General features: G+C 58.2%; 208 protein-coding genes, 2 tRNA genes and 3 pseudogenes (1 of these 213 running past the window's edge). 107 read left to right on the top strand and 106 right to left on the bottom strand.

What is annotated here, in order from left to right; genetic code table 11:
- From NHU87_RS02310 to NHU87_RS02320, 3 genes are all read right to left on the bottom strand, one after another.
- On the bottom strand, nt 1-862 hold the 5' portion of the coding sequence (locus NHU87_RS02310; protein ID WP_253545217.1) for a cytochrome c biogenesis protein DipZ. The gene continues 350 nt to the left of window position 1, outside the view; 862 of the gene's 1,212 nt are visible here — the first part of the coding sequence; its start codon is at nt 860-862; the stop codon falls past the left edge of the window.
- A 153-nt stretch (nt 863-1,015) separates the two neighbouring features.
- A complete protein-coding gene (locus NHU87_RS02315; RefSeq protein ID WP_253545219.1) occupies nt 1,016-1,237 on the bottom strand; it encodes a hypothetical protein in 222 nt (73 codons plus the stop codon).
- 48 nt (nt 1,238-1,285) lie between these two features.
- Nucleotides 1,286-1,549 (bottom strand): DUF2790 domain-containing protein, encoded by a 264-nt coding sequence (locus NHU87_RS02320; RefSeq protein WP_253545221.1) that lies wholly within the window; start codon nt 1,547-1,549, stop codon nt 1,286-1,288.
- Nucleotides 1,550-1,841: 292 nt separating this feature from the next.
- On the opposite strand from NHU87_RS02320, the gene NHU87_RS02325 reads away from it, so the two are divergent.
- A complete protein-coding gene (locus tag NHU87_RS02325) occupies nt 1,842-2,582 on the top strand; it encodes a response regulator (RefSeq protein WP_007896007.1) in 741 nt (246 codons plus the stop codon).
- Nucleotides 2,579-3,889, top strand: coding sequence for an ATP-binding protein (locus NHU87_RS02330; RefSeq protein ID WP_253545223.1), 1,311 nt, complete (start codon nt 2,579-2,581; stop codon nt 3,887-3,889). Before NHU87_RS02325 ends, NHU87_RS02330 begins: the two co-directional genes overlap by 4 nt.
- A gap of 352 nt (nt 3,890-4,241) precedes the next feature.
- Here the strand turns inward: NHU87_RS02330 and NHU87_RS02335 are convergent, their stop codons facing one another.
- Together NHU87_RS02335 and NHU87_RS02340 are read right to left on the bottom strand one after the other, a co-directional pair.
- Complete coding sequence (locus NHU87_RS02335) at nt 4,242-5,000, bottom strand: HvfC family RiPP maturation protein (protein ID WP_253545225.1); 759 nt, start codon at nt 4,998-5,000, stop codon at nt 4,242-4,244.
- Nucleotides 4,993-5,826, bottom strand: coding sequence for an HvfB family MNIO-type RiPP peptide maturase (locus NHU87_RS02340; protein WP_253545227.1), 834 nt, complete (start codon nt 5,824-5,826; stop codon nt 4,993-4,995). The genes NHU87_RS02335 and NHU87_RS02340 overlap by 8 nt, the downstream gene beginning before the upstream one ends.
- A 297-nt stretch (nt 5,827-6,123) precedes the next feature.
- On the opposite strand from NHU87_RS02340, the gene NHU87_RS02345 reads away from it, so the two are divergent.
- Nucleotides 6,124-7,170, top strand: a complete 1,047-nt coding sequence (locus NHU87_RS02345) for a class I SAM-dependent methyltransferase (protein ID WP_253545229.1) — start codon at nt 6,124-6,126, stop codon at nt 7,168-7,170.
- 180 nt (nt 7,171-7,350) lie between these two features.
- On the opposite strand, the gene NHU87_RS02350 is transcribed toward NHU87_RS02345, so the two are convergent.
- Nucleotides 7,351-8,250 (bottom strand): LysR family transcriptional regulator, encoded by a 900-nt coding sequence (locus NHU87_RS02350; protein WP_253545231.1) that lies wholly within the window; start codon nt 8,248-8,250, stop codon nt 7,351-7,353.
- Nucleotides 8,251-8,392: 142 nt separating this feature from the next.
- Between NHU87_RS02350 and NHU87_RS02355 the strand changes: the two genes are divergently transcribed.
- From NHU87_RS02355 to NHU87_RS02375, 5 genes are all read left to right on the top strand, one after another.
- Nucleotides 8,393-9,091 carry a CoA transferase subunit A gene (locus NHU87_RS02355; protein ID WP_253545233.1) on the top strand — a complete coding sequence of 233 codons (699 nt, stop codon included), beginning with the start codon at nt 8,393-8,395 and terminating at the stop codon, nt 9,089-9,091.
- Between the two features lie 36 nt (nt 9,092-9,127).
- On the top strand, nt 9,128-9,793 hold the full coding sequence (locus tag NHU87_RS02360; RefSeq protein ID WP_253545236.1) for a CoA transferase subunit B: 666 nt from the start codon (nt 9,128-9,130) through the stop codon (nt 9,791-9,793).
- Nucleotides 9,794-9,804: 11 nt separating this feature from the next.
- On the top strand, nt 9,805-10,983 hold the full coding sequence (locus tag NHU87_RS02365) for an acetyl-CoA C-acetyltransferase (RefSeq protein ID WP_253545238.1): 1,179 nt from the start codon (nt 9,805-9,807) through the stop codon (nt 10,981-10,983).
- A gap of 210 nt (nt 10,984-11,193) precedes the next feature.
- Nucleotides 11,194-11,952 (top strand): hypothetical protein, encoded by a 759-nt coding sequence (locus NHU87_RS02370; RefSeq protein WP_253545240.1) that lies wholly within the window; start codon nt 11,194-11,196, stop codon nt 11,950-11,952.
- Nucleotides 11,953-12,240: 288 nt separating this feature from the next.
- Complete coding sequence (locus tag NHU87_RS02375; RefSeq protein WP_253545242.1) at nt 12,241-12,828, top strand: hypothetical protein; 588 nt, start codon at nt 12,241-12,243, stop codon at nt 12,826-12,828.
- 11 nt (nt 12,829-12,839) lie between these two features.
- Here NHU87_RS02375 and NHU87_RS02380 read toward each other — a convergent pair whose 3' ends face one another.
- On the bottom strand, nt 12,840-13,556 hold the full coding sequence (locus tag NHU87_RS02380; protein ID WP_253545244.1) for an alpha/beta hydrolase: 717 nt from the start codon (nt 13,554-13,556) through the stop codon (nt 12,840-12,842).
- A 239-nt stretch (nt 13,557-13,795) separates the two neighbouring features.
- Nucleotides 13,796-14,575 (bottom strand): ABC transporter substrate-binding protein, encoded by a 780-nt coding sequence (locus tag NHU87_RS02385; protein WP_253545246.1) that lies wholly within the window; start codon nt 14,573-14,575, stop codon nt 13,796-13,798.
- Nucleotides 14,576-14,897: 322 nt separating this feature from the next.
- Here NHU87_RS02385 and NHU87_RS02390 point away from each other — a divergent pair, with 322 nt between their 5' ends.
- Nucleotides 14,898-15,539: a type 1 glutamine amidotransferase gene (locus tag NHU87_RS02390; RefSeq protein WP_253545248.1), complete on the top strand. Its 642-nt coding sequence runs from the start codon at nt 14,898-14,900 to the stop codon at nt 15,537-15,539.
- 117 nt (nt 15,540-15,656) lie between these two features.
- Here NHU87_RS02390 and NHU87_RS02395 read toward each other — a convergent pair whose 3' ends face one another.
- Nucleotides 15,657-16,091 carry a rhodanese-like domain-containing protein gene (locus NHU87_RS02395; protein ID WP_253545250.1) on the bottom strand — a complete coding sequence of 145 codons (435 nt, stop codon included), beginning with the start codon at nt 16,089-16,091 and terminating at the stop codon, nt 15,657-15,659.
- 101 nt (nt 16,092-16,192) lie between these two features.
- Here NHU87_RS02395 and ftrA point away from each other — a divergent pair, with 101 nt between their 5' ends.
- Nucleotides 16,193-17,167 (top strand): transcriptional regulator FtrA, encoded by a 975-nt coding sequence (gene ftrA, locus NHU87_RS02400; RefSeq protein WP_253545252.1) that lies wholly within the window; start codon nt 16,193-16,195, stop codon nt 17,165-17,167.
- Nucleotides 17,168-17,278: 111 nt separating this feature from the next.
- Here the strand turns inward: ftrA and cobF are convergent, their stop codons facing one another.
- Nucleotides 17,279-18,034 carry a precorrin-6A synthase (deacetylating) gene (gene cobF, locus NHU87_RS02405; protein WP_253545254.1) on the bottom strand — a complete coding sequence of 252 codons (756 nt, stop codon included), beginning with the start codon at nt 18,032-18,034 and terminating at the stop codon, nt 17,279-17,281.
- Nucleotides 18,034-18,606, bottom strand: a complete 573-nt coding sequence (locus NHU87_RS02410) for a histidine phosphatase family protein (protein WP_253545256.1) — start codon at nt 18,604-18,606, stop codon at nt 18,034-18,036. The genes cobF and NHU87_RS02410 overlap by 1 nt, the downstream gene beginning before the upstream one ends.
- Nucleotides 18,607-19,177: 571 nt before the next feature.
- Here NHU87_RS02410 and NHU87_RS02415 point away from each other — a divergent pair.
- From NHU87_RS02415 to NHU87_RS02450, 8 genes are all read left to right on the top strand, one after another.
- Nucleotides 19,178-20,032 carry a MurR/RpiR family transcriptional regulator gene (locus NHU87_RS02415; protein WP_253545258.1) on the top strand — a complete coding sequence of 285 codons (855 nt, stop codon included), beginning with the start codon at nt 19,178-19,180 and terminating at the stop codon, nt 20,030-20,032.
- A gap of 2 nt (nt 20,033-20,034) precedes the next feature.
- A complete protein-coding gene (locus tag NHU87_RS02420; RefSeq protein ID WP_253545260.1) occupies nt 20,035-20,679 on the top strand; it encodes an isochorismatase family cysteine hydrolase in 645 nt (214 codons plus the stop codon).
- Nucleotides 20,676-22,007: a glutamine synthetase family protein gene (locus NHU87_RS02425; protein WP_253545262.1), complete on the top strand. Its 1,332-nt coding sequence runs from the start codon at nt 20,676-20,678 to the stop codon at nt 22,005-22,007. Before NHU87_RS02420 ends, NHU87_RS02425 begins: the two co-directional genes overlap by 4 nt.
- A complete protein-coding gene (locus NHU87_RS02430) occupies nt 21,991-22,743 on the top strand; it encodes an N-formylglutamate amidohydrolase (RefSeq protein WP_253545264.1) in 753 nt (250 codons plus the stop codon). The genes NHU87_RS02425 and NHU87_RS02430 overlap by 17 nt, the downstream gene beginning before the upstream one ends.
- A gap of 57 nt (nt 22,744-22,800) precedes the next feature.
- Entirely contained in the window at nt 22,801-24,150 is a 1,350-nt protein-coding gene (locus NHU87_RS02435) for an APC family permease (RefSeq protein ID WP_253545266.1), read from the top strand.
- Nucleotides 24,151-24,269: 119 nt separating this feature from the next.
- Entirely contained in the window at nt 24,270-25,286 is a 1,017-nt protein-coding gene (locus NHU87_RS02440) for an arginine N-succinyltransferase (RefSeq protein ID WP_253545268.1), read from the top strand.
- Nucleotides 25,287-25,347: 61 nt separating this feature from the next.
- The gene (gene astA, locus NHU87_RS02445; RefSeq protein WP_253545270.1) at nt 25,348-26,382 is read left to right on the top strand and encodes an arginine N-succinyltransferase; all 1,035 of its coding nucleotides are present in this window, start codon (nt 25,348-25,350) and stop codon (nt 26,380-26,382) included.
- Nucleotides 26,383-26,656: 274 nt separating this feature from the next.
- Nucleotides 26,657-27,526, top strand: a complete 870-nt coding sequence (locus NHU87_RS02450) for an isocitrate lyase/PEP mutase family protein (protein WP_253545292.1) — start codon at nt 26,657-26,659, stop codon at nt 27,524-27,526.
- Nucleotides 27,527-27,741: 215 nt separating this feature from the next.
- On the opposite strand, the gene NHU87_RS02455 is transcribed toward NHU87_RS02450, so the two are convergent.
- Both NHU87_RS02455 and NHU87_RS02460 read right to left on the bottom strand, forming a co-directional pair.
- Nucleotides 27,742-28,983, bottom strand: coding sequence for a M20/M25/M40 family metallo-hydrolase (locus NHU87_RS02455; RefSeq protein ID WP_253545293.1), 1,242 nt, complete (start codon nt 28,981-28,983; stop codon nt 27,742-27,744).
- Nucleotides 28,984-29,199: 216 nt separating this feature from the next.
- On the bottom strand, nt 29,200-30,273 hold the full coding sequence (locus tag NHU87_RS02460; RefSeq protein WP_253545294.1) for a diguanylate cyclase: 1,074 nt from the start codon (nt 30,271-30,273) through the stop codon (nt 29,200-29,202).
- Nucleotides 30,274-30,747: 474 nt separating this feature from the next.
- Between NHU87_RS02460 and NHU87_RS02465 the strand changes: the two genes are divergently transcribed.
- From NHU87_RS02465 to hglS, 5 genes are all read left to right on the top strand, one after another.
- Nucleotides 30,748-31,677 carry an alpha/beta fold hydrolase gene (locus NHU87_RS02465; protein WP_253545295.1) on the top strand — a complete coding sequence of 310 codons (930 nt, stop codon included), beginning with the start codon at nt 30,748-30,750 and terminating at the stop codon, nt 31,675-31,677.
- Between the two features lie 245 nt (nt 31,678-31,922).
- A complete protein-coding gene (glcD, locus tag NHU87_RS02470; RefSeq protein ID WP_253545296.1) occupies nt 31,923-33,422 on the top strand; it encodes a glycolate oxidase subunit GlcD in 1,500 nt (499 codons plus the stop codon).
- Nucleotides 33,422-34,471, top strand: a complete 1,050-nt coding sequence (gene glcE, locus NHU87_RS02475; protein ID WP_253545297.1) for a glycolate oxidase subunit GlcE — start codon at nt 33,422-33,424, stop codon at nt 34,469-34,471. The genes glcD and glcE overlap by 1 nt, the downstream gene beginning before the upstream one ends.
- Nucleotide 34,472: 1 nt before the next feature.
- A complete protein-coding gene (glcF, locus tag NHU87_RS02480) occupies nt 34,473-35,690 on the top strand; it encodes a glycolate oxidase subunit GlcF (protein WP_253545298.1) in 1,218 nt (405 codons plus the stop codon).
- Between the two features lie 129 nt (nt 35,691-35,819).
- Nucleotides 35,820-37,211, top strand: a complete 1,392-nt coding sequence (gene hglS / locus NHU87_RS02485) for a 2-oxoadipate dioxygenase/decarboxylase HglS (protein WP_253545299.1) — start codon at nt 35,820-35,822, stop codon at nt 37,209-37,211.
- 157 nt (nt 37,212-37,368) lie between these two features.
- Here hglS and NHU87_RS02490 read toward each other — a convergent pair whose 3' ends face one another.
- A complete protein-coding gene (locus NHU87_RS02490; protein WP_253545300.1) occupies nt 37,369-38,046 on the bottom strand; it encodes a type 1 glutamine amidotransferase domain-containing protein in 678 nt (225 codons plus the stop codon).
- A 387-nt stretch (nt 38,047-38,433) separates the two neighbouring features.
- Between NHU87_RS02490 and NHU87_RS02495 the strand changes: the two genes are divergently transcribed.
- The 12 genes from NHU87_RS02495 (at nt 38,434) to NHU87_RS02555 (ending at nt 52,496) form a co-directional block, all read left to right on the top strand.
- On the top strand, nt 38,434-38,949 hold the full coding sequence (locus NHU87_RS02495; RefSeq protein ID WP_007900657.1) for an Hcp family type VI secretion system effector: 516 nt from the start codon (nt 38,434-38,436) through the stop codon (nt 38,947-38,949).
- 131 nt (nt 38,950-39,080) lie between these two features.
- Nucleotides 39,081-41,129 carry a type VI secretion system Vgr family protein gene (gene tssI / locus NHU87_RS02500; protein ID WP_253545301.1) on the top strand — a complete coding sequence of 683 codons (2,049 nt, stop codon included), beginning with the start codon at nt 39,081-39,083 and terminating at the stop codon, nt 41,127-41,129.
- Nucleotides 41,116-42,015 (top strand): DUF4123 domain-containing protein, encoded by a 900-nt coding sequence (locus NHU87_RS02505; RefSeq protein WP_253545303.1) that lies wholly within the window; start codon nt 41,116-41,118, stop codon nt 42,013-42,015. The genes tssI and NHU87_RS02505 overlap by 14 nt, the downstream gene beginning before the upstream one ends.
- Nucleotides 42,012-45,332, top strand: a complete 3,321-nt coding sequence (locus NHU87_RS02510) for a toxin VasX (protein ID WP_253545305.1) — start codon at nt 42,012-42,014, stop codon at nt 45,330-45,332. The genes NHU87_RS02505 and NHU87_RS02510 overlap by 4 nt, the downstream gene beginning before the upstream one ends.
- Nucleotides 45,302-46,459 (top strand): DUF6708 domain-containing protein, encoded by a 1,158-nt coding sequence (locus tag NHU87_RS02515; RefSeq protein ID WP_367399003.1) that lies wholly within the window; start codon nt 45,302-45,304, stop codon nt 46,457-46,459. The genes NHU87_RS02510 and NHU87_RS02515 overlap by 31 nt, the downstream gene beginning before the upstream one ends.
- 132 nt (nt 46,460-46,591) lie before the next feature.
- Nucleotides 46,592-46,822: a hypothetical protein gene (locus NHU87_RS02520; RefSeq protein WP_253545307.1), complete on the top strand. Its 231-nt coding sequence runs from the start codon at nt 46,592-46,594 to the stop codon at nt 46,820-46,822.
- Nucleotides 46,819-47,283, top strand: a complete 465-nt coding sequence (locus NHU87_RS02525) for a hypothetical protein (RefSeq protein WP_253545309.1) — start codon at nt 46,819-46,821, stop codon at nt 47,281-47,283. The genes NHU87_RS02520 and NHU87_RS02525 overlap by 4 nt, the downstream gene beginning before the upstream one ends.
- Nucleotides 47,284-47,447: 164 nt before the next feature.
- A complete protein-coding gene (locus NHU87_RS02530; protein WP_253545311.1) occupies nt 47,448-48,053 on the top strand; it encodes a hypothetical protein in 606 nt (201 codons plus the stop codon).
- Nucleotides 48,054-48,172: 119 nt separating this feature from the next.
- Nucleotides 48,173-49,171, top strand: coding sequence for a hypothetical protein (locus NHU87_RS02535; protein WP_437180815.1), 999 nt, complete (start codon nt 48,173-48,175; stop codon nt 49,169-49,171).
- A gap of 535 nt (nt 49,172-49,706) precedes the next feature.
- Nucleotides 49,707-50,072, top strand: coding sequence for a DUF6124 family protein (locus NHU87_RS02545; protein WP_437180811.1), 366 nt, complete (start codon nt 49,707-49,709; stop codon nt 50,070-50,072).
- Nucleotides 50,069-50,335, top strand: a complete 267-nt coding sequence (locus NHU87_RS02550) for a hypothetical protein (protein WP_253545315.1) — start codon at nt 50,069-50,071, stop codon at nt 50,333-50,335. Before NHU87_RS02545 ends, NHU87_RS02550 begins: the two co-directional genes overlap by 4 nt.
- A 298-nt stretch (nt 50,336-50,633) precedes the next feature.
- Nucleotides 50,634-52,496: an ATP-binding protein gene (locus tag NHU87_RS02555; RefSeq protein WP_253545317.1), complete on the top strand. Its 1,863-nt coding sequence runs from the start codon at nt 50,634-50,636 to the stop codon at nt 52,494-52,496.
- A 391-nt stretch (nt 52,497-52,887) separates the two neighbouring features.
- On the opposite strand, the gene NHU87_RS02560 is transcribed toward NHU87_RS02555, so the two are convergent.
- The 7 genes from NHU87_RS02560 to NHU87_RS02590 all read right to left on the bottom strand — a co-directional run bounded on the left by NHU87_RS02560 (nt 52,888) and on the right by NHU87_RS02590 (nt 60,149).
- Nucleotides 52,888-53,472, bottom strand: coding sequence for a hypothetical protein (locus NHU87_RS02560; RefSeq protein ID WP_253545319.1), 585 nt, complete (start codon nt 53,470-53,472; stop codon nt 52,888-52,890).
- 87 nt (nt 53,473-53,559) lie between these two features.
- The gene (locus tag NHU87_RS02565) at nt 53,560-53,733 is read right to left on the bottom strand and encodes a hypothetical protein (RefSeq protein WP_176466896.1); all 174 of its coding nucleotides are present in this window, start codon (nt 53,731-53,733) and stop codon (nt 53,560-53,562) included.
- A 10-nt stretch (nt 53,734-53,743) separates the two neighbouring features.
- Complete coding sequence (locus NHU87_RS02570; RefSeq protein ID WP_038984012.1) at nt 53,744-53,986, bottom strand: hypothetical protein; 243 nt, start codon at nt 53,984-53,986, stop codon at nt 53,744-53,746.
- 62 nt (nt 53,987-54,048) lie between these two features.
- Nucleotides 54,049-55,122, bottom strand: a complete 1,074-nt coding sequence (locus NHU87_RS02575; protein ID WP_253545320.1) for a lipocalin-like domain-containing protein — start codon at nt 55,120-55,122, stop codon at nt 54,049-54,051.
- Entirely contained in the window at nt 55,112-57,583 is a 2,472-nt protein-coding gene (locus NHU87_RS02580) for an ABC transporter permease (protein ID WP_253545322.1), read from the bottom strand. The genes NHU87_RS02575 and NHU87_RS02580 overlap by 11 nt, the downstream gene beginning before the upstream one ends.
- 1 nt (nt 57,584) lies before the next feature.
- A complete protein-coding gene (locus NHU87_RS02585) occupies nt 57,585-58,253 on the bottom strand; it encodes an ABC transporter ATP-binding protein (RefSeq protein WP_048394989.1) in 669 nt (222 codons plus the stop codon).
- Nucleotides 58,254-58,451: 198 nt separating this feature from the next.
- Nucleotides 58,452-60,149: a sulfatase-like hydrolase/transferase gene (locus NHU87_RS02590; RefSeq protein WP_253545324.1), complete on the bottom strand. Its 1,698-nt coding sequence runs from the start codon at nt 60,147-60,149 to the stop codon at nt 58,452-58,454.
- A 378-nt stretch (nt 60,150-60,527) separates the two neighbouring features.
- Here NHU87_RS02590 and NHU87_RS02595 point away from each other — a divergent pair, with 378 nt between their 5' ends.
- The 17 genes from NHU87_RS02595 to NHU87_RS02675 all read left to right on the top strand — a co-directional run bounded on the left by NHU87_RS02595 (nt 60,528) and on the right by NHU87_RS02675 (nt 79,294).
- Nucleotides 60,528-61,880, top strand: a complete 1,353-nt coding sequence (locus NHU87_RS02595) for a UDP-glucose dehydrogenase family protein (protein WP_253545326.1) — start codon at nt 60,528-60,530, stop codon at nt 61,878-61,880.
- Complete coding sequence (locus NHU87_RS02600; protein ID WP_253545328.1) at nt 61,877-62,935, top strand: NAD-dependent epimerase; 1,059 nt, start codon at nt 61,877-61,879, stop codon at nt 62,933-62,935. Before NHU87_RS02595 ends, NHU87_RS02600 begins: the two co-directional genes overlap by 4 nt.
- Nucleotides 62,932-63,678, top strand: a complete 747-nt coding sequence (locus tag NHU87_RS02605; protein ID WP_253545330.1) for a sugar transferase — start codon at nt 62,932-62,934, stop codon at nt 63,676-63,678. Before NHU87_RS02600 ends, NHU87_RS02605 begins: the two co-directional genes overlap by 4 nt.
- Nucleotides 63,679-64,323 carry a CpsD/CapB family tyrosine-protein kinase gene (locus tag NHU87_RS02610; RefSeq protein ID WP_253545332.1) on the top strand — a complete coding sequence of 215 codons (645 nt, stop codon included), beginning with the start codon at nt 63,679-63,681 and terminating at the stop codon, nt 64,321-64,323.
- A 24-nt stretch (nt 64,324-64,347) separates the two neighbouring features.
- Nucleotides 64,348-65,370: a polysaccharide biosynthesis/export family protein gene (locus tag NHU87_RS02615; protein ID WP_253545334.1), complete on the top strand. Its 1,023-nt coding sequence runs from the start codon at nt 64,348-64,350 to the stop codon at nt 65,368-65,370.
- Nucleotides 65,371-65,387: 17 nt separating this feature from the next.
- The gene (locus tag NHU87_RS02620; protein ID WP_253545336.1) at nt 65,388-66,983 is read left to right on the top strand and encodes a GumC family protein; all 1,596 of its coding nucleotides are present in this window, start codon (nt 65,388-65,390) and stop codon (nt 66,981-66,983) included.
- Between the two features lie 32 nt (nt 66,984-67,015).
- Nucleotides 67,016-68,071 carry a glycosyltransferase family 4 protein gene (locus NHU87_RS02625; RefSeq protein ID WP_437180816.1) on the top strand — a complete coding sequence of 352 codons (1,056 nt, stop codon included), beginning with the start codon at nt 67,016-67,018 and terminating at the stop codon, nt 68,069-68,071.
- On the top strand, nt 68,068-69,435 hold the full coding sequence (locus tag NHU87_RS02630; RefSeq protein ID WP_253545339.1) for an O-antigen ligase family protein: 1,368 nt from the start codon (nt 68,068-68,070) through the stop codon (nt 69,433-69,435). The genes NHU87_RS02625 and NHU87_RS02630 overlap by 4 nt, the downstream gene beginning before the upstream one ends.
- On the top strand, nt 69,432-70,400 hold the full coding sequence (locus tag NHU87_RS02635) for a glycosyltransferase (RefSeq protein WP_253545341.1): 969 nt from the start codon (nt 69,432-69,434) through the stop codon (nt 70,398-70,400). The genes NHU87_RS02630 and NHU87_RS02635 overlap by 4 nt, the downstream gene beginning before the upstream one ends.
- A complete protein-coding gene (locus NHU87_RS02640) occupies nt 70,393-71,529 on the top strand; it encodes a glycosyltransferase (RefSeq protein WP_253545343.1) in 1,137 nt (378 codons plus the stop codon). Before NHU87_RS02635 ends, NHU87_RS02640 begins: the two co-directional genes overlap by 8 nt.
- Before the next feature lie 12 nt (nt 71,530-71,541).
- A complete protein-coding gene (locus tag NHU87_RS02645; protein WP_253545345.1) occupies nt 71,542-72,543 on the top strand; it encodes a polysaccharide deacetylase family protein in 1,002 nt (333 codons plus the stop codon).
- Nucleotides 72,540-73,844, top strand: coding sequence for a lipopolysaccharide biosynthesis protein (locus NHU87_RS02650; protein WP_253545347.1), 1,305 nt, complete (start codon nt 72,540-72,542; stop codon nt 73,842-73,844). The genes NHU87_RS02645 and NHU87_RS02650 overlap by 4 nt, the downstream gene beginning before the upstream one ends.
- Nucleotides 73,841-75,760 (top strand): hypothetical protein, encoded by a 1,920-nt coding sequence (locus NHU87_RS02655; RefSeq protein ID WP_253545349.1) that lies wholly within the window; start codon nt 73,841-73,843, stop codon nt 75,758-75,760. Before NHU87_RS02650 ends, NHU87_RS02655 begins: the two co-directional genes overlap by 4 nt.
- A gap of 92 nt (nt 75,761-75,852) precedes the next feature.
- Nucleotides 75,853-76,542, top strand: coding sequence for a GNAT family N-acetyltransferase (locus NHU87_RS02660; protein WP_253545623.1), 690 nt, complete (start codon nt 75,853-75,855; stop codon nt 76,540-76,542).
- Nucleotides 76,543-76,546: 4 nt separating this feature from the next.
- On the top strand, nt 76,547-77,761 hold the full coding sequence (locus NHU87_RS02665; protein WP_253545351.1) for a GNAT family N-acetyltransferase: 1,215 nt from the start codon (nt 76,547-76,549) through the stop codon (nt 77,759-77,761).
- Nucleotides 77,733-78,545 carry a ChbG/HpnK family deacetylase gene (locus NHU87_RS02670; protein WP_253545353.1) on the top strand — a complete coding sequence of 271 codons (813 nt, stop codon included), beginning with the start codon at nt 77,733-77,735 and terminating at the stop codon, nt 78,543-78,545. Before NHU87_RS02665 ends, NHU87_RS02670 begins: the two co-directional genes overlap by 29 nt.
- A gap of 59 nt (nt 78,546-78,604) precedes the next feature.
- Complete coding sequence (locus tag NHU87_RS02675) at nt 78,605-79,294, top strand: N-acetyltransferase (protein WP_253545355.1); 690 nt, start codon at nt 78,605-78,607, stop codon at nt 79,292-79,294.
- Between the two features lie 182 nt (nt 79,295-79,476).
- On the opposite strand, the gene NHU87_RS02680 is transcribed toward NHU87_RS02675, so the two are convergent.
- From NHU87_RS02680 to NHU87_RS02720, 8 genes are all read right to left on the bottom strand, one after another.
- Nucleotides 79,477-80,283, bottom strand: coding sequence for a class I SAM-dependent methyltransferase (locus NHU87_RS02680; protein WP_253545357.1), 807 nt, complete (start codon nt 80,281-80,283; stop codon nt 79,477-79,479).
- A 93-nt stretch (nt 80,284-80,376) separates the two neighbouring features.
- A complete protein-coding gene (locus tag NHU87_RS02685) occupies nt 80,377-81,282 on the bottom strand; it encodes a LysR family transcriptional regulator (RefSeq protein WP_253545359.1) in 906 nt (301 codons plus the stop codon).
- A 211-nt stretch (nt 81,283-81,493) separates the two neighbouring features.
- A complete protein-coding gene (ycaC, locus tag NHU87_RS02690; RefSeq protein ID WP_253545361.1) occupies nt 81,494-82,120 on the bottom strand; it encodes an isochorismate family cysteine hydrolase YcaC in 627 nt (208 codons plus the stop codon).
- A 69-nt stretch (nt 82,121-82,189) separates the two neighbouring features.
- Complete coding sequence (locus NHU87_RS02695; protein WP_253545363.1) at nt 82,190-84,028, bottom strand: amidohydrolase; 1,839 nt, start codon at nt 84,026-84,028, stop codon at nt 82,190-82,192.
- Nucleotides 84,029-84,037: 9 nt separating this feature from the next.
- Nucleotides 84,038-84,628, bottom strand: a complete 591-nt coding sequence (locus NHU87_RS02700) for an antibiotic biosynthesis monooxygenase (protein ID WP_253545365.1) — start codon at nt 84,626-84,628, stop codon at nt 84,038-84,040.
- On the bottom strand, nt 84,621-85,037 hold the full coding sequence (locus tag NHU87_RS02705) for a DoxX family protein (RefSeq protein ID WP_253545367.1): 417 nt from the start codon (nt 85,035-85,037) through the stop codon (nt 84,621-84,623). The genes NHU87_RS02700 and NHU87_RS02705 overlap by 8 nt, the downstream gene beginning before the upstream one ends.
- A 271-nt stretch (nt 85,038-85,308) precedes the next feature.
- Nucleotides 85,309-85,689, bottom strand: a complete 381-nt coding sequence (locus tag NHU87_RS02710; protein ID WP_253545369.1) for a DUF6124 family protein — start codon at nt 85,687-85,689, stop codon at nt 85,309-85,311.
- 501 nt (nt 85,690-86,190) lie between these two features.
- The gene (locus NHU87_RS02720) at nt 86,191-87,114 is read right to left on the bottom strand and encodes a LysR family transcriptional regulator (RefSeq protein ID WP_253545371.1); all 924 of its coding nucleotides are present in this window, start codon (nt 87,112-87,114) and stop codon (nt 86,191-86,193) included.
- Nucleotides 87,115-87,337: 223 nt separating this feature from the next.
- Here NHU87_RS02720 and NHU87_RS02725 point away from each other — a divergent pair, with 223 nt between their 5' ends.
- Nucleotides 87,338-87,802 (top strand): helix-turn-helix domain-containing protein, encoded by a 465-nt coding sequence (locus NHU87_RS02725; protein ID WP_253545373.1) that lies wholly within the window; start codon nt 87,338-87,340, stop codon nt 87,800-87,802.
- Between the two features lie 116 nt (nt 87,803-87,918).
- Here NHU87_RS02725 and NHU87_RS02730 read toward each other — a convergent pair whose 3' ends face one another.
- Both NHU87_RS02730 and NHU87_RS02735 read right to left on the bottom strand, forming a co-directional pair.
- A complete protein-coding gene (locus tag NHU87_RS02730; protein ID WP_253545375.1) occupies nt 87,919-88,743 on the bottom strand; it encodes an alpha/beta fold hydrolase in 825 nt (274 codons plus the stop codon).
- Nucleotides 88,744-88,777: 34 nt separating this feature from the next.
- Entirely contained in the window at nt 88,778-89,353 is a 576-nt protein-coding gene (locus NHU87_RS02735) for a flavodoxin family protein (RefSeq protein ID WP_253545377.1), read from the bottom strand.
- 335 nt (nt 89,354-89,688) lie between these two features.
- On the opposite strand from NHU87_RS02735, the gene NHU87_RS02740 reads away from it, so the two are divergent.
- The gene (locus tag NHU87_RS02740) at nt 89,689-92,493 is read left to right on the top strand and encodes an ATP-binding protein (protein WP_253545379.1); all 2,805 of its coding nucleotides are present in this window, start codon (nt 89,689-89,691) and stop codon (nt 92,491-92,493) included.
- Here the strand turns inward: NHU87_RS02740 and NHU87_RS02745 are convergent.
- On the bottom strand, nt 92,458-93,936 hold the full coding sequence (locus NHU87_RS02745) for an ATP-binding protein (protein ID WP_253545381.1): 1,479 nt from the start codon (nt 93,934-93,936) through the stop codon (nt 92,458-92,460). The genes NHU87_RS02740 and NHU87_RS02745 overlap by 36 nt on opposite strands.
- Before the next feature lie 185 nt (nt 93,937-94,121).
- Nucleotides 94,122-95,072, bottom strand: a complete 951-nt coding sequence (locus NHU87_RS02750; protein WP_253545383.1) for a GlxA family transcriptional regulator — start codon at nt 95,070-95,072, stop codon at nt 94,122-94,124.
- A gap of 217 nt (nt 95,073-95,289) precedes the next feature.
- Here NHU87_RS02750 and NHU87_RS02755 point away from each other — a divergent pair, with 217 nt between their 5' ends.
- On the top strand, nt 95,290-96,012 hold the full coding sequence (locus tag NHU87_RS02755; RefSeq protein WP_253545385.1) for a pirin family protein: 723 nt from the start codon (nt 95,290-95,292) through the stop codon (nt 96,010-96,012).
- Nucleotides 96,013-96,201: 189 nt separating this feature from the next.
- Here the strand turns inward: NHU87_RS02755 and NHU87_RS02760 are convergent, their stop codons facing one another.
- Complete coding sequence (locus tag NHU87_RS02760; RefSeq protein WP_253545387.1) at nt 96,202-98,013, bottom strand: ABC transporter ATP-binding protein; 1,812 nt, start codon at nt 98,011-98,013, stop codon at nt 96,202-96,204.
- Nucleotides 98,014-98,203: 190 nt separating this feature from the next.
- Here NHU87_RS02760 and NHU87_RS02765 point away from each other — a divergent pair, with 190 nt between their 5' ends.
- From NHU87_RS02765 to NHU87_RS02790, 6 genes are all read left to right on the top strand, one after another.
- Nucleotides 98,204-98,617 carry a VOC family protein gene (locus NHU87_RS02765; RefSeq protein WP_253545389.1) on the top strand — a complete coding sequence of 138 codons (414 nt, stop codon included), beginning with the start codon at nt 98,204-98,206 and terminating at the stop codon, nt 98,615-98,617.
- Between the two features lie 591 nt (nt 98,618-99,208).
- A complete protein-coding gene (locus NHU87_RS02770) occupies nt 99,209-99,940 on the top strand; it encodes a winged helix-turn-helix domain-containing protein (protein ID WP_253545391.1) in 732 nt (243 codons plus the stop codon).
- Nucleotides 99,941-99,952: 12 nt separating this feature from the next.
- Nucleotides 99,953-100,708: an EAL domain-containing protein gene (locus NHU87_RS02775; RefSeq protein ID WP_367399006.1), complete on the top strand. Its 756-nt coding sequence runs from the start codon at nt 99,953-99,955 to the stop codon at nt 100,706-100,708.
- 38 nt (nt 100,709-100,746) lie between these two features.
- Nucleotides 100,747-101,415 carry a winged helix-turn-helix domain-containing protein gene (locus tag NHU87_RS28460; RefSeq protein ID WP_253545395.1) on the top strand — a complete coding sequence of 223 codons (669 nt, stop codon included), beginning with the start codon at nt 100,747-100,749 and terminating at the stop codon, nt 101,413-101,415.
- A gap of 490 nt (nt 101,416-101,905) precedes the next feature.
- On the top strand, nt 101,906-103,300 hold the full coding sequence (locus NHU87_RS02785) for an undecaprenyl-phosphate glucose phosphotransferase (protein WP_253545396.1): 1,395 nt from the start codon (nt 101,906-101,908) through the stop codon (nt 103,298-103,300).
- A 139-nt stretch (nt 103,301-103,439) separates the two neighbouring features.
- A complete protein-coding gene (locus NHU87_RS02790) occupies nt 103,440-104,891 on the top strand; it encodes a hypothetical protein (protein ID WP_253545398.1) in 1,452 nt (483 codons plus the stop codon).
- A 26-nt stretch (nt 104,892-104,917) separates the two neighbouring features.
- Here NHU87_RS02790 and NHU87_RS02795 read toward each other — a convergent pair whose 3' ends face one another.
- The 17 genes from NHU87_RS02795 to NHU87_RS02875 form a co-directional block, all read right to left on the bottom strand.
- The gene (locus tag NHU87_RS02795) at nt 104,918-105,277 is read right to left on the bottom strand and encodes a VanZ family protein (protein WP_253545400.1); all 360 of its coding nucleotides are present in this window, start codon (nt 105,275-105,277) and stop codon (nt 104,918-104,920) included.
- A complete protein-coding gene (locus tag NHU87_RS02800; RefSeq protein ID WP_253545402.1) occupies nt 105,274-107,364 on the bottom strand; it encodes a YjbH domain-containing protein in 2,091 nt (696 codons plus the stop codon). Before NHU87_RS02800 ends, NHU87_RS02795 begins: the two co-directional genes overlap by 4 nt.
- Nucleotides 107,361-108,128 (bottom strand): capsule biosynthesis GfcC family protein, encoded by a 768-nt coding sequence (locus NHU87_RS02805; RefSeq protein WP_253545404.1) that lies wholly within the window; start codon nt 108,126-108,128, stop codon nt 107,361-107,363. The genes NHU87_RS02800 and NHU87_RS02805 overlap by 4 nt, the downstream gene beginning before the upstream one ends.
- Complete coding sequence (locus NHU87_RS02810) at nt 108,125-108,784, bottom strand: YjbF family lipoprotein (protein WP_367399004.1); 660 nt, start codon at nt 108,782-108,784, stop codon at nt 108,125-108,127. Before NHU87_RS02810 ends, NHU87_RS02805 begins: the two co-directional genes overlap by 4 nt.
- Nucleotides 108,785-108,798: 14 nt before the next feature.
- Entirely contained in the window at nt 108,799-109,911 is a 1,113-nt protein-coding gene (locus tag NHU87_RS02815) for a polysaccharide export protein (protein ID WP_253545408.1), read from the bottom strand.
- A gap of 89 nt (nt 109,912-110,000) precedes the next feature.
- Complete coding sequence (locus NHU87_RS02820; RefSeq protein WP_253545410.1) at nt 110,001-110,255, bottom strand: hypothetical protein; 255 nt, start codon at nt 110,253-110,255, stop codon at nt 110,001-110,003.
- A gap of 423 nt (nt 110,256-110,678) precedes the next feature.
- On the bottom strand, nt 110,679-111,218 hold the full coding sequence (rfbC, locus tag NHU87_RS02825) for a dTDP-4-dehydrorhamnose 3,5-epimerase (protein WP_253545412.1): 540 nt from the start codon (nt 111,216-111,218) through the stop codon (nt 110,679-110,681).
- Entirely contained in the window at nt 111,215-112,093 is an 879-nt protein-coding gene (gene rfbA / locus NHU87_RS02830; RefSeq protein ID WP_253545414.1) for a glucose-1-phosphate thymidylyltransferase RfbA, read from the bottom strand. The genes rfbC and rfbA overlap by 4 nt, the downstream gene beginning before the upstream one ends.
- Before the next feature lie 43 nt (nt 112,094-112,136).
- Nucleotides 112,137-113,207 (bottom strand): dTDP-glucose 4,6-dehydratase, encoded by a 1,071-nt coding sequence (gene rfbB / locus NHU87_RS02835; protein WP_253545416.1) that lies wholly within the window; start codon nt 113,205-113,207, stop codon nt 112,137-112,139.
- A 2-nt stretch (nt 113,208-113,209) separates the two neighbouring features.
- Entirely contained in the window at nt 113,210-114,334 is a 1,125-nt protein-coding gene (locus tag NHU87_RS02840) for a DUF1972 domain-containing protein (RefSeq protein WP_253545418.1), read from the bottom strand.
- A complete protein-coding gene (locus NHU87_RS02845) occupies nt 114,324-115,418 on the bottom strand; it encodes a glycosyltransferase family 4 protein (RefSeq protein WP_253545420.1) in 1,095 nt (364 codons plus the stop codon). Before NHU87_RS02845 ends, NHU87_RS02840 begins: the two co-directional genes overlap by 11 nt.
- Nucleotides 115,419-115,420: 2 nt before the next feature.
- Nucleotides 115,421-116,707, bottom strand: a complete 1,287-nt coding sequence (locus tag NHU87_RS02850) for an O-antigen ligase family protein (RefSeq protein WP_253545422.1) — start codon at nt 116,705-116,707, stop codon at nt 115,421-115,423.
- Nucleotides 116,704-117,837 (bottom strand): polysaccharide pyruvyl transferase family protein, encoded by a 1,134-nt coding sequence (locus NHU87_RS02855; RefSeq protein WP_253545424.1) that lies wholly within the window; start codon nt 117,835-117,837, stop codon nt 116,704-116,706. The genes NHU87_RS02850 and NHU87_RS02855 overlap by 4 nt, the downstream gene beginning before the upstream one ends.
- A gap of 32 nt (nt 117,838-117,869) precedes the next feature.
- Nucleotides 117,870-118,853 carry a nitroreductase family protein gene (locus tag NHU87_RS02860; protein ID WP_253545426.1) on the bottom strand — a complete coding sequence of 328 codons (984 nt, stop codon included), beginning with the start codon at nt 118,851-118,853 and terminating at the stop codon, nt 117,870-117,872.
- 38 nt (nt 118,854-118,891) lie between these two features.
- The gene (locus NHU87_RS02865) at nt 118,892-120,205 is read right to left on the bottom strand and encodes a flippase (protein WP_253545428.1); all 1,314 of its coding nucleotides are present in this window, start codon (nt 120,203-120,205) and stop codon (nt 118,892-118,894) included.
- A gap of 196 nt (nt 120,206-120,401) precedes the next feature.
- Complete coding sequence (locus NHU87_RS02870; protein WP_253545431.1) at nt 120,402-122,630, bottom strand: polysaccharide biosynthesis tyrosine autokinase; 2,229 nt, start codon at nt 122,628-122,630, stop codon at nt 120,402-120,404.
- Between the two features lie 45 nt (nt 122,631-122,675).
- On the bottom strand, nt 122,676-123,101 hold the full coding sequence (locus NHU87_RS02875; protein ID WP_437180817.1) for a low molecular weight protein-tyrosine-phosphatase: 426 nt from the start codon (nt 123,099-123,101) through the stop codon (nt 122,676-122,678).
- Nucleotides 123,102-123,747: 646 nt separating this feature from the next.
- Between NHU87_RS02875 and galU the strand changes: the two genes are divergently transcribed.
- The 3 genes from galU (at nt 123,748) to rfaH (ending at nt 125,592) form a co-directional block, all read left to right on the top strand.
- Complete coding sequence (gene galU, locus NHU87_RS02880) at nt 123,748-124,581, top strand: UTP--glucose-1-phosphate uridylyltransferase GalU (protein ID WP_253545435.1); 834 nt, start codon at nt 123,748-123,750, stop codon at nt 124,579-124,581.
- Between the two features lie 76 nt (nt 124,582-124,657).
- Nucleotides 124,658-125,089, top strand: a complete 432-nt coding sequence (locus NHU87_RS02885; protein WP_253545437.1) for a phosphomannomutase — start codon at nt 124,658-124,660, stop codon at nt 125,087-125,089.
- A complete protein-coding gene (gene rfaH, locus NHU87_RS02890) occupies nt 125,086-125,592 on the top strand; it encodes a transcription/translation regulatory transformer protein RfaH (protein WP_253545439.1) in 507 nt (168 codons plus the stop codon). The genes NHU87_RS02885 and rfaH overlap by 4 nt, the downstream gene beginning before the upstream one ends.
- Before the next feature lie 127 nt (nt 125,593-125,719).
- Here the strand turns inward: rfaH and NHU87_RS02895 are convergent, their stop codons facing one another.
- Nucleotides 125,720-126,556: an undecaprenyl-diphosphate phosphatase gene (locus tag NHU87_RS02895; RefSeq protein WP_253545441.1), complete on the bottom strand. Its 837-nt coding sequence runs from the start codon at nt 126,554-126,556 to the stop codon at nt 125,720-125,722.
- Nucleotides 126,557-126,892: 336 nt separating this feature from the next.
- Here NHU87_RS02895 and NHU87_RS02900 point away from each other — a divergent pair, with 336 nt between their 5' ends.
- Nucleotides 126,893-127,309 carry a hypothetical protein gene (locus tag NHU87_RS02900; protein ID WP_253545443.1) on the top strand — a complete coding sequence of 139 codons (417 nt, stop codon included), beginning with the start codon at nt 126,893-126,895 and terminating at the stop codon, nt 127,307-127,309.
- On the opposite strand, the gene NHU87_RS02905 is transcribed toward NHU87_RS02900, so the two are convergent.
- The 6 genes from NHU87_RS02905 to NHU87_RS02930 all read right to left on the bottom strand — a co-directional run bounded on the left by NHU87_RS02905 (nt 127,303) and on the right by NHU87_RS02930 (nt 132,710).
- Nucleotides 127,303-128,205: a universal stress protein gene (locus tag NHU87_RS02905; protein WP_253545445.1), complete on the bottom strand. Its 903-nt coding sequence runs from the start codon at nt 128,203-128,205 to the stop codon at nt 127,303-127,305. The two genes, NHU87_RS02900 and NHU87_RS02905, sit on opposite strands and share 7 nt — an antisense overlap.
- Before the next feature lie 202 nt (nt 128,206-128,407).
- Nucleotides 128,408-129,007, bottom strand: coding sequence for a serine protease (locus NHU87_RS02910; RefSeq protein ID WP_253545625.1), 600 nt, complete (start codon nt 129,005-129,007; stop codon nt 128,408-128,410).
- Between the two features lie 342 nt (nt 129,008-129,349).
- Complete coding sequence (arsJ, locus tag NHU87_RS02915) at nt 129,350-130,570, bottom strand: organoarsenical effux MFS transporter ArsJ (protein WP_253545447.1); 1,221 nt, start codon at nt 130,568-130,570, stop codon at nt 129,350-129,352.
- A 9-nt stretch (nt 130,571-130,579) separates the two neighbouring features.
- On the bottom strand, nt 130,580-131,584 hold the full coding sequence (locus NHU87_RS02920; protein ID WP_253545449.1) for an ArsJ-associated glyceraldehyde-3-phosphate dehydrogenase: 1,005 nt from the start codon (nt 131,582-131,584) through the stop codon (nt 130,580-130,582).
- An 11-nt stretch (nt 131,585-131,595) separates the two neighbouring features.
- Nucleotides 131,596-132,312 (bottom strand): arsenical resistance protein ArsH, encoded by a 717-nt coding sequence (arsH, locus tag NHU87_RS02925; RefSeq protein ID WP_253545451.1) that lies wholly within the window; start codon nt 132,310-132,312, stop codon nt 131,596-131,598.
- A gap of 32 nt (nt 132,313-132,344) precedes the next feature.
- Nucleotides 132,345-132,710 (bottom strand): metalloregulator ArsR/SmtB family transcription factor, encoded by a 366-nt coding sequence (locus NHU87_RS02930; protein ID WP_253545453.1) that lies wholly within the window; start codon nt 132,708-132,710, stop codon nt 132,345-132,347.
- 185 nt (nt 132,711-132,895) lie between these two features.
- Between NHU87_RS02930 and NHU87_RS02935 the strand changes: the two genes are divergently transcribed.
- The 3 genes from NHU87_RS02935 to NHU87_RS02945 all read left to right on the top strand — a co-directional run bounded on the left by NHU87_RS02935 (nt 132,896) and on the right by NHU87_RS02945 (nt 136,125).
- Nucleotides 132,896-135,019 carry a TonB-dependent receptor gene (locus NHU87_RS02935; protein WP_253545455.1) on the top strand — a complete coding sequence of 708 codons (2,124 nt, stop codon included), beginning with the start codon at nt 132,896-132,898 and terminating at the stop codon, nt 135,017-135,019.
- 307 nt (nt 135,020-135,326) lie between these two features.
- Nucleotides 135,327-135,590 carry a PepSY domain-containing protein gene (locus tag NHU87_RS02940; RefSeq protein ID WP_253545457.1) on the top strand — a complete coding sequence of 88 codons (264 nt, stop codon included), beginning with the start codon at nt 135,327-135,329 and terminating at the stop codon, nt 135,588-135,590.
- A 7-nt stretch (nt 135,591-135,597) separates the two neighbouring features.
- Nucleotides 135,598-136,125 (top strand): cytochrome b/b6 domain-containing protein, encoded by a 528-nt coding sequence (locus NHU87_RS02945; RefSeq protein WP_253545459.1) that lies wholly within the window; start codon nt 135,598-135,600, stop codon nt 136,123-136,125.
- Between the two features lie 84 nt (nt 136,126-136,209).
- Here the strand turns inward: NHU87_RS02945 and NHU87_RS02950 are convergent, their stop codons facing one another.
- Nucleotides 136,210-137,886, bottom strand: coding sequence for an MFS transporter (locus NHU87_RS02950; RefSeq protein WP_253545461.1), 1,677 nt, complete (start codon nt 137,884-137,886; stop codon nt 136,210-136,212).
- Nucleotides 137,887-138,250: 364 nt separating this feature from the next.
- Here NHU87_RS02950 and NHU87_RS02955 point away from each other — a divergent pair, with 364 nt between their 5' ends.
- The 16 genes and pseudogenes from NHU87_RS02955 to NHU87_RS03030 all read left to right on the top strand — a co-directional run bounded on the left by NHU87_RS02955 (nt 138,251) and on the right by NHU87_RS03030 (nt 154,288).
- Nucleotides 138,251-138,922, top strand: coding sequence for a GntR family transcriptional regulator (locus tag NHU87_RS02955; protein ID WP_253545463.1), 672 nt, complete (start codon nt 138,251-138,253; stop codon nt 138,920-138,922).
- 106 nt (nt 138,923-139,028) lie between these two features.
- The gene (locus tag NHU87_RS02960; RefSeq protein ID WP_253545465.1) at nt 139,029-139,961 is read left to right on the top strand and encodes a 4-hydroxyproline epimerase; all 933 of its coding nucleotides are present in this window, start codon (nt 139,029-139,031) and stop codon (nt 139,959-139,961) included.
- Entirely contained in the window at nt 139,958-141,073 is a 1,116-nt protein-coding gene (locus NHU87_RS02965) for an NAD(P)/FAD-dependent oxidoreductase (protein ID WP_253545468.1), read from the top strand. The genes NHU87_RS02960 and NHU87_RS02965 overlap by 4 nt, the downstream gene beginning before the upstream one ends.
- Nucleotides 141,066-141,302 (top strand): (2Fe-2S)-binding protein, encoded by a 237-nt coding sequence (locus tag NHU87_RS02970; protein ID WP_253545470.1) that lies wholly within the window; start codon nt 141,066-141,068, stop codon nt 141,300-141,302. Before NHU87_RS02965 ends, NHU87_RS02970 begins: the two co-directional genes overlap by 8 nt.
- The gene (locus NHU87_RS02975; protein WP_253545472.1) at nt 141,299-142,555 is read left to right on the top strand and encodes an NAD(P)/FAD-dependent oxidoreductase; all 1,257 of its coding nucleotides are present in this window, start codon (nt 141,299-141,301) and stop codon (nt 142,553-142,555) included. The genes NHU87_RS02970 and NHU87_RS02975 overlap by 4 nt, the downstream gene beginning before the upstream one ends.
- Nucleotides 142,556-142,626: 71 nt before the next feature.
- Nucleotides 142,627-143,376, top strand: a complete 750-nt coding sequence (locus NHU87_RS02980; RefSeq protein ID WP_253545474.1) for an AraC family transcriptional regulator — start codon at nt 142,627-142,629, stop codon at nt 143,374-143,376.
- Between the two features lie 418 nt (nt 143,377-143,794).
- A pseudogene (locus NHU87_RS02985) lies at nt 143,795-143,902 on the top strand (DUF6124 family protein); the annotation flags it as partial.
- Between the two features lie 369 nt (nt 143,903-144,271).
- Nucleotides 144,272-145,090, top strand: a complete 819-nt coding sequence (locus NHU87_RS02990) for an ABC transporter substrate-binding protein (protein ID WP_253545476.1) — start codon at nt 144,272-144,274, stop codon at nt 145,088-145,090.
- 10 nt (nt 145,091-145,100) lie between these two features.
- On the top strand, nt 145,101-146,879 hold the full coding sequence (gene lhpI / locus NHU87_RS02995; protein WP_253545478.1) for a cis-3-hydroxy-L-proline dehydratase: 1,779 nt from the start codon (nt 145,101-145,103) through the stop codon (nt 146,877-146,879).
- Nucleotides 146,872-147,537, top strand: a complete 666-nt coding sequence (locus NHU87_RS03000; RefSeq protein ID WP_253545480.1) for an amino acid ABC transporter permease — start codon at nt 146,872-146,874, stop codon at nt 147,535-147,537. Before lhpI ends, NHU87_RS03000 begins: the two co-directional genes overlap by 8 nt.
- A 10-nt stretch (nt 147,538-147,547) precedes the next feature.
- Complete coding sequence (locus NHU87_RS03005) at nt 147,548-148,198, top strand: amino acid ABC transporter permease (RefSeq protein WP_253545482.1); 651 nt, start codon at nt 147,548-147,550, stop codon at nt 148,196-148,198.
- Nucleotides 148,191-148,913: an amino acid ABC transporter ATP-binding protein gene (locus tag NHU87_RS03010; protein WP_253545484.1), complete on the top strand. Its 723-nt coding sequence runs from the start codon at nt 148,191-148,193 to the stop codon at nt 148,911-148,913. The genes NHU87_RS03005 and NHU87_RS03010 overlap by 8 nt, the downstream gene beginning before the upstream one ends.
- Nucleotides 148,914-149,049: 136 nt before the next feature.
- Nucleotides 149,050-150,078, top strand: a complete 1,029-nt coding sequence (locus tag NHU87_RS03015; protein WP_253545486.1) for a trans-3-hydroxy-L-proline dehydratase — start codon at nt 149,050-149,052, stop codon at nt 150,076-150,078.
- A gap of 115 nt (nt 150,079-150,193) precedes the next feature.
- Nucleotides 150,194-151,111 carry a dihydrodipicolinate synthase family protein gene (locus tag NHU87_RS03020; RefSeq protein WP_253545488.1) on the top strand — a complete coding sequence of 306 codons (918 nt, stop codon included), beginning with the start codon at nt 150,194-150,196 and terminating at the stop codon, nt 151,109-151,111.
- A gap of 71 nt (nt 151,112-151,182) precedes the next feature.
- Nucleotides 151,183-152,577: a fosfomycin efflux MFS transporter AbaF gene (abaF, locus tag NHU87_RS03025; RefSeq protein ID WP_253545490.1), complete on the top strand. Its 1,395-nt coding sequence runs from the start codon at nt 151,183-151,185 to the stop codon at nt 152,575-152,577.
- Nucleotides 152,578-152,707: 130 nt separating this feature from the next.
- On the top strand, nt 152,708-154,288 hold the full coding sequence (locus tag NHU87_RS03030; protein ID WP_253545492.1) for an aldehyde dehydrogenase (NADP(+)): 1,581 nt from the start codon (nt 152,708-152,710) through the stop codon (nt 154,286-154,288).
- A 120-nt stretch (nt 154,289-154,408) separates the two neighbouring features.
- Here NHU87_RS03030 and NHU87_RS03035 read toward each other — a convergent pair whose 3' ends face one another.
- Nucleotides 154,409-155,416, bottom strand: coding sequence for an Ldh family oxidoreductase (locus tag NHU87_RS03035; protein WP_253545494.1), 1,008 nt, complete (start codon nt 155,414-155,416; stop codon nt 154,409-154,411).
- 253 nt (nt 155,417-155,669) lie between these two features.
- Between NHU87_RS03035 and NHU87_RS03040 the strand changes: the two genes are divergently transcribed.
- Both NHU87_RS03040 and NHU87_RS03045 read left to right on the top strand, forming a co-directional pair.
- Nucleotides 155,670-156,122 carry an Ohr family peroxiredoxin gene (locus tag NHU87_RS03040; RefSeq protein ID WP_253545496.1) on the top strand — a complete coding sequence of 151 codons (453 nt, stop codon included), beginning with the start codon at nt 155,670-155,672 and terminating at the stop codon, nt 156,120-156,122.
- 192 nt (nt 156,123-156,314) lie between these two features.
- Nucleotides 156,315-156,770 carry a MarR family winged helix-turn-helix transcriptional regulator gene (locus NHU87_RS03045; protein WP_253545497.1) on the top strand — a complete coding sequence of 152 codons (456 nt, stop codon included), beginning with the start codon at nt 156,315-156,317 and terminating at the stop codon, nt 156,768-156,770.
- A gap of 398 nt (nt 156,771-157,168) precedes the next feature.
- Here the strand turns inward: NHU87_RS03045 and NHU87_RS03050 are convergent, their stop codons facing one another.
- The 7 genes from NHU87_RS03050 to NHU87_RS03080 all read right to left on the bottom strand — a co-directional run bounded on the left by NHU87_RS03050 (nt 157,169) and on the right by NHU87_RS03080 (nt 168,481).
- Nucleotides 157,169-158,812: a fatty acid--CoA ligase gene (locus NHU87_RS03050; RefSeq protein WP_253545499.1), complete on the bottom strand. Its 1,644-nt coding sequence runs from the start codon at nt 158,810-158,812 to the stop codon at nt 157,169-157,171.
- 24 nt (nt 158,813-158,836) lie between these two features.
- A complete protein-coding gene (locus NHU87_RS03055) occupies nt 158,837-160,615 on the bottom strand; it encodes an acyl-CoA dehydrogenase C-terminal domain-containing protein (RefSeq protein WP_253545501.1) in 1,779 nt (592 codons plus the stop codon).
- A gap of 7 nt (nt 160,616-160,622) precedes the next feature.
- A complete protein-coding gene (locus NHU87_RS03060; protein ID WP_253545503.1) occupies nt 160,623-163,142 on the bottom strand; it encodes an efflux RND transporter permease subunit in 2,520 nt (839 codons plus the stop codon).
- Nucleotides 163,143-163,173: 31 nt separating this feature from the next.
- Nucleotides 163,174-164,250, bottom strand: coding sequence for a WD40/YVTN/BNR-like repeat-containing protein (locus tag NHU87_RS03065; RefSeq protein ID WP_253545505.1), 1,077 nt, complete (start codon nt 164,248-164,250; stop codon nt 163,174-163,176).
- 124 nt (nt 164,251-164,374) lie between these two features.
- On the bottom strand, nt 164,375-165,733 hold the full coding sequence (locus NHU87_RS03070; RefSeq protein WP_253545507.1) for a DUF1329 domain-containing protein: 1,359 nt from the start codon (nt 165,731-165,733) through the stop codon (nt 164,375-164,377).
- A gap of 41 nt (nt 165,734-165,774) precedes the next feature.
- Nucleotides 165,775-167,787: a DUF1302 domain-containing protein gene (locus NHU87_RS03075; protein ID WP_253545509.1), complete on the bottom strand. Its 2,013-nt coding sequence runs from the start codon at nt 167,785-167,787 to the stop codon at nt 165,775-165,777.
- Nucleotides 167,788-167,914: 127 nt separating this feature from the next.
- Nucleotides 167,915-168,481: an RBBP9/YdeN family alpha/beta hydrolase gene (locus tag NHU87_RS03080; RefSeq protein ID WP_253545511.1), complete on the bottom strand. Its 567-nt coding sequence runs from the start codon at nt 168,479-168,481 to the stop codon at nt 167,915-167,917.
- 356 nt (nt 168,482-168,837) lie between these two features.
- Here NHU87_RS03080 and NHU87_RS03085 point away from each other — a divergent pair, with 356 nt between their 5' ends.
- Complete coding sequence (locus tag NHU87_RS03085) at nt 168,838-169,890, top strand: AraC family transcriptional regulator (RefSeq protein WP_253545513.1); 1,053 nt, start codon at nt 168,838-168,840, stop codon at nt 169,888-169,890.
- A 287-nt stretch (nt 169,891-170,177) separates the two neighbouring features.
- On the opposite strand, the gene NHU87_RS03090 is transcribed toward NHU87_RS03085, so the two are convergent.
- The 7 genes from NHU87_RS03090 to NHU87_RS03120 all read right to left on the bottom strand — a co-directional run bounded on the left by NHU87_RS03090 (nt 170,178) and on the right by NHU87_RS03120 (nt 176,574).
- Nucleotides 170,178-171,188, bottom strand: coding sequence for a YeiH family protein (locus NHU87_RS03090; protein ID WP_253545515.1), 1,011 nt, complete (start codon nt 171,186-171,188; stop codon nt 170,178-170,180).
- Nucleotides 171,185-171,511, bottom strand: a complete 327-nt coding sequence (locus NHU87_RS03095) for a Rieske (2Fe-2S) protein (RefSeq protein ID WP_253545517.1) — start codon at nt 171,509-171,511, stop codon at nt 171,185-171,187. The genes NHU87_RS03090 and NHU87_RS03095 overlap by 4 nt, the downstream gene beginning before the upstream one ends.
- Nucleotides 171,508-172,170 (bottom strand): DsbA family oxidoreductase, encoded by a 663-nt coding sequence (locus NHU87_RS03100; protein WP_253545519.1) that lies wholly within the window; start codon nt 172,168-172,170, stop codon nt 171,508-171,510. Before NHU87_RS03100 ends, NHU87_RS03095 begins: the two co-directional genes overlap by 4 nt.
- Nucleotides 172,167-173,498: an MFS transporter gene (locus tag NHU87_RS03105; RefSeq protein ID WP_253545521.1), complete on the bottom strand. Its 1,332-nt coding sequence runs from the start codon at nt 173,496-173,498 to the stop codon at nt 172,167-172,169. Before NHU87_RS03105 ends, NHU87_RS03100 begins: the two co-directional genes overlap by 4 nt.
- Before the next feature lie 92 nt (nt 173,499-173,590).
- Nucleotides 173,591-174,643: a 3-keto-5-aminohexanoate cleavage protein gene (locus NHU87_RS03110; RefSeq protein WP_253545523.1), complete on the bottom strand. Its 1,053-nt coding sequence runs from the start codon at nt 174,641-174,643 to the stop codon at nt 173,591-173,593.
- Between the two features lie 87 nt (nt 174,644-174,730).
- Complete coding sequence (locus NHU87_RS03115; RefSeq protein ID WP_253545525.1) at nt 174,731-175,579, bottom strand: TauD/TfdA dioxygenase family protein; 849 nt, start codon at nt 175,577-175,579, stop codon at nt 174,731-174,733.
- A gap of 14 nt (nt 175,580-175,593) precedes the next feature.
- A complete protein-coding gene (locus tag NHU87_RS03120) occupies nt 175,594-176,574 on the bottom strand; it encodes a quinone oxidoreductase family protein (RefSeq protein ID WP_253545527.1) in 981 nt (326 codons plus the stop codon).
- Nucleotides 176,575-176,811: 237 nt separating this feature from the next.
- On the opposite strand from NHU87_RS03120, the gene NHU87_RS03125 reads away from it, so the two are divergent.
- The 4 genes from NHU87_RS03125 (at nt 176,812) to NHU87_RS03140 (ending at nt 181,093) form a co-directional block, all read left to right on the top strand.
- Nucleotides 176,812-178,314, top strand: a complete 1,503-nt coding sequence (locus tag NHU87_RS03125; protein ID WP_253545529.1) for a PLP-dependent aminotransferase family protein — start codon at nt 176,812-176,814, stop codon at nt 178,312-178,314.
- Between the two features lie 111 nt (nt 178,315-178,425).
- Nucleotides 178,426-179,484, top strand: coding sequence for a sugar phosphate isomerase/epimerase family protein (locus NHU87_RS03130; protein ID WP_253545531.1), 1,059 nt, complete (start codon nt 178,426-178,428; stop codon nt 179,482-179,484).
- A 47-nt stretch (nt 179,485-179,531) separates the two neighbouring features.
- On the top strand, nt 179,532-180,797 hold the full coding sequence (locus tag NHU87_RS03135; protein ID WP_253545533.1) for an MFS transporter: 1,266 nt from the start codon (nt 179,532-179,534) through the stop codon (nt 180,795-180,797).
- 113 nt (nt 180,798-180,910) lie between these two features.
- Complete coding sequence (locus NHU87_RS03140) at nt 180,911-181,093, top strand: hypothetical protein (protein ID WP_253545535.1); 183 nt, start codon at nt 180,911-180,913, stop codon at nt 181,091-181,093.
- A gap of 351 nt (nt 181,094-181,444) precedes the next feature.
- Here the strand turns inward: NHU87_RS03140 and NHU87_RS03145 are convergent, their stop codons facing one another.
- Both NHU87_RS03145 and NHU87_RS28465 read right to left on the bottom strand, forming a co-directional pair.
- Complete coding sequence (locus NHU87_RS03145) at nt 181,445-182,275, bottom strand: hypothetical protein (protein WP_253545537.1); 831 nt, start codon at nt 182,273-182,275, stop codon at nt 181,445-181,447.
- Between the two features lie 390 nt (nt 182,276-182,665).
- Complete coding sequence (locus NHU87_RS28465; RefSeq protein ID WP_367399005.1) at nt 182,666-182,791, bottom strand: DnaT-like ssDNA-binding protein; 126 nt, start codon at nt 182,789-182,791, stop codon at nt 182,666-182,668.
- Nucleotides 182,792-183,260: 469 nt separating this feature from the next.
- Here NHU87_RS28465 and NHU87_RS03150 point away from each other — a divergent pair, with 469 nt between their 5' ends.
- Both NHU87_RS03150 and NHU87_RS03155 read left to right on the top strand, forming a co-directional pair.
- Nucleotides 183,261-183,620 (top strand): hypothetical protein, encoded by a 360-nt coding sequence (locus NHU87_RS03150; protein ID WP_253545539.1) that lies wholly within the window; start codon nt 183,261-183,263, stop codon nt 183,618-183,620.
- Nucleotides 183,621-183,738: 118 nt separating this feature from the next.
- Complete coding sequence (locus NHU87_RS03155; protein ID WP_253545541.1) at nt 183,739-184,065, top strand: hypothetical protein; 327 nt, start codon at nt 183,739-183,741, stop codon at nt 184,063-184,065.
- Nucleotides 184,066-184,904: 839 nt separating this feature from the next.
- Here NHU87_RS03155 and NHU87_RS03160 read toward each other — a convergent pair.
- Together NHU87_RS03160 and NHU87_RS03165 are read right to left on the bottom strand one after the other, a co-directional pair.
- Nucleotides 184,905-185,126: a hypothetical protein gene (locus NHU87_RS03160; protein ID WP_253545543.1), complete on the bottom strand. Its 222-nt coding sequence runs from the start codon at nt 185,124-185,126 to the stop codon at nt 184,905-184,907.
- 51 nt (nt 185,127-185,177) lie between these two features.
- Nucleotides 185,178-185,465, bottom strand: coding sequence for a hypothetical protein (locus NHU87_RS03165; RefSeq protein WP_253545545.1), 288 nt, complete (start codon nt 185,463-185,465; stop codon nt 185,178-185,180).
- 122 nt (nt 185,466-185,587) lie between these two features.
- Between NHU87_RS03165 and NHU87_RS03170 the strand changes: the two genes are divergently transcribed.
- Entirely contained in the window at nt 185,588-186,034 is a 447-nt protein-coding gene (locus NHU87_RS03170; protein ID WP_253545546.1) for a hypothetical protein, read from the top strand.
- A 294-nt stretch (nt 186,035-186,328) separates the two neighbouring features.
- Here the strand turns inward: NHU87_RS03170 and NHU87_RS03175 are convergent, their stop codons facing one another.
- The gene (locus NHU87_RS03175; RefSeq protein WP_253545548.1) at nt 186,329-187,411 is read right to left on the bottom strand and encodes a PIN domain-containing protein; all 1,083 of its coding nucleotides are present in this window, start codon (nt 187,409-187,411) and stop codon (nt 186,329-186,331) included.
- A gap of 44 nt (nt 187,412-187,455) precedes the next feature.
- Here NHU87_RS03175 and NHU87_RS03180 point away from each other — a divergent pair, with 44 nt between their 5' ends.
- The 4 genes from NHU87_RS03180 (at nt 187,456) to NHU87_RS03195 (ending at nt 188,954) form a co-directional block, all read left to right on the top strand.
- Nucleotides 187,456-187,629: a hypothetical protein gene (locus NHU87_RS03180; protein ID WP_253545550.1), complete on the top strand. Its 174-nt coding sequence runs from the start codon at nt 187,456-187,458 to the stop codon at nt 187,627-187,629.
- Nucleotides 187,630-187,677: 48 nt separating this feature from the next.
- Entirely contained in the window at nt 187,678-187,947 is a 270-nt protein-coding gene (locus tag NHU87_RS03185; protein ID WP_253545552.1) for a hypothetical protein, read from the top strand.
- A 400-nt stretch (nt 187,948-188,347) separates the two neighbouring features.
- Entirely contained in the window at nt 188,348-188,548 is a 201-nt protein-coding gene (locus tag NHU87_RS03190; protein WP_253545554.1) for a hypothetical protein, read from the top strand.
- Nucleotides 188,549-188,639: 91 nt separating this feature from the next.
- Nucleotides 188,640-188,954 carry a hypothetical protein gene (locus tag NHU87_RS03195; protein ID WP_253545556.1) on the top strand — a complete coding sequence of 105 codons (315 nt, stop codon included), beginning with the start codon at nt 188,640-188,642 and terminating at the stop codon, nt 188,952-188,954.
- 436 nt (nt 188,955-189,390) lie between these two features.
- Here the strand turns inward: NHU87_RS03195 and NHU87_RS03200 are convergent, their stop codons facing one another.
- Both NHU87_RS03200 and NHU87_RS28545 read right to left on the bottom strand, forming a co-directional pair.
- Nucleotides 189,391-190,005, bottom strand: coding sequence for an HNH endonuclease (locus NHU87_RS03200; RefSeq protein WP_253545558.1), 615 nt, complete (start codon nt 190,003-190,005; stop codon nt 189,391-189,393).
- A gap of 75 nt (nt 190,006-190,080) precedes the next feature.
- Nucleotides 190,081-190,272, bottom strand: a pseudogene (locus NHU87_RS28545) (DUF7662 domain-containing protein); the annotation flags it as partial.
- 300 nt (nt 190,273-190,572) lie between these two features.
- Here NHU87_RS28545 and NHU87_RS03205 point away from each other — a divergent pair.
- A pseudogene (locus tag NHU87_RS03205) lies at nt 190,573-191,352 on the top strand (tyrosine-type recombinase/integrase); the annotation flags it as partial.
- An 89-nt stretch (nt 191,353-191,441) separates the two neighbouring features.
- On the opposite strand, the gene NHU87_RS03210 reads toward NHU87_RS03205, so the two are convergent.
- The 9 genes from NHU87_RS03210 to thrS all read right to left on the bottom strand — a co-directional run bounded on the left by NHU87_RS03210 (nt 191,442) and on the right by thrS (nt 198,894).
- Nucleotides 191,442-191,518 (bottom strand) — tRNA-Pro (locus NHU87_RS03210).
- Between the two features lie 89 nt (nt 191,519-191,607).
- Nucleotides 191,608-191,964, bottom strand: a complete 357-nt coding sequence (locus NHU87_RS03215; protein WP_003179985.1) for a MerR family transcriptional regulator — start codon at nt 191,962-191,964, stop codon at nt 191,608-191,610.
- The gene (gene ihfA / locus NHU87_RS03220; RefSeq protein WP_002553164.1) at nt 191,945-192,247 is read right to left on the bottom strand and encodes an integration host factor subunit alpha; all 303 of its coding nucleotides are present in this window, start codon (nt 192,245-192,247) and stop codon (nt 191,945-191,947) included. The genes NHU87_RS03215 and ihfA overlap by 20 nt, the downstream gene beginning before the upstream one ends.
- A 3-nt stretch (nt 192,248-192,250) precedes the next feature.
- Entirely contained in the window at nt 192,251-194,629 is a 2,379-nt protein-coding gene (gene pheT, locus NHU87_RS03225) for a phenylalanine--tRNA ligase subunit beta (RefSeq protein ID WP_253545560.1), read from the bottom strand.
- Nucleotides 194,630-194,655: 26 nt separating this feature from the next.
- Nucleotides 194,656-195,672, bottom strand: coding sequence for a phenylalanine--tRNA ligase subunit alpha (gene pheS, locus NHU87_RS03230; RefSeq protein ID WP_007905876.1), 1,017 nt, complete (start codon nt 195,670-195,672; stop codon nt 194,656-194,658).
- 109 nt (nt 195,673-195,781) lie between these two features.
- The gene (gene rplT / locus NHU87_RS03235) at nt 195,782-196,138 is read right to left on the bottom strand and encodes a 50S ribosomal protein L20 (RefSeq protein ID WP_007905879.1); all 357 of its coding nucleotides are present in this window, start codon (nt 196,136-196,138) and stop codon (nt 195,782-195,784) included.
- 27 nt (nt 196,139-196,165) lie between these two features.
- Nucleotides 196,166-196,360 (bottom strand): 50S ribosomal protein L35, encoded by a 195-nt coding sequence (gene rpmI / locus NHU87_RS03240; RefSeq protein WP_008145659.1) that lies wholly within the window; start codon nt 196,358-196,360, stop codon nt 196,166-196,168.
- Between the two features lie 60 nt (nt 196,361-196,420).
- On the bottom strand, nt 196,421-196,972 hold the full coding sequence (gene infC / locus NHU87_RS03245) for a translation initiation factor IF-3 (protein ID WP_172435341.1): 552 nt from the start codon (nt 196,970-196,972) through the stop codon (nt 196,421-196,423).
- A complete protein-coding gene (gene thrS, locus NHU87_RS03250; RefSeq protein WP_123498780.1) occupies nt 196,972-198,894 on the bottom strand; it encodes a threonine--tRNA ligase in 1,923 nt (640 codons plus the stop codon). The genes infC and thrS overlap by 1 nt, the downstream gene beginning before the upstream one ends.
- A gap of 374 nt (nt 198,895-199,268) precedes the next feature.
- Here thrS and NHU87_RS03255 point away from each other — a divergent pair, with 374 nt between their 5' ends.
- Together NHU87_RS03255 and NHU87_RS03260 are read left to right on the top strand one after the other, a co-directional pair.
- Nucleotides 199,269-199,571, top strand: coding sequence for a hypothetical protein (locus NHU87_RS03255; RefSeq protein WP_253545562.1), 303 nt, complete (start codon nt 199,269-199,271; stop codon nt 199,569-199,571).
- Nucleotides 199,572-199,860: 289 nt separating this feature from the next.
- A complete protein-coding gene (locus NHU87_RS03260; RefSeq protein WP_003179963.1) occupies nt 199,861-200,073 on the top strand; it encodes a cold-shock protein in 213 nt (70 codons plus the stop codon).
- Between the two features lie 71 nt (nt 200,074-200,144).
- On the opposite strand, the gene NHU87_RS03265 is transcribed toward NHU87_RS03260, so the two are convergent.
- On the bottom strand, nt 200,145-200,462 hold the full coding sequence (locus NHU87_RS03265) for an I78 family peptidase inhibitor (RefSeq protein ID WP_253545564.1): 318 nt from the start codon (nt 200,460-200,462) through the stop codon (nt 200,145-200,147).
- Between the two features lie 164 nt (nt 200,463-200,626).
- The gene (locus NHU87_RS03270) at nt 200,627-200,932 is read right to left on the bottom strand and encodes a hypothetical protein (RefSeq protein WP_253545566.1); all 306 of its coding nucleotides are present in this window, start codon (nt 200,930-200,932) and stop codon (nt 200,627-200,629) included.
- 131 nt (nt 200,933-201,063) lie between these two features.
- On the opposite strand from NHU87_RS03270, the gene NHU87_RS03275 reads away from it, so the two are divergent.
- On the top strand, nt 201,064-201,270 hold the full coding sequence (locus NHU87_RS03275; protein WP_237881951.1) for a hypothetical protein: 207 nt from the start codon (nt 201,064-201,066) through the stop codon (nt 201,268-201,270).
- 38 nt (nt 201,271-201,308) lie between these two features.
- Here NHU87_RS03275 and NHU87_RS03280 read toward each other — a convergent pair whose 3' ends face one another.
- The 8 genes from NHU87_RS03280 to NHU87_RS03315 all read right to left on the bottom strand — a co-directional run bounded on the left by NHU87_RS03280 (nt 201,309) and on the right by NHU87_RS03315 (nt 208,940).
- Nucleotides 201,309-202,337 (bottom strand): nucleoside hydrolase, encoded by a 1,029-nt coding sequence (locus NHU87_RS03280; RefSeq protein WP_253545568.1) that lies wholly within the window; start codon nt 202,335-202,337, stop codon nt 201,309-201,311.
- 32 nt (nt 202,338-202,369) lie between these two features.
- Complete coding sequence (gene rbsD / locus NHU87_RS03285; RefSeq protein WP_253545570.1) at nt 202,370-202,774, bottom strand: D-ribose pyranase; 405 nt, start codon at nt 202,772-202,774, stop codon at nt 202,370-202,372.
- Entirely contained in the window at nt 202,771-203,688 is a 918-nt protein-coding gene (gene rbsK, locus NHU87_RS03290) for a ribokinase (RefSeq protein ID WP_253545572.1), read from the bottom strand. Before rbsK ends, rbsD begins: the two co-directional genes overlap by 4 nt.
- 56 nt (nt 203,689-203,744) lie before the next feature.
- Entirely contained in the window at nt 203,745-204,764 is a 1,020-nt protein-coding gene (locus NHU87_RS03295) for a LacI family DNA-binding transcriptional regulator (RefSeq protein WP_253545574.1), read from the bottom strand.
- 3 nt (nt 204,765-204,767) lie between these two features.
- The gene (locus tag NHU87_RS03300) at nt 204,768-205,745 is read right to left on the bottom strand and encodes an ABC transporter permease (RefSeq protein ID WP_253545576.1); all 978 of its coding nucleotides are present in this window, start codon (nt 205,743-205,745) and stop codon (nt 204,768-204,770) included.
- Nucleotides 205,742-207,295 carry a sugar ABC transporter ATP-binding protein gene (locus NHU87_RS03305; protein WP_253545578.1) on the bottom strand — a complete coding sequence of 518 codons (1,554 nt, stop codon included), beginning with the start codon at nt 207,293-207,295 and terminating at the stop codon, nt 205,742-205,744. The genes NHU87_RS03300 and NHU87_RS03305 overlap by 4 nt, the downstream gene beginning before the upstream one ends.
- Before the next feature lie 56 nt (nt 207,296-207,351).
- Nucleotides 207,352-208,308 (bottom strand): sugar ABC transporter substrate-binding protein, encoded by a 957-nt coding sequence (locus NHU87_RS03310; protein WP_253545580.1) that lies wholly within the window; start codon nt 208,306-208,308, stop codon nt 207,352-207,354.
- A 179-nt stretch (nt 208,309-208,487) separates the two neighbouring features.
- On the bottom strand, nt 208,488-208,940 hold the full coding sequence (locus tag NHU87_RS03315) for a hypothetical protein (protein WP_253545582.1): 453 nt from the start codon (nt 208,938-208,940) through the stop codon (nt 208,488-208,490).
- A 336-nt stretch (nt 208,941-209,276) separates the two neighbouring features.
- Here NHU87_RS03315 and NHU87_RS03320 point away from each other — a divergent pair, with 336 nt between their 5' ends.
- From NHU87_RS03320 to NHU87_RS03330, 3 genes are all read left to right on the top strand, one after another.
- Nucleotides 209,277-210,365 carry an asparaginase gene (locus tag NHU87_RS03320; protein WP_253545585.1) on the top strand — a complete coding sequence of 363 codons (1,089 nt, stop codon included), beginning with the start codon at nt 209,277-209,279 and terminating at the stop codon, nt 210,363-210,365.
- A 162-nt stretch (nt 210,366-210,527) separates the two neighbouring features.
- Nucleotides 210,528-210,818, top strand: a complete 291-nt coding sequence (locus NHU87_RS03325) for a DUF1654 domain-containing protein (RefSeq protein ID WP_192343335.1) — start codon at nt 210,528-210,530, stop codon at nt 210,816-210,818.
- 4 nt (nt 210,819-210,822) lie between these two features.
- Nucleotides 210,823-211,512: an endonuclease gene (locus tag NHU87_RS03330; RefSeq protein WP_253545587.1), complete on the top strand. Its 690-nt coding sequence runs from the start codon at nt 210,823-210,825 to the stop codon at nt 211,510-211,512.
- 72 nt (nt 211,513-211,584) lie between these two features.
- Here the strand turns inward: NHU87_RS03330 and NHU87_RS03335 are convergent, their stop codons facing one another.
- Nucleotides 211,585-211,950, bottom strand: a complete 366-nt coding sequence (locus tag NHU87_RS03335) for an SPOR domain-containing protein (RefSeq protein WP_253545589.1) — start codon at nt 211,948-211,950, stop codon at nt 211,585-211,587.
- Between the two features lie 247 nt (nt 211,951-212,197).
- On the opposite strand from NHU87_RS03335, the gene csrA reads away from it, so the two are divergent.
- Nucleotides 212,198-212,392 carry a carbon storage regulator CsrA gene (gene csrA, locus NHU87_RS03340; protein WP_007905913.1) on the top strand — a complete coding sequence of 65 codons (195 nt, stop codon included), beginning with the start codon at nt 212,198-212,200 and terminating at the stop codon, nt 212,390-212,392.
- A 194-nt stretch (nt 212,393-212,586) separates the two neighbouring features.
- Here the strand turns inward: csrA and NHU87_RS03345 are convergent, their stop codons facing one another.
- The 5 genes from NHU87_RS03345 to NHU87_RS03365 all read right to left on the bottom strand — a co-directional run bounded on the left by NHU87_RS03345 (nt 212,587) and on the right by NHU87_RS03365 (nt 215,472).
- Nucleotides 212,587-213,042, bottom strand: coding sequence for a DUF2214 family protein (locus NHU87_RS03345; protein WP_253545591.1), 456 nt, complete (start codon nt 213,040-213,042; stop codon nt 212,587-212,589).
- 204 nt (nt 213,043-213,246) lie between these two features.
- On the bottom strand, nt 213,247-213,738 hold the full coding sequence (locus NHU87_RS03350) for a hypothetical protein (protein WP_253545593.1): 492 nt from the start codon (nt 213,736-213,738) through the stop codon (nt 213,247-213,249).
- Nucleotides 213,739-213,915: 177 nt separating this feature from the next.
- Nucleotides 213,916-214,383: an anti-virulence regulator CigR family protein gene (locus NHU87_RS03355; RefSeq protein WP_253545594.1), complete on the bottom strand. Its 468-nt coding sequence runs from the start codon at nt 214,381-214,383 to the stop codon at nt 213,916-213,918.
- Between the two features lie 155 nt (nt 214,384-214,538).
- Nucleotides 214,539-214,895, bottom strand: a complete 357-nt coding sequence (locus NHU87_RS03360; protein WP_253545596.1) for a hypothetical protein — start codon at nt 214,893-214,895, stop codon at nt 214,539-214,541.
- A gap of 500 nt (nt 214,896-215,395) precedes the next feature.
- Nucleotides 215,396-215,472, bottom strand: a tRNA-Val gene (locus NHU87_RS03365).
- A 183-nt stretch (nt 215,473-215,655) separates the two neighbouring features.
- Between NHU87_RS03365 and NHU87_RS03370 the strand changes: the two genes are divergently transcribed.
- A complete protein-coding gene (locus NHU87_RS03370) occupies nt 215,656-216,939 on the top strand; it encodes an NAD(P)/FAD-dependent oxidoreductase (RefSeq protein ID WP_253545598.1) in 1,284 nt (427 codons plus the stop codon).
- Nucleotides 216,940-217,199: the final 260 nt, after the last annotated feature.

Consider the following 217,199-nt stretch of genomic DNA (forward strand, 5'->3'; position numbering starts at 1 on the left):
TCCAGAAGTCCACCAGCACCACTTTGCCGCGCAGGGCATCGTTGCTCAGCGCTGGCGAGTTGAGCCATTGGACCGCGCCGGAGATTGACGGCATCGCGCCTTTGGCTGAATCCATGGTCGAGTCGGCCTTGACCTTGCTCACGAAGTAATCGACCACTTTCGGTACGGTTTCCAGCACCCGCTGTTCAACCGTAGTGATGCCTTCGGATGAGGTGCTGGCGAGTAACTTGTTATCGACGCCGGTGGAGATGACCGCGGCAGCGACCAACACCGCAGCTCCCGTGCCGCGACGCAGCCAACCAGTCAGCGGAATCGACGGTTTCAAGCGATTGACCAGGCCGCGACCGGCGAAGATCAAAGTGCCCAGGGACAACGCGCTGCCCAGGCCGTACGCCACCAGCAGCAGACTGGTTTGAGCGTTGGCGCCTTGCAACATGGCGCCGGTGAGGATCACCCCGAGAATCGGCCCGGCACACGGCGCCCAGAGCAGACCGGTGGCGACGCCGATCATTACCGAGCCTAACGGGCCAGACATTTTGCGAGTGTCGGGATCGAGGCGATTGCCCAGCAGCACGAACGGACGCGCCAGCCAGCCGCCGATGCGGGCGGAGATCAGCGACAGGGCGAACAGCACCATCACGATCAACGCCACATGGCGGCCGGTGTTGCTGGCTTGCACCACCCAATCGCTGCTGACAACGGCCAGGCTGGAGATCAGGGCGAAGGTCAGGGCCATGCCGCCGAGGGTGAGCAGGATCGAAGAACGCGTGCGTTTAGCCCCGGCAAACAGAAACGGCACGACCGGGAGGATGCAAGGGCTGAGGACGGTCAAAATGCCGCCGAGGAAAGCGATGAGGAACATGGGGATCACCTTGAAAATACACGGCCTATGTGGGAGCGAGCTTGCTCGCGATAGCGGTCTGGCAGTCACATAGATGTTGAATGTGCTGCCGTCATCGCGAGCAGGCTCGCTCCCACATTGGGTCTGCGGGAATTGACAGAACTGTGCCTGGCTTCAGGACTCCAGCTGCTGCCCCTGTGGAGTCCGGCTGTAGCCATTCTCTGCGAACAACTGCCCTTGCGGCGTGCGGCTCGAACCATCCTCAGTCAGCAACGGAGTCAGTTGGAAGCAGGTACTGCTGCCACCGGTATTTTGTTCAACCGCAGCGTTGGCATGGGCGGCGGCGCCCGCTACGGAGAAAACGATGGCGGTCAAAAAGCGGGTGATGTTGTTCATGATGTTTTTCCTGTTTCAAAGGGGATGGGCATTGGGGAGTCGAAGGACTCAGTTGTTTTCATTGCAGCCGTCAGCGAATTTGCTGTAATCCAGCACCTGGGTTTTGCCTTGGGAATCCAGGTAGGTCATCCGGGCATTCACAATCCCGCAGGCAGGGGTCGCGTCCTGTTTCATCGACAGCACTTTCTGGATATCCAGGTGCGTGCCGTAGGTGTAGGTTTGAGGGGTTACATCGGCTTCGGCCCGGGCCGAAAAGGTGCAGATGTTCAGGGCGGCGAACAGGCAGGCGGCGTAGACGGCTTTGGTGTTCATGGGGGATCCTCTGGGCTTCAATAGGTCAATCGTTGATTGAGCCGAGGCGATTGGGTTTGCCTCGATGGAACCTATTTGAAACCCGTGAGGTATCCCGTCTGTGTCCAGAACAGCGGCGGGTAAATCGCTGTGTATCAGCGCAGGCTTGCGATACACAGCGATACAAACCCTGTTTTTTTGCGTCCCCGTGTATCCGCCGACACGCCAGATACACTGCAATACAAAGGACGGCGGGCGAGCGGGCCAAGGCTCGATAGACTGCGTGCAACTTCCACTCAAGAGGCTTGGCCCCATGGAACACGTCGATCACATTCTCATCGTGGACGATGACCGCGAGATCCGGGAACTGGTAGGCAACTACCTGAAGAAGAACGGCCTGCGCACCACCGTGGTGGCGGATGGACGGCAGATGCGCTCGTTTCTGGAGTCCACGCCGGTGGACTTGATCGTGCTCGACATCATGATGCCGGGGGACGATGGCCTGGTGCTCTGCCGCGAACTTCGCGCTGGCAAACATAAGGCCACACCGGTGCTGATGCTCACCGCTCGCAACGATGAAACCGACCGCATCATCGGCCTGGAAATGGGCGCCGACGATTACCTGGTCAAACCGTTCGCCGCCCGTGAGTTGCTCGCGCGCATCAACGCCGTGCTGCGGCGCACGCGGATGCTGCCGCCAAACCTGGTGATCACCGAAAGCGGTCGCCTGCTGGCATTCGGTCGCTGGCGTCTGGACACCTCGGCCCGGCATCTGCTGGATGAGGACGGCACCATGGTCGCCCTCAGCGGGGCGGAATATCGCCTGCTGCGGGTGTTCCTCGATCATCCTCAGCGGGTGCTCAATCGCGACCAATTGCTCAACCTGACTCAAGGCCGCGATGCCGATCTGTTCGACCGTTCCATCGATTTGCTGGTGAGCCGCTTGCGTCAGCGTCTGCTCGACGATGCCCGGGAACCGGCCTACATCAAGACCGTGCGCAGTGAAGGCTATGTGTTTTCCCTGCCGGTGGAAGTGCTCGGTGCGCCGTCATGAGTCTTGCGCTGCACTGGCCTCGCACACTGGCCTCGCGGCTGTCGCTGATTTTCCTGGTCGGGCTGATCCTCGCCCAGGCGCTGTCCTTTGGCGCTCAGTACTACGAGCGTTACGAAAGTGCGAAAAACACCATGCTGGGCAATCTGGAAACCGATGTCTCGACTTCTCTCGCCATCCTCGACCGCTTGCCCGCCGACGAACGCCCGAACTGGCTGCAGCGCCTGGAACGCGCCAACTATGGCTATTTGCTGAATGAAGGCTCCCCGGGCACGCCGATGGCCGCCCGCGATGTGCCGATTGCAGTGACCTCGATTCAGGACGCCATCGGCCATGATTACCCGCTGACCTTTACCGACATCCCCGGCCCGAAGAAGCACTTCCAGGCCCACCTGAAATTGAAGGACGGCAGCCCTGTCACTATCGACGTGCGACCTTCGATGGTGCCGTTGTCGCCGTGGTTGCCGGCGGTATTGCTGGGGCAACTGGCGCTGATGATTGCCTGCACCTGGCTGGCCGTGAGAATCGCCATCCGCCCACTCACCCGCCTCGCCCAAGCGGTGGAAACCCTCGACCCCAACACCCACGCCATACACCTGGATGAAAAAGGCCCGACCGAAGTCGCCTATGCCGCCCGTGCCTTCAATGCGATGCAGGCACGCATTGCGGCTTATCTCAAGGAGCGCATGCAACTGTTGGCGGCGATTTCCCACGACCTGCAAACCCCGATCACCCGCATGAAGCTGCGTGCCGAATTCATGGATGACTCCAGCGAAAAAGACAAACTGTGGAATGACCTCGGCGAGATGGAACACCTGGTGCGCGAAGGCGTGGCCTATGCCCGCAGCATCCATGGTGCCACCGAGGAGAGTCGCCGCACCGATCTGGATTCATTCCTCGACAGTTTGGTGTTCGACTATCAGGACATGGGCAAAGACGTGCAGCTCGACGGTAAAAGCGCAGCCGTGATCAACACCCGGCCGCATGCCTTGCGACGGGTGCTGGTGAACCTGATAGACAACGCGCTGAAGTTCGCCGGCGCGGCAGAGCTGTGGGTGGAAACGAAGGCTGATGGCAGCTTGTCGGTGAAAGTGATGGACCGTGGGCCGGGGATTGCCGAAGAGGAATTGGCGCAGGTAATGGAACCGTTCTACCGCGTGGAGAATTCGCGTAATCGCAGCACGGGGGGGACTGGGTTGGGATTGGCGATTGCCCAGCAATTGGCGCTGGCGATTGGCGGGTCGCTGACCTTGAGCAATCGCGAGGGCGGTGGGTTGTGTGCGGAGCTCAGGTTGCCGATAACCCAATAAACACCACTAATTCCTGTGGGAGCGGGCTTGCTCGCGACGAGGCCAGCACCTCCAACATTGATGTTGACTGACACTCCGCCATCGCGAGCAGGCCCTACTGCCAGTCAGTTAAGCCGTAATGCGATCTGTAGCAGCTGGCGAAGCCTGCGTTCGGCTGCATAGCAGTCGTGAATCCGGCTGATGCGGTCTGCCTGACATACCAGGATCTCTGATTTTACGACTGCTTCGCAGCCGAACGCAGGCTTCGCCAGCTGCTACAAAGAGTGCGTCGCGGCTGAAATTGCTTAACTGACTGGCATTAGGGCATGCCCGCTCCCACAGGGGAAGTGGGTGTTTGGGGGATTGCGCGTGGTCAGGCAGCCATGCCAACTACCCCTTCCCCATGCATCTGCCGCAATAATGCCAATCCGCTGTCGATAAATTCCAGCGACCCCACCATCCCCGCCTCTATTGCCAACCCTTCCAGCTGCGCTCGGCCATTGAGCAGAGGAAACTCCCCGATCCGCTGCAACAACCGCCACGCCAACGGGCTCAGTTCGGAAAACCGCACACTCCAGTCTTCGGACCGATGAACCAACAGCAACGTCGGCTCAGCCGGCGGCGAGTCAGGCCGGTAATTCGGCCCCACCAACTGCACCGGCCAGCCATACGCCAATGACCAAGCCAGCGGTGAAACCTGCAACGGTCGATCCAGCAGCAACCCGGCATCGCTGGCCGGCAATGGCTCGGCGTCGGATTGTTGCAGTGCCATTTCGACCCACTCGTAATGCGCCAGCTCAACCATGAACGGCGGCCACGCTCCGTCGTTCAACGCCTGTGGCGCAGAGGCGAGAAACTCGACAAATTCCTGGGCAATCTCGCCGAATTTTGGCGTGCGCGCGCGGTAGTCCCGCAGGAAGATCCGCACCAGAGAACGCCACTCACCGTCACCCAATATCTTCACCAACACCGGAAAAGTCCCGCTGAGTAACGACGACAGGTTCGAGAACACCAGGTCTCGATAAACCTGCGCCCGTGCCACGTCCATCCCGGCAGGTGGCGCACAGTGGTCGGGATCGCGCAGGTAGCGCGTCAATGTGTCTTGCTGCTGATACAAGCTGGGCTTATCCACGGTTCTCACCTTGCAGGTGGCGAATGATCTGCAATTCACTCACCAATTCGGAAAAGTCGGGAAAGTTGAAATCCCGCTCCAGCAGCGTCGGTTGCACACCAAACCGCGCATACGCCTCGGCCAACAACGACCAGACCACCGGTTTGACCGAGGCGCCATGGGTGTCGATCTTCAGCGTGTCGGATTCATCGAAATGCCCGGCCACATGCATGGCAACCACCCTTTCGGCATCAATGCCGGCCAAAAAAGAGTGCGGATCGAAACCGTGATTAATCGAGTTGACGTAGACATTGTTGACGTCCAGCAACAGGTCGCAATCGGCTTCACGCAACACTGCGTTGGTGAAGGTCAGTTCATCCATATCCTGCTGTGGTGCGGCGTAGTAGGAGACATTTTCCACTGCCAGGCGCCGACCGAGAATGTCTTGTGCCTGGCGAATCCGCGCGGCAACGTGGTGCACCGCTTCTTCGGTAAACGGCAACGGCAGCAAATCGTAAAGATGCCCGTCATCGCTGCAGTAGCTCAGGTGTTCGCTGTACAGCGGCACCTTGTGGTGATCGAGGAAAACCCGCACTTCCTGCAGGAACCCGACGTCCAGCGGCGCCGGCCCGCCCAATGACAAGGACAAGCCGTGACAGGACAACGGATAACGCTCGGCCAAGGCGCGAAACGCCGCGCCGTGAGCGCCGCCGATGCCGATCCAGTTTTCCGGCGCGACTTCCAGGAAGTCGAAAGCGCCCACCGGGGCCGCTTGAAGGTCCTTCATTAAACCGCGCCGCAAGCCTAGCCCGACGGTCGCCTTCGATGATGTGATGGGAGTGTGCATGGTGTCGATCTCATTCCGGGATCCGGTCTCCAGCGTCTGAAAACTCAGTGCTGGCCGGCAGGCCCAGTCAAGCGCCGTGGTGTGTCGGGACTGTGTCACAAACGCCGCTCTTCTCAGGCCACTGTATCGGACAGGCAGTCAGATACAGTGGGATACACGAACTAGACTTATTGATTACCCCCGTAAGGGAGCCAGGACGCGGTTATCGTCCTGTTCATTCCCACGATCACCGCCCAAAGGAGCATGCCTCGACAAACAATGCCTCTGGACCGTGATCCTGCTGAAGGAGCACACATGATGGACGAGGCCAGACTCAATGATTTCATGGGCAAACTGGTAAACGACATGGGCGGCGCGGCGATGCTCGCCAACGTCATCCTGGGCGAAGAGCTCGGCCTGTATCGGGCGATGGCCGACAGTCAGCCAGTCACCCCCGAAGCACTCGCCGAAAAGACCGGCTGCAATACCCGCCTGCTGCGCGAATGGCTCAGCGCCCACGCCGCCTCCGGTTACATGGAACACCGTGACGGCCAGTTCCGCCTCCCCGAAGAGCAAGCTCTGGCGCTGGCGATCGAAGATTCACCGGTCTATGTGGCCGGCGGTATCGGCGTGGTCGCGTCGTTTTTCCATGACAAGGACAAACTGGTCAATGCCATGCGCGGCAACGGCGCCCTGGCCTGGGGCGATCACCATCCGTGCATGTTCAGCGGTACCGAACGGTTTTTCCGCCCAGGGTACAAGGCGCACTTGGTCAACGAATGGCTGCCGGCCCTCGACGGGGTGGTCGCCAAACTGGAGACCGGCGCCAAGGTAGCGGACATCGGCTGCGGCCACGGCGCCTCGACCGTGATCATGGCCCAGGCGTTTCCGAACTCACGGTTCGTCGGTTTCGATTACCACGCGCCTTCGGTCACCGTCGCCACCCAGCGCGCCGAAGAAGGTGGTGTGTCCGGCCGGGCGCGGTTCTTCCAGGGCACCGCCAAGAGCTATCCGGGCGACGACTATGACTTGGTTTGCTACTTCGACTGCCTGCACGATATGGGTGACCCGGTCGGCGCCGCAAAGCATGCCTATGAATCGCTCAAACCCGACGGCTCGGTGCTGCTGGTAGAGCCCTTCGCCAACGACACGCTCGACGCCAACACCACTCCGGTGGGACGACTGTTCTACGCCGCCTCGACCTTCATCTGCACGCCCAACTCACTGTCCCAGGAGGTCGGCCTCGGGCTCGGCGCCCAGGCGGGTGAGGCACGGCTGCGCAAGGTCTTCACCGAGGCGGGGTTCACGCAGTTCCGGCGGGCCACGGAAACGCCGTTCAACCTGATACTGGAGGCGCGGAAATAAGAGTGATCCCGCCAGCAACTGGCGAAACCCATTCCTGTGGGAGCGGGCTTGCCCGCGAAGGGGCCGGTACAGTCAACATGGATGTCGCCTGACACACCGCCATCGCGGGCAAGCCCGCTCCCACAGGATGATCTGCACCCCAAAAATCAGACACCAATCCTAATTTTGGGTGCAGATCACTTATTGCGCGGACAGGCGCTCGCCGAGGTTCTCAGCCTTGAGAATATCGAACAACGCCTGCGCCGCCGCCGACAGTTCATGCCCCGTCGTCAGCACCCCGATCGCCCGCTCCACCACCGGATCTCGCAGGGTAATGCAACGCGCGCCCAGCTCGCGCATCTGCCCGGCGCACAAGGCCGGCACCGCACTGACGCCCAATCCGCTGGCCACCATCCGACCGACCGTCGCCAATTGATGGCTTTCAAATTCCACCGGCAATTTCATGCCGCGCGTCTGTAAATGTTCTTCGAGCATCACCCGCACCGTCGAGGGTCGCTGCAAGGTAATGAACGGTTCCTTGAGCAAGGTCTGCCAATCAATGTCGTCCAACTCCGCCAGCGGTGAATCGAGCGGCACCACCGCCACAAACCGGTCGATATACAACGGGGTGAAGTCCAGCGACGAACTCTGGATCGGTTCGAACGCCACGCCCAATTCCACTTGACGGTCGCGAACCATTTCCAGCACCTGTTCGTTGATCACGTCGTTCACTGTGACGTTGACCTTGGGGTAACGCGCGCGAAAGGTCTTGAGGATCGGCGGCAGCAGGTTGCCGGCAAACGACGGCATCGCCGCCAAGGTCACGCGGCCGCGCTGGAGGGTAAAACGTTGGCGCAATTCATCCTCGGCATTGTCCCAGTCCGCGATCAACCGACGAGCCAGTGGCAGCAGCGATTCGCCTTCGGCGGTCAGTGCGACGTTGCGGGTATTGCGCGTGAACAGGCGCCCACCCAACCCCTCCTCCAGCGCCTTGATGGTCAGGCTCAACGCCGACTGGGACAGGTGCAGCCGCTCGCACGCCACGGCAAAACTCAAACTCTGGGCCACGGCCAGGAATGCACGGATCTGTTTGACGGTCATGGCCGATGTCTCCAACGTAATACATTGGTGAGTTTTATCTATCAATCAACCTTAAAAATCAACTTAACAAATAAATCCTCCGGCGAGACACTCCCTCCCCATCCGGCTAGCCAGCCGCCCATAAAGAATAAAAGAGGTGCATATGGCAGGGTTCGACAAGCGCGTGTATTCCTACGAGGAAGCGATGGCAGGTCTTGAAGACGGCATGACCGTGATCTCCGGCGGCTTCGGCCTGTGCGGGATTCCGGAAAACCTCATCGCCGAGATCCAGCACCGCGGTACGCGTGATCTCACCGTGGTCTCCAACAACTGCGGCGTCGACGGTTTCGGCCTCGGCGTGCTACTGGTAGACCGGCAGATCCGCAAGGTGGTGGCCTCCTACGTCGGCGAAAACGCGCTGTTCGAGAAGCAACTGCTGAGCGGCGAAATCGAAGTCGTTCTGACCCCTCAAGGCACCCTCGCCGAAAAAATGCGTGCAGGCGGTGCCGGCATCCCGGCGTTCTTCACCGCCACTGGCGTCGGCACTCCGGTGGCCGACGGCAAGGAAGTCCGCGAATTCAAGGGCCGACAGTACCTGATGGAAGAATCCATCACCGGTGACTTCGCCATCGTCAAAGGCTGGAAAGCCGACCATTTCGGTAACGTGGTTTATCGCCACACCGCCCAGAACTTCAACCCGTTGGCCGCCACCGCCGGCAAGATCACCGTGGTCGAAGTCGAAGAAATCGTCGAACCCGGCGAGCTGGACCCGTCGCAGATCCACACCCCTGGCATCTACGTCGACCGGGTCATTTGCGGCACGTTCCAGAAGCGCATCGAACAGCGCACCGTGCGTAAGTGATCCCCTGCCCCCGGACCGAATGAAGGAATAACAACAATGGCACTTTCCCGCGAACAAATGGCTCAGCGCGTCGCCCGCGAAATGCAGGACGGCTACTACGTGAACCTCGGCATCGGCATCCCGACCCTGGTCGCCAACTACATCCCTGAAGGCATGGAAGTCATGCTGCAATCGGAAAACGGCCTGCTCGGCATGGGCGCCTTTCCGACCGACGACGAAGTCGACGCCGACATGATCAACGCCGGCAAGCAAACCGTGACTGCACGAATCGGTGCGTCGATCTTCTCGTCCGCCGAATCGTTCGCGATGATTCGCGGCGGTCACATCGACCTGACCGTGCTCGGCGCATTCGAAGTCGACGTCGAAGGCAACATCGCCTCCTGGATGATCCCCGGCAAACTGGTCAAGGGCATGGGCGGCGCGATGGACCTGGTGGCCGGTGCGGACAACATCATCGTCACCATGACCCACGCCTCCAAGGACGGCGAGTCGAAACTGCTGTCCCGTTGCAGCCTGCCGCTGACCGGCGCCGGTTGCATCAAGCGCGTGCTGACCGACCTGGCCTACCTGGAAATCCATAACGGCGCGTTCATTCTCAAGGAGCGCGCGCCGGGCGTCAGCGTCGAGGAAATCGTCGCCAAGACCGCTGGTAAACTGATCGTGCCTGACCACGTCCCGGAAATGCAGTTCGCTGCCCAGTGAGGAATTTTTCCATGCAAGAAGTCGTGATTGTTGCCGCCACTCGTACTGCCATCGGCAGTTTCCAGGGGGCGCTGGCCACTGTGTCCGCGGTTGACCTCGGTGCTGCGGTAATCCGCCAGTTGTTGGCGCAAACCGGGCTGGATCCGGCGCAGGTCGATGAAGTCATCATGGGCCAGGTTTTGACCGCCGGCGCCGGGCAAAACCCCGCGCGTCAGGCCGCGATCAAGGCCGGCCTGCCCTTCACCGTGCCGGCCATGACCCTGAACAAGGTTTGCGGCTCCGGCCTGAAAGCGCTGCATCTGGCGGCGCAGGCGATTCGCTGCGGCGATGCCGAAGTGATCATCGCTGGCGGCCAGGAAAACATGAGCCTGGCCAATTACGTCATGCCCGGTGCCCGCACGGGGTTGCGCATGGGTCACGCACAGATCGTCGACACGATGATCAGCGATGGCTTGTGGGATGCGTTCAACGATTACCACATGGGCATCACCGCTGAGAATCTGGCCGAGAAATACAGCCTGACCCGTGAGCAACAGGACGCCTTCGCTGCCGCCTCGCAGCAGAAAGCCGTGGCCGCCATCGAAGCCGGGCGGTTTGCCGACGAGATCACGCCGATCCTGATCCCGCAGCGCAAGGGCGATCCGCTGTCTTTCGCCACCGATGAACAGCCTCGCGCCGGCACCACCGCCGACTCTTTGGGCAAATTGAAAGCGGCTTTCAAGAAAGACGGTTCGGTGACCGCCGGCAACGCTTCTTCGCTGAACGACGGCGCCGCTGCGGTGATTCTGATGAGCGCCGAAAAAGCCAAGGCCCTTGGCCTGCCAGTGCTGGCGAAAATCGCCGCTTATGCTAACGCGGGCGTCGACCCGGCGATCATGGGCATCGGCCCGGTATCGGCTACTCGCCGCTGCCTGGACAAGGCCGGTTGGTCCATCGATCAACTGGACCTGATCGAAGCCAACGAAGCCTTCGCCGCGCAATCTCTGGCCGTGGCCAAGGATCTTCAATGGGACCTGAGCAAGGTCAATGTCAACGGCGGCGCCATTGCATTGGGCCACCCGATTGGCGCGTCGGGTTGCCGAGTGTTGGTAACGTTGCTGCATGAAATGATCAAGCGTGACGCCAAAAAAGGTTTGGCTACGTTATGCATCGGCGGAGGCCAAGGCGTGGCATTGGCCATCGAGCGCTAATCACATCCTTGTAGGAGCGAGGCTTGCCCGCGAAGAACGATAACTCGGTGTAACAGATAAACCGCGTCATCGTTCTTCGCGGGCAAGTCGGATCGCCGCCCGCTCGCTCCTACAGGATTCGCGCATAACCTGCTCGCGATCTTTTGATTTTGAACAATCCATCGCCCGCAATGCTAACGTGGCCGGCTCACACCGAATGGAGACGCGTGCGTGCTGATGCTCAAACTGATGGTGATTCCGGGATTTCTGTTGCTGATTTCCCTGGCCGGAAAACGCTGGGGCCCAAGCGTGGCCGGTTGGCTGTCGGGGTTGCCGGTGGTGGTCGGGCCGATTCTGTTTTTTCTCGCCATCGAACAGGGGCCGTTGTTTGCCGCACAGTCAGCGGTCGCGGCACTGTCAGCGATGTTCGCAATGATTGCCTTCTGCGTGACCTACGCCCAGGTTGCACAACGCTCGAACTGGCCGTGGGCGCTATCGATTTCGCTGCTGGTCTGGGCCTTGGCGGCTGTTGTGCTGTCGCTGATCCCGCCGTCGCTGGTGTTCTCAACGATTGCCGCCGCCACCGCGTTGCTGGCCGCGCCGTACTTGTTTCCCTCGGTGCAGCCCATCGTTTCAGGCCCGGCGCCGAAGTCCGACAAACTGCTGCTGCGCATGATGGCCGGCGCCCTGCTCACCTTGGCTGTGACATTGCTGGCCAGCACCGTCGGCGAACGCTGGAGCGGCCTGCTCGCGGTATTCCCGGTACTGGGCAGTGTGATGGCGGTGTTTTCCCAGCAGACTCGCGGGCCGGCGTTTACCGCGGCGTTGCTGAGGGCGACGGCAACCGGGATGTATTCGTTTGCGGCGTTTTGTCTGGTGCTGGCGCTGGCGTTGCCTGGATTGGGATGGCTGGGGTTTGTCTTGGGCATAGGCGTGTCGTTGGGGATGCTAGTGATCACTAAACGGCTGGCATTGCGTTCGAGAACTTAGCGTTTCGACAAACGGCGACGATGATCACCGCTTCACGCCACGAACACACCCTGTGTAGCAGCTGCCGAGCCTGCGAGGCTGCGTTCGGCTGCGGAGCAGACGCAAAACCGGTGCGCGCGATATGCCTGAAAGACCGCAATGCCCGATTTCACGACTGCCTCGCAGCCGAACGCAGCCTCGCGAGCTCGACAGCTGCTACTACAAACGCAGGCTGCGGCAGCTGCTACAGATCGCGATCCGTGGGATGATCGCCGTGTCAAAGCGCGGATCATCCCCTGGAGAGTTTGAATGTCATTGTTGAGTAAAAAAGCCGTTGTTCTGCTGCTGATGGCGGCCACCAGCCTGGGTGCCTTGAATGCGCAGGCGGCCAAGGCCACTGCCAGTGATAAGGCGCCGGCGCAGAAGGTCTCGATGCTCGGCGGCAAGTTCACCTTCACCCTGCCCAAGGGTTTCATCGCCAACCCGCTGCCGGCCGGCGACGCGGCCACCGGCACCGCCGGGGCGACGGGTACGATGTACACCAACCAGACCACCAAAACGGTGGTGATTGCGGCCGAAAACACCCTCCCTGGCGGCGCCAACGTCAAGGACAACGACGGTGAATTCCTCGACGCCACCGTGTCCGCGTTCGCCACCGAGCAACGCAACGCCTTGCCGGACTTCAACAAAACCAGCGAAAAAAGCCTGACCCAGAAAGGCACGGGCCTGGGCCTTCGGCAGATCGACAGCACCGCCACCCAGGGCGGTGGCATGACCCTCGATAGCACGTTGATGGCCGCTTCCGGCACACGTATGGCCATCGTTCAGATCATTTCCCGCCCCAACGACAAAACCGGCCACGAAACACTGGTCAAACAAATCGTCAGCGGCAAATAAGCCCGACCGCCTCAGGGATTGAGGCGCTGCAACCAGGCGCTCAAATCCTGCATTTCGGTAGCGCTGATGCTGTGACCGACACCCGGATAGGCATGAAACTCGGGCTTGAGTGACAGGCGCTGCAACAGGCTGTCGGCTTCAGTACCGTCGTTGTAGGGCAGAAGTGTGTCGGCGGTGCCATGACCGATGAAAATCGCTAGCTGCTGGCGTTTTTCATCCGGTTTGAGCTCGGACCTGAGCACCGGAAGGATGCGCCCGCTCAACGCCGCAATTCCGCCCACCGCCTCGGTATGACGCAACGCGACCTCGTAGGACATCATCGCGCCCTGGCTGAAACCCACCAGGAATACCTTATTCGCTTCGGTGTGATATTTCTTCGCCGCTTGTGCGACAAAATCCCTCAGCACCTGGCCGCTGGCCTTCAGGTCGTCCGTCTCACCGTCATAGGCGCCCTCGCCCTTCTGGCGAAACCACTGGTAACTGCCCTCCTCCATCGTCATCGGCGCCCGCACCGACAGGTAGTTGTACTGCGGCGGCAATTCATCCTTGATGTCGAACAGGTCCTGCTCATTACTGCCGTAACCGTGCAGGAAAATCACCAAGGGTTGGTTGCGGGATTCAGCGTGGGCCTGCTCCAGATACTTGAGCGGCAGATCGGTGTGCAGCGGGGTTTGAGCGTGGACGGCGGAGGACGCCAGGAGCGTGAGCAGAGCGAGTAACTTCAACATAAACCTTCCTTCACAGAGCGCAGGATTCGGGGCAAAGCCTAACATCTCTTCCCGGATACGCCGCCCTAACGATCGTTCCCACGCTCTGCGTGGGAATGCAGCCCGGGACGCTCCGCGTCCCAGAAGCCGAACGCGGAGCGTCCGTTGAGGCATTCCCACGCAGAGCGTGGGAACGATCGGTGAGAGAGCATAAAAAAGTGGCCACCGCGTCAACGGAGGCCACTTTTTTCTACGGCGTATTAATGGCCGTACACGTCAAAGTTGAAGTACTTGTCCTGCACTTGCTTGTACTTGCCGTTGGCGCGGATTTCGGTGATGGCGGTGTTGAATTTGTCCGCCAGTTCTTTATCACCCTTGCGCACAGCGATGCCGGCACCGCCGCCGAAGTACTTGGCGTCTTCATAGGTCGGGCCGACAAACGCGAAGCCTTTACCGGCGTCGGTTTTCAGGAAACCGTCGTCCAGGTTGACCGAGTCGGCCAGCATCGCGTCGAGACGACCGGCGACCATGTCCAGGTTGGCTTCCTGCTGGGAGCCGTAACGCACTAGGTCGATGCCGGCCGGCACCAGCACTTCAGTGGCGAAGCGGTCGTGGGTGCTGGCGCGCAGCACACCGACTTTCTTGCCTTTGAGCTCGGTCAGCGGATCCTTGACGGCGGTGCCTTCCTTCATCACGAAGCGCGCCGGGGTGTGATAGTACTTGATGGTGAAATCGACGTTCTTCTTGCGGTCGTCAGTGATGGTCATGGACGACAGGATCGCGTCGATTTTCTTGACCTTCAGGGCCGGGATCAGGCCGTCGAACTCTTGCTCGACCCAGGTGCACTTCACCTTCATCTGCTCACACAACGCATCGCCGATGTCCACGTCGAAACCGGTGAGTTTGCCGTCCGGGGTTTTCATCGAAAATGGCGGATAACCGGCTTCGATACCGAGGCGAATCGGCTTGGCGTCTTCAGCCACAGCGGTCAGGGACAACATCGACAGTGCCAGGGCACCGAACATCACTCGCTTCTTCATTTATAACTCCTGTGTGCGGAGGCTTTTATTGGCAGCTTTCGATTGGCAACTTTCGGTTAGTGAAGACCGAAGTGGCCGGCAGTCTAGAGCGGCTGCAGACGGGCAAATTGCGTTTAAGCGACAAATACTTACAGAAAATCAGCGGAGGGATTCAAGGCACTTGAAGCGTGCGCCACGGAGGTGCAAGGGCTGTAGGACAATCCTGGGCTTCAGACCAAACCTATAAAATTTCGGGCGTGATCCGACCGAACAATCGCACTGGCGATGAAGCTTTTTTTGCGGCACATTGACCCCGCCAACCCATCCCCCAAAGAGAAGCGTGATGCCCACGTTGAACCTGATCCAGCACCATCCAGCCGAAGGTCCTGGCGCCATTGCCGAATGGGCCCGGTCCCGTGGCATTACGCTGAACGTGTTTCGCGCCGACCTCGGCCAGTTGCCGCCGGTGAGCGCGACACCTGCGATCCTGTTGGGCGGGCCTTATGAGTCCAACGCTGGGCCGATGTGGTTGGAAGCGGAGCGTCAGTGGCTGGTGGGCAGTCTGGATCAGGGCGCGGCGGTGTTTGCGATTTGTCTGGGCGCGCAACTGCTGGCGCTGAGCCTGGGTGGGAATGTGCGGCGCATGGCTCGTCCCGAAACGGGCTGGACGACTGTGACCTTTGCGGATGGCCAGAGGCTGCAGGTGCTGGAATGGCACGAAGATGCGATCGATCTACCGGCGGATGCGCAGTTGCTGGCCAGCAGTGACGTGTGTGAGCAGCAGATGTATCGGGTCGGGGCGACGCGGGTGGGGTTGCAGTTCCACCCGGAGTGGAATGCCGAATCGGTGGCGATGCTCAATGAGCACTTTGCCGAGGAATCGCCGTTGCCACGGGGGCCACAGGACAGTTCGGCCTATGCAGCCGTGTTTGGCTGGTTGCAGGTGACGCTTGACCAGTGGTGGGCGGCGCGGACAGCGGTTTGAATCAAGATCAAAAGATCGCAGGCTTCGCCAGCTCCTACATTGACCGAGTACACCGGTGAAATTACGGCTGTACGCCCCCTGTAGGAGCTGGCGAAGCCTGCGATCTTTTCGGCTACATCAACATTCGCAGCCGATCACGGTACTGACCGGCCGTTGCACCGCAACGCTCAACGCAAAACCCTCATCCAGCCACCCCGTCACCCCGCCGATCATTTCCTTGACCGGGTAACCCAACGCCGCCAGCTTCACCGCGGCCTTGTTGGCGCCGTTGCAGTGGGGCCCTGCGCAATAGACCACAAACAGCGTGACCTTCGAATAACTCGCCAGGCCGTCAGCCGTGATCAGTCGCCCCGGAATGTTGATCGCGCCCGGCACATGTCCGCGTTCGAACGCCGACGGTCCGCGCACGTCCACCAAGACAAAATCCACCTCGCCAGCCTGTTGGCTGCCATAGACGTCGGAACAATCGGTCTCGAAGGTCAGACGGTTGCTGAAATGCATCAGGGCGATGGCAGATGGGGCGGCGGGAATTTCGCGAACCAGGCTGGGCATGGGCTGTACTCCAAAGTCTCGGTGGGTGTGGGAAGACTTTATCTGCCCCGCGCTCGCCGCTACAGTGGCGCACAAGACACTCATCGGGAATTTTCCGCCAAATGCAGCCCACCCCTGGATTGGTCGCGATTCTGGCCTACGACGGCCTCTGCACTTTCGAATTCGGCATCGCCGTGGAGATCTTCAGCCTGGCGCGGCCGGAGTTCGATTTCCCTTGGTATGAGCACCGCATCGTCGCTGTCGACCAAGGGCCGATGCGTGCCATGGGCGGCATTCAGGTGCTGGCCGACGGCGGGATGGAACTGCTTGAAGAGGCCCGGACCATCATCATCCCCGGCTGGCGCGACCGCAGCGCGGCAGTGCCTGAACCGTTGCTCGCAGCCCTGCGCCAGGCCCATGCCCGGGGCGCGCGATTGCTGTCGATCTGCTCCGGGGTATTTGTACTGGCGGCCACCGGTTTGCTCGACGGTCACGGCGCCACGACGCATTGGCGCTACACCGCTGAACTGGCCGAACGTTTTCCGAACATTCAGGTGGACCCGGACGTGCTCTATGTTGATTCCGGCCAATTGATCACCTCGGCCGGCAGCGCCGCGGGCATCGATGCCTGCCTGCACTTGGTCGCACGGGATTTCGGCACTCAGGTGGCCAACTCGGTGGCGCGGCGGTTGGTGATGTCGCCGCAACGCACCGGCGGTCAGGCGCAGTTCATTCCGTCACCGGTCAGCCCGACGCCGCGCAGCGATCTGTCGCGGGTCATGCAATGGGCACGGGAACGTCTGCACGAACCGCTGGAGGTTCGCGACCTTGCCAGCGAAGCGGCCATGAGTGAGCGCACGTTCCTGCGGCGGTTCACCGAAGCCAGCGGCCTGCCGCCCAAGGCGTGGTTGCAACATGAACGCCTGGCCCGCGCGCGTGAATTGTTGGAGAGCACTCGCCAGAACACTGAGCAGATTGCCCAGCATTGTGGTTATCGTTCGGTGGAGAGTTTCCGGGTGGCGTTTCGCAGTGTGGTCGGTGTGCCGCCGTCGGTTTATCGGGAGCGGTTTGGGCGTGAGGTAAAGGCGATTTTTTGAGGTGTGCTTGAGGGCCTCTTCGCGGGCAAGCCTCGCTCCTACATTGGACCACGGTGCGCCCCTGTAGGAGCGAGGCTTGCCCGCGAAGAGGCCCCCCAGCCACCCATTATCTCAAGGTTTGCGCAACAGATAGGTATCCATGATCCACCCATGCGCCAGCCGCGCCGCCTTGCGCACCCGTTCAATCTCATCCGCGACATCCTTGAGCTTGCCACTGATCAGGATTTCATCCGGCGTCCCCAAATAAGCCCCCCAGTAAATCTCCGTCTCCTGATCGGCCACGTGATGGTAAGCATCTTGCGCATCCAGCATCACCACCAGGCTATCGGCATCACTCACCTGCCCCGCCGCCAACCGCCGGCCGGTGGTGATTTCAATCGAGCGACCGATGCGATTCAGCGGCACCTTATGTTGCGCTGCCAACGCCTGCACGCTGGTGATCCCAGGGATCACTTCGAACTCGAACACACACCGGCCTGACGCCAGAATCGCCTGCAGAATCCGAATGGTGCTGTCGTACAACGCAGGATCGCCCCACACCAGAAAACCGCCGCACTGGTCGTCGGTCATTTCCTCGTTGATCAATCGTTCGAAGGTCTGTTGTTTAGCGCGGTTCAGGTCTTCGACGCTGGCCTTGTAGTCCACATCCCCGCGTTCCCGCTCCGGGCTGTGGGCTTCAACGAAGCGGTAGTCATGATCGGTGATGTAGCGCTCACAGATCTCGCGGCGCAGGTCGATCAGTTTGTCTTTGCTCTGGCCCTTGTCCATGAGGAAAAACACATCGACGCGGTTCAGCGCCTTCACTGCCTGCATGGTGATGTAGTCGGGGTTGCCGGCGCCGACACCGATGACCAGAAGTTTTTTCATCAGCATGTTCCCTCAGGGTCCGTGCCCATCAAACGTAACCGCCAGCGACCGTTGAACCGCAACTCGATGGCCGACAACGGTTCGACGTCGATCTGATTGAATGCCGCGCCCTGCAGCACCTGCATCAATGCGGCGCGGATGACAAACGGATGGGTGATGGCAACGATATGCCCCGGCATCGCCTCAAGACTACTCAACCATGCAGCCACCCGCTCACCGAGTTGTGCCACCGATTCTCCACCGTGGGGCGCCGACGTAGGCTCATTGAGCCAGGCCTGGAGCGTCTCCGGTTCGGCTTTTTGCAGATCGTCGATCGACATGCCTTTCCAGCGGCCGAAATCGCAATCCCCCAACGCCGCGACAATCTCCACGTCGTCGCCAAACAGTTCAGCGGTTTGGCGGGTCCGCAGTTCCGGTCCACAGAGCAAACGGGGCGTTCCCTTGAACTGGCGGCAGCGCGAACCCTTCGCCGAATGCCAATCCATTTCCAACGGCTCGTTCGTAGGAAAACACGCCAATTTCTGTGCGACGGTTCGAGCGTGGCACATCAGGGTCAAGCGGGTCGCCTGCACGGAAGATCACTCTGTCGATAGGATGGAAAATGGCACGATGCCGCAAACTTGCGGCTCATTGTGCCGCAAGAAGCGCGCACCCTGAACGCATTCCTCGTAGCAGCTGTCGAGCCTGCGAGGCTACGTCGGTTAGTAGCAGCTGCCGAGCCTGCGAGGCTGCGTTCGGCTGCGAAGCAGTCGTCAAACCAGAACTTGCGGTGCATCAGGTGAACTGCGTCAGCCCGATTCACGACTGCTACGCAGCCGAACGCAGCCTCGCAAGCTCGACAGCTGCTACAGCTGCTACAGCTGCTACAGCCGAACGCAGCCTCGCAGGCTCGACAGCTGCTACGGCACTGGACTCACAGACCCATTTTATCCCCCGGGAAGTAGCGATCTCTGACACCGCTATGGGCGATGTCCTACAAAGGGAGTCGACATCCGCGTAGCCCACGGCGTATGGGGTTTGCGCTCCATTTTTGGACTTTTAAAATCCTCGAAAAAATTCGCTAGACATGTAGCACACGTTACATAAATACTAATTTAGCAATTTGTGAAATAAAACCGACATATCCATCCAGCAGGAGCCCGGATGTCCTCTCTCAGAGACCTGATCACCGATCCCGCCCTGGACTTCACTCCGTCGGAACGCAAAGTCATACGTGCCTTGCTGGATCAGTATCCGCGTAACGGACTGGGCCCGATGTCACGTCTGGCCGAACATGCCGGTGTCAGCGATCCGACCATTGTGCGGCTGGTAAAGAAGCTTGGTTTCAACGGCTATGCCGACTTTCAGGAAGCCTTGCTCAGCGACATGGATGACCGCCTGCGCTCTCCCAGTACTCTGTTGCAACCCCGCGCCCATCTCAAGAAAGATGATCCCTGGGGCCATTATCTGGCGAACAGCCATCGGGCATTGATCGACACCCAGGCGCTGACCCAACCCGAAGATGTACGAATTCTGATCGAATGGTTGCTCGACACTCGCCATCAGATCCATTGCTTCGGCGGCCGCTTCAGCAGTTTCCTCGCCAACTATTTGCTCAACCATTTGCGCCTGTTGCGGCCCGGCTGTTTTGCCCTGGAAGACAACGCGCAATTGCCGGACCGGCTGTTCGACGTGCAGCGTCAGGATGTGGTGCTGGTGTTCGACTATCGCCGCTATCAGTCCCAGGCCCTGCGTGTCGCTAATGCCGCGAAGAGCCGGCATGCGCGGGTCGTGCTGTTCACCGATATCTACGCGTCACCGCTGCGAGAAATGGCCGACCTGATCATCAGTGCACCAGTGGAATCGGCGTCGGCCTTCGACTCGATGGTTCCGGCGCTGGCCCAGGTTGAAGCACTGGTTGCCTGCCTGTCCCTGCGCAGCCCCGATCTGGCCGATCGCCTGGAAGGCATCGATGCCCTGCGGACCGATTTCGACACCCACCTGCTGGAGGATAAATAAGGATGTTCACGCTCCCCCACCACTCGCCCCGGGACTTACCGTTCACCACCGACCACACCGCGTTGTTGCTGGTGGACATGCAGCGTGCCTGGCTTGAGCCGCAGTTCGACCCGCACCTCAACGGACCGGATGCCGAATACTTTCTGACCCGCGCCCACACGCAGGTGGTGCCCAATCAGCGCCGGTTGCTCAGTGCCTTTCGCGGCGCACGGCAAAACGTGCTGCACACGCTCATCGAAAGCCTCACCGCCGATGGTCGCGATCGTTCGCTGGACCACAAACTCTCGGACATGCACCTGCCCAAGGGCAGCCCGCAAGCGCGAATCATCGATGACCTGACGCCGATCGAAAACGAAATGGTGTTGCCCAAGACTTCTTCCGGGGTCTTCAACTCCACCAACATCGACTACGTGCTGCGCAACCTTGAAACCCGCCACCTGATCATCGCCGGCATCGTCACCGACCAGTGCGTCGACATGGCCGTGCGCGACGCCGCTGATCGCGGTTACCGGGTGACGCTGGTCGAAGATGCCTGCGCCACCTACACCGAACAACGGCATCACGCCTGCCTGAACGCCATCAAGGGCTACTGCTGGATCACCGACACCCAGACCGTGCTCGGCCGATTGCAGGAGATGCAGCCATGAGCGCTCGCCTGTCGCCACTGCCGATGACCACGATCGTCACCACCGACCTGATCGGCGTGACGCGCGGCCGTTCCTTTCCCACCGACGAACTCGATGCCTATCAAGTGGCCGGCTGCGGCTGGGTGCCGGCCAACAGCGCCCTGACCCCGCAAGACATCATCGCCTCCAGCAATCCATGGGGCGCTTATGGAGACTTGCGGCTGATTCCCGACTTGAGCAGCCGTGTGACCGTCAACAACGGCCCGGACGCCAATGCCCCGGCGCTGGACTTCATTCACGGTGACATTCGCGAAACCGATGGCCGTCCTTGGGGCGCCTGTCCGCGCACGCTGTTGCGCAACGAGGTGGAGCGTTATCGCAGCGAATTGGGACTGCAGATCAACGCCGCGTTCGAACATGAATTCAACCTCGGCAGCGGCGCGGCTGAGCATCTGGCGTTCTCTCTTGAGGCGCAGCGCCAGGGCGCCGAGTTCGGCGGCTGGTTGCTCAGCGCATTGCGTGCCGGCGGTGTGGAGCCGGAGATGTTCCTGCCGGAATACGGCAAGCATCAATACGAAATCACCTGCCGCCCAACCCTCGGCGTCGCCGCCGCTGACCGCGCGGTGAACGTGCGCGAGATCACCCGTGAGATCGCCCGGCAAATGGGTCTGGACCTGAGTTTCGCGCCCAAGACCTCCGAGCAGGCGGTGTGCAATGGCGTACATTTACACGTGAGCCTGCAGGATCTGGCCGGCCACCCGGTGATGTACGACGCCGGCACCACCAATGGCCTATCGACGCTCGGCCAGCATTGGGCCGCCGGCGTTCTGCACTATTTGCCGGCGCTCTGCGCCTTTACCGCGCCGACACCGGTTTCCTACGAGCGCTTGCAGCCCCATCACTGGAGCGCTTCCTACGCCTGCCTCGGCCAACGCAACCGCGAAGCGGCGCTGCGGATTTGCCCGACCGTGAGCCTGGGCGGCAAAGCCGTGGCGGCACAGTACAACCTGGAATTTCGCGCCATGGACGCCACCGCCTCGCCGCATCTGGCCATGGCCGCGTTATTGATCGCCGGACGCCTGGGCATCGAGCAGCGCCTGGCCCTGAACGCGATCACCGATGAAGTCCCCGATTCCCTGAACGAAGAGCAACGCCAGGCCCGCGGCATCGTCGCCCTGCCCGCGTCTCTGTCCCAGGCCCTGGAATGCCTGCGCAACAGCGAGGCGCTGATCGAAGCCCTGCCGAGCGCCTTGCTGGACACCTGGTTCGCCCTTAAAACCGAGGAACTGAGGCTGACGGAACAGCTCTCGCCCGCCGATCTTTGTGAGCACTATGCGCGCCTGTACTGAGTCCGCCGAACTGGGGATCTACACCCAACCTGCGTACACCCTGAGCCGGGAAGCCTCCGAGCACCCGCTGATTCTGGTGTGTGAACACGCCAGTCGTTTTATCCCGGCCGGGCTGAATGACCTGGGCTTGAGCCATGAAGCCGCCCGCGAACACATCGCCTGGGACATCGGCGCCCTGGCGCTGGCCGAGGGTGTGTCCGAAGCATTGGGCACCACCCTGCTGGCGGCCAACTATTCACGGCTGTTGATCGACCTCAACCGCCCGCGCCATGCGCCGGACAGCATTGCATTGCAGAGCGAGATTTATCAGGTGCCGGGCAATCGGGACCTGGACGAGGCCACCCGCGAGTATCGCCGGCACTGCCTGTTCAAGCCGTTTCATGCACGCCTGCAAACCTTGATCGACGCCCGTGTGGCTAAAGGTCGACCGGTTCGCGTGGTGGGGATTCACAGTTTCACGCCGATATATTACGGCCAGCCACGAGTGCTGGAGGCCGGCGTGTTGTTCGGCCAGGCCAGGGAGTACGCACAGCGAGTGATCGACGGGTTGAGTCGGCACTCCTTGAAAGTCGCGGGTAATCAGCCATACAGAATCGATCCGCTGGGTGACATGACCGTGCCAGTTCACGGTGATGCACGCGGGCTTGAGTCGGTGTTGATCGAGGTGCGCAACGATCTGTTGCGTACGCCCGAGGATATCGGTCGCTGGACCGACTATCTGGCGCCGCTGCTGTAGAGCAATAGCTTCAATCTCGCAGCGTGCAGCTGCTTTCATATCAAGGAGAAGGGCTTCATGGAAATAGAAGAATTCGGCTACAAGCAAGAGTTGAAACGTAGCCTGTCGCTGACGGATCTGGTGGTGTACGGGATGATCTTCATGATCCCCATCGCCCCGTTCGGCGTTTATGGTTACGTCAACGCCGAAGCGCCGGGGATGGTGCCGCTGGCCTACATCATCGGCATGGTGGCGATGCTGTTCACCGCCCTCAGTTACGGCAGCATGGCCCGGGCCTTTCCGATTGCGGGCTCCGTGTATTCCTACGCACAACGCGGCCTCAACCCGCATGTCGGGTTTATCGCCGGTTGGCTGATGCTGCTCGATTATTTGCTGATTCCGCCGCTGCTCTACGTCTACGCGGCGATGGCGCTGAATCATTTGTACCCGGACATCCCGAAAGTCGGCTTCATCCTGGCCTTTCTGGTCAGCGCTACCTTCGTCAACTTGCGAGGCATTACTTTCACCGCGCGGATGAACATCGTCTTTCTACTGGCGCAACTGGTGGTGCTGGGGATCTTCCTGTTCTATGCCTGGACTGCCCTGCACAACGGCGGCGGTAACGGCCAACTGACCCTGGCGCCGCTGTATAACCCCGAGACATTCAACTTCGCCCTGCTGATGCAAGCAGTGTCGATTGCGGTGCTGTCCTTCCTCGGTTTCGATGCGATTTCCACCCTCGCCGAAGAGATCAAGGGCGACCCGGGCCGCAGCGTCGGCAAGGCTGCGCTGATCACATTGCTGGTGATGGGCGTGATCTTTGTCGTGCAGACCTGGATTGCCACCGATCTGGCCGCCGGCTTGGGCTTCAAGTCTGCCGACACTGCGTTCTATGAAATCGCCGAAATCGCCGCCGGCAGTTGGCTGGCAACCCTGACTGCTGTGGCCACCGCCCTGGCCTGGGGCGTCGCGGTCGCAATCACCTCGCAAGCGGCGGTTTCGCGCCTGCTGTTCGGCATGGCGCGGGACGGCAAACTGCCGAAAGTGCTGGCCAAGGTGCATCCGAAACACAACACGCCGTACATGAGCATCTATCTGGTGGCGGTGCTGTCGCTGGTGATCTGCTACCTGTTCATCAACTCGGTGGACACCCTCACCTCTCTGGTGAACTTCGGCGCCCTGAGCGGCTTCATGTTGCTGCACCTGACCGTAATCAACTATTACTGGCGTCGGCAGAAGTCCGGCCAGGTGATCCGTCACCTGCTCTGCCCGGTGATCGGCTTCATAATCGTCGCGGCCATCATGTACAACATGGGCGTCGATGCACAGAAACTCGGCCTGATCTGGATTGCCCTGGGGCTGGTCTATCTATTCTTCCTCAACAAACTGGGTGCCAGCACGGTCCTACCCGACCCGAGCAATGGCTGACAAGAAAAAGAGCAGCGTCTGACATGAATTCAGGCGACTGCCGCTTTAACGCGTGGAAACCGACAGTGATAGTCAGGTTCGGTGCAAATCGCCGAACCCTTTGATACAGGAGTACATCCATGCTGGTCTTACGCCCAGTGGAGTTAACCGACCTGCCCCAATTGCAGCAATTGGCGCGCGACAGTCTGGTGGGGGTCACGTCCTTGCCGGATGACACCGAACGCCTGCGCGAGAAGATCCTCGACTCCTGCGCTTCGTTCGAGAAAGACGTCCAGGGGCCTGGCCCGGAGAACTATTTCTTCGTGCTGGAAAATCTCACGACTCGCTGTCTGGTCGGCTGCTCGGAAATCCTCGCCACCGCGGGGTTCAGCGAACCGTTCTACAGTTTGCGCAACCGCCATTTTACCAGTGCCTCACGGGAGCTGAACATCGAGCACGGAGTGCCGGCGTTGTCGTTGTGCCACGACCTCAGCGGTCATTCTTTGCTGCGCGGTTTCCATATCGACACAGCGCTGGAACGCACGCGGTTTTCCGAGTTGCTGTCCCGGGCGCGGCTGTTGTTCATCGCCGCCCACGAGGCGCGCTTTGCCGAAGCGGTGATCACCGAGATCGTCGGTTACAGCGACGAACAGGGCCAGTCACCGTTCTGGGACGCGCTGGGCAAGCATTTCTTCGACCTGCCCTATGTCGAAGCCGAGCGGCTCTGTGGTTTGCAGAGCCGGACGTTTCTCGCCGAACTGATGCCGCAATACCCGATCTACGTACCGATGCTGCCCCCAGCGGCACAAGCATGTATCGGCCGGATTCATCCCGACGGTCAGGAGGCCTTCGACATTCTTGAGCGCGAAGGCTTCGAGACCAACAGCTACATCGACCTGTTCGACGGTGGCCCGACGTTGTACGCACGCACCTCGAACATTCGCTCCATCGCCCAGAGCCAGATTGGCACGGTGCACCCTGGCTCGGCCATCGATGCGCGCGGCAGCTACTTGGTGAGCAACGATTCGTTGAAAGGTTATCGCGCCATCGTCGCCGAACTGGACTATCGCGCCGGGCAACCCGTGGCCTTGAGCGCCGAGATGTGCGCGGCCCTGAATGTGACCGACGCCAGCGCGATCCGGTTGATCGCCCTGTGAGCCACCACCGGCCCCATGCCCAACGACAGCGCCCGAACATGCGTGAAGAAGGAGCTGCATCATGATTGTCCGCCCGGTTCAAGTCACCGACCTGCCCGCCTTGCTGGATCTGGTGCAACGGGCCGGCCCCGGGTTCACCACCCTGCCGGCCAATGAGGAACGCCTGACCCACCGAGTGCGCTGGGCCCAGCGCACCTTTGCCGAACAGGTCGAGCGCGCGGACGCCGATTACCTGTTCGTGCTTGAAGACGACGATCAACAAGTGGTCGGCGTCAGTGCCCTGGCGGGAGCCGTCGGCCTGCGGGAGCCCTGGTACAACTACCGGGTCGGGCTTACCGTCAGCTCGTCGCCGGACCTGGGTATTCAGCGCCAGATCCCCACGTTGTTCCTCAACAACGAAATGACCGGCCAATCGGAAATCTGTTCGCTGTTTCTGCGACACGATCAACGTCATGGCAGTAATGGTCGATTGCTGTCGCTAGGGCGCCTGCTGTTCGTTGCCGAGTTCCCCCACCTGTTCGGCGACAAGCTCATTGCCGAACTGCGCGGCAGTGCCGACGAACAAGGCTGCTCGCCGTTTTGGGACAGCCTGGGCCGGCACTTTTTCAAGATGGATTTCAGCCATGCCGATCATTTGTCGGGGCTGGGCAGCAAAGCATTCATCGCTGAACTGATGCCACGCCAGCCGCTCTACACCTGCCTGCTCACCGAACAGGCCCAGGCGGTGATTGGCAAGCCGCACCCGAACACTGAACCTGCATTGAAGATCCTCACGGCCGAGGGGTTTGCTCATAAGGGTTACATCGACATCTTCGACGCCGGCCCGGTGATCGAAGCCCCGGTGTCGAGAATCCGCACGGTGCGAGACAGCCAACGCCTGGAACTGGCTATCGGCACGCCCGACGATCAGGCGCCGGTGTGGCTGATCCACAACCGCCGCCTGGAAAACTGCCGCATCACCACCGCCCAGGCGCGGCTGATCGGCAATAGCCTGATCGTCGACCGGCTCACCGCCAAGCGCCTGCAACTGCAACCCGGCAACTCGGTCCGCGCCGTGCCGCTGCGCAACCGACAGCAGCAGGCGGTGGCGGCGTGATCATGTAGCACTTGCATGGCATCCGATCCGTGATGGCGAGTGCTACGCACTCGAACGCAGCCTTCGGCAGCTGCTACAAGGGATCGTGTCGAAGTCAGGAATCGTGTCAATCCGGCTTAAAAGGCATCACCCACCAACACCCTGTATGCCGATCACTGCATACCCCATGCAAATTCGTCATCATTGTTCACCCGCCCGCGTGATAGCCTTTTGTCCCTTCGGCGTTGACACTTTTGCTCAAGCCCTTCCATTCCCTTGTGTTGGTGGAACTCATATGTCCAGGCTGTCTCATCAAGATTTACGCCGTAATTTCCGCCAACTGTTCGCTTCCAACACCTGCTATCACACCGCGTCGGTCTTCGACCCCATGTCGGCACGCATTGCCGCTGATCTGGGTTTTGAAGTAGGAATCCTCGGTGGTTCGGTCGCATCGTTGCAGGTGCTGGGCGCCCCCGATTTTGCGTTGATCACCCTGAGCGAGTTCGCCGAGCAGGCTACCCGCATCGGCCGCGTGGCCCAATTGCCGGTGATCGCCGACGCCGACCACGGCTATGGCAACGCACTTAATGTCATGCGCACCATCGTCGAGCTCGAACGCGCCGGCATCGCCGCACTGACCATTGAAGACACCTTGCTGCCCGCGCAATTCGGCCGCAAATCCACTGACCTGATCGGAGTTGCGGAAGGCGTCGGCAAGATTCGCGCAGCTCTGGAAGCACGGGTCGACTCGGAAATGGCGATCATTGCGCGTACCAATGCCGGGATCCTGCCGGTTCAGGAAATCATCAGCCGCACCCAGCAATACCAACAGGCCGGGGCAGACGGAATTTGCATGGTGGGCGTGCGGGACTTCGACCACCTCGAACAAATCGCCGAGCACCTGAGCGTGCCGCTGATGCTGGTCACCTACGGCAACCCGCTGCTGCGCGACGACAATCGCCTGGCCGAACTGGGCGTGCGCGTCACCATCGACGGCCATGGCGCCTACTTCGCGGCGATCAAGGCCACATATGACAGTCTGCGCGAGCAACGCCAGATCTTTACTCAGGCGTCGGACCTGAACGCCACGGAACTGACTCACACCTATACGCAGCCTGAGGATTACATTCTTTGGGCGAAGGAATACATGAGCGTCAAGGAGTGAGGGTTGAGCTGAAATGATGGTGTGACGTCTTTCCATGATGCCGGTAAGTTAAGGCGCAGAACCTGTGGGAGCGTGGCTTGCCCGCGAAGAACGATGACGCGTAATACCTGAAAAACCGCTGCGCATTCTTCGCGGGCAAGCCACGCTCCCACAGGATTTTCGTCGCTCAAACTTCTTAGCTTACCTGCACCTGCATGGGAAGGTGATCCAGCCGATTACTTCTTGGTCAATTCCATAATCATCCGCGACAACAGATAAATCCTCGGCGCCACGCTCTCGACTTCGGCGTACTCCTCGGGTGTATGGATATTCCCGCCGACAATCCCGAACCCGTCCAGCGTCGGTGTACCCACTCCGGCCGAGAGGCTGGCATCCGCCGCCCCGCCGCTGCCTTCTTCGGTCAACTTGCGGCCGATTTCGCCGTAAATCCCTTGGGCCATGGCCATCAAGCGATCCGACTCCGCCGTTTGCGGCATCGGCGGCAAGCCGCGTTTCAGGGTGGTGGTGACTTCAGTTTCGGGAATCAGCTTGTCCTTGGAAACCCGCGCCAGGTCCTTCTCGATCCGGTCGAACTCTTCTGGCACCGCTGCCCGTACGTCAGCCTTGGCGGTGGCCTGATCCGGAATCACGTTGGTGCGATCCCCGGCATCGAGCACGGTGAAGTTGATGGTGGTTTTCTTCTGCGCATCGCCCAGTTTGCCGAGTTGCAGAATCTGGTGCGCGGCTTCCATCGCCGCATTGCGCCCCTGTTCCGGTGCGACGCCAGCGTGAGATGCCTTGCCTTTGACCTCGACCATGGCGGTGGCGCTGCCTTTGCGCCACACCACCAAACCATCGGCCGGGCGGCCCGGTTCGAGGTTGAGGGTCACGTCGTGGGCCTTGGCGGTTTTCTTGATCAGGTCGGTGGCGACGTCCGAGCCGGTTTCTTCGCTGGCGTCGAGCAGAAAGGTGATCTGCGCGTAGTCCTTGAAATCGAGGTTTTTTAGAACTTTCAGCGCATAGATCCCGGCGACGATGCCGCCCTTGTCGTCCATCACGCCCGGCCCGTAAGCGCGGCCGTCCTTGATCTGGAACGGGCGCGCGGCGGCGGAGCCTTCCTTGAACACGGTGTCCATGTGCGCCATCAGCAGGATTTTCGCCGTGCCGGTGCCTTTGAGCGTAGCCAGCACATGGTTGCTCTTGTCCGGGGTGTTGGGCACGAGTTCGATGGTGGCGCCGAGTTTCTTCAACTCTTCGATAGCGATGTCACTCACCTGGGTCAGGCCCGGTTCATAGCCGGAGCCGGAGTCGATGTTCACCAAGCGTTCCAGCAATTTAAGGGCTTCACCTTTGTACTGTTCGGCATCGGCGAGGACTTGTTTATGGGGTTCGGCGAAGGCTGCGGGGGTGAAGGCGCCGAGGGCGAGAGTCAGGCCGAGGCTGGTGGCCAGGAGGGAGCGAGAGAGATTGAACGTCATGAATCGATCCTTGTTTCGTGTCGGGGGTCAAAAATACCCTACCTGACTACGACGCAAGGCTCTACACCGGATGCGACCTGCACGAACCTCAATGACCACACATCTCCTGTGGGAGCGGGCTTGCCCGCGATAGCGGTCTGACAATCACAGCGATGTTGAATGTGCCGCCGTCATCGCGAGCAAGCCCGCCCCCACAGGGGATTTGTGGTGATTGGGTTACACCGAATCGAGCAACGCCTTATGCGGTTTACCGTCGCCGTGGCAGATGACGCGGTTGCGACCGGTGGTCTTGGCTTCGTAGAGCGCCTGGTCGGCGTCGTTGAGCCATAGGGTCGCGTCGTCGTGGGCCGGATTGAAGGCTGCCAGGCCGATGCTCAAACTGACTTTCAACGCCGGGTTCTGCTCGTAACCCAACGTGGCGAAACGATCCCGCAGCGCATCCATCGCCACAGCGGCGCGGTCCAGCGGCAGGTCCGGCAGCAGCACGCAGAATTCATCGCCGCCATAACGTCCAGCGACATCCGCTGCCCGCAGGTTCTGCTTGAGCATTTTGCTCAGTTGACGCAGGACGATGTCCCCGGCGACATGGCCGTAGGTGTCGTTGATGGTTTTGAAATGGTCGATGTCGATCAGCGCAATCGCCCCGCCCTGCTGCTGACGCTGGCATCGCTGGAATTCGACTTCCAGCTGATCTTTCCAGGCACCGTGATTCAGCAAGCCCGTCAGGCTGTCGGTGCGGCTCAGGGCCAATAGCTCGCGCTTGTGTCGGCCAAGGGTATGGGCCTGACGAAAGCAGATCCAGCCCAGCGCCATCGGATAAATCGACAGTAAAGGCAAACAGGCGTACAGCTGCATCGGACTGGTATGCGGGACAAAAGCCGGCATGAACACCAGTAACCCGAGGGCAATCCCAAGCAGTTGCGCGACGGCGCCCATCAACAGAAAACGCAAACCGCCGATGGCTACATTGTTCATCGCCATCATCGAAAGGGTCGCGGCGGTGGGCAGCGGGTTGAATTGCATGGCGGCCACCCAGAAACCGCCGAGAAACGCGTCCACCAGGATGTTGCGGTGTTCGGCACGAAAAGGAATTTCCGCCCGGCGCGCCCATTGCCAGGCCACATGCGGCCAGAGCAGCCCGTTGAGCAGCATCACTACCCAGACCCAAGGCGCCGGGTTGAGTGGATACATCCCTGCGCCGACACACAACAACCCAAGGGCCAAACCCAGGGTTCGCGACGCATACAGCCTCCTGGCCAGTGAAAGTCCTTTTCCTCCCTTTTTTTCCATAGAGGCCTCTGTACCACTGAACGGAGCCTGACAACGCACGGGTTGAAAGTGTGTTTGAAGTCTATCAGGGCAGCGGCAAATAGCCATCACCGGTTGGCGGTCTGAATCGCGTGGCATTGCCGTGAGCTGAATGCCCACTGTTTGGTCTATACATGAAGGGAGGGATCGATAAACAACGATAAAGAGGAGGCCTTTGTAGCAGCTGTCGAGCTTGCGAGGCTGCGTTCGGCGGTAGCAGCTGTCGAGCTTGCGAGGCTGCGTTCGGCTGCGCAGCAGTCGTAAATCCGGCTGACGCAGTTTCCCTGTTGCACCGCGAGCTCTGGTTTGACGACTGCTTCGCAGCCGAACGCAGGCTTCGCCAGCTGCTACAAAGAGTGTGTCGCGGTGGAATTGGATTTCAGTTATCACTCATTGACCCCGGCGCTCAAACCCGCCGACCACACTCTGTCCTGATCACTGCAAAGGAATAGCCTGATGCTTTTGCTGGTTGTCACTATCGCCGTCTTCGTGGCCTGGAGCTGGTTGAGCTACCCGGCCATCGGTTACTGGCTCTATGACTTGAACATGGCGCTGGAGGCCCGGCTGTACCGGTTGCACAAGATCATTGTGCCAATCCCCGAAATGACCGTTTCGACCTGGCAAGGCGGGCCTTACGAAGCCTCCAGCAGCGTGCTGATGCTGCACGGCTATAGCGCCGACAAGAACATCTGGCTGCGCTTCGCCCGGCATTTTGTCGATGATTACCGGGTGATCATCCCCGACCTCGCCGGCCATGGCGAAACCGGCTTCAAGGCCGGCGGTGGCTATGACATTCCGGTTCAGGCCAAACGGTTGATCCAGTTGCTCGATATCTGTGGGGTCGAAAAGGTGCACGTGATCGGCAACTCCATGGGCGGTTATATCGCGGCATGGCTGGCGGCCACTTACCCGGAGCGCATTGTTTCGCTGGCGTTGATCGATCCGGCAGGCGTCACCGCCCCGGAGCCCAGCGACATGGAGCGACACCTGGCTCGCGGGCATAACCCGTTTCTGATTCATTCCCGTGAAGAGTTCCAGCATTTTTATGCCATGACCATGGTCTCACCGCCATGGGTACCGGGGATCGTGCTGGACGCCGTCGCTCAACGCTATGAGCAGCAGCGCGACGAGCTGGAAGAAATCTTCAGGGACTTTCACGCTAGTCCGCCGATGGAGCCGAAATTGCCCGACATCAAATGCCCGGCACTGCTCCTGTGGGGGCGCAAGGACCGCTTGATCGACGTCAGCAGCGTACCGGTCTGGAGCAAGGGCATCGCCGATCTGCAGGTGGAAATCTGGGACGGTGTCGGCCATATGCCGATGGTTGAGCAACCGGCCAATACAGCGCGGTTGTATCGGGAGTTTCTGGAGACACATCGCTCATGAGCTCCCTGTAGCAGCTGTCGAGCTTGCGAGGCTGCGTTCGGCAGTAGCAGCTGTCGAGCTTGCGAGGCTGCGTTCGGCTGCGAAGCAGTCGTGAATCCGGCGAACGCAATTTGCCTGCTGCACCGCAGGTTCTGGTTTGACGACTGCTTCGCAGCCGAACGCAGCCTCGCAGGCTCGACAGCTGCTACGGGGATGTTCGGCAGATAATTCGGGGTGATGTTCCGCGATTCATATGAGGCGCGATCATGAACATTCTTTACGACGAACGCATCGACGGTGTTCTGCCGAACGTAGACAAAGCAGCGCTGCTCAAGGCCTTGCAGCAGGAGGTGCCGGACCTGGACATTCTCTGGCGCGAAGAAGAACTCAAACCCTACGAATGCGACGGCCTCTCGGCCTATCGCACCACGCCGATGCTGGTCGCCCTGCCCCGGCAGCTGGAGCAAGTGCAGGCGCTGCTCAGGCTTTGTCACGCCCGCAACGTGCCGGTGGTGGCGCGCGGGGCCGGCACCGGGTTGTCCGGCGGTGCACTGCCGTTGGACAAAGGCGTACTGCTGGTGATGGTGCGGTTCAACAACATCCTGAACATTGACCCCGCCGCCCGCACCGCACGGGTCCAGCCGGGGGTGCGCAACCTGGCGATATCCCAGGCGGCGGCACCGTTCGGTTTGTATTACGCGCCAGATCCGTCTTCGCAAATCGCCTGCTCCATCGGCGGCAACGTCGCGGAAAATGCCGGTGGCGTGCATTGCCTCAAATATGGCCTGACCGTGCACAACCTGCTGAAACTTGAAGTGCTCACCCTTGAAGGCGAACACCTGACCCTCGGCGCCGATTCACTGGACGCGCCAGGCTTCGACCTGCTGGCCCTGTTCACCGGCTCCGAAGGCTTGCTGGGGATCATCACCGAAGTCACCGTCAAACTGCTGCCCAAACCCCAGGTCCCCAAAGTCCTGCTGGCCAGTTTCGATTCCGTGGAAAAGGCCGGCCGCGCGGTGGCCGAGATCATCGCCGCAGGGATCATCCCGGGAGGCCTTGAGATGATGGACAACCTGGCGATCCGCGCTGCCGAAGACTTCATCCACGCCGGTTACCCAGTGGACGCCGAGGCAATCCTGCTGTGCGAACTGGACGGTGTCGAAGCCGATGTCCACGACGACTGCGAGCGGGTCCGCGAGGTGCTGCAACAGGCCGGCGCCAGTGAGGTACGCCAAGCCCGGGACGAAGCCGAGCGCGTGCGGTTCTGGGCCGGGCGCAAAAACGCCTTCCCGGCGATCGGCCGCCTCTCGCCGGATTATTACTGCATGGACGGCACCATCCCCCGCCGCGAACTGCCCGGTGTGCTCAAGGGCATCGCCAGCCTGGCGCAAGAATATGGCTTGCGCGTGGCCAACGTTTTCCATGCCGGTGACGGCAACATGCACCCGCTGATCCTGTTCGACGCCAATCAGCCCGGCGAACTGGAACGGGCCGAGGACCTTGGCGGCAAGATCCTCGAACTGTGCGTGAAAGTCGGCGGCAGCATCACCGGCGAGCATGGCGTCGGCCGCGAGAAAATCAATCAGATGTGCGCGCAGTTCAACAGTGACGAATTGACCCTGTTTCACGCCGTGAAAGCCGCGTTCGACCCCAAGGGCCTGCTCAACCCCGGCAAGAACATCCCGACCCTGCACCGCTGCGCGGAATTCGGCGCGATGCACATCCACGCCGGGCAGCTGCCGTTCCCTGAGCTGGAGCGTTTCTGATGCCGGACTTCGATGCCAGTGAAGCCCTGCTGGAGCAAGTCAAACAGACGCGGGAAAACGCCACGCCGTTGCGCATTCAGGGCGGTAACACCAAGGCGTTTCTGGGCCGTGAAGTGGCCGGAGAAATACTCGACACCCGCGCCCATCGCGGCATCGTCAGCTACGACCCGACGGAGCTGGTGATCAGCGTTCGCGCCGGCACGCCGCTGAGCGAACTGTTTGCCGCACTGGATGCAAAAGGACAAATGCTGCCCTGCGAGCCGCCGTCGTTCGGCGAAGGCGCCACTGTTGGCGGGATGATCGCCGCGGGTCTGTCCGGGCCGCGGCGCCCGTGGTCCGGTTCGGTGCGCGATTTTGTCCTCGGTACGCGGGTGATCAGCGGCCTCGGCACTCACCTGCGCTTCGGCGGCGAAGTGATGAAAAACGTCGCCGGCTACGACCTCTCGCGCCTGATGGTGGGCAGTTATGGCTGCCTCGGCGTGCTGACCGAAGTTTCGCTCAAAGTGCTGCCCAAACCCCGACAATGCTTGAGCATCAGCCTGGACATCGACTGCGCCCGCGCCTTGGACAATCTGGCGCAATGGGGCCAGCAACCACTGCCCATCAGCGCCGCCTGCCACGACGGTCAGCGTTTGTATCTGCGGCTGGAAGGCGGCGAAGGTTCGGTCGCAGCTGCTCATCAACGGCTCGGCGGCGAACCGATGGACTCCGCTTATTGGTCCGACCTGAACGAACAACGACTAGACTTTTTCAATGAGGGCCTGCCGCTGTGGCGCTTGTCATTACCCAACAACCTCGGGCCTCTGGACTTGCCCGGTGAGCAACTGATCGACTGGGGCGGCGCGCAACGCTGGTTGAAATCCGCGGCCGACAACATTCAGTCGCGAGCCCTTGAACTAGGCGGCCACGCCAGCTGTTTCAGCCATGGCGTCAGCGACACGCCCTTCCAGCCGCTGGCCCCGGCACTGCTGCGCTATCACCGGCAACTCAAGGCGCAACTGGACCCGCTAGGGCTGTTAAACCCCGGGCGGATGTACGCGGAGCTTTAGCATGCAAACCAATCTCAGCGAACAGTCCAAACGACTGCCCCGCGCCGAAGAAGCGGACAAGATTCTGCGCACCTGCGTGCATTGCGGGTTCTGCAACGCCACCTGCCCGACCTATCAATTGCTGGGCGACGAACTGGATGGGCCGCGCGGGCGTATCTACCTGATCAAGCAAGTGCTCGAAGGCGCTCCCGCCACGGCCAAAGCCCAGTTGCACCTGGATCGCTGCCTGACGTGCCGCAACTGCGAAACCACCTGTCCGTCCGGGGTGGATTATCACAACCTGCTGGACATTGGCCGTGCCGTGATCGATCAAGCGGTGCCGCGCCCGGCCAGTCAGCGACTGTTGCGCCAAGGGTTGCGGGCATTGGCGCCGAACCCGAACCTGTTCAAGACCTTGCTGCAGATCGGCGCCACATTCCGGCCGTTGCTGCCACGGGGCGTTGAGGCAAAATTGCCCCACAACGTCCCCGCCTCAGGCGAGCGCCCTGCCCCTCGGCATGCTCGCCGGGTGCTGATGCTCGAAGGCTGCGTGCAGCCCGGTCTGTCGCCGAACACCAATGCCGCGACGGCGCGGGTGCTGGATCGGCTGGGGATCAGCGTGATCCCCGCACCGGAAGCCGGCTGCTGTGGCGCGCTGGACTATCACCTCGACGCCCAAGCCATGGGCCTGGACCGCGCCCGACGCAACATCGACGCCTGGTGGCCGCACCTGGAAAACGGCGCCGAAGCCATCGTGCAAACCGCCAGCGGCTGCGGCGCGTTCATCAAGGATTACGGGCATCTGCTGGAGCGCGATCCGGTTTACGCGGACAAGGCCCGGCGGGTCAGCGAACTGGCGCTGGACCTGGTGCAAGTACTGGCCGATGAACCTTTGGAAAGGGTTTGCGCAGCCACCGACCGACGAATCGCCTTCCATTGCCCCTGCACCTTGCAGCACGCGCAGAAACTCGGCGGCGCGGTAGAGGCCGTGCTGACCCGATTGGGCTTCAATCTCACGGCAGTGCCCGACAGCCACCTGTGTTGTGGCTCGGCGGGCACCTACTCGATCACCCAACCGGAACTGGCCCGGCAACTGCGCGACAACAAACTCAACGCCCTGGAAACCGGCCACCCCGAGGTCATCGCCACCGCCAACATCGGTTGTCAGAGCCACCTCAACAGCGCCGGACGAACGCCGGTCAGGCACTGGATCGAACTGGTGGACCAAGTGCTGCGATAAACAAACACTCCTGCGTTGCAAGAACAGTCCTTTGCAGAATGAAGTTCGTCAGAAACTTCGTTTGTCGGCGCCGCCGAAGGCTGCGATCTTTTCCGGCATCCGTTACGTCACTGCGCCAGGAAACTTTTCATGAGCCATCCGAACTTCGTCAGCCCTGACCTGATCCGCCAACGCTTCTCCAAAGCGATGTCCGACATGTACCGCGAAGAAGTGCCACTGTACGGCGCGCTGATGGAACTGGTGGAACAGACCAATCGCCACGTGCTGGACAGCGACCCGCAGATCGCCCGACAGCTGCACAGCACCGGCGAAATCCAGCGCCTGGACCTGGAGCGCCACGGTGCGATCCGCGTCGGCACCGCCGCTGAACTGGCGACCCTCGCCCGCCTGTTTGCGGTGATGGGCATGCAGCCGGTGGGCTATTACGACCTGACCCCGGCCGGCGTGCCGGTGCATTCCACCGCATTCCGTGCCGTGCATGAAGCCGCGTTGCAAGTCAGCCCATTCCGGGTATTCACCTCGCTGCTGCGCCTGGAACTGATCGAAGACGCCGAACTGCGGGCCTTTGCCCAGTCGGTGCTGGACCAGCGTTCGATCTTCACCCCGGCGGCACTGACCCTCATCGAACGCGCCGAAACCCAAGGCGGCCTGACTGAATACGAGGCGCAGGATTTCGTCGCACAAGCCTTGGAAACCTTCCGCTGGCACCACAGCGCCACCGTCACCGCCGAGCAATACCGGCAACTCAGCGCCCAGCATCGACTGATCGCCGACGTGGTAGCGTTCAAAGGCCCGCACATCAATCACCTGACGCCACGCACTCTGGACATCGACATCGTCCAGGCGCAGATGCCCGCCCATGGCATCACCCCCAAAGCGGTGATCGAAGGCCCGCCCCGCCGCCAATGCCCGATCCTGCTGCGTCAAACCAGCTTCAAGGCGCTGGACGAGCCGATTGCTTTTACCGATCAAGCCGAAACCCGTGGCAGCCACAGCGCCCGCTTCGGTGAAATCGAGCAACGCGGCGCGGCGCTCACCCCCAAAGGCCGGGCGCTTTACGACCGTTTGCTCAACGCTGCCCGGGATGAACTCAAGGACTTCCCCAACGAAGCCAATGCCGCACGCTACAACGCGCTAATGGCACAGCACTTCGGCGAATTCCCTGACACCGTCGAGGACATGCGCCAACAGGAACTGGCGTACTTTCGCTACTTCGTGACGGAAAAAGGCCTGGCGGCGGATGGGCTGAAAGGCACGTCGCTGGAGGATTTGCTCCAAGGCGGCTATGTGCGGGTTGAACCGCTGGTGTACGAAGATTTTCTGCCGGTCAGTGCGGCGGGGATTTTTCAGTCGAACCTAGGGGATGCGGCGCAAACCCACTATGGCGTGCCTTCAAACCAGCAAGCGTTCGAAAAGGCCTTGGGAAGGTCGACGATTGATGAGTTGGGGCTGTATGCCGAGACGCAGCGGCGGTCGATCGAGGAGTGTTTTGCGGCACTGGGTTTGAACGTTTCCGAATAAGCGTGATGACCGCAAAAAAGATCGCAGGCTTCGCCAGCTCCTACAGGGGCGGGTACATCCGTTATATCGCGGTTGTACACAGAGATTGTGGGCACCCGTTGTATGACGGTTGTACACGGTCGATGTAGGAGCTGCCGAAGGCAGCGATCTTTTGATTTTATTTCAGCTTTGCCAACAACGCCTTGGCGACCGCTTCCGACGACGCAGGATTCTGACCGGTCAGCAACAGGCCATCCTCGACCGCATAACTCGCCCAGTCATCGGCCTTGGAGTAAATACCACCGTTGGCCTTGAGCATGTCCTCCACCAAAAACGGCACAACATCCGTCAACTGCACCACGGCTTCTTCGGAATTGGTGAAGCCCGTCACGCGCTTGCCTTTGACCAATGGCTGGCCGTCCGCATCCTTGACGTGACGCAACACCCCCGGCGCATGACAAACTGCCGCAACCGGTTTGCCCGCCGTGTAAAACGCCTCGATCAGCGCAATTGAAAAAGTGTCTTCAGCCAGATCCCACAACGGGCCATGCCCGCCGGGATAGAAAACAGCGTCATAGTCTTCGGCCCTCACGGTATTCAGCACCCCAGTAGACGCCAATGCGGACTGGGCGGCGGAATCCTTGCGAAAGCGGTTGGTGGCAGCAGTCTGCGCGTCTGGCTCATCGCTCTTGGGGTCCAGCGGTGGCTGGCCGCCCTTGGGTGAGACCAGGGTCAGCTGAGCGCCAGCGTCCTTGAAGGTGTAATACGGGGCGGCGAATTCTTCAAGCCAGAAGCCGGTTTTCTTGCCGGTGTTACCCAATTGATCGTGGGACGTTAAAACCATCAGGATTTTCATGTCGTTCTCCAGTCGATGTCCGGGTTGTTCAGTGATCTGACCATCGGGCAGCGCTGTTCGTTGCGATAATTGTCGGAGTGATGGCTCATAGCCTTGGTGCGCAAGAAGTTGCGCACCTGTATCGGTGAAAAGGCCCCAAAAGACGCTGGACGCCAGGTTTAACAAGCCCTCCAGCCGAGTGCGCAAGAAGTTGCGCACCACTGCGCAACTTCTTGCGCACTTTTTCAGCTGATCCTTGCCGAAAACCCTTTCGGCGCTGATTAAATCTCCTCAATCACCTGATTTATATAGCCTTAAGCAGTTCTGGCACGGTCCTTGATAACAGTCAGGCACCCACCGGGCGATACCGCCTCCCGGGCACCCTAACTTTTAGCAAGGAGCACATCCATGGCTACACCAGCGTACATGTCCGTTACTGGCGAGAAACAAGGTCTGATCACTGCCGGCGCATTCACCGCCGACTCGGTTGGCAACACCTACCAGGAAGGTCATGAAGACCAGGTCATGGTTCAGGCTTTCAGCCACGACGTGATCATCCCGCGTGATCCACAGTCCGGCCAACCGACCGGTCAGCGCGTCCACAAGCCAGTCGTAATCACCAAGGTCTACGACAAGTCCTCGCCACTGCTGCAAGCGGCGCTGACTTCCGGCGAGCGCATGAGCGAAATCGTTATCCAGTGGTACCGCACCTCGGCTCAAGGCACCCAAGAGCACTACTACACCACCAAACTGGAAGACGCGATCATCGTCGCCATCAACAACAAAATGCACAACTGCCAGGATCCATCGAACTCGCACTTCACGCACCTGGAAGAAGTGCAATTCACCTACCGCAAAATCACCTGGACCCACGAAGTATCCGGTACTTCGGGTTCCGATGACTGGCGTGTTCCAGTCGCTTAATCGCGGCTGACGGTTCCAAACATCGGCCAGCTCTGCTGGTCGATGTCATTTGCGCCTTCCAGGAATTTTCGCGTCCGCAAGTGCCCGTTTGGGTTCAGGCGTGCGCCGCAGCACTGCACGAGGAACAAGGGATGTTCGCGCCGGCCAATCAGACTCACTTTGCCCTGACTATCGAAGGTCTGGAAAACGATCTCCAGGTCCTTGCCCTGCAAGGTCGGGAAGCCATCAGCCAGCCTTTTGTGTTTGAGGTGGAGCTGGTCAGTGAACAGCCGTCCCTGGACCTCGAAACGCTATTGCACAAACCGGCCTTTTTGCAGCTCTCGCCGGATGGCAGCGGCATCCATGGCCAGATCTACCGCGCCGCCCAAGGCGATTCGGGCAAACGCCTGACGCGCTACGCCGTGACCCTGCGCCCGCAGCTGTCCTACCTGGCGCACCGCATCAACCAACGCATCTTCCAGAACCTCAGCGTGCCGAAAATCGTTGGCATGGTCCTCGAAGAGCACGGCATCCAGAGCAATGCCTACGAGTTCAAAGTCGGGGCGATTTATCCCGAGCGCATTTACTGCGTGCAGTACGATGAATCGGACCTGCAGTTCATCCAGCGCCTGTGCGAGGAAGAAGGTATCCATTACCACTTCCAGCACAGCGCCACGGCCCACAAGCTGGTGTTCGGCGATGACCAAACGGTGTTCCCGAAACTCGCGCCCGTGGCCTACCAGCAAGACTCCGGCATGGTCGCCAACGACCCGGTGATCAAGCGCTTCGACCTGCGCCTGGAAACCCGCACCAGCCGCACCACCCGCCGCGACTACGACTTCGAAAAACCGCGCCTGACCCTGGAAAGCGAACACCGTGGCGACGCCCTGCCCGACCTCGAAGACTACGACTACCCCGGCCGCTTCATCGACCGCGAACGCGGCAAGCACCTGGCCAAACGCGCCCTCGAACGTCACCGCAGCGACTTCCAGTTGGCCGAAGGCAAAAGCGATCAGCCGTTGCTGGTCAGCGGCCACTTCCTGGCCCTGACCGAGCACCCGAAGGCCAAGTGGAACGACCTGTGGCTGCTGACCGAAATCCTCCACGAAGGCAAACAGCCGCAAGTGCTGGAAGAGTCGGTCACCAGCAACACGACCCAGCTCAAGGACGATTTCCATCAGGGCTACCGCAACCGTTTCCAGGCCACCCCCTGGGACGTGCCCAACCGTCCGCCGCTGAACCACCCCAAACCGCGGATCCTCGGCAGCCAGAGCGCCGTGGTCACCGGCCCCAAGGGTGAAGAAATCCACTGCGACCAATACGGCCGCGTCAAAGTGCAATTCCATTGGGACCGCGAAGGCCAGGCCGACGACAAGACCAGCTGCTGGTTGCGCGTCTCCTCCGCCTGGGCCGGCGCCCATTACGGCGGCATTGCCATCCCGCGCATCGGCATGGAAGTGCTGGTCAGTTTCCTGGAAGGCGATCCCGACCAACCGCTGATCAGTGGCTGCCTGTACCACAAGGAAAACGTCGTCCCGTACGCCCTGCCGGCGAACAAGACCCGCAGCACCTTCAAAACCCTGAGCTCCCCGGGCGGCGGCGGTTACAACGAACTGCGCATCGAAGACAAAAAGGGTCAGGAACAGATCTTCCTGCACGCCCAGCGCGACTGGGACGAGAACGTCGAACACGACCAGAAAATCCGCGTCGGCAACGAACGCCACGACACCGTCGAACAAAACAGCTACAGCGAATTCAAGGCCGAAGAACACCACACCGTCTACGCCGACCGCAAAGTCGAAACCCGCGCCAACGACCACCTGACCGTGGGCGTCAACCAGCACATCAAAGTCGGCACCGGCCAGTTCATCGAAGCCGGCCAGGAAATCCACCTGAGCAGCGGCATGAAAGTCGTGCTCGAAGCCGGCAGCGAACTCACCCTCAAAGGCGGCGGCAGCTTTATCAAGATCGACGCCAGTGGCGTGACGCTGAGCGGGCCGGTGATCAACATGAACTCCGGTGGGAGTCCGGGTAGTGGGACGGGGGCGGCGCCGTTGATGCCCGGGGCGTTGAAACAGGCTGATGCGGATAAGGCCGGGCAATTGTTGGTGCCCGCACAGCGGCAAGCGTTGATGCAGAAGAAGCCAATCTGCGCGATCTGCGAGAAGGCCAAGCTGGAGGCGCAAAATGCTGAAGTCTGAGTGGCCGCTGGAAAATGGGTTGCCTCAAGGCCTGCCGTGGAATGGCACCGTCGGTTTGCTGCTGGATGGCGTCAGCGTCGAAAAACTGCCGCAGCTCCTTTATCAATGGTCGGATAATCCGGTTTTCGAGCCACTCTACCTCGGTACCCCGTGGGTTGAATTGGGCGATGTTTCGCCGTGTCTGGTTCAGATAAAAGCACAGAACAATGCCATCCTGGCAAAGTTTCTGGCTGAGCCTCGCCAAGAATGGGGCTACCTCGTGTTCAGCGATCAACCCTGGGAGCACATGGTCGAGCACTTCCGCTGGCTGACCAGTGTCATGCACCCTCAGGGTGAAGAAGTCCTGTTGCGCGTCGCCGACCCCGCCGTGGCCCACGCGCTGCTCAGCCACGGCGAGAGCATCAAGGACCCGACCCTGTTCGGTCCTTGCTCGCAGATCGTCGGCGCCGACGGGGCACTGGGCTGCTGGCACATCAACCAGCGCCCCGGCAAAGCCCTCGAGCCGATCCACAGCAAACGCTACCGCTTGAGCGACGAGCAACTCAGCCAACTGGATGAAGTGAATTTCCGCAGCATCGTCCTGCGCCTCGACGAACACATGCACGAATACTTTCCGTCCTATCAGGCGCAAGCGACACCTCTGCAGCGCTGGGAACACCTGCATGCATTGGCTTCGAGTTCGTATGATCGAGGCTTCAACACCGAACTCGACATCACCCTCTACGCCAACATTCACGGGTTCCTCGGTGAAAGAGCGCTGGAAGAACATCCAGACCTGGATGCGATACTTAAAACGCCATCGGAACAAACGCCCGCTCAGCGACTCGAACGGGTCGCTGATATTGCCCAGGAACGGTCTGAAACCCTGCCAAGGAGCCAAGGATGACAACGCCCACATCGACCGGCAAAAGCCCGAACAACGTTGCAAAAAGCCGGGACGACGGTAAGTGCGCCATGGGCGGTTGCTCCCTGATGAAGGCCAAGATTCAGCTCATCCCTTTACGCTATGGTCTGGTCGAACGACTCGACCCATCCAGCGCACTAGCGATGCCTTACAAAACAACTTCACGGCCACTGGGCATTCGCTTGATCCGCGACGGCTGGCTCTACGTCATCATCGACAAGAAACCTCAAGCCGTCATGCACGAATACCGAATCCAGAACGGCATCGTGACCCAACTGCTGTGGGAAAAAGGCGAAATAACCGCCAACAAACGCGAAAGCAACGTGGGCGAGGCCGTGCTTGTCTTCCCGCGGTTGAGCAAGCTCTACGTCAACTACTCAGAAGTGCAATGGACCGCCGCCAAATGCGCGCAGGTCCTCAAGCACAAATCCGAGCGTGAGTACTTCATGCAGGCAGTAGACCTGACCAAGGCTGATCCGGAGAAAGGCGCGGCTAATCTGTTGACGCCAAGTCAGGCGGAAAAATGGATAGCGGAAGTTGCGGAGCAGCCGAGTAAGGAACCGGCGGTTACGAGTGCCAAGCCTGAGGAAAGCAAAGACTATCTCTGGGAGCAAACACCTAACTTCAAAAAAACTCAGTTGGGCGCGCTCAAAAAGCAAGTCAAGGCAGAAAACGAGCGTGACCATCTGTACTTGGTCATACAGGATGACCTGGGCGTGTTACGCGATCTCGCTGAGCATCAGGATTTGGTCACTGGCTGGATCAGCGACTGGAGCGACGCTGAAGCCAATCAAAAGAAGTATGTGTTTGGTTGCTACATCGAATCGTTGTACACCGTAACCGGCGAAACCATTCTGAATGCCGCCCAAGGCGACCCTCGTTTTGCCAAACTCAAGGACGAAACAAGCGAGGACCAGCGGCAATCGATCGTCGATTACGTCAACGTTAAAAATCAAACCCAATATTCCGGTGCAGGTACGCATCGTGGGGCTATTGCAGCTTCAAAGTCGCGGATGCGTACGAGTCTTGGACCTTTGCATTCCAAGTACGAAGACCTGATCGAGACCATCGAAGACAACGCGGAAGACGCGCTCGACGGCGCGAAAATGGGACAACAGGGCATCAACGATCTGATCGATCGGCCCGCGATGGAAGCCTTTCTGAAACAGCAACGCGCCCAACTCAGTCGTTGGAACAAACGTCTAGATCTGATCAGTGACGATCGCGCGAATCTGATCAGTGAAGAACGCTTCCAACGCTCAGCCTGGTATTTCGACCCCAAATTTGGCGATCAACTCGACACAACTCTCGCTACTGAATATGCCTGTATGAGAGACATTTGCCGGACAGATAAAGCGACTGAAAAGCTTGCCGATCTAATCGAGAAACAGCCGGGTTTTACCGTACCAACCTTCTTCACATTGAGCTTGACTGATCAGAAGGACATGCACGCCAAGGTCACATCTTTCATCAAGTCCCTGCGCGATACCTATATGGTCAAGGACGACTATCAGGGGGCCCAGGCACTCAGCGGAAAGTTTGGCAATTTGCTCACTCAGAATCTCGCAGCAGCAATGCAATTGAGTGAAAACGGCATTGTGCTCGGTCAGTTGCGCAACACGGCGTATGAGCCTGCAAAGCAATTGCGCCTGGCAGGAGCGCTGGATGAGGCCATGCAAGCGCTACGCAGTGGCCAGTCGCTAGATCCAGCAAAAGTATTGCGCCGAATTCCTGGCTCGGCCTGGATAGACGTTCTGCGTGCCTTTGGTAAGGGGGGTATTACGTTGGAGTTTGCCTCTGCGAATCAAATTGCCGCGTTCAAAGCTGATATGGCCAAACTGACAGATCTGCGCCAGCAAATGACTTCGCTGAAAAAACAGATTCGGCAAACCCTGGCTGATGAACGTAAAGGCCGGTTACCAAAAGGCGGTTACAAAACCTTGGTATCTCGCCGCAAAGCTATTCAACAAACTGTCGCTCCACTTGAAGGGCGGGTAGCTCAGGCCATGAGTCCTGTTGGTGACGGGCCGGGTAAGGCTGCCTTCAAGATCAAAGGGCTTAACAATGCTCAGGTGCTTGAGTTTGAGCGGATGGCCGATGACTATCGGCTCAAGCGACCGTATAAAGGTTTGACTGGAGAAGTTTTCAAATCAGTGGGTGGCGATGTGTTTGCTTCAGCCGCATTTGTCATGCAAACGATAAATTTCTACCAGGTATTTATCGAAGTACGTTCTAAAGTAGTGTGGGAAAGCGCTGATACCCTATCTTTCTTTAACGCCCTCTTTTCTACGGTTGGAGGCGGTTTGGCTGCTGCACAGGGTATTGCCATAACAAGTCTTTCAGTAGCTATCAAAAATTACACAAGCGCCGCCGGCAAAATTAAGTTGGCCGCTAAGCTAGGAAAAATCACCGGGGCATTGAGCCCATTTGCCTACATATTCAGTGCAGTTGCCGCAGGAACAGGTATGTATGGTGAAAAAGGATCGGCTGCCAAATGGACAGAGGCGTTACGTTCAGGGAATGGTGCCAAGTTGACAGGCGCCAGCATGACATTAGCAGGAGACTCTGGACAACTTGCGCTCAATGGATGGGCCTTCGCCAGGAGTGGCCAATCCATTTATGAGGCGTTTACCACCGTAAATCAGGCACGTGCGCTGGTTTGGGTCAAAGCGGGTGGCCAACTGTTGAGCATTGCTGCCAGAGCAAATTTGATTGGCCTGGTGCTTACCGGTCTGCAATTGGGCGGAGAATGGCTGTACAACCGAAACAACAAAACAGATTTGGATACTTGGTTGCAAAAAGGGCCTTGGGGTAAGCAGAGCGCCAACCGCAGTCTGACTGAGGAGCGCCTGCTGCTTGCCGACATAACGGCATCACCGCAGGTGGCATTGCAGACGATAAACAACAAGGCTATGGCGGTACTGCGCATACCAGGAATCACTGCTCGTGAACTAAATGATGTAGAGTTTGGCGTGAGCGCTTACTGGCTGACAAACCACCAACGAAATGACTGGGAGGCATGGAGCGAGCCGCTGCTTTATCAATTCAACTTGCTCAGTGCTCCGGATGAACCGCTTAAATTAGGCATGGACATTTTCCAACACGAAGCCAACGCCCAACATGGTTTGGCTATTGTCCTACGCTATCACCCCGTTGCTGGCGATAAATCCTTCCGAGAGAAACGCTTCGAAACTACGACGTTGAACGCGCAAAATGGCAAGCTATTTTCGGCTGTCTCTGTTTTAAAGTCGCGCAAAACCGATGCCCCATGGCTATTGGTCAACAGCGACTTCCTGTAGGTGCCCGACTCACAACTTTTCGGTTGAATTACATGTCATCCAAATCAACAAATAACGACGAACTTCATCTCAAGCATCAGCGCCCCGTCGCTGGTGAATCTCGACGTTTTACTACTGGCGAAGCAGTGTTTTTTTCGCCACTACCCGTCCCTACCGGCCAGATCCCAATGGATTTGGGGGGAAGCTTTCTTGATATCAACGACACTTACCTAGACGTAGGTAGCAGTAACGTCAATAAGGCATTCCAAACCAGGGTTATGATCGCAAGCAGCATGCTCATACTGATTGTGAGTTTAATAATCGGCCCCTTCATCGCCGGGCTAATGAGTTTTGGTGATCCCTATGGCAGAACATTTACACATATTTTCATAGAGTTTTTCCCCACCGGCGCTGCAATCGGAGCTTGGGGAGCAGCAGGAGCCACAGTTCTGGGACTCTACGTTGTCATCAGCACTACTCTAGCCAAAGTCCGTACCCGCCCGATACGCTTCAATAGGCAACGTCGCGAAGTCTGTTTTTTTGCTAATGGGTCTGACGAGCCGGTCATCCAACCTTGGGAAGAAATGGTGTCCTGGATTTCTGTCAGTACTGGTGTAACTGGGGTCGGCGTCATGAGTACTTATACCTTTGGCATGGCATTTGACGACCCTAAAACTGATACCGTTCATTTTGTGAACCAGGGAGTAATGACTCCAGTTCATGGTTTGGGTAAATGGGAGGCGATACGTGTTTACATGGAAAGAGGGCCACAACACTGCCCCGGTAAAGCACCGTACGAAGGCCGCCATACATTTGATAAAGAGCACGGAGATATGCTTGAGGAGTACCAACACAACGAGCGCTCCGCGTTAGGTGTTGGCTGGTGGTATTTCACTCATGTAATCACTTTATGGCGCTTTCCGTACTGGGTAGCGGAATGGGACCATCGTTTCAGCATGAAATCTCTACCTGATTCCATTTCTGAGTGGTCCAAACCGTTACCCTCTGAACAATGGGCCAAACCAAGCGCCGCTCTGAAAGAGCAAAGCATGAAGATCGAAAAAGCCTTTACTCAAGGACAGGATTTCATGACGTACTTTAAGGCCAACCTAAACGAAACCAGGGCAGAAGAATCAACAAATAGCTGAATACTGTGAAGCCCAAGAATCAGATGGGGCGCCGCCAACCGCCTCGCACAAATTACCCTGTCTGATCCAGCAGGAAACCTACAAGAAAAGGGGACTACAAGAAAAGGGGACAGATTTATTTTCTAAGCGTTCATGAAAATAAATCTGTCCCCTTTTGCTCGTATAAAACCCGGAGACGCCCGATTCAAATACGAAATGCCGAACGGGAAAGAAAATGGTGCCTATCCAAAAGAGTGGATTCCCAGCGGAGCAACGAAAAGCGGCACCAAAGAGGCTGCCCTAATAGGCTCTGAGGAAACACAACATAATAAAAGTATCGATGAATTATTAAGCCAATTTGAGGCCTGGGAAAAACTTCAATGAAATTTCAGATCGCACTAGAAAACAATGAGCCCTCGGAGTTTTTTAAAGGTCAAGGACAATATTTTTCCCGAGACCCTGATTGGGGAGATCACCTCTATATCAACAACTGGCAAGGTCTCTGCGGATACCTAAAATCTAAAGAAAGCCCAAATAAAATACTACTTGATATATTCAGCAAATATTTAACATCACTGCAGCACTGCTACCAAGATGCGGATTCCTTGCTATTAAATATAAGCTGTTACTATTCAATACGAAATGATACATCGCTCATGTCCGAAGACAGCTTTGACTTAATAGCGAACCTTAGCGAAGGAAACAAAAAAACAATCGGCGAACTATTTAAACTTCTACGCAGAGAGTACGCCAACCAAAATACTGGCAAGCCTGTGATTAGTCTTGACCAATTTCTGTTTAAAATAAAGACAAATGGTTGCAATTTTGATCTAGAAAAACTGTAGCTGACATCAAGGAAAAAAGTCGAAGAAAAACTACAAAAAAGGGGGCAAATTATTTTCTAAGCGCTCATAAAAATAAATCTGAGAATTATCTGGCCGGCCTCCCCACCTCACGGAGGTGGCGGAAAATTCAAGGTGTGAAGTTAGTTTTGCTAGGAATATGCCAATTGCCTTATCCCGATCTGCAAAATGCTGTTCAACGTACCGGGTTCACCGTCACCCAGTTCTCGGCCCAGCGCGTATATTTCGGCTGTTGGTCGATGACCGTTGAAGGCCACGGATGCACCTACCTAGTAGTCAACGAAGGACGAGACGGTTGGTTAATGTTTTATCGCGTGGGGGCCGCAGGGACATTTACTGAGCTGGACAAGAAAGTATCGACTTGGATGGACGACGCCGATAAAGCAACTCAATGCCTGATCTGGCTTTCTGGCTGCCGTCCTCCTCTACAGCCCCACAAAGTCCGAAGTTATTATGTGATTGCCGAAAAGGATCTTGTACCGGAGCAACCCCACAGCTCTGACTGGCCAAAATTAATCGGCTACTGCTACGACGATGACTACTTTTTGTTTTTTGAGGGCAAGGGTCATGGGCTGGGTGGGACCGCAGTACCCGCTTGCGAAGGCAAAAAAGCTGAGTGGCTAACGATATTCAGGGCACTGGACGTCGAGTGGTTTATAAGCTTGCTGGAAACGCTTAAGTTCACGTCGGAGGAAGCATTTACCTTAGCGTTGATCGAGAAGGTAGGCTCGCTCAGAGTTTGTCGATATTAAAAACTAATGTGTGTCCTCTTTTGCTTCTGATGCATTGCCATCAACAAGTCGCCCCTAAGAACTGGATCATCACTCAACAAAGGAATGAACCCTTGTTCACCATCGCACGACCATTCGCCATGCTTTTGGCATTGACCCTTTCTCTTGACGCTGCCGCGCTGTCACTTCGATCAGAAAAACGCGCAGACGGTACAACCGTGTTGCAGCTCACCAATGACCCGGCCCCTGCACGACCGCCACAGCTCAACGAAGATCCGGCGATACGCGCCGCCTTGATTGACTTCATCGGTTATGCGACAGGCAGCTACACCAACGATGACTCGTTGATCGTGACGCAAGTGCTGGATGCCCTTGATTCAGAGTTCTCGACGTTTGAGGAAGGTGTACCTGCCGGACGCAAAATGCTGACGGCCATGGATGATGGTAACCACGGCGACGAGCGCGCCGCACTGTTGTTGGACGACAAGGGGCAGTTGATCGCCGTTGGGCTGGTCAATGGGCACTGTACCGTCAAATCACGCACTGAGTCGTTGTCCTGCAACCCCGGCCCCGAAACCGTGCTGACTATATTCCAGGCGAAAGGCGCCAAGAAGAGCGATGCTGACCCAATCATTGTCTGGAGCAAACAGTTGCCACCATTGATTGCGTATTGGGCCGAAAGTGAAGATCCCGAAACACGTGCTCAAGCGCAAAAAATTGCCACGGTCGAATACATCACCACTGACCCGAAAAAAGACTCCTGGAACGCCTCGCAATTACCTTCCGACTTCCCGAAGGCGATGCTCCCTTTGATTCCGAAAAATGCCCATCTGGCGGGCGCTGGCGTCGATGGCGTTTACACCACACCCGGCATGAAAGGCGCGCCGATTTACGGTGACTTCGACGAATTGGCAGGCCGGCCACGACATGATTTCGAGATCATGTTGAAAACCTATACAGCGTTCTCCGACGTCGTCGAGTTTTACAAACAGAAAGCTAAAGGTGCCGAGTTAAGTGCCAACGATGAAAAGGCACTGATTGAGGGTGTTGCAGGTGGCGCCACCTACAAAATCGAGATAAAGGATAATGAGGAAGAAGGAACGGCCATCACTTTTTCCGCGTGGAGAAAAGAGGTCTGAATTCCTTTAACTAGATGATCGGACGCAATGCGGCAGATTCATTCAAGTCTTCGTGATTGGTAATCTGCCCTTTGCTCCTGAAACAGGGTTTGGTATCCAGATGAAACTAAAAGATATTTTCACAAGTAAAATGGAATATTTCAGCATCGGACACGAAGAAACGTCGGGAAAGTTCTACCGATCCCGGTCAGCAATCGCCTCATCGACTACGAGGAGTACTACGAAATCCCAAAAGCGTGCTTCGACCGATATCTGGAAAAACCAGATAGCGCACTGGAGTTCGTCGAGCAATGTCGAAATCAACAAATGGACCACTTGCTCATGATCAAGCCCGGTAGCGACCGTGGAACCGCCTGTTGAGTTGAAGTTCGTCGCCTGACAAAAGCATCGGACATTTCCCACAACCCCCATCGCCACCCATGAACTTGTACACCCTCTCCTCCCCAGATAACCTCCCCCAGCCGCTGCAACCTCAGCGACCGGTTTTGACAGACCGAACACGATCAAGGCATGTAAATGCCGCTTTGCGGCTCCATTGTTTCAGGAGCTTCACGATGAAAAAGTTTCCACCCGATTCCCTCGACCCCCTCCAACTCAACCAAGCAACCCAACGCACCATCAGCGCCCGCCTCCGCAACCCAAAAAATCCCGACCCATCAGCCACGTTTTCACCCTCCTCCCCAACATTGACACCGAAACCCTGCTAAGCCACGCCTGCGAAACCCTCGCCTCACTCAACGTGCTCACTACCGACTTTGCTTGTGAACTCGAAGGCTCGCACCGCAGCCTGGCGCTATCGATTCAGCAATTGGCCGTGCTGGGTGAATTGTTGGTAAACCGGGCGCTGGATAACCTCGATCCACCCGGTGGGGCGCCCGATGCTCAGGAGGTGCAGCCATGACTCGATACATGCCGATTACCGGCATCGACTGCACGATCCCTTCCCTGCTGATCGACACTGAAGCGCCTATTGATGTGTTGCATGACACGGCGGCGTATCGCATTCGCAGCGTCACTCAACTGTTGGAAACGCTTTCCCTGGGCGAAGCGCTTGGTGGTGATGCTGCGCTGTTGCAAGAGTTTGCGCGGGTGTTGGCCATCCCGTTGCGCGATGGCTGCGATTTGCTGGATGTGGTCGGACGGCGGTTGCGAGCGCGACTTTAAATCATCAATAAGAATGGGCGACCCAAGGTAGGGTCGCTCATTTTTATATCCGCAACTTTTAAACACCACCTCTCAGACTTATGCACGCAGCACTTCGCAAGAGTTTGTTAAAAACTGTCTTTAAACTTCTGATCATTCAGAAAAATCGACTCAACATCGTGAGCACAAAAAACAAAAAAACTGGCTCTTTGGTCAACTAACATCTCATCGCCTCACCTGAAAACAGCAAAAAACAAAACAATGGTTTTCAACCAACCTTCAAACTATACTTCCGCGCGCAGTATGGAGGCTGTGATTTATGTTCAAATTCAGACGAAAAACATGGGCTTTACTCTTGGTCTACATCGTGGGTGTCAGTGGCTATATCTACTACCTCTACGTCGAGACTCAAGGAAATCTCACTGAAAACATTAATAACAAGCTGCTGCATGCAGCGCTGGGTACTTCGGCCATCCTCGGCGATCGTTACCATGACAATCTGACCGACAAACAGTCCAAATCGCACGCGCAAGACTTGGATGCCATTCAGCGGCTCTCCCGGTTCAACGAGTCCATGGGAACCGCCTTTGTCTACAGCGTGGTCAAACGCTCGGGCGAGGCTTATCTGGTCAGCTCCAGCGCATCGAAAAAAGAAATTCAAGAGAACAATTTCGTACGCTTCTTCGATCCCTATCCGGATGCCAGTCAGGCTCTGCTCGACAGTTTTGAACGTACAGAACCCACCTGGATCGACTACTCGGATCATTGGGGAGACTTTCGCGCCGTCTTTGTCCCAATGAAATCGCAGGACGGTACGATTTATGTCGTCGGCGCGGAGATGACGTTGGCGGACTACCACCACCAACTTAATCAGGACTCCCTGAACCATATCATCTTGGCCATTCTGGTATTTCTCGCCTTCATTCTTTTACGCATGCGTGCTCATCTTCAGCAACTGCAAATAAACGAACAGGTATTGAATCAGGCAAAAAATGCCGCCGAGGATGCTGATCGCTCGAAGACCCTATTTTTGGCCACCATGAGTCATGAAATTCGCACGCCCATGTACGGTGTCATCGGCGCGACCGAGTTGCTGGCTCGGTCCGCCCTGAATCCCGAGCAAAGAAGCTTGCTAACAACGATTCATACGAGCGGGCGAACCCTGTTGTCGCTTATCGACAACATTCTCGACCTTGCAAAAATCGAAGCGGGCAAACTTGAGTTGAAACCTCGCGTATTCGACGTGAGAGCACTGGTTTCAGCCAGTATTGAACTGATCCGGCAAAACATTCAGGACAAGCCAATAGTACTTGAGGTCCAGGTTTCACCGGACGTACCTGCCTTGGTCAAAACCGATACCGATTGCCTTCGCCAGATACTGATCAACTTACTGGGCAATGCGGTCAAATTCACCGAAACCGGAAAAATATCGGTCGTGGTTACGACCAGCGGATATGGCCCCCGAGCCCGACTCAACTTCTCCATACGTGATACCGGCATAGGTATTCCCACGGAACGCCAAGACAGTCTGTTCAAACCCTTTACTCAGTTTAAAGGGCCAGCCAGTCGACGCTTTACCGGAAGTGGGCTCGGTCTTTCAATCTGCAAAAACCTGGTGGAGGCGCAGCAGGGGACTTTATCCTTTACCAGTCAGCCTGGCGTTGGATCGACGTTCTCCTTCTCACTTCCCATGGGGCTTTTTTCAGTCTCGGAAGTACCCTTCGAGGACGATCATGCAGCGGTTGGTTTCGACTCGTTTTTTGCCGAGGATTACCCGCTCGATATCCTGCTGGTGGAAAACCATCCGGTGAGTCAGAAAGTGGCCATGGCGATGTTACAAGAGTTGGGTTATACACCCGACCTTGCGTCAGATGGCCTGGAGGCGGTCAATTCGTGTATGACTTCAACGCCAGATATCATTTTCATGGATATCAACATGCCTGTTATGGATGGGCTAGAAGCCATCCGTAAAATTCGCAAACTGCCAGTGGGCGATACGTGCTACATCGTTGCTTTCACCGCGAGCGCTTTTTCGAGCGAGATCGAACGTTTCAGGGCCGTAGGTGCCAATGACATTCTGACCAAACCGGCAAATTTTCAGGCGTTGACCCGAGTGCTTCAGCGTGCAGCCAACCACCGGCAGCAGCTTCAGGCCTGTACACCGGTAGTTGATACAAATTGAGTAACTCCGTGAAATGTGACGCTGGATGGTCGGGGGCGATTACGGGCGCAGCTGAAACCCACCCAATAAAAATGGGCGACCCCAAGGTCGCCCATTTTTATATCCGAAACTTTTAAACGCCACCTCCCACAGAAGGTGTTCGCCCAGTGTAATGGCCTGGCAATCCATGCACCGGTAAAGAGCCCTGACACCGGGCGAACGGGAAGGATTTTAATAGAATTTGGCAGATATGTCCTCGTGTATAAACATGAAATTTTATACACGTAGCACTTTGTAAGGCGTTGCAAACACAACGTCTACAAACCGCTTAAAACTCACCAGTTCGACCATTAAAATTGATTGCTCTTATACAACTATCTGTACAAGAACAATCAATCCGTACAAGTAATGATCAGCTTGGGTGCTGAGTGGTCACTTTCAATACGTCGGTATAGGTCACCACGACGCTCTGCCCTACTTTCAGATCTTTCAATTTCGCTTGGACTTCAGGCTTTTCGACGTTAACGGTTTTGGATTGGCCGGCCGGGTTCTGGAAGATCAGCTGGTTTTTCTTCAGGTCGATGTGGGTGATTTTCAGTTGGACCTGTACCTGACGGTAGGCTTCGCCGCCGGGGTTGGGGTTGTCTTTGGTGGCGCGGATTTCGCCGGTGCGCTCGATGGAGCCTGGCAGGCCTTTGTCGACGTCGGTGTCGAGGTGGGCCGCGACCGAGCGGACGACTTCGACGTTGACCTGATCGCCGACTTTCAGTTTGCCGAGGTTTTTGGCTTTGTCGCTGAGTTGTATATGGACCTGACGACCTTCGGCGCCTTCGAGAACGACCTGGTGTTTGGCGGCGTCGACCGCCAGGACTTTGGTGACGACCTGATCGGCTTCCACGGCGGCGGCCAGCGGGATCTCCGCGGCAATGGCGCTGAGGCTGGCGGTGGACAGGAGGGTGGCGAGGGTGATGGCTTTGGTCAGTGCGTTGAGCTTCATAAGCGGTACGTTCCCTGTGATTGGATGGCAGCAGACGGCTCTCAATCCAGGTTCGGCGCCGTCTGTGCCGATGAGCATAGACGCTGATCAGGGAGTGTTCGCAGTTTCTTGTGCGGTGGACTCTCCGCTGTCGGTGCCTTTGCCGCTTTCCTTGCGCCGGGTCGGGTCGGTGGGGCGCAGGGCATCGTTGTCGCGCTCGACTTCGCCTGGTGGCCGGGGTTCGTCGGGGTTTTCCGAGGGGGTGGTCGGTTTGGGATTCATGGGGTTTTCCTCAGGCTTCGGGATCGTCGACTTCGTGGGCGACGTTCACGGCGGGTGAGTCTTTGTGGGATTGATCGGCCTTGGTTTTGAGGATCTGCCATTGATCGAGGTCGATGGCGCCCTGCCCCAGCAGATCGTCGGCGATGCGCAGCAATTCGCTGTAATGCACGTCGGGAGATTGCTGCCAATAGGCCTTGTCGTCGAACAGCCGCTGCCAGGTGGCAAGGGTGGGCGGTTTGAGATCGTCGCTCATGGCGGGCTCCCGTGAATGGGCTTCATTACGTAGGAAAACGACGTGACGCCGAGAGTTCCGGGTCAATACCCGGTCATCTCCAGATACCCCTGCCCGCCATGACTGCCGCTGAGCCGCACCGGTCCTTCCCAATAGGGAATGCGCAAGTCCATCCAGGCCTTGGGGTTGAGGGCGCTGATGGTGATATCGAGGTGTTTGGTGGGGATTTTGATTGACCAGCTCACGGGCATTGAACGCCCGGCCACGTTGGCGGTGTCTTGGGGGGTGAGGCTGATGTCGTCGGCATGCAGTAACTGCGTCTGCCCTTGGGCATTGATCCAGGTGCCGGTGAGGTATGGCGCGCCGTCCTTTTGCCTCATGCGGTAGAGCATGACCTGTTCGCCGCTGTTCAGGTGCAAGGAGAACCAGTCCCAACCGGTCTGGTTGGCGGTCAGGGGTTGGCTGCTCCACTCGCGATCGAGCCAGGCCGGGCCGCTGACCCTGTAGGTTTTACCGTCGATTTCCAGCGTGCCCTTGGCCTGGAAAAACGGCTGACTGTAGTAATACGACGCCTGGCCTTGTTCGGATTTCTGGCTGAAGCCCTTGTCTCCCTGAAGTACCAGCGGCCGATTTGAAGTCAGTCGAAGCTGGTAGTTGAAGGCCTTGTCGCGAGCGCTGAGTTGCAGGTCCGCCAGAGGGTCTTCATGGGTGGCCTGACTGCTGAAATGCCAATCATCGATCCATGCGTTGAACGGCGCCAGGCTCACGCCGGCCTGGCCGACGCCGCCTCGGGCGTAGCGTTCGGCGGCATGATGCGCCATGGCGGAAGTCACGGCCGCGTGGCCCAGCCAGATGGTCTGATTGCCCCAGCCAGATTGTTCGGGCGTCGCTTTCAAGGCGCTGCGAAACAGCGTCCATTGCGCGCCGAATTCCTGACCTTGATCGTCCTTGAGGTTGGCGGTGACGTACCACCATTCAATGCGAAAGCCATCGTGCGGGCCGTGGTCTGCCGGAAAACTGAAAACTCGTCCGGGCACCACCGGGGTAAATGCCTCGGCTTGATGGCCGAGGCCGGCGAAGCCTTTTTCCGGCGCAGGCGTGTTGTCGCATCCGTTCAGCAGCGCGGCCAGTAACAACACGCCGAGCTTAATCTTCATGAGCAAAGGTCCTCAGCAGATCCGCCGGTTGCGTGCGATACAGCGAGTACAACGGCCACGCTGAAGCGAGCAATGTTGCGAGCAACGCCAGGCCCATCAACTGCAACAGTTGCAGCGGAAAGACCCGTAGCGGCAAGCGCCAGCCGAAGGCCTGAACGTTGATTACCGTGTCCAGGCACCACGCCAATGCGATGCCCAAGGGCAATGCCAGCATCAATGTCAGCACTGCCAGCAACCAGGTTTGCCCCAGGTTCAGCAGCATCAACTGGCGCCGCGTCACACCCAGCGCCCACAGCGGCGCAAGTTGCCCGAGGCGGCTCTGGCTTTGGGTCAGCAGGCTGATGAACAGTGCCACGCCCGCGACGCAAAGCGTCAGGCTGTTAAGCGCCGCGGTGGCGGCGAAGGTGCGTTCGAATACTTGCGTGGACCAGCCCTTGAGCCGGGCCTGATCGACGATGCGGCTGTCGTCCAGGGTGAAGCGGGTTTGCAACGCAGTCAGGAATTCGGGGATGGACGCCGGGTCGATGCGCAGGTTGAAACGGTTGGGCGTCAATTGCGGCCAGCCGCGCAGCAGGTGATTGATGTTGACCAGCAGGTGGCCCTTGGGATTGCCATAGTCGGCGTAGATCCCGACGATCCGTGGCGACCATGGGCCATTTGGCGTGGGGATCGTCAGGTGATCACCAAGGCGTACCTTCAACCGTCGGGCCAGTTGTTCGCTGAGCATTAGCGCGTCGTCCTTGGCCAGTCGCTCCCAAGGGTTGTCGCCCAAGGCTTCCAGCAGCGGCCAATGCTGACGATACGTCGGGTGATCGATCACGCCAAAGACGTCCGCCGGCCAGCCCTGCAACTGGATCGACACCTGCCAGTTCGGGAGCACCGCGGTGACTTGCGGTTGTTGTTGGAGCCAGGTGTGCAGTTCTCGAGCCTGGGCGGGACTTTGCGGATTGAGGTACAGCTCGGCGGTCAGGCGTTGTTCGAGCCAGTTGCTGAAGGTCTGGCGGAAACCGGCGGTCATGCTGCCGGCGCCGATGTTTGCCGCCAGCGCCAACAACAGCGCCATCAAGGCCAGGCTCAGGGCCGGCAACTGTTGGCGACAGTCAGCGAGAAACCATTGCCCGAGCACCGAACGACTGCGCCCAAGCACCCAGTCGAGCACGCTGTTCAACACCACCGGCAAGGCCAGTGCGGCGCCGATCAACAACGCGGCCATCAGCACGAAACCGCTGCTCAGGCTATCGCCGAAGATCAACGCCAGTAACGCGATCACCGCAGCCATCGCCGCGACCCACCCCTGGCGCCGCAACCAGCGTGCGTGCGCCTGATGCCAGGCTTGCGGATTGGCCAGTGCCAGCAACGGCAAACGCGCCGCCCGCAGCAAACTGTTGGCACCGGCCAGCAAGGCGCCAAACAGGCTCAGGCCGATACCGCTGAACCACCACAGCAGACTTAGATTCAACTGCCCCGGCACTTCGGCGCCGTACAAGCCGCGCAGGCTGGCGGCGACGTCCGGTAACAGCACGCCGGCCAGCAGGTAGCCGCTGACGACGCCGGCAATTCCACCGATCAGCGCCAGAGCACCCAGTTCGACGGCAAGGCAGGTAATCAACATGCGGGCGCTGACTCCACAGGCGCGCAGGGTTCTGAGCAAGCTTCGGCGTTGCTCCAGCGCCAGGCCGATCGCCGCGTGGACGATGAACAGACCGACCACGAACGACAGAAAGCCCAAGGCATCGAGGTTCAGGTGGAAGCTCTCGGTCAGACGCGCGAGATTGTTTTCTTCGCCGCTGCTTTTGAATTGAAATTGGCCCTTGAACTCATCCGGCAGGGTCGCGGTGAAATCCTTGGGCAGCAGCAAGCGCGACAACTGATCGGGCAATTGCAGAATCTGTTGGGCGAAGCCGATGTCCACCAGCAACACGCCGGGGGCCATGTCGGTCTGGGCACGCAGCGGCGGCAAGGTGACTCCGCTCTGGGCCACCGGGGTTTGACCTTCGTGCAAGCCCAACGCCTGCAACGTCTGCGGTGAAATCCAGGTGCTGCCCGGCGGGGTAAAAAACTCGACAACCTGCTCGATCGGCAACGACCGCCCGGCCACTGCGGAACCGGCCGGCAACGACACCGGCTCAATGCCCATCAACTGCAAGCGCTGGTCTTCATGGCCCTTGAGCGTCACCCGGCCTTGCAACACGGGCGATACCGGCCAACCCGCACGACGCAGATCGACAAATACTTGCTGGGAAAACACCCCACCGCCGGTTGCACTGAGGCTGGCTTGCGGTTCGCCGCCGATCAGCTGACTGGCCCGAGCGTAGCTTTCTCGCGCCTGGCTGTTCAGCGCTTGCACGCCGGTCAGCAGGCTGGTGGCGAGCCAGAGCCCGGTCAGCACACTGAAAAATTGCACCGGGTGTTGTCGCCAATGGCTGAGCAGCGCCCGCAACGTCTCGCGAAAAACCCACACCTCAGCGCTCGTCCGCGCCAGCCAGACGGCCACCGTGCAGCACCACTTTGTCTGCCAACCGCGCGGCGACCCGTGGGCTGTGAGTGACCATCAACAAAGTCGTCGGACTGTCGTCGAGCAGTTCCAGCAACAACTTCAACACCTCATCGCTGGTTGCTTCATCGAGGCTGCCGGTGGGCTCGTCGGCCAACAGCAATTTCGGTTGAGACGCCAGAGCACGACCTAATGCGACCCGTTGCTGTTGCCCACCAGACAGTTGCTCCGGATAGCGCCGCAGCAAATCGCCCAACCCAAGACGCTGCACCAGATGCGCCTGCCAACGCGGATCATGGCGCCCGGCCAAACGGGCCTGAAACGCCAGATTGTCTTCGACGCGCAAACTGCCGATCAGGTTGAACTGCTGGAACACTAGGCCGATTTCGGTCCGCCGCCAGTTCGCCAATTGGCTTTCGTTCATCTGCTCCAGCCGATGCTCGCCGCTGCGGATGCTGCCGCGATCGACCTTGTCCAACCCGGCGATCAGGTGCAGCAAGGTGCTCTTGCCACTGCCCGACTCACCCATCAGCGCCAGACTGCTGCCGGGCTTTAACGTGAGGTCGACGCCTTGCAGCACAGGCAACGGGCCTTGAGGGGTGGCGTAGCTTTTGAAGACGCCCTGGACGTGAAGCATGAAGGGGAAACTCTTTTGATGAGTGGGGCCAAGGGTAGAGAGTACACCCGATAATCCTGGGTTGAACGGTCTGCCGCCTTCGCGGGCAAGCCTCGCTCCTACGGATCGCAATATCCTGCACCGACGCGTACCTGTAGGAGCGAGCGATGCGGCGATCCGACTTGCCCGCGAAGAGGCCGGCTCAGCCAACAAACAACCTCACTGCCCCACCGCCACACTCGGCACCACCTGCCCCGGCGTCACAATGCGGTTCAGATCAATATGCTTCCACTCAGGCTTGGCCCCCAACCGCGCATTGAAACGATAGTTAAACGTGAAGTCGTCCACCGTCGGCACACTCAAGGGTTTGCCATACACCGCCTCGATCCCCGCTAGGTCATAACCCATCAACTGCAGCAACGTCGGGAAGATGTTGTAGTGACTGGAGCGATCCTTGTTGGCCGGCAGCTGCGCCGGCCAGTCCAGGGTCTTCAAACCGCTGCCCGAAATCACCACCAACGGCACCAATCCCTCCTCCTCCACCGGATCACCGCCGCAGTGCGTATTGAGCCCCGGGTTACCTCGCTCATGCAGATCCTGCCCGTGGTCCGAGGTGTAGATCAGCAGTGCATGACTCAAATCCGCCTGAGCGAAAACCCGTGCGAAAAACTCGCCGACATTCCACAACACGGTATTTTTGTAGGCATTGCGGTACAGCAACCAATCATCTGGCTGACCGTCGAAACCATCGCGTTTGCCCGTGTCCGCCACTTCGACGAACTGCCCACGGGCCAATGTCGGGCGGTAAGCCATGAACGCGTCCGGGTATTTGTCGTGTACCGGAAAATGCGCGCCGACCTTGTTGATTACCACCAGCTGCTGCTTATCATCGTTGAGCAGTTCGATCAGCTTGGCCGCCGCCGCCATGTCGCGGTCGCGTACGCTGGTCCGGTCGAATTGCACGAACTCGTCGATGTCCTTTTTCTCGGCAGCGTTCATCAGGTTCTGCAAGTTGCCAGCGGTGCGCTGGGAATCGATGTAAACGGTGCGCAGCCCGGCCTTTTTGGCGTACTGCCAGATCGACGGCTGCGTGCTGTTGATCCGCATGTAATCGCCACGGGTACCACCGTAGCGCAGGGTGACATTGGTGTCGGCGCTGCAATTGGCGATGGACGCCGCGTAGCCGTAATTGAAAATGTCCACCCCGGGGCGTGGTTCCTTGAGGTTGCTGTGCACACCGAACGGCGTGTTGATGTCCAGGTAATTGCCGGAAATGCTCTCATCGATGATCAGCACGATGTCGTGCCCCACTGGCTGATCGATGCGCGTCAGGTTCACCGGTTCACGCGGGCCGACGGTGTTGTGCAGCGCTTCATAGGTGAACAGATTCAAATAGGCCAACGGTGTGTACATGATCGGCAAGCCACGGGCGCCTTCGCCGGCCCGCACGAATAGCACTACGCTGAGCAGTAGCACCCCGAGCACCGGTGCCGCCAGCAACAGCGCCCCCGGCAATGGCGCCCGTCGACGCGGCTTGAGTCCGATGCCGAACAGCAGCAACAAACCACTGACCATCCCGCTGATGATTGCATCGCGGTACTGGAACGCCGCCTCTTGAATGAACCCACCGGAATACACCAGCGACACAAAACTGCTGTAGGTCATGTAACCGGCAGTCACGTGCGTATAGACGTCGAAGAACACCGCCGAGCCAAACATCACCAACGCGAACAGGTGACGGATCAGCGTCTGACGGATGTACGCGGTCATGAACAATGCCACTGTCAGCACGACGAACATTGCGCCATACAGCACCATCGGGAAACCGATGCCCAGCGCGTCAAGACGATCGAGGTAGTCGTCGTAATTCTTGAGCAGATACAGAACCAGCAGCAGTTCTTTGAGGTAACGGATCATGGTGTTTGCAGCGCCTCCATGACCAATAGATTGTGGCCACTTTCTGACACTAGCACCGAGCCCTCGAAGCGCAAGAAATGCCGGTTTTTTGCCAAAAGCGTCAAAAATATGTTGCCTCAAATCTGACACACTCAAGTGCCTGTAACCCTTGTATTACAGGGCTTACGACCGTTTATCGCATTCTTCAAATCGCCCGCAACCCCTCAAAACCGCGGCAAATCCAGCAGCGGCAAGCACTTGATGGCAAATAGCCCGTGAAATCGGGGTTTCCTGCCCCGGTAACCCGTCATTTTGCTGACACGCTTTCCCACGGCTGGGCTATACCCCTTTTGACAGTCTCATTTCAGTTACATCCACCGTTTTACGAGGCACGCCAATATGGACGTGAGCGTATTTGGTACGGGTTACGTCGGTCTGATACAAGCCGCGGCATTGGCCGATGTCGGACATCGCGTCCTGTGCGTCGATATTGATCCCAACAAGATCAGGCAGCTGCAACAAGCCGTGCCCCCGATCAGCGAACCGGGACTGTCCAGCACCCTGGAAGACAACATCAAGACCGGTCGCCTGCTCTTCTCCACTCAGGCCAGTGACGCGGTCGAACATGCCGAGCTGATTTTCATCGCGGTGGGTACTCCCGCCGATGAAGACGGTTCCGCCGACCTCAGCCATGTGCTGAGTGTCGCTCGGCAGATCGCCAGTTTCATGGAGTCCGACCGCACCCTGATCATCAAGTCCACCGTGCCGGTGGGCACCGCGGACCAGGTGGCGAGCGCTGCCAACGAAGAACTGCAACGCCGTGGCAAAGAGGCATTGAACGTACGGGTGGTGTCCAACCCGGAGTTTCTCAAGGAGGGCAGCGCCCTCGCCGATTGCATGCGCCCGGACCGGATCATCGTCGGCACCAATGACGATGAGGCGCGCAACCAATTGAGCGAACTCTATGCACCGTTCTGCCGCAACCGCGAAAAGCTCATGTTCATGGACAACCGCAGCGCCGAGCTGACCAAGTACGCCGCTAACGCAATGCTCGCCACCCGCATCAGTTTCATGAACGAACTGGCCAACCTCACCGAGTTGCTGGGGGCCGACATCGAAGCGGTGCGCAAAGGCATCGGCTCGGACCCACGCATCGGTTACCACTTCATCTACCCCGGCTGCGGCTTCGGCGGCTCGTGCTTTCCAAAAGACCTGCGTGCCCTGCTGCACACCGCCGAACACCACGGCATGCCATTGCGTCTGCTGCGCAGCGTCACCGACGTGAACGACAGCCAGCGGCACATTCTGTTCAGCAAACTGCAGGCGCTGTTTCCCGATGGCCTGGGTGGCAAGTCGATCGCGATTTGGGGCCTGGCCTTCAAGCCCAATACCGATGACATGCGCGAAGCCCCCAGCCGTTATCTGATGGAGGCGCTGTGGGCCGAAGGTGCGAGCGTGCAGGCTTACGATCCGGAAGCCATGTCCGAGTGCCGGCGCATTTACGGCTACCGCGATGGCCTGCACCTGTGCGCTACCCGCGACGACACCCTGGAAGATGCCGACGCGCTGGTGATCTGCACCGAGTGGAAGAACTTTCGCGTGGTCGACTTCGACCTGCTGGCAAGCAAACTGCGCGCGCGGGTGATCGTCGACGGGCGCAACCTCTACAACCCCGAACACGTGGCGGCGGCCGGTTTGCACTACAGCGGCATCGGGCTTCGGCACATCGCTCCCGAGGTGCCACGGCCATGAAAATACTCGTCACCGGAGCGGCCGGTTTCATTGGCGCCCATTGCGTGTTGCGGCTGTTGCGCGACGGGCATGAGGTGTGCGGCCTGGATAATTTCAACGACTTCTACGACCCGCAACTCAAGCACGACCGCGTGGATTGGGTGCGCAAGCAAGTCGGCGATTTCCAGCTCGCGAAAGTCGATGTGGCCGACGCCACGGCCCTCGACGCCTTGTTTGTGGGTGAACAACCTGAGGTGGTGATTCACCTCGCGGCCCAGGCCGGGGTGCGTTACTCCCTGGAAAATCCCCGGGCCTACGTCGACAGCAATCTGAGCGGGTTCCTGAACATCCTCGAAAGCTGCCGCCACCACCCGGTCAAGCACTTGATCTATGCCTCGTCCAGTTCGGTGTACGGCGCCAACCAGCACACGCCTTACTCGGTCAAAGATGGCGTCGACCACCCGTTGTCGCTGTACGCCGCAACCAAAAAAGCCAATGAGTTGATGGCCCACAGCTACAGCCATCTGTTCGGCATTCCCTGCACCGGTCTGCGTTTTTTCACGGTGTATGGGCCTTGGGGCCGGCCAGACATGTCGCCGATCCAGTTTGCCCGGGCGATTGCCGAAGGGCAGCCGCTGAAGCTGTTCAACTACGGCCAGCACCAGCGTGATTTCACCTACATCGACGACATCATCGAGAGCATCGCCCGGCTGATCGAGCGCGCCCCCCAAGCAGCACCGGACTGGAACCGTGAACAACCGGACCCGGCCAGCAGCATGGCGCCGTGGCGCATTTACAACATTGGCGGGCAACAGCCAGTGGAGCTCAAGGACTACCTGGCGCTGCTGGAAAAACACCTCGGACAAAAAGCTCTCGTCGAGTTGCTGCCCCTGCAACCGGGCGATGTGCTCAACACCTGCGCCGATGCCAGTGATCTGGCCCAGGCCACCGGTTTCCAGCCACGGATCGAGCTGGATGAAGGACTCGGACGATTCATCGCCTGGTTCCGCGACTACTACCCACTGCGCCACGCCCACTCGCCACTCGCGTCCGGGCTTCAGCGGAGGACCCTATGACTGGACATGAAAAAGGCGTGTTGCTCAATCACATGCAGCGTGACAAACGCCTGGACCCCGAACACCGAATGCGCCTGGACACGGCGATCCACATGCAGGGCCGCGGTTGGATGACTGGCCGCGACGGTGGTCGGCCCTGGACGCTGTCGCGAACCAATCGGGTGGTTGCATGCCTTGGCGCGCTGGTGATTCTGTTGCTGCTGTCCCCTGTACTGCTGGGCCTGGCCCTGGTGATCAAATTCAGCAGCCCGGGACCGGTGATGTTCGTGCAAAAGCGCACCGGTTACCGCGGCCGCCTGTTCGGCATGTACAAGTTCCGCACCATGGTGACCAACGCCGAAGAGCTCAAGGAATCCTTGCGGCACCTGAACAAGCACGGCGCCGACGCCATCGATTTCAAGATCGACAACGACCCACGGATTACCCCCATCGGCGGTTTTCTGCGGCGCAGCAGCCTCGATGAGCTGCCCAACCTGATCAATGTAGTCAGTGGCGACATGCGTTTAGTCGGTCCGCGACCGACCTCGTTCAACGCCTATCGCTACAAGGACAACCACCTTGCACGCCTGAGCATCTACCCCGGCATGACTGGCCTGTGGCAGATATCCGGGCGCAGCAATATCGACTTCGACCAGCGCGTTGAGTTGGACCTCAGCTATATCGCCGAGCAGAGCCTTTTGCTTGATCTGAAGATCCTGTTGAAAACCCCCTTCAAAGTATTCAGCGGCCACGGAGCGAGTTAAATGGACGGTTCATCGAACAAAAGCCTGACCATCGCCAGCCCGAGCGAGTCCAACCTGACCTCGACCGTGCTCGACCTGGATCTGCGGATCCTCTTTCTGACCGCCGCCAATGCAGGCGCCGGCACCACCACTAGCGCCTTGGCGCTGGCCAGCCAACTGGCGTCAATGAGCAGCGGCCAAGTGCTGCTGGTGGATGCCAGCCAATCGGAGAGCAACCTCACGCAACAGCTGGGGCTGACCAAAGAGCGCGGCTTTCGCGATCTGCTGTTCAACGCTTCCCCGCCGCTGCTGCAGGATTGCCTGGTGAACGTCTCCAGCCTGCCCTTCCATATCTTGCCGAACGGGCGGCACATCCGCGGCGCCGAGCACCTGACGACCGAACAATTGGCTCCGTTGCTCAACCAACTGGGCGATCGCTATCGCTTCGTGGTGATCGACGGCGACGCGGTGTATTCGGCCGCCGACACGTTGGTCATCAGCACCTTGGTGGACGGCGTGATCATGGTGGTGCGCGCCGAAGACACGCGCTGGGAAGTGGCCCAGGCCGCGGTCCAGCGCCTGACTCAGGCTGGCGCAAAACTGGTGGGCAGCGTCTTCAACCGGCGCAAGTACTACATGCCCAAATGGCTCTACAAAAACCTGTAAGCAACCGCAGAAAAGGATGACGCTATGAACGCTAAAATGCTTCTCCTGCTGTTGCTGCCGCTTGCAGGTTGCTCCAGCACCAGTGAAACCCAGCATATGCCGGTGCAGATTCTCACGGCCGAGCCGGCCCATGCCCAGGCCACCGACATGCCCAGGGTCGAACAGACCCTGCGGCCCAAGGACGTGCTGGATGTGATCTTTCACGTCAGCACCAGTAGCTCGGGTGCTTACCGCATTCAGGCGGGTGACCAGGTCGCCCTGAACTTCACCGCGGCCAGCCAGCTCAACGGCACTCAACTGGTGCTGCCCGACGGCACCATCGAACTGCCGGGGGCCAATACCGCGGTGAAAATCGCCGGGCTGACGGCTGTCGAAGCGCGGCAGGAGATCCAGCGTGCCTATGAGCGCAAATCTCTGTTCCAGCCCAATCGCAATCAGGTGACCGTGCTGGTCACCAGCCCGCTGAGCAACGAGCAGAACCTCAAGAGCAACCTGAGTCAGCCCGGTAGCGGTATGACCCGGGAGATCACCGTGGGCAACGACGGCTATGCGAGTTTCCCGGAAATAGGCTCCGTACCGCTGCAAGGCATGACGGTCAACCAACTGGAAACTTTCCTCAATCAACGTTACGCGCAACTGCCGGGACGGATGAGGGTCGACGTCATGCTCAAGTCCACGTCGGGCAACGAAATCTATGTGCTGGGTGAAGTCGCACAACCGGGTTCCTACCCGATTCGCCGGCCGGTCTCGGTGCTCGAAGCGTTGACCCTGGCCCGTGGTACCAACGTCAAGGCGCGACTCGATTCGGTGGTGATCATGCGCCGCACCGGCAACCATGTGCAGGCCGTGCACTATGACGTTGAAAAAGCCTTGTCCGGTGACGCTTCGCAGATTGCTTACCTGCAACCGGACGACATGCTCTACGTGCCCAAGACCAAACTGGCCAGCGCCGGTGAGCTCGCGCGGCAACTGGCGGATGTGGTGTTGTTCCAAGGGGTGGGCTTCGGTTTCGCCTACCGCGTCGACAACAAAGACAGCGACAACTAACGCTCAGGGGACCGACCATGAACCCAAAGGAAAACTACCTGCATGAGTTCTTCAGGATTTTCTTCGCCAACAAGCAGTTGGTGAAACGAGTCTTCCTGATCTTTGCAGTGATCGCCCTGCTCTTGCCGCTGATGCTCAAACAGAGCTTCGATATCACCGCGCAGGTGATCGTGCAGTCCAAAAAACTCTCCCAGGGAGACGCCACCACGTCCCTGACCCAGGGTGATGCCTCGTTCATTCCGCCGTCACTGGCAGACATGGAAACCGAGAGCAATATCCTGCGTTCGCCGGCCCTGATCCGTCAGACCATCAGCGACCTGCGGGCCAAAGGCGAGTACGCGCCCAACCCCGGGATCTTCAGCAAACTGGTGACCGAACCGATCAAACGTTTTGTGACCACCCCTTTGCGTGAATACGTGGTCAATCCGGTGCGCGACGCGTTCGGGCTTGAGACCGATCCCGTGCGCGATACCGACCTGGATGTCTTCACCCAGCAGGCCACCGAAAACCTGAAAATCGAGACCATGCCGGGCTCCAACGTGATCTCCATTGTCTACAGCTTTGGCGATCCTGCCCAAGGCACCCGGTTTGTCGCGGCGCTGCTGCAAAATTACCTGATCAACCGTCAGGAACTGCAATCGATCGAACTGCCGCAGAGCTTCTACGAAACCAAAAAGAAGCAATATCAGGTGCGTCTCGATGGGCTGGAAGGCACGCGACTGGCGTTGCTCGAAGGTGTGGCTTCATCCGATCCGAAGGAAGAAATCACCTTCCGCCTCAACGCCATCAACACCGAGGAACAGGCCCTGAATCTGTATCAGGATCGCCTGTTGCAAAGCCAACGCTGGCTCGACTACCTGAAAACCGCCCTGACGACCGCCACCAATACGTCCCGGCTCAGCGAGTACACCTTCCCCTACACCTTCACCACCACGGTGGACAATATTGCGTTCGAAGACCGGGAGATCAGACAGCTCGGTGAGCAACTGACGACTCAGGTCAGCCGCTACATGAACGACCTGGCGATCTTCAAGCCGGGCAGTGAACCGATGCTGTTGACCCGCGAGCAGATTTCCCGCACCCGCCAGCAGTTCCTGAAAATCGTCAGCAACCGGATTCAGGAGCGGACCAACGACCTGGCGATCGTCACCTCGGTGATCAAGCAGAAAACCGCGCGCATCGCCGAGTTCAAGGACCGCATCCATCAGTTGCAAGTGGCTCAAAGCAAACTGGCGCAAATGGACACCGAGATCAATGCCCTGCACGCGGCGTTCTCCACCTACGCACAGCGCTTTGCTGAAAGCAGCACCTCCCGTTCGCTGGACAACGATATGTCCAACGCCCGGGTACTCAGCCCGCCGTACGAGCCGACCGATGCGGCGTTTCCAAAACCGATACTGATTATTCCGTTCGGGATGCTGACCGGTCTGCTGCTGGCGATTGCCTTCGTCTACGTGCGTGAGTTCTTCGATCACCGCTTCAAACACCCAGCGCAAATCACCCATGAACTGGGCTTGCCAGTGCTGTTGGTGATCAACGAGCAAGACGTCCTGCCGAACAACCCGCACAAAAACTGGACCGTGCCTAGCTTCGTGCATTGGGTGCGCCATTGAACGGGCCGCTCAGCGCCAGCGCTCTGCCGATCATGCATTTGATCAGCAGCGGCGGCTTCTATGGGGCTGAGCGGATGCTGCTGGACCATTGCCTGGCGACGCCGGGGCAGCACCAGGTGCTGTTTCTCGATGCGCCGCCAGCGCTGATCACGCGATTTCGCGAAGCCGGGGTCGACTGCCGCAGCTTCGTGGGGTTGAGTGATTTGCTGCGTCATTTACGTCAGCGGCGGGCTGAACAGCCGCTGATCAACACGCACAATTTCAAAGGTTTGTTGTTTGGCTGGGTGGGTGCGACGTTGCTGGATTTGCCGTTGGTGATTACTCAACACGGTTTTACTCCACGCAGTCGCAAGCAACGCGTTTATGGCTGGCTGAGTTTGCAATTGTGCCGTACAGCGTCGGTGCGTCGCGTGGTTTGCGTAGCCGAAAGCATCGCCGTGCTGCACCGCAAGGCCAGTGTCCGGACGGAGAAACTGCAAGTGATCCCCAATGGTCTGCCAAAGGCCAGCGACCTGCTGCCCCTCAATGCCCCGCACTCGCGCTGGCTGGCGGGCTACGTCGGGCGGCTGAGCAATGAAAAAGGCCCGGACCTGTTTCTCGATGCCCTGATTCCGCTCTGTCAGCAACACTCGCAACTGGACGCCGTAATGCTCGGCGACGGCCCGGAACAGCAAACCCTGCTGGCGCGGATTGCCGCCGCCGGCTTGCACAAACGCATCACCCTGCCGGGTTACCAGACCGACATGAACCGGTGGTGGCAGCAACTCGATGCGCTGGTGATCAGCTCGCGCACCGAGGGCACGCCGATGATTCTACTGGAGGCGATGCAGGCCGGAGTGCCGGTGGTGGCATTCAGCGTCGGCGGGATTCCCGATGTGCTGGAGGACCGGCACAACGGCCTGCTGGCGACACCCACCGACAGTGCCGCCCTCGCGCGACAGATCGATACGCTGCTGAATGAGCCGGCACTGGCTCGTGAACTGATCGACAACGCAAGACGTACGCAATTGGACCGTTACGACCTGAAGGCTTTGGCCGAACGCTGGTCGCAGCTTTATATCCGTACTGCACGGGAGGCACGCGCGTGATCTTTCCGCTCTCGATCGTCAGTTTGCTCGCCCTGGTCTGCTTCGGTTTGCTGGCCAGCCCTTATCCGTATCTGGCACCGGGCGCGGTGCTGGGCCTGGTGGCCATCGCGGTGCTTTATCGAAAACCTGCCTGGGGTTTGTTGGGTATTGCGGCGCTGGTCCCGTTCGAAGGTTTCTTCAAGGGCAATGCAGTGTCGGGCACCAAATTCATTGGTGCGTCGCTGGCACTGATCCTGATGTTGCAACTGGCCATGCACCAGATTCCATCCGAGCGCCTGCGCAGCAACATCTGGCGCTACCTGATCTGGTTCATGGCGTTGTACCTGTTGAGCATGATCATTACTGACAACCTGGACATGTCCCAGTCTCATCTGCGTGAGCTTGCCGTCGGCCTGATTCTGTTTGTGATTACCTTGCTGATCGGCCGTGAGCTGAGCCTCGACCTGTTCGCCCGGCTGGTGACCCTCAGCGTCAGCGCGACCTGCGTGCTGGCCATGCTCTCCATCAAGTATCAGGACCAGGGTCGCGCCTCCGGGCTGCTGGAAGACCCGAACTCCTTTGCCCTGCTGATCGCCTTCGCCGTGCCATTGGGCCTGCTGCTGGTGATCCGCGGCCCGAATTTGTTGCACCGATTGTTCTGGGGCGCCTGCTGCATTTTGCTGTTGGGCGGCATGACCAAGACCGAATCCCGTTCCGGGTTGGTGGTGCTGTTCCTCAGCTTGATGATCGGCGCCTGGCACTATCGCGCTCAATTGCCACGCATTCGTCCGCGCCATCTGGGCTTTGCCATGCTTGGCTTGGTGATTGTGATTCCGCTGGCCATTTACTCGATGCCGGCCGGTTATGTTGCGCGTATCCAATCCTTGAGCATCCTGAAGGCCGGCGCCAAGAGCCAGGACGAATCCCTTGGCCGCCGCGCGTCATACCTTGTGGTCGGCAGCCAGGTCATTCGTGAGCACCCGTTACTCGGTTCCGGACCCGGTACTTTCTCCCTGCAGTACGCCACCACCGGTTACGCCAAGGCGTTTTCCGCCAACCGCAAGCCCGGTGACCTGTACCGCCGCGCTCACAACACTTACCTGGAAATTTTCAGCGAAGTAGGGATTCCCGCCGGGCTGTTGTTCGTCGGCATGCTGGGCCTTGGGATGTACAACCTGGTCCGCGCCCGACACGCCTGGTTGCTGCGACGCAATTGGGAACAGGCCGACCTGATCACGCACCTGGGCATGAGCTATCTGTCGCTGTTGCTGTTTTTGATGTTCCTCAGCGCACCGAATCACAAATACCTGTGGATCATGCTCGCCCTGACTTGCGTGTTGCGCCTCAAGGCTGAAGAACGTCCGCTAACGGAAGCCAGAGCATGAGCCGCATCAGCCTTGTCATCCCGATGTACAACGAAGCCCGACACATCGGCCGTACCTTGCTCGCCGCGAAAAAAGCCGCCGAGGCTGCCGGGCTGGAATGCGAGTTGATCGTGGTCGATAACGGCTCCGACGATCAGGGCCCGCACATCGCTCGCCAGTTCGGTGCACAGGTGCTGGTGCTGCCCGGCCTGCTGATCGGCGCCCTGCGCAATCGCGGGGCGGCGATGGCGACGGGCGAATGGCTGGGCTTCATCGATGCCGATATCGAGATACCCGAGGATTGGCTGACACGGCTGCTCGAACTGGCGTCCGGCGGTCAGGCCGATGTCCTTGCCCTGGACTTGCACACCCCTGTCGAAGCGCCGTGGTTTGCCACGGCCTGGCAACGTCGCATGACCCGCCCGACCACTCATGCCATGCATCCGGTGCAATGGTTGCCCAGCGCCAATCTGTTGATGCGCCGTAGCTGGTTCGACAAGGTCGGCGGCTTCGACGAGACCCTGCGCACCGGCGAAGACAAGGCGTTCACCTTGCGCCTCAGTGAAGCCGGCGCGCGATTGTTCGCGGTCAGCCAAAGCGTCGCCTTGCATTGGGGTTACGAAGGCAGTTGGCGCGAATGGATGGGCAAGGAGTTGTGGCGCCAGGGCAGTCATCTGCAACTGCTGCGCACTCAGGGGATGAGCCTGCGGTTGCTGCGGTTTCCGGCCTTTTCGATGTGCGTCTGGGCGCTGGATTTCATCGCGCTATCCGCCCTGCTCAATGGTTTTCCCGAAGCGGCGTTATTCATCGCGTTCATCACCAGCCTGCCAGCGCTCGCCCAGAGCCTGCGCCAAAGCCTGAAACACCGTGACCTTCGCCTGATGCTGCAATTGTGGGGTCTGCACTGGGTGCGTCTGCACCTGGCCGGTGCCGCGCTCATTTTGAGCCTGTGTCATTGGAATGCCAGGAGGCCGGCCCGTGGCTGAATTCATTTTCTGGATGTGCCTGCTATTGCCGGTGTATGCCTGGCTCGGCTATCCACTGCTGCTGACACTGATCGCGCCCTTGTTCCCCGCGCGGCGTCATGCGCCAGCGCCACCGATGAACGTGAGCATCATCATCGCCGCGCACAATGAGGCCCGGCATGTCGAAGAGAAATTGCGCACCCTGCTCGCCCAGGATTACCAGGCGCTTTCGCTACACATCATTCTGGCCAGCGATGGCTCCACCGACGACACCGTGGCCTGCGCCCACAAGGTCATCGACCCGCGCATCAGCGTGCTCGACCTGCCCCGTCAGGGCAAGGCAGCCACCTTGAATGCCGGTGTCGCCCTGAGCATGGGCGAGATTCTGGTGTTCACCGATGCCGACAACCAATGGTCGACCAACACCCTTGGCCAGTTGCTCGCGCCCTTGGCCGATCCGGAGATCGGAGCTTGCGCCGGGCACATGCTGATCCCGGTGCCGGGCAAGGGCCTGAGCCTGGGCGACAGCCTTTATCGGCACTACGAAGGCTGGCTGCGCAAGATGGAAAATCGCACCGGCTGCATGGTCTCCGCCGACGGCGCCCTGCTCGCCCTGCGCCGCGAGTTGTTCCAGCACGTGCCGGCGGAGGTCAACGATGACTTCTTTATCAGCACCTGCGCGCCGGTGGCGTTCAAACGCATCGTCTATGTGCCCGAAGCACAAGTGATCGACCAGGGCGTCGACGAAATCGACAAGCAATGGCGCCGTCGCCAGCGCGTCACCGTCGGCGGCCTGCAAAGCCTGGCCCAGCGCCGGGAGCTGCTGAACCCTTGGCGCCATGGCCTGTATGCGATTGCCCTGATCAGCCACAAGCTGATTCGACGCCTGGCACCGGTCCTGTTGCTGCCGTTGCTGCTGAGCAATTTCTGGCTGTGGAATGTACATGGCTTCTATCGCCTGAGCCTGATCGCGCAACTGCTCGGTTACGCGGTGGCCATCGTCGGCCTGCTGGATGTGCAACACCGTTTGCCCAAACCCTTTCGCCTCGCCGCGTTTGTTCTGGTGACCCTTGCCGGGATGAGTAGCGGTCTGTGGCAGTTCCTGCGCGGCCAGCGGTACGCGCAATGGAACCCCGAGCAAAATCGTTGAAAGGACCGCGCCATGGCGATCAAACAATTATTAAAACGCACCAGTGGCTGGCTTTATCTCAACTCGCCGATAGGCCGTCACCAACTGCACGGTGCCGGGGTGATCCTGATGCTGCATCGGGTGCTGGCCAATGACCGGGCCGCCGACCTGCCCCATCGCAATGAACTGTGCGTCGGGCCGAAGGCATTCGAACATCTGCTCACTTGGTTGAAAAAGAACTTCGACTGCGTGCCACTGATGGAGATCTTGCAACCCGGTGCCATCAGAACCGGGCGGCCAAAAATCGCGCTGACCTTCGACGACGGCTGGCGCGACAACGCGCTGAATGCCTTCCCGTTACTGAAAAAGCATCAGGTGCCGGCGAGCATTTTTCTCTCCACCGATTTCATTGGCAGCCGGCAACGCTTCTGGTGGGAAAGCCTGGGGGAAACCTTGTGGCGCAGCCACGGTGAAAAAGCCCGGACGCATTTGATTGAATGCCTGCAACGGCTTGGGCTACCGCTGCCGGTGCTGCTCGATGATCTGGATGTGCAGCGCCGCAGCCTGGCGCTTTTGCATTTTCTGCAAACCCTGAAAACCCTGCCCCCGGGCGAACTGAGCCGGCTCACCGATCAATGCCCGGATGAATCGTTGCCCCAGGCGCTGGACTGGCATCAGGTACGCGCGCTGGAAGCCAGCGGGTTGATCCGCTTCGGTCCCCATGGCGCCAGCCATTCGATCCTCACGAGCCTTGACGATCAACGTCTGGATGAGGAACTGAGCCGCAGTCGCGATGCCCTGCTGAACGGTTGCAACCGGCCGCTACCGGTCTACTGCTACCCCAATGGCAACCATGATGAGCGGGTGCGCGAACACGTGGCCAACCACGACTTCCCGTTTGCCCTGGGCACCGTCGCCGGGATTTATCGGGGTATCAGCGATCCATTGGCCTTGCCGCGAATCGGCATCAGCCATCGCACGGCGCGCAATCCGGAGCTGCTGTCCTGGCGCATCTACCGCGGAGCCCGGCCATGAGTCGCAATCACTATCTCAAACACTTGGCCCTGAGCATGGGCACCAAACTGGCGATGATCGCCCTGCGGCTGCTGCGCAACGTATTGCTGGCGCGGATTCTGGGGCCTAGCGAGCGCGGTCTGTTTGCCCTGCTCAGTACCCTGCCCGATTTGATCAGCGCCGCCACCAGCGGCGGGTTGAATTCGGCGGTGGGCTATCAGGCGGCCAAGCAACGGCCCATGGGATTGTTGCTGAGCCAAGTGCTGGTGTTCGGTTGCTTGCTGGCGGGTTTGCTGACGTTGCTGGTGGTGGCGCTGGTGCGCGAACTCGGCGGCGAACTCGACATCACCACGCAACTGGGATTGCTCGCCTGGCTGTTGCTGCTGGCGGTGCCGCTGACCGTGCTCAAAAGTGGTCTGCTGACCTTGCACAATGCGTCGGGCGGTGTGGTCGCGTTCAATGTCTTGCGGCTGGTGGAATCACTGGCGCCACTGCTGCTGTTTCTGGCCTTGTTCTGGATGTGGAAAGACGCCGCGCTGGAAGCAGCGCTGATCAGTTGGCTGGCGGGCATCAGCCTGGTGGTGCTGGCCGGTTGGTTCTGGCTCAAGCGCGCTCAACCCTTGAAGTTGCAATGGGACCGCGCCAGCCAGAATGAACTGTGGCGCTACAGTGCTCGCAGCCATCCGGACCTGTTGTTCCAGCAAGTGATTCTGCGCTCCGATTTTCTGTTCATCGGCGCCCTGCTCGGCAGCACGGCGTTGGGTCACTACGCCATGGCCAGCGCCGCCGCCGAGTTGCTGCTGATCGTCCCGGAAGCAGTGACCACGCCGCTGATGAAACGCCTGCTGCAACAGGATGAAGGCATGGATCGCCTGACGCCGTTGGCGCTGCGCCTGACCGCCACGGTGATGCTCGGCGCCTGCCTGACCATGGCGGTGATCGGTGAGTGGCTGATCATCACACTGTTCGGCATTGCCTATCAGCCGGCCTACCCGGCGTTGCTGGCGCTGCTGCCGGGGCTGCTCGGTCTTTGCTATGCGAGCATCCTGCGCCTGGACTTGCTGGGCAAAAATCGCCCCGGCACGATTTCGCTGTTGATGGGCCTCGGCGCGTTGCTCAACCTGGCCCTGAACCTGTTACTGATCCCGATTTACGGCATCGTCGGCGCGGCGACGGCATCGTCCATCGCCTACCTGGCGGTCACCGTCGCGCTGCTGGTGATGTATTGCCGGTTGAGCGGCGTACCGATCTGGCAAACCCTGATCATCCTGCCCAGCGATGTGGCTCCGATGCTTCAGATACTGCAACGGAAATCGGCATGAAACGCCTCATGCTGCTGTTGAGCCTGGGCCTCGGTTTGAGCGCCCAGGCGGCGCCCATGCGCTGGGCTGATATTCGCGACGGCAGCCTGTACCTGCAAACGGATCGCCCCGACACGCTGACTATTCGCTGGGTTCCGGCGTGGCAGGCCGATGCCAACGAAGAACGCCTGTACCTGCTCGACGGCAACGGCAACCTGAAGGGCGAACGCCTGATCGCCGCCAGTGAAACCCGGGGCAAGCAGAGCTGGCCACTGGCGCCAAGTGCCGCCAGTTATCGACTGGAAATTCCGGGCTACAGTTTCCGCCGCTACACGATCGAACACGACGAGCACACCGTGGCGTTGTTCGCCCCGGCCAAGGTGCATTTCAGTGCCGAAACCCGCGGTGGCGATGAGCTGTATTTCAAGGTCGCGCCGGGCGAACGCGCCATACTCGCCGGCAAATTTCACGGTGGGATCAACGCCCTGCAAGCCCAGCGCGTGAGCGACAACAAACAGCTGTCCCTGGCGCTGAAACCCCATCGCGCCTATTGGCAGTTCGATCAGATGGCATTGCCCGTCACTCATGGCGAACAGGTCTGGCGCCTGCGCCTGCAAGGCAGCGGCAAGGTCGCGTTCTGGCTCGATGGCACGGCGAATCTGTTTGCCCAGAAACCGCAGCAGCTCAAACCGTTGCGCGAGGACAATGGCCAGACTCGCTTGACCCTGCACAAAGAGATGCTCGGCCCAACCCCGAACCTGGGCATTTACTTGCCCTACGTGCTGCCCCCTCAATCCAGCTTCGCCGTGCTCGACGCCCTCAAGCCCCAGGCGGGCACCTATTACAGTTTCGTCGATGTGACCGCGCAAAATCCGCACCACGAAGATGCGTTCCGCCAGCTCTATCAGAATCGCTTCGGCATCACCCAGAACCTCACGCTGTTAGCCGGTAGTCAGCGTCAGGCCGATCTGCGGGCCGATACCCAAAGCAACGCCGGCCTCGATGCCTGGCTCGCCGCCACTCGCGCCCTCGGTGGTACCGGTACTCATTACATCGCGTTCGCCGACGAGCCGAACCTCAACTACTCGAGCTACGCCGACTACCAGGCGATCTTCAACAGCATGGCCCGGCAAGTGCGCAGCGATCCGGCCAACGCCAAAGCCGGTGTGCGCATCGCCATGCCCGCCACTTCGCGCTTCGTCAACGGCCCGTTCGCCGACAACGCCGCCGACAAGCGCGGTATCGACTGGGCGCGGCGCCTGCTGGCCGAATCCGGCGAGCAGATCGACGCCCTCGCCTGGCATGAATGGATGATTCGCGACCTGTTGGCGACCCGGGTTTATCGCGACAGCGTGCGCCGCGCCGCCGAACTGGTGGGCCTCGATGCCAAAGGCCGGCCACGCAAAGCTTTGTTGCTGGATCAGACCAACCTGTCCAGCGGCTCAAGCCTGAGCCCCTACGATCAGGAAACCCATTTTGCCTCGATGTGGTGGACCTCGGTGGTCATCAACTCGGCGCAGGACGGGTTGCTGGACATGCTCAACTGGTTCCAGGCCGCCGATGAGCCGACCTACCCCAAAGGCATGGTGCGGGTGCTGGGCGGCGATCGTTTCGAACTCAAACCGGTGGGCCTGGCCCAGCAATTCATCCAGCAGCACTGGCTGAAAAACGTGATGCGCCTGGACAACGACGCTTTCGAAGTCGACGTGCTGGCCATGGCCACCGAACGCCAGCGCAGTCTGCTGGGGGTCAACAAGGGAGTGCGCTCGCAGCGTGTCGATCTAGCCGGGGCGACGTGCCCGCTGGCCAAGGGAGCGCTGGTGTACTTCGGTGCCGACAGCCGCAGCCGTAGCGCTCAATTCAACTGTCACGACGGTCGCGTCAGCTTCGACCTGCCGGGCGAAACCCTGTTCGCCTTGAGCTGGAGCGCCTCATGAACGCCGTCAATTTGCATCACCACGACCGCGCCGCTCTCGACTGCGCGTTGCAGTACGTCATCCGCGACCGGTCCCTGTCAGGAGACAATGACATGAATGCCTTAGGGAGACTTCGCCAACACATCAAACGAAAAGGCCTGCGTGCAACGATCAGGGTCGTGTGGAGGCGCTACGTGTTCGCTCATTGGGAGTTGTTATGGATGAAGCGTGACCTGGTCAGCCCGGTACCGCCCCATCAGCTTAAACCTTACCCACCGCTGCGGATGAAGGCCATCACGGTGCACAACACCGCCGCCTTCGCCCGTCACTTTGGCGACCGCGTCAACACCATGGCGGAACTGGCTGCCGAGGGGTACACCGGGCACATGTATCTGGACGACAAAGGCGACACGGTGGCCTTCATCTGGGGCAGCATCCGGGAATATCACGACCGGCATTTCTATGGCTGCAAGTTCCCGGTAAAGCAAGGCGAATTCTTCGAGTTCGGCGGCGAACTGGCCCGTGCCTATTGGGGCACGACGCTCTCGGTGGACCTGCAACTGCGACTCTGGAAAGCCATGCAGGCCCAAGGCTGCCACACGGTCGTGGATGTCTGCGACGCTCGCAACCTACCGGCGCTGAAACTGCACGTTCGCATGGGCTATCAAGAGCAAGGACGCATTCTGCACGCCTACCGATTATTCGGTCGCTGGCGCTTCTTTCGTGAGACCCGTTACCGCGACTCACGTCTGGATGCGCTACGTAAACCGTCCCGTTCAACTGTTCCTGAGGCGGTGGCCTGAATTTATGGTGGCGCGATTCGAATGGCGCACGTCGTTGTGCGCCCCCGACTTTCCGGCAGCGGCCTATGAGGGGTTGCGACTGCGCGTGACCGATCACACGCCGTTCAATACCCTGGCCTGGCTGTACGCGTCGGAACAGGCACTGACAGCCGGGGCACGCCTGCACGTTCTGCTGGGCTGGCACGGTGATGAGTTGGCCTTGTGCCTGCCGCTGGTGGCGTCCGTGGAGCGCTTTGGAAAGCTGCCATTTCGGGTCCTGCGCCACCTCGGTTATCCGCTCACCGATCGCCTGGCCCTGCTCACCTGCCTCGATGCCGACAGCATGCGCAAGGCGCTGGTAATCATCCGCCGTCGCTTACCCCATGCAATGCTGCAACTCAATGAATTGTCCGAACCCATCGGCGAAGAAAGCGCGCTGACTGCATGGATGGCCCACAGCTCGACCGGCGAGCGCCGCCTCAGCTGCCGGGTGCCGGTGCATTTGATCAACGAGACCGACCGCCTGGAAGTGTCCGGCGACCCGCGCTACAAGCTGCGCCGGGCGCGTAAACGCATGTTGGCCTATGGCGCCGAGGTGCGACGCATAACCCCTGACGCCGCCACCATCGGGCCTTTATTGCAGGCCCTCAGCGAAGTCGAAGCGCACAGCTGGAAAGGTCTCGAAGGCGTGGGGATTTTCACCAGCAACCTTAGCCGACAATGGATCGACCTGGCCTTTACCGCCCTCGCCGAACAGGGACTGCTGCGGGTAGTGCTGCTGGAACTCGACGGGCGCTGCATCAGCTACCGGATCGGGTTGCTGGAACAGGGCCGGCTGTACGACTACAACCTGGCGTTCCTGCCGAAATACGCCGACCTGGGCAGCGGTCGTGTGCTGCTCGAAGAGTGGATTCGCTGGGGCCTGGACGACAACTGGCACTGGATCGACGCTTCGCGAGTCAGCCTGAAGAACTCCAGCCATCAACTCCAGGAGCGCATGACAGGGCAACTGGAACACTGGCGCTGGAGTTTCTATTCCTGGCGCCCTAGCGGCCTCGTCCTGGGACTGAGCATGCGACTCTGGCACCAGCTCAAGCCATGGCTGGACAAGTGGAGGGCCTGGCGGGCATCAACCGCTCCGGCACCCCCTCCGACAACGGCTTGCGTCGACAAAGGTCCGGCGCCCACCGATAAAATCATGGAGGACAAACATGCCTCGCCAAGTAATAGTCAACGCTGACGATTTCGGTCTCAGCCAGAGCGAAAACGCGGTGATCCTGGGTGCCTTCCTGGCTGGGGTCATCAGCTCCGCCACCGCCATGGCCAACATGCCGGCGTTCGAGGAAGCTTGCGTGCTGGCCCGGCAGTCGTTGCTCAAAGGGCGAATCGGCCTGCATTTCAATCTCACCTACGGCCGGCCGTTGAGCCCGTCGATTCTTTCACGTTCGACATTCTGTAACAGCGAAGGCCTGTTCGACCTCAGCCTGCCCCGCCACAGTCTCTGGCTCCCCCGCCAGGATCGCGACGCGGTGTTGGAGGAGCTCGAAGCCCAATGGCAACGCTGCCTGGACAACGGCCTGCGTCCCAGCCATATCGATTCCCATCAGCACGTGCACAACATCTGGCCCATCGGCGAAATCGTCGCGCGTTTCGCCGCCTGTCAAGGTGTGCCGGTGCGACTGGCGCGCCATCTGGGAAATAATCTGAGTGTGCCCAAGCGGATGTTCAAGACATTGCTCAACCATCGATTGAGCCGCCTGGCCGGAGCGACCGCCGAGTACGTATGCACCCCGGTTGACCTGCGCAACGTGGCAATGCCGATCGATGGCCTGCTGGAAATCGTCGTCCACCCGACCCATATCGGCAGCGATTTTGGCGACATCTATTTAAACCCCGGAGAGTCTCTGGCTCACATGCTGGAGCTGCGTCTTCCGGGCATTCCGAGAGTGTCCTATGCCGTCGTGCCAAGGACGTTCAAAGAGGAACCGCAGTACTCGGCTGAGCTACAAACGTTGCAACCTTGATTTATCGCCATTGAAAAAACGTTCCCCACCCAACCCTGGCTTCAGCCTCGGAGGACTTCATGAGCGCCACCGCCAAGCTTCGCGAACGAATCAAACAAAAAGGCCTGCTTCACACGCTCCAGACGCTCTGGAACCGCTATGTGTATTTGCACCGAGAGCTGCTGTGGCTGGGACGCGATCTGGTCACTCCAATAGGGCCGCACAAACTACGGCCCTACACGGGCTTGCGTTTGGTGACCATTACCCAGGAGAACGCCACGGCTTTCACCAGGTATTACGGTAACCGCGTCAAGGCCATGGCCCAAATCGCGTCCGAAGGTCACACCGGGCACATGTATCTGGACGAGAAAGGAGATGCCGTCGGATTCATATGGGGCAGCCTCAGTGACTACTTTGACCAGCACTATTACGGTTGCTGGTTCAGGGTCCAACCCGGTGAGTTTTTCCAGTTCGGCGGCGAAATGATCCCTCAATATTTCGGCTCCAGCCTGTCGGTGGACGCCCAGTACAATATCTGGGGTGCGATGCGGGACCAAGGTTGTAACAAGGTCATGGACGTCTGCGATGCCCGCAACATCCAGGCCATGAAAATGCACCTGCGCATGGACTATCAGGAACAGGGGCGCATCACCCACGTCTACGACCTGTTCGGCCGCTGGCGCTTCTTCCGCGAAACCTATTACAGCGGCTCGCGGCTGACTGAACTGCGCAAACCGGCGCAGTCGGCAGTGACTGCGGCGCAGGTGTGATTTTGGTTGGTGGGAGCGATGGTTGTTGCTTGACTGCGGACCGTGTCGCCGCCATCGCGGGCAAGCCCGCTCCCACAGGTAACTGCTTTGACCAAAGGATTTGTGAACGACAGCGATCACTGTGGGAGCGGGCTTGCCCGCGATGGCATCAGTCAGTGCAACTCATTCCTCAGGTCTGACACTCAGCGCTTCACCGCCACCAACGTGTAACACAACGGCAACTGCGCTTTTTGCTGCTGATACTGGTCGTAGAGTTCTTCGCGATTGGAATGCGGGTATTCCTTGAAGTGGCTGATCTGCAACCCCGCCTCGACGGCACCGGTGAAGATGGCGCCCAGGGTGTGGACGAACCAGTAGGACGCTGCGGCCTGCTGTTCGACTTTGCCTTCATAGACAATCGGCTGGCTCTGGACGAAAGGTTCGCTGCGAAAATACGAGCTGTCCGGGCGATAGGGATCGGCTGATTCGGGATCGAACATCTCCAGGAACGGGTGGGTTTCGTACACCACAAGCGCACCGCCGGGCTTGAGGGTTTGCGCGGCATGGCGCATGAATTCAGCGATGTCCGGCATCCAGTTCAATACACCGATGGTGATCAGTGCCACATCGAAGCGCTGGTGCAGTTCAGTGGGCAAGTGATGGATGTCAGCCTCGATGAACTCGGGCTCATGGGGCGAACGAGATGCCAGTTCCCGGGCCTGATTTAGAAAGGCCTCCGACTGGTCGACGCCCACGACATGACGGGCGCCCAGCGTAAACAGCGAAAGACTTTCGCGTCCGTTGTTGCAGCCCAGTTGCACCACGTCCTTGCCGTCGACGCCGACCTGTTGAAGCAACCCGCTGAGGGTGTCATCCAGGCAGGAAAAATCGCCATGGCTCACGGCACTCAAACAGGCCTGCCACTCAGGAGTATCTTTGTGGTGTGGGGCGGAGTCATTCCACGCATCGCGATTGCTGGCGATGGCTTTTTCTTTTGTCGGCATTTCCATTGCACGCTCCAGAATTCGGGCCTTTGATTAGCCGGCACGAGTCTAGATCAGCATCCAGAAAAACCACATCAGGGGTTTGTTGTGATCTTGTAATCACCGGTGGCGCGAACCTTCTTTGCGTTGATTCAACCGCTCACGCAAGAACTCGATCAGCGCCTGCACCGGCCGCGAACTCTGGCGATGCTGCGGGTAGACGGCCGACAAGGTCAGCGGCTCGGGGCGCAAATCATCCAGCACCGGCACGAGTCGGCCGTCCTCCAGGGCCGAACCGACGATGAAGGTCGGCAGGTACGTGATCCCCATGCCAGCGATGGCCGCGTCCTTGAGCAACTCACCATTGTTGACCCGCATCCGCCCAGTCACGTTGATATTCAGCGGCTTGCCCCGCCCCTCGAAACGCCACTGCACCTGACGACCGTGGCCGTAAGGCAGGCAATCGTGAGTATGCAAATCCTCGGGTTTAAGCGGCGTGCCCCGCTCGGCCAGGTACGCCGGGCTGGCGCAGTACACCCGCTCGATAGAGGCGAGGCGTCGGGCGATCAGCGTCGAATCTTCCAGCACGCCAATGCGCAATGCCAGATCGTAGCCCTCGCCGAGCAAGTCCACTGGCCGATCGCTCAGGTCGACCTCAACGGTGACCTCGCGATAACGCTGCAAAAATACCGGCAGCAGACTGCCCAAATGCGCGACCGCAAATGACAGCGGCGCGCTCAAGCGAATGGTGCCGCGGGGCTCGGTGGTCTGGCCGGCGATGCCCTGCTCCACCTGCTCGACTTCGCTGAGCAGGCGCAGTGCCGATTCGTAATAACTTTGCCCCAACGGCGTGACGTCCAATCGTCGGGTCGAACGGTTGAGCAGGCGCACACCGAGGCGCTCTTCCAGTTGCATCAGGCGGCGGCTGACGAATTGCTTGGACAGCCCCAATTGATCGGCTGCCGCAGTGAAGCTGCCAGAGTCCATGACCTGGCAAAAAATACGCATATCCTCGAACGGGTTCATTGTCGCGTCCTGGTTGACAGCAAAACGCTTTATAGCCGTTTTTTCCGTTCCCGGCTTCCCCAATTCAAAGAACAAAAGATCGCAGCCTGCGGCAGCTCCTACAAAGGTTGCGTGTACATCCGTAAACGATCAGATGTACTCAAATCCCCGTAGGAGCTGCCGCAGGCTGCGATCTTTTAAAGCTGCCAACCGAGACCGGCAGCCGTACCCCTTACTTCGCGGTGAACGTCGTGTAGCTGTTGATCAGGTTGCGGTAGTTCGGAATGCGCTGCGATAACAGGTTGGCCAGGCCTTCCATGTCGTTGCGCCAGTCGCCCTGCAGCTCGCAGGCCACCGAGAACCAGTTCATCAATTGTGCACCGGCCGCCGCCATGCGCGCCCAGGAGGCTTGTTGCACGGTAGTGTTGAAGGTGCCGGAAGCGTCGGTCACCACGAATACTTCAAAACCTTCAGCCAGCGCCGACAGGGTCGGGAACGCCACACACACGTCAGTCACTACACCGGCAATGATCAGTTGCTTGCGGCCGGTGGCCTTGACGGCTTTGACGAAGTCTTCGTTGTCCCAGGCGTTGATCTGACCCGGGCGCGCAATGAACGGAGCGTCCGGGAACTGCTCCTTGAGCTCCGGCACGATCGGGCCGTTCGGACCGCTGTCGAAACTGGTGGTGAGGATGGTCGGCAGATCGAAGAACTTGGCGATGTCGCCCAGGGCCAACACGTTGTTCTTGAATTCGTTGGGCGAGAAATCCTGCACCAACGAGATCAGGCCGGTCTGGTGGTCGACCATCAATACCACTGCATCATCTTTGTTCAGACGTTTGTAAGGAACGTTGCTCATGTGAAACTCCTCGGAGGATGGACGTTGCTTAGGGCGCCGACACACCAGGTCGGCGCTTTTTTGTAATCACTAGAAGGCAAAACACGAGCAGCCAAACGCGCCCCAGAACCCCTGGAAATCGCTGACCGGCGCATTCGACAAACGCGCCCGTTCATGGCTGTGGGAATGCACCGCGCACGGTCCGCTGCACTGGTGAACCTGCGCCTGCATCGGCGAAGTCGGGCGCCAGTGACCGGGCACCTTGACCACCGGCGACCAGTCCGGCAGCACCGGTACACTGGGCGGCCCAAGTTTTTCGAAGTCGCCGGCGGCGTACACCACTTTGCCGCCGACCACGGTCAGCACCGATTCGATCCACTTGATGGCTTCTTCCTCGACACTGAAAAAGTCCGCGCTCAATGCCGCCACGTCAGCCAGTTGACCGACCTTGATCTGGCCTTTCTTGCCCTGTTCCGACGAAAACCAGGCACTGCCATGGGTGAACAATTCCAGCGCGGTTTGCCGGGGCAGGCCTTCGCTGTGCAGCGCCAGGCCACCGACGGTGCGACCGCTGACCATCCAGTACAACGAGGTCCATGGGTTGTAGCTGGACACTCGAGTCGCATCGGTGCCCGCGCCGACCGGAACCCCCTCGGCCAGCATGCGCTTGATCGGTGGCGTGTTTTCGGCGGCCTTGGCGCCATAACGCTCGGCGAAATATTCCCCCTGGAACGCCATGCGGTCCTGGATCGCGATGCCGCCACCCAGCGCCCTCACCCGCTCGATATTCTGTGGGGTGATGGTTTCGGCGTGGTCGAAGAACCATGGCAAACCATTGAAGGGAATGTCGCGGTTGACCTTCTCGAACACATCGAGCATGCGGCTGATGGATTCGTTGTAGGTCGCATGCAAACGGAACGGCCAGCGCTGCTCGACGAGGTGGCGGACCACCGGTTCCAGTTCGTCTTCCATGGTTTGCGGCAAGTCCGGACGCGGCTCGAGGAAGTCCTCGAAATCCGCCGCCGAGAACACCAGCATTTCCCCCGCGCCGTTATGCCGCAAAAAGTCGTCGCCCTGATGCAGCTTGACGCTGCCGGTCCAGTTCTTGAAATCAGTCAGCTCTTCCTTGGGTTTTTGGGTGAACAGGTTGTAGGCAATGCGAATGGTCAGTTGCTGGTCCTTGGCCAACTGCTCGATCACCGCGTAGTCGTCCGGGTAATTCTGGAAACCACCGCCGGCGTCGATGGCGCTGGTCAGGCCGAGGCGATTGAGTTCGCGCATGAACTGTCGGGTCGAGTTGACCTGATATTCCAGCGGTAACTTCGGCCCCTTGGCCAGGGTCGAGTACAGAATCATCGCGTTCGGCCGCGCCACCAGCATGCCGGTCGGCTCACCGTTGGCATCGCGCACAATCTCGCCGCCCGGCGGGTTCGGCGTGTTGCGGGTGTAACCGGCGACGCGCAACGCAGCGCGGTTGAGCAAGGCGCGGTCGTACAAATGCAGCACGAACACCGGTGTATCGGGGGCGGCCTGGTTGAGTTCTTCCAGGGTCGGCATGCGCTTCTCGGCAAACTGGAATTCGTTCCAGCCACCCACCACCCGCACCCACTGCGGCGTCGGCGTGCGATCGGCCTGATCCTTGAGCATGCGCAAGGCATCGGCCAGGGACGGCACGCCTTCCCAGCGCAGTTCGAGGTTGTAGTTCAGGCCACCACGGATCAGGTGCAAGTGCGAGTCGTTGAGGCCGGGGATGACGCAACGGCCCTTGAGGTCGATGACCTGTGTGCCCGAACCGCGCAGGGCCATGGCTTCGCTATCGGTGCCGACCGCGACGAAGCGGCCGTCGCTGATCGCCACGGCGCTGGCGAGGGGCTTTTCACGGTCAACGGTATGGAACTGGCCATTGAACAGAATCAGATCGGCGTTCATCGCGTTTCCTTAAGGCTGTGTGGGATGGGACTGGCCGGCTTCCAGCCACGGCGTGAACAGGCGCGTGGCCAGCGGCATAAAGATGTACACCACCGACAGCACGATGGTCAGCGTGATCAGAAACGTGGCGACCACGTAATTGGACAAAAAGGCATTGAGCTGCAGCAATGGTCCCCAGAGCAGCGGCACCAGCAAGGTGTGCGGCAAAATCACCAGCAGCGTCACCACCGATTGCTTCCAGCGCGGCGGTGGCGAACCGGCCTCAGCCAGCGGTGAGAACCAGAATTCATTGACCGGGTTGACCTCGGTCTGGTCGCCGTCGGCTAGCATCGGAGCAGCTTCGTCGACCAGCGCCTGACGTTGCGGTGAGTCGAGCCAGCGCTGCATCGCCTCGGTCGAGCAAAAACGCAGCACGCAGGTGTAAGTGTCGAGGCCGGCGTTTTTGCCGCGCACCACGTCCACCCCCAAATGGCCTTCTCGCTGCCCCGCCACACTGACGATGTTGCGCAGCCAGGTTTCATAGGCTGCTTCAAAACCGGCCTTGACCCGGTGCTTGACGATCAGGGTCACGACTTCTTCAAAACGATTGGAATCAGGCATAACGGAAAGCTCCGGCGAAACGGACACTGAGCGCCAGCCGACCGGGCCCGGCGATGAAGATGCTGGTGAAGAGGATCAACAGCAACCAGCCGAACTGCCCTTCGGCCACACTCCATTGCGGATGCACGACCAGCAACGCCACCAGCAGCACGAAGAGAATAGGCAAACAGGCCAATCGCACCAGCACCCCGGCGATGATCAGCAAGGGGCACAGCACCTCGGCGGAAATCGCCAGAATCAGGGTCAGGTTTGCGCCGAGATGAAACGGGTCTTCGATGCGTTGCAGTTCGGCGCTGTAATCGAGCAGTTTGGGCAAGCCATGCACCCACAACAGAAACAGCCCGCCGCTGACCCGCAGAAACAGCAGCCCGAAATCTTGAGCCTGTTCATTCCATCGCGAAGCGTTCATGGCCCTACCCTTGATCAATCATTGCCCTGAATAGTGCAGCGACGGGGTGGGGAAAAATTGAATGTACGTGCTCTCTTTGCGAGTGCGTTGAACGCCCGAACGACCAAAACCCTGTGGGAGCGGGCTTGCCCGCGAATAGGGTGTGTCATTAACAGTGATGTCGACTGACCCGACGCCATCGCGGGCAAGCCCGCTCCCACAGGGTTTTGTGCGTGCTCACTACTGCTCAGGCACAAAAAACGGCCCGAAGGCCGTTTCGTATTGAATCCGGTCAGACGGCCGGGGCTGCCTTCAATTCCAGACTATCCAGCGCCCGACTCACAGCCAGTTCACCCAGCATGATGAGCTGCGCGACGCCCAGTATCGTATTGCGCTGCGGCCCCTCCAGAAACCCGGCACAGTCACTGGCGATCACCTTGGCCGAGGCAAAGGATTCGCAGGCATTGGCCAGTAGCTCTTCGATGTCGATGCCCGGGGCGACGGTGTAAATCGTGCTCGGTTTGCGCGGGGGCTGATTGGTGCAGTCGGGGTCGGACGGTTTGAGGTAGTGATCGAGAGCACGCTCGGCGGCTTCGTTGAGTTTTTTGGGATCGAGGTGATCGTAGGGGGATGTTGGATCGGTTTGCGGCGGGTTCGGTGTTGGTTTGAACATAGTGAAACTCCTGTAGGAAACGGAGCCACCATGACCTGTCGCTAAACAAGTAAGGGTGGCGGCTGCACGCAGGTTAGCGAACCGGTCACAGGCACCCGGTAGACCCGAGGGTCTCCCACATACAGCCGCCATAACGTTATTGCTGGTGTATGAAAACCTGCAACAAAGCTTGGAACGCTGATGCACCTGGAATGATCCGGGTCGCTAAACCCGATCGCTGATTCGTCAGCGACCGACAAACGATAGAGCCCGCCCCCAAAGCGCACAAGCCGGCGGATTCTGGCGCAGTCGTAGGCAACGGCGCAAGGATCTGTAGCTTTCAGGAAGTAACGCTAAACATCATTAAACACAGCCCTCGAATCAACACACATTCCCCTGTGGGAGCGGGCTTGCTCGCGAATAGGGTGTGTCATTCAATAGTGATGTCGACTGACCCGACGCCATCGCGGGCAAGCCCGCTCCCACAGGGTTTTGGGGGGTTGAAGACCTCTATTTACAGCCTTAAACCACCGGAATATCCAACGCCACCGACATGAACTGACTGATCCGCGACCTTAACCAGCGCTCCGCCGGATCGTTGTCATGCACCCCGCTCCAGGCCATCGACAGTTGAGCAGCGTCGATAGGGAACGGCGGATCTTCGGCGCGCAAGGCACATCCCTCAACCAACGCGCAGGCTGCGTAATCGGGGACAGTAGCGATCATCTCTGTGCCAGCGAGCAACGCGCGTAACCCACTGAATTGCGGCACCCCAAGTACAACGCGTCGCGTGCGTCCGACCTTGGCCAAGTCCAGATCAATGTTGCCGCTCAGGTCACCGGAAAACGACACCATCGCATGGGGCCGCGCACAGTAATCATCCAGGGTCAGCGGTTCTAGCCGGTTGTCGCCGCGCAGTACTTTGCACGGAATGTCGCGCAGCTTCTTGCGTTTGGCGTTGGCCGGCAGGTCGGTGGTGTAGCTGACGCCCACCGAAATCTCCCCGGAGGCCAGTAACGCCGGCATCAGCAGATAATTGGCGCGACGCACCACGACCACGATTCCCGGTGCTTCTTCTTGCAGTTGCCGGAGCAATGGAGGAAAGAGACCGAACTCGGCATCATCCGACAGCCCGATGCGAAACACGTCGCAGCTGGTCGTCGGGTCGAATTCCTTGGCGCGACTGACCGCCCCCGAGATGGTGTCCATCGCCGGTTGCAGTTCCTTGAGAATTGCCAACGCCCGTGCGGTCGGCTCCATCCCGCGACCGTTGCGCAGCAACAACGGATCGTCGAACAGATCTCGCAACCGTCCCAGCGCGGCGCTCACCGCCGGTTGGCCCATGAAGAGTTTTTCGGCGACCCGGGTCAGGTTCTTTTCGAACATCAAGGCTTCGAAAATCACCAGCAGGTTCATGTCGACGCGGCGCAGATCATTACGATTCATAAGCACAATCCCATTGTGTTTTCGGCCAGGCACCAGGGTTGACGAGTGTGGCTGACTGTACTCGAGACTGCCCGCGCCGATCGAGGAATTAACAACGTTTAACTCGCAAGCCAACGCTCCCGCGACCAAGAATGAAGCCTGCTGCGCAGACCTTTTCTTAGAGGGAACGTGCTGACTCACCGTGCAGTGCACCCGCGCGCGCCCTTCGACACGGACATTGGCCATGGCTCATTTTCAGCAAAACGCGACTAGCGCGTCACCCACTGAAACGCGAAAAAAACCCACTGGCGGGCTCAGCCCCTGGCGTGAAAATCTGGCCAAGCAGTTGATCCTCGACCACCTCGGCGAAACCCTGGAAGTGACTGAACTGGCACGGGCGTGCGCCCTGTCGCGCAGTCATTTTTCCCGTGCGTTCAAATGCAGCACCGGCCTTTCGCCGCAAGACTGGATTCGCCGGCAACGCATTGCCCGGGCCAAGCAGTTGATCCAGAACACGGACCTGACCCTGACGCAAATCAGCCTGGAATGCGGCTTCTGCGATCAGGCACATTTTTCCCATCTCTTCACTCGCAGCGAAGGCGTTTCACCGTTTGTCTGGCGGTGTCGGGCCGTGCGTTCTCTTCCCTCTCTCACCATCAAAAGATCGCAGCCTTCGGCAGCGCCTACAGGGGCTCACATAACCGTGTAGGCGCTGGCGAAGCCCGCGATCTTTTGATCTTAAATACGAACAGCAAAGATCGCAGCACCAACGGCATACACATAACCCTGTAGGAGCTGCCGGAGGCTGCGATCTTTCGATCTTGATCAGCCCTTGATGAACGTCAGCAGATCTTCGTTAAGCTGATCCTTGTGGGTGTCGGTCAGGCCGTGAGGTGCTCCCGGGTAGACTTTCAATGTCGAGCCCTTGACCAGTTTCGCCGCAGCGATACCCGCGGCTTCGATCGGCACGATCTGGTCGTCGTCGCCATGCACCACCAGGGTCGGCACGTCGAACTTTTTCAGGTCTTCGGTAAAGTCGGTTTCGGAGAACGCTTTGATGCAGTCATACGCGTTCTTGTGGCCGGACATCATGCCCTGCAGCCAGAACCAGTCGATCATGCCTTGGGACGGCTTGGCACCCGGGCGATTGAAGCCAAAGAACGGACCGCTGGCCAGATCCTTGTACAGTTGCGAACGGTCAGCCAGGGACGCCTGACGAATACCGTCGAACACTTCCAGTGGCAAGCCGCCGGGATTGGCCTCGGTCTTGAGCATCAACGGTGGCACCGAGGAAATCAGCCCGGCCTTGGCCACCCGACCGGTGCCGTGGCGACCGATGTAGCGCGCCACTTCGCCACCGCCGGTGGAGAAGCCGAACAGCACGGCGTTTTGCAGATCCAGATGCTCGATCAGCTGCGCCAGGTCATCGGCGTAAATATCCATCTCATTGCCGAGCCATGGCTGGCTCGAACGACCGTGACCACGGCGATCATGAGCAATGACCCGGTAGCCTTTGGAAGCCAGGAAGATCATCTGCGACTCCCAGCTGTCGGCGTTCAATGGCCAACCGTGGCTGAAGACGATCGGCTGACCGGTGCCCCAGTCCTTGTAGTAAATCTCGGTGCCGTCTCGGGTGGTAAAGGTGCTCATGATGATGTCTCCTCGTGCATGGTTTTTGTGGCAGTTAATAAGAGGGGCGGACCATTCGTTCAGCCAGGCGTGCCACCCGCTCGCCCAAATGCGCGGCAGTACGACGGTCTTCGGGCGGCGGTGCAAGGTCGGGGGACTGTTCGACGTTCGATTGGGCCATGGCCCCCAGTGAACTGCCGAGACGATTCAACTGCCCATCGAACAGGCCAATGCTGCTGCGGGCCGGCAGCAGGTCGAGGCCGACCCAGATCATCGAGTGCTGGGCGGCGAACACGGTCATCTGCAACAAGGTGTTGAGCTTGTCGCCGCACAAGCAGCCGGAATTGGTGAACCCGGCGGCGAGTTTGTCGCGCCAGGGTTGGGCCAGGTAAAACGATGCGGTGGCTTCCATGAAACTTTTGAAGGCCGCCGAGGCACTGCCCATGTAAGTCGGGGCGCCGAAGATGATTGCATCGGCACGGTGCAAGCGCTCCCAATGTTCGTCCACTTCCTCGACCGGAATCAGCCGACAGGTGCTGCCCAAGTGCCGCTCCACCCCTTGGCCCACAGCTTCGGCCATGACCCGGGTATGCCCGTAGCCACTGTGATAGACCACCACCACGTTGCTCATTCCGGCTCCTCCAGAAGTGTTCATCCTTTTTTCGGCACGCTTTTTGTTGCAAGAAGGTCAGTGCCTTCGGTTGAACTTGAAGGGATGGATTTTTGAGCGTAGACCGGATACACGACGAGTTAAACGTTGTTAATTTTTAAGGGTGCGCCAATGGATTCCGCAGCATCGTCAGCGGCATCGCGCCCCAATAAATACGGGACCGGCCGGCACCGGCCTGAATACAACGACCGATACGCACTGCCACCAGGTGCTCGACGCTGCGTTGCGCTGCCGAAAAAACCTGAGGAATATGCCCGGATACCGCGTGATAGACGGATGCAAGCAGGAGTGACCCGTTGACCCTTTCTCCCGAACAGGCCATCCATTTCGGCCCTTACCGGATTTACCCCGGACAACGCCTGGTGATGGAGGCCGACCAGCCCTTGCGCCTGGGTCGGCGCGCCATGGACATTCTATTGATCCTGCTGGAACACGCCGGGCAGGTGGTGAGCAAGCAGCAACTGATCGCCGGGGTCTGGCCCAAAAGCGTGGTGGAAGACATCAATCTGCGGGTGCACATGGCGGCGCTGCGCAAAGCCCTCGGCGACGGTCAGGCCGGCCAGCGCTACATCATCACCGTTGCCCAGCGCGGCTACAGTTTTGTCGCGCCGTTCTCTGTGACGCAAGTCGAGCAAAGCCCGAAAATCGACGAAAATGGGCCGAGCCGGCATAACCTGCCCATTCGTCGGACCCGCATGATCGGTCGTCAGGCGCTGGTCGATAGCCTGGTGAAGCAACTGGCGCAGCAGCGGTTCATCACCCTCGTGGGCCCCGGCGGAATCGGTAAAACGACCGTGGCGCTGCGCGTCGCCGAGCAATTGATCGGCCGCTACCGAGACGGCATTCGCCTGCTGGACCTGGCACCGATCAACGATCCTTCGATGATCACTACGCACCTGGCAACGCTGCTGGATTTGTCCCTGCACGACGCCGAACCCATGAGCGGTCTTGCCACGTTCCTGCGCGAACGGCAGATGCTGCTGGTCATCGATAACTGCGAACACTTGATCGATGCCATTGCATTGCTCAGTGAAAGCATTCTGCGCGCGGCGCCCCAGGTGCACATTCTGGCCACCAGCCGCGAGAGTTTGCGGGCCGAAGGCGAGTTTGTGCAACGCCTGGAATCGCTGGACTGCCCGCCACCCATCGCCGTGCTCGACCGCGCCCAGGCCCTGACGTTTTCGGCGCTGCAGTTATTTGTCGAGCGGGCGATGGCCAGCCACGACAGCTTCGAACTGAGCGAAGCAGACCTGCCGCTGGCGATTGAAATCTGTCGGCGTCTGGACGGCATACCGCTGGCCATCGAACTGGCGGCAGCGCAAGTAGGCAGCCTGGGTTTGAGTGGGTTGCTGTTGCAACTGCAAGGCAGCTTTCGCCTGTTCACCCAGGGCTGCCAAACGAATTTGGGCCGCCATCAAACCCTGCGCGCGACACTGGACTGGAGCTTTGAACTGCTCAGCGCCTGCGAGCAAACCTGTCTGCGCCGATTGAGCCTGTTCCGGGGCGGTTTCACGCTGGAATCTGCCGCCGCCGTGATTGTCGGCCAGCACATCGAGCCCGGGATGGTGTTTTCCTCGATCACCCAATTGGTCGCAAAGTCATTGCTGAATGTGGAAGTCGGCGACGAAGAAGTGTTCTATCGTCTGCTCGACACCACGCGTGGCTATGCACTGGAAAAGCTCGACCAGGCCCAGGAGCTGCCGGACACCCGCGAGCGCCACGCCGAACGTTGCCTGGCCTTGATGCAGCAAGCCGGGAACGACTGGGAGCAGATCTCGAGCGAGCGCTGGACCGAGCGTTACGCCCGCAGCCTGGGAGATATTCGTTCTGCACTCGATTGGGGCTTGAACGCTCAAGGACCGCAGGCCTTGGCGATCCGCCTTGCCGCGACCTCGACGCCGCTCTGGCAGGAACTGTCGCTGCTCAAGGAGCACGGCGTGTATGTGCGCAAAGCGTTGGCCTTGCTCGAAGCGACGCATCAGCCCTGCCCGCGGGTGACCATAACCCTCAAGCTTGCCCTCGGCAGCTCCTGCTACCACACCCTGGGCAGTAGCGCCGAAGCTGTCGAAGCGTTTGTCAGCGCCAAACACCTGGCTGAACGCTGCAACGATGTGGCCGGTCAGCTCAAAGCGATTTCCGGGCACTTGGCGGTTGATCTCAGTTGTGGCCACTACCAACAGGCTCTGGAGCAGAGCCGACAATTCGAGCGGTTGGTGTTGCACGGTGACGCGGTGTTGGCCCTCAGCACCCAACGCTTGCGGGTTCTGGCCCTGCACTTTGCCGGAGATCAGGCATTGGCGCGGGAGAATGTCGAACAGGTCATTCAATGCCTGGCCCATAACGGTCACCTCAACCGCTTCAGTTACTGCTTTGGCGTGCATTACGATCAGAGCGTCGCGGCCCTGACAATCCTGGCGCGCATTCTCTGGTTACAAGGGCACCCGGAAAAAGCCTGGCGCACCGCACGACAAGCGCTTGATATCGCGATGCAGATCAATCATGGCACGTCCATCTGCTACACATTGGCGCTGGCCGGTTGCCTGATCGCTCACTACAACGGCGATACCCCGGTCGCCCGCGAGCTCCTGAACCTGCTGCTTGAACAGGCGAAGAAACACTCGGTGCTGCTGTTCTACACCTGGGCCAAACATTATGCGCAGGTGATCGATGCTGCCGATGCGCCCTCATCACCGCAAGCAAACACCGGGTTGATCAAGGAAATCATGGTCACGCTGGACAGCCGTTTTGTCGATGATGCGTTGCTGGAACGGGCCGAAAACGGCGCGGCAGGCTGGAGCACCGCGGAAATTCTACGAGCCCGGGCCAACGCATTACTGACCAGGGATGGCCCGACCGGGGTCAGCGCGGCTGAGGCGGTGCTGCTCAAAGCCTTAGCCGTGGCAAAAACCCAGGGAGCGCTGGCCTGGGAACTGCGCAGCGCCACCTCATTGGCCCAGCTGTGGCAGCGCCAGGGTCATGTTCAGCAAGCCCATGAGCTGCTGGCGCCGATTTATCAGCGGTTCACCGAAGGCTTTGCTACACCAGACCTGATGAAAGTCCGTCGGCTACTCGACGAGCTGCAGCGACACCTGCCCGGCTGATGTCCAGCGCGCCCGGCTGATATAGCGGGCATAACGCCGTTCAAAGGCACGCAAGTGACCGCTGTGTTCGAGTTTCTCCAAGGCGTAGAGGCGGGTGGTGTTGAGGAAACGGTAACGGGTCTGGCCGCAGCCCTGCTCCACCGACAGCAGTGATTTGCTCGCCAGCCGCTCTACGATGTCGACCAGGCAGGTGGGCCGCAGCACCGCGCAACTGATCACGCCAATCGCCGACGCCTGCGTGAACGCCATTTTGAACACCGCCAGCCGCTGCAACACGGTTTGCTCCAACGGGCTCAGCTGTTCATAGCTCCAGTCCAGTGCGGCTTTCAGACTCTGATGCCGTGGCACGGCGGTGCGTCGACCCTGGGTCAGCAGCTGAAAACAGTTACCGAGTTGCGCTTGCAACCCCACCAGCGCCAACGCATCGATCTGCGCCGCCGCCAGTTCAATGGCCAGGGGCAAGCCATCCAGGCGTCGACAGATTTCACGCACCGCCTTGAGATCCTGTTGGCGCAGGGTAAACCCTTGCTGACGGGCTCGGACGCGGCTGACCAACAGCTGCACCGCCGAATAACCCATGGCCTCGGCCACGTTATATATCGCTGAGGCCGGCGGCACCGCCAGGCCCGGTAAACGCAGCAGCGTCTCCCCCGCCGCTCGCAGGGGTTCGCGGCTAGTGGCCAGGATCGACAGCCGTGGCGCCCAGGCCAGCAAATTGTCGACCACTGCCCGACAGCATTCGAGCAGGTGATCGCAATTATCGAGCACCACCAAGGCATGTCGTTGCATCAGCGGCGCCTCGCCCACGTCCAGTTCCAGCGTGCGCGACAGATGCTCGACGAGTTGCGCCGGCTCATCGATGGCCGCCAGATCAACCCTCCAGACACCGTCCTGATAGTGCTGCAACAGCAATTCGGCCACGCGCAACGCCACGGTGGTTTTGCCAATGCCGGCGGGACCGATCAGGGTCATGAGACGTCGAACCGGCAACTGCCGGACCACACTGCCGATGATCGAGTCGCGACCAGTCACCGGAGTGAGCCGCGCAGGCAGATTGTGTTGAGGCTTGTGCTCCATCGCGATGGGCACTGGCGTATCTGCCCGGTCGCACTGCACCGGGGCGATGAAGCTGTAGCCGCGCTGGGGAATATTAACGATGTAGCGCTGCCCGTTCTGGCCATCGCCAAGTGCCCGGCGCAGGGCGGCGATGTGCACGCGCAGGTTGATTTCCTCGACCACCGAGGTCGGCCAGATATGGGCAATCAGGGCATCCTTGCTCACCACTGAACCGGCGCGCTCGAGCAGCACCTGCAAAATATCCAGGGCTCGCCCGCCCATGCGCAGCGGGCGATCACCCTGAAGGATCAGTCGCTGACGCAGGTGAAACGCGTAGGGCCCGAACCGCAGCACCGCATCGCTGTTTATATCTCTGAGGCTGTTCATGCACGTTCATGCGCTGAAAACCTGGCCCGGCTCAAGGTATTGCAACATCCATCGCACCGGTCCATCCAGGTTCCCGCACCTCCATGGTAAAGAGTTCACGGATATCTTGGCAGGCATGGGTGACGGCACAACGACCACGGGAGGAGCATCACGGCCATCACGGTGCGCGTGACGGACAACGCCTCCTAACTGAACTGTTCACGGTATTGAGTGGGGGTCAGGCCGAGCTTTTCACTGAACAGAAAACGCATATGCCGCACGCTGCCAAATCCACTTTTATAGGCCACGGTCTTGAGCGGCAGGTCGCTGGTTTCCAGCAGATTCCTCGCGCAGTCGATGCGCGCGCTTTGCAGAAACTCCATGGGCGTCATGTTCACTTCCCGGGCGAAAACCCGGGCGAAATGCCGCGCACTCATGTTCACCAGACTGGCCATGCGATCGATGCTGAACGCTTCGTCGAGGTGTTCGAGCACATGGTTCTGCACCCGGGTGATCGGCGTTTCATGGGGTGCCACCGCCGCCATCAACGGACTGAACTGCGCCTGCCCGCCCTGGCGCTTCATCACCACCAGCAACACCTTGGCGACATCCTGGGCGACCTTCTTGCCATGATCTTCGGCAACCACCGCGAGCGCCAGGTCGATGCCAGCGGTGACACCGCCGGAGGTGATGAGATTGCGGTCCTGCACGTAAATCTGATCGGTCTCGACGGTGGCCTTGGGGAAGCCTTTGATCAGGCGTTCGGTGTAATGCCAGTGAGTGGTCACGCGATAACCGTCCAGCAGCCCGGCATGCCCGAGCACGAACGCGCCGGTGCAGATCGACCCATAACGGTTCGCGCGGTTGACGGCGCCTTGAAGCCAGCCTAGCAACGGTGGATGTTTTTCGTTGTAGGCCCCCGGCCCGCCCGGCACCAGCAACAAGTCATAGCGCTCGTTCGCCTGATCGAGATGCAAATCGGCCTGGACGTTGACGCCGTTGGAAGCCCGCAGCGCACCCAGCTCGGTACCAATGGTCGACAGTTCGTAACGGTCGCCCGGTGCCAGATAACGATTGGCGATGGAAAACACTTCCATGGGACCGGCCATGTCGAGCAGAAGAAAGTCGGGGAACAGCACCATTGCCACGGTTTTCATGGATTGGACGTCACTGGTATCAGAGGAAGAAGGAACATAGCGTCAGCAGCACTGAGCATTATGGCCAAATGTAACAACAAGGATACGTGAACTCGCATCAAAAACTGTCAACTTGAACGAGACAGTATTTCAATTTTCATCTACTTATTGCACCAAACGGTAAACATTAACCTTCTCCTCACTCGGACGAATTCACGTCCTGACAGGAGATTTCATCATGCTGACCCTTCGTAAAGCTTCGGATCGCGGCGCGGCCAATCACGGTTGGTTGAAGTCGTTCCATACCTTCTCCTTCGCCAACTACCGCAACCCGCGGGAGCAGGGTTTTTCCGACCTGCTGGTGATCAACGACGACCGCATGGCGGCCGACAAAGGTTTTGGCCAGCACCCGCACCGCGACATGGAAATTTTTTCCTATGTGCTTGAAGGGGCTCTGGAACATAAGGACACCTTGGGCACCGGCTCGGTGATCCGCCCCGGTGACGTGCAATTGATGAGCGCCGGCAGCGGCGTGGCTCACAGCGAGTTCAACCATTCGGCGAACAAACCCGTGCACTTCCTGCAAATCTGGATCGTGCCGGAGGTCAGCGGCGCCAAACCGCGTTACCAGCAAGAGCACTTCAGCACGCAGAAAAAACGCGGTCGCTTGCAGTTGATCATCTCCCCTGACGGCGCCAACGGTTCGCTGAAAGTCCGGCAGGATGCGCGGGTGTATGCCGGCCTGATCGACGGCAAGGAAAGCGCCACGCTGGAACTGGCCGCCGATCGTTACGCCTATGTGCATGTGGCGCGCGGCAGTGTTGAACTCAATGGCATGCAGTTGCAGGAAGGCGATGGTGTGCGGGTTCGCGAAGAACAGGTGCTGACCTTGAGCAACGGCGTGGATGCCGAGGTGCTGGTGTTTGATTTGCGGCCTCAGGAGTTGCCGGAGATGCCGTGAAGCCTGGAGAGCCTAAAGCCCCTGTGGGAGCGAGCCTGCTCCCACAGACTGGATGATTCTGGTGAGTTGCCCATGAAGATCAAAAGATCGCAGCCTTCGGCAGCTCCTACATGTACGCAATCCCCCCTGTAGGAGCTGCCGAAGGCTGCGATCTTTTGAATCTTTCAACGCCAGAACGCAGACCCAGGGCTACCGATAACCACGAGCCTGCACGCTGAACAACTGTGCATAACGCCCGCCCGCCGCGACCAGGCTGTCGTGATCGCCGCGCTCAAGGATCGAACCCTGATCCAGCACGATGATGTGGTCGGCATTGCGTACGCTGGAGAACCGGTGAGAAATCAGCAACGTCATGCGGCCTTCGGTGTGTTGACTGAAATGCTCGAACACCGCCGCTTCCGCCGCCGGGTCCAGGGCGGAGGTGGGCTCATCCAGAATCAAAATATCGGCGTCGCGGCGCATGTAGGCGCGAGACAAGGCAATCTTTTGCCATTGCCCACCGGACAGCTCCTGCCCACCGGCAAACCACCGCCCCAATTGCGTGGCGTAACCGCGATCCAGACGCTCGATAAAGGGCGCGGCCATGCCCTCGGCGGCCGCTTGCTGCCAGCGCGCTTCATCGTTGAACGCCAGGGTATCGCCCACGCCGATATTCTCGCCCACCGAGAATTGGTAGCGAATGTAGTCCTGAAAAATCACACCGATGCGCCGTCTCAGCGCCTCTTCTTCCCAGGACTGCAAATCGCTGCCGTCCAGCAAAATACGACCCTGGTCAGGGCGATACAGCCGCGTCAGCAGCTTGATCAGCGTGGTTTTGCCCGAACCGTTTTCCCCCACCAGCGCAACGCTGTGCCCGGGCAGCAGGTGCAGATCGATGCCCTGCAAAGCGTCGCGGCTCGCCCCTGGATAACGGAACCCGACATTTTCGAAACGCAAACCATCGCCAGGCACCGCGCCCACGGTAAGGCTCGCGCTATCGGCAATAACCGGCTCGGCCAAGTACTCGTAGAGGCTCGACAGGTAAAGACCATCCTCGTAAAGACCACTGATCGCGCTCAAACTGCTGCTCACGGCCGCCTGTCCCTGCTTGAACAGCACCAGGTACATGGTCATTTGCCCGAGGGTTATATTGCCGTGAACGGTATCGACCACGACCCAGGCATAGGCCAGATAAAACGCAGCGGTGCCCAGCAGTCCCAGTACAAAACCCCAGCCATCGCGACGCAATGTCAGGCGCCGGTCTTCGGCATACAGACGCTCAAATGTGTTCCGATAACGCTGTAACAGCAGCGGCGCGAAGCCGAACAGCTTCACCTCTTTGATGTAGCCCTCATGGGAGAGCAGCGTCTCGATGTAATTCTGCTGCCGACTCTCCGGCGCCCGGCGCGTGAACAGGCGAAAGGCATCCCCGGAAAAATGCGCTTCGGCAAAGAACACCGGTAACGCCCCAACCACAAGCAGCACCAGCGCCCACGGCGAAAAGTGCACCAGCAACACACCGAAGCTGATCAACACGATCAGGTTCTGGATCAGCCCCAGCGACTTCATCACCAGCGCCAGCGGCCGGGTCGATGCCTCGCGCCGCACCCGTACCAGCTTGTCGTAGAACTCGGAATTCTCGAACTGCACCAACGATAACGTCTGGGCCTTCTCCAGAATCATCGTGTTGACCTTCTGCCCCAACTGCACCCGCAACAGCGATTGCTGAACCGACAATGCACGCTGTGTCCCGGACAGCAACGCAAGCACGCCTGCCTCCAACAGCACATACCGCACAACCGGCCATAACGGCGCACTACCCTGCCGGGCGTGCAACTGCATGGCGGTGACAACGGCGTCGACAATCCGCTGCCCCAACCAGGCCGCCAGCGCCGGCAGCACACCGGCAATCAGCGTCGCCAGCACCAACCCCAGAAACAGCCCACGGGATGTTCCCCACACCAGCAACAAGGCACGTCTCGCCTGGTCGAGCAAAGAGGCGAAACGGGTCAGGACGAGCATAGGGGGATGGACTCAGGTGGCGGATGTCAAAGGAGCGCGGCAGGTTCTACGGTACGTGGAGCGGTGTACTCTATTTGGACAGAGGCGATAAACCTCGCCTCGACTATAGGAAAAACATCTAAAAAAATACCACCCTTTGCCGGAGCGTGATGTCCATCGATGTGCCCTTCTTCATTAACAGGAGCAAAACATGAAAATCAATCCCTACCTGATCTTTAACGGCGACTGCGAGGCCGCTTTTACGTTCTACGCCAAAAGCCTGCCAGGCCAGATAGAAGTCATGATGACCTTCGGCGAAACCCCAGCTCGCGACCATGTCCCCGAGAGCTGCCATAACCTGATCATTCATACGCGCCTGCTGGTTGGGGATCAGGCAATCATGGGATCGGATACCACACCTGATCGCCCCACCATGGGCATGAGCGGTTGTTCGGTTTCGTTGAATGTCGACAGTGTGGCGGAGGCCGAGCGGGTATTTGCTGCGTTGTCGGAAGGCGGCAGTATTCAAATGCCACTGGAGGCGACGTTCTGGGCGGCTCGTTTCGGAATGCTGGTCGATCGGTTTGGCGTGGCATGGATGGTTAATTGCGAAAAGGATCAGTAACCGTCCACCCCCCGGTTAGTCCATAAAATTAATGGCGCTTTAATATCAACTTTAGTGTTTTTTATTCAATAACCAAACAGAATAACTACACGCTCACAAATTCAGCTCTTGACATAAAATTTTACGAATACAATGCAAAATGCCTCAATTAAGATAGTCCTTCGTCTCGTTCGCCCTCAAAAGAGGCAATCGTTGTACTGATTGCCTCCCCAACGTGCACCTGCATCGCCATAGAACACCGTGAAATATCCTTATAAATCAACTCCAATTTTCAAAAATGCGGACCTCCGCACAGTTCATATGCAAGACTTCCCAGTTGTGCTTCGCTCTGCAGCCAGATGGGCAATTAGCCATCGCAGCTGTATTGCTCATAGAAAAGTCAACCTAAAGAGCCTAGTCCGACCGAAAGGGGCGCACCAACTAAGCCCGATATCACAAAAACACCTCGGCATTTGCCTATGTCATTGAATCAGCTAAAACTACTGAAGATGGAGTGACGCGTGTACAGGGGCGGGAAATGTTATAAAAAGTCAGATAACGGCAGTATTTTGTGTATTAAGATTGCAACGCCAGCACATATGAGTAATTTACATGATGACTACTGAGAGCAAAATCGAAAATAGCCAGAAGGATATTCTTGCTATTGGACGCACTTGGCGTTCGACAGACAAACTTCGGCAGCTATTTGCATCTAATCTCAGGCATGTTTATACATTAGATCATCCCGATCCGCTCAGCCCTAATATCGACACTAAAACACTCGACACTGTATTGATCGATATTGAAACCCCCTCCATTCTCAATGACTGCCTGGCGCTAATTAAACAGTTACGCACAACCCAGACAAAACTGGCCATTATCGTAGCCATCAACTATCGCTCTCCGCAGACCAAAATTGAATGTTACCGGGCTGGAGCCGATCATTGCATCAATGTACCTAACGATGAGGATGAAAAAGCCAGGGTCCTATCAGAGTTGCTCGAAACCCCTGAATGGCAATCCAGCGTCAAGTTAACCCTGGACCAAACATGCCTGCACTTATACAACGACGACTATAAACTGGATTTAGCCTACCAGGAAATGAAAGCCCTGGATGCGCTCATTAACGCCGAAGGCAATATTTTGCACCATGATTGCATGGCCGGCTCGATGGGATTGAATATAAAACTTTATGACTCACGCGTCCTGGAGAAGTCCATAAGTCGGCTTCGCAATAAAATCAAAAAGCACTTTGGCATCAACATTATTCACAGTGTCCGTGGTTATGGCTATCGACTGCTTCGAGGGGTCATATCTGTCAACCAGGTAAACTTCCACTCTTAAAGGGACTAAATGATGGAGCCCGGCAGGCAGCCTATCGTGCAAGAAAACTTCGCATTGGTGTTTTTCAGACAGTCGATTCTTAAACGAAACGATGAACTGTTCGGCAGTGAAATCTATGCCAAGGCGACCAAACAGGAGACACCTCTGAACAAGGGGTATCAACAGCTGCATTCCGATCATCCACTGGCGACCTATTACGAAGTCCTGACACGGATCCAATTGAATGCCCTCTCACAAATTGAGACCTCACCGTCCCCGTCCACACAGACACCCAACAAACTGTTCATGACCATGAACCAATCTGCTTTATTGGACAAAGCGCTGATCAAGGAAATGAATGATGCTCAAACGGTACTCAAAAAGCATGAGCAACAGCTGATCCCCAGCATTAACAGCAGTTCGTTCCTGTCGTTCAACCTCAAAGAAAAAAGAACCATTATCAATCACATTCACTTATTGAAAGACAATGGGATCGAGATTGCTTTCGATGGCTATGATTTAAGCGACGACAGCACCGAAAAATTGATCAGCCCGACGCTGTTCGATTACATAAAAGTGGACCTGACAAAATCCAACTTCGACATCATGGTCGAAAACAGCCAGGACTTTTTCAACCGGTCTTATGACTGCCTGAGCGGCATGATTCATGACAGCAAGATCAAATTCGTGGCGGACAGGGTGGAGCACAAAGCGCTACACACACTGGCTCGCAGCATGCCATTCGACTTTTTTCAGGGGAGGTACTACTCGCCGACCGAACTCATTTAAGTTTAAAAAACTTCACCAGACTAGGAAGGAACCTTATTGTGAATACGCCGAACAACAGCTTTCTGATTTTCACCCGGGACCAACTGGCACGACAAGCAATCGAATCGCTTCTCGCGCAACGCCTGTATTTATCTTTTGAAATAGAGTCAGGTAAACTCAGCAGCGAACGCATCCGAAAGAGTCGATTCACGCACATCCTGCTCGACCAGGCGGACATATCGCTAAGCGATGTCAGTTTCATCCGTAAAAATCAAAAAGATGCGGAAATCATCCTCATAACGCCCAACTCTGAATCTTCAGAACTCCATCATTTCTCGCACTTCGGTGTTGATGGCTTTCTCAAGAAGCCGGTGGCTGACGAAGAGTTCATTTCGGCAGTCAGTCGGGTTAAAGAGTCCCAGGGCACTCCTGATATCTGGTGGTTTAACGCTGACGATCGAACGTTGGTCAAAGAAGACATCACTATTCCATTGACCGGTACCGAGTCGTTAATGCTCACCCAATTGGTCCTCAGCGATCGACGTGTACTCAGCAAAAACGACCTTATTCTACGCATCGATAAAGACCCGGACCAATACAGCGGACTTGAAATGTGCTTGAGCCGGTTGCAGAAAAAATTCAAAACTGCCGCTAATGGTCAACGGCTGGTTCGCTCGGTCAGAAACCGCGGTTATTGTTTGGCACAAAGGATAAGAGTCGCTTACTGAGCGAGAGATCGCAAAAATAATAACAACAAACGCGATTCCCCGCCCCACTTGATATACCCATACCCGCAACTTGCCTCCTGGCATTTGCACATCCTGACAGGCGCCATACACCTCCCATGGCTCCGGCTTCGTTTCATCCCCTCGCCGACCGACAAACGTTTATCGAATGCTGCAATTATATAGACGATTGAGCGATATCCTCCTAACAAAACAGCACGACCTTTTATAACAGGGCCTCTGAAAGAGTGGCCGTTATAATTCGTCAGACACACACAAAGATTTAGGTACTAGTATAAAAACTGGACACTGAGACAACCGTATCAGTTGACTTTAAAACAATGCCAGGATGGCCAGCCAAGCCCACGTTATTTCCCTCCAATAATAACAATAACTTCTGACTGAACCACGTTCGCTCAGCCTTTTGTGCGTGGCTGCCATTTATTAACCGTCGACTGATACACAACGTGGCGCAGGCCCGAGGAATACTGCGATGGTACATAATCGTATTAATCGAAACAGCATAAGCAAAGGACTGACCTTCTGGGGGCAATGGATAATTGCCATCACTTCGGTCAATACGTTGTTATTCGCTCTGGCGTTGTACCAGACAGGAGAAATTGACGCTCATTATCGTGTGCTTGCCGTGCTTACTCTGCTCGGTTCGGTCCCCTCCTACTCCCTGCTGTTGGTCTACCACAAGCAGCATGGCTACCTCACTGGCTTGGCACGCCTCCTGCTGGGATGGCTACTGACGCTGGCCGGGTTGACCAGCATTGGTTTTATCAGCAAGACCAGCGAATTGTTCTCTCGGGAAATCATTCTGGTCTGGGCCGTGGCCGGTTACTGTGTGCAGGCCTTGCTGTACCTGCCTTTGCACAGTTTTTCCAGGCACTACCATCGCCAATTGCACAGCCAAAACAACACGCTGATTATCGGCACTGACCAACTGGCGGTGAATCTGGCGGACAAACTGGCCAAAACCGAATATCCGCCACTGGTCGGCCTGATCAGCTCAAAACCCAATGAGTTGTCTACCAACGTCAATGCCCACAGGATCGTGGGTCAGTTGCAGGAGCTGCGCGAGCTGATCCGGGTGCACGATGTGCGGCGCTTATACATCGCGCTGCCCCTGAGCGAGGCCAAACAGGTCGAAGCGCTGTACATCGACCTTCTCGACTCGAATGTCGATGTGGTCTGGGTTCCCGACCTGGGCAGCATGACGTTGCTCAATCACTCCGTCAGCGAACTGGATGGCCTGCCCGCCATCCACCTCAATGAAAGTCCGCTGACCAGTTACCCGACAGCGGCGCTGAGCAAAACACTGCTCGACCGAAGTCTCGCCGCCCTGGCGCTGATCGGCTTCAGTCCGCTGCTGCTGGTAATCGCCGTCGCGGTGAAGATCTCCTCCCCGGGCCCGATTATCTTCAAACAGGAGCGGCACGGCTGGAACGGAAAGATCATCAAGGTCTGGAAGTTCCGTTCCATGCGCCTGCACGACGACCATCAGGTACGCCAGGCCGGCCGTGAAGACCCGCGCATTACTCCGGTCGGCCGCTTCATTCGACGCACCTCCATCGATGAACTGCCGCAGTTCTTCAATGTGCTGCAAGGCCATATGGCGCTGGTCGGACCGCGGCCACACGCGATCGCCCATAACGACTACTACACCGGAAAGATTCAAGCTTACATGGCTCGCCATCGAATCAAACCGGGCATCACCGGGCTGGCCCAGATCAGCGGCTGCCGTGGCGAAACCGAAACCCTCGACAAGATGCAAAAGCGTGTGGAGATCGACCTCAACTACATCAACAACTGGTCGTTGTGGCTTGATATCAAGATCCTGATCAAGACCCCCTTTACGCTCTTTTCCAAAGACATTTATTGACCGCTGTGAAGTTCGCGCTCATAGCCTGTCTATTCTTCAGCTCATTGCAAACAGGGCTACAGCCCGGGCAGTCAGACCTCTGACGGCCCGGAACACCCGCCCCACCGCCTCATCCCATCCCATTTTTCCAGGTTGAACCATGCGCCCGATTACCCGACGTCAGCTACTCGCCGCCACTGCTTGCGGGGCTGCCGGCCTGGCCAATGCCGCCGATCCTGATGCGAGTCCGGACAAGGCGAGATTTCTGCAATCAGGAACGGGCACCGAATTGCGCACTGTCGGCGACAAGCTCAAGGAACGTCACAGCCTGCTCGACTTCATGAGCCAAGCACAACGAGACGATGTGACTTCGGGAGCCGCGCTGCTCGACCACACATCCGCGATCAATCGAGCCTTTGCCTCGGGGTATGAAATCGAGTTGCCTGACGGGGTGCTCAATGCCCAATACATCGATCTGGTCGACGGTACTCGCGCCATCGGCAAGGGGCATATCGCCGGTCGCATGGATACCAGGAACTGGAGTGGCACAGTGATCAGAGCCTTGCCCTCCAGTGAGCGAAAATTCATCCGCATGCCCACGGGCAAAATCAGGGGGGTTTTGCTGGAGGGGTTTACGCTGGCCGGAGACCCTGTGCAAAACCCGTTGCAGGACGGCATCAGCCTGGAGGGAGTAGTGTCGGGTCGTGACGGCGGCTTGTGGGATTTCGAGCTGCGCCGCCTGTTCATCAAAGGGTTTGCCGGTGACGGCTTGCGGCTGGTGGGGGGCCATAAGGATTATCAGGCTCCCGTGCAGTTCGGCCATGTCGCTCATGTGCTCGTTGAACGACCCGTGGCCACGGCGCGTAGCCTGGTGTTGATGGGGCAGTGCGAACATATCGAATTCGACGAATGCCGATTCGATGGCGTGTACGGCCTGGGACCTGTGGGCACGGGTTCCTTTATCGGCAGGTTCGATCCTTCCTACGACATCAGGCCCAACAACATCACCTTCACCAACCCCAGTTTTCAGCGCGCCGATATCGGCATCGAAATCGACCGCTGCGAAAACATCGTGATGATTGCACCCTGGTTTGAAACGGTTAATACCGCGATTGTCCAAAAGAACTCATCCGCCGGGCTGGAGTTGATCGCGCCACGCTTCGCCAATGTCGTCACTGGCCTGGATTGCGGCAAGAACTGCAGGGCATCGATTCGCTCCCCCATCGTCGCGGGAAGCATGTCGAACCTGGTCGTCGGCAGCGACCATGCCGGCGTCAGGCTCGATTCACCCTCCAAGGTCGGCGTCGAGACTCGCGGTGTTCATTCCACTGTTTCGTTTAATGCCGGACGCCGGCTTGAGGTCAAGGCCCATGCCTTGGTCAACGTCGAGTTCGGTCCAGGGGTGACGATAGAAGCGATCAACGGCTACCACATGCCGGGAGAAACCTTGACCCTGCTGGTCAGCTCCAATCCTGTGAGATTCATGACGGGAGGCAATCTCGCTCTAGGGAGCCAGGGCCCTTTTAAAATATTGGTCCCTGGTAGCAGCATCACCTTCATTCGAACAGATGCACCCGGCGTCGTAGCCTGGCAATGCATCGGACTGGTGTGACGTAACAAACCAATTCTGCTGACGCTCTAGCGTAGCCAGTACCTCGCCACCAACAGGCCCATCAACACGCCGACAGTATTTGCCAGCATGTCGTAAGGCGAAGCCGTGCGCAGCGGCATCAAACCTTGCGAGGCCTCGATGAGTACGCCGGTGAGCAAACACCCCACGGCGATCCAGCGAAATTTCACATGGGGAAAGGCCAGGCGGCAGCTGCACGCAAATACCAGAAAGCCGATCCAGTGATGGAGCTTGTCCTCATCGACGAACAGCTCCGGGATCGGCTGAGAGCGCAATCCGGCGAACAGCAGAATCACGGTCACCGTGGCAAAGACCAGGCCCCGGATCCAGAACGGCATCTCGACCAAGCTCTTGAGCCACGTGATCATTCGGTAATTTTCTCGAAGTTGTTGTAGAACAGGTCGCTGTCGCGCCCGTCGGTCATGGTTTGCAGCGAGTAGGCACGGCTCAGGCGTGCACCGCCATCGCGGGTCAGTGGCGCCCAGACGATGTTGGCCCGACGCATGGTGGAGGTACTCATCAACTCATCGAACGGGATGGAAACATAGATCCCTTTGTCGAAGCTGCCCTCGCCAAACTCCTCCTTCGACGCGCTGGTCAGGGTGACCCAGGCGCCAAACTTCACGCCGTTCTTGAACACCCGCGACAAATCGACGGTGGTGCCCCAGTCCCGCGCCAGATAACGCCCGACACTGACCGCTGCAAGCATGTCATTGGGTAGCTCAGTATAGCTGGTGACATGGCCCGTCACGGTCTGGTAATCACGCAGGCCGAAGCCCTGATCATAGTTCCGCTGACGCACGAAGTTCAGGTCTGCGCCCACCGACCAGCGTTTCCCCGTGGGTCGATACAGCACTTCGCTGCCGACCCCGGCAAACATGGATTCCAGATAGCCGCCGTAGACCATGCCGTACAAATCCCGATCCAGCTGCGCCGCGTGGTTGAACTGGAACGTTGGCATCATCACATCGGAGGTGGTCATGTATTGGCGCAGATCAGTGCGCACGCGCGGCAGCCCGCTCGGCGCATCGTAGGTGAACTTGTCATAGTTGTTCAGCAGATTGGCGCTGAGCAAGCCGCTCCACCAGGTATTACGGGTGAAACGGTACTCTGCATCGGCATCGGCGGTGAACTGATAGATCAGTCCGTCGGGGCCGCCGATGTTCTGTTTGTAGCCCAGGCCCAAGCCGTAACTGAATGGTTCCAACGCCTGGGTGTAGAGCGTGGTTTCCCGGTGCGCAGTCGCCGGATTAACTTCGGTGGTACGGTGCAGATCCTTCAGCGGCTGGTCATTGTTCACGACCGCGCGGAACGTTTCGCGCGGCACGCTGGTTTCCTCGATGGACATGTCATAACGCTGGTTCACCAGAGTGAACCAATCGATGTCTTGATTGACGCTGTTATCGAGAATCCGGCTGGCTCGCCCGACGGCTTTGGACGGATAGAAATAGCGAGACTGTTCGCCATACACCATCAGCTCGGAGCCACGTTGGGTGATGCGTTTCACCTTGTAGCCGGCATTTTGCTGCAGCCGGTTAGAGACATCGGCCCAGTTGACCTGGTCAACCGGCGTCGACGGCGCCTGCACCGGCAACGGCTCCGCGGGAGGGTCATATGTCTTGACCGGCGCCTTGCGGCTGACAAAGTTGGTGTGCAGGGTGATGCCGAACATCGCCGTATTGCCACGCTCCCAGGCAGCGCTCAGATCGACACTGTCCGCGAGCTTGTAAACCACGCCGATGTTGATCGGCAGGTCTTGCTTGATCGAGTTGTCCAGTGGCTCGTTCTTGTAATCGTTGCCTTCGTATTCGATCTTCAGGCTTAGCGGTGCCCATGGCGTTTGGTAGGCAACCCCGCCAAACAACGAAGGGTGACCTCTGAAATACGCGTTGGTGTTCACGTCCCCTGCCCTGGCGATAGCCGCCGTGCTTTCTGGCCGGTCGTTGAACTTGCTGCCGAAGACGGCGAGCGGGTTACTGAAATCCCCGCGATTACCCAGGTAGCCCCACGCAATACCGAGGCTGAAATCCAGGTCGCCATAACGCTTGTTCGCGACGAAATACTCGCTGGAAAACAACCCGGTACCGCCGATATCCCGGGCACCGACGGCGACCTGTGGCGCCCAGTGACTTTCTTCCCAAAGACGCACCTTGACGTCGATGGCCTTGTCTTTGAAGCTCTGGTCACCGCTCAATTCTTCAGTGCCGTACTTGCGGTTGGTGATCGCCGTGTAACGAAACGAGCCCTCCAGCCAATCGAACGGCTGCAGGGAAAAACCATAGCGGGTGTAGGGGTCGGTACGGCTGGCAGTGGCACTCAACTCCCCTGCGGGAGCCATGCGCGCGGTGGGCGTTTGTAACAGACCGACGCCACCAAAATCATTCTGGGTGTAGCGTGGTTCACCATGAACCAATCCACAGGGCAGGAGCAATACAACAGCAAAACGCAACTTCAAGGGGCCACCTCGGCCAGCGGTTGAGTGGCGAGAAACTCAGCCAGTTGTTGATTGAGTTCAGGCGTCGGTAGCTCCAGGTCATCGTTGCGGATCGGCACCAGAATCCTGCTGCCAGGAGCAGCCACTACGCCCTCCTCACGATTCCATGCCGCCACGCCCACGCGCCGAATCTTGCCGTCGGGCTGGATCAGCCACAGATAATCGCGCTCGGCGTCGTCGAGGATGGTGCATTGCCGGGCATAGGCACGGACTTCCTGCAGGGCGCGATAAGGCACATGACACGGCTGCGCGACGGCTCCGAGGATTTCCACGGTAGACGGCCGCGCGGGATAAACAAGACGGTCACCATCATCGAGCAAAGCGTTGCGGGCGAACCCCACTTCCACCGCGATCGGGTCGAGTACTGCAATCTGGCGCCCGGTGACGGGCAGCCGCTCGACCTGCTCATACAGGCTCGCACTCAAGGCTGCTCGCGTGCTCTTGCCATCCAGCAAGGCCCCCCGTTGCAGCAGTTTCAGATCGAACAGGACGCCTGCCTTCAAACGCGCTTGCTGATCCTCCAATGAGCGATGCAACCACGCAGCGCCCAGCCAATAACTTTCGGCGTTGGGTTGGGCGTCGCGAATCACGTCCAGCAAGCGTGCACTGGGTTTTACCTCGAAATGGCCGGGGCTGCGCACATCACCACTAACCGTGACGGCCGCCTGGCCCACGCCCGGCCCCATCAACAGCAGACCAAGCCATAAAAGGTTTGAACACTTCACCGGGCAGCCCCCCGATCCGGGCGCAACTGCACGATTTTCAGGAACAGCTGCGGCGTCAGGTGCTGCTCGCTGCGCAGGATGAAACCGTCCTGGGGGTCGACCCAGTAGCGGTTGGTGGCGCGGAAATTCAGGGTGGGTGCATCCACCTGCTCGTCGATGCGCAGCAAGGCGTAATCCTTGTCCAGAATGCGGATGGTCTCAATGTCGTGGGTGCTGAAACGGCTGTTGACCGCAATGCCGATACGGTTGCCGTCATAGATGTCGATCCAGCGTGTGCTGGCATAGCCGTTGGGTAAATGTTGAAGGCCGCGTTTGAACGGCGACTCATCATCGAAACGAGTACCGTCCAGAGAAACGCCCAGCCCGACGGTGCGTACCACCAGACCGTCGCGCATCATCAGCACTTGCTTGCCGGAAGCGACCCAGAACTGCAGGTCACCGCGCCGACGAGCCATGGCCATCACACCCTCGCTGGAGGTAGTGGTGACCAGGATCTGCGGATACGGCACAGCGTCGACCTGAGCACGGGTCACTTTGATGGAAGCTGGCCCTGCGACCGAGGTTTCAAGGGTGTCCCAGGAGGCCCTCATCAACGGGTTACACCCGCACAGCAAGAGCGCCATCGTCAGACAGGCACAGGTAGGCAAAATTTTCACGGAGGGATAGAGCCTTATCTACTGTTGGCTTCGCTGAGATCGTTAACTGAGCTGGCACCGGTCCCCAGGACACTGGCGGTAGGCAGAAGCTGGGTGATCAGACGGTTCCAGCGCGTCACGCCGGCCGGGCCGACATAGACGATGTCTTGCGGTTGCAAGTCGAAACGGGTGGCCAGCACCAGGGCCGAAGGGGATTCTGCATCGAGCTGGTAGACCTTGGCCGGCTCGGTTTCCAGCTTGTCCGCGCCGCGAATCACGTACACCGCGTTGCCATTGGAGGTGGTCTGGTTCAAGCCACCCACAGTGCCCAAGGCATCGGTGAGGTTCATCGATTTGCTCTTGAAGCTCAGCGCACGGGGTTGGTTGACCTCACCCATGACGTAGATCCGCTTCAGGTCGTTGTAGGGCAGGTAAAGTCGGTCGCCGCCCTTGAGGTAGACGCCCTGCAACTGCGAGTCCTGTCGATTGAGGGTGTCCAGATCCAGCTTGTACTCGCGCCCGTCCCGGGTCAGGGTCAGGCCTGACAGGTCTGCATTCGACGGATCCACACCAGCTGCGCCAATAGCCTCCACCACACTCAACGGGGTGGTGGTGATCGACTGTTGGCCGGCTCTTGTCACCGCACCGGAAACCACCACGGTCTGGCTGGCGAAGCGCAATACGCTGACGTCGACTTGTGGGCTTTCGACAAATTGCGATAAACGCTCGGCGATAAAGGCTCGCAACTCTTCGATGGTTTTACCGGCGGCCGGAATATTACCGATATAGGGATAAAACAGCGTGCCGTCAGGGCGAACGAGACGGCCGTTGGCATCGATTTGCTGTTGCGGCCCGGAAGGCGCCGTCAACTCGGGATGATCCCAGACTGTGATAAACAACAGGTCATTGGCGCCCACGCGATAACCACCCGGAACATAGGACAACAACGCCGAGGGGACCGATTCGCGAACTTGTGTGGCGGCATCCATGGCAATCAATTTAGGGGTGATCGGAATAAGTTCCACCCGGCTACTCTCCGGAGAGCCGTCACTGACCATTTGACTGGTGTCCATGTGTTGACCAGGCGAAAACATACAGCCGTGCAAGCTGATACTTGCCAGCATAACAACAGATAATCTACGGATCATAATGGCACTACGCTAGTCGAGGGCGAATCTAAAAAACAAGATCACCCAGAAAGCTCTGAGTGATCTTGAACAACACACTTCACGGGGTATTAGTTGGTACCAGTCGTACCACCCGTTCCGGTGGTACCGCCCGTTCCAGAAGTACCGCCATTGGAACTGCCACCCGAGTTTGAAGCGGCTACTGCAGCGCCAGCGATCGCGGCGCCCACCACTACGGTTTCGGCGACCGTCACTCCCCCCACCAACGGGGTACTCAAGCTCAGTGGTTCGGTCAACGTTTCTTCCACCGCCAACACTGCAGTGCTCATGACAGCCAGCAAGCCGGCCGTAAGTAGTTTCTTCATATCAGACTCCTTCTCGACATCAACTCTCTATAAGATTTGATACTAAGGGACCAGGAATGGAACAGCAGAACGAATGAAACTGACCGATCGAACCAGTCAATTCATGCGCATTGCCTCCTTTGGAGCATGTCATTTATAGGTGTTGCACGCCATATACCGAACCTCACCACATCATTGGCAGAAGGGCAGAATCAGAAAAGACCTATTGGCGAACACTGGTGATTTCAAAGATGTTCAGCACACAACCAAGCATTTTCAATACATTTTTATGGGTATGAGTCACTTGCCTTTAGGCTCTATTGTTATTATTAGTCAGGATTTTACCGACTTCTGATTCTGCAAGGTCCTATTGTGTTGGACATCGAAGGCCAAATAACATCAGGTCATAAATAGTTAATATAACTATAGACCGTTATTCATTCGTCATTCGCCATTCAACACCGCACGCAAGCGCGGGTTGCGCAAGTCTTTTTCCGAGAGTTGAGGCGATTCCAACGGCCAGGCAATGTCCAGCTCCGGATCATTCCAAAGCAAACCACCCTCGTCCTCGGGGTAATAAAAATCGGTGCATTTGTATTGAAAATCGGCGGTATCACTGAGCACACAGAAGCCGTGGGCATAACCCGGCGGTACCCATAGCTGAAGATGGTTGTCGGCGGTCAACTTGACGCCTACATGTTCACCACAGGTGGGGGACTCAGGATTAATGTCCACAACCACGTCGTACACTGCACCTTGGGTGACCCGCACCAACTTGCCCTGCGGCTGGGTCCGCTGGAAGTGCAAACCACGCAACACGCCATACTGCGAGCGCGAGTGATTGTCCTGGACGAAAGGCAATTCGATGCCGGCGTCGCGATAACGCTCCTGGTGATAACTCTCGAGAAAGAACCCGCGGGCATCGCCGAAGATTTTAGGCTCGATGATCAGTACACCAGGCAACCGGGTATTGATGACATTCATTTCGCGGGCTCCGTCGTCAGCACCCGTGCCAGGTACTGGCCGTAACCTGTTTTGTATAGCGCGGTGGCTTGTTTATCCAATTGCGCAGCCGACAACCAACCCTGGTGGTACGCCACTTCTTCCAGACAGGCCACTTTCAGGCCCTGCCGCGCTTCGATGGTCTGGACGAAATGCCCGGCCTCCATCAATGAATCATGGGTCCCGGTGTCCAGCCAAGCAAAACCACGCCCGAGCACGCTGACATGCAGGTCCCCGCTCTCCAGGTAGGCGTTGTTCACGTCAGTGATTTCAAGCTCGCCGCGGATCGACGGTTTGACTTGCTTCGCGATGCGCACCACATCTTTGTCGTAGAAATACAAGCCAGTGACGGCATAGTCGGACTTCGGATGTTTAGGCTTCTCTTCGATCGAAATCGCCTTGCCGTTATCGTCGAACTCGACAACGCCAAAACGCTCCGGGTCGCTGACTCGATAACCAAAGACAGTGGCACCGGTCTGTCGTTGTGATGCTTCGCGCAATAAGGCGCTGAAGCCATAACCGTAGAAGATGTTGTCGCCCAGAATCAGCGCCACGTTACTGTCGCCGATAAATTCCTCGCCGATAAGAAAGGCTTGGGCAAGACCATCGGGAGAAGGCTGTTCGGCATAACTGAGTTCAATGCCGAAAGAAGAGCCATCGCCCAATAGGTTCTGGAAGTTGGGCAAGTCCTGCGGCGTGGAAATAATCAATATCTCGCGAATGCCCGCCAGCATTAATACCGACAGCGGATAATAAATCATCGGTTTGTCGTAGACCGGCAGCAGCTGTTTGGATACACCACGGGTAATGGGATGCAAGCGAGTGCCGGAGCCTCCCGCCAGAATGATGCCTTTCATATGGGGATTCCCTTCGAGTTAATAGAGGCAGGGTTTGAATGTTTCAGCCGACGTGGCCAAGACGCTCGGGCCGGTACTGACCATTAAGGACCCGCTGCCACCACCCTTGATGATCCAGATACCACTGAACCGTTTTGCGTATACCGCTCTCAAAGGTTTCCTGTGGTCGCCAACCGAGTTCACGCTCGATCTTGCCCGCATCGATGGCGTAACGAAGATCATGCCCCGGCCGATCCTTGACGAACGTAATCAGCTCGCGATAACACCCGACGCCGGCTGGCTTGTTGGGCGCCAACTCTTCGAGCAGATCACACAAGGTTTCCACGACCTCGAGATTGGTTTTCTCGTTATGGCCGCCGATGTTATAGGTCTCGCCGACCTTGCCCCGACTTACGACCTCGCATAGGGCGCGGGCGTGATCTTCTACAAACAACCAGTCGCGAATCTGCAAACCATCGCCATAGACCGGCAGAGGTCGCCCGTGGATAGCATTCAGAATGACGTGGGGAATCAACTTCTCGGGGAAGTGATAAGGGCCGTAATTATTCGAGCAATTGGTCACCAGCACCGGTAGGCCATAAGTACGTTGCCAGGCTCGAACCAGGTGATCCGAACTGGCTTTGGACGCCGAATAGGGCGAGCTTGGCGCATAAGGCGTGGTTTCACTGAACAGGCTATCGGGCCCTTCCAGGTCTCCATACACCTCATCGGTGGAAATATGGTGAAAGCGAAACGCCCACTTCCCTTCTGCCGACAGTCCATTCCAATAACGCCGGGCCGCCTCGAGCAAGGTATAGGTCCCGACAATATTGGTCTGGATAAAGTCTGCAGGGCCGTCGATAGAACGATCGACATGCGACTCGGCGGCCAAGTGCATCACCGCATCCGGTTGAAATTTCGCGAATACTTGATCCAGCGCCTGGGCGTCACAGATGTCTACGTTAAAAAAGTGATAGCGCGGTAACTCGGCGACACTGGCCAAAGATTCCAGATTGCCGGCGTACGTTAACTTATCGAGGTTCGCGACTTCATATCGAGTATTTTCAATCAGGTGCCTGACAACGGCAGAACCAATAAAGCCGGCTCCACCGGTCAGCAGAATACGCTTCGTCATCATCATCTCCTTACCGACTGATGGGGATACCATTTAGCCAACAATTCTTCGTACTGAAGCAGGATCTGATTCCACGTAAAACGTTGATGAAAGCGTGTACGACTATCCGCCTCCATCTGCTGCTGCGTTGAATCATCCGCCAATAATTGAGCAAACAAGGCACTACAAGAGGCTTCATCCTTGAAATACGCGGCGCCACTTTCCGTTACCCAACGATTGAATGGGTTGTCGTGGGCAATGACCGCGCAACCCGCGCCGAGCGCCTCGACCAATGATGGATTGGTTCCACCGACACGATGCCCATGCAGGTAAAACCGGCAGTAAAAGCGCAGCGCCTGCACGACGGAACTCTCATAGATCGCTCCGGGAAAGATGACCTCGGCACTGGCCGCGTCCATGACCTGTTTATGGTACGGATTATTATTCGGTTGAAAGTTACCCAGAACGACAAGTGTGTGATTGCGCAGTGTGGAACTGAACGCGCGAACCATTTCCAGAAACGAGTTTTCGGGTTCGGGGCGGGCAATGATTACCGAAAACTGACCCGGTTCCAGGGCATAAGTAGCCAGCAACGTCGGATCAGCGCCGGTAACCTCATCCCCACCATAAGGAATCATAGTGATCCTGGTTGCGCTGACTCGTGTCGCAAGGTGCTCTTTGATCTTGGGGTGATCGGCGACCAGGTGATTGCCCATCCAGCAACCAGCCCGCTCATTGAGCCAGAACCAGGTCTTGGCAATGGCTCCCCATTTGTCACGCCGCCACTCAATACCGTCCATGTTAATGATGTTGGTCTGACCTTTGAGCCTTTGCAGCAAACTGAACACGGCGGTGTTGTAACCCAGGGTCAGAAACAACCCCTGTTGCGATGCCGCATGACGCGTGGCTTTCCAGTCAAAAACGACTGTCCCCAGCGCACCTGCCTGGGTCACAGGGATATGGATCCTGTTGACATCGTTCCAGGTGCTATAAGTAACTTCTCCGCGTCCTTCCTCTTGGCAGTAAACATACACTTGCCAACCGTGCGCCGTTAGATAAAGCGATAGCTTTTCCGCGAAGGTTTCAAAACCACCGTGTTCAGCCGGGACACCTCTTATGCCAAGGATATAAAGTTTTTTAGGTGTCATGCTGCATCTCGTTGAATAATGTTGAGAACTTGCTTTCGAACACTTCCAGGCTGAAGTCTCGAGTACGGGACAACGCATTATCAGACAGCGCCTTGTATTTTTTCGGATCCAGCGAGATCCTGTTCACTGTGCTGTAAAGTTCTTCTATGTCGTACGAAGAAATTAAATAACCTTCGATATCGCTACGTACCAATTCGGTTGGGCCTCCTACGGGAGGAACGATCACCGGCAAGCCATGGGACATCCCTTCGAGAATGGTCAAACCGAATGTTTCTATCCAGCCATCCGTTCGGGAAAGGTTCAGAAGCAAATCAGATCGCGAATAAAAGTCTGACAGGTCCGTTTGGCGAGGATAAATCGCCACATTGCCCGGGATCTCGATACTGGAGAAAAAACTATCGATTTCACTCAGGCTGGCATTGAGTACCAGGGTGAAGCTCAGGTGTTTGTCATCCTTGCTGCGCTGCGCCAGCGCCAGGAATTCCATAACCCCCTTGTAGGCCTTCAACGAACAGATCATCAAAGAAGTGAAACCGGTCTCTTCCTTTACTCGATACTGCTTCTCGACCTCGGAATCCAGCGCATTATGAATAATCACCTGGGGAAGTTTGGTAAAACCTTCCTCCTGCATCAGGTAATTTGAGACGAAGACCACCTTCGTACTGGTCTTCTCAATGACCAGCCTGAGAAACCGCTTGAGAATATTGGGTTTTATCGATGTTTCATGCACATGATAATAAACCGGTATTCTTAACAGTTTGCCCGCCAGCGCCGCCCCAAAGGGCATCATGGTATTGACATAAAAGACCACATTCTGCCGTCTGTATTTCAGGCACTGAAGAAACAACAATGCTTGAGAGATCAGGTAGTAGCCAAGGGTCAGCAACTTATTCTCTGACCTTTTATAAAAAAGCCTGCTCTGCACATCGGCCACACCGGCCAAGAAGCCGTCGCCATGAGCACTGGTGATCACCTCGGTGGCTATATTGTTATTGGCCGCCGCCTTCACCACTTGAGACAAGACTTTTGGGCTACCACTTCTGTCGTTGAACAGGTGAATGAAAACCAGCTTCTTTGAGTTCATGCTTAAGTACTTTTAATGAGTGAGCGACTGAGTGTGGTGAACCGCTCGGTGAGCGCCAGGCACACCCAAAAAATGGCGATCGAATGTGCGGGAATTGTCTGACTCGAGAAAGTCATGGCCAGAAAAAAAGCAACCAGAGCGGCCCCAACTTTGACTTGATAGCGGTCGACACGTTGATCAATCGCCAGTTTGCGGACAGCGGTCAAACTGCGCTTGATCACCAGAATTATGAATGCGAAGAAGACGATGAAACCGACGGCGCCCGTGTCATTGAGGATTGCCAGGGGCAAATTGGATATCCACGCACTGCGATGATTCTCTGAACCGACCAGCTCTGGCGCAAAAGAATAGATTTCGCTGAAGCTGTAGATGCCATTTCCGAACAGGGGGTTTTCCAGAATGGAATTCGCAGCCAATGCCCACATGATAAAACGCGTCTTGACCGAGTGGGTCCTGCCAATCAACTCATAATCACCAAAGGAAGAAACAATGAAATAGGACAAAAGCGATACAACCGCCACCAATAAAGCTGCCCCCAACAAGTACTTCACCAAGTCTCTATTCGTGTATTTCCTTGGATAACTCAAGCCGTGATATAGCCAGACAGAGATAATGTAGGAAACCCACGGCGCCCTTGAGAACGAAAAAAGCAGGGCGGTGTGCAAACCGATCACAAGCACCCACCACCATAATTTTCGGTAATAACCCAACGCCAGCACCGTCAGGGTGATAAGCGAGACAAACACCCCGAATAGATTGGCCTCATAAATCCCGCCACGGATACGCGTCCCCCCACTCCCCTCCTGTAGCCAGTGAACGGCCAAATCAGGAAGCGGAAATTTCAACAGCGAGAGCACATAGATCACAGATAAAACCGGACCTGAAAACCACGCCAACAATAGATAGGATCTAGACTTGAAAATTGTAAAGGGATTGGCCTTTAACCAAATCACTACATAATAAAACGAAGCCGCCAGGAGTAAGCCTGCATACATCTTCAGGGACCAGGCCTCTACCGGCCCGGAAGCGGATGCGTAAAAAGCCAGCACAATCCATACAGTCAGAATCACCCCTGTTTTTGGCAAGCGCAGCGCGATATTCGAGCTGACCAATAACAGAACAGCGATAAAGAAAATAGGGGCGGCCAGTAACCTTTCCAGTGTCAGGTTATTGCCACCCAGCGACCATTCAATATTATTGAACACCACCGTGATGCCGATGATAACTGCCAGCACATAACGAGGATTGATGCTTGAGGATCTCAAGCTAGCGACACGCTGGTTCATCATGAAAATTCAATTGGCTTTTTTACTATTTTGCTAGCAAGGGCTCCATCGAGATATTTCCAGGTCGCCTGCCTCAGTGCCTCCAACTGCTGATGACTGTGCGTAAAATCGAGGGGTTTTTCGACCACCGAGTTGACGTCACGCAAGCAAGTTACCAGACGATCGGTCAAACCGACTTTATCCAGAAGCCCCTTGATTCTATTCAATCCGCTTTCCGGCAATGCGGTAACAAACGGAATCCCAAAGTTCAAGGCAAAGGCGGTGCCATGGAATGAATTAGTGATCACGAAGGACGCATTGGCGAACAACGAAACATAATCCACCGGACTGGCATCCATTATATGCTGATCGCTTTTGTAGCCTAGGAACGGGTCTTGATCGATCGCTACAACTCGTAGCCCAAGAACGGTCCTTATTCTGTTGATGGTCTCCCGGACCAAGGTGTCTTTCTTCAGGGTATAAACAAGAATGTATTTATCAGCGCTGCCTGACCCTTGACTGGAAAGCTGCAGGCTCTGCATCCACTCTTGCTTGTTAAGCATCAAGGTAGGATCCAGGGTGTGATCGATTTTTTGGTTGCCCAGCATGCTGCGCAGGTTTCGCGCTGTGTCTTCTTCCCGGACGGAAATGCTGTCAAAGGTCGACAATGCCTTTCTGACCTTGAGCTCTTCCTCGTCGGAATAGCGGTAGGAGCCCGCACTTGAGGAGAATGAAATTTTCTTTTTTGCTCGGGAAAACGCCAGCATATAGTTCAAATCCAGCTCACCCGTAATCATCGGGTTCCATATCTGATCGCTGCCACACACCACACAGTCAAAGTCACTGGACAAGGTTTGCAGCGCTTGCAAATCCGGGCATGCGGGGGTCAGGTTGTAATGAGCCCGCATAAACTCTCTGAATTTCGCGATCAACCTTCTGCGAGGAATGATTCGAAAGAAATCCTTGCCGGCTCTGAAAATACTGCGTGGATTACTGTCTACCCGAATCAGTTTTAATGTGTTTTCCAGCTCTTTACTTTTGTAATCGATGATATTGACGTCGCCATATTTCGATAGCACGTTCTGGCTGGCGAGTGCTTGTAAGGTTCCGCCATAGCTGTTGGCGTGATGTATGGTAATCAATGCAATTTTCAAGGTGCTGAGTCCTTTGCGACCAAGGGTGAGACTTACTGACCGGACAGCTTGGTATACACTTCACTGATGGGGCGACGCGAAGAAGCACAGACGGTGTTCTGCTCGTTCGGATAACCTATCGCCAACATCATCATCACCGTGTGCTGCGGACTTATCTTGATCACCTTGCGGAACTTGATGTCCGCCCTCCCCGATTGACTCCAGTTCAAGCAGCAGGAGGCAATACCTATTGAATGTAATGCCAGAATCAACGACATGGAAAACATCCCGCCGTCGATCCAGTGTTGGTAGCGTTCTCGTGGGGAAACGAAAGCCCGCAGGTCGGTGGTTATAATCAGCAATTCTTTTATTTTGTGGCCGAAACCCCGATTACCATCTTGAAAAGCAAGGGCTTGTTGCGCCAACTCGCCCTCCAGATGATAAACATGCCACGATTGTCTGTTACAGGCCGAAGGTGACTTCATGGCCATCTCCAGCGCTCTGCTTAATGCTTCGGCACTTATTTTTTCGTCGGAGAACTCCCGCAGCGAGTACCTGGACATGAAGAAGTTTTCTGGAACGGCCAGTCGCCCTTTATCGAACGCTGTCTTGTCGTGGTTAATGGCCCCACTGTTGTCATAAAACGGAATTGACCGATTGCTCAGGCTCTCGACTTTAACCAGGCGCTTTATAAGCGCGGCGGTTTTTTCTGGCTGGTGGGTTATTTCCGCTTCAGCAAATTTCTTTAATACCGTGATCGCCACCATGTCGTGATAGCCCGTGCCATTGAGCGTAAATGACTGCTCCAGTGCCTTGATAAGTGCATTGGCCCCTGCCCATCCAGACCCCGGCTTGCGGTTGGTAAAACTCAGGCTCTTTTCCAGGGTGTGGTACACCTTGACCATGTAATAATTCCGGGTTTCTACCGAATTGAGTGAAGATCGCCATCCGGCGTACCTGATATATCGACCCAAGTCATATAAAAAGCCAAACCCAGCCAATACTGTCCGGGCATAAATTTTTGCGGTATCAATCATGAGAATTCATCTCCCGGCTGTCGGTGTTCATAAATAATTTAGGCATGGGGAGCAGCACCTGCTAACGAAACTTTATTCTTGAAAACCAACCGTTGGGCGCCATAAAAATATAACGACAACAGCAACAAATTACTGATAACGGTCGCTACCGCGGCACCCTGCAAGTCAAAGCGAGGAATTAAGACCAGGTTAAGCACTACATTGATGACCGCGACCACGGCCATGTATTTAACTTTCACTTTCATGTGTTCCTGGGTCACCAATGTGGCACCAGCACTGAATGCCAGAAAAATGATTGGGGCCGACAGCGAAAGAATTTTCAGGATCGACGCAGCGTCTTGATAAGCCTCACCAAACAGCAGCGGTACTGCCCAATCCGCACAGACCAGAATCGCCAGCATGGCCAGCGTTCCCAGCAGTAGCATCAACCAGTTGCCCTTTCGGTATATCTGATAAAACATGTCGCGGTCATGGTTCGCCCAGCGGTGCATCTTGGGCAGCAAAAACCGCTGATAAATCACGCTGGGCAACAAATACACGGCGGTCATGATGGTGAACGCAACGCTATAGATACCGGCGGCGCTATTACTTGAGAGATGTTTAAGCAAGATAATATTGCTTTGAAAATAAATCAGATGCGAGAACGCTGCGACGCCAAATGGCCAACTGGCGCCGGCAACACTTAACATGCTCGGTCTCACTGCCAGGGCCTTGAATTCAGCGGTCAGTTCGTGGCCCTTCAGGATCAACTTCCCATTTGTCATCTGCAACAGCTGGGGAACGGCCAACAAAAAAAACAACACGGCAATGGCCGAAAAAAAGGCGGCGTAGTATTCCGTGGCTATCGGTGTGGCGCTCATGACCGCCGTGACGAAGACCATCGAGCAACGAAGAAAATGCGGCAAAAACTGCCAAAGTGCCAAGTGCAGATATTTTTCTTCAAGTTGAAGTTTGCTGCTCACTAGTTCTACTGACAGCTGCCCCAGTATGTACAGAGAGAGAATCAACAGCAGATTCTGCGTTAACCGGTCATGGCTGGAATAAAGCGCCCACGCCACAATGGAGCAGATGAGAAATAAAGTACTTAAAGCGATGAACTGGAACGAAGGTTTCAACCAGCGTTTCGCCGCCCATCCCTCTTGACCAAAAGCCTTTAGCCAGTACTGCGATATCCCGAAACCCGCCAAGGGCGCGAGTAGTGTAATGGTGGTAAGTGCTGACGAAAAAGCACCGAAGTCATTGCTGCCCAACTTTCTCGCCAGGAAGACCTGAGTGAGAAAGGCGAACCCGGCTCCCGCCAGGGAACCGACCCAGAGGAGCGAGATAGCCTTGAACGCTGTGGTTTTATTCATTTGACCTGTCATTCTCAATCACGCTACCGCCCCAGGATTTTTCGTCATCTTCCTCAGGACGTGGTGTTTCCATGAAATATCGGTTTGATCATGCCTATTGGCTAATGATCCGGCGCAGCAATAAACGATAGAAACTCAATAGCAACAGCAATACCGTCAAGGATCCGAACTTATGACGCGACCTGTTTAATACTCGTCAATTTTTGTCGGATGTGTAGGCATAGTGGTAATAACCATAATCACTGTAGCCATATTTATTGGAGGCTTTTTTCTCCACACCGTTAAAAATCGCACCTTTAATGACAACACCATTCTGGGAGAACCGGCGGACCGTCAACTCGATTTCTTTCGCCGGATTCAGGCCATAGCGCGTCACAATCAGGTTAGTCCCGGACAAGCGTCCGACGATCGCTGCGTCTGTCACCGCCAGCAGTGGTGGCGTATCGAGAATAACCAGATCATATAGCTCGCTCGCCTGCTCCAGCAGCGCGCTGAAATTGGCATGCATCAATAACTCGGAAGGGTTGGGCGGGATCTGGCCTCGACTGACAAAATCGAAGTTGTCGATTTTGGTCTTATGGATAGCGGTGGTTACATCGCAGCGCCGGGCCAGGATATCGGAGAGCCCGTTGTCTGAAGAAACACCTAACACTTTGTGCAAATAGCCCTTGCGCATGTCGACGTCGATCAACAATACCCGCAGTCCGGTTTGTGCTATCACCACCGCGAGGTTGACCGACACAAACGTTTTACCCACCTGAGGGCTGGGCCCGGAAATCATCAGGCGATTATTGTCGGCCTCATGCATGGCGAAGTGCAGACTGGTCCGCAAACTACGCAATGCCTCGACTGCCAGATCGGTGGGATGAGTGACAGCCAGCAAGGTAGAACCTGCACCGGAACGCCCTCGTCCGCGGGAGACTTTGTCTTCTTCGGTTTTCTGCAGAATGCTGTAAGGAATCGACGCATAGACCGGCAACCCAAGTTGCTCGATGGCTTCCGGACTTTCCAGCCCTCGGTTCAGCGCCTTGCGCACCAGCACCAGGGCCACCGCCAGGAAGCCACCAAGAAGGGTGGCGACCAATACAATCAAGGCTTTTTTCGGCTTGACCGGTTTGAGAAAATTGACGTCCGCGGTGTCGATTAGGCGTACGTTACCCACGGTCCCCGCGCGCATCACATCCAGTTCCTGAGACTTGTTCAGCAGTTGGGTATAAATGGCCGTACCGACTTCTACATCCCGGGTAAGGCTCAGCAGTTCTTGCTGGGTGGAGGGAAGGCTTTCCACCTTGGTCGCCAAACTTTTCTGCTTGCTGCTCAACTCGCCGATCTGGGTCAACAGTGCGCGATAGGCAGGATGTTGGCGGGTGAACTTGCGGTCCATCTCGGCTTGCTGCAACTTCAATTCGGAGATGCTGGTATCGAGCCCGACAATCTGGTCGAGTATGGCTTTGGTTTCCAGCGTGATGTCCACGGACTTGCTGCGCGTCTGGTATTCATTCAAGGCATTCCCGGCTTTTTCCAGGTCCTTCTTGACTTCAGGAAGTTGCTCTTTGAGAAACGCCAGGCTTTGCGCAGCCTCAGCTGAAGTGCGCTCCACGTTTTGCCGCACATAGATAGCGGCAATTTCGTTGAGTATGTTAATGGCCTCATCCGGATCTGTACTTTCCAGTGCCAGACCGATCATGCCCGAGTCTTTTCCGCGCTCGGCTACACCCAGAGCCTCTTGATAGTCGAGGATACTGGTCAGGCGAGAATTGCGGATGATTCTGAAGCGGGTTCCAGGATTGGCGTGCATTTCCTCTATCTGAAAAGCAACGCCATTTTGCTCGAAAAGTTGTCCCGCCTGGCTGGCTGCCAATAGGTTGTCGTCTTCATCCACCAGGGTGTAATGACCATTTTCACCCGTGGTCAGGGTCAACTTCTTGCCCAGCTGCGAGTCGGGAAGATCCAGTTTGAATATCTTCAGCGACTCCCCTCCCCAGGCGAAACTGTTCAATCCCAGTAAGGGATCGGCTATTTCACCGGGATTATTACTCTGGAATCGTCGCGCCAGAAACTCACCCACCACCGGGAAGTACATCGGTTGTATGACAATATCAAGTTTCAAGTTGTCGACAGTTTTGCCAATCACGGCGCGAGACTGGATCAACTCAATCTCGGTGGCCGAAGGAGACTCCTTGCCCAGCATGCTGCCGATGTCCGAGAAGCCCAGCAAATCGTTCTTTTTCGCTTCGACCTGCAACAGCGCATTCGCCTGGAATACCGGGGTCGCCAGCACCGCATACGCGGCCCCGGCCACCATGAAGGCGCCGGTCACCGCGGCAATCAGCCATTTATGGTCGATGAGTGTTCCAAACAAGCCGAGAAGATCAATCTCGTCATTGTTGTCGTCCCGCACGTTGACTACCGGTGCTTGCTGCATAAGTCGGATTCTTTGCCTTGATTACGATTCAAAAAGGAGTGGCCATCAGCGCGCCAGGCGCTGTGCCCATGCGAGTACGGCTTCTTCGATCAACGCATAAGCGTGCACAAAAGCAGGTTTGCCTTGGCGGAAGGGGTCGCTGATTTCACGATCGTCTTGCCATTTGCCCAGTAGCAACACTTTGCCTCGCGCTTCGGGGGCAATGTTGAGCACGCCGCTGACATGCCGTCGCTCCATGACCAGAATCAAGTCCGCCTCGCTGACGGCTTGAGGCGTAAGTTGGACGGCCTCGTGCTCATCGGGCAGATGACCATGCTCCTTGAGTACGGCGTGTGCCGTCGGCTCGATGGGCTTGCCCGCCAAGGCAGCGAGGCCGGCCGAGCTGACCTCGATATCGGAATGGACGAGTGCCCCGCGCAGCAAATGCTCCGCGGTGGGACTGCGGCATATATTGCCGACGCAGACAATCAAAACCCTTTTAAGCAAGATAACATTCCCCGTCTTGTCAACATTGGCGGTGACATAGCACTTGCCGAACATAGAGCTTTAAACTACGAATGAGTTCGGGTATTCATATTCCCGGTAACTGCAGCTGAAACTTTAGAACAATCAGTGCGTATTTATTACCATGACGTTTGAACAGCCCCCAACTTTTTCTTCAGACAAAAAATAACATTTCGCTCTTTGAGCGCTGAAAATAACAGATCAGAGATTTATCCAGACAATTTCTAACAATTGCGGTTTTCCCGCGACTCTTCAATCTAAATTACACCGAAATAGCGAATAGCTAATATATAGCCGATCCGTTAGTGCATTGCCAGGGCGTCGAACATTTGGTTAGAAGTTGGGTAAGAGATACCTTGGGCAATAACTTTGTTTACAGTGGGTTGAGTCACAAGCATGCCGTGGAACAACAGACATGCTCGCCGGCCCTCTCGATCTTCCCTCTGCCTGCGCCTGGTGCGAAACATAGCGTACTGAGCGTTGCGAACATTTTTCTCGAGTGATCGGGCCATTTAGAGCCCGCACTCTCCAGAGTTGCCGGTTCCAACAATCTGAGTCGAACCTTTCCTACTGCCATTAGCCATTCCATCTGTCTACTTTCAAGGACGCTTCCATGATTCGTAAATGCCTATTCCCCGCTGCCGGCTATGGGACCCGCTTTTTGCCCGCCACCAAGGCCATGCCGAAGGAGATGCTGCCGATCGTCAATAAGCCGCTGATCCAGTACGCGGTAGAGGAAGCGCGCGACGCCGGTCTGCAACATATGGCCATTGTCACTGGTCGGGGCAAGCGAGCGCTGGAGGATCATTTCGATGTCAGCTTTGAGCTCGAACACCAGATTCGCGGCACTGATAAGGAGCGATTCCTGGAAGGCACTCGCGAGCTGATCGATACCTGTACTTTTTCCTATACTCGCCAAGTGGAGATGAAAGGCCTGGGTCACGCCATTCTCAGCGGCCGTTCGTTGATCGGTGATGAACCATTCGCCGTGGTGCTGGCCGATGACCTGTGCTTGAACCTGGAGGGCGATGGCGTGCTGGCGCAGATGCTCAAGCTCTACGAGCAATTCCGCTGCTCGATCGTGGCGATCCAGGAAGTGCCGCGTGAGCAGACTCAAAAGTACGGCGTGATTGCCGGCGAGCTGATTCGCGAGGGTATTTACCGGGTCAACAGCATGGTTGAAAAGCCTCGCCCGGAAGACGCCCCGTCCAACCTGGCCATTATCGGTCGGTACATTCTGACCCCCGATATCTTTGACCTGATCGCTGACACAGAGCCTGGCAAGGGCGGTGAAATCCAGATCACCGATGCATTAATGAAACAGGCCCAGAACGGCTGCGTGCTGGCTTACCAATTCAAGGGTCGACGCTTCGATTGCGGCGGCGCCGAAGGTTACATCGAAGCCACCAACTACTGTTTCGAGCACCTGCATCAGAACACCTTGTGACAGCGCTGATCCCTGACAAACGTGTGCGTTATCGAATCGATTTTTTGGTCTTTATTACCCTATGGACGAAGCCTCTATGAAGACATTGAGCGGTTTCAAGGCAGATGACAGTCGCCGCCCGTATGGCGCTGACCTGAAAAACAATCTCGCGTACCTCATCGTGCGCGCCTATGCGTCGGAGCTGATCTTTCCTCGCGTGCAGAAACCGCCGGTGCTGCTGGTGGAGCGCATCGGTGCCTTCCCCTCCTCCGGGGAGATCCGCCGTCACGTCAAGGAGGGTCCGGCGTTGCTGGCAAGCATCAGGCAGCGTTATGCCGCCGAAGCCCTCTACATTGACGAAAGCGATGGGCTGAACCTGGTCTTCGCCGATTGGCGTCTCAGCTTGAGTCTTCTGGAGGAAGGTGGCGTGATTTGCCTGAGCGTGGAAAGCCGCGGCGACAGCTCGCTCATGCAGCACAAAACCGCCGAACTGCTGGGGCAAATCGATGCTGGGAGGGAATTCGAATGAACGCGATTGCAGAACACGCCGCCAAAGCCTGGTATCTGCTTCAGTGCAAACCCAAACAGGATGAGCGCGCCGAAGAGCATTTACAGCGCCAGGGCTACGCCTGTTTTCGCTCGACCTATCGGCGTGAGCGTATGTTGCGCGGGCAGCGTCGAGTGATCAGTGAATCGCTATTTCCGGGCTATCTGTTTATTCAACTGAGCCTTCAGGACAGTTGGGGCCCGCTGCGCTCGACCCGTGGCGTTTCGCGTGTCGTCGGGTTCGGCGGTCAGCCATTGCCGATCCGCGACGCGCTGATCGACGAGCTCCAGGAACGGGACAGCCAGGCAATCGTGACCACGTTGTTGAGGCAGGGAGATACGGTGCGCATCACTGAAGGCCCGTTCTCCGATCTTGAGGCGGTGTTCCTCGCCATGGACGGCGAGGAACGGGTGCTGCTGATGATGAATTTCCTGCAGCGTGAACAGCACATCAGCCTGCCATTGGCAGGGGTTAACAAGATTTAAATTTTGTAGGGGCGGGATTGCCCTAATCTAGTCAGTTAGGCGAATAACCGCTTTTCGTAGGAGCCAGGCTTGCCGGCGAAGGCGATCTCAAGGACGCCTTCGCCGGCAAGCCTGGCTCCTACAAAACCTATGCCCCCTCTGGCAGATGATTCCAGTCGATCCACCCCAAAAACCATGTCGCCAGGATGAGTAAACCGAACGCAATCCGGTACCAGGCAAACACCGCATAACTATGGTTGGCGATGAACTTGAGCAAACCGCGCACGGCAATCATCGCAAAGAGGAATGCGGCCACGAACCCCAAGGCAAACACCGGCAAGTCTGCGGCCTGGAACAGGTCGCGGTACTTATAGCCCGAGTACACCGCGGCCCCCACCATCGTCGGCATCGCCAGGAAGAATGAAAACTCGGTTGCCGTCTTGCGTGACAGGCCAAACAGCAACCCGCCGATAATCGTCGAACCCGAGCGAGAGGTGCCGGGGATCATCGCCAGGCACTGTGCGCAACCGACCTTCAAGGCATCGGTCCAGCGCATCTCGTCGACGTGATCGATAACCACCACATGCTCACGTTGTTCGGCCCACAACATGATGATGCCACCGATCACCAGCGCCACGGCCACGGTGATCGGGTTGAAAAGATACTCATGGATTTTGTCGGCGAACATCACCCCCAGAACAACCGCCGGCAAAAAACCGATCAATAAATTCAGAGTGAAACGTTGCGCATTACGCTGAGTTGGCAAACCAGTAGTGATCTCCAGAATCTTGCGACGAAACTCCCAGACGACCGCCAGAATAGCCCCCAACTGAATGATGATATTGAACGCCATGGCTCGCTCACCGCCGAAGTCGAGCAAGTCCGCGGCAATGATCTGGTGTCCCGTACTGGAGATGGGCAAAAACTCTGTGAGCCCTTCAACCAACCCTAGAATCGATACCTGCGTAGTGGTCCAGAAGTCCATTAATCCCCCGTTAAACCCTCTCGGCTGAAAGGTCTGTTGATGATGCCGAGCATTTGATCCTGGTCGCGATTAAACCCTGTCGGACCAGCGGAGGATTAAAGCGCACTCTCTGCCTGCTTGAGCTAAACGTTATAAAACGTCCATGTAGGAGCGCCGGGTCCGCTCTCCTGAAAATGCCCTCCGCCCCGAGGACGTCTGAGAATGAAATTCTTTTGCAGGACGAGTACTTATGCATCGCGAATTTATGGATGCCACTCATCGTCGGATCGTTGACGTTTCGGCTTTGGGCGCGCGCAATGTCCTACCCGAAAATGATCGCCCAAGAGAAAACTCGACATGGCAAAGATCACTGTACTCGCCGGTGACTTCCCGCAGTGCGACGGGGAATACCACCTTGGAACCATCACCCTCAAAACGTCCCTCAAACCCCGGCTTGGAAAAAGCTTTCCGGTCTCGGAATTTAAAGATCTAACCATTCAGAACACTGATTCGAACAAGAATATAAAGACCGCCATAGGCCTGGGCCTCGCGGGCGCCATGTTGCTCGGTCCCGTCGGAGCCATCGCCGGCTATCTGCTTGCAGGAAAGAACATCGAGGTGACCTTTATGGCCACCTTGAAGGACGGCGGAAAGCTGCTCGCGGCAACTGATAGTGACACCTACCGGGATATCTCGGCACGCGCCCTGAAAAAATCCGCAGCCGGCCGCCGAGCCGCCCTTTCCAGCTCACTCAATAACGGATCCTTTCACTGATTCGCTTGCCCGGCGACTGCGAGAATGTTGCAGGGCACCCGATACAGAACATGCTCCGTGGTACTGCCCACCCATTTCTCCAGCCCCTTGCGATGCGCATTGCCCATGACGATCACGTCGGCCCGGTGATGCGCTGCAAAGTCGGCCAGTGCTTTGCCTGGCGGCCCTGCAACGAAGTGTTGCCGTTCGGTGGGCACGCCGTAGTGATCGGCCAATGCGATGAATGACTTATGCAAAGACTTGCGCACGTCGCTGTTGAAGCCGGGCATCGTCACTGCACCCGCGCCCGCATCGGATATATGCGTCTGCGATAGATCGTAGGCATACAGCAGATGCATTTCCGCATTGCATTGCATTGCCAATTCGTTCGCAGCCTGGATGATCAGGTCGTTGATTCCAGTGATCTGAGTCTCTGGATGCGACGGATCGACGGCCGCCACGATCACGCGCGGAAGTGGGCAACTGACTTCGCTGACCAGATGGACAGGCACCGGACATTCACGCAGCAGATGCCAATCCAGCGGCGTGATGAAAACGCGTTTGAGCGCTGACTCATGCTGCACGTCCTTGATCACCAGATCCGCCTGCGTTGTAGTCACGTGTTGAAGGATCTCTTGCAGCGCGTCGCGTGTGAAAAGTACCTCGGTACTCAGGTTGATCCCGCGCCCACGGATCAGATCGGCTTCATCCTTGAGCCATTTTTCGTTCTCTTGCTGACAAGCCTCACGAAACCGCGCACTGGCGTGGATCAAACCCAGGATGTTGAAATCTTCGATGAACACCGTGATATGCAGCGCTGCACCCGTGGCCTCGGCAAGGGCGACGGCCCGCTGCAGCGCCGGCGTGTGACGCATGGTGGGGCCGGCTATTAGAAAGAGTCGTTGATATTGGCTCATGTCACACCTCCGAACGTTCTGGGATATCTGCTCGCTCCCCCAGCCTCTTGTCTGTCGCACCGCCAGCGATCTGCTATCGCCTCAATGACCCGGATCGACACAATCAATATACGCCTGGATCCAACTAACCCGCCAAGAGGTGGATCATCGTACCCACTACGATGAACCCCACCTCGGCAGCCAATTGATTGATGACGCAAAATTACTTCTTCGCATACTTCGCGCCATGCGGATCGTTAAGCTTTACCTGCATCAGGTCCCACTCACGCTGAATAGTCGCGTAAGGGATAAAGATGCTGATCCGCTCAGCGCCCTTTAACCCGGGATGGAAACTCACATCATTAAGCGTAGTGGAGAAAAAGCCGACATTGATACCGACAATGCTGCCGTCATTGCCTATGACGGGGCCACCCGACATCCCTTTTATCATTGGGGCATCGTGGATGGCATAACGCTCACCGCTGCCTTCATCGCTATTGATGAAAGGTGCCGGGTACACTTTGCCTTGCCCACTGACGGTCGTCATGTAGGGGCTCGCCCCCACGGCAGTGATGTGTTCACCCACACGCGGTGCGCGCCAGGACGGGTAGCGGCCGTCGGCCTTGTGCTGGATGAAGACGAGGTCGCAGCCGGTGCTGCAGCTGTATTTCACGTTGCGAATGAGGGGTGTGTGGCGGGTGGTGACGGCATAGTCTTCGTTCCATTGCACGGCCGAGGCCATGTACAGATAAGGCAAGGGAAAGCCCGAGAAGACGGAAAAATATGAATCATTGGCAGGCCCCGACAAATCGGGTTTTACCATACCGTTGCATCCTGCAATACCAGCTCCTATTAAAAAGTAGGTCATGATTTTAATCATGATTATCACCGACTTATAAGGAGGATTTAATTTTTTGTTGTGCGAATCGCTTAGTTGTCAGTTTTTTGTAGTTTTTCCTCGCAGCCTGATCCGGTGCGTTTATTTATGGCTGAGATTGTAATAAATGCGTATGAATGAATTGTGCTAGGACTAATTGCTTTTCGATCCATGCAACAAACTGCAAATATTTGACGCCTGAAAAATGGCAAACCACAAGTAAGAAAAATAGTAATGAAAGTTACACACTTCGAGTAAAGCCAGTGAAACAGCCGCCGAAAGCGCAATTTAACTCACTTCGGCATGCCTCGGTAACCCCACAGAAATCAATGCCGCGAAAATAACAAATGCGCTGGAGATCCATAAACACGCCCCCAGCCCGAAAGCCTGATAAACCCAGCCCGAGAGCACGGTGCCGATTAGCCGTCCCATGGCGTTGGACATGTAGTAAAAACCCACGTCCAGTGACACGCCGTCTTCCTTGGCATAGGACACGATCAAGTAGCTGTGCAGCGAGGAATTCACCGCGAACAGCGCACCAAAGACCATCAAGCCGCCTAACAGCACCCCTTGTTGCGATAACCCGGTGTTCAGGCCAAGAGCGATTGCCGCGGGCAGGCCTGCCAGGGCAAGCGCCCACAGAAAGGCAGCGCGGCCATCAGGAACATGCCCCCGTTGCTTGCCGGTGATGCGCGGCGCGAACGATTGCACGATGCCGTAGCCGATCACCCAGGTCGCGAGGAATCCACCCACCTTCCAGAAGTCCCAGCCAAAAACGCTGCTCAAGTACACCGGCAACGCCACGACGAACCAGACATCGCGGGCGCCGAACAGAAACATTCGGGCCGCTGACAGAATGTTGATCGCCCGGCTTTTGGACAGAATGTCGCGAAATCTGGGCTTGGCTTTCGCCTTGCCCAGATCCTTTTTCAACAGAATCAAGCTGCTGACCCAGATCAGCGCCAGCACACCCGCCATGGCCAGCAATGCTCCTTTAAACCCAATCAGGGCGAGCAATGCCCCGCCGAGAAAGAAACCGACACCCTTGAGTGCATTCTTCGAGCCGGTGAGGATGGCTATCCATTGATACAGCGTGCCCTGCTGCCCGTCGGGCACTAACAGCTTGATCGAGCTTTTGGCGCTCATCTTGTTCAGGTCTTTGGCAATCCCCGACAACGCCTGCGCGCTCATCACCCAAGGAATCGTCAGCCAGGCCACGGGCACCGTCAGCATCAGCAGCGCCGCAACCTGTATCCCCAGCCCGATGTTCATGGTCCGGTTCAGGCCCAGTCGGGCGCCGAGATAACCGCCCACCAGGTTAGTGATCACGCCAAAGAGTTCGTAGAACAAAAACAACGCCGCGATTTGCAGCGGGCTGTAGCCCAACGCGTGAAAGTGCAGCACCACCAACATGCGCAAAGCACCATCGGTGAGGGTGAAGGCCCAGTAATTGCCCGTTACGAGCAGGTATTGCCGCACTTGAGGAGCAAGGGCTGACAACGCTTTCATCACCGCTCCTTAAACGGCCAGGCCGACCATTCTGGCCAGTTCGACGGTGCGGTTTGCGTAACCCCATTCATTGTCGTACCAGGCATAGAGTTTGACCTGGGTGCCGTTGATGACCATGGTCGACAGCGCATCGATGATCGATGAGCGCGGATCGGTGCGGTAGTCGATGGACACCAGTGGACGCTCCTCGAAACCGAGGATGTCTTTCAGTTCGTTCTCGGAGGCGTCCTTGAGGAACTGATTCACTTCTTCGACAGTGGTGACGCGTTCGACTTCAAAGACACAGTCGGTCAGCGAAGCGTTGGCCAACGGTACGCGCACGGCGTGGCCATTCAGACGCCCGCGCAGTTCCGGGAAGATTTCGGCAATCGCGGTGGCCGAACCGGTGCTGGTCGGGATCAGACTCATACCCGACGCACGGGCACGGCGCAGATCCTTGTGCGGTTGATCAAGGATGCTTTGAGTGTTGGTCAGGTCGTGGATGGTGGTGATCGAACCGTGGCGAATGCCCAGCTTTTCATGAATCACTTTGACCACTGGCGCGAGGCAATTGGTGGTGCATGACGCGGCGGTGACGATGCGATGTTCCGTCGGATTGAACAGCTGATGATTGACGCCCATGACGATGTTCAGCGCGCCCTTTTCCTTCACCGGAGCGCTGACCACCACGCGCTTCACACCTTGGTCGAGGTAAGCCTGAAGCACCGCGACGGTCTTCATTTTGCCGCTGGCTTCAATCACCAGATCGCAGCCCGACCAATCGGTGTCGGCAATTGCCTTGTTGGCCGTTACCTTGATTCGTTTGCCGTCGATGACAATGCTGTCGCCTTCGGAGTCGGCCTGCTCATTCCAACGGCCATGCACCGAGTCGAAGTTCAGCAGGTGCGCATGGGTCGCCGCGTCGCCTGCCGGATCGTTGATCTGCACGAACTCGAATTCTGGCCAGCTCCAGGCTGCGCGCAGAGCGAGGCGACCGATGCGGCCAAAACCATTGATGCCCACTTTGATAGTCATGTTTTCCCCCTTCAAATGGAGCGCTGATTGACACGTTTCATGAGCTCTTGCGCCGATTCCTTGCGCTCGGAATATCGATCGACCAGATAGTCCTGACGGTCGCGCAACAGCAGCGTGAATTTCACCAGTTCTTCCATCACATCCACGACACGGTCGTAGAACGGCGAAGGTTTCATCCGGCCGTTATCGTCGAATTCCATATAAGCCTTCGGCACGGAGGATTGGTTGGGAATGGTGAACATGCGCATCCAGCGCCCCAGCACCCGCAGCTGATTGACGACGTTGAACGACTGCGAGCCACCGCACACCTGCATGACGGCGAGGGTCTTGCCCTGAGTCGGGCGTACGGCGCCCATCGCGAGCGGCACCCAGTCGATCTGCGCCTTGAAGACCGCGCTCATCGAACCGTGACGCTCGGGTGAACACCAGACCTGCCCTTCCGACCACATCATCAATTCGCGCAGTTCCTGCACTCGTGGGTGATCGTCGCCGGCATCGTCAGGCAGCGGCAAACCAGACGGATTGAAAACCCGCGTCTCGGCGCCGAAATGCTGTAGCAATCGGGCGGCCTCCTCGACCAGTAAGCGACTGAAGGAACGCTCACGGGTCGATCCGTACAGCAGCAAAATGCGTGGCTTGTGACTGGAGGTTTTGTCGATGCCGAGTTTGTCGGTCGACGGGAAATCAACCAGTTCGGTATCGAGTTGGGGCATGTGGTCATCGTGCATGGTCATTGTCCTGCGCAAGAACGTTCCTGGAATCATCGAACCGGACAGCAGGCCGCTGCCCGTTCGGGACGGTCACCCATGTCTTCAAGGCGTTTGGCATCCGGGCTCAACCAGTGCCCGTTGGCTTCGAGCACCACGGTCAGCACCTGATGCACCCAGCCCGGCAGATCCGGATGCAGTCGGTAATAAACCCATTGACCCTGCCGACGGTCCGAGAGCAAACCGCACGTACGCAACTGCGCCAAGTGCCTGGAGACTTTGGGCTGGCTCTCATTCAACGCACAGGTCAACTCGCACACACACAGCTCTCCCTCACGGGCGATGAGCAGCATCATGCGGACGCGGTTGTCGTCAGCCAGGCATTTGAAAACAGTGGTCGGCGTCAGTTGGTCAGCCATCGGGTTTCTCTGCGTTGAATGTTCACGTATCAAAGGTGAATACCGGCATATGCGTTTATTCGAATATACGGTTTTCCGCATGTACGGGTCAACGGCAAATGTGTCGACTCCGCATGTGAATGATATTTATTTACTTACAAAAGGTAATCGTTATCATTAGCGCAATAATTAATAAAAAGGAGCTCATGGTGGCTTTACCGCGCATTTACCCCGCCTCTCTCTCACTGCTGGGGCTTTTTGCAGTACCTGATTTGCAAGCAGAAACCCAATCGACATTGGCCCTGCCTGCAACCGCTGTGACCAGTGATTACAGCGAGCAGAGCTACAAGCCGACTGACAGCCGCAGTGCGCTGAAGATCGACGCCCCGCTGCGGGATATCCCGCAAACGGTGAATGTGATCCCCCAGAGCGTGATCAAGGATCAGGGCGCACAGTCGATGGAGGACGTGTTGAAGAACGTCCCCGGCATCGGTCTTTCCAATGGCGATGGCCAGCGCGACCAAGTCACCATTCGCGGCTTCAGTGCCATCGGCGACATGTACGTCGACGGTGTGCGTGACGACGCGCTGTACTTCCGCGATCTGTCCAACGTCGAGCGCGTGGAAGTGATCAAGGGGCCGGCAGCGGTGCTCTATGGCCGTGGCTCATCCGGTGGCCTGATCAACAGCATCAGCAAGAAACCTAACTTCACTCCCAAGCAGGAAGTGGGTGTAAGCTTCGACAGCGAGGGTAAAAAGCGCACGCAGTTCGACGCCGGCTGGACCGATCAGCAGCAAAACGACAAGGCATTCCGGGTGACCGGTGCACTGGAGAACAGCGACACCTTCCGCGATGACGGCTACATCGATCGCAAGGCCATTGCGCCTTCGGCCTACTTCAAGCTCTCCGATGATCTTGAGCTGAACCTGGGGGCGACGTACCTCTACGACAAACGCCTGATCGACTTCGGCATTCCCGCGCGGGGCGATCGCCCGGTCGATGTCGATCGGGACAAGCGTTTCGGTTCCGCCGACCCGGATGACGATTACACCCGCAGCGAAGTATTCTCGTTCACGGCCGGCGTCGACTACCGCATCAACGACGACTTCACCCTGAGCAACACCAGCCGTTACTACCACTACGACCTGGATCGCAACAACACACTCGCCGACTCCAGCCCGACACGTTTCGTCACCGCGCCCAATGGCGAATTGCTGGTCAAACTCAATCGCGGCAACGTGCAGCGCAAGGAAGACGGCTGGTTCAACCAGACCGAACTGAAGCAACAAGCCACGCTGGCCGGGATGAACCACAACCTGCTCTATGGCGTGGAACTGGGGCGTCAGGTCAAGGATCAATCCGTCTTCAGCCAGAACAACGTAGCGCGGGTCCCGGTGTACCGCGATGGCTTGGTCGACGTGCCGTTCCAGGCCAACCGACAAACCGCCAAGGGCACCACTACCCAGGACACGGCCGGTTTCTACGTCCAGGATCTGATTGAACTGACCCCGCATTGGAAAGCTTTGCTGGGTGTGCGCTATGACGTGTTCGACCAGGAATATTCGGATGACCTGACGCGTGCCACCCTATCCCGAACCGACAACACCTGGAGCCCACGCGCAGGCCTGGTCTATCAGCCTGATCAGGTTCAGTCCTACTACATTTCGGTGAGTCGCTCTTATCAACCCTCCTCCGAAGTCTTCGCTCTGAGTACCACCAACCAGGACCTCGAGCCGGAGCAAACCACCAACTTCGAGATCGGCGGCAAGTGGGACCTGTTCGACAACCGCCTGGCGTTGACGGCGGCGCTGTTCCGTCTGGAACGCACCAACATGAAAACTACCGATCCGGCGAACCCGACCAAACTGGTCCTGTCGGGCGAGCAGCGCACCGACGGTCTTGAACTGACCGCCAGCGGGCAGTTGAGTGACAAGTGGCAGGTCTATGCCGGCTATGCCTATCTGGACGCCGAGATCATCAAGTCCAACAGCCGAACCAATGGCGTCGCCAACGAAGGCCAGACACCCACCCTGACCCCGCGTCACAGTGCCAACCTGTGGCTGGTGCGCTCGCTCACCAACACCTGGCGCGTGGGCATGGGGGCGAACTATGTCGATGACCGTTACACCGCCCTGGATAACCAGGTGGTCATGCCCGCTTACACCACCGTGGACGCGGCGTTGCTCTATAACTTGCCGAAATGGGACATGGCGCTGCGCTTGCGCAACGTCTTCGACAAGGACTATTACGCCTCGGCCCATGGCTCGGTGGACCTGATCACCCCCGGAGCACCACGGACGCTGGAGTTGAGCACCAACTACCGGTTCTGAGTGGAAATCTGAAATCAAATGCCGCAATGCCGGTCAGTTAAGCGCAATCCATGTGGGAGCGAGCTTGCTCGCGATTGCGGCGGACCAGTCGACATTAATATTGAATGATCAACCGCTATCGCGAGCAAGCTCGCTCCCACAGGTTTTGCGTCTTAACCGATTGGCAACAGACGCCCTGCATTCCAGGGCGTGTATTGCAGCCCGCAACATCGTGACAACGATCAAAAGCTCAACTAATCTTCAGCGCGCGAGAGTGATTGAGAATCTCTCGCGTTGTCAGACAACAACAATATTTCGAGGAAAACCCATGCGTAAACTTCTGTTGCTCTCCCTTCTTGCCGCCTCCCCCTTGGCCTTCGCCGGCCCTGAATGCACCACCACCGACAAGGCTCAATGGCAGGACCAGGCCAAGTTTCAGGAAGATCTCAAGGCCAAGGGCTACGACATCAAGAAGTTCAAAGTCACTGGCGGCAATTGCTACGAGATCTATGGCTTTGACAAAGACAAGCGCAAAGTCGAAATCTACTTCGACCCGGTCAGTGGCAAGGTCGTGAAAGAAGAGATCGAATAAGGCCCCTGTGAAAGCTGAAACCCTGCGCCTCTGGGACCCTCTCGTACGCGTGTGTCATTGGTCCCTGGTGGTTGTCTTCATCAGCGACTACTTCCTCAATGAGGAAGGCGACGGCTGGCATCGCTGGCTCGGCTATTACGCCGTGGCTGTCGTGCTGGTGCGTGTGGTGTGGGGGTTCATCGGCCCGCCATCGGCGCGTTGGTCAGACTTTTGGCCAACCCCGACGCGCGTCGTTCAGCATGGCCGGGCGCTGTTTTCCGGCAAGGGCTATCACCGCATGGGGCACTCGCCCATCGGCGCACTGGTGATGGTCCTCATGCTGCTGTTGATGACCGGCCTGGGTATCAGCGGTTTTTTGATGGAAGAAGTGGACTATTTCTGGGGCGAAGACTGGCTACGGGATGTCCACGAGTTTATGGCCGATGCCCTGCTCGCATTGGTTTGCGTGCATATCGTCGCGGCGCTGGTGGAGAGCGTTCGCTTGCGTGAGAACCTGCCGCTGTCGATGATCACGGGCCATCGTCGTAAGCGCTAGAAGAGTTCAAGTACTCTCCCCGGCGCGAAGGTTTCTGATACCGCACATTGCCCTCCCCCTCGCGGGAAAGGGCGAGTGCCGATCCTATGTGTGATGAATTTCCCGATCCTTGGTTTCCGGCAGGAAGAACGTGCCAAGAATGGCTGTCATCACGGCGATGACGATGGGGTACCACAACCCGTAATAGATATCCCCCGTGGCCGCGACCATCGCGAATGCCACCGTGGGCAGAAAGCCGCCGAACCAGCCATTGCCGATGTGATACGGCAGCGACATCGAGGTATAGCGGATGCGCGCCGGGAAGAGTTCCACCAGCCAGGCGGCGATCGGGCCGTAGACCATGGTGACGTAGATCACCAGGATGGTCAGAAGCAACAACACCATCGGATAGTTGGTCTTCGCCGGGTCGGCCTTCTCGGGGTAACCGGCGTCCTTGAGGGCGGTGCCCAGAGTAGCGACGAAGGCATCGTTGCGGACCTTGAAGTCGGCGGCCGGCATGCCGGTGCCCTCGAAGCTCGGGATCACCTTGTCGCCTATGCGAACCTGCGCGACGGCGCCAGGCTCGGCCTTCTCGTTCTCATAGGGAATGGCCCTCTTCGCCAACACGGTCTTGGCGAGGTCGCAGGAGCTGGTGAATTTGGCTTTGCCCACCGGGTCGAACTGGAACGAGCATTTACTCGGATCGGCGATCACCGTGACCGGGTTTTTCTCCTGCGCGGCGAACACGTCGGGGTTACCGTATTGGGTCAACGCCTGGAAGATCGGGAAGTAGGTCAGCGCCGCGAGGATGCAGCCGGCCATGATGATCCCTTTGCGGCCAATGCGATCGGACAGGCTGCCGAATACGATGAAGAACGGCGTGCCGATCAGCAGCGAGCCGGCAATCAGGAAGTTGGCGGTCTGCGGATCAATCTTCAGCGTCTGCAACAGGAAAAACAGTGCGTAGAACTGCCCGGTGTACCAGACTACCGCCTGGCCGGCTGTACCGCCGAGCAGGGCCATGATCACTATCTTGAGATTGTCCCAGCGGGCGAAGGATTCGGTCAGCGGCGCCTTGGAGGACTTGCCTTCTTCCTTCATCTTCAAGAACACCGGTGACTCGCTGAGTTGCAAGCGGATGTACACCGAGATGATCAGCAACAGGATCGACAGCAGGAAGGGAATCCGCCAGCCCCAGGCCTCGAAGGCTTCGGTGCCGAGGATGGTGCGGCAGGCGAGGATCACCAGCAACGAAAGGAACAGGCCGAGGGTCGCGGTGGTCTGGATCCATGAGGTGAAGTAGCCGCGCTTGCCCTTCGGCGCATGTTCGGCCACGTAGGTCGCCGCTCCGCCATACTCACCGCCCAGGGCCAGACCTTGCAACAGGCGCAGGGTGATCAGAATGATCGGTGCCGCCACGCCGATGGTCGCATAGCCGGGTAGAAAGCCCACTATGGCGGTGGAGATACCCATGATGACAATGGTGATGAGGAACGTGTGTTTGCGCCCGATCATGTCGCCCAGTCGGCCGAACACAATGGCGCCGAATGGACGTACAGCGAAGCCGGCGGCGAACGCGAGCAGCGCGAAGATGAAGGACGTTGTCTCATTGACGCCGGCGAAGAAGTGCTTCGCTATGATCGCGGCGAGGGAGCCATAAAGGTAGAAGTCGTACCACTCGAACACGGTGCCCAGGGACGAGGCGAAAATGACCTTGCGCTCCTCCTTGGTGATCCCGTGGTGGGGCGCGCTGCCCGTGGATGTATTGTCGATTGCGGCCATGAGTCTTCTCCGTCTTGCTCTTGTTATAGGCCGGAGTACCTCACTTTCTTTTTACCGCACCCAGGCCCTATGGCTGATGTCATCGGATTACGGATTGCGCGAAGCATGGAAACAGGCTGACGGCCTCGCATCGCTGCAAGGTTTCTTGAAGCATAATCGGCTTCGCGCAGATATCCACTCGGGGCATCCCGTTCAAACACGGGCCGACGCGCTGTCCAATGACAATTCAGGCCGGTGAGAACTCATGCGAAGCGTCTGGGTAGCGCCCCGCTGCTGCCTATTCTTCGGGCGGCCATCGCCTGGAACTTCGCAGCGAAAGAATTTCGTATACCCTATCGCCATCTCACTCCAAACGACCGCTGCCGTGAACCTGACCAAACTCAACGCTCCCGACCTTGGCAATACCCCTTCGACCTCGGAAATCATCACCCGCCATTTGCGGGACGCGATTGTCGCCGGGCATTTCGCCGAAGATGAGCCGATTCGCCAGGACGACATTGCCCGCCAGTTCAACGTCAGCAAGATCCCGGTGCGCGAGGCCCTCAAGCGGCTGGAGGCCGAAGGGCTGGTGATGTTCCAGCGCAATCGCGGGGCGATGGTCACGCGGGTTTCCGATGCAGAACTGGCGCAGATGTTCGAAGTGCGGATGTTACTGGAGGACAAAATACTGCGCCTGGCCATTCCCAACATGACCGAAGAAACCTTCGCCCGTGCCGAGCGTATCTGTCAGGAATTCATCGGCGAGGACGACGTGGGCCGCTGGGCCGAGCTCAATTGGGAGTTGCACGCCTGCCTTTACGAGCCGGCGCAACGGCCGTTTCTGGTCAGCCTGATTCGTTCGGTCAACGATAAGCTGGAGCGCTACCTGCGCATGCAGATGAGCCTGTCGGCCGGCAAGGAACGGGCCGATCACGAGCACCGCGAGATCATCAAAGCCTGCCGTGCCGGAGATGTGGACCTGGCGGTGAAACTGCTGGATGAGCACATTGCCGGGGTCTGCAAAACCCTGTTCGAGCATCTGCCTCACGCGCACTAGGATGCTGTGCTGATTTCGTCATCGGCACAGGATAAATCCATCAAGCCGACACCCCGCCGCGCAGGCCACTCTTTCGTTCACTCATCTGAACGGACGTGGCCCTCCCATGAATCGCATCACCGTGATCGACTCCCACACCGGCGGCGAACCGACCCGTCTGGTGACCGCCGGCTTTCCTGACCTGGGCACCGGCAGCATGGCCGAACGTCGTAAGCTGCTCGCCGAACATCACGATCAATGGCGCGCCGCTTGTGTGCTGGAACCCCGTGGCAGCGACGTACTGGTGGGTGCCTTGCTCTGCACGCCTGTAGACCCGAGCGCTTGTGCCGGGGTGATTTTCTTCAACAACACCGGTTACCTGGGCATGTGCGGCCACGGCACCATCGGCCTGGTGGCGTCGTTGGCGCATCTGGGCAAGATCAGCCCCGGCGTGCACTGCATCGAGACGCCGGTGGGCACGGTGCAGGCGACCCTGCACGAAGATCATTCGGTGAGCGTGCGCAATGTGCCCGCCTACCGTTACCGCAAGGCGTTGGTGTTGCAGGTGCCAGAGGTCGGCCAGGTGGTCGGCGATATCGCCTGGGGCGGCAACTGGTTTTTCCTGATCGCCGAGCATGGCCTACGGGTGGCCCGCGACAACCTCGACGCGCTGACCGCTTATACCTACGCCGTGCAGCAGGCGTTGGAGGCCCAGGGTATTCGTGGCGAAGACGGCGGGCTGATCGACCATGTCGAGCTGTTCAGCGATGACGATCACGCCGACAGCCGCAACTTTGTCCTCTGCCCCGGCAAGGCCTATGACCGCTCACCGTGCGGCACCGGCACCAGCGCCAAACTGGCGTGCCTGGCAGCGGACGACAAGTTGCAACCGGGGCAGATCTGGCGCCAGGCCAGTGTCATCGGCAGCGAGTTCGAAGGCTCTTACGAATGGCAGTGCGAGCGCGTCGTGCCGACCATTCGTGGGCGCGCGTTCATCAGTTCCGAAGCCAGTTTGATCATCGAACAGGATGACCCGTTCGCCTGGGGCATTCGTCCATGAACGAGGGCCTTGTGGCCGATGTGATCGTGATCGGCGCCGGCATCATCGGCGCCGCCTGTGCCCAGGCGCTGGCCCATCGCGGCTTGCAGGTGCTGGTGCTGGACGCCGGCCTCCACGGTGCGACGGCGGCGGGCATGGGCCACTTGCTGGTGCTCGACGACAACCCGGCCGAGCTGGCCCTGAGTCAATACTCCCTGCAACGCTGGCGCGAACTGGCGCCGGACCTGCCCGACGGCTGCGCTTACCGCAACAACGGCACGCTGTGGCTGGCGGCCAACGCCGAGGAAATGGCGGTCGCCGATGGCAAATACCTGAACCTGCAAGCCCAGGGCGTGGCGTGCGAATTGATCAGTGCCAGTGCTTTGCGCCAGCGTGAACCGGAACTGCGCGAGGGGCTGGAAGGCGGTTTGTTGATCAATGGCGACGGCATTCTTTATGCGCCGGCGACGGCCAGCTGGATGCTCGACACCCCGAATATTCGTCAACGCCGGGCGCGGGTCAGCGCGGTCGATGGCAACCGCGTCTGCCTCGATGACGGTCACTGGTTGAGTGCCGAAGCGGTGGTGTTGGCCAACGGTATTCAGGCCAACGAACTGTGCCCTGAGTTGCCCATCGAGCCGAAAAAAGGTCACCTGCTGATTACCGATCGCTACCCCCGCACCATCACCCACACCCTGGTCGAACTGGGTTACGTCACCAGCGCTCACAACGCCACGGGGCCGTCGACCGCCTGCAATATTCAGCCGCGCCCCACCGGGCAATTGTTCATCGGTGCCTCGCGCCAATTCGGCACCAACGACCCGCAAGTCGAAGGCTGGATGCTGGCGAAAATGCTCAAGCGCGCCGCCGAGTACATGCCCGGGCTGGCCCGACTCAACGGCATCCGCGCCTGGACCGGCTTTCGCGCCGCCAGCCCCGATGGCCTGCCGCTGGTGGGCCAGCATCCACAACGCGAAGGCTTGTGGCTGGCCGTCGGTCACGAAGGATTGGGCGTGACCACCGCCCCCGGCACCGCCGATTTGCTGGTGGCGCAACTGTTCAACGAAACCCCGCCATTGGCCGCGCAACCCTATCTGCCCCAGCGTTTCCTCGGAGAACCTGCCTATGCCTGATTTGCTGCTGGACGGCCGTGCCTTGAAGGTGGCCGAGGGCACCAGCGTCGCCGCTGCCTTGGCGCTGGGCAGCGACGGCTGCACGCGCACGTCGGTCAGTGGTCAGCGTCGTGCGCCGCTATGCGGCATGGGCATCTGCCAGGAATGCCGGGTGACCATCGACGGCCGGCGACGCCTCGCCTGCCAGACCCTGTGCCGAAACGGCATGCAGGTGGAGACACACCCATGAACGAATACGCCGATCTGCTGATCATCGGTGCCGGCCCCGCTGGCATGGCCGCCGCTCTTGCCGCTGCACCCAGCGGCGCACGCATCGTCATGCTCGATGACAATCCGCTGCCGGGCGGACAAATCTGGCGTGACGGCCCCCAAGCCAATGTGCCCGATCAGGCCCGTCGCCTGCGCGAGCATTTGCAGGCTTGCAGCAACATCCGCCATCACGCCGGCACCCGGCTGATCGCCAATCCCGGTCCGAAACAACTGTTGGTCGAAGATGATGAGGACGGCTGGTTGATCAGTTACGACAAGCTGATTCTGTGCACCGGCGCCCGCGAACTGCTGCTGCCCTTCCCCGGCTGGACATTGCCTGGCGTGACCGGGGCCGGTGGCTTGCAGGCGCTGATCAAGTCGGGTGTGCCGGTGCAGGGCGAGCGCGTGGTGATCGCCGGCAGCGGCCCGCTATTACTGGCGACTGCCGCCACCGCGAAAAAACATGGCGCGCAGGTACAACGCATCGCCGAGCAAGCCTCCCGCATCGCCGTCGCCGGTTTCGCTGCGCAACTGCCACGCTGGCCTGGCAAATGGTTGCAATCGTTCAGCTTGTTCGACCGCCATTACCGCACCGCGACTCATGTGCTGGCCGCCCTCGGCACTGACCGACTGGAAGGCGTGCGTTTGCAACAGCAAGGGAAAACCGTCGAACTGGAATGTGATCGACTGGCCTGTGGTTTCGGCTTGATTCCGAACATTCAATTGGGCCAGGCACTGGGTTATGCCATCGAAGATCAGGCGTTGGCGGTGGATGCCTGGCAGGCCAGCAGCCGCGCCGATCATTATGCGGCAGGCGAATGCACCGGGTTTGGTGGCAGTGAACTGGCGTTGGTCGAAGGTGCAATTGCTGGCCACGCGGCGGTCGGTAACTTTGAAGCGGCCCGCCAATTGTGGCCACGCCGGGCACGCTGGCAGGGATTTGCCAAGGCACTGGACAGCGCGTTTGCCCTCGAGGCGAAACTCAAATCCTTGGCTCAGCCCGATACCCTCGTCTGCCGCTGCGAAGACGTGCCTTACGCTGCATTGGCCGGGCACGCTGACTGGCGCGAAGCCAAGCTGGCCAGTCGCTGCGGCATGGGTGCCTGTCAGGGACGGGTGTGTGGCGGTGCGGTGCAGCACCTGTTCGGCTGGCAACCTTCGGCGCCCCGCCCGCCCTTCAGCCCGGCGCGAATCGAGACCTTGATGTGCCTGGACGACACCCCGCCGAACTGATTCCCCCGCGGGGGTTTCGGCCTCGCTGCCGAGCCTCTATGATCCCGGGGTCGCCATCAGACCCCAGCGCCATGTATCCCTCGCTCAGCACCTTCAAACCCTGCGATCTGCCAACGCTGCTGAACAGTCTGCAGCCGATTGCGCCGCTGCTCGATACCCTGGCGGACGTGGTGTTTTTCATCAAGGACCGCGAAGCCCGCTACGCCTTCGTCAACCAGACCCTGGCCCGGCGTTGCGGTTTCAAACATCGCGAGGAACTGCTGGGGCTCACCGCCGAAATGGTCTTCCCGGAACGCTTCGGCCCGCTGTACACCGAACAGGACAGGCGGGTACTGTCCAGCGGCCGCGAACTGGCTGACCAACTGGAACTGCACCTGTATTACGGCAACCAGCCGATCTGGTGCCTGACCCACAAAATCGCCTTGCAAGATGAACAGGGTCAGATCGTTGGCCTGGCCGGAATCTCCCGCGACTTGCAATCCCCCCAATCTAACCACCCCGCATTCCAGAAACTCGCCGCCGTGGATGCGCACATCCGCAGCCACTTCGCCCGCGCCATCAGCCTCGCCGAACTGACCGCCATCGCCGGCTATTCCGTGGCGCAACTGGAGCGTCACTGCAAACGAGTATTCCAGCTCACCCCACGGCAGATGATTCACAAGGCGCGCCTGGAAGAAGGTTCGCGGTTGTTACTGCACACCGACCTGCCGATCACCGATATCGCCCTGCGCTGCGGTTACACCGACCACAGTGCCTTCAGCCGACAGTTTCGTGCGTTGACCAGTCTTTCGCCGAGTCAGTTTCGCGATACTCAGCGCTAAAGATCGTTCCCACGCTCCGCGTGGGAATGCAGCCTGGGACGCTCCGCGTCCCACCCTCTAAAGCCGAACGCAGAGCGTCCGTTGAGGCATTCCCACGCAGAGCGTGGGAACGATCAACAGGCGATGTTTAATCGACACTTCCAGACACTCACCCAGGCTACACATCCTTGCGCCGTTGCCTACGACTACGCCAGAATCCGCCGGCTTGTGCGCCTTGAGGCCGGGCTCTATCGTTTCCGGGTCGCTGACGAATCAGCGATCGGATTTGACCGTCCGAATCAATCAAGGCGCGCCAGCGTCCAAGACCTAATTCAGGCATTGTCTGAAATATCGTGTCGCGGTGGCTGTGCGTGGGACACCTTCGGGTGTGCCGGAGTCCTTGATGTCCGGTCGGTCAACCCGCGTACAGCTGCCACCTTCGATGGACATGCCACATCGCAACATGATGCTGGGAATTCAGCAGGTGGTGATGCTCGGTGAGTTGGCGGTGAATCGGGTGCTGGATAACCTCGACCCACAAGGCTAGCGCGGATGATCGTTCCCACGCTCTGCGTGGGAATGCAGCCCGGGACGCTCCGCGTCCCTTCAGAGCCGAACGCAGAGCGTCCGTTGAGGCATTCCTTTGCTGCGCGTGGGAACGATCAGCAGCGCGCCGATGTTCCTAAAAGGGGCGCCCCGCACAATCATTGCTCCCATCTGTAACACCCGCCATTGCGGGCCCAAGCCTTCACGCCGTTACTCCCCCTCCAGTTGCGCCACTAAACACCTCTACCTCAACGCCTGACAATTAATTCGCCCTTTTGCCTTGAAACAGGCACGTTGATTGCTATTGTTAATATCGTATACGAAATCCCCAATACGATATCCAACAGCACTTCACATCAACGAGGCCTCTATGAAAAACCCCGCATTTACCGTAGCCCTCAGCGCTGTTCTCAGTACCTCCTTTATTGCCACCGCCCAGGCCGACAAGCTCGACGACATCATCGGTTCGGGCAAGCTGCGCTGCGCCGTGACCCTGGACTTCCCGCCCATGGGTTTTCGCGATGCCGGTAACAACCCGGCCGGTTTCGACGTGGACTATTGCCATGACCTGGCGAAAATCCTCGGGGTCGAGGCCGAAGTGGTCGAGACGCCGTTCCCGGACCGCATTCCGGCGCTGGTCTCCGGGCGGGCCGACGTGATCGTCGCCTCCACTTCCGACACCCTGGAACGGGCCAAGACCGTCGGCCTCACGGTGCCCTACTTTGCCTTCCAGATGGTGGTGCTGACCCGCGACAACACTGGCATCAACAGCTTCGACGACATCAAGGGCAAACCCGTCGGCAACACCAGCGGCACCTATGAGGCCATTGCCCTGGAAAAAGACGTGAAGAACTGGGGCTCCGGCAGTTTCCGCGCCTATCAGTCGCAGAACGATACCCTGCTGGCGGTCGCCCAGGGCCATATCGACGCCACCGTGGTCACCAATACCGTGGCCGCTGCCACTCTCAAATCCGGAAAATACAAAAACCTGAAAGTCGCCGGTAACGCGCCGTACGTGATCGACTACGTCTCCCTCGGTGCCAAGCGCAACGAGTACGGCCTGCTCCGGTATCTCGACTTGTTCGTGAACCAGCAAGTGCGAACAGGCCGTTACAACGAGCTGTTCACCAAATGGGTCGGCACCGAGATTTCACCCACCGACCTGACCGTGCCAAAGGTCTACTACTGAGATGTCCGGCATGCCTGGGTCAATTTCTCTGACCGGTCGCAGCCTGGTCGCGGGCGCCGCTCAAGGCGCCCTGCTGTTCGCCGATGTGGGCTTGAGTTTCTGGGGCGGGGTCGATCCGTATAGCGGCGAGATCATTGACCGTCACCACCCGCTCAGCGGCGAATACCTGGCCGGCCGCGTGTTGGCGATTCCCAGCGGTCGCGGCTCGTGCACCGGCAGCAGCGTATTGATGGAACTGATCAGCAACGGTCACGCACCGGCCGCACTGGTGCTGGCCGAGCCCGATGAGATCCTGACCCTGGGCGTGCTCGTGGCGCAGACCATTTTCGAGCGTTCCCTGCCGGTGCTGTGCATCGGCCGGGAGGCCTTCGCCGCTCTGCGCGGCAAGGCCTTCGCTCGGGTCGAGGACACAACGCTAAGCCTGTTCGAGCACCTGCCGGGCGATATCTGGCAGGCACTCGACAGCCCTTTGCCGAGCACCGATATCGCCACCGCAATCGACCTCACTGAACACGACCAAGCATTGCTCGACGGCCAGCATGGCAAGGCTGCGCAAGTGGCCATGCAGATCGCCCTGCGCATGGCCGAACTGCAAGGTGCTCGCCATTTGGTGGATGTCACCCAGGCGCACATTGACGGCTGCATCTACACCGGACCTGCGAGCCTGCGTTTTGCCCAACAGTTGGTGCAATGGGGAGCAACAGTGCGGGTGCCCACCACCCTCAATTCGATTTCCGTGGACCAGCGCCGCTGGCGCGAGTTGGGCATCGACCCGGCCCTCGGCGAACCGGCCAGTGCCTTGGGCGATGCGTATATGGCAATGGGTGCACAGCTGAGCTTCACCTGCGCGCCCTACCTGCTCGACAGCGCGCCGAAGGCTGGCGAGCAGATCGTCTGGGCCGAATCCAACGCGGTGGTTTACGCCAACAGCGTGCTCGGCGCACGCACCTTGAAGTACCCGGACTACCTGGACATCTGCATCGCGCTGACTGGCCGCGCCCCGTTGATCGGCTGCCATCTGGACGCGCAACGCAAGGCTCGACTGCAGATCGAGTTGCCCGCATTGGGTGAACTGGACGACGCCTTCTACCCGCTGCTCGGTTACCACATCGGCGCGCTGGCGGGCAGCCGGATTCCACTGGTGCGCGGGTTGCAAAACCGCCAGCCGAGCCTGGACGACCTCAAGGCTTTCGGCGCGGCATTTGCCACCACGTCCGCCGCGCCCTTGTTCCATATCGCCGGAGTCACTCCGGAAGCACTCGACGCAACACAAGTGCTGGAAACGAATGTACCCATACCCGTGGAAAAAATCCGCCTGAGCGATCTATTGGTCAGCTGGCGCGAACTCAACAGTGCCCGCGACAACCGGGTGGATGTGGTCTCGCTGGGCAACCCGCATTTCTCCCTCAGCGAATTCGCCAACCTCGCGCGGTTGTGCCTCGGTCGGCACAAACACCCTGACGTGGTCGTCGCCATTACCTGCGGCCGTGCCGTGCTGGAGCAGGCTCGTGAAGCCGGGCATATCGCCGTGATCGAAGCTTTCGGCGCCACCCTGGTCACCGATACCTGCTGGTGCATGCTCGGCGAACCGGTGATCCCGCCGGCTGCAAAAACCTTGATGACCAACTCCGGCAAGTACGCCCATTACGCACCCGGCCTGGTGGGCCGCAAAGTGCATTTCGCCAGCCTCGCCGAATGCGTCGATGCCGCCTGCAATGCCACCGCCAGCGGGCGCCTGCCGCCGTGGTTACAACCTGCTGCCCTACTGGAGAGCCCTGCGCATGTTTGACTACAGTTTCCAATGGCGCTCAGCGCTGCGCGCCCTGCCGGACATGCTTGCCGGTGCCCTGGTCACCTTCGAGACCGCGGCGCTGTCGATGATCTTCGGTGTGCTGATCGCCCTGGCCCTGACCGTGATGCGCGAAAGCAAAAACCTGCTGCTGCGCGGCATCGGCAACGGCTGGGTATCGATCGCGCGCAACACCCCGTCGCTGTTCCAGATCTACATCCTCTACTTCGGCCTCGGCTCTCTGGGCATGCACGTCAGTTCATGGCTTGCCCTGCTGGCCGGGATCACCTTCAACAATGCCGGGTATCTGGCGGAGAACTTTCGCGGTGGCCTCAAGGCTGTACCGGACACACAAGTGCGCGCTGCACGTTCGCTGGGCATGAGTGCCTTTCAGGCCTACCGCATGATCATCGTCCCGCAGTTGCTGCGGATCGTCTTCTACCCGCTGACCAATCAAATGGTCTGGGCGGTGCTGATGACGTCGCTGGGGGTGATCGTCGGGCTGAACAATGACCTGACCGGCGTGACCCAGGACTACAACGTCAAAACGTTCCGCACCTTCGAGTACTTCGCCATCGCAGCGGTGCTGTATTACCTGATTGCCAAGGCGATCGTCGCGGCAGCCCGGCTGATGGCCTGGCGGTTGTTCCGTTACTGAGGAGTCGTCCATGTTTAATACCGGGTTTTCCTCCAATGACCTGTTGTTCCTGCTCAATGGCGCCTGGGTCACGCTGCAACTGACCTTCTGGTCGATCATCCTCGGCTCCCTGGCCGGTCTGCTCTTCGGCCTGCTGCGGGCCTTGTTGCCGCGGGCCAGTTTGCCCCTGGCCTGGGTGCTGGACGTGTTTCGCAGCGTGCCGTTGCTGATTCAGTTCGTGCTGTTCAACTCGCTCAAAAGCATCGTCGGCTTGAACATCAGCGCCTTCAGCGTCGGCTGCATTGTGCTGGGGGTTTACGCCGCCGCGTACTTCACCGAGATCGTGCGCGCGGGTGTGCTGTCGGTGCCGTTCACCGTGCGCCGGGCCAGTCGTTCACTGGGGCTAAGCTTCCTCCAGGACCTGCGCTGGATCGTCCTGCCGATAGCCACCCGGGTGGCTTTTCCGGGCTGGCTGAACCTGGTGCTCGGCGTGATGAAAGACACCGCGCTGGTGATGTGGATCGGCATCGTCGAACTGCTGCGCGCCTCGCAAACCATCGTCACCCGCATCCAGGAACCGTTGCTGGTGCTGTGCATCGCGGGCCTTATTTACTACGTCATGAGCCTGGTGGTCGCACGCCTGGGCGCTCGTCTGGAAAGAAGGTGGCAGGAAAATGATTGAGATCGACAACGTACATAAATCCTTCGGCAACCTCGAAGTGGTCAAAGGCGTCAATCTGACGGTGAACAAGGGCGAGGTGGTGTCGATCATCGGCGGCTCGGGCTCCGGAAAATCGACCCTGCTGATGTGCATCAACGGCCTGGAGCCGATCCAGAAAGGCAGCATCCGCGTCGATGGCGTCGAGGTCCACGACAGCACCACCGACCTCAATCGCCTGCGGCAGAAAATCGGCATCGTGTTCCAGCAATGGAATGCCTTCCCGCACCTGACGGTGCTGGAAAACGTGATGCTGGCGCCACGCAAAGTCTTGGGTAAAAGCAAGGTCGAAGCCGAGGAACTGGCGGTGCAGCAACTGACCCACGTGGGCCTTGCCGACAAGCTCAAGACCTTCCCCGGCAAATTGTCCGGAGGCCAGCAGCAACGCATGGCCATCGCTCGTGCCCTGGCCATGTCGCCGGACTACATGCTGTTCGACGAAGCCACGTCGGCCCTCGATCCGCAATTGGTCGGCGAGGTGCTGGACACCATGCGCATGCTTGCCGAAGACGGCATGACCATGGTGCTGGTGACCCACGAAATCCGCTTTGCCCGCGATGTCTCCGACCGCGTGGCGTTCTTTCGCAATGGCCTGGTGCACGAGATCGGCTCGCCGGATCAGGTGATTGGTAATCCGGTGCATGCGGAAACGGCGGCGTTTCTGAAATCGGTGAAATAACGGATGGCCCCTTCGCGGGCAAGCCTCGCTCCTACATTTATCCGTGGCGGTCACCGATTTTGTGTACACCCACCAACCCTGTAGGAGCGAGGCTTGCCCGCGAAGAGGACCGCACAGACGAAACAAGGAGCAGGCAATGCGTTCATCAAAAGTGATTCATGTAGTCAGCTGCCACGCCGAAGGCGAAGTCGGCGATGTGATCGTCGGCGGCGTCGCACCACCGCCGGGCGCCACCGTGTGGGAGCAATCGCGCTGGATCGCCAAGGATCAGACACTGCGCAACTTCGTGCTCAACGAACCTCGCGGCGGCGTGTTCCGCCACGTCAATCTGCTGGTGCCGGCCAAGGATCCTCGAGCACAAATGGCCTGGATCATCATGGAACCGGCAGACACGCCACCGATGTCCGGTTCCAATTCGCTGTGCGTCGCCACGGTGCTGCTGGACAGCGGCATTCTGCCGATGACCGAGCCGCAAACCCGACTGGTGCTCGAAGCGCCCGGCGGCCTGATCGAGGCCGTGGCCGATTGCCGTGATGGCAAGGTCGAGCGGGTAGAAATCAAGAACGTGCCCTCCTTCGCTGACCGCCTCGACGCCTGGATCGAAGTCGAAGGCATCGGCTCATTGCAGGTCGACACTGCGTATGGCGGCGACAGTTTTGTGATCGCCGACGCCGAACGCCTGGGCTTTTCCATTCGCCCTGATGAGGCTGCCGACCTAGTGGCGGTCGGGCTGAAAATCACTCGCGCGGCTAATGAACAATGGGGCTTCGTCCATCCGCTGAACCCCGAGTGGTCACATATTTCTTTCTGCCAGATTGCCGCGCCCATCGTCGTTGAAAACGGCATCGCCACTGGCGCCAACGCAGTGGTGATTCAACCCGGCAAGATCGACCGCTCGCCCACCGGCACTGGCTGCTCGGCGCGCATGGCGGTGCTGCAGGCCAAGGGACTGATGCAGGTGGGCGAGCGCTTTATTGGCCGATCGATTATCGGTTCCGAATTCCACTGCCGCATCGATTCCCTGACCGAAGTGGCCGGACGCCCGGCGATCTTCCCATGCATTTCCGGCCGGGCCTGGATCACCGGCACTCACCAATTGCTGCTAGATCCGAGCGATCCGTGGCCACAGGGCTATCGCCTGTCAGATACGTGGCCCGGTGCCTGAAACTCTCCAGACCAACGGCTACCAAAAACCCCTGACAAATTGAAAAAAACACTAGCCGAGTCATTGGCATTTAAAATATCGTATACGAAATACAATTAACGAACCGGAGGCAACAATGAGCAAGCGCATTAACTGGAGTGGCGTCTTCCCCGCGGTGACCACTCAATTCAACGATGACTTCACCATCAACCTGGAAAAAACCCATCAGGTGATTTCCAACGTGATCCGTGACGGCGTATCGGGCCTGGTGGTGTGCGGTTCAGTGGGGGAAAACACCTCATTGACCGCCGAAGAAAAAATCGCCGTGACTGAAGTCGCGGTCGACGCCTCCCGGGGTCGCGTGCCAGTGATTTGCGGCGTGGCCGAGTTCACCAGCGTTGCAGCGGCCAAGGTCGCCAATGCCGTGCGCCGGGTCGGCGTCGACGGCGTGATGCTGATGCCGGCGCTGGTCTACGGCTCCAAGCCGTTCGAGACCGCCGAGCACTACCGCTACGTGGCAAAAAACGCCGACGTACCGCTGATGGTCTACAACAACCCGCCGATCTATAAAAACGACGTCACCCCGGACATCCTGATTTCCCTGGCCGATTGCGACAACGTGGTGTGCTTCAAGGATTCCTCCGGCGATACCCGCCGCTTCATTGATGTGCGCAATGAAGTCGGCGACCGTTTCGTGCTGTTCGCAGGTTTGGACGACGTGGTGCTGGAAAGCATCGCGGTGGGTGCCGAAGGCTGGGTCTCGGGCATGTCCAACGTGTTCCCCAAAGAGGGCGAAACCATCTTCCGCCTGGCCAAGGCCGGTCGCTTCGCCGAAGCCATGCCGATCTACGAATGGCTGATGCCGATCCTGCATCTGGATGCCCGTGCCGACCTGGTGCAGTGCATCAAGCTTTGCGAAGCCATCGCCGGTCGCGGCAGCGCGCTGACCCGTCCTCCCCGCCTGGCACTGCCAGAAGCCGATCGGGTGTTCGTCGAGCAGATCATGGCCAAGGCCCTGGCTAACCGTCCGGAGTTGCCAGACGTCGGTCTCTGAGTGATTGCCGGGCGGGTCTTTGCGGACCCGGCCCGGCTGCCTGTTTTTGCGCCTCTACAGGAAACGCCAGCATGTCCAATCTTCTACACACGCAAAGCGCAACCACCCCCTCGGGACTCAAACGCGTAGTGGCCGCCGCCATGGCGGGCACCGTTGCCGAGTGGTACGAATTCTTTCTCTACGGCACCGCCTCCGCACTGGTCTTCGGCCAGTTGTTCTTCCGCCAGACCGACAGCCCCATCGACGGCATCATCGCCGCCTTCGCCTTGTACGCGGTCGGCTTTCTCGCCCGTCCATTGGGCGGTCTGGTGTTCGGTCACTACGGTGACAAGTTCGGCCGCAAACGCCTGCTGCAACTGAGCCTGGTGGTGGTCGGCATCACCACTTTTCTGATGGGCTGCCTGCCTGGCTTCGACCAGATCGGCTATGCCGCGCCGGTGTTATTGGTGTTGCTGCGGCTGATACAGGGCTTTGCCTTTGGCGGTGAATGGGGCGGCGCGATTTTGCTGGTGTCCGAACACTGCCCGGACAATCGCCGCGGCTTCTGGGCCAGTTGGCCGCAAGCTGGGGTGCCGGCGGGCAACCTGCTGGCCACGGTCGCGCTGTTGCTGTTGTCGTCGAACCTGTCGGAGGAACAATTCCTCGCCTGGGGCTGGCGCGTGGCGTTCTGGTTCTCGGCGGTGGTGGTGCTGATCGGCTACTGGATTCGCACCAGCGTCGATGACGCGCCGATCTTCAAAGAAGCCCAGGCCCGTCAGGCACAGACCAAGCAGCAACAGTTGGGTGTGGTCGAAGTGCTGCGTCATCACTGGCGCGCTGTGCTGGTCGGCATCGGCGCACGCTTTGCCGAGAACATCCTCTATTACACCGTGGTCACCTTTTCGATCACCTACCTGAAACTGGTGGTGCACAAGGACACCTCGGAAATTCTGCTGCTGATGTTCGGCGCGCACTTGGTGCACTTCTTCCTGATTCCGTTGATGGGGTATTTGTCGGATATCGTCGGGCGCAAACCGATCTACCTGACCGGTGCAGTGCTCACCGCGTTCTGGGGCTTTGTCGGTTTCCCGATGATGGACACCGGCAACAACTGGCTGATCATGGCGGCGATCATTCTGGGCCTGGGCATCGAGTCGATGACCTATGCGCCCTACTCGGCGCTGATGGCCGAAATGTTCCCGACCCATGTGCGCTATACCGCACTTTCACTGTGCTATCAGGTGGCGCCGATCTTCGCCGGTTCCCTGGCACCGCTGATCGCCATCACGCTGCTCAACAAATATCAAAGCTCGACACCCATCGCCTGGTACCTGGTGGGCGCCGCGTTGATCTCCATCGTCGCCGTCGGCCTGACCCGGGAAACCCGTGGCAAGTCGTTGCATCAGGTGGATGCGGAATCTGCTGCGCGGATTGCAGCGCTGGATAGCGCCGAACCCGCCATGGCGCGTCGGGGTTCGTTGATTTGAGCCTTGTACCTGTAGGAGCGAGGCTTGCCCGCGAAGGGGGTCGGACATTCAACATTGATGTCGTCTGACACACCGCCTTCGCGGGCAAGCCTCGCTCCTACAGGTCCCCTTTTTTGACAGGAGTTTTTCGATGTCCCAGATCATCGGCCACAACTACATCGGCGGCGCCCGCAGCGCCGCCGGGAGCATCACCCTGCACAGCCACGACGCCAGCACCGGTGAAGCACTGCCCTTCTCTTTCATGCAAGCCACCGTGGAAGAAGTGGACGCCGCCGCCCAAGCTGCGGTGGCAGCCTACCCGGCTTTCCGCAATCTGCCGGCAACTCGCCGTGCAGAATTTCTTGAAGCGATCGCCACGCAACTGGATGCGCTGGATGATGAATTTGTCGCTCTGCTCACCCGCGAAACCGCGCTGCCGATCGGGCGCATTCAAGGCGAACGCAGTCGTACCAGCAACCAAATGCGCCTGTTCCCTCAGGTTCTACGCCGGGGCGATTTTTATGGTGCGCGCATCGATCGTGCCTTATCCGAACGGCTGCCACTGCCACGGGTCGACCTGCGCCAATACCGGATCGGCGTCGGTCCGGTGGCTGTATTCGGCGCCAGTAATTTCCCGCTGGCCTTTTCCACTGCCGGCGGTGACACCGCTGCCGCTCTGGCCGCTGGTTGCCCGGTGGTGTTCAAGGCCCACAGCGGACACATGGCGACCGCCGAACGCGTGGCCGATGCAATCATCCGCGCCGCCGAGCAAACCGATATGCCCAAAGGTGTGTTCAACATGATCTACGGCGCAGGCGTCGGTGAAGCGCTGGTCAAGCATCCGGCGATCCAGGCCGTCGGTTTCACTGGCTCGCTAAAGGGCGGTCGCGCCCTCTGTGACATGGCCGCCGCACGGCCACAACCGATTCCGGTGTTCGCCGAAATGAGCAGCATCAACCCGGTGCTGGTATTGCCGGAAGCCCTGCTCGTGCGTGGTGAGAAAATCGCCGGTGAACTGATGGCGTCGGTGGTCCAGGGTTGCGGTCAGTTCTGTACCAATCCGGGGTTGGTGCTCGGTATTCGCTCACCCCACTTCAGCGCTTTCACCGCACGGCTCAGTGCCTTGATGGCCGAACAGCCGGCGCAAACCATGCTCAACGCCGGCACCCTCGGCAGCTACGAAAAAGGCGTGCAGGCGTTGCTCGACCATCCGGGAATAACTCGCTTGGCGGGCCAGGATCAGCACGGCAATCAAGCGCGGCCGCAACTGTTCAAGGCCGACGTCAGTCTGCTGCTCAAGGGTAATCCGCTGTTGCAGGAAGAAGTGTTCGGCCCGACCACAATCGTCGTCGAAGTCGCCGACAAGGCCGAGTTGGGACAAGCGCTGAACAGTTTGCACGGCCAGCTCACCGCCACGTTGATTGGCGAAGCACAGGACCTGAAGGACCACGCCGATCTGCTGGTACTGCTGGAACAAAAGGTCGGCCGGGTGCTGTTCAACGGCTACCCCACCGGTGTTGAAGTCTGCGATGCCATGGTGCATGGCGGACCCTATCCGGCGACCTCCGACGCCCGTGGCACTTCGGTCGGCAGCCTGGCCATCGAGCGCTTCCTGCGCCCGGTGTGCTACCAGAACTGCCCGGACGACTTGCTGCCCGACGCCCTTAAAAACGCCAACCCGCTGGGCATTGCGCGACTGGTTGACGGCATCAGCCACCGCGAACCGGTTTAACACCACGACCTCCTGTAGGAGCGAGGCTTGCCCGCGAATGGGGCCTGACATTCAGCATTGATGTCGCCTGACACAACGCCTTCGCGGGCAAGCCTCGCTCCCACAGGATTTTCATCGCATTCAAGCCAGCAGTGCTTTCAGGTCGTTGTACAGCGCCTCGGGAATCTGCACCCCCTCCACCACGCTGCGCGCCCGCGCCGCATAACGCCGTTGCGACGGCAAGCGTGCACCCTGCCCTTCAATGCCCTGAAACAACACTTCGGCCCGGGTCAAATGCTCCTCGGTGGCCGCCCCCAGAAAACGTCGCGGATCCAGCGCGATGATCAACTCGCCATGGTACGGCGACGACTTGCTGCCCGCGTCATAGGCCAGCGATTCGGCACTGGTCAAATCACCGATCAAAGGCCCGGCGATCAACTCCACCATCGCCGCCAGCGCCGAGCCCTTGTGCCCACCGAACGTCAGCATCGCGCCGCTGTCGAGCACCACATTGGCATCGGTACTCGGCCGGCCTTCAGCGTCCACGCCCCAACCCTCGGGAATCGCCTTGCCAGCACGCCGATGCAACTCGATATCGCCACGGGCAATCGCACTGGTGGCAAAGTCGAACACAAACGGATCCTGCCCCGCCCGCGGCCAGCCAAAGGCTATGGGATTGGTGCCGAACACTGGCACACGCCCCCCGGCTGGTGCCACCCAGGCATGACTCGGATTACACGCCAGCGCCACCAAACCAACGGCGGTCAACTGCTCGATCTCCACCCACAGCGCCGAGAAATGCACACAGCGATTGATCGCCAACGCCGCAATCCCGTTCGCCCGGGTTTTCTCCGTCAGCAACCCAAGCCCCGCCTGAAACGCCAATTGCGAGAAACCACCCGCGGCATCCACCCGCACGATCGACGGCGCCTGGTCGATCACCTGCGGCTCGACATCGGCCGACACCTTGCCGGCTTGCAGGGAGTTCACGCAGCCCAGAATCCGGTACAAACCGTGGGAGGCACAGCCATCGCGCTCGCCGGCGATCACCGTCGCCGCCACCGCTTGCGCATGGGCCAGATTAAAACCGTTGTGCAACAGGATCGATTCGGCCAGTTCACGGGCTTCGATCAGGGTCAGTCGGATCATGCTTATCTCCTTGGACAGACCATCGAGACTGGGCCATTCCAAGGCTCACGGCTTGATCGCTTTAGGTCGGGTTGATGACGAATTCGGCATATCGTTGAAAAGGGTCGCCGTTGTATGGCCGCACCACTCGTCGGCAGACGCAACGCGATCAATTGACATCGATGAGTGTCTGGGCAATTATTATTACATCGCATACGATACAAACGTATGCGACACATAAATCACATCTTTTGAAACGTTGAGGATCCACCCCATGAGCAAGATCGAAAAAGTACTGGCCACCGGCAAAACTCACACCACCGTCAGCGCTGCGGGCAACACTTCGCGGGGCCATAACGGCAGCCTCGACATCCAGCTCTCGTCGCCTGGAAACGCGAAACTGGCGCACGAGTTCAAAGCCATTGCACCGCACCCAACCGCAGAGCAGCTGTTCGCCGGCGCATGGTCGGCCTGCTACACCGCGGCCGTCGGGCTGGTGGCCAATGAAATGAACGTGGTGCTGCCGTCTGATCTGTCCGTCGACATCGAAGTCGATCTGGGTCAGACCGGCTCGGCGTACTTCCTCCAGGCTCGATTGACTCTGCGGGTGCCGGGACTGACACATGAAGTCGCGACGACGCTGGCACACACTGCAGATCAAATCTGCCCGTACTCGAAAGCGACGCGGGGTAACATTGATGTGGCCCTGAACGTCCTCACGGCGTGACGCATCGCGATTGGCCTTTTTTTTCCCTTAATATATCGTATACGCTTTAAGCGCATACGAATCACATCCGTACGGCCGGTTCGACGCACTGCCGAATCGGCCACCGTCGACAATCAGAGCTGTTCCGACACAATCGCATACGCGGTATATTTTGCCTTTGCGAGCCTTCAATTTTGGCCAACGAGGAAGCACATGAAACCCACCGACAAGACGGCTCCCGCCAAGCTCTCCGACTTTCTGTGTTTTGCGGTCTATTCCACGAACCTGGCCTTCGGCAAAGCCTACAAGCCGATACTCGAGCAGCTGGGGCTCACCTATACGCAATTCATCACCATCGTTGCGCTATGGGAGGAAGACCATCAAACCGTGGGCAGCCTGGGCGAAAAGCTGTTTCTCGAATCGAACACCCTCACACCGATCCTGAAGAAGCTGGAAGCGATGGGCTATCTACAGAGGCAGCGTGATCCCGAGGACGAGCGGCAGGTGCGCATCAGCCTGACGAAAAGCGGTCGACAACTGCGCGAAGGCCGCCCCGAAATGGGCCTCTCCGACGCAACTGGCCTGACACCGGACGAATTCATGCACCTGCAGAGCGCGGTCGTGAAGCTGCGCAACAACCTCATCAAATCGACGAAAGCCGGGGAGTGAGTGTTGACTGAGCGGTTTTTTACATCGGCCAAACGCGCAGAAACACGGCCCGAACTCTCTGACACACCACCAAACTCAGGGCAAATCGGACCATGTAGGAGCCAGGCTTGCCCTAATGCCCGTCAGTTAAGCAATTTCAGCCGCGACGCACTCTTTGTAGCAGCTGGCGAAGCCTGCGTTCGGCTGCGCAGCAGTCGTAAACCCTAAATACACAGTGGGCCTGACGGACCGCAGTGCCTGATTTTACGACTGCTACGCAGCCGAACGCAGGCTTCGCCAGCTGCTACAGATCGCATTACGGCTTGACTGGCAGGCATTAAGGCTTGCCGGCCGGTTCCTCAGGATGGAAGACCTCGCAATGAGTGCTCAGGGTCGACGTAGTATCCACCGCACCTTTTTCACCCCAATTCGCTTTCCCGAATCAGCTTCTTATTAATCTTCCCGACACTGGTTTTAGGAATCTCCGCGACGAATTTGAACTGCTTGGGGATCGCCCATTTGTTGATGCGGCCACGCTCGACAAACCCTTGCAGGTGCGCCTCGAGGATCTTGTTGTCGAGATACTGCCCAGGCTCGCACACCACCAGCGCCATCGGCCGTTCGCCCCATTGCTCATCGGCAATGCCCACGACCGCGACCGACATCACCGCCGCGTGTTCGCTGATCAGGCTTTCCAGCTCAAGAGAGCTGATCCACTCCCCGCCCGTCTTGATGACATCCTTGATTCGATCTTTGATTTCCACTCCTCCCAAGGCGTCGATGGAGGCCAAATCGCCGGTGTGCATCCAGCCGTTGTGCCAAAGCTCGGCACCCTTTTCGGGTTCCTTCAAATAGCCTTGAGTCAGCCAGGGTGCGCGCACCACGATCTCGCCCAGAGACTCGCCGTCATGGGCAACGTCATTGCCATTGGCATCGATGATTTTCAGATCGACCATCGGCACCGGCGTGCCAGTCTTGATGCGGGTGGCCAGTTGGGCTTGCGTGGATTGTTCGAGGTCTTCATCACGCAGGTACGTCAGGCACAGCAATGGGCAGGTTTCCGACATGCCGTAACCGCTGTGCACCTGAATACCTTTGGCGCTCGCTTCGCTGGCAATGCCCAGCGTCAGTGCGCTGCCACCCAAGAGCATTTTCCAGCCATCAAAACGGGTCTGTGCCGCTTCCTCGCAGCTCAGGATCATTTGCAAAATGGTCGGCACGCAATGGGAAAAAGTGACCTTTTCCTCGCGGTACAACCTGACCAGGCTATTGGGTTCGTAGCGGCCGGGGTACACCTGTTTGAGCCCCATCAGGGTGGCGACATAAGGCACACCCCAGGCATGCACGTGAAACATCGGCGTGATGGGCATGTACACATCATCGGAACGCAGCAACGGCAGGCCTTGATAGACGCCCAAAGTGCCCACGGCATTCAAGGTGTGCAGGACCAATTGGCGGTGAGTGAAATACACGCCTTTAGGGTCGCCAGTAGTGCCCGTGGTGTAGAAAAGGGTCGCCACCGAGTTTTCATCGAAATCGGGAAAGTCGTACTGGTCTACGGCCCTGGACAACAGGTTTTCATATTCCCCCAGCACCGGTAACCACGTATCGATTGCTGTGTCGTCCGTGAGCTGCAGGTAACCTTTGACGGTTTCAAGCCGGCCCTGAATCTGTTCAACCAGCGGCAGGAAATCATCATGCACCAGCACCAGATTGTCCTCGGCATGGTTCATGGTGAAGAGCACCTGATCCGGCGAAAGACGAATGTTCACGGTATGCAGCACCGCACCGATCATCGGTACGGCAAAGAAGCATTCCAGGTAGCGATGGCTGTCCCAGTCGAGCATCGCCACGGTATCCCCGGCCTTGACGCCGGCAGCGGTCAAGGCGTTGGCCAGCTTGCGGATCCGCTGATTGAGGGTCTGGTAGTTGTAGCGCAGTTTGTCGGCGTAGACGATTTCCCGGCCCGGTTCGTAGCGCACGCCGGACAGCAACAATTGCTTGATCAGCAAGGGATAGGCATAGGCGCCATCGGCGGGCGGAATTATTTTTGTCGCCATCATGGTTGGGGTTCCTTGTCCTTTCGATCAGAAGTGCGCTGCATCCAGCTCATAGAGGGATTCGCTACCGGCCCTGGCCGCAGCGCTCAGCGAGTGGATACGCGGCAGCAAACGGGCGAAGTAGAAGCGCGCAGTGCCCAGCTTGCTGGCGTAGAAGTCATCCTCGGCCTGTTTGCCCATGGCCGTTTTGGCCATCAGGGCCCACATATAGGCATAGGCGGTGTAGCCGAAAACCTGCAGGTACTCGACCGAGGCAGCGCCAATTTCGTTGGGATTGTTCATAGCCCGATCCAGCAACCACGCGGTCAGTTCGTCGAGGGTGTCGACTGCGGCGTTCAATGGTTTGCAGAACTCGCCGAGGTCGGCACTGGCGTTGGCGGTGAACTTGCGGATTTCCGCAGCGAACAGCCGGTAGAGCGCCCCGCCGCTGCCAACAATCTTGCGCCCGGCCAGGTCCAGTGACTGGATACCGTTGGTGCCTTCGTAGATCTGCGTGATGCGCACATCGCGAATCAGTTGCTCCTGGCCCCACTCGCGGATGTAGCCGTGGCCGCCGAAGATCTGCTGGCCATGCACAGTGGTTTCCAGCCCCATGTCGGTGAGGAACGCCTTGGCCACCGGGGTCAGCAGCGACACCAGTTCCTGGGCGCGGGTGCGGGTTGCCGCGTCATCGCTGTACTTGGCGGTATCCAGTTGCAGGGCCACGTAGCTGGAGAACGCACGCCCACCCTCGTTCAAGGCTTTCATGGTCAACAGCATGCGTCGTACATCCGGGTGCACGATGATCGGGTCGGCGGCCTTGTCCTTGTTCTGCGCGCCGGTCGGTGAACGGCTTTGCAGACGGTCACGAGCGTATTCGACCGCGTTCTGGTACGAACGCTCACCCAGCGCCAGGCCTTGGACACCCACGCCAAGGCGTTCGTAATTCATCATGGTGAACATTGCTGCCAGGCCCTTGTTCGGCGCATCGACGATCCAGCCGGTCGCCCCGTCAAAGTTCATTACGCAGGTGGCGGATGCCTTAATGCCCATCTTGTGCTCGATGGAACCGCAGGACAGGGAGTTGCGCTCGCCCAGTGAGCCATCGTCATTGACCAGCACCTTGGGCACCAGAAACAGCGAAATCCCCTTGGGACCGGCCGGTGCATCCGGCAATCGGGCGAGCACTAAATGAATGATGTTTTCGGTCAGGTCGTGCTCGCCGCCGGTGATGAAAATCTTGCTGCCGCTGATCTTGAAACTGCCGTCGGCCTGAGGTTCGGCGCGAGTGCGAATCAAGCCCAGGTCAGTGCCGGCATGCGCCTCGGTCAGGCACATTGAACCGGTCCAGGTACCGGCATACATGTTCGGCAAATAGCGTTCCTTGAGTTCCTGACTGGCGTGGGCATTGATCGACAGGCACGCACCGGCGGTCAGCATCGGGTACAGGCCGAACGACAGACTGGCCGAGTTGACCATCTCCTCGACCTGAGCCGAAATGGCCTTGGGCATGCCCATGCCACCGAATTGCGGATCGCCGCCAACACCGACCCAACCGCCTTCAGCGAATGCCTGGTAAGCCGCAACAAAACCATCCGGCGCCGTGACTGCGCCGTTGCTCCAGGCGCAGCCCTGCTCGTCGCTGCTGCGGTTCAGCGGCGCGACCACCTCGGCGCTGATCTTGCCGGCCTCTTCAAGAATGGCGGCGGCCGTTTCTTCATCGATCACCTCGGCCAGGCCAGGCAATCGGGCCCATAGCCGGGACACCTCGAAGACTTCGTTGAGTACGAAGCGCATGTCGCGCAAAGGAGCTTTGTAATCAGACATTGTTGGCTTACTCGGAAGTGGTCAGGGCATGGGGCATGCCAGGACGTTCAGTGGTTTCGGTGGTTTCGGTTGACGCAACGGGAGCAGGCTCAACCGCCCGTTCGCGCAGCAGGAAATACGACAGAGCTGGAATCAGGATCAGCGCGCCGAGCATGTTCCACAGGAACATGAAGGTCAGCAGGATGCCCATGTCGGCCTGGAACTTGATCGGCGACCAGACCCAGCACACCACGCCCGCCGCGAGGGTGATGCCCACCAACCCGACCACCCGGCCGGTGAACGACACGGCGTTGCGGTAGGCCTGGGACAGCGGCAGGCCCTGGCGCTGGAAGTGCAACTGCACGCTGAGCAGGTACAAGGCGTAGTCCACGCCGATGCCCACACCCAATGCGATCACCGGCAGGGTCGCGACTTTCACGCCAATGCCCATGACCACCATCAACGCCTCGCAAAGGATCGAGGTCAGCACCAATGGCAACAAGGCGACCAGGGTTGCGCGCCAGCTGCGGAAGGTGATCAGGCAGAACAGCGTCACCGCCGCATAGACGTAAAGCAGCATGGTGCGGTTGGCCTCGCGCACCACAATGTTGGTCGCTGCTTCAATCCCGGCCGACCCGGCCGCCAGCAGGAACTGGCGATCTTCGCTGTTGTTCTCCCGGGCGAATTTCTCGGCGATGCCCACCACGGCATCCAGGGTCTCGGCCTTGTGGTCCTTGAGAAAGGTGATCACCGGCATCAGCGAACAATCGGTGTTGAACAACTCCGGGGAGTTGACCGAGGCTTGCTGCGCGGCGTAGTTCAGCACGTCCTGATTGCGCTGGATGCTGTTGAGCTTGGGGTTGCCTTCATAAGTACCGGCGGTGATTTGGCGCACCGCGTTGACCAACGAAGCTGTGGCCTGTACGCCTGGAGACTGCTGCAGCTCCCAGGCCAGACGGTCGGCGAGGATCAGCGTCTTGTAGTTCAGGCAGCCTTCCGGCGCGGTCTTGATCATCACCGCGAACAAGTCGCTGGACAGCGCGTAGTGGCTGGTGATGTAGGCGTTGTCACGGTTATAGCGAGAGTCGGCACGCAACTCCGGTGCGCCACTTTCCAGATCGCCGATCTTCAACTGCAAGCTGACCATGAAGCCGCCGATGCCCATCAGTGCCGCGACCAATACCGCCCCCGTGGCCCATTTGGCCGTGGTGAAGCGGTCAAGCAAGTCCCACAGTTTGCCGAAGCCTTTATGTCCTTCTGCGCGCGTGTCGATTTTCAGCGCACGCTCGGCCGCCTTGGCGCCGACGCCGACATAAGACAGCGCCACCGGCATCAGCAACAGCGAGGTGAAAATCAGCACCGCCACACCGATACTGGCGGTGATCGCCAGGTCGCGGATCACCGGGATGTCGATCAGCATCAACACCGCGAACCCGACGGCGTCGGCCAGCAGCGCGGTGACGCCGGCAATGAACAGGCGGCGGAAGGTGTAGCGCGCGGCGATCAGCTTGTGGGTGCCACGGGCGATGTCTTGCATGATGCCGTTCATTTTCTGCGCCGCGTGAGACACACCGATGGCGAAGATCAGAAAAGGCACCAGCACCGAATACGGGTCGATGGCATAGCCGAGCCAGGCAACAATTCCGAGTTGCCAGACCACTGCGATCAGCGAGCAGCCAACCACCAGCAAGGTGCTGCGCACGCAACGGGTGTAAGCGTAAATGATGATCAGCGACGTGACGACGGCCAGGCCGAAGAACATCATCACCTGGATCAGGCCATCGATCAGGTCACCCATCAGTTTGGCGAAACCGATCACCCGGACTTTGTACTGGCCCTTGCCCTCCTCCCCGGCCTTGCGCGCAGCGCTGTCACCTGCGAATTCGATCTGGTCGCGCAACTGCTCTTCGAGCATCTGCGAAAAGGCGTGATAGTCGATGCGCTGACCGCTGGCCGTGGCTTTGTCCAGCAACGGAACAGTGAGCATGCTCGATTTGTAGTCGCTGGCCACCAGACTGCCGACGATGCCGGCGCGGGAAATGTTCTGGCGCAGCTGTTCTATTTCTGCAGGCTTGCCCTGATAGGTATCGGGCATCACCGGGCCACCCTGGAAACCTTGCTCGGTGACTTCGGTCCAGCGCACCGCCGGGCTCCATAACGACTTCATCCAGGCGCGGTCGACGCCTTCGGTGACGAACAGCTGATCGTTGACCTGTTTGAGCACGTCAAGATACGCGGGGTCGAAGATGTCGCCCTGGGTGTTCTCCACCACCACCCGCACCGAGTTGCCCAGACCGCGCAACGACTGGCGGTTTTCCAGGAAATTCTGGATGTACGGCTGGCTCTGCGGAATCATTTTTTCGAAGCTGGGACGCAGCTCCAGGCGCGTGGCGGCCATGTAGCCCAACACCACGGTGGCCAGCGCCATCAACAGCATGAACAGCGGACGGTAGTTGAATACCAGCCGTTCCAGCAGGTTGCCGGAATGGCGGTCGAAGTCCCGCAGATCGCGGATCACCGGCATGGTTTCTTGTTTGGTATGGCCCATGTCTGGGTTCTCGCTCTAAGGGTTCGAGGGCTTATTCGACGGACAGCGTCCGTGCACCACGGCTGCCAACCACCATCAGCGACCCGTTGGCGGACTGAGTGGCGTCGGTCACCGGTGTCGGTGCCGGTTGCTGAACCAGATGCAATTGCGCGCCTGTGCCCTGGCTGACCAGCATCTGCCCGCCCTGGGTGAACAAGCGGTAGTTGCCACGGCCATCGACGAGGCCGGCGGTGATGCTGACGTGCAGGCCGGTGTTCAGCGGGGTCCAACTGAAACCGCCATCGGTGCTGCGCAGCACATTGCCGCGCAAGCCGTAGACGAGCGTTTCCCCGGGTTTGCCGAGCACACCGAAAAAACTGCCCTGATAGGGTGTCTGCACGGCGGCGAACCGCTGTTGGGTGTCATCCCATTTGAGCAGCAGACCCTGCTCGCCAGCGATGTACAGCGCGTCCCCGGTGGAGGCGATGGCGTTGAGGTGAAAGCCCTGTGGGTTGTCGGTACGGTCCTGGAACGGTGTCCAGCTCTGGCCGCCGTCCTCGGTGCGCAGGATCAGGTTGAACACCCCGACCACATAGCCGAGACGGTCGTTGGCGAACCAGACATCGAGCAAGGGTTTGTCGGCGCCCTGCGCCACCAGGCGCTCACCTTCGGCGACCAGCAGTGGCCATTGTTCGTTGCCGGGTTCTGCACTGACCAACGCGCTGTAATGCTTGACCAGCAAGGCACCGATCTCGCGGCCGTCCAGTTGCTTGCGCCAGCTTGCGCCGGCGTCACGGCTGTGCAATACCACGCCGTCACCGCCCACCGCCCAGCCCTGGGTGGCGGAAGGAAAACTCACGGCATTGAGGTCGGCACTGACCGGCACCGCTGCCTGTTGCCAGTGTTTGCCGGCGTCATCGGAAAACAGAATGTGGCCACGCTGCCCGACTGCAACCAGACGATCGCCGGCGCGGGCCATGCCGGACAATGGGCTGTTGGCGGCCAAGGCACTGACTCTGGCTGGCAGATCCAGCACGTCGACGTAATCGGCCGCCTGGGTGATGCCCTGCGACAGGCAAAGCACAACGCCAAACGCCAGCTGCAAAATATTATTTTTATACGAACACATACTGCGTCCTCTTCGGAAAACCGCCTCGGGGCACACATCCGTGTGCCAGACGTTCAAACCAGGCGCACGCTTGGTCCCGCTACCTTGTGAGCAGAGGACCGTGCGGGCTTTTTTTGCGGTGGACTTAGCGAATGCCGGCGCCGGCCAGGGACTCTGGCGACCACTGCGCCTTGGAAAGCGGATCGATGTACTTGATGCCGCCGTAAGGGCCCACCACACCGTTGATGTTGTAGGAGCCACCCACCAGGTCGTAGATCATGAACGGCGTGGAGTCCGGGATTTGCTTGTCGTAGCTCTGGCTGAGGAACGCGAAGGAGCCACGGTACAGCTGACCACGGGCGTCGTATTGGTCAGAGGCCAGAGCGGTCCAGCTGTCTTCATCGAGGTAGAAGCGACGCTTCTGATAGATGTGGCGGGCGCCGGCCTTGAGGTTGCCCTCCACTACCCAGACCCGATGTTTTTCCCAGCGCACGTAATCCGGTGACAGGTGATTGGCGGTAGTCAGCGCCTTGGGGTCCTGGGCGTAGGTCAGCTTGTAAGTGTTGTAGGGCACGATCATTTCCTGCTTGCCCACCAGCTTCCAGTCGTAGCGGTCCAGCGCACCGTTGAACACGAAAACATCGTCGTAGGTGCCCGCGCCGGCGGTGCCGGGGTTAGGCGTGTCGTAAGCCAGGTTCGGTGCCAGCTTGACCCGACGCTGGCCCGGCAGGTATTGCCAGGCGCGGCGCGGTTGCTGCAATGGGTTGGCCGCGTCCTTGAGCATTATTGCTTCGCCGGCCCGGCGTGCCGGGCCGGTATAGGACAACTTCATCTGGTAGTAGACGTCGGCGCTGCTGATCGGCTGCGTGAGGTTCTCGTAGATCGGATAGGAAATGGATGCCTGCCCGGTGATCGCCAGACTCGCAATGCCGGCAGAATCGACGTTCCAGGAGTCGTACTTGGAGTTGATGTTGACCCCCTGAAAACGCAACAGGAAGTTCCACATCGCCTCGTTGCCCGACTGCGGGATCGGGAACGGCACACCGGGCAGTACATTATCGATGGCCAACCCACCCTCAAGGGACTTGGCCCCGGTGGCATTTTTTACCCCATTGTCCAACACAGCCTTGGGCAAAGAGACTGTACGGTGGGTCGGGTAGACATTGACGTGGAAGCTTGGGAAACGTTTGGCCAGTTCCGCCGTGGTTGCAGTGAGCAGGCCCTTGTACTGATCGACGTTTTTGCCATCGATCACCAGCAACGGTTTTTCGTTGGCGAAGGGGTCCGGCCGCATGCTGTCACCGGATTTGAAACTGGCCGGCGGCGTGGTCAAGCCACCGTCATAGGCGGGGATAGAACCATCAGCGTTCCCGGCCTTTTCGGCGCCCACCAGGGTCAGGCTGCTGCCCAATTTGGCAGCGTCCTGAGTTGAAACAGCGGCCTGTGCCTGGGCAGCAAGGGCCATGGCCAGCGAAGCGGCCAACACGGTTTTTACGCATTTCATCTTGTTATTCTCCTGCTTGCATTGAGCAAATCAGTGGTGAATCAAAAAGTGGTTTTCATCGTCAGGTAAACGGCGCCACGGTCCTCAGTCGTGGCACCACCCCCAGAGAAGGCCGAGTAGCCGCCGCCGTAACAGGCGTAGTTTTCATTGCCGCTAAAGGCATTGGGTGTGGAGCCGTCACCGCTGCCGGCATTGGCGGCGCCGGTGCTCAAACCGCTGGTGTCGCACTTGTCGGTCTTGCCGAAGGAATCCACGTACTTCAGGTCGACGAAGTATTTGTTGTACACAACGGCCCCCACGCCCACGGCATAGTTGCCGGTGTTTTTGGCACCGCCACCGGACACCGGTGACACGCCATCAAGACCGACGTTGATCGACATCGGTGCGTTGAGATCGACCCCCGGGAACACCTGGTACCAGGTCGGTGTGAAGTTGACCGCGATACCCCAGTTGTCCCGGGTCGGCTGGTCGATGCCGCGATAGGTGTCCTTGCCCTTGTAGAGCGCTTCGTTCTTGCTATCGAGCTTGAGCAAGTTGCTGTAGTACAACTCGGCGAGCAGGCTGGCCGAATCGAACACCGGTGTTTTCGGGAAGGTCATCAGGCCGTTGAGCGTCCAGTGCAACGTGTCACCGGTGGCGCTCATGCTGTCGCCCTTTTGCGGGGTGTCATAGATCACACCGGTGGCCGCCGTGCGGGCCGGCAACAACCCAAGACCTGCGCCCAAACCCCGCGGCCCTGTCGAGCTGACAACCGCGGGAATACTGGCCAGCGGCATGTTGTGCCGAATGTTCAGGTCCGAACCGACGCTGATACCGCCCACATCCTTGGACAAACTCAGGCCGACGATCTTGATGTTGTCGGCATAGGCCAATTGATAGGTGCTGGTGCTCAACGAATTGAGGGTGTTGACCACCGCAGGCACCATGCCGGCAGGCGGGGTGCCGTTGGGATTGGCCGAAGTCAGGCCGGTGGTGTTCAACCAGGCTTGCGGCAGGATCTCTGAGGTTTCGCGGTAATAAACGCCGAGGGTGCCATCCAGCCAGGCTGGCGACCACTTGGCCATCACGCCCCAATCTCCGCGCTTGTCCGGCGTCAGGTCGTGACCGCGACGCACATTGGTCAGCCCATTGCACGGTGCCAGACCACAACCCAGTGGACTGCCCGGCACCACGCCATTGGTGTTGCCCAGCAGGAACGACTGCGCACCGAAGCCGACCAGATCGGAACCACCATAGTAAGTACCGGCTTCAGGCAGGCGGGCGGCATCCCAATCGAGGAAATACTGAGCGCCCACAGTCAATTCGGGATTGACGGTGAACGACATCGACAACTGGTTACGCGGAACGAACAGCTCCTTGGCTTCAGTTCCCGGCGACGCGGCGAGTTTGGCCAGGTCGAGGCCCGACTGACCGTAGCTGATCGAGTGCACCGGGTTCAGGATGGTTTCACCCCAGAACACGTTGTGCTGACCGACCTTGACGCTCAACAGCGACTCCTCGCCCACTTCAGTGCTGTAGAACACGAAGGCATCGAGAATTTCGCCGGATGGACCGGTGTAGTAACGCTGGGCGTAGTTGCTCAGGTGCGGGCTGCCATTGCCGACATTGTCGCCGGTGACCCCGGCCAGGCGCGGATCGTTGGCGACCAGACCCGACCTTGCGTCATTGCCATTGACGAACGGGTTGGAATTGGAACCGGTGTTCTCGTACGCCTTGTCGTACCAACTGGCGGCACTGACGCGAAAGCCCATGTGGTTCTGGTAAACCACATCCATCTCGGTCAACAGGTCAACGCGGTTGGTGATGTTGGTCCCGGCCTTGCGGAAGTTGTAATCGCCATCGTTGTTGTTCGGTGTCGCCAACATGCGCTTGTCGGCGCTTTCGGTGCGTACGCCGTAGTTGTACTTCACAGTGTTGTCAAAACGCACGGTCCAGTCCGGGTTACCGGTGTCGAATTCGACCGCATGGGCAACCGGCATGGCGGCGACCAGAATGGCCGAGGCCAACAAGGTGTAACGCGAGGGTGCGAACCCGTGACTCTTATTGTTGTGCATTGCGTTGTCTCCGCCTTTTTGTATTTGTTTTAAGCGCAGCCGCCCTCGCGCACCCTCTTGTTCCAGGGGTTTGCGTTTTCAGGAGTGAGGGCAAATGCCGGATGGATGCGGCCAACCGGCGCCTGAATTAGCGATCCAGTTCCAGGATGAATGCTTCGGCGTGCGGCCAGTGGCCAAACCCTGCAGCCGGATTGAGATGACCCACGTCGCCCACGTTGAGCAGTTCGCTGCCCCAGCCTTCAGCCAGGCGAGTGACAGCGTCCAGGCTGGCGAGGTGGTCGTTGGTACTGGCAACCACCAGACTGCGGAACGGCAGTGGTCTTTTTGGTAGAGGATTCCAACCCTGGGTGCGCAGGGTTTCAGCGGATGGGTAGCCTTGCGGCCAATCAGCATCGAGATCCGGAGGCGTGGCCAGCAGCGCGCCCTTGATCGGACGACTGTGCTGCGCAGCCCAGTGCGCGACCATCAACACGCCAGCACTGTGGGCTACCAGAATCACCGGCCCGTCGATCTGCTCCAGCGCGTGCTGGATCGCTTCGACCCGCTTGGCGCAATCGAGCTTGTCGGTTTCCAGCGGCGGCACACTGCGCACCTTGCACAGCCTGGCTTCAAGCAGCGTTTGCCAATGTTCGGCAACGTGCTCACGCAGGCCCGGTACGATCAGAACGGTTGCGGCAGTTTGCAGTTTGTCCACTTCAACACCTTCGCTTTCTCGATGACTCGACTGGCTCTATCGCCAGGGGCTTTTTGTAGGACTGACATTAAAGAGCGCCCACCCCGGGCGCTTTTCATTGGACGTCAGGCACTTTTCTTTTCATGACAGATTTCCCGGTGTTTGGCGTGCCGCGACCATTGGTCGAAAATCCCCGCAGCTTCTCTGCGGGTCACTGTAATCAATGGGTGAGCGTCGATTGCTCGACGACAACGGAGGTGATTCTGGACAGAATCGGGCGAGCGCCCTCGATAACGTCACAACTGTTCAATTGCTGATGTGCTGGATATAGTCGCCACGCTCATCTGAATCGCAACCGGCCCAGGAAAGACCTTCGCATGCCCAAGCTTGTTCGCGCCGCCGTCTTGACCAACTATCTGGAGGTCACCCAGTACCTGGGGTTCAACCCGCGCGACGTGCTGGCAGGCGTCGGCCTGAGCAAAGCGCTGCTGCAAGCGCCCGAACACCGTATTCCCATTGATGCCGCCGTACGCCTGCTGGAAGATTCGGCCGCCGCCAGTGGCTGCCAGAGCTTCGGCCTGAGCATGGCCGAGTCGCGCCAGCTCTCGGACTTCGGAGTGGTCAGCCTGCTGCTCAGCCACCAGCGAACGCTGCGTGATGCCTTGCAGGTCGTGGTGCATTACCGGCATCTGATGAACGATTCGCTGGCCATCTTCATTGAAGAGGCCGGCAAGATGGTGATTATTCGCGAGGAGGTGGTCACCGAGTCGCCGATGCCCAGTCGACAAGCCACCGAACTGGCCATTGGGGTGATGTTCCGCCTGTGCGCCGCGCTGCTCGGCACCCACTGGCACCCCTACAGCGTCAACTTCACGCACCAGCCTCCCGACAACCTGCAACTGCATCGCCGCCTGTTCGGCTCCACGCTGGAATTCGGCAGCGAGTTCAATGGCATTGTCTGCTCCGACGCCAGCCTCGATCTGACCAACCCCAATGCCGACCCGGCCATGGCGCGCTATGCGCAGAGTTACCTCGACTCGCTGCTGAGCCACGAAGGTCCCTCGATGCTGTTCGAGGTGCGCAAAGCCATCTACCTGCTGCTGCCGATGGGACGCGCCACCATCGAGCAGATCGCCCAGACCCAGGGCATGAACGTACGCACCCTGCAACGTCGCCTGAAAGATGACGGCTGCGCCTTCAACGACCTGATCAACGACGTGCGCCGCGACCTGGTGTTGCGCTATCTGGAAAACCCGAATTACTCGTTGGGGCGGATCGCTGACATGCTCGGCTATTCGATGGCGAGTTCCTTCACACGCTGGTTCATCACCCAGTTCGGCATGCCGCCCGCGGCATGGCGCAGCGCGCAAAAGCACACCATCAAAGCACCGCCGGACTTGACCACCCTGCCCGGATCCAGCGAGCCCTGAACCGGACGCAACAGATGCGGTGCATGCAAAAAAAAGCGGCGACTGCTGGTACAGTCGCCGCAAAGAACCGGTATCTGTGACACCGGCCGAGGAGTCAACGCAGTGCGGCCCTGTAGCAGCTGCCGAGCCCGCGAGGCTGCGTTCGGCTGCGAAGCAGTCGTAAAACCATGCAACGCGGTGTGTCAGTCAACCCGCGCATACCGGATTTGCGAGGACTTCGTCCTCGAACGCAGGCTGCGCCAGCTGCTACAAAAAAAGTGCGCCGCAGCCAGTATTTTTTTACGGTCTTACAGCCCCCAGCGCAGCAACAGCAGCACCAGCACGACAAGGAATACCGTCTCCCCCACCATCAACAGAATGGGTTTGATGCCGACAGCCGCCAACTCCTTGAGCTGGGTCTTCATGCCCAGGGCGCTGATGGAAACCACCAGGCACCAGCGCGACAGTTCGTTGACCGATCCCTGCACCACCGGGGCCACCCAGCCGGTGCTGTTGATACAGGCCAGAATCAGAAACCCGACGGCGAACCAGGGCAGCAGCGGCGGTCGTTTGCCAGCCGGATCGGCGCCCTGCAGGCGGGTAATCATGGCGGCGCAGACGATCACCGGCAGCAGCATGGCAACCCGCATCAACTTGACCACCGTCGCGGTATCACCGGTCTCGGTCGACATGCTGTAACCGGCACCGACCACCTGGGCCACATCGTGGATGGTGGCGCCGAGGAACACGCCCGCCACTTGCGGCGACAACGACAGCCAGTTGGCAATCATCGGGTACAGGATCATCGCGAGGGTCGACAGCGCCGACACGCCGATCACCGTGAATAACGTCGCGCGTTCTTTCTGCGGATGGTTCGGCAATGCCGCCGCCAGCGCCAACGCGGCCGACGCACCACAAATCGCAGTGGCCCCACCGGTGAGCATGCCGAACAAACGCTGGAATCCCAGGGCCTTGGCCGCGATCACCGAGACGCCGATCGTCACCACCACCACAATCACCACCAGTGCCACAGGCTTCCAGCCCAGCGCAGCCATCTGTTCGAGGGTGATGCGCATGCCCAGCAACGCCACACCGATGCGCAACACGGTGCGTGCGGTGAACTCGATGCCGGCCTTGCAGACGCCGTCACCGGCCAGGAAGTTCAGCGCCATGCCCAACAGCAAGGCAAACAGCATCACCGGCGCACCGTAATGCTCGGACAAAAAGGACGCAGCCGCCGCCACGATCAGACTGACGACAAAACCCGGCGCCAGTTCGCGCGTTCGGCTATGGATACGGGTGAGAGCGATAGTGCTCATGGCACGGACTCCTCGGGAACGATGACGATGAATGCCTGGCCGTCGATGATCTCGACCGGGTAGTTGGCGACTTTGAGCTGGGTTGAATTGAGCAAGTAACCACTTCGCAAATCGAAGCGCAGGCCATGGGCGCAGCACTGAATCACTCGCCCCTCGAGGCGTCCGCCACACAGCGAAGCGCCCTGATGCGGACAACTGTCGTCGATGGCGAACAGGTCACCGTCGACGTTGAATAGCGCCAGGCTTTTGCCATCGAATTCGAACAGCGCACGACCACCGGCCTGCGGGAGTTTTCCGGCAGGCACGGGGATACGAAGACTCATACCGGTTGCCGCTCACGGGCACTTTCTTTCAGGGCTTCGCTCATGGCACTTAGTAACGCTTCGGCAGGCTGCGCGCCCACCATCGTCATCCGCCGGTCGAACTGAAAGCTCGGCACGCCGCTGGCGCCACCGGGGATTCCGTCAAAGGGACTGGCGTCACCCTTCAGGCAGTCGGCCACAGCTTCTGCATCAATGCCGCAGGACCTGGCAATGGCGAGCAAGGTCTCACGGCAACCGAGGTCTTCGCCCTTCTGGAAATAAGCGGCGAACAGACGCTCGAGCAAGGCGTCACGCCGGGCAGGATTGCCCAGTACGCTGACACGCTCCAGCAGCCGATGGGCGTCTGCGGTATTGGGCATGGTGGCGATGCGGCTGAAGTCGATGGACACCCCCACTGCCTTGGCGGCCTGCTGCACCTGGGCCTGCCGCATGGCTACAGCGTCGGCATTGCCCAGACGCTTGCGATAGAAATCGGCGAAAGGTTCACCTTCTACCGGCAACTGCGGCAGCAACTGCACGCCATGCCACACCGTGGTGATCTGCACATCCGGTTGGCGACTGCGAAACTGTACCTGCGCATGCTCCAATTGGCGTTTGCCGATCAGGCACCAGGGGCAGATGAAATCGAAAAACACATCAATACGTAAACGACGACTCACAACTTCACCTCTACTACGGATTCGCCCACCGGATCGTTGATCCGCTCGCCCTTAAGCCGGGAAATGTCCTTGTGGTAATGACACTTGGCATAAAAGAACACGGCCGCAGCCGCGATGCTGACCAGAGGCACCAACTGAAAAGCAGCCTGCAAGCCGATGAGGTCGGACACCCTGCCGGTGATGAACGGTCCAGGCGCCAGCCCCAGCATGTTGTTGGCCAGGGTCAGCGTGGCGAAGGCCGTGCCGTGGACCGAGTAATGGGTCAGGTTGGCAACCATGGCTCCGCACGGGCCAGTCGTGCCGGCGGCAATCAACATGCCCAGGCAGATCAGCGCCAATTGCACAGGCCCTGCCGGCAGGGCGAACGCCGCCGACAACAGCAGACAACTGCCCAGGCAATAGACGATGGCCAAAGTGACCTTGCGCTCCGGCGAATGGCGACACAGGCGATCACTAAGCATGCCGCACAGGATCATCCCCGCACCGCTGCACAGCACGATGATCGCCGCGACTCCGCCCGCCTTGTCCGTGGCCATGTCGTAATAACGATTGAGGTAACTGGGCATCCACACAACGACGGTGCCGCCGACGAACAGTTGCAAGCCACTGCCGATGTAGGCAGCAATCACCGAGCGGCTGGAAAACAGCGTACGCAACGGCCGCTTGACCGCGGTAGCCGCCTTGTTCACCGCCTGAGCGGCACGTTGCGGCGCAATGCGTGCTTCCTTGACAATGATCGGGTACAGCACCGCCAGCAGCAGACCGAACAGCGCCATGCCGGCAAACGACCAGCGCCAGCCAAGCTTGGCGGCGATTGCACCGCCCAGCGCCATACCTAATACCGAACCGAACATGCCGCCCGCCATGAAGGCACTGGCCAGGGTTGCCCGCATGTGTTTGGGAAACACCGAAATAACCACCGCGATGCCGACGCTGCCGTACGCTGCTTCGCCGACACCAACCATGAATCGTGCAATGAACATCTGCTGATAGTCCTGCGCCAACGCACACCCCAGCGTGGCCAGACTCCACAGCAAAGCCATCAGCGCCAGGCTCTTGACCCGGCCGAAGCGATCCGCCAGCAATGACAGGGGAATTGTCAGCAGCCCCACCATCAGGGCGACAATGCCACTGAGCAGGCCGAGCTGGCCGTCGCTCAGGGCCCATTCACCCTTGAGCATCGGGAACACTGCGTTCAATACCTGACGCGACATGTAATCGGAAATCAACAAGCCGAACGTCAGTGCAAAGACGATCCAGGCATACTTGCGCGCAACGCCGACGCCACTGCAGTCATCATCGTCTGCGGCGATTGGGTGAAAGGCCATGCAGCCTCCTCAAAGCTTTGTTTTATTGTTGTTATCAAGCGTGTTGCAGTGCAGCGAGCGGGAGGCCATTGACCGCCCGCGTCGTCTGCCGATCAGCCGCGTTGCGGCACACCTTTCTGCCCGGCCTTGCGGTTGGGGGCCATGCCATTGGCCAACAGGGTTTCTTCGATGCTTTGGTACTGCACACCGATGCGGTAGATCTCACGGGCTTCTTTACCCGTGGCGATTTCGCGACCCAGTTCATGGGCGATGCGTACGGTCTGCTTGATCTGCGCAACTGAGCCGAAACGATCGCCCTTGTGATCAATGATAGTGTCTTCATTGCCCACACGCGGGTGCATACCCATGGCCATCGACATGGTGTTGAACGGCATCACGTTTTTCAGCAGCGACTCGGAGGTCACGGTGCAACCGTCTGGCGCGCGGTGAATGAAGTTGAAGAAGTTGAACGGATTGGGGCCGTCGAAACCGCCGCCGATACCGATCCAGGTCAGGTTTAGCGGACCCTTGTAGACGCCCTTGCGCACCAGGCGCTCAAGGGTTTCCATGGCATGCATGCCGGTCAGCTGGAAGTGCGGCTGGATGCCGTTGTCCATCAGACGTTTGAGATGCTCGGCAACCCAGGCCGGACCGGCCGGTACGGTCATTTCGCTGTAAGCCGCCTGATAGGCAGGATTGGCCAGAGAGGTGCCTTCCAGGTATTCCGGATACAGCAGTTCCATGATGTTCATCTGGGTGGTGTTGATGGCCACCGTGACCTGATCCGGTTTTGGCGTCAGCTCGGCCAGCATGTGGCGAGTGTCGTCAGACAGCCACTTGGCGGCTTCGCCATCGCTTTCGGGGGCGAAGGAAATCGAACCACCGACCTGGATGATCATGTCCGGCACGGCTTCACGCACACCGGCGATCAATTCGTTGAACTTGGACAGACGCTTGGAACCCTTGCCGTCCAGTTCACGCACATGCAAGTGCAAGACCGTTGCACCGGCCTCATAACAATCGACCGCTTTTTGCACCTGCTCGTCCATGGTCAGCGGGATGTCTTCTGGAAAGTCTTCCGGCATCCACTCGGGACCATAGGGGGCCACGGTGATCACCACTTTTTCCATGTTTTCCGGGTGCAGGGAATCGTCGAAGAATTGCATGAGTTACTCCTGTTCTTATGATTGTTCCGCCCACCCGGGATCGTGCCGGGCAGGCGTGTTTACGAGAGCGAATACAGGTGCGGTCGATCAGTAAGTCTTGTCGCCAATGATCCCGGCGCGTTCCATCTTGCGATGGCACGGCGGGTAATCCATGACGGCGTAGTGCTGGGTACTGCGGTTGTCCCAGATGGCGATGCTGTTGGGTTTCCAGCGCCAGCGCACCTGATACTCGGGGATGTAGGCCTGGCTGATCAGGTAGCGCAACAGCTCACTTGCGCCGGGGTTGGCGTCCTGGCCGAAGCGCACCCGCTCGGGAGTGTGGTAGTTGCTCAAGTGCGTAGTGAAGGCGTTAACGAACAGCACCTTTTCCCCGGTTTCCGGGTGGGTGCGCACCACCGGGTGCTCGGCATCCGGGTACATCGCCTTGAGCGCCAGACGCTTTTCGATCGGCATGGCAGCGCCGAAACTCGCTTCGATGCTATGGCGCGCGCGCAGATCGGCGATCTTCACCTTCACGTCTTCCGGCAAGCGCGCATAGGCCTCGACCATGTTGGCCCACATAGTGTCGCCGCCCACCGGCGGGCACTCTACGCAGCGCAGCACGCAGCCCATTGGCGGCGCCTCGCGCCAGGTAGCGTCGGAGTGCCAGGCGTTTTCGTAGCGGTCCATCGGCTGGTCCGGCCGCTTGTAGATACGCACCAGCCCTGGATGGTCCGGATCGCTGCCGGCCACCGGGTGATCCTCCAACTCGCCAAAGCGCCGGGCGAATGCCACATGCTCGGCGCGTGTGATGTCCTGATCACGCAGGAACACCACTCGATGCTTGAGCAACTGAGCACGAATCTCGGCAAAAAGACCGTCGTCATGCACCGCATCGGCGAGGTTGACGCCCACCAGCTCCGCGCCAATGCTGCAGGTCAATTGTTCGACTTTCATGGCAGACGACTCCCTTAAATGACGAAAATCGATGAGCCCGTGGTTTTGCGTGATTCCAGGTCGCGATGGGCCTGCACGGCATCTTGCAAAGCATAGTGCTGGTTGATCTCGATCTTGATCCGACCGCTGCCGACATGGTCGAACAACTCGCCCGCCAACGCGGCTTTTTCCGCCGGGTCGGCGATGTAGTCGGCCAACGCCGGGCGGGTCATGAACAGCGAGCCTTTCATTGCCAGCAGTACCGGATCGAAGGCCGGGATCGGGCCAGACGCCGTGCCGACGCACACCATCAAACCGCGACGCTTGAGCGAATCCAGCGAGCCCATGAAGGTGTTCTTGCCGACACTGTCGAACACCACGTTGACCCCCACGCCGTCCGTCAACTCGCGAACGCGCTGGGCGACGTCTTCATGGCTGTAGTTGATGACATGCTCGCAGCCATGGGCCAGAGCGATTTCACCCTTGGCCTCGGTGGACACGGTGCCAATGACGTTCAGGCCGAGCAGCTTGGCCCACTGCGAAACGATCAGGCCCACACCACCGGCAGCGGCGTGCAGCAGAATGCTGTCGCCGGCCTTGAAGTTGTAAATACGCCGCATCAGGTACGAGGACGTCAGGCCGCGCATGGTCATGGCCGCGGCGGTTTCGAAACTGATGGTTTCCGGCAGCTTGATCAGCGGCGCGGCCGGGATCAGACGTTCGGTGCTATAGGCACCTAATGTATTGAGAAAACCGGTGTAGGTGACGCGATCGCCGACTTGAACATTGGTCACCCCTTCGCCAATGGCCTGAACCACACCGGAGGCTTCAACCCCCATGCCGCTGGGCATCGGAATCGGGTAAGTGCCATTGCGAAAGTAAGTGTCGGCATAGTTCAGGCCCACCGCCACATGACGAAGACGAACCTGACCTGGCCCGGGATCGCCGACGTCGACCTCTTCATAACGAAGGACTTCGGGACCACCGGTTTCGTAGAAGCGTACGGCTTTGGCCATTTTTTCTTATTCTCCAGTCTGCAAGATAGGTGTGCTGCGTCAAATTGCGCTGATTGGACTGTAGGACGCCGTCTGACGAGTCGCTTCTCATCAGACGACAATGGCTTTTCATTTCATGACAGTGCGTGTTGCATCAGCGCCTGCGGTGGATGACTTATCCAGTGCCTCTCGATACCCTGCGCACCTCGGTATGATGGTGTTCCAGGTCAAACCACCTTCCTTCCAGACGAGCATGTGATGAAATCCCCTGCAGGTTTGCTGCTGTCGGCTATTGAGCTGGACCGTGCCAGCGCCATCCCCTTGTACCGCCAACTCTATTTGCAGATTCGCAAACAGATTCTCAGCGGAAAAATGCAAGGGGGCGTGCGCCTGCCATCGACACGGACCCTGAGCAAAGAATTGGCGCTGTCGCGGATCACCATTCTCAATGCATTCGATCAGCTGATTGCCGAAGGCTTTTTGGCGTCGCGTACCGGGGCCGGTACCTATGTCGGCGATGAGTGGGAGAGCCGAGGGATTGCCGACGAAGAGCAGCGCCAGCCACCGCGCCTGTCCGACCTGAGCCAGTCCATGCTGTCGCTGCGCAGCAGTCACTTTCGCGGGGTCTCCTATACCGATTGGGACCCTGCGACCCCCACCTCATTCCTGCCCAGCCACAGTACTTACGACACATTCCCGCTCGCGGTGTGGCGGCGCTTGATGAACCGCCACCTGCTCAAGCCGACCAAGGCCATGCTCGGCTATGGCGAACTGCAAGGGTTACAGGCCTTGCGCGCGGCGATTGCCGAGTACGTCTTCGATGCCCGTGGCATCGATTGCAGTGCCGAGCAGGTGGTGATCGTTTCGGGAGCCCAGCAAGCCTTTAACCTGCTGGGCATGTTGCTGCTCAACCCGCAGGACAGCGTATGGATGGAAGACCCGGGACACATCGCGGCGCGCATTGCGTTGCAGGCCCAAGGGGCTCAAGTGGTCCCATTGCGGATCGATGAACAAGGAATCGATATTCAGCAAGGCCTGGCCGAGTGCCCTGACGCCCGCCTGGTGTTTACCACGCCATCTCGCCAGCATCCCTTGGGCGTGACCATGAGTTATGCGCGACGCCAGGCACTCATCGATTGGGCCGCGCAGTATCAGAGCTGGATCATCGAGGACGATTGCGACAGTGAATTTCGCTACAGCGGCCGCCTCCTCCCCGCGCTCTACGCCATGGACCGGATGGCTCGAGTGATCTACGTCGGCACCTTCAGCAAAGTCCTCTTCCCTTCGCTAAGACTGGGCTATGTGATATTGCCGCAAGCCCTGATCGAACCCTTCTGCACCCTGCGCGCGGTGATGGATCGCAGCCCGCCCACGCTGCTCCAGGCGACGACGGCGGACTTCATGCGCGAAGGCCACTTCCTCGGCCATATTCGCCGCATGCGTGCGCTGTATCAGGCTCGCCAGCAAGCACTGCTCAAGCAACTTCAGCAACAGCTGGCCGGCTTCTTCAACATCACTCCGGTGGAAGCCGGCATGCACCTGATCGCCTGGCTGCCACCCACGCTTGATGACGACGCCATCGCCAGGGAACTGGCCCGGCACAATATCCATACCTATGCCCTGAGCGACTACTGCCTTGAGCATGTCCTGCCACCTGCCCTGCTCATCGGTTTCGCCGGTACGCCTGAGGGCCAGGCACAGGAACGTGTCGAGGCGCTGGCCCGGGCCTTGAGCAAAATGGGGTACCTGCAGGCCACTTGAAGCAAGGCAAGTGGTCTTATGATTTAACTGATAATGGATCTATCGAGAGTTCCTGACTGGCGCGATAAAGGCTGCGCCGGTAGACCCGGCGCCTGACCAGGAACGACTCGAATGAACAATAAGATCCAAGAGCGATTCAATGCCTTGCTCAGCCACAAGGCTGTCGAGGCCGGGACACCTCCCCTACTGACCGAAGCACTGGCCCGCCAACTGCTCGACCGGCTTGGGCAGATGCGCTTGTTTGCGCATGCCTATCCCTTGCTGACCAACCTCACCCATGGATGTGTCACGCCGGCCGACCTGCTGGACTTCGCCTATCGCCACGAGCTGCAGGGTCTGAGCCTGCATCTGCTCGACGGCGAGGAAAACAGCCTGAGCCAAATGACACCCGCGCAGTTGCAGGCGTTTGCCGACAAGGCCAATGCGCTCGCACTGGATGTGCACCTGGAAATCAGCAGCACGCTGAAAAAAGATGTCGATCAGGTGATCGCCATCGCCAAGGCGCTTGGGGTTCGCAATATCCGCGTTTACTCACGCTACGAGGGGACGCTGTCACGGGTCATGGACGTGATCGAGTCAGACCTGCATTACCTCGCGCAGCAGGCCGATGAGCACGACCTGTTCTTCGATTTCGAGCAGCATGAGGAACTCAAGAGCGCCGAGATCGCGCAACTGCTGAACCGGCTAAACCACCCACGGCTGCATGCCTTGTTCGACTTCGGCAACATGATCAACGCCTGCGAACAGCCCCTGCCGGCGCTGCGGACCCTGGCGCCGCACATACGCCAGACCCACCTCAAGGGTGTGCGCATCGTCCCCGAGCAAAACGGCTTCGGCCATTACGGCGTGCTGCAAGGCAGCGACGATGACGACCTGCCAAGCGCTCGCATGCTGTTCGAACTGTTGATGCTCGGCGATTCAACTCCGCAAGTGATTGCCTTCATTCTTGAGCAGGAAAATCACTACATCGCCCCGGCGTTCCGCCAGACCTCTGAGGCTGTCGATCCATTCATTGCGTACCGGGAAATGAGTGACACGCCACTCCCGGACGGCTACTCGCTTGAACGAATGCTCGCCGACGAACACCGTTGGGCAAACAACCAGGTCGCCTATGTACGAGGCCTGCTGGCCGAGTTCCGAACCCTGGCCGAGTTGACCCTGAACGCCTGAACCCGATGTAACAACCAGCACTGCTTATCCAAGCCTGGAGAACAATAATGACAACTCGTGACAAGGCCAAATGGCTCAGATTCCTGATTCTCATCCTCGGTGGTGGCACCATCTACAAACTGGCGAACCTCAAAGACGCCTTCTACATCCCCATGCAAGAATTCATGGGCTTGAGCCACACTGAAATCGGCCTGCTGCTGAGCGCCAACGCCATCATCGCCACCGCGCTGTTTGTGGTGGGCGGTGTGCTCGCCGACCGCTACGACACGCGCAAACTGATCCCCATCGGCCTGATTGGTACCGGCGGCCTGGGGCTGTATCTGGCGACCTTTCCGCCGTTCAGCAATCTGCTGATCGTATTCAGCCTGTTGGCCGTCTGCGCCGATTGCATCTTCTGGCCCTCGCTGCTCAAAGCCATCCGCAATCTGGGTGACGATCAGGAACAGGGTCGGTTGTTTGGACTGCTGGAAGGTGGGCGCGGCGTTATTGATACCTTGGTCGCCTTTTCGGCGCTGGGCGTTTTCGTCGCCATGGGCTCCGGTGAAACCGGTCTGAAATCGGCAATCCTCTTCTACTCGGTCATCGACATTCTTGCCGGAACCCTGACCTGGTTCCTGCTCAAGGGCGGCAGCGCGCAGACGATTGCCAAGCCAAAGAACAGTTTGTCGAACCTCCTCGAAGCCATCAAAGTGCCGGGCATCTGGCTGGTCAGCCTCAACGTGTTCATGGTCTACATCGTCTACTGTGGCCTGACCTATTTCATTCCCTACCTCAAGGAAATGTACGGGCTGCCCGTGGCACTGGTGGGCGCCTACGGCATCATCAACCAGTACTTCCTCAAGATCCTGGGCGGCCCCGCCGGTGGTTTCATTGCCGACAAGCAATTCAAGAGCACCAGCCGCTATTTGAAGTGGGCATTCCTGGCCTTGCTGCCGCTGATGGGCGTCATCCTGCTGATCCCGAAAAGCCCGAGCTTTATCTATGCGGGCATGGCCGCCACGCTGTCGTTCGCGCTGATTGTGTTCTCCATGCGCGGCGTGTTCTGGGGTCCCATGGGTGAAGTCGGCATTCCCCAGCACATCACCGGTTCAGCCTTCGGCATCGGCTGCCTGATCGGCTACGCACCGGGCATGTTCGCTTACGTCATCTACGGCGCAATCCTCGACCATTTCCCGGGTCAGCAAGGCTACATCTACGTCTTCAGCTTGATGAGCCTGTTGGCCGTTCTGGGATTCATGGTGTCTAGCGTGCTGTATAGGACTGTTCGGAGTAAATCGATGCCAACGGGTGCGGTTAGCGCGGCGCAAAGCTGATCGGGTAATCGTTGCCTTCATTGAACAGGCCTTTCGGGAATGCTCTCACCTTGGGCTTGAAATCGTTGAGGGTTGCGACTATCAGTGAGGTTCAATCCTTCGAGGGCAATAACATGCCAACGACTGAAGAATCGATCATTGCAGCAGCCAGGCTGCGCGCCGCCTACCGGGGAGAAAACGAGGCGCTGGCTGCGGCCTCAGCGCTCGAAGCCGTGGCAGTGCTGAAAAAAACGTTAAAGGGAGATAAGTATCAGGAGGCGCTCGAAAGACTGTATCTCGAGTATTCAACTTCTTGATCTGCCTGTGACGCACTTGGCTGCGGCACATTGTTTAAAGCCCAGCAATAGACTGTAATGCTGTTCATCTAGGCGCGCTCTTGGATCGTGCATACCTTTGTGGCGAGCGAGCTTGATCGCGTTGGGCAGCGTAGCGGCCCCAAAAATCTGACAATCATTACCGATTTTTGTGAGTACTACGCACTCAAAAGGGAGCAAGCTCCCTCGCCACAGGTTTCTCTGATTCAAGACTCTCTTAAGTGAACAGTATCAAGCACTAGACTGGGCTTTTAGATGCTGGACTTACTTGGCAGGCATAAAAAAACCCGCGGACTTTACGCTAGCGGGTTGTTAAGGCTAGAAATCAATAAATTAAGTTTCTTCAGGCATTCTGATTACAACTTCTAAAAAGGTTTTCTGATATAGACCAGACTCACCAAATGACCCCGTATAGCCCCATGATTGGAATTCACGCTTTCTGTTAGTTATCTCAAACGATTCTAGCCGGGGATCAAAAGTCATTTCATCAAAAATACTATTTATATCCATCCGAGCATTAAAAACAGGAGAGCTGGCGGGTGCATGTTCAGTTAACGCGGCAATGATTCGAACCTCATCTTCATGGAAAAAGCCATTCCGCTTCAACATGAGTAACTTCGCTCTATTTACTGGATCCTTGAAGATATCCGGTCCAATGCGATTTACATCATTGGCTATTTTCTGGTTGAGCTCTTCTTGAGGTAAATAGTGAACTTCACCTATAAATGTAGCGATTTTTTCCCGATCGCCTACACTTCGATTTAACGCTGAAATTAGCTTTCTAGGAGTACTTCTTACTCTAACTCCTTCGTCACCAGGGCATGTATTACGCCCGTGTCGCGGATCCTTCACAACTCGAGAGTACGCCCTAAGCAGCGTGTCTGAATCAACAGTTGCTGACCAGCTTTGAGCATAAATTGGCGGAAGGCCTTGCCCAGGAAATATCTGAGGATATGGAGTGCTTTTGGACGTGCGGGTGATCACTATCTTACTTTCAATCACTTCATATGGGTCTTCCCAAAATGAAGGTGGCACCAACGTTATGCGCTTAAGCCTAAGAGCTTCCTCTAAGGCCCATTGAGGAAATATTCGATAGATAGGCTTATCTAAATCATCGATTCCAAAGATTTTATCACTAATGAATTTTTCTTCAAAGTCTTCCATACTATTGCTCACCTAGACTTCAGTCCCTATGCAAGCTTATCACTTAACAAGATGTAACTTCCCCTCATAATAAGGTAATCCGCGAACTGCGCCCTGCTTGTACGGCGGTGGTCGCATCAGGTTTCCAGGGTTTGCGCGACTTGCCGTTCGTTTGCCGCTCGGCTCGGTTGCATGCGTTGGTTATTCTATCTCGAAGTCCTGCTCGGCAGGCATATAGCTCAACAGCCAGGCGCACCTGCCCCCATTCCAGCTCGAATGGAACGAATGCTTCAGACAGCATCTGGAACTCGATCTTGCAATCGCTGCGCGGCCAGGCCATAGCCTGATCGGGCTTGGCTTAGCCCTTCCACTGGCGAGCGTTGATGTCCGCCGCGGCACGCAGCAGCAAAGCTAGCTGTTCTTCCTTCGCCTAGGGGATCCGGAAGTCGTAGTAGTCACGTAGAAAGTCAGCTTTTCCAGCAACACAAAGCTGTTAGCGTCAGGCCTGCCCTTCCCGTCCTCAACAATGATCTGCATCGGTCATCTCAACCTAGTTGAGCGCCGAGTGTAACGCCTGCTCGGTGGCTGCAGCAGATCCGCACCGAGATCGACGGCTTCACGCCGGACATCAGCATCCGCAAGGGCCGTGATGCAATCGCCTCGATGGCTTACAAGATCGCCCGCTCCAAGACGGCGCTGGACGAGGTCGGAAAGAAGCTGGTCGCCGATCTGAAGGAAGTACCAGATTGACGCCGAGCGCAAGCGCGTTCGCGACCTAACAGGAAGAAGTCCGCCGGCCGCTGCACGAGTGGCAGGCTGCCCAAGATGCGCGCGTCGACAAGCATAATGACGCGATCGAACACATCCGGTTGCTGGCCGTGGATTTGGACGGCATCACCGCCGAAGACCTGACTGACCGCGTCGCTCAGCTTGAAGCAATTGTCATGGGCAAAGACTGGAAGAGTTCGAGCCGGAAGCCGCCCGCGTCAAAGACAAGGCCCTAGGCGTGCTTCGCGCTGCCCTCACCGCCCGCCAGCAGTACGAAGCTGAGCAACTGGAGCTGACCCGGCTGCGCGAAGAAAAGGAAGTCCGCGACAAGAAGGACCACGAAGAGCGTATTGCCCGTGAAGCAGCAGAGCGTGCAACTCGCGAGCCGGAAGAGAACGCTCGCCTTGAGCGTGAAGCAGATGCAAGGCCCGTTCGTGATGAGCAGGCCGCCTCTGAGAAGCGCGAGAACGACCTGAAACTCGCAGCTGCCGAAGCCGAGCGAAAGGCCGAGCAGGCAAAGCGCGAAAAACCTGAGTCTGAACAGAAAGCCGGCTGGCAGACTGGGCATCAGTTCGACGTTGCTCTACCGGCCCACTGAGGATTTCGACATCGATTATCCAAAGCTGGAGCCAACGTTTCGATGAAGCACCGCCCACAACAACGCAAACGACAAACCTGGTTGGCGATGCCGGCCAGTGGAATTGAGGAGGCAGGCCATGGCCAAGAGTGGACAAGAACGATTGGCGAAGGCCGCCGAGAAGCGGCTTCAGTACGACGAGAAGGAATTGCGGCACCGGGTCAGGCTCGGCACCCGGCAGAAGCTTGATGAACTTATGGCCTGGAATCGCATCACGGAAATCAATGAAGCGATGCAGAACTTGATCCTGAACGCTCATGCGCTCGGGCCGACCCTGTCATACCCAGCAATGGAAAGTCCCCGCCACAAAGTGCAGATAAGTGAAAACGTGGCGCGGATGTTTCGGAATGAGAGTTTGGCGGAGCTGCGCAAAGACCCAGGCGACGAGAACTTCGAGCCGAATTGAAATCAAGCTGCATGCCACGTCACGGTCCATGGAGAGGCAGTCTTTTTGACCTTTATCCACTCCCTGTCACAATTTCTGCAACGCATCCGTGTGTACAGGGAGCCTATCGGATTCCGTTCAATACGAACTTCATCCATTCGCCCCAAGTTGAAGGGTTGGGAATCGGCTACTGACATTTGCTCACAAGCAGAACAGTCGTCCATTTCACACATCCATCGCGATTACAGTAAAAAAACATACTCCAGCGCGCATCCGAACAATGGCAATCAGGTTTACCCCTCCTCAAGATCAATTGGCCCTGTATATATCAACCACTCATTTCCGAGTTGTATAGATTTAAGTTGTGGTCCGCCGAACATGTCTTGATGAGGTCTCAAAATGTAACCGGAACCATCTGCCTTGGGTTCGACTTGGACAATGAGCCGACTTACATCGTCTCGGCTCCATCCAATTGCCGCAGCAATCTTTGCGTCGTTTGCAACGTTCCGAATAACCATCGCGAATCCCTTTCGTGAAGTGGAGCTTGAAGCCTAGCTCAGTGCAAAAAAGTTCCCATACCACCTGTCGCATTCGGTCACGGAGGGCGGCGCCCGACTGGAGACAATTCATGGACGATCAGGTCGGCCAAGGCGCGGCCCGCGGTCCACGCCGGAAAGATCTCGATCAAAGAAGCCCTGCGCGGCACCGGCATAAAGCTGGTCAAGCCGAAGAAGCCGCGAGGGCAGGTGTGTCACTACATCGGCTGCTGTCGGTTCATTGCCGACCTGCGGCGGTATCAAGTAGATTGTCGCAACTGCGGCGCGAACAACGCTCACTGATCCACCTTTGGTAAGTCGCGGTTAGTCGTCCTTGTTTGCCAGCACAGTGGCATGCGCGTCGCTTATCTCCTGGCAGGCCTTGGTTCCGTATGGGTGACCAGCTATCTGGAAACGGCTACCGCTATCCAAAATGAAAGCACTCGCCTTGCCCAGCAGAGCATGCACATCAACATCGCTGGTCTCTGCTGCCGCAATTACCGCGACAAGAGCTTGTTCCAGCGCAATTTCACGTGATCCAGCCATCTTTTTCTCCTTGATCCGGCCTCATGCCGGGCGGAACACAGATACTCCACTTCAACGAATCACGCCAGCCGGCGAGGCAATCGGCTGTCTGGAGCAGTTATGAATCCCTACCTGATCAAGGGCCCGACCCCGATCGGCATCAGCGGTGGCGCACCAGCGGCCCACATGGTCTAAAAAATTCTCGAAGCCCACGGATGTGCTCTGCCACCTGATGTGCATCTGTTTTTCCAGAACACAGGCAAGGAGCGTGAGGAAACGCTGATCTTCATCGGCCAGATTGCCAAGCGCTGGAGCGTGAACATCGTTTGGATGGAGTGGTGCCGCGTGTACGGACAGCAAGATGACGTATCCTGGTACAGACTGGTGGACTTCGAACCCGCAAGTCGCAACGGCGAACCATTCACTTTGATGCTCGAGTACTACGCTGCGTACCGAAAGGCAGAAAAGGATTTACCGCCGGTGTGCTACCTAACTTCTCAAACAACATGTGCACCGCTTACCTAAAGGTGAAGATCGGCGAGAAACACATGCGAACCTTGGGATACACGGAATGGGATTGCGTGGTCGGCATACGATATGACGAGCCGAAGCTCTACCACCGCATGATGGCTGCCAATGATCGCGGCGGCACCCGCTGGGACAACCTCTGCCCTTCCTACACAGCAGCCATCACAAAGGAGGATGTTGCCGAGTTCTGGAAGGCTCAGCCATTCGACCTGGGCATGGATTCAGATTTCGTCAACTGCGACCTTTGCTGGAAGAAGAACGAAGGCAAGCTGGTCAAAGCCATAATGGAAGACCCGTCGCGGGTTATCTGGTGGTCAGGGACGGAAGAAAGGTTCACCTGCGTGCTCAGCCATCGCCACGGTCGTACCAGTAGTTTGCGACCTTTGCGGCCTGTAGATTGACTGCGCTCCAGCTATCGAATGGCCCGTTCACAACTCCTATCACATCATACCTTTCGCCCGTACCGATGAGCACGCGCACCGTATCAGGCAATGCTGGACTTTGGACATTCGCATAATCAATCCATGCGTCCTTTCCTTTGGTGAGTTCCTCAGGGATGACCACTGGTGCCACTGGTTCTGCGCACATGTAAATCTCCTTTCGGCTCCATGCCGGGCCTAACACAAATACCCCACTTCAACGAATTACGCCAGCCAGAAGATCAGCTTGAGGTCCGGTATGGGGACCTTAAACGGCTAGTCTCCATTTACGTCAAGGTACCTAACCTCTTCGTTATATGGCGCAGACAATTTCAGTTTCACCGGCGGATCATAGTCGTACAACTCTACTGTTTCAATTAAGTTATCTTGATACGATATCTTTATCTGAAGCGACACTTCGCCATCAAACGTTCTTTCAAACTCATTTTCAAGAACGAAAGGATAGTTATCATCTTCGTGATCAAACGGACTCCTATCGTAATCTTTTTCGACTTCAATAGTTTCAGCAACAAACTTGAACTCAAGATCGTATACACACCCCTCTCGACCAACTGATATTAAGTTCGCCTCAACTAGCTCAATGTCAAACACCTCAACGCTCTCTAATTGAGAGTCCCAACCGCCAATCTTGAATTCTGAATCTATCGCATTTATGCACTCATGAATTACGTTCATGAAGTCGCCCCTGACAACATCTAGTGCTTTAGCGGCAAACTCAGCCGGCTTAATAGAAACGCTTTTGTTGACAGCATCAATGAACGCATCAATAGAATCGCTGCAAATCAAGCGGGGATGCTCTTCGGCAAACTTGAGCATATCTTTATCATTGGAAATGACGTGAATTATATGTCCTCGCTTTTCTGACAAATCGTCTAGTGCCTTTAACACAAATGCATCAGCGAATTCTTTTTCCTTCTCGCCAACAGCGAACGGCGCTAGCGAAGCAAAGTACCGCTCGAACACATAGCTAGGTTTCACACCGTCAATGGACACAAACTCGACATTATCAGAAGTGAGAAAGGTGTCGAAGCTGTCAATAAGCGACTGAGCAATGTCATTTACCGAAACATCCGAAAATATCCCATGTGCTGGAATTTTTGGAAGATTGCGAAGAATCATTGCATTTTTTTTTATCGCCTTCAGTTCAGAGACCGCAGCGGCGGCTTTCTTTCTAATGTGTGCAACCACTTCTCCTTTCGTGACTTCCGTTACTAAAAGATGAATTTCACCATCATCAATCAGACTTTTAAGTCCGCCTAGGCTATGGGTTAAAAACTGAAAATTTTTACCTTCGTAAATATTGGTATCAACAAACACCAGGCGTGATTTCAGATCCATGCGCGCTCTCCTTTTTTCTTGAATCATACGGAGCATTAACACCCATGCCCACAGAAAACAAACCGGCAGAGCCGCTGAAGGTTGAGCGCTCGACAGTCACAAAGCTGATGATCACTGGCGCGCCGCGGCTCGACGCGATCACCGTGTTCCTCGAGGACTTCGGCCGGCGCGACTGCCCGACTGAGTCGAACCCGAACTACCAGACCGCCCAAGGCTAGATCACCATCAACTGGTGGGACAACAACAGGAACGCTTATTGGGGCGGTATGGGGCCGCGCACCGTTGCTGAGTTCGTTGCCGACTGCGATTGGCACTACGTCCTTAACTGCCTCGATCGCGGCATCAGCGAAACTCGATTCACCTGTGATGCGTTGGAGGCGCGCATGTGCGTCCTTGAGTGCCGACGCGGGCGCAATTCTTCGGACGGGGAGGAAGGCAGCCTCGGCGCAAAAGACGCGCGCCGCCTGTTCAATTGTGTGGACGAAATGCGTAACATCGAATCGGCGACGAATGCTGGCACCACAGTGAGCTGCTGACCGAGCTATTCGGCGAAGAGTGGCACTACCCTTGTCGGCGATCGTGCCAAAGAGGAAAACCATAAGTTCACATATCTGCGGAGGGTCGTCTAAGCGGTGCAGGCAGCGCTTAGCCAAGAACAGCAGCAGGTGGCAGCCTGACCAACCCTCACCTTTGTCACGTGCTCTCCACAATTAGTTGATGCTTTGTAGTCTCGTCACACGTAATCGCAGGCACTTGGCCCGGCCGAGAGTGGATCATTAAGTATTGCTGCGTACGCTCGGTATCAAAGACCTGATTTGCTGCCTCCATCTCCTCCAATGATCTGGTATCGATGGAGGTTGCAGGAGTACCAACATTTACCGAGCTGATGTAAAAAGCAGTCTCTATTTCACCCAAGCTAGGGACATGAGCCAATACATGCAGATCAGTCGTACTGGAACAGTTTTAACTGGTGAACATACCAGTTGGACCATAAGCGTTCACGACGACAGCGCAGGTGAAACTGGTGGCTATTTCCTTTGCTTGTTACTGGATGAGCTGCACGGCTTTGATTCCTGGTTCGAAACCATAGAACAGTTAGAGCGAGAAATTTCAGAGTTCGACGTTCGCTGGGACTAGAGCTTCACAGCTTCATTTCACCTTCCCCTCCCTTCCCCTTCAAAGTCAGCCGCTATAGCGGCAAAGGAACAGTCATGCCTGAAGAAACTGTTTGATCGAAGCACTCCCAGTCCATCGCGATGCGAACGGTTGGTGGTCGCACCCTGAACACCTCTCGGAGTTCAACGACGAAATTACCGAAGAGCAGTTCAGCGACTGGTGCAAGCGCCACCAGGTGGAAACGAAGATCACCTACATGGAGAGCGACGTGCCCGTCGATGTGTTCGACGCCTACATGGAGGACGACCAGGTTGATTGCTCGGCGTGGGAGATTCATTACCCCGCCGAACCTGATTGGTTCATCCTGTCGATTCACGACGCCGAGGATGGCCCTGTTTGCATCTGGGGCCGACGGGTGACGTCATGATCATTCCAGTCTGCGCCCTCGCCTACATGGCCTGGCTCATCTATTCGGGGCCACGGCGATGAATAACAGGATCGTCTGCCAATTCAGCTGTGGCGCTGTTTTGGCAGTGAGTACTGCGTGCCGGGATCAGCCTTCCGATCATGTACCAGATGGGCTACGACAACGCCAATTGCATTGGGTGTGTGAAGGCTGGGGAAGGCCACTTCCACGCCATCCGTTAGAACTTTCCGGAGCAGTTCGAAGAGCTTTGCAAAGTACAGGACGAACTTGGCCCCGGCAGTTACCTGCACCGTAACCGAAAAACTGGAGTGCGGTATTCGCTACGTTACCTAGGCGTCGGGCCAGCGTGCCGCAACGAAAGCCTCCCAGCCTGCTCCTTCTTTTGTGAACTCGCAGAGGCTGACTATCAAACATCAACCCCCAATTCGGCAATAAGCTAAGAGGCCTGCCGCAGCTGGCGATGCTCAACGCGGTGGCAATTGGCACATAAACACTGCAAGTGCTCTAGGTTGGTCATGTGCCCTTCTTTCATCTCCGCGATCTGCGTGGAGTGATGATGTACCTCAATACATGCCTCGCCGACATCACCATACAGTTCCGCAGGGTCGAGAAAGCATTTTTCGCAGAAAAGCTTGCCATGCTTTCGGATGAATGCCGTTTTTTTTGCTTTCGACAACCCAGGCGCCCGCTCTCTGCGTAAGTGAAACACGAGTCTCGGACTGCCCTCAACCCAATGTCTTTCCTCCGCCTCCAAAGGAAGCGCCAAAACCGAAACCTCTTCCTTTTTGGCGATGATTCGGTATCCCGCCTCTTCAAGCAACTCGAAACAAACTGTATCCCTACCAGCCGTAAAATGCGCTGGCGTAACCTTAAAGCCCAAAGCCGAAGTCGCAGCAAGCCCAAACACCTGCTTTGGCGCAAGCCTGACTCCGTCATCAGCTATCAAGTCATAGTCAGTCGAAGGTGCATATCCATCAGCAGCTTGCCCTATGAGAAGGGCTTGCACCGCGCTCCAAATGTGCTCTGAAGTGACCTTTCGAAGATCGTTCAATGGTAAGCGACCTAGTGCAACTTCATTAGAGCGACGGAAAACGGCTATAGCACGTTGTCTATCCGCTGTGCACTCCCACCCAGCAGCGATCCAGAGGTGAGCCCAAGTGTGCGAATCGCGAGATCTCGAATTCGCCCACCAAGCATCATGGTCTCTCGCACTGGGGGGGAGTCCGCCCACAAGACGATCTATCTCTTGAAATGTTATCTCAACGACATTTGCAGACTGGCGACGTAAAAATTCCGCTAAAGGTGCGTATTTGCTCATCTGACACCCTCCTAGAAAAGCGTGAGCATATTGCCATCAACCCTAACCAACAATAGACCACCCCGCCGACCCGAAAAAAACACCCAGCAGTAATCCTCCCCTTAAAACTCAAAAGCCTGCCGGTGAACGGCGGGCTAGGAATGGATATGTCCGATTTTCAAACGGAATCCACGCCTCCGCTCGCAAGGTGCACAAGTGCGGTGAATGCCACGGCAACATTGCGCCAGGCCAGAAATACCAGCTCATCTCAGGAAGCTGGGACGGTGACATGGGCTCGTTCAAGACCTGCATACCGTGTCTCAAGGAAAGGCCATCGACCAGATCACCATCCCCATGATCGCGGAGATGCTGGACGCCCTCACCCCGCGCACGGCCAACCAGTGTCGGGCGCTGCTGATCGACATCTTTAACCACGCAGCGGCCAAGGGTCTATGCCCAGATAACCCGGCGGCCAGCACCATCAACCGGATCGAGAAGAAGCAGCGAAAACGGCACACGATTGAAGGCCTGAAAGCCATTCGGGAGAAATCGCCGGTCTGGCTGCAGAACGCAATCGACCTTGCACTGATCACCGCGCAGCGCCGTACCGACATCCTCAACATGCGATTCGATGGTGTTAGGGAAGGGTATTTGTATGTGGTCCAACAAAAGATGGCCAAGGCCAGTGACGCGGCGTGGATCCGGTTCAAAGTGACCGAAGAACTTCAGGCCGTGATCAGCCGGTGCCGGGATGATATCGCCTCCCCGTACCTGGTCCATCGCCGTCCCGATCGCCTGAAACAGAAACAGGCGCAGACAAAGGATCACTGGACGCAGGTTGAAGAGCGGTATTTGACGCGGGCCTTCAAGGAGGCTCGGGAGTTGGCGGGTTGTTACAAAGGATGGAAGGAAGAGGAAATGCCGGGCTTCCACGAAGTGCGAGCGCTATCGCTGCAGCTGTACCAAAAAGCCGGAAAGGACGGGCAGAAAATCGCTGGCCATGCGAGCGAGAGCATGACCAAGAACTACCAGAAAGACCACGCAGAAATCGTCTGGTCGGAGGCAATTCCCGACCTGAATATCAGCGAAATCACCGGGTAGTTTTGCGCAAGTTTTGCGCGGGTTTTGCGCAGACACAAAAAAACCGATCTAGATGATCGGCTTAAGTGTCTGATTTTACTCAGAAAATATGGTCGGGACGGAGTGATTCGAACACTCGACCCCTAGCACCCCATGCTAGTGCGCTACCGGACTGCGCTACGCCCCGACTAGGCGTTGAATCTGTTCCTCATCTCGAGGAACGCTCAAGAATATATCGCAAGCTTTTGAAAACTGGAAGTATTTAAAAGCAGGAATTTATTTCTTGAGCACCACCAGAACATCTTCAAGCTCGGCGATCATCTGGCGGATCATTTGTTTGTATTGGGTGGTGTCGTCTTTGGCTTCATCGCCGGACAAACGCAAGCGTGCGCCGCCGATGGTAAACCCCTGATCGTAAAGAAGCGCGCGGATTTGCCGGATCATCAGCACGTCCTGGCGCTGATAATACCGGCGGTTTCCGCGGCGTTTGACGGGGTTGAGTTGAGGAAACTCCTGCTCCCAGTAGCGCAGCACGTGCGGTTTTACGGCACAAAGCTCGCTGACTTCACCAATGGTGAAGTAGCGTTTGCCCGGGATGACGGGTAGTTCGTCGTTATGACTTGGTTCCAGCATAAGCCTCAACTCGGGCCTTCAACTTCTGCCCTGGACGAAAGGTGACCACACGGCGAGCCGTGATCGGGATTTCTTCTCCCGTTTTTGGATTGCGGCCAGGCCGCTGGCGTTTGTCCCGAAGGTCGAAATTGCCGAAACCGGACAATTTGACTTGTTCGTTGTCTTCAAGAGCGTGCCTGATTTCTTCAAAAAACAGTTCGACCAATTCCTTGGCCTCCCGCTTGTTCAGGCCCAGCTCTTCATACAGACGTTCCGCCATCTCAGCTTTCGTCAAAGCCCCCATACGTCACTTCCTTAACGTGGCGTTCAACCTTTGTTCGAGCGAGGTGAGGATGTTTTGCGTCGTGGTATTCACCTCATCGTCATTAAGAGTGCGCGATGGATGCTGCCAGGTCAAGCCGACTGCGAGGCTTTTTCTATCAGGATCAATGCCTTTACCCTGATACACGTCAAAGAGCCTGAGGTCTGTCAGCCATTCGCCTGCATTTTCACGGATTACGTCCAATACGGCGGTGGCCGCAACGTCTTTATCCGCCAGCAGTGCAAGGTCACGACGTACTTCAGGAAAGCGCGATAACTCCTGGAATTTAGGCATTTTGCCCAACGCCACTTCAGCCAGAACCAGCTCGAATACGAAGACCGGACGGTCGAGACCGAGGGTTTTCGACAATTCAGGGTGAATCGCGCCAACGAAACCTACCAAACGGCCTTCGCGTTCGATGCGCGCGGTTTGACCCGGGTGCAATGCTGGGTGTTTACCCGGCACGAACGTGAACGAATCCAGTGCGCCGGCGAAGCCCAGTACCGCTTCAACATCGGCTTTGACGTCGAAGAAGTCCACGACATCGCGACCTTGTGCCCAGCCTTCCGGCAGACGGCTACCGCACACTACACCCGACAGCATCGGCTCTTGTTTGAGGCCTTCCAGCTGACCGACGAAGCGCAGGCCGCTTTCGAACAGGCGGACGCGATCTTGTTGACGGTTCAGGTTGTGCTGAAGCGCTTTGACCAGACCAGGCCACAGGGACGAACGCATGGCAGCCATGTCGTTGGAAATCGGGTTGGCCAGCAGCAGCGGCTCGACACCCGGATTAAACAACTCGAATTGTTTCGGATCGATGAAGCTGTAAGTGATCGCTTCCTGATAACCACGAGCCACCAGCAGACGACGCAGTTCAGGCAGATCGCTGCGCGCTTCAGCCTTGGCTTGCGGCGCCAGGCGGGCTTGCGGGTAACGAACCGGCAGACGGTTGTAGCCGTACAGACGGGCCAGCTCTTCGATCAGGTCGACTTCAAGGCTGATATCGAAACGGAAGCTTGGCACTTCAACGCGCCACTGCCCTGCCCCATCGGCAGAAATGGTCAGGCCCAAGGCGCTGAGCAGACGCTCGACTTCGGCCGAATCCATTTCCATGCCCAGCATCTGGGTGATGCGCTGGGCACGCAGGGTAATCGGCGCGATCGACGGCAGGTGTTGCTCGCTGACGGTTTCAATGATCGGACCCGCTTCGCCGCCGGTGATGTCCAGCAGCAGGCCAGTAGCGCGCTCCATGGCTTCACGGGCCAGTTGCCAGTCCACGCCACGCTCGTAGCGGTGCGAGGCATCGGTGTGCAGGCCGTAGGAACGAGCCTTGCCAGCGACAGCAATCTGGTCGAAGAACGCGCTCTCCAGGAATACATCGCGCGTGGTTGCAGACACACCACTGTGCTCGCCACCCATGACGCCAGCAATGGCCAGCGCGCGAGCGTGGTCGGCGATCACCAGCGTATCGCTACGCAGGCTGACTTCCTGACCGTCGAGCAGCACCAACTTCTCGCCTTCTTCGGCCATGCGTACGCGGATGCCGCCATTGATTTCGGCGAGATCGAACGCGTGCAGCGGTTGACCCAGTTCCAGCATCACATAGTTGGTGATGTCGACGGCAGCGTCGATGCTGCGCACGTCGGCACGACGCAGACGCTCGACCATCCACAGCGGCGTCGGCTTGGACAGGTCAACATTACGGATAACACGACCCAGGTAACGCGGGCACGCGGCTGGCGCGAGGATTTCAACCGAACGCACTTCGTCATGCACGGCGGGAACGCTGGCAACGACCGGACGCGTGACTTGGGCGGCGTACAGCGCACCGACTTCGCGAGCCAGACCGGCCAGGGACAGGCAGTCGCCGCGGTTCGGGGTCAGGTCGACCTCGATGCTGGCGTCGTCGAGGCTCAGGTACTCACGAATGTCCTGACCAACCGGCGCATCGGCCGGCAATTCCATCAGGCCATCGTTGCCTTCGCCAATTTGCAGCTCGGCCTGGGAGCACAGCATGCCGTTGGATTCAACGCCGCGCAGTTTGGCTTTCTTGATTTTGAAGTCGCCCGGCAGTTCGGCACCAATCATGGCGAACGGGATCTTCAGGCCCGGGCGCACGTTTGGCGCACCGCACACGACCTGGAAAGTCTCCGAGCCACTGCTGACCTGGCAAACACGCAACTTGTCAGCATCCGGGTGTTGCTCGGTGCTCAGCACCTCGCCCACTACCACGCCACTGAATTCACCGGCGGCCGGCGTAACGCTATCGACCTCAAGACCGGCCATCGACAGACGAGCAACCAGCTCGTCGCGACTTACCTGCGGGCTTACCCAGCCACGCAGCCATTGTTCACTGAATTTCATCCTGCTCTCCTAAGAATTCGTTACGACTAGCGAAATTGCGCGAGGAACCGCAAGTCGTTGTCGAAGAACAGACGCAAGTCGTTCACGCCGTAACGCAGCATGGCCAGACGCTCAACGCCCATGCCGAAGGCAAAGCCCGAGAACTCTTCCGGGTCGATCCCGGACATACGCAGCACATTCGGGTGAACCATGCCGCAGCCCATGACTTCCAGCCAGCCAGTCTGCTTGCAGACACGGCAACCTTTACCGCTGCACATCACGCATTCCATGTCGACTTCGGCGGATGGCTCGGTGAACGGGAAGTACGAAGGACGGAAACGCACGGCCAGTTCTTTTTCGAAGAACACGCGCAGGAACTCTTCGATGGTGCCTTTCAGGTCGGCGAAATTGATATCGCGATCGACCAGCAGGCCTTCGACCTGATGGAACATCGGGGAGTGAGTGATATCGGAGTCGCTACGGTACACACGGCCTGGGCAGACGATGCGGATCGGCGGCTGTTTCGATTCCATGGTGCGGACCTGTACCGGCGAGGTATGGGTGCGCAGCAACATGTTGGCATTGAAATAGAAGGTGTCATGCATCGACCGGGCCGGGTGATGGCCTGGGATGTTGAGCGCTTCAAAGTTGTGGTAATCGTCTTCGACCTCAGGGCCTTCGGCGATGCCGTAGCCGATGTGAGTGAAGAACTGTTCGATACGTTCCAGAGTGCGAGTAACCGGATGCAGACCACCGGAGGTCTGACCGCGGCCAGGCAGGGTCACGTCAATGGACTCGGCAGACAGTTTGGCGGCCAGGTCGGCCTCTTCAAACAGTGCCTTGCGAGCATTGAGAACCTCTGTGACACGCTCCTTGGCAACGTTGATCAGCGCGCCGACTTGCGGACGCTCTTCTGCCGGCAAATTCCCCAGGGTCTTCATCACCTGAGTCAATTCGCCCTTTTTGCCAAGGTAGTGAACCCGGATTTGCTCCAGGGCATTGATATCTTCAGCGCTTTGCACAGCCTCTAGTGCTTGAGAGACGAGCGCATCCAGGTTTTCCATGTACAGACTCCAGATACAAAATAGGGGAAGAGCTTGAAGGCTCTTCCCCTATTTATGACGTTTAACACCTGGCCCCACAAAGGTGAGGCCGGGTGACTGTCGGGGGTACTTAAGCCAAGGTGGCTTTAGCTTTCTCGACAATCGCAGCAAACGCCGCTTTTTCGTTCACTGCCAGATCAGCCAGAACCTTACGGTCGATCTCGATGGACGCTTTTTTCAGGCCGGCGATGAAACGGCTGTAGGACAGACCGTTGATACGTGCACCAGCGTTGATACGAGCGATCCACAGAGCGCGGAACTGACGTTTTTTCTGACGACGGTCACGGTAGGCGTATTGGCCTGCCTTGATTACCGCTTGCTTGGCAACACGGAATACGCGCGAGCGAGCGCCGTAGTAGCCTTTAGCAAGTTTCAGAATTTTTTTGTGACGTTTACGGGCAATGACGCCACGCTTTACACGAGCCATGAGTTACTTCCTCTATTCTTGACTAAATTAACGAAGGCGCAGCATGCGCTCGACTTTTGCCACGTCACACGGTGCCAGCAAGCTGCTACCGCGCAGTTGACGCTTACGCTTGGTCGACATTTTAGTCAGGATGTGGCTCTTGAAAGCGTGCTTGTGCTTGATACCGTTAGCAGTTTTCAGAAACCGCTTAGCAGCACCACTTTTAGTTTTCATTTTTGGCATGTTCGGATACTCCGCATTCAGTTGATAAACATAATCAGAAGGCCTGCCGTGCCCTATTGATTACTTCTTCTTTTTCGGGGCGATGACCATGATCAGCTGGCGTCCTTCCATCTTAGGATGCTGTTCGACCGAACCGTACTCGAGCAAGTCACCTTCAACTCGCTTGAGGAGTTCCATCCCCAGCTCCTGGTGGGCCATCTCACGGCCGCGGAATCGCAAGGATACCTTGGCCCTGTCCCCATCACTCAGGAAACGTACCAGGTTGCGCAGTTTTACCTGGTAATCCCCTTCCTCCGTCCCTGGACGAAACTTGATTTCTTTAACCTGAATCTGCTTCTGGTTTTTCTTGGCCGCGGCAATCTGCTTCTTCTTCTCGAAGATCGATTTGCCGTAGTCCATCAGTTTGCAAACAGGGGGTACTGCATCGGCGGAAATTTCCACCAAATCCAGTTTGGCCTCTTCAGCCTTAAGAAGCGCGTCTTCAATTGACACAATCCCAAGCTGTTCACCTTCAGCTCCAATTAACCGAACCTCGCGTGCCGAGATATTCTCGTTGATCGGGGCTTTCGGTGCAGCTCGTTTATCTTGTCTCATTTCACGCTTAATAATAATTACTCCGAATCTGGGCGACCACGCCGGGAAACCGCTTGCGCGAGAAACTCAGCGAACTGGGCGACGGGCATCGAGCCCAGGTCAGCACCTTCACGAGTACGCACAGCGACAGTCTGCATCTCGACTTCCCGATCTCCGATAACCAAGAGATAGGGAACCTTGAGCAAAGTATGCTCGCGGATTTTAAAGCCGATCTTTTCATTTCTCAAGTCAGACTTGGCACGAAATCCGCTTTCATTGAGGGTTTTTTCAACCTCAGCGGCAAAATCGGCCTGTTTATCAGTGATATTCATGATCACTGCCTGGGTCGGAGCCAGCCACGCGGGGAATGCACCCTCGTAGTGCTCGATCAGGATTCCGACGAAACGTTCGAACGAACCCAGGATCGCCCGGTGCAACATAACCGGGTGCTTGCGACTGTTGTCTTCGGAGACGTATTCGGCTCCCAGACGGACAGGCAGGTTAAAATCGAGCTGAAGGGTACCACATTGCCAGACACGGCCGAGGCAATCTTTCAGCGAGAATTCGATCTTCGGACCGTAGAACGCACCCTCGCCTGGCTGCAGATCATACGGCAGGCCAGCACTATCAAGGGCTGCAGCCAGTGCAGCTTCGGCGCGATCCCACAGTTCGTCGGAACCGACGCGTTTTTCCGGACGAGTGGACAGCTTCATCTCGACGTCTTTGAAGCCGAAGTCGGCATAAACGTCCATGGTCAGCTTGATGAACGCAGCGGATTCGGCCTGCATCTGCTCTTCAGTACAGAAGATGTGAGCATCGTCCTGAGTGAAGGCGCGCACGCGCATGATGCCGTGCAGCGCACCCGACGGCTCGTTACGGTGGCAGGCACCGAACTCGGCCAGACGCATCGGCAGCTCGCGGTAGCTTTTCAGGCCCTGATTGAACACCTGCACGTGGCACGGGCAGTTCATCGGCTTGATAGCGTAGTCGCGGTTTTCCGACTGAGTGGTGAACATGTTGTCGGCGTAGTTGGCCCAGTGCCCGGATTTCTCCCACAGGCTGCGGTCAACGACTTGTGGAGTTTTGATCTCCAGATAGCCGTTGTCGCGCTGAACCTTGCGCATGTACTGCTCGAGTACCTGGTACAGAGTCCAGCCGTTAGGGTGCCAGAACACCATACCCGGCGACTCTTCCTGGGTGTGGAACAGGCCCAGACGCTTGCCGATCTTGCGGTGATCACGCTTCTCGGCTTCTTCGATGCGCTGGATATAAGCCGCCAGTTGCTTCTTGTCCGCCCATGCGGTGCCGTAAACGCGCTGCAATTGCTCGTTCTTGGCATCGCCACGCCAGTAGGCGCCGGACAGCTTGGTCAGCTTGAAGGATTTCAGGAAGCGCGTGTTCGGCACGTGCGGACCGCGGCACATGTCGACGTATTCTTCGTGATAGTACAGCCCCATGGCCTGCTCGTTCGGCATGTCTTCGACCAGGCGCAGCTTGTAGTCTTCGCCGCGGGCCTTGAACACTTCGATCACTTCGGCGCGCGGAGTGACTTTCTTGATCACGTCGTAATCTTTCTCGATCAGCTGTTGCATGCGCTGTTCGATAGCGGCCAGGTCGTCCGGAGTGAAAGGACGCTCGAAGGCGATGTCGTAATAGAAGCCTTCGTCGATGACCGGACCGATGACCATCTTGGCCGTCGGGTACAGCTGCTTGACCGCGTGGCCAACCAGGTGGGCGCAAGAGTGGCGAATGATCTCCAGCCCCTCTTCATCCTTTGGCGTAATGATTTGCAGCGAGGAATCGCTGTCGATGATGTCGCTGGCGTCGACCAGCTTGCCATCGACCTTGCCGGCCACGGTGGCCTTGGCCAGACCTGCACCAATGGATGCGGCGACCTCGGCTACGGAAACCGGATGATCGAATGAACGTTGACTGCCGTCGGGAAGAGTAATAGTTGGCATGGCGCCTCCTCTCCTAGTGGTGACCCCTACCAAAGGTCACGTGGGTTGGGATGAGCCAGTACAAGATCCGATCCAGGCCATTCAATAACGAACGCCTGCCTTACAGCGGCAGGAGCCTTGCGGCCAACCGGAAAACCGAACCAGAGTGACTGGGATTCAAATCAGGGTTATTCGAGCATCTGCCGCTGCCGGGACTGAAGGTCGTCCGGAGCCTGCAAACGCCCGAGCGAGGCATGCTAGCACAGATGAACGGTCATCGCGGTGGCAAGGTTTTCTGCTGGGGCAAATCACGCATTTTTATGCCAGAGTGCTGAACTTGAACCCCGCTTTACCCCTCAGATAACAAGACATTGACCCAAAAGGAGCATCTCAGCATGCGTCTGAATCGTTTATTCGCCATCGTCGCACCCGTCGTCCTGTTGCTGCCGCTGGCTGCCCATGCCGATTGGCCAAAGGGCGAGCGCGAGAAATACATGGCTCAGTGCACTCAAGCGGCCACTCCGCAGATCGGCGCTGCGGCTGCGAAGTCTCACTGTGCTTGCGGTGCCGACGCGATCAAATCGTACCCGGCCAGCGACATTCAGGCCCTGATGGATAACAAGGCCAGCCCGGAACTGCAACAGAAAGCCCTGGGTCAGATAGCTAAATGCAAGGCCAATGCACCGGCGAAAAAGTGAGAAAAAAGTCCTTTTAACCCGGCTCACTGCCGATAAAAAGTGATGAAATCTAGCTTTTTCGTACAAATTTTTCAGGTTTTTCAGCTTTTTTTATTGTCTTTACTTTCGGCTGAAAGCCTTTTAAACCGGGGCTTTCAGCCACACGGAGCAACAAAGCAAACGTGACTGTAGGGCAAACAGCACACCCAGGGGGCTCCCAAAGCGAACATTTCGACTATGATAGTCCGGTGTGCCCAGTTGGCCTGAGCAGCACAGTACACTGAAAATATATGTTTCTTGGAGATACACCATGTCTAATCGCCAAACCGGCACCGTTAAATGGTTCAACGATGAAAAAGGCTTCGGCTTCATCACTCCTCAAGGTGGCGGTGACGACCTGTTCGTACACTTCAAAGCTATCGAAAGCGACGGTTTCAAAAGCCTGAAAGAAGGCCAGACCGTTTCCTTCGTGGCTGAGAAAGGCCAAAAGGGTATGCAAGCTGCACAAGTCCGCCCAGAGTAATTTCTGGCGCACTAAAAAAACCCCGTCCATGTGACGGGGTTTTTTATGGGCGTAACAAAAGCCTGAAGCAATCAGCCGCAGTTGACGCGGGTGACCACCAGATTGTTGTCGGTGTTCAGGTTCAGGCGATCGGAGCGATATTCCAGGGTCACCATATCGTCAGGCTTGAGGAACCGGGCATTCTGCGCGCCTGCACGGGTACGTGCCTGCTCGAGCAATTGGGGCGAAGCCTTTTTGCCGATGGTGAATTCGGCAGCCTTTGCTTCACAACGGCTGTGGCCGGTGTCGGTCGCCACAGGGTTCTTTGCCGACTCGGTGGACGTACTGCTGCAACCGGCCAGCAGGGTGGCGGCCAACAAAGTACCCAATGACGCGAGCTTCCAAGGCATGAAGCCTCCTTTTTTCAATAGTTAAGCTGAGATCGTGCGACCGCCATTTCGGCGTTTGGTTTCAAGGCGGGCTTTCGCCTCGCCCTCGATCCGGGATAGCGGCGAGTGTGCCTGAGCATCGGCACGCCGTTCATCCTTCAATCGTGACTGAATATGAACAGCGCTCAATAGACATCGATGTAGTCGTAAGGCGGCTTTGGCCAATTTTGCTTGAGCGCATTGAAGATCTGCATCACCCAGACCTCGTCGCTGGCCGCGACCAATCCGACATAACCGGAACCCTTGGCCCACGTCTCCAGGCGAAACAGCAATCCGTCGATGTCCGTACCGCCCACAATACCCGACGAAATGTAGGCGATGCCGCCCTTGGTGACCCGCAACTGGGTGTGCTCATCATCACTGGCAGAGGCCAGTAGCTGACGCACCGCGTCGAGGGTCAAGCCGCCAGGAGTGTTCAAATCGATCTGCACAGCACGGTCCTTGAAAATTCATCAAAGACCAAGTGTCGCATAGCCCTCCCCTCATGCCTAAGTCGGAGTGCCAAACGTCCCGCAAAATGGTTAACTCGACACTCAGCCTTTCCGACTTCACGAGCGCCATCATGACCACCGTAAGCATCGACGCCGACATCAAAGCCAAGTGGCCACAGGGCCATAGCTCTTACAGCCCGGGTAGCCCGGAAGAGTTGGCAATCATTGGTATCGATTTACTGGTCAAGGAACTGGGAACACAAGCCGCACAGACATTCATCAAGCAGGTTCTCGAGAAGTACCCCGTCGACTATATGGGCGCAACAGAAACCGAATAACGCAAAAACCCGCAGGCTGGTACCTGCGGGCCTATGACTTACTTCAAACGAGCCAGACGCTGGGTCAGCAGATCGAAGAAGCCCTGAGCGTCGCCGCTTTCAACCCAGAAGGCATTTTTCGGTGCCTTCAGGCCATCATACCAGTCGACAATGGTCTGGCCGAAGGTCGGCCCTTCGCGGCTATCAACCACGACGTTGACCGAGCGGCCTGTAAACAGCTCTGGCTTGAGCAGGTAAGCAATAACCGTGGCGTCATGCACCGGGCCACCCGACATGCCGTAGTGCTCCATGTCGCCTTTGACGTACTCGTTGAGAATATCGCCCACCAGCTTGCTGGCATGGTTGTTCAGGGCGGCGATCTGCTTCAGGCGCGCTTCACTGGTCAGGATCTTGTGGGTCACGTCCAGCGGCAGGTAGGTCAGCTTGACGCCACTTTTCAGCACCACTTCCGCAGCCTGAGGGTCGGCGAACAGGTTGAATTCGGCCACTGGGGTGATGTTGCCACCGTTGAAGTGCGTGCCCCCCATGATCACCACTTCCTTGATGCCCTGAACGATTTCAGGCTCCTGGATCAGCGCCAGCGCCAGGTTGGTTTGCGGGCCGAGCATGGCGATGGTGATGCTGTGGGGTTTAGCGGTCTTCAGGGTATCGATCAGATAGTTGACCGCATTGCCTTCGGCCAGACCTTTCTTCGGTTCGTGCACGGTGACGCCCGACAAGCCTTCCTTGCCGTGGATGTTCTCGGCATAGATCGGCGTGCGCATCATCGGTTTCGGTGCGCCCGCGTAAACAGGCACCTCTTCGCGCCCTGCCCACTCGCGGGCCAGACGCGCATTACGCGAGGTCTTGTCCAGGCGCACGTTGCCCGCAACGGTGGTCAGCGCACGAACGTTCAGCTCTTCCGGCGATGCCAGGGCAAACAGCAAGGCGACCACGTCATCGGCACCCGGATCGGTGTCGATGATCAAGTCGATCTTTTCCGCCGCTTGGGCGCTTGTTGCGGTAATCAGGGACAAAAGCAGCAGACTCCGAAGCAGGTGGTGCAGTTTCTGAGCATAGCGGTGCATAGCGCACTCCTTGTGCGTGGGAACAACGGAAGTTAAAACGTTACGCCAGCCACCAAGATAATGTTGCAGTACGGCTGACATTCTCCTGTACGAATAATCGCCCGTGCTTGTCGGCTGAGTACTTTGAATTGGTCATGACTGAGCAGTTCACGCCGGCCCAGCGCACCTTCGGCTTTCAGATCATCCAGCGTACTCAAGGCCGACGGTTTCTTGTCCAGAATCTCATGAGCCAGCACATGGCTTTCGACCTGCATTTCGCTGAGCACGACCTTCAAGGTACTGACGAAATCCGGAATCCCGTGGGTCAAGGCCAGGTCGATCAATTCGACGCCGGGCGGAACCGGCAGGCCGGCATCGCCGATCACGACCGTGTCGCCATGGCCCAGTGAGGCGATCAGCCGCGACAGCGCGACGTTGAGCAAAGGAGTCTTTTTCATGGTGCTTTAAAGGCCTGTACGTCGGACAAGGTGGGGATCGAAGGTTGCGCGCCAGCCCGAGTGACTGACAGCGCTGCGGCGACCTGGCCGAAACGGATCGCTTCAGCCTCGCTTTTGCCGGCCGCCAGCGCGGCGGCGAAACCACCGACGAACGTGTCGCCGGCCGCGGTGGTGTCGACCGCCTTCACTTTCGGTGCAGGGAAATGCTCAAGCCGCGTGCCATTGGCCAATAGCGATCCCTGAGCGCCGAGGGTGATGATCACTTTGCCGGCGCCCATGGCGATCAAGCGGATGGCGGCGGTTTCGGCGGTGCTCAGGGAATCCACCGGCAAACCGCTCAAGGCCGAGGCTTCGCTTTCGTTGGGTATGAGGTAATCGATGGCCGCATACCAATCCGCCGGCAGCGGGCGACTGGCCGGCGCCGGATTGAGAATCACGGTTTTACCCAACTCACGACCGCGCTTCAGCGCATGGCCGACCGTGGCATCCGGTACTTCCAGCTGACAGATAATGACATCCGCCGCTTGTAACACCGCGTCGAAACGATCGACCACTTCGGGCGTCAGCGCACCGTTGGCGCCGGCAACAATCACGATCGCGTTCTGACTGTTGTCATCGACCACGATCAACGCCACGCCACTGGAGTCCTCAACAGTACTGACCGCCTGGCAATCGATTTGCTCGGCCAACAACGCCCCGCGCAGCGCTTCGCCATAGGCGTCGCTGCCGACACAACCGACCATCGACACCTGCGCCCCCAGCCGCGCCGCAGCCACCGCCTGGTTCGCGCCCTTGCCGCCGGAAACCGTGGCAAACGATTCGCCGATCAGCGTTTCACCACCACGGGGCAGCCGTGGCGCCCGGGTTACCAGGTCCATGTTCAGGCTGCCTATTACCACTACTTTTGCTGGCATACATCACTCGTCAATTCTGTTTCTGCGGTGCTTTTGGTTTCAGCGATGCTTTTTGTTCAGCGGTACTCAGCGAACGCGCTGGCCAGCGGCGCAGTCGATTCTCGCAGGACAATACTGGGCGTCACGATGCGCTGATCGGTCGCCAGCTCGGGCGTGGCAATTCTGCGCAACAGCACTTCGGCCGCCATCTCGCCAAGCTGCAGGATCGACTGGCCCACGGTGGTCAGCGCCGGATAGACGTAACGGCTCATCTGGATATCGTCGAAGCCAATCACCGACAGCTCGGTGGGCACCCGAATATTGCGCTCGGCAGCGGCGCGCAACACACCGATGCCAATCATGTCGTTACCAGCGAAGATCGCGCTGGGTGGATTCTTTTCCAACAGGATCGCGGCGGCGTTGTAACCGCCAGTGCTGGTGAAGTCGCTTTCCAGCATGCGCTCGCGCGGCACTTCGACGCCCGCCTCTTTCAAGGCGCGGCAATAACCGGCCAGACGCATCTGCGCCACGCTGGTACTCGCCGGCCCGCCAATCGTGGCGATGTCCCGATGCCCCAGCTCCAGCAGGTGTCGGGTCGCCAGATAGGCACCGTATTCATGATCGATGCGCACCATATCGGCATCGAGACCTTCGAGCCCACGGTCGACGATCACCATCGGTGTGCGCACACCCGCCAGACCTTCGGCCAGGCCGCTGTCACCCCCGGCCGAGGCCACGATCAAACCGTCAATGCGTTTTTCCAGCAACACGCGAAGGTAGCTGCGTTGCTTGTCCGGATTGTCGTCGGAGTTGCAGAGGATGACGCAATAGCCGTTGCGCTCGCAGTAATCCTCGATGCCACGGGCCAACTCGGCGAAGTACGGGTTGAGGCTGTTGGGCACCAGCAGGCCGATGGTCGCGGTGGTTTTCGCTTTCAACGACCGGGCGACGGCACTGGGCACGTAGTCGAGACTTTTGATCGCTGCCTCGACCTTGACCCGCACTTCCTCACTGACCGGCCGCGTCTTGTTCACCACGTGGGAAACCGTGGTGTAGGAAATGCCCGCGAGTGCCGCTACATCTTTGATTGTTGCCATGACTCAGGTCCGCCGGCTTGCGCGCTGACTGCGATAAGTATCTAGCACCACCGCCACCACGATCACCGCACCGGTGATGATGCGTTTGGTGGGTTCGGTCGCGCCGATCTGCGCCAGACCGGCCGCCAGTACGGAGATGATCAGGACGCCGAAGAACGTACTGATGACCGAACCGCGCCCGCCCATCAGGCTGGTGCCGCCGATCACGACTGCGGCAATCACTTGCAACTCCAGACCGGAACCAGCGTTCGGGTCCGCCGCTTCCAGGCGCGAAATCTGAAACAACGCAGCGATACCGGCCAGCAGCCCCATCAGACTGAACACCAGGATCTTGTAGGGCTTCGGATTGATCCCCGCCAGACGCACTGCTTCTTCGTTGGTGCCGATGCCGATCAGGTAACGACCGAACACCGTACGCGTCAGCACGGCCTGGGCGACGAAGATAATCAGCAAGGCAATGATGAATGACGGCGAGATGCCGAATGCGATCGGGTTGGACAGCCAGGCGAAGGCATCACCGATGTAGGCGGTGCGCGAACCGGTCATCTGATACGCCAGGCCTCGCGCCATTTCCAGCACGCCGAGGGACACGATGAACGACGGAATTCGCCACGCCACGGTGATTGAACCGGTGATTGTCCCGGCCAATGCCGCTACCGCCATGCCGAGCAAGGCCGCGGGCAAGACGCTCCAGCCCCAACCGAGAATTGCCACGCTGACCGCCGAGGCCGCGAGCGCCAGCACCGAACCCACCGACAAGTCGATTCCGCCGATGATCAATACGAAGGTCATGCCGACCGCCAATACCATCAAATCGGGAATCTGGTTGGCCAGGGTGCTGAAGGTGTCGTAAGACAGAAAATGGCTGCTCAGGATCGAGAACAGCGCGACCATCGCCAGCAAGGCACCGGCCAGGCCCAGATAAGTACCGAGGCCGTAAAAATTGCCACTACGTTTGCCGGCCAAAGATGCAGTATTCATGGAAGATCCCTAGGCGCTGCTTCATTGAGCAACGCATCACGTTTTTGGTAGCCGGCGAAAGCAGCGGCAAGCAAATCATCCTGGGTCCAGCTGTCACGATCGAAGGTGTCGATCAGACGCCCTGCCGACAGCACACCGATGCGGTCGCAGATCAGCATCAGTTCGCGCAGGTCGCTGGACACCACTACCAGCGCCTTGCCCTGACGGGTCAATTCACCGAGTAATGCGTAGATATCGAACTTGGCGCCGACGTCGATGCCACGGGTTGGCTCGTCGAACAGCATCACCGTGCAGTCGCGCTCGAGCCAGCGGCCGATTACGACTTTCTGCTGATTGCCCCCGGACAGTTCCGAGACCAATTGCGTAGGGCTGGAACTGCGAATGCGCATGGCGTTGATCTGACGTTGGGCCAGAGACATCTCGTCACCGTTATTGACGAAGCCTCCGCTGGAAATCACCGGCATATTGCCCAAGGCAATGTTGGCGCTGATTGATTGCGTCAGCAGCAGGCCTTCACCTTTGCGGTCTTCGGTGATCAGGGCGATGCCGTGACCGACCGCGTCGGCCGGCGAACGAATACTCACCACCTGAGCCAACGCCCCCAGCGCGACGGTGCCGCTGTCGGCTGTATCGGCGCCGAAGATCAGGCGCAACAACTCGGTGCGTCCTGCCCCGATCAAACCGGAAATTCCGAAAATCTCGCCGGCGCGCACTTCAAAGGACACGTCGCGAACCTTATCGGAACGGGTCAGTCCCTTGACCGTCAAGGCCGGCGCGCCAATCTTGCGCGGGCCCATATCGATGTGCTCGCCCAATTCACGGCCGACCATCAGGGTGACCAGTTGCTCGCTGTTGTAATTGGCCATCGGCTCGACACAGACCAGGTTGCCGTCGCGCAATACCGCAATGCGCTGGGCCACCCTGGCCAGTTCTTCGAGGCGGTGGGAAATGTAGATGATCGACACGCCGCGAGCCTGCAGGCGGGTGATCTGCTCGAACAGCATTTCGACCTCACGGGCCGTCAGCATGGCTGTCGGCTCGTCGAGGATCAGCACGTGGCAATCGCCTATCAGGTTGCGAGCGATCTCGACCATCTGCTGATGGCCGATCCCGAGTTCGCCGACCAAAGTATCTGGATCGATGGCATCCAAGCCGACTTGGGCCATGGCCTCGATCGCCGCCTTGCGCAATTGCTTGCGGCTGATCCAGCCACCGTGGCTAGGCAGATTGTCGAGAAACAGATTTTCCGCCACCGACAATGTCGGCAACAGATTGAGTTCTTGCATGACCATGCGGATGCCCAGCTCTTCGGCCTGGCTCCGGCTGCCGGGGCGGTAATCCCGCCCCTGGAATTGCATCTGGCCGGTGGTCGGCGTGACCAGTCCGCCAATGATTTTCGACAGCGTACTTTTACCGGCGCCATTCTCGCCGGTCAGCGCCAGCACTTCGCCGCGCATCAGCGTCAGGTCGATGCCGGTGAGGACGGGTTGGGCATAAGTCTTACCGAGACCGCTGACCGAGAGGACAGCGTTCGGGGCGCAAACTGACATAAAAACTCTCCATGTGCTCGCCCCAAGAGGCGAGCACCGTTGTGTCGCCAGAAGGACTACTTGGTAACCAGCTCTACCGGAGTTTCGATGACGCCGTTGACACCGCTATCGACTTTCTTGCCGTTGATGATGTTCAGCGCCGTCTCGATGCCGAACACCGCTTGCCGGGCAGCAAACTGGTCGGCGGTGGCCAGGACGCGGCCATCCTTGAGCATTGGCTTGATGGCATTGATGTTGTCGTAACCGACCACTTGCACCTTGCCGGCCTTGCCCGCCGCGCGCACGGCAGATACCGCGCCGACGGCCATGCTGTCGTTGCCGGCCAACAGGGCTTTGATGTTCGGGTACTCGCTGAGCATCGACGAGGCAACCTTGCCACCCTTGTCGATTTCCCAATCGCCGGACTGCAGGGACACGACTTTGATCTGCGCCGCCTCCATCGCATCCTTGAAGCCCGCCGTGCGCTGCTGGGCATTGGTGGTGGTGGAAACGCCTTCAATGATGCCGACTTCATCACCAGCCTTCAGCTGTTTGGCCAGGTACTCACCCACCAGACGCGCGCCTTTGCGGTTGTCCGGGCCTACGAATGGAACGGTGATATTTTTGCTTTTGACCACGGCCGGGTCCAGCTGGTTATCGATGTTGATCACGGTGATGCCGGCATCGACTGCTTTCTTGATGACAGGAACCATGGCCTTGGAGTCTGCCGGAGCGATAACCAATGCGTTGACCTTGGACAAAATCATTTGCTCGACGATGCGCGTCTGGCCGGCCGTGTCCGTTTCGTCCTTGATGCCGTTGGAGATCAGCTCAAAGTCGCCGGAGTGGTCTTTCTGGTAGGCCTTGGCGCCGTCTTCCATGGTCAGGAAGAATTCGTTGGCCAGGGATTTCATGACCAGTGCGACTTTAGGTTTTTCAGGGGTTTCGGCGAAAGCCGAAGAGACGGGCAACGCGGCGGATGCGGCAGCCAGCATTGCGACAGCGAGAAGACGTCCAGCGAATGGCAGCTTCATGGGTTCACTCCGATCTTATGATTATTCTGAGCAACGCTTGCGCTAGACCCTGCCCTTACGGGATCAAGCCATCAAGGGCGACCGCGCAAACGTTTGCGTAGACCGAACTATGCGAACCCTGTCGAGCTTTGTCAATGACCGGTTTTGTGTCTTGATTGGCAAAAGCCAACCCATTTGCCTCACGCTGTGGTGCTGACCAGATTGCCACTGCTGGAACCCTTGGCCAGCTCTTTCACCAGATTGCCCGTCACTTGCGCCAGCGCACCACTGGTATCGGCGATTTGCCCCTGAATCGACATCACAGCGGTGGCTTTGGCTTCCGGGGTCGGATAATTCGCTGCCTGAGCGGCCGCCAGTTGCTGTTGCTGTTCGCGCAGTTGCTGCTGAAGCTCCTGCATGCGCTTGAGCAGTACCTGCACCGCAATACTTTGATTGCTGCTTTTTTCGGATTTGCTTTCGCCCTGAGTTTGCGCACCACCACCGGTTCTGACCTGGTTGTCACTACCCGCCTCTTCACCCAGCGCTTGGGCCGAGGCGTCGGACGTCGCTTCACTCAAGGCGTTGATGGTCGCCGGGGACTTGCCCGCGATAGTGATGGCACTTGCATTTGGAAAACCGACAGTAAACGACATGTGAACTCCTGGAAAAGATCCCTTTAAAGGAACATCGACCTGCACAGGGGTTTCTTTAGCACTGATTTGCGATTTCGCAAGGTGACTTTCTTAATGGAGGTCGGAGAGCCGAACGTAAAAGCTATACATGTTCGGAAACCCGGACGCACAAGTGCGAAGATTTCACCGACCTGTAGAATAATAGTTATAAAAATCATCAAGTTAAAAGATCACCTTCTCCAACGTGTGACTGGTACAGATCCTGCTCTTCTTCTACACCTCCGGCGTTCAGATCTGCTTGGGGCCGTGTCTAGATGAACCTGCATCCGCACCGTTTCACTACGAGAGAAAACAATAATGAAATCTGCCTTCAACACTTTTATTCCGGGCGCTTTGGCCCTCCTGCTTCTCCTTCCGACCGCCCTCCAGGCAAAAGAAGTCGAAACCCAACAAAAACTGGCGAATGTGGTGATCCTAGCCACCGGCGGCACCATTGCAGGTGCGGGCGCCAGCGCCGCCAACAGCGCCACCTATCAAGCGGCGAAAGTCGGCATCGAACAATTGATCGCAGGGGTTCCGGAACTGAGTCAATTGGCCAACGTTCGCGGCGAACAGGTTATGCAGATCGCCTCCGAAAGCATCACCAACGACAACCTGCTGCAACTGGGCCGTCGGGTGGCTGAGCTGGCCGACAGCGATGACGTCGATGGCATTGTCATCACCCACGGCACCGACACCCTGGAAGAAACCGCTTACTTCCTCAACCTGGTGGAAAAAACCGACAAGCCAATCATCGTCGTTGGCTCCATGCGCCCCGGCACCGCCATGTCAGCCGACGGCATGCTGAACCTGTACAACGCGGTCGCCGTGGCCAGCAGCAAAGACGCCCGCGGAAAAGGCGTGCTGGTGACCATGAACGATGAAATTCAGTCGGGTCGCGACGTCAGCAAAATGATCAACATCAAGACCGAGGCGTTCAAAAGTGCCTGGGGTCCATTGGGCATGGTGGTCGAAGGCAAATCCTACTGGTTCCGCTTGCCGGCCAAGCGCCACACCATGGATTCAGAATTCGACATCAAAACCATCAAGAGCCTGCCTGACGTCGAAATCGCCTATTCCTATGGCAACGTCAGCGACACTGCCTACAAAGCCCTGGCTCAATCGGGCGCCAAAGCCATCATCCACGCCGGCACCGGCAATGGCTCGGTCTCGTCTCGCGTAGTTCCCGCCCTGCAAACCCTGCGCAAGGACGGCGTACATATCATTCGTTCTTCCCACGTCAATGCTGGCGGTTTCGTACTCCGTAACGCCGAACAGCCTGACGACAAGTACGACTGGGTTGTGGCGCATGACCTGAACCCGCAAAAAGCCCGCATCCTGGCCATGGTCGCATTGACCAAGACCAACGACAGCAAAGAGCTGCAACGGATGTTCTGGGAATACTGATTCGCCCTCGCCCGACCTGTTCCGGGTCGGGCACCGTTGTCACCACTCGCCAGCCTTAGTGAGTGGTTCACGACTTTTCCGATAAAAAATTTCCCACCGTCCTACACCAAACGGAAAAAACTACTGTCAGAGGATTTTCTTGAATTTTAAGCAGTTGCGAAAATGCTTACAGTTAAATACTGTATGCCCGTACAGCTTAATAAGGATAATTCCGTGGCCACTACCTCTGTCTCTCCTGACACCTACGAACGCCTGGGTATGCGCGTTCAGAAAATCATCAATTCCCCCACCGCCCAGAAAGCCAAAGCCGCACTGATCTTTCGTCTTCCGGATGAACCCGTGGATGAGTGGGAACGCTTGCTCGAAGAAATCGACGAGAACGATAACGTCACCCTTGCCCATCGCGACGATGGCGGTGTGCAGATTTTCTGGGTTGTGCCGAAGGAAGATTGAGTCAATGAGTGTCCGCTGGTTTGCTTTACTGCTTCTGTTCATCACCCTCGGCGCCCAGGCTGGCGCCCCACGCACCTTCAACGAAGCCAAGAAAGTCGCGTGGAAGTTGTACGCTCCGCAATCCACCGAGTTTTATTGCGGCTGCAAATACACTGGCAACCGTATCGATCTCGCTGCCTGCGGTTATGTGCCGCGTAAAAATGCCAAACGCGCCTCACGCATCGAGTGGGAGCACATTGTCCCGGCGTGGCAGATCGGCCATCAGCGCGAGTGCTGGCAGCAAGGTGGTCGCAAGAACTGCACGCGGTATGATCCGGTCTATCAAAAAGCCGAGGCCGATCTGCACAATCTGGTTCCAAGCATCGGCGAGGTGAATGGCGATCGCAGTAACTTCAGCTTCGGCTGGTTGCCGGTGCAAACCGGTCAATACGGTTCGTGCCTGACCCAGGTCGATTTCAAGGCGAAGAAGGTCATGCCCCGCCCTTCCATTCGCGGCATGATCGCCCGCACGTATTTCTACATGAGCAAGCAGTACGGCTTGCGCCTGTCAAAACAGGATCGGCAACTGTATGAAGCCTGGAACAAGACCTATCCAGTACAAGCCTGGGAACGTCAGCGCAACAAGAGCGTGGCGTGCGTGATGGGGCGCGGCAACGAGTTTGTCGGCCCGGTAGACATGAAAACCTGCGGCTGACCGGCTGCTGAAAACACAAAGGCCTGGGGCATCACACCCAGGCCTTTGTTCGTTTCTAACCGGCGCTTTTGGTTACTGAGCCGTCGGGTGTTCAACGACCAGCGACTCGATGTTCCTTTTTTTCGCCCGAGTGAGCGCTGCCGTCACTTCAGCTTGTTTGGCTTCTGCCTCGGTTTTCGAATTGAATGGCCCTATCAGGATACGAACCTTTCCATTCTCCCTGATGACGCTGGAAACAAAGCTATGCTCAATCAACCAGCCGCTCAGGTCGCTGACCGCCTGGGGAGTTTCGCCGCGCACCTCGACGTCCCACTGCGGGCCGGTTGTCGCTGCGGGTGCGGAAGCGACTGCCGGTTGCGGCTTTTGAGTGTCAACCCCCTTACCCTCATCGCACCCGATCAACGTCAATACTGCGATTACCAAGGCCATTTTGCGCACAACGCTTCCCTCTGAATGCTGAAAGCGGCGATTTTAACACTCATGGATCCTTCTCGAGCGCCGCAAAATGGGCGCAAAACAACGAGAATGATGGTTGCGGCCTCTGTATAGTTACGCCTTGGGAATTAATGCAGCATCTGCGCGTCAGAAAGAGGCACCCAACCGCGAGACTTCGCACTAATCTATACCTATACCGACCTCTGCACTGTCCGAATCAGGTGCCCCACAAGCAATCAAGGAGAAAACCATGCTGATACTCACCCGCAAAGTCGGTGAAAGCATAAACATCGGTGACAACATAACGATCACCATTCTGGGCGTTAGCGGCCAGCAAGTCAGAATTGGCATCAACGCCCCGAAAGACGTTGCGGTGCATCGCGAAGAAATTTATCAACGAATTCAGGCTGGCCTGACCGCCCCAGACAAGCCGCAAACCCCCTGAATCCTGCTGTAGTCAGTAGCCAGCCTATTCTGTCTCGAATAACGGCTGGCTAAAGATTCAAGCACCGCATCGCTCTCCGCCCAGTCTCTCGTTGCTATGCATTCGCAACGTGGAGCCGATACTACCGTCCTCGCCTCATACCTGACTGTCAGACGTTTCGGATTTGCTGCGAGAAAGAGCGCCCTCCTTCCCGGCTAACCAAACGTTACCCCACGCGCCATGCCCGCGGCAGCCACGACCATCAGCACCAACAGCAGCGCTTCGATATGACTGATACGGGCAAACAGCGTTGCGCGCCCGGTATCGATAGCCGCCCCACGCCCCAGCGCAATCCGCCATTTGATCAGCGCCACCATCGGCGCAATTTCAAGCAGCAGGATGAGAACGAAGAGCGTCATTTTGAGATGAAACAGCGGTTGGTGAAGATAGTAATCAGTGCCTTTTTCGTACCCACCAAAAGCTCGCATCCCACCCGTTACCAAGAGAATGACTGCAGAAATCCCCCACAGATTATCCGCAAGCAAAACGCTGCGCGCCTCTCCCACCCCGGCAATCAGACGACGTAAAGCCTTACCGCGGGTCAGTACCGCCCAAAAGGCCAACGCAAAGGCCAAGAGGTGAATCGTCGCCAGAAACCAGTGAGCCAGCATCGACATACTCCTACAGACGAAGTTGAAACAGCCCTACAGTAGTAGTTCATCGGAGGGGATTTGCCCATGCACGTGGCTTCGCTGATTACCCGCACATCAGGGCGACTGATACGCCGGTTGTTTCAACGTCAGACTCAATTGGCAAATAGCGGGCGCAAAAAAGCCGGGCTCCTGATGGATACCCGGCTTTTGAGAACGTTGGACTTAATCCGTTCTTTTTGAAGTCGAAGTGCGAGCCTTGCTTAATCCTTTCGCATTGTGATCACCAGGCGTAGAGGCCGAAATGGCAGAGGCTTTCGTCACTCCTCGTGTATCCCGGGATTTCGCGATGCCCGAAGTCACTGAACCATGGCCGCTAACACCATTACGATCACTACCGTAGTGATTGCCACTGACACCACGATCGCGGACAGCTTTGCCTGCGTGATCACTGCTCAAGCCATTGCCGTGGCCATTGCTGACACCGCCGGAATGGCCGGACCCACCGTGGCCACCACCGTTACCGCCGCCATTGCCACCACCGTTACCACCACCATTGCCGCCGCCGTTACCACCACCGCCCCCGCCACCGCCGCCACCACCATCCTTCGCGTAGGCGGAAGTCATGATGGACAGGTCAACGGGCAATAATGGGGCGGCCGCAAGCATCATCACGCATGACATGACAGCTGCAAAACTCTTGTTTTTTAATAACATGGGGGGCTTCCGTGAGGTTGATATCGCACGGAGTAATTGACTGTTTCGGTGCCATACAGTTCAAAGGCTGACGACCAGCGGGCAGGCAATGTGCAATTATCGAAAATGCACATTGCTTCCCGTGATTTTGCAGGTCGTTATGCGGCGAGGGTGCGATTGGAATTTGTCGCTTTCATATCAATCGAATGCGCCATTGAGAACCTCGTAGATGATCCCGGTAGCGATCGCCACCAATATCAAATCAGTGCCAGCCTGGCGCCACTCGTAGCCATCGTAGTGCGGAAGCCTGCCGAGCAATCGACCATCGAGTTTCTTGGCGATCCCCGGAGGTAGCGGTTTTCCGCGAGCGAGGTTTTTTTGAATGCCGGGCGGCAAGGCGGGCCCGGGGCTCCAGTAGTCGCGATAACCACCCACGATGCCAAGAACACTTCCTTGATTGATGCTCGGGCCGTGACTCCAATCGTCACCCCCTGAACCTTTGCCTTTGTTACCTTGGCTGGCATTGCCATGGCCTTGGCTGTTTTGTGGGTTTCCCTTGCCGCTTCCCTGGCCCTTCCCGTTTCCCGGGTCGGCCAATGCAGCCATTGAACCGGACGCCAAGGCAAGACACGTCATAGCGGCAATCAACGAGCGAGATCTAAACATATCCGTTCTCTCAGAAAGGGATGCCCCCTGCAATGTAGACGATTATGGGTGTGTTAGTTCAGAAACTGAGATGGCGACAGAGCCAGACGGGGAAAGCCGAACGAACGGAGAGCAGAACTGGCCCAGTCAATTGATAGCTGGGCCAGATGAAACAACTACAGCACTACGGTTGAGAGCATGCCTAAAGCACCCAGGCAAAACCCGATGAGCGCGCCACGTCCCGGTGCCTCATGAAACAAGTACCAAACCACTATCGGCTCAAGGAGCAATAGCGACGTAATTGAAATCACCGTAACAACCCAGATATCACCTACAACAACATAGCCCAGCCAATAGGCTCCTAGCAGGCAAAAACCTGCAACGCTCATCAGCACGACGGGAAGCATGAACTCTTCCCATGAACTACTACCTGTTTGGGCAAGCCTGGCAGTTACTACCTCACTGTAGATCGCGAAAAACTCACCTACCACCATCAATCCTAGAGCAGAAACTCCGAGTAGTTCTTTGGACATATCAAAAATTCCTTCGTATTCAGAGCAAGATTTTTCAGCTCCCAACCAGCAATGTCGCTGGCTGGCGATCCGTTGCGGTGATACGAAGCAGTCTTGAATAGCCCTGAATTACCGAAGTGCTTTTCCATGCTCATTTCCTTCTCGATATGTGAATCCAGGCACCAGAATAGTGAGTGCCTGCACCGATCATACGTTTCGTTAACCTCCGCTAACAACCTGCGTCACTTCAGCCTGGCGATAACGGCCCGACCCTCTCTGCGAGAGCAAGATCCGCGCATTGGGGCATGGCTGTACGAACAGCAGGGTTTTGAGCAGGAATACATTCAGGCGCTGAGGGGGCATGTGGCCTAAAAGATGACGAAGCATTACCAGGAAGGGCACGGCGACAAGACGAGTACGTTGAGGTAGGCGCCGAGTGGGGTTTTGCAAATCGCAGACAACAAAAAAGGGCCCACCTTTCGGTGAGCCCTTCTAGACCGCCCAGCAGAGCGGATTTTGTTTGGTAGGCGCGATTGGACTCGAACCAACGACCCCCACCATGTCAAGGTGGTGCTCTAACCAACTGAGCTACGTGCCTGCTGTGAGGCGGCATTCTACGGAATTCCGGAGGGGTGTCAACACCTTTTTTTCACCTAACCCTATGAATATGCAAAATATTTAATTTCCCGGCTGCAAAGAACATTTTCCGCTGGCTGGCGGTCGTTTTTTAACTCGGGTAGGATCGATGCACTCGTAAAATATATTAAACAGAGGCTGCAGGATGGCGAACACTCCCTACCCAGAGTCCTATTACGCCGCATCGGCTAATGTGGCGCCGCCGCGCCCGGCTTTGCGAGATGACGTAGAGACTGATGTCTGTGTCATCGGCGCCGGCTATACCGGCCTGTCCTCTGCCCTGTTTCTGCTGGAGAACGGTTTTCGGGTAACGGTCCTGGAAGCGGCCAAAGTGGGTTTTGGCGCCTCGGGCCGCAACGGTGGCCAGATCGTTAACAGCTACAGCCGTGATATCGATGTGATCGAGCGCAGTGTCGGCCCCAAGCAAGCCCAGCTGCTGGGGCAAATGGCGTTTGAGGGTGGACGGATCATTCGTGAGCGAGTGGCCAAATACAACATTCAGTGCGATCTGAAGGATGGCGGTGTATTCGCCGCCATTACCGCGAAGCAGATGGACCATTTGGAGTCCCAGAAACGCCTGTGGGAGCGCTTTGGTCACACGCAACTTGAGCTATTGGATCAGCGACGCATCCGTGAAGTGGTGGCTTGCGATCAATACATCGGCGGGATGCTCGACATGAGCGGCGGGCATATTCATCCGCTCAATCTTGTCTTGGGCGAAGCAGCCGCCGTGGAGTCGCTGGGCGGCACTGTTTACGAGCAGTCGCCAGCGGTGCGCATCGAGCGCGGCGCCAATCCCGTGGTGCATACGCCTCAGGGCAAGGTCAGGGCCAAATTCATCATCGTCGCCGGTAATGCTTACATCGGCAACCTGGTGCCGGAGCTGGCCGCCAAGTCGATGCCCTGCGGGACTCAAGTGATCGCCACCGAACCCTTGGGCAATGAATTGGCCAAGCGGCTGCTACCGCAGGACTACTGCGTCGAAGACTGCAACTACCTGCTCGACTACTACCGCCTGAGCGCGGACAAACGCCTGATTTTCGGCGGCGGCGTGGTCTATGGCGCGCGAGATCCGGCGAACATCGAGGCGATCATTCGACCGAAGATGCTCAAGGCCTTCCCGCAGCTCAAGGATGTGAAAATCGATTACGCCTGGACCGGTAATTTCCTGCTGACCCTGTCGCGACTTCCCCAAGTCGGACGCCTGGGCGACAACATCTACTATTCCCAGGGTTGCAGCGGCCATGGCGTGACGTATACACATGTGGCAGGCAAAGTGCTAGCCGAAGCATTGCGCGGCCAGGCCGAGCGCTTCGACGCCTTTGCCGACCTGCCCCACTACCCATTCCCCGGCGGACAATTGCTGCGTACACCATTCGCTGCGTTGGGCGCCTGGTATTACGGATTGCGGGACAAACTAGGGTTCTGACCAACAGACGCAAAAAGGGGCAACTGAAAAGTTGCCCCCTTTTTTACATGTGCGCCATGCCTGGCGCAGACACAAAAAACCCCGGTCTTTCGACCAGGGTCTTTGCTATCGACTCGAAACAGACACTGGCTTTACCAGCGGCTTGCTTCGTAGCTCCAAGGCGTTCAGTGGGCCTTGAGGCAGATATGGCGCAGCGGACGGGACTCGAACCCGCGACCCCCGGCGTGACAGGCCGGTATTCTAACCGACTGAACTACCGC

The sequence above is a fragment of the Pseudomonas mandelii genome (assembly GCF_024138395.1).
Lineage (GTDB): Bacteria > Pseudomonadota > Gammaproteobacteria > Pseudomonadales > Pseudomonadaceae > Aquipseudomonas > Aquipseudomonas mandelii_E.

Excerpts from the sequence above, each read along its gene's own strand:
- NHU87_RS02315 (WP_253545219.1), bottom strand. The coding sequence starts at position 1,237 with ATGAACAACATCACCCGCTTTTTGACCGCCATCGTTTTCTCCGTAGCG.
- NHU87_RS02320 (WP_253545221.1), bottom strand. The coding sequence starts at position 1,549 with ATGAACACCAAAGCCGTCTACGCCGCCTGCCTGTTCGCCGCCCTGAAC.
- NHU87_RS02325 (WP_007896007.1), top strand. The coding sequence starts at position 1,842 with ATGGAACACGTCGATCACATTCTCATCGTGGACGATGACCGCGAGATC.
- NHU87_RS02330 (WP_253545223.1), top strand. The coding sequence starts at position 2,579 with ATGAGTCTTGCGCTGCACTGGCCTCGCACACTGGCCTCGCGGCTGTCG.
- NHU87_RS02340 (WP_253545227.1), bottom strand. The coding sequence starts at position 5,826 with ATGCACACTCCCATCACATCATCGAAGGCGACCGTCGGGCTAGGCTTG.
- NHU87_RS02345 (WP_253545229.1), top strand. The coding sequence starts at position 6,124 with ATGGACGAGGCCAGACTCAATGATTTCATGGGCAAACTGGTAAACGAC.
- NHU87_RS02350 (WP_253545231.1), bottom strand. The coding sequence starts at position 8,250 with ATGACCGTCAAACAGATCCGTGCATTCCTGGCCGTGGCCCAGAGTTTG.
- NHU87_RS02355 (WP_253545233.1), top strand. The coding sequence starts at position 8,393 with ATGGCAGGGTTCGACAAGCGCGTGTATTCCTACGAGGAAGCGATGGCA.
- NHU87_RS02360 (WP_253545236.1), top strand. The coding sequence starts at position 9,128 with ATGGCACTTTCCCGCGAACAAATGGCTCAGCGCGTCGCCCGCGAAATG.
- NHU87_RS02365 (WP_253545238.1), top strand. The coding sequence starts at position 9,805 with ATGCAAGAAGTCGTGATTGTTGCCGCCACTCGTACTGCCATCGGCAGT.
- NHU87_RS02375 (WP_253545242.1), top strand. The coding sequence starts at position 12,241 with ATGTCATTGTTGAGTAAAAAAGCCGTTGTTCTGCTGCTGATGGCGGCC.
- NHU87_RS02380 (WP_253545244.1), bottom strand. The coding sequence starts at position 13,556 with ATGTTGAAGTTACTCGCTCTGCTCACGCTCCTGGCGTCCTCCGCCGTC.
- NHU87_RS02385 (WP_253545246.1), bottom strand. The coding sequence starts at position 14,575 with ATGAAGAAGCGAGTGATGTTCGGTGCCCTGGCACTGTCGATGTTGTCC.
- NHU87_RS02390 (WP_253545248.1), top strand. The coding sequence starts at position 14,898 with ATGCCCACGTTGAACCTGATCCAGCACCATCCAGCCGAAGGTCCTGGC.
- NHU87_RS02395 (WP_253545250.1), bottom strand. The coding sequence starts at position 16,091 with ATGCCCAGCCTGGTTCGCGAAATTCCCGCCGCCCCATCTGCCATCGCC.
- ftrA (WP_253545252.1), top strand. The coding sequence starts at position 16,193 with ATGCAGCCCACCCCTGGATTGGTCGCGATTCTGGCCTACGACGGCCTC.
- cobF (WP_253545254.1), bottom strand. The coding sequence starts at position 18,034 with ATGAAAAAACTTCTGGTCATCGGTGTCGGCGCCGGCAACCCCGACTAC.
- NHU87_RS02415 (WP_253545258.1), top strand. The coding sequence starts at position 19,178 with ATGTCCTCTCTCAGAGACCTGATCACCGATCCCGCCCTGGACTTCACT.
- NHU87_RS02420 (WP_253545260.1), top strand. The coding sequence starts at position 20,035 with ATGTTCACGCTCCCCCACCACTCGCCCCGGGACTTACCGTTCACCACC.
- NHU87_RS02425 (WP_253545262.1), top strand. The coding sequence starts at position 20,676 with ATGAGCGCTCGCCTGTCGCCACTGCCGATGACCACGATCGTCACCACC.
- NHU87_RS02430 (WP_253545264.1), top strand. The coding sequence starts at position 21,991 with ATGCGCGCCTGTACTGAGTCCGCCGAACTGGGGATCTACACCCAACCT.
- NHU87_RS02435 (WP_253545266.1), top strand. The coding sequence starts at position 22,801 with ATGGAAATAGAAGAATTCGGCTACAAGCAAGAGTTGAAACGTAGCCTG.
- NHU87_RS02440 (WP_253545268.1), top strand. The coding sequence starts at position 24,270 with ATGCTGGTCTTACGCCCAGTGGAGTTAACCGACCTGCCCCAATTGCAG.
- astA (WP_253545270.1), top strand. The coding sequence starts at position 25,348 with ATGATTGTCCGCCCGGTTCAAGTCACCGACCTGCCCGCCTTGCTGGAT.
- NHU87_RS02450 (WP_253545292.1), top strand. The coding sequence starts at position 26,657 with ATGTCCAGGCTGTCTCATCAAGATTTACGCCGTAATTTCCGCCAACTG.
- NHU87_RS02455 (WP_253545293.1), bottom strand. The coding sequence starts at position 28,983 with ATGACGTTCAATCTCTCTCGCTCCCTCCTGGCCACCAGCCTCGGCCTG.
- NHU87_RS02460 (WP_253545294.1), bottom strand. The coding sequence starts at position 30,273 with ATGGAAAAAAAGGGAGGAAAAGGACTTTCACTGGCCAGGAGGCTGTAT.
- NHU87_RS02465 (WP_253545295.1), top strand. The coding sequence starts at position 30,748 with ATGCTTTTGCTGGTTGTCACTATCGCCGTCTTCGTGGCCTGGAGCTGG.
- glcD (WP_253545296.1), top strand. The coding sequence starts at position 31,923 with ATGAACATTCTTTACGACGAACGCATCGACGGTGTTCTGCCGAACGTA.
- glcE (WP_253545297.1), top strand. The coding sequence starts at position 33,422 with ATGCCGGACTTCGATGCCAGTGAAGCCCTGCTGGAGCAAGTCAAACAG.
- glcF (WP_253545298.1), top strand. The coding sequence starts at position 34,473 with ATGCAAACCAATCTCAGCGAACAGTCCAAACGACTGCCCCGCGCCGAA.
- hglS (WP_253545299.1), top strand. The coding sequence starts at position 35,820 with ATGAGCCATCCGAACTTCGTCAGCCCTGACCTGATCCGCCAACGCTTC.
- NHU87_RS02490 (WP_253545300.1), bottom strand. The coding sequence starts at position 38,046 with ATGAAAATCCTGATGGTTTTAACGTCCCACGATCAATTGGGTAACACC.
- NHU87_RS02495 (WP_007900657.1), top strand. The coding sequence starts at position 38,434 with ATGGCTACACCAGCGTACATGTCCGTTACTGGCGAGAAACAAGGTCTG.
- tssI (WP_253545301.1), top strand. The coding sequence starts at position 39,081 with ATGTTCGCGCCGGCCAATCAGACTCACTTTGCCCTGACTATCGAAGGT.
- NHU87_RS02505 (WP_253545303.1), top strand. The coding sequence starts at position 41,116 with ATGCTGAAGTCTGAGTGGCCGCTGGAAAATGGGTTGCCTCAAGGCCTG.
- NHU87_RS02510 (WP_253545305.1), top strand. The coding sequence starts at position 42,012 with ATGACAACGCCCACATCGACCGGCAAAAGCCCGAACAACGTTGCAAAA.
- NHU87_RS02515 (WP_367399003.1), top strand. The coding sequence starts at position 45,302 with ATGGCTATTGGTCAACAGCGACTTCCTGTAGGTGCCCGACTCACAACT.
- NHU87_RS02520 (WP_253545307.1), top strand. The coding sequence starts at position 46,592 with ATGAAAATAAATCTGTCCCCTTTTGCTCGTATAAAACCCGGAGACGCC.
- NHU87_RS02525 (WP_253545309.1), top strand. The coding sequence starts at position 46,819 with ATGAAATTTCAGATCGCACTAGAAAACAATGAGCCCTCGGAGTTTTTT.
- NHU87_RS02535 (WP_437180815.1), top strand. The coding sequence starts at position 48,173 with ATGCTTTTGGCATTGACCCTTTCTCTTGACGCTGCCGCGCTGTCACTT.
- NHU87_RS02550 (WP_253545315.1), top strand. The coding sequence starts at position 50,069 with ATGACTCGATACATGCCGATTACCGGCATCGACTGCACGATCCCTTCC.
- NHU87_RS02555 (WP_253545317.1), top strand. The coding sequence starts at position 50,634 with ATGTTCAAATTCAGACGAAAAACATGGGCTTTACTCTTGGTCTACATC.
- NHU87_RS02560 (WP_253545319.1), bottom strand. The coding sequence starts at position 53,472 with ATGAAGCTCAACGCACTGACCAAAGCCATCACCCTCGCCACCCTCCTG.
- NHU87_RS02565 (WP_176466896.1), bottom strand. The coding sequence starts at position 53,733 with ATGAATCCCAAACCGACCACCCCCTCGGAAAACCCCGACGAACCCCGG.
- NHU87_RS02570 (WP_038984012.1), bottom strand. The coding sequence starts at position 53,986 with ATGAGCGACGATCTCAAACCGCCCACCCTTGCCACCTGGCAGCGGCTG.
- NHU87_RS02575 (WP_253545320.1), bottom strand. The coding sequence starts at position 55,122 with ATGAAGATTAAGCTCGGCGTGTTGTTACTGGCCGCGCTGCTGAACGGA.
- NHU87_RS02585 (WP_048394989.1), bottom strand. The coding sequence starts at position 58,253 with ATGCTTCACGTCCAGGGCGTCTTCAAAAGCTACGCCACCCCTCAAGGC.
- NHU87_RS02590 (WP_253545324.1), bottom strand. The coding sequence starts at position 60,149 with ATGATCCGTTACCTCAAAGAACTGCTGCTGGTTCTGTATCTGCTCAAG.
- NHU87_RS02595 (WP_253545326.1), top strand. The coding sequence starts at position 60,528 with ATGGACGTGAGCGTATTTGGTACGGGTTACGTCGGTCTGATACAAGCC.
- NHU87_RS02600 (WP_253545328.1), top strand. The coding sequence starts at position 61,877 with ATGAAAATACTCGTCACCGGAGCGGCCGGTTTCATTGGCGCCCATTGC.
- NHU87_RS02605 (WP_253545330.1), top strand. The coding sequence starts at position 62,932 with ATGACTGGACATGAAAAAGGCGTGTTGCTCAATCACATGCAGCGTGAC.
- NHU87_RS02610 (WP_253545332.1), top strand. The coding sequence starts at position 63,679 with ATGGACGGTTCATCGAACAAAAGCCTGACCATCGCCAGCCCGAGCGAG.
- NHU87_RS02615 (WP_253545334.1), top strand. The coding sequence starts at position 64,348 with ATGAACGCTAAAATGCTTCTCCTGCTGTTGCTGCCGCTTGCAGGTTGC.
- NHU87_RS02620 (WP_253545336.1), top strand. The coding sequence starts at position 65,388 with ATGAACCCAAAGGAAAACTACCTGCATGAGTTCTTCAGGATTTTCTTC.
- NHU87_RS02625 (WP_437180816.1), top strand. The coding sequence starts at position 67,016 with ATGCATTTGATCAGCAGCGGCGGCTTCTATGGGGCTGAGCGGATGCTG.
- NHU87_RS02635 (WP_253545341.1), top strand. The coding sequence starts at position 69,432 with ATGAGCCGCATCAGCCTTGTCATCCCGATGTACAACGAAGCCCGACAC.
- NHU87_RS02645 (WP_253545345.1), top strand. The coding sequence starts at position 71,542 with ATGGCGATCAAACAATTATTAAAACGCACCAGTGGCTGGCTTTATCTC.
- NHU87_RS02650 (WP_253545347.1), top strand. The coding sequence starts at position 72,540 with ATGAGTCGCAATCACTATCTCAAACACTTGGCCCTGAGCATGGGCACC.
- NHU87_RS02655 (WP_253545349.1), top strand. The coding sequence starts at position 73,841 with ATGAAACGCCTCATGCTGCTGTTGAGCCTGGGCCTCGGTTTGAGCGCC.
- NHU87_RS02660 (WP_253545623.1), top strand. The coding sequence starts at position 75,853 with ATGAATGCCTTAGGGAGACTTCGCCAACACATCAAACGAAAAGGCCTG.
- NHU87_RS02665 (WP_253545351.1), top strand. The coding sequence starts at position 76,547 with ATGGTGGCGCGATTCGAATGGCGCACGTCGTTGTGCGCCCCCGACTTT.
- NHU87_RS02670 (WP_253545353.1), top strand. The coding sequence starts at position 77,733 with ATGCCTCGCCAAGTAATAGTCAACGCTGACGATTTCGGTCTCAGCCAG.
- NHU87_RS02675 (WP_253545355.1), top strand. The coding sequence starts at position 78,605 with ATGAGCGCCACCGCCAAGCTTCGCGAACGAATCAAACAAAAAGGCCTG.
- NHU87_RS02680 (WP_253545357.1), bottom strand. The coding sequence starts at position 80,283 with ATGGAAATGCCGACAAAAGAAAAAGCCATCGCCAGCAATCGCGATGCG.
- NHU87_RS02685 (WP_253545359.1), bottom strand. The coding sequence starts at position 81,282 with ATGAACCCGTTCGAGGATATGCGTATTTTTTGCCAGGTCATGGACTCT.
- ycaC (WP_253545361.1), bottom strand. The coding sequence starts at position 82,120 with ATGAGCAACGTTCCTTACAAACGTCTGAACAAAGATGATGCAGTGGTA.
- NHU87_RS02695 (WP_253545363.1), bottom strand. The coding sequence starts at position 84,028 with ATGAACGCCGATCTGATTCTGTTCAATGGCCAGTTCCATACCGTTGAC.
- NHU87_RS02700 (WP_253545365.1), bottom strand. The coding sequence starts at position 84,628 with ATGCCTGATTCCAATCGTTTTGAAGAAGTCGTGACCCTGATCGTCAAG.
- NHU87_RS02705 (WP_253545367.1), bottom strand. The coding sequence starts at position 85,037 with ATGAACGCTTCGCGATGGAATGAACAGGCTCAAGATTTCGGGCTGCTG.
- NHU87_RS02710 (WP_253545369.1), bottom strand. The coding sequence starts at position 85,689 with ATGTTCAAACCAACACCGAACCCGCCGCAAACCGATCCAACATCCCCC.
- NHU87_RS02720 (WP_253545371.1), bottom strand. The coding sequence starts at position 87,114 with ATGAATCGTAATGATCTGCGCCGCGTCGACATGAACCTGCTGGTGATT.
- NHU87_RS02725 (WP_253545373.1), top strand. The coding sequence starts at position 87,338 with ATGGCTCATTTTCAGCAAAACGCGACTAGCGCGTCACCCACTGAAACG.
- NHU87_RS02730 (WP_253545375.1), bottom strand. The coding sequence starts at position 88,743 with ATGAGCACCTTTACCACCCGAGACGGCACCGAGATTTACTACAAGGAC.
- NHU87_RS02735 (WP_253545377.1), bottom strand. The coding sequence starts at position 89,353 with ATGAGCAACGTGGTGGTGGTCTATCACAGTGGCTACGGGCATACCCGG.
- NHU87_RS02745 (WP_253545381.1), bottom strand. The coding sequence starts at position 93,936 with ATGAACAGCCTCAGAGATATAAACAGCGATGCGGTGCTGCGGTTCGGG.
- NHU87_RS02750 (WP_253545383.1), bottom strand. The coding sequence starts at position 95,072 with ATGAAAACCGTGGCAATGGTGCTGTTCCCCGACTTTCTTCTGCTCGAC.
- NHU87_RS02755 (WP_253545385.1), top strand. The coding sequence starts at position 95,290 with ATGCTGACCCTTCGTAAAGCTTCGGATCGCGGCGCGGCCAATCACGGT.
- NHU87_RS02760 (WP_253545387.1), bottom strand. The coding sequence starts at position 98,013 with ATGCTCGTCCTGACCCGTTTCGCCTCTTTGCTCGACCAGGCGAGACGT.
- NHU87_RS02765 (WP_253545389.1), top strand. The coding sequence starts at position 98,204 with ATGAAAATCAATCCCTACCTGATCTTTAACGGCGACTGCGAGGCCGCT.
- NHU87_RS02770 (WP_253545391.1), top strand. The coding sequence starts at position 99,209 with ATGATGACTACTGAGAGCAAAATCGAAAATAGCCAGAAGGATATTCTT.
- NHU87_RS02775 (WP_367399006.1), top strand. The coding sequence starts at position 99,953 with ATGGAGCCCGGCAGGCAGCCTATCGTGCAAGAAAACTTCGCATTGGTG.
- NHU87_RS02785 (WP_253545396.1), top strand. The coding sequence starts at position 101,906 with ATGGTACATAATCGTATTAATCGAAACAGCATAAGCAAAGGACTGACC.
- NHU87_RS02790 (WP_253545398.1), top strand. The coding sequence starts at position 103,440 with ATGCGCCCGATTACCCGACGTCAGCTACTCGCCGCCACTGCTTGCGGG.
- NHU87_RS02795 (WP_253545400.1), bottom strand. The coding sequence starts at position 105,277 with ATGATCACGTGGCTCAAGAGCTTGGTCGAGATGCCGTTCTGGATCCGG.
- NHU87_RS02815 (WP_253545408.1), bottom strand. The coding sequence starts at position 109,911 with ATGATCCGTAGATTATCTGTTGTTATGCTGGCAAGTATCAGCTTGCAC.
- NHU87_RS02820 (WP_253545410.1), bottom strand. The coding sequence starts at position 110,255 with ATGAAGAAACTACTTACGGCCGGCTTGCTGGCTGTCATGAGCACTGCA.
- rfbC (WP_253545412.1), bottom strand. The coding sequence starts at position 111,218 with ATGAATGTCATCAATACCCGGTTGCCTGGTGTACTGATCATCGAGCCT.
- rfbA (WP_253545414.1), bottom strand. The coding sequence starts at position 112,093 with ATGAAAGGCATCATTCTGGCGGGAGGCTCCGGCACTCGCTTGCATCCC.
- rfbB (WP_253545416.1), bottom strand. The coding sequence starts at position 113,207 with ATGACGAAGCGTATTCTGCTGACCGGTGGAGCCGGCTTTATTGGTTCT.
- NHU87_RS02840 (WP_253545418.1), bottom strand. The coding sequence starts at position 114,334 with ATGACACCTAAAAAACTTTATATCCTTGGCATAAGAGGTGTCCCGGCT.
- NHU87_RS02845 (WP_253545420.1), bottom strand. The coding sequence starts at position 115,418 with ATGAACTCAAAGAAGCTGGTTTTCATTCACCTGTTCAACGACAGAAGT.
- NHU87_RS02850 (WP_253545422.1), bottom strand. The coding sequence starts at position 116,707 with ATGATGAACCAGCGTGTCGCTAGCTTGAGATCCTCAAGCATCAATCCT.
- NHU87_RS02860 (WP_253545426.1), bottom strand. The coding sequence starts at position 118,853 with ATGATTGATACCGCAAAAATTTATGCCCGGACAGTATTGGCTGGGTTT.
- NHU87_RS02865 (WP_253545428.1), bottom strand. The coding sequence starts at position 120,205 with ATGAATAAAACCACAGCGTTCAAGGCTATCTCGCTCCTCTGGGTCGGT.
- NHU87_RS02870 (WP_253545431.1), bottom strand. The coding sequence starts at position 122,630 with ATGCAGCAAGCACCGGTAGTCAACGTGCGGGACGACAACAATGACGAG.
- galU (WP_253545435.1), top strand. The coding sequence starts at position 123,748 with ATGATTCGTAAATGCCTATTCCCCGCTGCCGGCTATGGGACCCGCTTT.
- NHU87_RS02885 (WP_253545437.1), top strand. The coding sequence starts at position 124,658 with ATGAAGACATTGAGCGGTTTCAAGGCAGATGACAGTCGCCGCCCGTAT.
- rfaH (WP_253545439.1), top strand. The coding sequence starts at position 125,086 with ATGAACGCGATTGCAGAACACGCCGCCAAAGCCTGGTATCTGCTTCAG.
- NHU87_RS02895 (WP_253545441.1), bottom strand. The coding sequence starts at position 126,556 with ATGGACTTCTGGACCACTACGCAGGTATCGATTCTAGGGTTGGTTGAA.
- NHU87_RS02900 (WP_253545443.1), top strand. The coding sequence starts at position 126,893 with ATGGCAAAGATCACTGTACTCGCCGGTGACTTCCCGCAGTGCGACGGG.
- NHU87_RS02905 (WP_253545445.1), bottom strand. The coding sequence starts at position 128,205 with ATGAGCCAATATCAACGACTCTTTCTAATAGCCGGCCCCACCATGCGT.
- NHU87_RS02910 (WP_253545625.1), bottom strand. The coding sequence starts at position 129,007 with ATGGTAAAACCCGATTTGTCGGGGCCTGCCAATGATTCATATTTTTCC.
- arsJ (WP_253545447.1), bottom strand. The coding sequence starts at position 130,570 with ATGAAAGCGTTGTCAGCCCTTGCTCCTCAAGTGCGGCAATACCTGCTC.
- NHU87_RS02920 (WP_253545449.1), bottom strand. The coding sequence starts at position 131,584 with ATGACTATCAAAGTGGGCATCAATGGTTTTGGCCGCATCGGTCGCCTC.
- arsH (WP_253545451.1), bottom strand. The coding sequence starts at position 132,312 with ATGCACGATGACCACATGCCCCAACTCGATACCGAACTGGTTGATTTC.
- NHU87_RS02930 (WP_253545453.1), bottom strand. The coding sequence starts at position 132,710 with ATGGCTGACCAACTGACGCCGACCACTGTTTTCAAATGCCTGGCTGAC.
- NHU87_RS02935 (WP_253545455.1), top strand. The coding sequence starts at position 132,896 with ATGGTGGCTTTACCGCGCATTTACCCCGCCTCTCTCTCACTGCTGGGG.
- NHU87_RS02940 (WP_253545457.1), top strand. The coding sequence starts at position 135,327 with ATGCGTAAACTTCTGTTGCTCTCCCTTCTTGCCGCCTCCCCCTTGGCC.
- NHU87_RS02950 (WP_253545461.1), bottom strand. The coding sequence starts at position 137,886 with ATGGCCGCAATCGACAATACATCCACGGGCAGCGCGCCCCACCACGGG.
- NHU87_RS02960 (WP_253545465.1), top strand. The coding sequence starts at position 139,029 with ATGAATCGCATCACCGTGATCGACTCCCACACCGGCGGCGAACCGACC.
- NHU87_RS02965 (WP_253545468.1), top strand. The coding sequence starts at position 139,958 with ATGAACGAGGGCCTTGTGGCCGATGTGATCGTGATCGGCGCCGGCATC.
- NHU87_RS02970 (WP_253545470.1), top strand. The coding sequence starts at position 141,066 with ATGCCTGATTTGCTGCTGGACGGCCGTGCCTTGAAGGTGGCCGAGGGC.
- NHU87_RS02975 (WP_253545472.1), top strand. The coding sequence starts at position 141,299 with ATGAACGAATACGCCGATCTGCTGATCATCGGTGCCGGCCCCGCTGGC.
- NHU87_RS02980 (WP_253545474.1), top strand. The coding sequence starts at position 142,627 with ATGTATCCCTCGCTCAGCACCTTCAAACCCTGCGATCTGCCAACGCTG.
- NHU87_RS02990 (WP_253545476.1), top strand. The coding sequence starts at position 144,272 with ATGAAAAACCCCGCATTTACCGTAGCCCTCAGCGCTGTTCTCAGTACC.
- lhpI (WP_253545478.1), top strand. The coding sequence starts at position 145,101 with ATGCCTGGGTCAATTTCTCTGACCGGTCGCAGCCTGGTCGCGGGCGCC.
- NHU87_RS03000 (WP_253545480.1), top strand. The coding sequence starts at position 146,872 with ATGTTTGACTACAGTTTCCAATGGCGCTCAGCGCTGCGCGCCCTGCCG.
- NHU87_RS03005 (WP_253545482.1), top strand. The coding sequence starts at position 147,548 with ATGTTTAATACCGGGTTTTCCTCCAATGACCTGTTGTTCCTGCTCAAT.
- NHU87_RS03010 (WP_253545484.1), top strand. The coding sequence starts at position 148,191 with ATGATTGAGATCGACAACGTACATAAATCCTTCGGCAACCTCGAAGTG.
- NHU87_RS03015 (WP_253545486.1), top strand. The coding sequence starts at position 149,050 with ATGCGTTCATCAAAAGTGATTCATGTAGTCAGCTGCCACGCCGAAGGC.
- NHU87_RS03020 (WP_253545488.1), top strand. The coding sequence starts at position 150,194 with ATGAGCAAGCGCATTAACTGGAGTGGCGTCTTCCCCGCGGTGACCACT.
- abaF (WP_253545490.1), top strand. The coding sequence starts at position 151,183 with ATGTCCAATCTTCTACACACGCAAAGCGCAACCACCCCCTCGGGACTC.
- NHU87_RS03030 (WP_253545492.1), top strand. The coding sequence starts at position 152,708 with ATGTCCCAGATCATCGGCCACAACTACATCGGCGGCGCCCGCAGCGCC.
- NHU87_RS03035 (WP_253545494.1), bottom strand. The coding sequence starts at position 155,416 with ATGATCCGACTGACCCTGATCGAAGCCCGTGAACTGGCCGAATCGATC.
- NHU87_RS03040 (WP_253545496.1), top strand. The coding sequence starts at position 155,670 with ATGAGCAAGATCGAAAAAGTACTGGCCACCGGCAAAACTCACACCACC.
- NHU87_RS03045 (WP_253545497.1), top strand. The coding sequence starts at position 156,315 with ATGAAACCCACCGACAAGACGGCTCCCGCCAAGCTCTCCGACTTTCTG.
- NHU87_RS03050 (WP_253545499.1), bottom strand. The coding sequence starts at position 158,812 with ATGATGGCGACAAAAATAATTCCGCCCGCCGATGGCGCCTATGCCTAT.
- NHU87_RS03055 (WP_253545501.1), bottom strand. The coding sequence starts at position 160,615 with ATGTCTGATTACAAAGCTCCTTTGCGCGACATGCGCTTCGTACTCAAC.
- NHU87_RS03060 (WP_253545503.1), bottom strand. The coding sequence starts at position 163,142 with ATGGGCCATACCAAACAAGAAACCATGCCGGTGATCCGCGATCTGCGG.
- NHU87_RS03065 (WP_253545505.1), bottom strand. The coding sequence starts at position 164,250 with ATGTGTTCGTATAAAAATAATATTTTGCAGCTGGCGTTTGGCGTTGTG.
- NHU87_RS03070 (WP_253545507.1), bottom strand. The coding sequence starts at position 165,733 with ATGAAATGCGTAAAAACCGTGTTGGCCGCTTCGCTGGCCATGGCCCTT.
- NHU87_RS03075 (WP_253545509.1), bottom strand. The coding sequence starts at position 167,787 with ATGCACAACAATAAGAGTCACGGGTTCGCACCCTCGCGTTACACCTTG.
- NHU87_RS03085 (WP_253545513.1), top strand. The coding sequence starts at position 168,838 with ATGCCCAAGCTTGTTCGCGCCGCCGTCTTGACCAACTATCTGGAGGTC.
- NHU87_RS03090 (WP_253545515.1), bottom strand. The coding sequence starts at position 171,188 with ATGAGCACTATCGCTCTCACCCGTATCCATAGCCGAACGCGCGAACTG.
- NHU87_RS03095 (WP_253545517.1), bottom strand. The coding sequence starts at position 171,511 with ATGAGTCTTCGTATCCCCGTGCCTGCCGGAAAACTCCCGCAGGCCGGT.
- NHU87_RS03105 (WP_253545521.1), bottom strand. The coding sequence starts at position 173,498 with ATGGCCTTTCACCCAATCGCCGCAGACGATGATGACTGCAGTGGCGTC.
- NHU87_RS03110 (WP_253545523.1), bottom strand. The coding sequence starts at position 174,643 with ATGCAATTCTTCGACGATTCCCTGCACCCGGAAAACATGGAAAAAGTG.
- NHU87_RS03115 (WP_253545525.1), bottom strand. The coding sequence starts at position 175,579 with ATGAAAGTCGAACAATTGACCTGCAGCATTGGCGCGGAGCTGGTGGGC.
- NHU87_RS03120 (WP_253545527.1), bottom strand. The coding sequence starts at position 176,574 with ATGGCCAAAGCCGTACGCTTCTACGAAACCGGTGGTCCCGAAGTCCTT.
- NHU87_RS03125 (WP_253545529.1), top strand. The coding sequence starts at position 176,812 with ATGAAATCCCCTGCAGGTTTGCTGCTGTCGGCTATTGAGCTGGACCGT.
- NHU87_RS03130 (WP_253545531.1), top strand. The coding sequence starts at position 178,426 with ATGAACAATAAGATCCAAGAGCGATTCAATGCCTTGCTCAGCCACAAG.
- NHU87_RS03135 (WP_253545533.1), top strand. The coding sequence starts at position 179,532 with ATGACAACTCGTGACAAGGCCAAATGGCTCAGATTCCTGATTCTCATC.
- NHU87_RS03140 (WP_253545535.1), top strand. The coding sequence starts at position 180,911 with ATGCCAACGACTGAAGAATCGATCATTGCAGCAGCCAGGCTGCGCGCC.
- NHU87_RS03145 (WP_253545537.1), bottom strand. The coding sequence starts at position 182,275 with ATGGAAGACTTTGAAGAAAAATTCATTAGTGATAAAATCTTTGGAATC.
- NHU87_RS28465 (WP_367399005.1), bottom strand. The coding sequence starts at position 182,791 with ATGCAGATCATTGTTGAGGACGGGAAGGGCAGGCCTGACGCTAACAGC.
- NHU87_RS03155 (WP_253545541.1), top strand. The coding sequence starts at position 183,739 with ATGGCCAAGAGTGGACAAGAACGATTGGCGAAGGCCGCCGAGAAGCGG.
- NHU87_RS03160 (WP_253545543.1), bottom strand. The coding sequence starts at position 185,126 with ATGGCTGGATCACGTGAAATTGCGCTGGAACAAGCTCTTGTCGCGGTA.
- NHU87_RS03175 (WP_253545548.1), bottom strand. The coding sequence starts at position 187,411 with ATGGATCTGAAATCACGCCTGGTGTTTGTTGATACCAATATTTACGAA.
- NHU87_RS03180 (WP_253545550.1), top strand. The coding sequence starts at position 187,456 with ATGCCCACAGAAAACAAACCGGCAGAGCCGCTGAAGGTTGAGCGCTCG.
- NHU87_RS03185 (WP_253545552.1), top strand. The coding sequence starts at position 187,678 with ATGGGGCCGCGCACCGTTGCTGAGTTCGTTGCCGACTGCGATTGGCAC.
- NHU87_RS03190 (WP_253545554.1), top strand. The coding sequence starts at position 188,348 with ATGCAGATCAGTCGTACTGGAACAGTTTTAACTGGTGAACATACCAGT.
- NHU87_RS03215 (WP_003179985.1), bottom strand. The coding sequence starts at position 191,964 with ATGCTGGAACCAAGTCATAACGACGAACTACCCGTCATCCCGGGCAAA.
- ihfA (WP_002553164.1), bottom strand. The coding sequence starts at position 192,247 with ATGGGGGCTTTGACGAAAGCTGAGATGGCGGAACGTCTGTATGAAGAG.
- pheT (WP_253545560.1), bottom strand. The coding sequence starts at position 194,629 with ATGAAATTCAGTGAACAATGGCTGCGTGGCTGGGTAAGCCCGCAGGTA.
- pheS (WP_007905876.1), bottom strand. The coding sequence starts at position 195,672 with ATGGAAAACCTGGATGCGCTCGTCTCTCAAGCACTAGAGGCTGTGCAA.
- rplT (WP_007905879.1), bottom strand. The coding sequence starts at position 196,138 with ATGGCTCGTGTAAAGCGTGGCGTCATTGCCCGTAAACGTCACAAAAAA.
- rpmI (WP_008145659.1), bottom strand. The coding sequence starts at position 196,360 with ATGCCAAAAATGAAAACTAAAAGTGGTGCTGCTAAGCGGTTTCTGAAA.
- thrS (WP_123498780.1), bottom strand. The coding sequence starts at position 198,894 with ATGCCAACTATTACTCTTCCCGACGGCAGTCAACGTTCATTCGATCAT.
- NHU87_RS03255 (WP_253545562.1), top strand. The coding sequence starts at position 199,269 with ATGCGTCTGAATCGTTTATTCGCCATCGTCGCACCCGTCGTCCTGTTG.
- NHU87_RS03260 (WP_003179963.1), top strand. The coding sequence starts at position 199,861 with ATGTCTAATCGCCAAACCGGCACCGTTAAATGGTTCAACGATGAAAAA.
- NHU87_RS03265 (WP_253545564.1), bottom strand. The coding sequence starts at position 200,462 with ATGCCTTGGAAGCTCGCGTCATTGGGTACTTTGTTGGCCGCCACCCTG.
- NHU87_RS03275 (WP_237881951.1), top strand. The coding sequence starts at position 201,064 with ATGACCACCGTAAGCATCGACGCCGACATCAAAGCCAAGTGGCCACAG.
- NHU87_RS03280 (WP_253545568.1), bottom strand. The coding sequence starts at position 202,337 with ATGCACCGCTATGCTCAGAAACTGCACCACCTGCTTCGGAGTCTGCTG.
- rbsD (WP_253545570.1), bottom strand. The coding sequence starts at position 202,774 with ATGAAAAAGACTCCTTTGCTCAACGTCGCGCTGTCGCGGCTGATCGCC.
- rbsK (WP_253545572.1), bottom strand. The coding sequence starts at position 203,688 with ATGCCAGCAAAAGTAGTGGTAATAGGCAGCCTGAACATGGACCTGGTA.
- NHU87_RS03295 (WP_253545574.1), bottom strand. The coding sequence starts at position 204,764 with ATGGCAACAATCAAAGATGTAGCGGCACTCGCGGGCATTTCCTACACC.
- NHU87_RS03300 (WP_253545576.1), bottom strand. The coding sequence starts at position 205,745 with ATGAATACTGCATCTTTGGCCGGCAAACGTAGTGGCAATTTTTACGGC.
- NHU87_RS03305 (WP_253545578.1), bottom strand. The coding sequence starts at position 207,295 with ATGTCAGTTTGCGCCCCGAACGCTGTCCTCTCGGTCAGCGGTCTCGGT.
- NHU87_RS03310 (WP_253545580.1), bottom strand. The coding sequence starts at position 208,308 with ATGAAGCTGCCATTCGCTGGACGTCTTCTCGCTGTCGCAATGCTGGCT.
- NHU87_RS03315 (WP_253545582.1), bottom strand. The coding sequence starts at position 208,940 with ATGTCGTTTACTGTCGGTTTTCCAAATGCAAGTGCCATCACTATCGCG.
- NHU87_RS03320 (WP_253545585.1), top strand. The coding sequence starts at position 209,277 with ATGAAATCTGCCTTCAACACTTTTATTCCGGGCGCTTTGGCCCTCCTG.
- NHU87_RS03325 (WP_192343335.1), top strand. The coding sequence starts at position 210,528 with ATGCTTACAGTTAAATACTGTATGCCCGTACAGCTTAATAAGGATAAT.
- NHU87_RS03330 (WP_253545587.1), top strand. The coding sequence starts at position 210,823 with ATGAGTGTCCGCTGGTTTGCTTTACTGCTTCTGTTCATCACCCTCGGC.
- csrA (WP_007905913.1), top strand. The coding sequence starts at position 212,198 with ATGCTGATACTCACCCGCAAAGTCGGTGAAAGCATAAACATCGGTGAC.
- NHU87_RS03345 (WP_253545591.1), bottom strand. The coding sequence starts at position 213,042 with ATGCTGGCTCACTGGTTTCTGGCGACGATTCACCTCTTGGCCTTTGCG.
- NHU87_RS03350 (WP_253545593.1), bottom strand. The coding sequence starts at position 213,738 with ATGTTATTAAAAAACAAGAGTTTTGCAGCTGTCATGTCATGCGTGATG.
- NHU87_RS03355 (WP_253545594.1), bottom strand. The coding sequence starts at position 214,383 with ATGTTTAGATCTCGCTCGTTGATTGCCGCTATGACGTGTCTTGCCTTG.
- NHU87_RS03360 (WP_253545596.1), bottom strand. The coding sequence starts at position 214,895 with ATGTCCAAAGAACTACTCGGAGTTTCTGCTCTAGGATTGATGGTGGTA.
- NHU87_RS03370 (WP_253545598.1), top strand. The coding sequence starts at position 215,656 with ATGGCGAACACTCCCTACCCAGAGTCCTATTACGCCGCATCGGCTAAT.